The sequence below is a fragment of the Sphingomonas aerolata genome (assembly GCF_003046295.1).
Lineage (GTDB): Bacteria > Pseudomonadota > Alphaproteobacteria > Sphingomonadales > Sphingomonadaceae > Sphingomonas > Sphingomonas aerolata.
The window spans coordinates 56,930-283,388 of record NZ_PZZN01000001.1 but is presented as its reverse complement, the minus strand read 5'-3'; the positions used below and the strand labels follow the sequence as shown (position 1 = coordinate 283,388).

The following is a 226,459-nucleotide window of genomic DNA, read 5'->3' as shown; positions in this document are numbered from 1 at the left end:
CGCGGTGGCGCGGCGCAGGACGACCTTCACCCGCGTCGCGAGTTCGCGCGGCGAGAAAGGCTTCACGACATAGTCGTCGGCGCCCATTTCCAGCCCGACGATCCGGTCGGTTTCCTCGGCGCGCGCGGTCAGCAGGATGACCGGCACGTCGCTGGTCGCGGCGATGTGGCGGCACAGGCTCAGCCCGTCCTCGCCCGGCATCATGATGTCGAGGATGACGAGGTCGATCGCATAGGCGGTCAGCCGCGTCCGCGCGGCCTCCGCGTCGCCCGCCTGCGTGACGCGAAATCCCTGCTTGGTCAGATAGGCGGCCAGCGGCTCGCGGATCGAACGCTCGTCATCGACGAGCAACAGATGCGGCATGTCTCCCATGGGGGCGACGTCTAGCATGGTGCGTGTCCAAAGGAAGCGCCGGACGATCGCAGACCGTCCGGCGCGCAGGGGCAGGGGGGCGGATTACTGATCGGTGTCGCCGCCCGGCCGGTCCATCCGGTGCCCGCGACCATGGCGCATCGCACGGCGATCCGGCCGCTCGCCCGCGTCGAGCCGTCCGTCACGATTGGCGTCCATCCGGTCGAAACGCTGCCCGGCACGGTCGATGAATTCGGCCTGCGTGAGCACGCCGTCACCGCCGCCGCGCCTGCCGCGCATCATCTGGTCCTTCTTGCCGTCCGCCATGCCTGCGGGCTCGGGCGGGAGCGTCTTGCCGCGTGCCGCCATCCGGGCCTCGCGACGATCGCGCATCGCTTCGCGTGCCGCCTGGCGTTCGGCTGCGGTCACGATGCCGTCGCCGTCGGCGTCCAATCGGGCGAACTGGGCCTCGGCCTGCGCGACGACTTCGGCGCGGGTGAGGACACCGTCGCGATCGGTGTCAGCCTGCATCATCGGCCCGCCGCGCATCCGGCCTGCGTGCCGCGGACCGGGACCGCGGGGGGCCGGTGCGGGCGCCGCCTGCGCCTGGCCGGCGATGGTCGTCTGCAGCGCGGCGCGGTTGGCGGCGCTGGTGGCGGCGGCGTCGGCGCGGTCGGCGGGGGCGGACTGTGCGCCGCATGCCGTGGCGGCAAAGCTGCTGGCTGTCAGCGCCAGCGTGAGCAGGGTCTTGCGCATCGCGTATCTCCGGTCGGACGGGGCTGATCCCCATCGAATGTCCCGGTTATGACGATCGGCTGTCGCGACGCTTTGTCAGGTGACGGATAAACTGTCGCAATCTGTATCGTGCACGTCACATTCGCGCGCGGCCGACCTGACGTGGCGGTCAGGCAAAGATCGCGACGCTCTGCATCTGTTCGGCGATCGGCAGGCCTTGCGCGTTCCAGATCGCCATTGACTGGCTCGAACTGCCGTCGCGGACATAGTCGGTCGTCGCGCGCAGCAGCCACCAGCCATCCTGCGTCACCGGCTGCGGGCCGAGAATGTTGAGCAGCCAGGTCATCGAGCTGAGCGGTGCCGGCCCGCCGAGCAGCTTGAGCGCGGAGGGTGGCAGGCAGTCCGCGACCGCGATCAGCTCGACCATCGAATCGAGCCCCTCGCGATCCGCCAGCCGGACCCAGCGCAACCATTCGGCGGGGCCGACGCTGTCGTCGCGCCGGTCGAGCAGATCGAAATTGCGCGAGAAGGCGACCGCGCTGTGGCCGCGATAGGTCGCGGTGTCGGCGTCGGGTACCGCGAAGGCGGGCGCGGTGCCGGTGTGGTGGTCGACGCGCGAGGCGATCGGCCCCATGAAGACGAAGGTGGCGCGCAGCCCGAGCCCTGCCGCGCTTTCGACGTCCGCCTGGACGAACGCGGCATTGCGGCCGCGTCTTAGCCGCGTCGCGCGGATGACGATGTCGCCTGACAGCGGCCCGATGAACGAGACTTGCGCCGACCGGAGCGGTGGCAGGTCGGTGTCCGACATTTGCGCGGCATGCAGCGCGAGCGCGGCCGAGAACCCGCCATAGGCGGTGCGCCCCTGCAGCCAATTGTCCGGCACGGTCCCGCGCCAGCCGCCCTCGGTCGGTTGCAGCGCGTCGATCGCCTGTCGGAGACTGGTCATGCCGGCGTGCCCGTCAGCCGGTCGCGCAGTTCGCGTTTGAGCACCTTGCCGATCGCGCTGCGGGGAAGTTCGCTGGTCGGATGGATGCCCGACAGGCGCTGGGTCTTGCCGAGCTGCGCGTTGGTCCATGCCAGGATATCCGCCGGGTTAGCCTCGGGCGAGCGAGGGACGATGACCGCAACCGGCGTCTCGCCCCAGCTCTCCGACGGCATGCCGATGACCGCGCAATCGGCGACGTCGGGATGCTGCCCAAGCACCGCCTCGAGGTCGGAGGGGTAGATGTTGAACCCGCCCGAGATGATCAGGTCCTTCTTGCGATCCATCAGGATCAGGAAGCCGTCCTCGTCGAACCGACCGACATCGCCGTGGCGGATATAGCGGTTGCCCTCGGCATCATGCCATTCGGCGTCGCGCGTCGCAGCGCTGCGGCCGTGATAGCCGTTCATCATTGCGGGCGAGCGGCCGACAACCTCGCCCATTTCGCCCGGCGGCACCTCGACGCCGTCGTCGTCGATCAGGCGGATCTCGTGCCCCGGCATCGGCTGACCCACGCTATGCAGCTTGGTCGGATGCGCGGTCGCGTTGAGCGCGCAGCTCGCTCCGCCTTCGGTCATGCCGTAAAACTCGACGAGCAGCCCCGGCCAGCGCGCGACCACGTCGGCCTTCAGCGCGGCGGAGAAGGGCGCGCTGGTACTCGTCTTGAAACGGAAGGCCGACAGGTCGAACGCGTCGAAATCGGGGAGCGCCATGATCCGCTGATACTGGACGGGGACGAGCATCGTGTGCGTCGCGCGGTAGCGCTCGGCGAGCGTCAGATAGCCGCGCGCGTCGAACTTGCCCATCAGCACGACGCTGCCGCCCCAGCCGAGCGTGGGCAGGACGCTGACGAGCGTGGTGTTCGAATAGAGCGGCGTCGCGATCATCGTGACCGCGGTGTCGAACCCTGCGGCGCTGTTGCGCGCGATATGTGCCCAGCGCATCGCATGGCTCTGGACGATCCCCTTGGGGGTGCCGGTCGTGCCCGACGAGTAGATGATGTTGAACGCATCGCCAGGCGCGATCGCCACGGGCGTGGGGCGTGCGCCATCGGGCGCGAGCCAGTGCTCCAACAGCTCGGCGTCGCCGGACGGCCCCTCGGGCGGCAGGTCGGCGTCCGACAGGAGCAGGATCCGCGCGGTGACGCGTTCGTCCGCCAGAGCCTGCGCCATGGGCTCGTCGAGAACGACGATCGGCGCGCCGCTGTCCGCGATCATCGCCGCGATCGCCGAGGGAATCGCCGACGGCGCGATTGGCGTCGCGACACAGCCGGCCCGTACCGCGCCAAGGAAAACAGAAAGATAGCTGGTCGACGGCGCGGCGACGATCGCGATCGCCTGTCCCGCGGCGATGCCGTCGCGTTGCAGCGCCGCCGCAACGCGGTCCATCGTCCGGTCGAGCGTCGCATAGTCGATGCTGCCCTGCGGATCCGCGATGGCGGTCGATGATCCGCGTTCGCGGGCGTGTGCGCGGATCAGATCCGGCAGGGTCGCGAAGCCGGTAGCGAGCAAATCGGAGGCGATCGTCATATCCGCGTGGCTAGGCGAAGTGCGCATCGAATGCCATACGCGATATTCGAAAAGGCGACTCGCAAAAGGATCAGCCGATGTTGTTCTATGACAGTGCCTCGCCGGCGCCCAACCCGCGCCGCGTCCGGATCTTCCTCGCCGAAAAGCAGGTGCGCATCCCAATGGTGCAGGTGTCGATACCCAAGGCGGAGCACAAGGCGGCGCCGTTCCTCGCGGTGAACCCCTATGGCCAGACGCCTGCGCTGGCGTTCGACGATGGTCGTGTGCTGACCGAGAGCGTCGCGATCTGTCGATATTTCGAGGCGCTGCATCCGGAGCCGCCGCTGTTCGGGCACGGCGCGCACAATATCGCCGAGGTGGACATGTGGACGCGGCGGGTCGAACTGCGGCTGATGACACCGCTGTCGCTGGTGTGGCAGCATACGCATCCCTGGACGGCGCGGATCGTGAAGCCGCAATATACCGAATTCGGCGAAACCCAGCGGCCGCGTGTCCGGGCGGCCATGGCCGAGTTCGACGCTGCGCTGGCGGACACCGAATGGCTCGACGGGGTGCGCTATACCATCGCCGACATCGTCCTGCTGACGACGATCGATTTTGCCGCGTTCGTCGGCATTCCCATCCCGGACGAGCTGGAGCATCTCAGGGCCTGGCACGATCGTGCGTCGGGCCGCCCGAGCGCACAGGCCTAGCGCCGCTGGCGTCCCGGGTCCTGGCCCCGGCCTCGTGCTCCGGACCGGCCGGACGTGGTCGGAGGGCGCTCCGGCAGCGATCCCCGACTTTAGTCCGGCATCGGCGAGGGCACCCGAACTTCCCTTTGCATCCCCCGGCGAATCATGCCAATAGCTGCCCATACCTGATGTTCAGTTTCGGAAAGAGACGGACTTAGGGTGGTTGAGCCTCGCAGCACTCTCGCAGTGCTCGGCATCACCAGGCAGGCAGTCCAACAGGTCGCCGCCTTGACGAGTTTGGAGAGGGGATAAGGCGGAAGGACGGCAAGGCCGTACCTTCCGCCGTCCTTCCTGAAACCCCAGCATCAGCGAGCATTGTGCGGCCCGGCCTGACGCCGCGTGCGCTGCCCCGTTTTGCGTCATTAACTGGCGTGGCCTCATTGCGGCGCTTGAAGGCCGGCGGCGGCTGGTATCCTTAGGGTCGGACCGCTGCGGCAAAGCCCCTCTCCCCGGGACTACATTATCGCAAGATCGAAAATTGGTTCTGGCCGATCCGGAACTGGCGAAAGCCGTCTACATGACAGTATTGGCAGGGATTAGTAGCAATATGCTACGATTTTCCCGCTTGACGCGTAAGGCGTAGAAGAATCTATTCGATGATGCGGTACGGGCCAAAGTGCTTCGGCCGAACAGGGGAGAGTGATGTGGCCAAGCAGCGCTATTTCGTCGCGTCCGCGTTTTTCGTACTTGCATGGGCCCTTGCCGTTCCGGCGGCAGCGCAAATCGGGGGTGATCCACAACCATTGGGAACGACGGGAGCGGGGCAGGTCACAGCGAACCCCGCGCAGGCCGCCGCCGCCCAGTCAGAGAATGCCGACATCATCGTCACCGGCTCGCTGATCCGCGGGTCGTCCGAGGATGCCGCCGCACCCGTCGACGTGATTTCGGGCGATGAACTTGCGAAGCAGGGTGCGCCGACCGCGGTCGAGCTGCTCAAGAACCTGCCGACCTCGAACGGCGTGACCGGCGACGCGAACCAGTTCGACAGCCGCAGCCAGGGCAATGAAGGCGTCGCGTCGGTCAATCTGCGCGGGCTGGGGCCACAACGTACGCTGGTGCTGCTCAACGGCAAGCGGCTGGTGCCGGTCGGGGGCGGTATTCCGATCGTCGACATCAACCTGATTCCGTCGGCCGCGATCGGCCGTGTCGAGGTGCTCAAGGACGGCGCCGCCGCCACCTATGGCTCGGACGCGATCGCGGGCGTGGTCAATTTCATCACACGGACCGACCAGCAGGGTTTCCTGGTGTCGGGCGACTATCGCTATATCGACGGGTCGAAGGGCGATTACGGCACGGCCATGAGCTATGGCCACAGCGGCAACGGCGTGCGGATGCTGGCGTCGTTCGGCTATCAGCACCGGTCCGAGCTGCGTACCACCGATCGAGATTTTACGATCCAGCCCTACGCCAACAATCCCCAGGGCGGGTGGACCGGCGGCGGCAATCCCGGCAACCTCGATTTCAACGCGACCGTTCCGTTCCTCGACCCGGTCAGCGGGCGTCTGTTCACCGGCTATGGCGCGAACGGCGCGTCGAACGGGGTGAACTTCGTTCGCGATCTGGGGTGTGAATCGCTCGGCGGATTCCGCAGCGTCGCGGGCTCGACGACACCGACGCCGACCGCGGTCGGGACGATCGCGGTGCCGACAGATCGATGCTTCAACAATTACGGCCAGTTCGGCAATCTGGTCGAGCCGGAGGACCGGTATCAGGCCTATGCCGAGGTCGCAATCGACCTCACCAGTTCGCTGCAGTTCACCGCGACCGCGCTCTATGGAGCGACCTCGACGCGGATCACGACGTCGCCGACCTATCTGCCGACGCTGCCGCCATCGGCGAATGCGGCGGGCGGCGGTGCGGGCTTCTTCCAGGTGCCGACCTATGCGCCGGCACTACGCGATTATTGCCAGGTCTATGGTGCGGCGGCGGGCTGCCTGACCGCGAACGGCACGCCGCTCGCACCCGCGCTCGCCTTCCCCGTGCTCTTCCGTCCGGCACTGCTCGGTGGCAATCCGGTCATGCGGGGCGGGGACAATGACCGTGGATCGGCATTCTCCAAGCGCCAGTCCGAGGAAATGCGTTTTACCGCGGACCTGTCGTGGGAGGTCACCGATCGGATCAACCTGACCGCGAGCGGGACCTATTCGCAATATGTCCGCGAGAATGAGGGGACCGACACGTTCGGCGATCTTCTCCAGAACGCGATCGCGGGCTTTGGTGGCCCCAATTGCGCCTATGCGACCACCGCGTCGCGCGCCGGGCTGACCGCTGCGCAGATCGCTTCGCTTGCCGGAACGAACGGCTGCACCTTCTTCAACCCGTTCTCGACCGCAGTGGCGGCCAACCCGGTCACGGGCCAAGTGAACCCCAATTACGCCGGGTCGCGCGGCACCAACGGGCTCAGCACCGCGCCCGGTGCGGGGCTGGTCAACGACATTGCGACGGTCGACAATTTCTTCCGGACGACGCGCACCGTCTACAACACGCAATTGTTCGTCGGCGACCTCGTGCTCGGTGGGCGGACCGGGCTGCGACTGCCCGGTGGCGATGTCGGTTTCGCGATCGGCGGCCAGTATCGGCGCAATTATTATGCCGTGAACTATAATGCCGACAGCAATCTGGCGGTGAATCCCTGCCCGGGGACGCCGCTCAATCCGCGTGCGACCTGTACGCCGCAGACGGGTGCGCTGGGTTTTCTCGGCACCAATCGGAACGCGTCCTCGGTCGGTGACGTGAAGGCGCTGTTCGCCGAGCTGCAATTGCCGATCCTCGAGGCGATCAACGCCCAGCTGTCCGCGCGGTACGAGGATTATGGCGGCAATGTCGGGTCGACCTTCAATCCGCAGGGGCGGTTGCGCATCCAGGTGGCGCCGTGGCTCGCGCTGCGCGGCGGGGCCGGAACGACGTTCCGTGGACCGCCCGCGCAGCAGCTCGAAGGCAATCTGACCGCGCTGCAGATCATCGGCACCTCGTTCCGCGCGGTCGACATCAACGGCAATCCGGATCTCGAGCCTGAAAAGGCGACGACCTATAGCGGCGGCGTGATCCTCGACGCGGGCGGGTTCAATGCGAGCGTCGACTATTTCCGGTACGACCTGAAGGGGCCGATCGAGCAGGAGCCGACACAGGGCATCGTCAACGCATTGTTCGGTGCGAGCGGCGCGGCGAATTGCGGCAATGCCGCCTTTGCCGCTCTCCAGCAGCGCTTCACCTTCACCGGTGCGGGCTGCGGCGTCGGCAATGTCCAGCGGTTGCGCACCGTCTATGTCAACAGCGCCAATGTCACGACCTCCGGTCTCGACGTCCAGGCAAGCTTTCGCGGCGAACTCGGGCTGGCGACCGTCACCGTGGGCGCGACCGGCACCTATGTCATCGACTACAAGACCAAGGACGTGACGGTGGAAGGGATCGTCGTGCAGCCCGCATTCGACGGTGTCGGCCTGCTCAACTACCAGACGACGGCCTATCCGGTGCCCGAGATCAAGGGCAACTGGTATGTGCAGGGTGATTACGACGTCGCCAGCCTGCGGGTGCAGTTCAACTATATCGATGGCTATACCGATCAGCGCGGCGCGGCGATCTTCGGGCCGAACTTCGGTGCGCTGGCGGGTGGATCAGTGACGGGCGGCAAGGAGATCGGCGCGTTCAAGACGATGGATGCCACGCTGAGGATCGCGTTGCCGACCGGATCGACGGTGTCGCTGTCCGCGCTCAACATCTTCGACCGCGCACCGCCCTTCGCGCGGCTGGACCAGAATTACGATCCGTTCACCGCCTCGCCGCTCGGCTTCACCGCAAAACTCGGTTTGTCGCAAAAATTCTGATTGCTCTCGGCGCTGGCCTTGCTTTCCATGATTGGGTACGGTCCCAACAGGGTCGCAAGGCCAGCAACGATACGAGAGGATGACCATGGCGACAGCGTTGAAGACGCATTCCGACATCGCCGATTCCCTGGCCATGAAGCGCCGCGGCCTGACGCTCACCCTGCTCACGCTCACCTATTTCTTCAGCTATATGGATCGGCAGATCCTCGCGATCCTGCTCGAACGGATCAAGACGGACCTGGTGCTGACCGACACGCAGCTCGGGCTGCTCTCGGGACTGGTGTTCGCGATCTTCTACGCCACGCTCGGCATCCCGGTCGCGCGACTGGCCGACCGGACAAGCCGCCGCAACATCATCGCGGTGAGCCTGACGATCTGGAGCGCGATGACCGCGATGTGTGGTCTGGCGCAAAACTTCACCCAACTCATGCTGTTGCGCATCGGCGTCGGGATCGGCGAGGCCGGGTCCAGCCCGCCCAGCCATTCGATCATCGCCGATCTCTATCCCCCCGAAAAGCGCGCGGGTGCGATGGCGGTCTATTCGCTCGGCGTGGTGCTGGGGGCGGGGTTCGGGACGCTGATCGGTGGCGTCGTCGCACACAGCTATGGCTGGCGGGTGGCGATGATGACCGTCGGGCTGCCCGGTATCGCGCTGGCGGTGCTCGTCCGGCTGTTCATGGTCGAACCGCGTCGCGGCCTTTCGGACGCCGGTCCGGTCGCTGCGCCAGCGCCGATGCCGAGCGTCGCGCAGGGCTTTGCCTCGATGTGGGCGAGCGCGCCCGCGCGGCATCTCGTCGTCGGCGTGACCCTGACCTCGATGATCGGGTACGCGCTGACGGGGTGGGGGCCGAGCTTCATGCAGCGATCGCTGGGTATCTCGATGCTCGACGTATCGCGCTATATCGCGCTGCCGGGTGCCCTGTTCGGGGCAATCTCGGCGCTCGCCGGCGGCAAGATCGCCGATGTCCTCGCCAAGCGCCACGGCCTTCACGTGCAGAGCTGGGTCGTGCTCGTCATGAAGGGGCTTTCGCTGCCCTTCGCGCTGGCCTTCTACCTGATCGACGTGCCGGCAATCGCGATCGGCAGCTATTTCATCTACCTGATCTTCGCCAACTCCTATCTGGGGCCGAGCTTCGCGCTGATCCAGCATCTCGCACCGCTGAAGACCCGTGCGATGTGGGCGGCGATCACGCTGCTGGTCATCAACCTGGTCGGCCTTGGCCTCGGCCCGACGATGGTCGGGTGGCTGAGCGACCTGTTGAAGCCGACCTTTGGCGAGGAATCACTACGCTATGCGCTGGTCATCATCGTGATGATGACGCCCTGGGCGCTCTATCATTATTGGCGTGCGGGCGTGCTGCTCAAGCGCGCCGAGGATCAGGCCGCGCTCGCGGCGGCGTGAGGCGTGGGGGGGCGGGGACCGGCGCGGCAGTCAGCCTGTGCCGGTCCCCGCCGATCCTCTGCCGATCAATCGTCGAACAGGCCGTACATCAGCGTCGAGGCATACATCGCCACGGCGCGCTCGCGCGGCATGGTCGACGCCCATTTGCGCATGTCGAAGGCGGCATTCTGGACCGCCATCAGCGCCTGCGCGGCGATCAGCGCATCGACCGCGCGGATCGAGCCTTCGCCGATCCCGTCCATCATCATCCCCGCATAGCGCCGCGCGATCCCGTTCGAGCGCTCGACCATCGCGTCGCGGACGCTTGGCGGCAGGCCGCTGAGCGCGGTCGTGCGAAGCAGCGGACCGCGCTCGGCGAACTGGACGTCGAGCAGCGTCGCGACGGTGCTCGACAGCTTGTGCCAATAGCTACCGCCCTCGGCCTCACCGCGGCCCTGCGCATCGGCGATCGTATCGAAGCTGCGGCGATAGCAGGCGATGACCAGATCGTCCTTCGCATCGAGATGGTGGTAGAAGCTGCCCTTGGTCACGTTGAGTTCGGACGCGATCTTCTGCACCGATGCGCCGCGATAGCCGAGTTCGTTGATAAGCCGCGTCGCCGCCAGCAGGAACGCCTCGCGCCCCGGCTCGGCATCGTCATGGCTGAGATCGAGCAGCGTCGGCGCCCAGCGCGCGCCCGGCCCGGCGATGCCGTGCGCGAACACGTCCATCAACCGCGCCTCGACACGGGCATATTGGTCCGGCTCGTACCGCGTCAGCCAGATCGGCAACCAGAAGGTATTTTCGAGCAGGACGTGCGCGCGCGCGCTCTGAATGTCGGTCTGTGCGCGGCCGGTCGACGGGCCCCAGAGGAGGCGGGTGCGGCGGAAAACCTCGCGCCAGCCGTTCATCAGCCGGCTGCGGATCGGATCTTCGGTGGCGCGCAGATCGGACAGGACCGCGAACGCCTTTTCCTCGCCGCGGTGGATCCGGCCGAGCCGCGCCATGTTGAGCGCAAGATAGCGGGCGACGCGCGCCTGCGGGGTCGCCTCGACCATCGCCTCGTCGAGCATCCGCAGCAGATAATCGAGCGTGTTCTCGAACGCGGCGGCGGCAAGGTCTTCCTTGCGCTTGAAGTAATAGGTAACGCTCGTCGTGTTGAGCCCGACCCGCCGCGCAACGTCCGCGAAGGTCATGCCCTTGGCGCTTTGCTCGTTGATCGCCTCTGCGGCTGCGGCGAGGATGGCGTCACGCTTGGCACGGAAGCGCTTCGTGCCCTGTTCGCCGTCTTCGATCGCCTCTGCCGGAACCTTCATCAAAATACCCTAACAGCTTCGATTTGAAGTTACAGTGCTTTTTAGGCGCTTTCGTGGCCGAGCGGAAAACCGGCTTTCGGCGCGCTCCGGGATGCTTTACCGAATACGCGGTATGGTCTAATCGACCGCCAGACCGTGGACCGATGGAGAGCCCGCATGGATTTCAGCTTCAGCGACCGAGAGACCTATTTCCGAGATCGCGTGCGCGACTTCATCGATCAGAATATCCGCCCGCGTCAGGCCGATTACGACGCGCAGGCCCACCATGGCGAGCGCTGGAAGGTGATTCCGGTGATCGAGGAGATGAAGGAAAAGGCCAAGGCCGCGGGGCTGTGGAATTTCTTCATGCCCCCCCATTCCGGGCAAACTCACGTCGATGACAGCTTCGTGTTCGAGGGAACGCAGCTGACCAATCTTGAATATGCGTTATGCGCCGAGGAGATGGGCAAGGTCAGCTGGGCGAGCGAATGTTTCAACTGCTCGGCGCCCGATACAGGCAATATGGAGGTATTCCATCGCTATGGAACCCGCGAGCAGAAGGAGGCGTGGCTCGGCCCGCTGATGCGCGGCGAGGTCCGGTCCGCCTTTTTGATGACCGAGCCTGCGGTGGCGTCATCGGACGCGACCAATATCGAGACGTCGATGGTCCGCGACGGCGATCATTATGTGATCAACGGGACGAAATGGTGGTCGTCGGGGGTCGGCGATCCGCGCTGCAAGATCGCGATCGTCATGGGCAAGACGAGCTTCGAGGGATCGCGGCATCAGCAGCAGAGCCAGATCCTGGTGCCGATGGACACGCCCGGCGTGACGATCAAGCGGATGCTGTCCGTCTATGGCTATGACCACGCGCCGCACGGGCATGGCGAGGTCGTGCTCGAGAATGTCCGCGTGCCGGTCGAGAACGTGCTGCTGGGCGAAGGACGCGGGTTCGAGATCGCGCAGGGGCGGCTCGGGCCGGGCCGCATCCACCATTGCATGCGGACGATCGGCGTCGCGGAGACCGCGATCGAGGCGATGGCGAAGCGGCTGCTGAGTCGCGTCGCGTTCGGCAAGCGGATCGCCGACTTCTCGGTCTGGGAGGAGCGGATCGCGACCGCGCGGATCGATATCGAGATGACACGGCTGCTCTGCCTCAAGGCCGCGGACATGATGGACAAGGCCGGCAACAAATCCGCACAGATCGAGATCTCGATGATCAAGGTCGCTGCGCCGAACATGGCGCTGAGGATCCTCGACGATGCGATTCAGGCACATGGTGGTGGTGGCGTGTCGGACGACTTCCGGCTCGCGCACGACTGGGCGGCAATGCGGACGCTGCGCTTCGCCGATGGTCCCGACGAGGTCCACAACCGGTCGATCGCGCGCAACGAATTCGGCAAATACGGGGACTTTCGCAAAGGCGGCGTGTCGAGCGGGGATGTCGGGGTGAGCCGCTGACCCTGTCCCGTTCGTCCTGAGCGCAGTCGAAGGACATGCCCCGAACGAGTCAGTCCTTCGACTTCGCTCGGGACGAACGGCATTTTTGATTGCGCGCCCGCCAAATCTGGAGCCAGACCACCCATGAAAGCCGCAGTCCTTTTTGAAGCCAATACGCCGCTCAGCATCGAGGACGTCACCGTCTCGAAGCCGGGTCCGCGTGAGGTGTTGATCCGTACCGTCGCGGTCGGGGTGTGTCGCTCCGACCTGCACTTCGTCGACGGCGCCTATCCGCATGCGATGCCGACCATTCCGGGGCACGAGGCGTGCGGCGTGGTCGAGGCGGTCGGTGACGAGGTCGCCATGGTCAAGGTGGGCGACCATGTCGTCACCTGCCTCTCGGCGTTTTGCGGCCACTGTGAGTTCTGCGTGACCGGTCGCATGGCGCTCTGCGTCGACAGCTCGGTGCGGCGTCCGAAGGGCGCGCCGCCGCGGCTGATGCTGGGTGACCGGCCGATCGCGCAGATGCTCAACCTGAGCGCCTATGCCGAGATGATGCTGGTGCACGAACATGCCTGTGTCGCGATCGACCGCGACATGCCGATGGACCGTGCGGCGCTGCTCGGCTGCGCGATCACGACCGGGGCGGGCGCGGTGTTCAACACGACCGACGTGACGCCGGGCGAGACGGTGTGCGTGGTCGGGTGCGGCGGGATTGGGCTGGCGGCAGTGAACGCGGCGAAGATCGCGGGCGCGGGCAAGATCATCGCCCTCGATCCGGTGCCGGAGAAGCGCGCGATGGCGGAGAAGCTTGGCGCCACGCACAGCTTCGACGCGCTGTCCGAGACCGCCGCGGACGAGGTCGTCGCGCTGACGAAGGGCGGCGTCCACCATGCGATCGAGGCGGTCGGCCGGACGCAGTCGGCGGCGACCGCGGTCAAGGTGCTGCGGCGCGGCGGGACAGCGACGATCCTGGGGATGATGCCGCTGGGCGAGAAGGTCGGGCTGTCGGCGATGGACCTGTTGTCGGGCAAGCGGCTGCAGGGCGGGTTCATGGGGTCGAACCGGTTCCCGGTCGACATCCCGCGGCTCGTCGACTTCTACATGCGCGGGCTGCTCGATCTCGACACGATCATCGCGGACCGGATGCCGCTCGAACGGATCAACGATGCGTTCGACGAATTGCGCCGCGGCGACACGACGCGCAGCGTGATCACCTTCGCATGAGCAGCGACGCAGCCAGCACGATGGTCGGTACGATCCCGGTCGGCGAGCGGGACCGGCTCGATCTCGACCGTTTGACGGCATGGATGACGGAGTCGGTCGAAGGCTTTGCCGGGCCGCTGCGCTACGCCAAATTTGCCGGCGGCCAGTCGAATCCGACCTATCGGCTCGACACACCGGCGCGCGCCTATGTCCTGCGCCGCAAGCCGTTCGGGCCGATCCTGCCCTCGGCGCATGCGGTCGAGCGCGAATATGCGGTGATCGCCGGGCTTCATCCGACAGGCTTTCCGGTGCCCCGGCCGTACGGGCTATGCGAGGATCCCGACGTCATCGGCGCGCCATTCTATGTGATGGAAATGGTCGAGGGTCGGACGATCTGGGACGGCGCGATGCCGGGTGCGACGCCCGCCGAGCGCCGCGCGCATTATGACGCGATGATCGACGCGCTCGCCGCGCTTCACAACACCGATTATGCGGCGGCGGGGCTCGCATCCTATGGCAAGCCCGGCAATTATTTCGAGCGGCAGGTGGGGCGCTGGACCAAGCAATATCGCGCGGCGGAGACGGAGCGGATGGAGTCGGTCGAGCGGCTGATCGACTGGTTGCCACGGACCTTGCCCGACCAGACGCGGACGTCGATCGTCCACGGCGACTATCGTATCGACAACATGATCTTCGCCCATGCGACGGACGGCGCGGGCGCGAAGGTCATCGCGGTGCTCGACTGGGAGCTGTCGACGCTCGGCGATCCGCTTGCCGATTTTTCCTACATGCTGATGAGCTGGGTGACCGAGCCCGAAGGCCGGTCGGGGGTGCTCGGCCTGACCGGTCCGGAGACCGGGATTCCGACGATCGAGCAGGTCGTCGCGCGCTATTGCGCTGCGACCGGGCGGGACGGCGTCCCCGATCTGAACTGGTATTTCGCCTATAACCTCTTCCGGCTCACCGGGATCGTCCAGGGGATCAAGAAGCGGATCATCGACGGCACCGCGTCGAGCGCGCAGGCCGAGGCGACGGTCGCCAAGGTGCACGCGCTGGCGGATGCGGCATGGGGCTTTGCGGTGAAGGCGGGCGCATGACGCACGTCCCGAATGCGGAAGGGGAGAGGCAGGGCATGACGCAGTTCGACCTGAGCGGGAAGGTCGCGATCATCACCGGATCGTCGCGCGGGATCGGCAAGGCGAGCGCTTTCGAGCTGGCGGCACATGGCGCGAGGGTGGTGATCTCCAGCCGGAAACAGGAGGCGTGCGATGCCGTCGCGGCGGAGATCAACGCGCGCTACGGCGAGGGCCGCGCGATCGCGGTCGCGGCGAACATCGCCGACAAGGCGGCGCTCCAGCATCTCGTCGACACGACCCGCAGTGCGTTCGGCCGCATCGACGTGCTGGTCTGCAATGCCGCCTCCAATCCTTATTACGGACCCCAGGCGGGGATCGGCGACGACCAGTTCCGCAAGATCCTCGACAACAACATCGTCTCCAACCACTGGCTGATCCAGATGGTCGCCCCCGGCATGACGGAGCAGCGCGACGGCAGCATCATCATCATCTCCTCGATCGGCGGGCTTCGCGGATCGCCGGTCATCGGCGCCTATTGCATCAGCAAGGCCGCCGACATGCAGCTGGCACGCAATCTCGCGGTCGAGTTTGGCCCGTCGGGCGTCCGCGTGAACTGTATCGCGCCAGGACTAATCCGCACCGATTTCGCGCGCGTGCTGTGGGAGGATCCCGAGCGGATCGCCGCGGCGAACACCCGCGTGCCGCTGCGACGCATCGGCGAACCCGAGGAAATCGCGGGCGCGGTGGTGTTTCTCGCTGCATCCGCGAGCCGTTTCATGACCGGGCAGGCGCTGGTCATCGACGGCGGCGTCACGATCTAAAGGGGAGGGCATCATGCGGTTCGAGAACAGGTCGATCATCGTCACCGGCGCAGGATCGGGCATCGGCCGCGCGGCGGCATTGCTGTTCGCGGCGGAGGGCGGGCATGTCGTCGTCGCGGACCGTACCGAGGGTGCGGACGAGACCGCGCATCTGATCAGCCAGGCCGGCGGCATCGCCACCCCGATCCGCGTCGACGCGGGGGAGGAGGAGGATGTGATCCGCATGGTCGCGCTCGCCTGTGATACCTATGGCGGGCTCGACGTTTTGTTCGCCAATGCCGGGATCTCGGGCGGCATGGCCAATCTCTTCGACACCGACGTCGCGCTGATCACCGAAGTGCTGCGGGTCAATCTGATCGGTCCGTTCCTCGCCATCAAGCACGCGGCACCACGGATCGTCGCGCACGCGGCCGAGACGGGCAGGGGCGGCGCGATCGTTCTGACCGCGAGTGTCGCCGGGTTACGGTCGGGCGCAGGGTCGCCGGCCTATTCCGCGTCCAAGGCGGGGGTGATTAACCTCGCGGCCGTGTCGGCGCAGCAGCTGTCGGGTGCGAACGTCCGGGTCAATGCGATCTGCCCCGGGCTGACCGAGACGGGAATGACCAAGCCGGTGTTCGATTACGCGCGCGAGGCCAACAAGATGGACCGCGTCGGCCGCCTCAACCCGCTCCACCGCGGCGCGCAGCCCGAGGAGCTTGCCCGGGTCGCGGTGTTCCTCGCCTCCGATGACGCAAGCTACGTCAATGGTCAGGCGATCGTGGTCGATGGCGGATTGTCGTCGAGCCATCCCGTGACGCGGCAGGATTACGGCAAGACCGCAGCCTGACGCGGTCCGCTCAGGCGGCTGAGAGATGCAGGTCGGCGAAACCGGTGAAATAGCCGCGTAGCGTCGGATCCTCGATCGGCGCGATCAGGGCCGCGATCGTGGCGGCGGGCGACGTCGCGCCACCGCCAGGCGCGGCGCCGCTGGCAAATCCCATCGCCCAGCTGCCGAAGCTGCGCTCGGTGATCGTCTGTTTCGCGAGCTGCACCATCGCGAAATGCCGGTCGTCGCGCTGGATGCGATCGAAGGTGCGCGACACGGCGAGATCATCGCCTTCGAGCACCTGGAGAAACCTGTTGCCGCCAGCGATGAGCAGACCGGTCACGCCCGCGGCGGCGTTGTTGCGACGCGAGACCCGCAGGATCTCGTCGATGACCGGCTGTGTCACACGGCTACGCGACGTGCTGATATATAGAAGGCGCTGCATGCCGATGATCCCGGAGAATGATCCCGCGGGACTAATCGGAAGTTACGAAGACCGGGTTAACCCGCGTAAACCAAGGTTATTTTCGCATCCGGATCAGCCCCTCCTGCGCGACGCTCGCGACCAGCCGTCCGTCGCGGGAGAAGATCTTGCCGCGGTTGAAGCCGCGCGCATGGCCCGACCAGGGGGCATCGCAGGCATAGAGCAGCCAGTCGTCCGCGCGGAAATCCTCGTGCAGCCATAGCGAATGATCGAGGCTGGCGGTCTGCAGACCCGGCGTGATCCAGTTGATCCCGTGCGGCAGCAGCGCGGTTCCCAACAACGCCATGTCCGAGGCATAGGACAGGACCGCGCGGTGCATCGCCGGGTCATCGCCGATCGGCGCCACGATGCGAAACCAGTTGGCATGGTTCGGCGCCTGCGCGGGCGGATCGATCCAGCTGCGCGGGTTGACCGGGCGGACCTCGATCGGGCGCCAGCGCAGCATGTGTGCACGAAACTTTTCGGGAATGCCGTCGATATTCTCCAGCCGCAGGTCACGATCGGAGCGCAGCTCCTCGGGCGGCGCGACGTCGGGCATCGCGTCCTGATGGTGAAGACCATCCTCGGGGGTCTGAAACGACGCCGCCATGTTGAGGATCGGCTGGCCCTTCTGCATCGCGATGACGCGACGCGTCGCAAAGCTGCGGCCCTCGAAATCGCGGACGACGCGGTAGACGATCGGGTAATCCTCGTTGCCCGGCCGCATGAAATAGGCGTGAAGCGAATGCGCCGCCTTGGGCGCCTCGGTCGAGCGCTGCGCGGCCTGGAGCGCCTGCGCGATCACCTGGCCACCGAACACGCGACCGACGCCGCCGGGCTGGCGCTTGCCGACATAGAGGTCGGTGTCCACCTCGTCGATCTCAAGCAGGTCGACGAGGCCCTGGGCGAGGGCTTGGGGTGTTACTTCGGCAGTATCGTCAGGCATTTGACCTCCTTGGTCTCCCGCGACGGCGGGAGCCCAGTCTGGGCCCCCGCCTTCGCGGGGGTACAAGTTCGGGTCAATAGCCCGCGGCGATGGCCAGCCTGTCGGCGTGGAAGTTGGCGTCGCCGAACAGCTCGGCCAGCACGCGCGCGCGCTTCATGTAGAAGCCGATGTCATATTCGTCGGTCATGCCGATGCCACCGTGCATCTGCACGCTTTCCTGCACGCTGAGCGTCGTCGCGAGCGCGGTCATCGCCTTGGCGACCGAAACGGCCTCGTCGGCCTTGTCGTGGCCCAGATCGAGCAGCTGCTGCGCCTTGAGCACCGCGGCGCGCGCGACCTCCATCTCCGAATAGAGATGCGCGGCGCGGTGCTGGAGCGCCTGGAAGCTGCCGATCAGCGTGCCGAACTGTTTGCGCTGTTTCATATAGCCGATCGTCATGTCCATCGCGCCGCCGCCGACGCCGAGCAGCTCGGCGGACGCGCCGGTGCGACCCGCGCGGAGCAGGCGGTCGAGCGGGGCGCGGCCGGCATCGACCTCGCCGATCACCGCATCGGCATCGACCTCCACCCCGTCGAAGTCGAGGCGCGCGGCGAGGCTCGCATCGGCGAGGCGTTCGGCGTTCGCGCTGAGCCCGGCGGCGTCCTTCGGCACGGCGAACAGGGTGATGCCGTCGGCATCGTCCGCGCCGCCTGCGGTACGTGCGGCGACGATGATCAGGTCGGCGGTGTGGCCGTGCGCGACGAAGCGTTTGGCGCCGGTCAGGCTGAAGCCGTTGCCCGCGCGTTCGGCGGTCATCGCGATGCTGTCGCGATGCTTGGCGGCCTCGTCGATCGCCAGCGCGGCGACGGTCTCGCCGGCGATGATGCCGGGGAACCAGCGTTCGGCCTGACCGGTGCCCTTGAGCGCTTCGACCGCGGCGACGGCGGTGGTCAGGAAGGGGGAGGGCGACAGGTTGCGACCGATCTGTTCGAGCACGACGCCCGCCTCGACATGGCCGAGCCCGAGCCCGCCCTGATCCTCGCCGATCAGGATGCCGGTAAAGCCCATCTCGGCGAACTGCTTCCACAGGTCGCGCGAGAAACCGGTGGCGTCCTCGGCATCGCGAAGCGCGCGCATGTGGCTGACGGGGGCGTGTTCGGCGACGAAGTCGCGGATCGTGTCCTGAAGGACGGTCTGGTCGTCGTCGAGATAGAGTGGCATTTCTGTTCCCCCCGCGGAGGCGGGGGCCCAGGAGCCCCGCGCGCATCGTTCGTGATTCTGGGCTCCCGCTTCCGCGGGAGAACGGTAGAGCTCAGGCCGGCAGTTCGAGGATCCGCTTGGCGATGATGTTAAGCTGGATCTCGCTCGTCCCGCCCTCGATCGAGTTCGCCTTGGTGCGCAGCCACGAGCGCGGGATCGCACCGCCGCGCGAGCGGTCGCTCTCCCATTCGAGCGCGTCGGAGCCGCCCGCCGCCATCATCAGTTCGTAGCGCGACTTGTTCAGCTCGGTGCCGTAATATTTCATCATGCTCGGCTGCGCGGGGTGCGCCTTGCCCGCCTTGAGTTCGTCGATGAAACGTTCGGACATTGCCCCGAACGCCTTGGCGCGCACCTCGAACAGCGCGATCGACGCACGAAGCAGCGGGTCGGCAAGACGGCCGTCATGGCCGAGCCCGACGGTGGCGATCGCACCGTCGATCAGCGGGTTGCCGCCCGACGAGGCGAGCCCCATGCCCGAGATCATCTCGCGTTCGTGGCCGAGCAGATATTTGGCGACGTCCCAGCCCTTGTTCTCCTCGTACACGCGGTTGACCTTGGGGACCTCGACATTGTCGAAGAAGGTCTCGCAGAACGGCGAATTGCCGCTGATCAGCAGGATCGGCTTGGTCGAGACCCCGGGGGTAGCCATGTCGAACAGCACGAAGCTGATTCCGCCCTGCTTTGAGGTCTTGTCGGTGCGGACGAGACAGAAGATCCAGTCCGCCTTGTCGGCGTAGCTGGTCCAGACCTTCTGGCCGTTGACGAGATAATGGTCGCCCTTGTTCTCCGCCGAGGTGGCGAGGCCGGCGAGATCGGAGCCCGCATTGGGTTCGGAATAGCCCTGGCACCAGCGAATCTCGCCGCGGGCGATCTTGGTCAGGTAATCGAGCTTCTGCTCCTCGGTGCCATATTTGAGCAGCGCCGGCCCGAGCATCGAGATGCCGAAGCTGTTGAGCGGGTTGCGCGCCTTGATCGCCGCCATTTCCTCGCGGAGGATCTTGGTTTCGGCAGGCGACAGGCCACCGCCGCCGTACGCCTTGGGCCAGTCGGGGACGGTCCATCCCCTGGCGGCCATCCGGTCGAGCCAGTCCTTCTGCGCGGGGCTCGATGGCTTGAACTGGCGACCGCCCCAGCAGACATCGTCCTCCGAGCGGACGGGCTTGCGCATCTCGGGCGGGCAGTTTTCCGCGAGCCAGGCGCGGGTTTCGGTGCGGAAGGTGTCGAGGTCGGTCATCGGGTCTTCCTTTCTCCCTTTCCCCTGCGGGGAGAGGGTGGGGTGAGGGGCTGCCAGGGGCGGAGCACGGCTTGGCTGCCCCTTACCCCGGCCCTCTCCCCCGAGGGGAGAGGGCGTAGAATTTACTTGATCTTTCCACCGCTCGCGGCGGCATCCTTCAGCGACTTGGCAACCGGGAAGCCGTATTTCTCGAGCCCGGCTACGACCTTTGGCAAGCCTTCCGACTGCGCCCAGAACATCGGGCCGCCGCGATAGACCGGCCAGCCGTAACCGTAGATCCACACCACATCGACGTCAGACGCCCGCTGCGCCTTGCCCTCTTCGAGGATCAGCGCGCCTTCGTTGACCATCGTGTAGAGCGTGCGCGCGACGATCTCCTCGTCGCTGATCTCGCGCGGGGTGACGCCCGACTTGGCGCGGAAATCGTCGATGATCTCGGCGACGCGGGGGGAGTTGGACGGCGTGCGCTTCTCGTCATAGTCGTAGAAGCCCGCCTTGGTCTTCTGGCCCCAGCGGTTTTCTGCCGCCAGCGCGTCGCGGATATTTTCGATCCGGCTCGGGTCGCGGTGCCAGCCGATGTCGACGCCGGCGAGGTCGCTCATCTGGAACGGGCCCATCGGCATGCCGAACGCGACGTGGACGCGGTCGATCTGCTCGGGGCTCGCGCCTTCGAGCAGCAGCTTGGTCGCCTCGACCTGGCGCGGCATCAGCATGCGGTTGCCGATGAAGCCATAGGTGACGCCCGCGACCACCGCGACCTTCCTGATCTTCTTGGCAAGCGCCATGACGGTCGCGAGCACGTCGTCCGCGGTCTTGTCACCGCGAACCACCTCGAGCAGTTTCATGACGTTGGCAGGCGAGAAGAAGTGCATGCCCACGACGTCCTCGGGCCGCTTCGTGCACGCCGCGATCTCGTCGATGTTCAGATAGGAAGTGTTCGAGGCGAGGATCGCGCCGGGCTTGGCGATTGCGTCGAGCTTGGTGAAGATCTCCTTCTTCACCTCCATCGTCTCGTACACCGCCTCGATGATCAGGTCGCATTCGGCGAGATCGGCGAAGTCGAGCGTGGGCTTCAGCGCGGCCATCGCCTGTTCGACCTGTTCGGGCTTCATCCGGCCCTTGGCCGCGGTCGCCTCGTAATTCTTGCGGACGACGCCGGTGCCGCGGTCGAGCGCCTCCTGCTGCATCTCGACGATCGTGACGGGGATGCCGGCGGACAGGAAGTTCATCGCGATGCCGCCGCCCATCGTGCCCGCGCCGATCACGCCGACGCGTTTGATCTCGCGCAGTTTCGTGTCCGCGGGGACGTCGTCGATCTTGGCGGCCTGGCGCTCGGCGAAGAAGATGTGGCGCTGCGCGGCGGACTGGACGCCCATCATGAGCGCCATGAACTGCTCGCGTTCGAACGCGACACCCTCGGCGAAGCTCGACCCGTCGGCGGCCTTCTCGACGCAGGCGATGTTGGCGGCGGGGGCGTCGAAGTTGCGGAAGCGGCGGGCGTTATCCTTCTTGAATGCGGCGACCGCGTCGGGATCGGCCTGCGCGGTCTTCTCGGACGCGCGGGGCAGGGGGCGCTTCGCCGCGATCTCGCGCGCGAAGGCGATCGCGTCGGCTTCGAGGCTGTCCTCGCCGACGATCTTGTCGATCAGGCCGGCGTCGAGCGCCTTCTTCGCCGAGATCGGATCGCCCTTGGCGGTCATCTCGAGCGCGAGCTTGACGCCGGCGATGCGCGGGATGCGCTGCGTGCCACCCGCGCCGGGGAGGAGGCCGAGCTTGACCTCGGGCGTGCCGATCTTGGCCGAGGGAACGGCGACGCGGTAATGGCAGCCGAGCGTGATTTCGCAGCCGCCGCCGAGCGCGGTGCCGTGGATCGCGGCGACGACGGGCTTGGACGACGCCTCGATCATGTCGACGACGGTCGGCAGGCCGGGTTCGACCATCGGCTTGCCGAATTCGGTGATGTCGGCGCCCGCGAAGAAGGTGCGGCCGTCGCAGCGGATCACCATCGCGGTGATGCTCGCGTCGGCGACGCCGTCCTTGATCGCGGCTTCGAGCCCCTGGCGGACTGCCGCGCCGAGTGCGTTGACCGGCGGGTTGTTCGAGATGATGACGAGAACGTCGTCATGGCGTTCGGTGCGGATCGGGGTGGTCATTATTCTCTCCTGGTAACGGCCGCTGACGGATCAGGTCATGGCGGCGTAGATCATCGTCTTGAGTTCGCGGCGGATGGGGTAGAGGCTGCTGGGCGAGACCTGGGTCATGAAGACCATCGACAGGCGTTCGACCGGGTCGATGAAGAAGGCGGTCGAGAACATCCCGCCCCAGTAATATTCGCCCTTCGACCCCGGCATCATCGATCGGACGGGATCGATGGTCACCGCGAAGCCCAGTCCGAAACCGGTGCCGGCATTCGTCGCCTCGCTGAACATCGACCGGGACATCGTCGTCAGGTCGGCGCCGCCGGGCAGATGGTTCTGCGTCATGAGTTCGAGCGTCTTGCGGCCGAGGATCCGCGCACCGTCGAGTTCGCCGCCGTTGAGGCACATCTGGCAGAAGCGCTGATAGTCCAGCGCGGTCGAGACGAGCCCGCCGCCTCCCGACAACAGCGTCGGCGGACGGCTCCACGCGCTCTTCTCGCCGCGATCGAGCATCGTGCGCCCCTTGCCCGGCGCGACCGTGTAGCAATCGGTCAGGCGATCCGTCTTGTCGGCAGGAACCTGGAATCCCGTGTCGTCCATCTTCAGCGGCACGAAGATCCGCGTCGTGAAGAAGGTGTCGAGCGTGACGCCCGAGACGCGCTCGACCACCGCGCCGAGCACGTCGGTGGCCAATGAATAATTCCACGCGGTCCCCGGCGAGAATTCGAGCGGCAGCGCGCTCAGCGCGGCGACGAAGCCGTCGAGATCGAGATTGCCGTGCCAGTTCTCGATCTTGCCTTCGCGATAGGCGGCATCGACATTCGAGCGATTCTGGAAGCCGTAGGTCAGCCCCGAGGTATGGCGGAGCAGGTCGATCATCCGCATCGGCTCGGCGGTCGGTTTCACCGCAAAGGGGACCCCCGCACCGCCGCCATTATAGACGCCGATCCCCTTGAACGCGGGCAGGACGTGATGGACCGGCGTGTCGAGCGCGACGAGGCCCTGTTCGACCAGCATCATGAACGCGACCGAGGTGATCGGTTTGGTCATCGACGCGATCCGGAACAGCGACGTTTCGTCGATCGGCGCGCCGCCCTCGCGGGCGAGGCCCTGATGCGAGAAATGCACGGTTTCGCCGTCGCGCGCGATCAGCAGCTGCGCATTGGGGAGCTTGCCGGTGACGATATAGCGGTCTTTCAACAGCCTATCGATCGCGGCGAGCCGTGCCGGATCGAAGCCATGCCGTTCAGCCGCCCCAGCGAACGCGGCGGTCATCGCCAGCTTCCCCGCATGCACCATACCCCCGGTTCGAACATGGGCACTCCTATTGCCTTGAGTGGCGTGCAAATCAACTCTAAACGTGCATCTGGTTGGCGGATAAGCCAAACCCGAAATTCATATTTGGAGTAGGCTGGCCTTGGCTCATGAACCAATCATCGCCCTGGACCCCAACTGGCCGGTCATGTCGATGGCGGAAACCGAACGGCGTCTGACTGCGCCCGGCGGCAAGTTCGAGATGGAGACCGTGACGATCGGCGGAGTCGCGACGCGCGTGTGGAAGAATGCGCCGCCGTCGCTGCGTTACCTGATCGAGGCCGCGCGCGGACATGGCGAGCGCGTCTTCACCATCTATGAAGACGAGCGCGTGACCTATGAGGCGACGTGGCGCGCGGTGACGACGCTGGCGGCGCATCTGCGGGCGCTCGGCATCGGGCCGGGCGACCGCGTCGCGCTGGCGATGCGCAACCTGCCCGAATGGCCGGTCGCGTTCTTCGCAGCGACGGCGATCGGGGCGGTGATGGTGCCGTTGAACGCGTGGTGGACGGGGGCGGAGATGGCCTATGGTCTCGCCGACTCGGGTGCCCGGGTCCTGATCACCGACGATGAACGCCATCACCGGCTCGAGGATATCTACGCGACGATCCCGTCGCTGGAGCAGGTGCTGGTCAGCCGCGCGGTCGCGCCGCTGACGGGTATCGCAGCGCCGCTGGAGGGCGTGATCGGGACGTCCTCGCACTGGGCGGCGCTGCCCGATCAGCCGCTGCCCGACGCGGTGATCGCGCCCGACGACGATGCGACGATCTTCTATACCAGCGGCACGACCGGTGCCCCCAAGGGGGCGCTGGGGACGCATCGCAACATGATGTCGAACATCCTGACCGGGGGCTATTCGGGCGCGCGTTCGGCTCTGCGGCGCGGCGAGATGCCGCCCGAGCCGACCCCGCGCGTGACGCTGACGGTCATCCCGCTCTTCCACGTCACCGCCTGCTCGGCGGGCATGATGGGCGTGATCGCGACGGGCAGCACGATGATCTTCATGCGCAAGTGGGACACCGTCCGCGCGATGGAGATCATCGAACGCGAAAAGGTGAACGTGACCGGCGGCGTGCCGACGATTGCGTGGCAGCTGATCGAGCATCCCGACCGCGGCAACTATGATCTCTCGTCGCTCGAATCGATCGCCTATGGCGGCGCGCCGTCTGCCCCCGAGCTGGTCAGGCGCATCCATAGCGAGCTCGGTGCGCTGCCCGGCAATGGCTGGGGCATGACCGAGACGATGGCGACGGTCACGCATCACGGCGCGGAGGATTATCTGAACCGGCCGAGCAGCGCGGGCCCCCCCGCGCCGGTCGTCGACCTGAAGATCGTCGCGGAGGACGGCGTTACCGAGCTTCCGATCGGCGAGGTCGGCGAACTCTGGGCGCGCGGGCCGATGATCGTGAAGGGCTATTGGAACAAGCCGGAGGCGACCGCGACGACGTTCATCGACGGCTGGGTGCGGACGGGCGATCTCGCGCGGCTCGACGAGGAGGGGTTCTGCTACATCGTCGACCGAGCCAAGGACATGATCATCCGGGGTGGCGAGAACATCTATTCGTCGGAGGTCGAGAATGTCCTCTACGCGCATCCCGCGGTCACCGACTGCGCGCTGATCGGGCTGCCGCACCGCACGCTGGGCGAGGAGCCGGTCGCCGTCGTCCACCTCGCCCCCGGTGCGCGGGCAAGCGAGGCGGAACTGCAGGCCTGGGTGCGCGAACGGCTCGCGGCGTTCAAGACGCCCGTCGCCATCCGCTTCGTGCCCGAGACCTTGCCCCGCAACGCGAACGGCAAGATCCTGAAAAAGGACCTGCAATCGCTTTTTGCGGATCGGATTCCGGCCACGGCATCATAGTTTAGGGCGATTCGTTCGGCATCGCGCAGGCGGAGTGTCAACACCGCTTGAATGCCGCCCCGATTGTGACAAGGGGAAGGGCAAGCGAGGGGTAACGGCATGGCGAACGACGATTATACGGCCCAGGCGGGTACGGCGGACGTCCATGAGGGAGGGCCGCCGCCCGCCGAGGGTGGGGCGACCACAGCGAGCAGCGCGGAAGGGGTGTTCGAACCCCCGCTCGGCGTTGGTGTCGAGGATGCGATGCGGATCGCGCAGCGGCGCGATCGCCTGCTCGCCGCGCTGACGCTGACCGCCGGAATCGGGCTGGTCATCGCGTTGCCGTTCGCGTTGAAGGCAGGGGCTGAGTTCTTCCTGCCGCTGACGACCGCGCTGGTGATCGCCGTCGCGCTGATCCCGGTGCTCGAATGGCTCGAACGGCGGGGCGTGCCGTCGCCGATCGCGGCGCTCGCGTGCATCCTGGTGTTCCTGGTCGCCGCCAATGTCGCGATCGCCGCGATCCTCGTGCCGGCAACCGACTTTTTCCGGCTGCTGCCGACCCGGCTCGACCGGATCCAGAGCAATCTCGCGCCGCTGCTTGATCTCTATTCGAGCCTCGAGAAATATGTGAACCGGACGCTGCGGCAGGTCGCGTCGACGCCGATCAAGCAGCCCGCGACCGCGGGCGTCGCGGCGCCAAGTTCGATCCTGGAATTCGCCGCGACATCTGCGCCGGCGGTGATCGTCCAGCTGCTGTTCGGGATCCTGATCGTGTTCTTCTTCCTGTCCGGCTGGACGGGGATGCGACGGCAGACGATCACGGGCCGCACGAGCTTCGACGGTGCGATGGCGACCGCACGCGTGATCCAGGACGTGGTCGACGACGTCTCGGCCTATCTCGGCACGATCACGGTCATCAACGTCCTTCTCGGGATTGTGACCGGTACCGCCTTGTGGGCGATCGGCATGCCCTATCCGGCGATGTGGGGCGGGATCGTCGCTCTGCTGAACTACATCCCCTATTTCGGACCCGTGATCGGCGCGTTCCTGCTCGGGCTGGGCGGGTTGATGACGTTTTCGGATATCTGGATGGCGCTGCTCCCGCCCGCTTTGATGTACGGCCTGCACCTCGTCGAGGCGAATGCGATCACGCCGTTCATCGTCGGCCACCGGCTGACGATCAGCCCGCTGCTGATCCTGATCTCTCTGAGCTTCTGGGGCTGGGTCTGGGGCACGCTCGGCGCGTTGCTGGCGGTGCCACTGCTGATCATCATTCAGACCGTGCTGGGCGCAGCGGGGAAGCCCGATATCGCGGGGTTCCTGTTCGAGCATGGCACGCTGGTGCAGCAGAAAAGCGGGCGGAATCGGCGCCGGGGGGACGCGTCCGACGACCAACGTGAAACAGGCGGCTGAATGGGGGTTGACGCTATCCCAACCCTCGCCTAGTTGCCGCCTCCACGCTGTTTCAGCGGGTGTAGCTCAGTTGGTTAGAGCGCCGGCCTGTCACGCCGGAGGTCGCGGGTTCGAGTCCCGTCACTCGCGCCATCGTTCGTCGATGGTGTGAGATAGTGTCTATGACGGTGACGACTGCCAGACCCGTTTGCGGGTGCTGTGCAGAGTTCGTCATTGGGAATGCGGGTGTAGCTCAGTTGGTTAGAGCGCCGGCCTGTCACGCCGGAGGTCGCGGGTTCGAGTCCCGTCACTCGCGCCACCCCAAGGGGTGGCCGAGACTTCCATTAAATTATCAGCCGCCTCGAGATGACGTCCGCTTAGCGACCGGGATCAGCGCCCCGTCTCCATCCAGCGCAGCACGGGTTTCAGCGGCGCTATCCAGATCAACCCTGTGACGAGATAGAACGCCAGCTGGCCCAGCCAGTGCCAGCTGCCGACGATCGTCGACAGGCTGACGATCGCGACGCACCACAGGGTGATCAGCAACAGGATGCCGAGCATCCCGGCGGGTTTGCGCCAGCTAGGTGTCATGGGGTGATCCAATCCTTGTCTGTGGCGATGGCGTGAAGCGGCACGTCCCAGGCGTCGGGCGTCAGAGCGTCGACCTCCTGGATCGCCAGCGCGATGCCGATTCGCCATGCGTCGGGATGCGCGAGAAATGCGCGGTCGTAATAGCCTGCGCCTTGGCCGATGCGATTGCCGTGGCGATCGAACCCCACCAGCGGGGTCAGGATGATGTCGGGGGCGAGCGCGGCGGCATCGGCCGGGGGCTGGTGAAGCCCGAAGGGGCCGGCGATCAGCGCCGCCTCGGTCTCCCAGGCGAGAAACCGCATCGGTTGGTCGCGGCGCACGACGTGCGGCAGCGCGATGACGCACCCTGCTTCAATCGCGGCGCGTGCGAAGGGGGAGGGATCCGCCTCGCCAGCCATCGGAACATAGGAGGCGACAGTCAGGCCGGACGAAAGCCGGGCCCGGAACGCGTCCGGGACGCGGATCTCGACCGGCGCGGCGGCCGCACGGGCGGCCCGCAATGCGGTGCGGAGCGCGGCCTTGTCGCTCAAGGGTGCGGATCGATCATGCGGGTATCGTCCGATGACGGGAATGGTGATGTGGCGGGCCCACCATGGCCGTGTGCCGGGTTATCCACTGACGCACGGTACGTCAGGTGGGGACCATATGCTTCGGACCAGGGTCCTAACAGGGACAGCCCCCTATGGATGATGAATAGCCTCAGGGATAATAAAGGCTCGTACCGGGCAGAACCCGCCAAAGCCAATCTAGGCGCTCGGCGGGCTTTGCTCAAGGGCCTGTGCGAGTCCTTCGAGACGATCGGCGATGCGCGTCAGTGCTATTTCGCTGACCGCCGATCCTTCGGGCGGCCGATGCGCGGCTTCGTCCAGATCGTCGGCGAGCATGAGCGCTACGAACAGCATTGCGCGTTCGGCGCTGAGCCCCCCGGCGGCGCGGTCCGCGACCGGCCAGCGTTCGGCGAGCATCGCGCCGAGCAGGCGGACGCGCGATTCCTCGCCGTCGCGACACGCTACCGCATGCGGCCGGCCACCGATATCGAGCATGACCTGCGCCATCAGTTGGGGCTCCCGCGGGTGATGACGTCGTCGAGCGCGGCGACCGCCTCCGCCATGCGCGCCTTGAGTGCGGCATGGCGTCTGGCGAGTGCGTCGCCGCTTTCGGCGCGTGCGTGGATCGCGGCTTCGATCCGGCCGATAGCGGCGTCGATCCTGTCGACCGCGGTTGGACCGTCGGGAGGCCTGTCGACGGCCGTCGGCGCGTCGGGAAGAGTATCTGGCATAGATTGCGAGATAGCATGGCCGGGGGGCGCGGCAAGCGGCTTTCGCCCGTGCCGCACACCGTCCATGGTGTTGACAGGGCGCCCCACCGCCCCGCAAAGGCAGCGCGCCCGGAACGGACTCACGGGCGTAGCGGAGATACAGCAATGACGGTCAAGGTTGCGATCAACGGTTTCGGGCGGATCGGCCGGCTCGTTGCCCGCGCGGTTCTCGAGCAGTCGAACGGCGCACTCGAACTCGTCGCGATCAACGATCTCGGCGACGCCAAGTCGAACGCCTGGCTGTTCAAGCGCGACAGCGTTCACGGCAAATATCCGGGCGACGTGACGGCCGAGGGCAATGAACTTGTCGTCGACGGCAAGCGCATCCGCGTCACCGCCGAGCGCGACCCCGCCAACCTGCCGCATGCCGAACTGGGCGTCGACATCGTGCTCGAATGCACCGGCTTCTTCACCGACAAGGCAAGCTGCCAGAAGCATCTCGACGCCGGCGCCAGGAAGGTGCTGATCTCGGCACCGGGCAAGAATGTCGACCTGACGGTCGTCTACGGCGTCAACCACGACAAGCTGACGGCCGAGCACACGATCGTGTCGAACGCGTCGTGCACGACCAACTGCCTGGCCCCCGTCGCCAAGGTGCTGAACGACGCGATCGGAATCGAGCGCGGGCTGATGACGACGATCCATGCCTATACCAACGACCAGAAGATCCTCGACCAGATCCACCCGGACCTGCGTCGCGCACGCGCTGCGGCGATGTCGATGATCCCGACCACGACGGGCGCCGCGCGTGCCGTGTCCGAAGTGCTGCCCGAACTTAAGGGCAAGCTCGACGGCTCGGCGATCCGCGTGCCCGTGCCGGACGTCTCGCTGATCGACCTGACCTTCACGCCCTCGCGCGACACGACCCGCGAAGAAGTGAACGCGGTGCTGAAGGCGGCATCCGAGAGCGGTCCGCTGGTCGGCGTGCTCGACTGGTCGGACGAGCCGCTCGTCTCGATCGATCTCCAGCATACCCCGGCCTCGTCGACGATCGACAGCCTGGAGACCGCGGTGATCGACGGCAAGCTGGTCCGCGTCGTCAGCTGGTACGACAATGAATGGGGCTTCTCGAACCGCATGGTCGATACGGCCACCGCGATGGCGAAGTTCATCTGAACTTGCGATCTATGTACCCCCTCTTTCGTTCGCTTCGAGCGCAGTCGAGAAGCCGCCTCGCGTGACAGATGGTGTCTCGACTGCGCTCGACACGAACGGGCAGGGGGCGGTGGCCTCGACCTTGAACAGGGCAGGCACGATCGCCGGCATCGCGCGTCACGCTCGCGCGAAAGCTCCGATGGAGGTCATCGACCATGTCGAGATCACCATCGAGGCCGGCCTGCACGGTGACTTTCGCGGCTATGTAAAGCCCGGCGGCAGGGGGCGGCGTCAGGTCACGCTCCTCGAACGCGGCGACTGGGACGCCGCGATGGCCGAAGTCGGCGGTGATATTCCCTGGTACGAACGCCGCGCGAACCTTCTCGTCGACGGCTTCGACCTTCCCCAGATACCCGGCACCCAGCTCCGCATCGGCGCGGACGTGGTGCTGGAGGTGACGCGCCACACCGATCCGTGCGAACGCATGGAAGCCCTGGCGCCAGGATTGTTCGCCGCGCTCACGTCCGACTGGCGGGGCGGGGCGTGTACCCGCGTTTTGATGGGCGGCAGAATCGCCGTCGGTGACGAGATCAGGATCGAAGAACCATGAGCAAGCCATTCAAGACGCTCGACGACATGGGCGATGTGCGGGGCAAGCGCGTGCTCGTCCGCGAAGACCTCAACGTGCCGATGGCCGAAGGGTCCGTCACCGACGACACGCGCTTGCGGGCAACCGTCGCGACGGTCGGCGAACTGGCCGACAAGGGCGCGATCGTCCTGATCCTCGCCCATTTCGGCCGCCCCAAGGGCAATCCGAGCCCGGAATTCTCCCTCTCGCAGGTCGTCCGGCCGTATAGCGACGTGCTGGGCCGCGAGGTTCGCTATGTCGACTGGGAAGGCGCGGACGACGCGGTCGCGATGCTCGAACCCGGCAATATCGCGGTTCTGGAGAACACGCGCTTCTTCGGCGGCGAGGAGACGAATGATCCGTCGGTGGTCGCGCGTTTCGCCAGCCTGGGCGATCTCTACGTCAACGACGCCTTCTCCGCCGCGCACCGCGCGCACGCGTCGACCGAGGGGCTGGCGCATGTCCTGCCCGCCTTTGCCGGCCGCGCGATGGAGGCCGAGCTCGACGCGCTCCAGAAGGCGCTGGGTGCGCCGGAGCATCCCGTGGCAGCAGTCGTGGGCGGCGCGAAGGTCTCGTCGAAGCTCGACGTGCTGCGGCACCTGGTCACGCGCGTCGATCACCTGATCATCGGCGGCGGCATGGCCAACACCTTCCTCGCCGCGCGCGGCGTCGATGTCGGCAAGAGCCTGTGCGAGCATGAGCTCGCCGCGACCTGCGAACAGATCATGGAGGCTGCCGACAAGGCGAACTGCACCGTCCATCTGCCCTATGACGTCGTCGTCGCGAAGGAGTTCAAGCCGAACCCCGCAACGCGCACGATCAACGTGCACGAGGTCGCAGCGGACGAGATGATCCTCGACGTCGGCCCGGCTGCGGTCGAATCGCTTGGCGACGTCCTGAAGAATTGCCGGACCCTGGTCTGGAACGGTCCGCTCGGCGCGTTCGAGACGCCGCCGTTCGACACCGCCACGGTCGCGCTCGCCAGGACCGCGGCGGCACTTACCGAGGGTGGTTCGTTGGTCTCGGTCGCAGGGGGTGGCGATACGGTCGCGGCGCTCAACCATGCCGGGGTCGCGGATGCGTTCACCTTCGTGTCGACCGCGGGCGGTGCGTTCCTGGAATGGATGGAGGGCAAGGACCTGCCCGGCGTCGCCGCGCTGACGCGTTAAGGCGTCGGCGCCGGCTCGTTGAGCAGGGGCACGAGCAGCCTGTTCAGGTCGGCCAGGTCGAACGCGCCGGGTTTCGCATAGCGGACGACCCCGGCGCGATCGATGATGTAGTTGGTCGGCAGCGCGCCCATGACGCCGAACGCGCCCTTGATCCGCCGCGCCGATGGTATCGCCAGCGCCGCGAAGACCGGTTTCAGCTTGTACGCCGGGAGCGAGTCTTCGGTTGCAACCGCGAAGACGCGCAGGCCATTGCCCTTGCGCAGCCGGTAATAGGTATCGAGCAGCGGCAATTCAGCCTTGCACGGCCCGCACCATGTCGCCCAGAAATTGAGGATGACGACCTGTCCATGCAGGTCGGTGCTGCTGATCCTGCTGCCGTCGATCAGCGTCATTTCGAACTTTGGCGCCCGGTCGCCGACCTTGATCGTCGCTGACGCGTGGGACGGCGTCATCGCGATTGCCAACGCCAATGCGCTCGCGACTACGCCCTTTGTCGAAACCGTCATCGCCCGCTCTCCCCCCGGAGGTTTTCCCGACGCCATCCTCGGCGTCCGGGGATGGTGCGTCAATCCGTCCCTGGCGCGCGTTCGAGTACAGTCGAGCAGGGGTTGATCAAGCGCCGCCCCTTGCCTATGTTTAACATGTTAAACGGAGACTCGGATGCTCGGCGTCAGGCTCGATAGCGACCTCGAAGAACGACTCGCGGCGGTTGCCCGCACGCAAGGACGCAGCAAGAGCGATATCGCACGCGAAGCTGTGCGCCGCTACGTCGAACGCCACGATGAGGCGTTCCTTGCCGAAGCGCGGCGGCAATCGCTTGCGGCCGCAGCACTTGGCTGGACCGAAGACGACGAGGCATGGGAGCGGCTGGGCGTAGCCTGGGATGATCCGGAGCCTGCCACCAACAGTCTGTCTGCCGCCGAATGAAACGCGGCGATATCGTGACTATTGCTGATGCCGGCGCGGGGGATTTTGCGCGAAAGCCGCGCCCTGCGCTCGTGGTTCAGGCCGATGCGTTCCTGCAGGATCACGACAGCGTTGCTGTGTGCTTGATCACCAGCCAGCTTGCCGGCCTCGGACTGTTCCGCATACCGATCGCGGCCAATGCCGATACGGGGCTCCTCAAGTCGAGTGAGGTCAGTATCGACAAAGTGCAATCGGTCTGGCGGCATCGCATCGGTCGACGGGTCGGCGCGGCGTCCGACGAAACCATGTTTGCCGTGGATCAGGCACTGCGCCGGTGGCTCGCCCTTTAGATTTTAGAAAAGGACTTATCATGACCTCGACGATCACACCGCAAATCAAGACCATCCTCGACAAGTACGAGGCCACGAGTTCGGCCGTAAAGGCGAACCTGGCGCGCATCCTGATGCAGGGCAAGCTCGGCGGTACCGGCAAGCTGGTGATCCTGCCCGTGGACCAGGGCTTCGAGCACGGCCCGGCACGCAGCTTCTCGGTCAATCCGGCGGCCTATGACCCGCATTACCATTATCAGCTCGCGATCGACGCCGGGCTCAGCGCCTATGCAGCGCCGCTCGGCATGCTCGAGGCGGGCGCGGACACGTTCGCCGGGCAGATCCCGACGATCCTGAAGTGCAACAGCTCGAACAGCTGGGCGACGTCGATCGACCAGGCGGTGACCGCGACCGTGGCGGATGCGGTGCGGCTCGGCTCGGCGGCGATCGGCTTCACCATCTATCCGGGCGCGGACCAGTTCTTCGACCTGGTCGAGGAAATCCGCGAGCTGAGCGAAGAGGCCAAGTCGGTCGGCATCGCGACCGTGATCTGGTCCTATCCGCGTGGCGGCGAGCTGACCAAGGACGGCGAGCTCGCGCTCGACGTCGGCGCCTATGCCGCGCACATGGCGGCGCTGCTCGGAGCGCACATCATCAAGACCAAGCTGCCGACCGATCATATCGAGCAGAAGGAAGCTAAGCCGCTTTATGCCGGCACCGACTGGTCCAAGCAGGCCGATCGCGTCAAACACGTCGTCCAGTCGAGCTTTGCCGGGCGTCGCATCAACGTGTTCTCGGGCGGCGCGTCCAAGGGTGCGGATGCGGTCTTCCAGGATGCACGCGACATTCGTGACGGCGGTGGCAACGGCTCGATCATCGGCCGCAACACGTTCCAGCGTCCGCGCGACGAGGCACTGGCGATGCTCGACCGGATCATCCGGATCTACAAGAACGAGGAATAAGCGCGGCTTCGCACGTCCGTCATCCCGGCTCTGCGCCGGGGTGACGGGCGCGGCGCGACCCGCTAGGGGCGGGGAATGACCGAAGAAGATCCGCTGGGCCCGCTCGACCCGACATTCGCCGAGAATTTCCGCCGCGACATGCGGCGGCCGCCATGTCAGCTCTATCTCGTCTCGCCGCTCGACGTCGGCGGCGACTTTCCCGAGCGGCTGGCACGTGCGCTCGACGCCGGGCCGGTGGCGGCGTTCCAGTTCCGCGTGAAGGACATCGACCAGCACGCCGCTGCGGCGCTCGGCGCGCCGCTGCGCGCGATCTGCGCCGAGCGCGACGTCGCGTTCATCGTCAACGACGATATCGGGCTGGCGAAGCGGCTCGACGCGGACGGCGTGCATCTCGGGCAGAGCGATGGCGATCCGCGCGAGGCGCGCGCGCAGCTCGGCCCCAATGCGCAGATCGGCGTGACCTGTCACGGCAGCCGGCATCTGGCGATGGAAGCGGGCGAGGCCGGTGCGGACTATGTCGCATTCGGGGCCTTTCATCCGACCACGACCAAGACCGTCGAGCATCTGGCCGAGCCCGTGCTCTTGTCCTGGTGGTCGACGCTGTTCGAAATGCCGTGTGTCGCGATCGGCGGGATCACGCCCGACAATGCCGCGGCGCTGGCGGCGGCGGGGGCCGATTTCATCGCGGTGTCGGGCGCCGTCTGGAATGGCGACGAGGTCGCTGCGGTCAAGGCATTCGGCGAGGTGCTCGCCAAGCGCTGAGCCGGATGCGGGACTGGTGTTACACGGACTGCACTTCCAGCCTGTGACGGTGCTTGCGCCAAGCCGTTGGAAACAACAGACGTCCCGACCGTTTGATCCACAGGCGTAACGGTTTGGGATCACGGCATGACGACAGCATTTCTGACGAAGACCTCGGTTCTGGCCGCCGTTCTGCTCGGTGCGACCACGTCTGCATCCGCACAGTCGACCTCCGTTACCCCCGTGCCGATCGATCGCAACGTCTTGCATGTACAGGTGATTCTCGACCATCTGGGCTTTGGGCCCGGGGTGCTTGACGGTCGCGGCGGGCAATCGCTCGTGGCCGCGCTCAAGGGGTTCCAGGAGGCGAAGGGACTTCCGATTACGGGTAAGCCCGACACGAAGACGATGCGCGCGCTGTATCCCTATCGTGCGGCACGGCCGACAGTCACGGTCGCGCTGACGCCCGGGATGCTGGCGGGGCCATTCGTCAATCCGCTGCCCAAGGACCCGGCGAAGCAGGCCGAGCTTCAGACGATCGGCTACCGGACGGTCATGGAGAAGCTGGGTGAGATGTTCCACACTACGCCCGCGGTGATCATGGCCCTCAACTCGCCGTCGACCAAGCTGTCGGCGGGGACAAAGGTGGTGTTCCCCAACGCTCTGCCGACGTCGCGCGACTATGATCCGAAGTTCCGTCCCGACTGGCGCGCGACGCTCAACATGCTCAACGTCGATGCGAAGCAGCCTCAGGCGGATCACGTCGTCGTCGACAAGTCCGACGGCGTGCTGCGGGTGCTCGACGCGAACGACAAGCTGATCGCGCAGTTCTCCGCGACGATGGGGTCGAGCCACGACCCGCTGCCGCTGGGGACGTGGACGATCAAGGGCTCCGACTATAACCCCAAATTCCACTTCAACCCGGCGCTGTTCTGGGATGCGAAGAAGGGACAGAAAAAGGAGATGCTGCCGCCGGGGCCGAACGGTCCGGTCGGCGTCGTCTGGATGGACCTGTCCAAGGATCATTACGGCATTCACGGCACGCCCAACCCCGAGACGATCGGGCGCGCCGAAAGCCATGGCTGTATCCGCCTGACGAACTGGGATGCGGCGCGACTGTCGATGATGATCAAGCCGGGGACCAAGGCGGTCTTCCAGGCCTGATCGCATGACGCGGACGTTCTGGGTTATTCTCGCGCTGATCGTCCTGGTGGTCGGCGCGTTCGCTTTGATGCTGTCTTTTGGGGATGGCGGGCGGCGGTCGGTGGCGTGGCGCGCGTCGTCGCCGGCGGCGTCGAACGTCGCGGTCGCGGAGGACGGGGTTGCGGACGCGCCCCGTTCGTTGACGATGCCGGTGCTGGGTGTCCCACGCACCGCGGTCGGCAACAGCTGGAACGATCCGCGCGGCGGCGGGCTGCGCGGGCATCATGGCACCGACATCATGGCGGCGGGCGGCACGCCGGTCGTCGCCGCGGCGCCGGGACGAATCGAGAAGCTGTTCCAGAGCGCGCTTGGCGGGATCACCGTCTATGTCCGGTCACCCGACCGGCGCTGGACCTATTATTACGCGCACCTCGCGGGCTATGCGCCGGGCGTGCGCGAAGGGATGGCGGTCGCGGCGGGGGACCGGCTTGGCTATGTTGGCGACACCGGTGACGCGGGCGCAGGCAATTATCACCTGCATTTCGGGGTAAGCCGGATGCAGCCGGGCCAACGCTGGTGGCAGGGCGAGGAGGTCAATCCCTACCCGCTGCTTGCCCGCGCGCGGCCATCCCGCTAAAGCGCGCGGCTTCGGGTTTCCGCACGGCCTTGCCTGGCGGACGGCCCCTAGCTCTTTCCAGCAGGAATCGGTCATGAAGATCAACGCGGTCGAGATTCGTCCCGGCAACATCCTTGAATATGAAGGCGGCATCTGGCGCGCCGTGAAGATTCAGCACACCCAGCCCGGCAAGGGCGGCGCCTATATGCAGGTCGAGATGAAGAACCTCATCGACGGCCGCAAGAGCAACACGCGCTTCCGCTCCGCCGAGAGCGTCGAGAAGGTGCGGCTCGACACGGTCGATTTCCAGTATCTGTTCCGCGACGGCGACGCGCTGACGTTCATGGACAAGGTCAATTACGAGCAGATCACGCTCGATGCCGACATCCTGGGCGACGCCGCAGCGTTCCTGCAGGACGGCATGGATGTCGTGATGGAGCTCTGGGAAGAGCGGCCGATTTCGGTCCAGCTGCCCGACACGATCGAGGCGCTGATCGTCGAGGCCGATGCCGTCGTGAAGGGGCAGACCGCCTCGTCGTCGTACAAGCCCGCGGTGCTCGAGAACGGCGTGCGCGTGATGGTGCCGCCGCACATCGGTGCCGGCACGCGGATCGTGGTCGATGTCTATGAGCAGACCTACGTACGTCGCGCGGACTGAACTGCTCCCCTCCCGCATGCGGGAGGGGGCTGGGGGGTGGGCGCCCGCCCTCCACGGCACGCGCCGATAGTGGCGTGATCGACTGACGTTGCGCGACGACGATAGCGCGCGCCCACCCCCGGCCCCTCCCGCATGCGGGAGGGGGGAGATAGAAGACAATGCCCAGCCATTCCGGCATCATGACCGTCATCGAGCGCGCCGCCCGCAAGGCCGCGCCGCGCCTGCGCCGCGATTTCAACGAGGTCCAGCAGCTGCAGGTCAGCCGCAAGGGTCCCGCCGACTTTGTCAGCCAGGCCGACCAGCGCGCCGAGCAGACGATCTTCGAAGAGCTGAGCCACGCACGCCCCGACTGGGGCATGTTGATGGAGGAGCGCGGCGAGGTCGCAGGCGATCCCAACAAGCCGCGCTTCATCGTCGACCCGCTCGATGGCACGTCGAACTTCCTCCACGGCATCCCGCATTTCTGCATCTCGATCGCGGTCGAGGAGCCGATGCCGAACGGCAAGCGCGAGGTCACGACTGCGCTCGTGTATCAGCCGCTCACCGATGAGAGCTTCTGGGCTGAGCGAGGCCGCGGCGCGTGGCTGACCGACCAGCGCCTGCGCGTGTCGTCGCGGCGCGATCTAGCCGATTCGCTGATCGCGACGGGTATCCCGTTCCTCGGTCATGGCGATTTCGCGCAGTGGAGCCGCATCTTCGGTGCGGTCGCACCCGAGGTGGCGGGGATCCGCCGTCTCGGCGCGGCGGCGCTCGATCTTGCCTGGCTGGCAGCCGGGCGGTTCGACGGCTTCTGGGAATCGAACCTGAAGCCGTGGGACGTCGCGGCGGGGATGTTGCTGGTCAAGGAAGCGGGCGGCTACGTGACCGACTTCCGCGGTGGCGACCGCGCGATGGAGCGCAACGAGTTCCTCGCGGCGAATGATGCGCTGCATTCGCGCCTGCATAAGCTGGTGGCCGGCGCGCTGCGCTGATGCATTTGGGTCGGTAGGCCGGGCCGGCCTGCCAAATGTCCGTCACCCCAGTTTTTTGCTGGGGTGACGGTCTTCCTGGGGGCTACGACCGGCGCCCGGCGGCTGCCGTTGCTTGCAGAACCATGCAGGTAACGCAGGTTTCCCGCGACGCGCATACAGCTCTTGCGAGTGATTCTCACGGGCCGCCAGCCTTGCCCCACGGGGCCCATCGGCCTAAAGGCTCCCCATCTGTTCGCATCTGCGAGAAGCCATTTGGTCGACCTGTCGCACTATCTTCCGATCCTCCTGTTCCTCGGGGTCGCCATCGCATTGTCGAGCACGTTCGTGTTCCTGCCGATGGCTGTCTCCAGGCTCACCGGGTCGCACAAGCCTACGCCCGAGAAGCTGAGCGAATATGAGTGCGGCTTCCCCGCATTCGAGGATCCGCGCAGCCAGTTTGACGTGCGCTTCTACCTGATCGCCATCCTCTTCATCATCTTCGATCTCGAGGCGGCGTTTCTGTTTCCCTGGGCCGTCTCGGTCTTCACGCTCGGCTGGACCGCGTGGATCTCGATGATGATCTTTATCGGCGAACTGGCCCTCGGCCTCGCCTATGCATGGAAGAAGGGAGCACTCGATTGGGAGTAGAGCTCACATCGCAGCCCGGTTCCGGTCTGCTGGCACCCGCCGACGGTGGCGCGATCCTGCCGCCCGACCAGGGCTTTTTCGACGGCCTGAACGGTGAACTGACCGACAAGGGTTTCCTGGTCACCTCGACCGAGGAGCTGTTCCAGTGGGCTCGTACCGGGTCGCTGTGGTGGATGACGTTCGGGCTCGCCTGCTGCGCGGTCGAGATGATCCACGTGAACATGCCACGCTACGATCTGGAGCGCTTCGGTGCCGCACCGCGCGCGTCGCCGCGTCAGTCCGACGTGATGATCGTCGCCGGAACGCTGTGCAACAAGATGGCGCCCGCACTCCGCAAGGTCTACGACCAGATGTCGGAGCCGAAATACGTGATCTCGATGGGATCGTGCGCGAACGGCGGCGGCTATTATCATTATAGCTACAGCGTCGTGCGCGGTTGTGACCGGATCGTCCCCGTCGACATCTACGTCCCGGGTTGCCCGCCGACCGCGGAAGCGCTGCTGTACGGCATCATGCAGTTGCAGCGGAAGATCCGGCGGTCTGGGAGCATCGAACGGTGAGGGCGCCCGCACCAGCCTATGCCGCCAATGACGGCGTGATCGACGCGGCTCGCGCCGTGCTCGGCGGCATGCTGCTCGACGCGGTCGACAAGGTCGGCGAGGTCGCTCTGCACGTCCGTCGTGAAGATCTGTACGACGCGATGATCGCGCTACGTGATACGCCGGGGCTTGCCTATCAGCAGCTCATGGAAATCGCCGGCGTCGACTATCCCGATCGTGCCGAGCGGTTCGAGGTCGTCTATTGCATGCTGTCGCTGACGCGGAACCACCGCCTGCGCGTCCATGTCGCGACCGACGAGGACAAGCCGGTGCCGTCTGTGACCGACATCTGGCCGGTCGCCGGCTGGCTCGAGCGCGAAGTGTACGACATGTACGGCGTGCTGTTCAGCGGCAACCCGGACCTGCGCCGCATCCTGACCGATTACGGCTTTCGCGGCCATCCGCAGCGCAAGGACTTCCCGCTGACGGGCTATGTCGAGCTGCGCTATTCGGAAGAGGCCAAGCGCGTCGTGTACGAGCCGGTGCAGCTCGCGCAGGATTTCCGCACGTTCGACTTCATGAGTCCGTGGGAGGGTGCCGAATACGTCCTTCCGGGTGACGAGAAGGGCGCGCTGCCACAGGCCAAGGGTGCGCAGACGCCGCTGTCGGCCGATACGATCGTCAAGGCGGATGCGGCGCAGAGCGCGACAAAGGCGCCCGACGCGCCGAGCGAGCCCTATGCGAAGAAGGACGTCCAGAACACCACGCAGAGCGGTGCGGGCGAGCCCGATCCGGGCAACCAGAAGCAGGACAAGCCCGTGGAGTCGGACGTGATCCCGACTAAGGGCGGAGGACAGAACCAGTGAGTCTCTATGTAGAGGAGCTTCTGGGCGAGGGCGATGCGGCCGATCCCACGACCGGCGACGTCACGATCCAGAACTACACGATCAACTTCGGTCCGCAGCATCCGGCGGCGCACGGCGTGCTCCGCCTGGTCATGGAGCTCGACGGCGAGATCGTCGAGCGTGTCGATCCGCATGTCGGGCTGCTTCACCGCGGCACCGAGAAGCTGATCGAGTACAAGACCTACACGCAGGCGCTGCCCTATTTCGATCGTCTCGATTACTGCTCGCCGCTGTGCATGGAGCATAGCTGGGTGCTCGCGGTCGAGAAGCTGCTCGACCTCGAAGTGCCTGAGCGGGCGCAGTATCTGCGCGTGTTCTTCGCCGAGCTGACGCGCATCTCGAACCACATGCTCAACCTCGGCAGCCACGTCATGGACGTCGGCGCGATGACGCCGAACCTGTGGCTGTTCGAGATCCGCGAAGACTGCATGAACTTCTTCGAGCGCGTCAGCGGCGCGCGCATGCATTCCAACTATTTCCGTCCGGGTGGCGTGCATCAGGATGCACCGCTCAAGCTGCTCGCCGATATCGGCGACTGGCTCGACACGCGCCTGCCGCGGCTGTTCGAGGATGCGATTTCGCTCGTCGCCGACAACCGCATCTTCAAGCAGCGCAACGTCGACATCGCGATCGTCAGCCGTGACGATGCGATCAAATGGGGCTTTTCGGGCCCGATGATCCGCGGCTCGGGCATCGCCTGGGATCTGCGCAAGTCGCAGCCCTATGACGTCTATGCCAAGATGGACTTCGACGTGCCGGTCGGCACGCGTGGCGACTGCTATGACCGGTTCATGGTGCGCGTCGAGGAAGTGCGTCAGTCGGCACGGATCATGAAGCAGTGCCTGCGCGACATGCCCGAGGGGCCGATCGCGTCGCTCGACCGCAAGGTCGTGCCGCCCAAGCGCGCTGAGATGAAGCAGTCGATGGAAGCGCTGATCCATCACTTCAAGCTCTATACCGAGGGCTTCCATGTGCCTGCCGGCGACGTCTATGTCGCGACCGAGAGCCCCAAGGGCGAGTTCGGCGTGTATCTGGTCGCCGACGGCAGCAACAAGCCGTACCGCTGCAAGATCCGCCCGACCGCGTTTTCGCATCTCCAGGCCTTCGACTTCATGGCGAAGGGTCACATGCTGGCAGATACGACCGCGATCCTCGGCGCGATGGATATCGTTTTTGGTGAATGTGACCGCTGATGGCTGAAGCTCCGAAAATTCCCGACGAGGCAGAGACCCGCGCACGCTGGGGCTCGTTCGCCTGGACGGACGAAAACCAGGTGAAGGCGAACGAGATCCTCGGGCGCTACCCGAAGGGCCGCGAGCAGTCGGCGTCGATCCCGTTCCTCGATCTTGCCCAGCGCCAGGTCGGTGCGGAAACGCAGACCCAGGGCTGGTTGCCGGTGCCGGTGATCGAGTTCGTCGCGCGTCAGATCGGCGTGCCGTACATGCGCGTCTATGAGGTCGTGACCTTCTACACGATGTTCAACCTCGCGCCGGTCGGTCGCTATCACGTGCAGGTCTGCGGCACGACGCCGTGCATGCTGCGCGGGTCGGACGACGTGCTGGCCGCGTGCAAGAACCGGGGCCTCGTCAAGGGCGGTACGACGCCGGACGGCATGTTCACGCTGACCGAGGTCGAGTGCCTGGGCACCTGCGCGAACGCGCCGATGGTTCAGATCAACGACGATAACTTCGAAGATCTCGACTACGACAAGACGACCGAAATCCTCGAGGCGCTTGCCAGTGGCGGCACGCCGACGCCGGGGCCGCAATTCGGCCGCCGCGCGAGTTGCCCCGAAGGCGGCCCGACCTCGCTCAAGGCGATGGTCGACGCGAACCACGATTACCGGGGGGAGTGGGCCTGATGCTCGCCGACAAGGACCGCATCTTCACCAACGTCTACGGCTTCCAGCCGTGGAACATCGACGCGGCGATCATGCGCGGCGATTGGGACAATACCAAGGACCTGATGGCGCTCGGCCAGGACGCGATCATCGACGTGATGAAGGCGAGCGGCTTGCGTGGCCGCGGCGGGGCAGGGTTCCCGACCGGCACCAAATGGTCGTTCATGCCCAAGGAGCCGAAGCCCGACCGGCCGAACTTCCTCGTCATCAACGCCGATGAATCCGAGCCGGGCAGCTGCAAGGATCGCGAGATCATCCGTCACGATCCGCACAAGCTGATCGAGGGTGCGCTGATCGCCGGGTTCGCGATGCGTGCGCGTGCGGCGTACATCTACATCCGCGGCGAATATATCCGCGAGGCGGAGACGCTGTTCGCGGCGGTCGCCGAGGCCTATGATCGCGGCTTCATCGGCAAGAATGCGTGCGGGTCGGGCTACGACTTCGACGTGTTCGTCCACCGCGGTGCCGGCGCCTATATCTGCGGCGAAGAGACCGCGATGCTCGAAAGCCTCGAGGGCAAGAAGGGCCAGCCGCGCCTCAAGCCGCCATTCCCGGCGGGTGCGGGGCTCTATGGCTGCCCGACGACGGTCAACAACGTCGAATCGATCGCGGTCGCGCCGACGATCCTGCGGCGCGGCGCGGCCTGGTTCTCGAGCTTCGGCGCCGAAAATAACCGCGGCACCAAGCTGTTCCAGATCAGCGGCCATGTGAACAAGCCGTGCGTCGTCGAGGAAGAGATGAGCATCTCGTTCCGCGACCTGATCGAGACGCATTGCGGCGGTATTCGTGGCGGCTGGGACAATCTGCTCGCGGTGATCCCGGGCGGCTCCTCGGTGCCATTGGTGCCCGCCGCGCAGATCATGGACTGCGCGATGGACTTCGATGGCCTGAAGGCGGTCGGCTCGGGCCTCGGCACCGCGGCGATCATCGTCATGGACAAGTCGACCGACATCGTCCGTGCGATCAGCCGCATCTCCTACTTCTACAAGCATGAGAGCTGCGGCCAGTGCACGCCGTGCCGCGAAGGCACCGGCTGGATGTGGCGCGTGATGGAGCGGATGCGCACCGGCGACGCCGAGCTGTCCGAGATCGACATGCTCCAGCAGGTCACCAAGCAGGTCGAGGGTCACTCGATCTGCGCGCTCGGTGACGCCGCAGCCTGGCCGATCCAGGGCCTGATCAAGCATTTCCGCCCAGAGATGGAACGCCGTATCCGCGAACGTGGTGGTGACACCGCACCGATGATGGAAGCGGCGGAATGACCGACGAGCGGGCTGATATCATGCTGGAAATCCTGAAGACGATCCAAAGCGATGTCTCGGCTATCAAGCGCGAGCAGACATCGCAGGGTATCCGGCTGCTATCGCTCGAGGATCATGTGCGCGGCCTGGTCGGCACAATTTATGGCATTCAATCGGACGTTGCCGACTTGAAGATGCGGGTCGACCGCATCGAAAAGCGTCTCGGTCTGATGGACACGGAACACTGATATGCCCTTAGTCAAAGTCGATGGCGTAGAGATCGAGGTGCCGCAGGGTGCCACCGTGCTGCAGGCGTGCGAGCTTGCCGGCAAGGAGATCCCGCGTTTCTGTTACCATGAGCGTTTGAGCATCGCCGGCAATTGCCGGATGTGTCTGGTCGAGGTGAAGCCGGGTCCGCCCAAGCCGCAGGCGTCGTGCGCGCTGCCGGCCGCGGACAAGCAGGAGATCTTCACCAACTCGCCGATGGTTAAGAATGCCCGCGAGGGCATCATGGAATTCCTGCTGATCAACCATCCGCTCGATTGCCCGATCTGCGATCAGGGTGGCGAGTGCGATCTGCAGGACCAGTCGGTCGCCTATGGCCGCGGCCATTCGCGCTATGACGAGAACAAGCGCGCGGTCACCGAAAAGTATATGGGTCCGATCGTGAAGACGGTCATGACCCGCTGCATCCAGTGCACGCGCTGCATCCGCTTTGCCGAGGAAGTCTCCGGCGTTGAGGAGATCGGTGCGATCTTCCGCGGCGAGGACATGCAGATCACCTCGTATCTCGAAAACGCGGTGAAGAGCGAGCTGTCGGGCAACGTCGTCGATCTGTGCCCGGTAGGTGCGCTGACCTCGAAGCCCTACGCGTTCGAAGCGCGTCCTTGGGAACTGCGCAAGACGCTGACGATCGACGTCATGGATGCGGTCGGCACCAACATCCGGCTCGACAGCCGTGGTCGTCAGGTGCTGCGTTGCGTGCCGCGGATCAACGAGGACGTGAACGAGGAGTGGGCGACCGACAAGACGCGCCACGCGATCGACGGTCTCGTCCGTCGTCGTCTCGACAAGCCCTATGTCCGCGTGAACGGCAAGCTCCAGCCCGCGACCTGGGACGAGGCCTTCGCGGCGATCAAGGCGGTTGACGCCGGGTCGAGCGTGGCCGCGGTCGCAGGCGACCTGGTCGACTGCGAGACGATGTATGCCGCCAAGGCGCTGCTCGCGAAGATGGGCTCGACGATGCTCGAAGGCCGCCAGACCGGCATGGCCTATGACGCGTCGAACATCGCCGCGGTCAATTTCAACACGACGATCGCCGGTACCGAGCGTGCCGACGCGATCCTGCTGGTGGGCACCAACCTGCGCTGGGAAGCGCCGCTGGTGAACACGCGGGTCCGCAAGGCGATCAAGAAGGGCGCGAAGGTCTTCGCGATCGGGCCTGAGACCGAGCTGACCTACAAGGTCGAGTGGCTCGGCGACGATCTGGCGCTGCTCGGCAATCTGCCCGACGCAGTGACCGAGGCGTTCGGCAAGGCTGAGCGTCCGATGGTGATCGTCGGTGGCGCGGCGCTGAAGGGTGGCCACGGCGCCGCGCTGAAGCTCGTCGACACGCTGGGCCTCGTCAAGGACGGCTGGAACGGCTTTAACGTCGTCCATATGGCCGCGTCGCGGATGGGCGGGCTGATGCTCGGCTATGCGCAGACGGGCGGCATCGCCGATGTGATGGGGGCGAAGCTCGGCTTCTTCCTCGGCGCGGACGAGGTCGATTTCAGCCAGTTCGCGGGCTTCAAGGTGTTCGTTGGTCATCACGGCGACAAGGGTGCGGCGGCTGCCGACGTCATCCTGCCGGGCGTGACCTATGCCGAGAAGTCGGGAACCTGGGTCAACCTCGAGGGCCGCGTCCAGCGCGGCGAGCGTGCGGTGTTCGCCCCTGGCGATGCGCGCGACGACTGGTCGATCTTCCGCGCGCTGTCCGACACGCTTGGCCACACGCTGCCGTTCGACAGCTTCGAGGGGCTGCGCGAAGAAATGTTCGCTGCCGTTCCCGCGCTGCGTCACCAGGCGCTCGCGACGTTCGAGTGGAACCCGCCGTCGCTCGGCGGTGCGGGCGAGGGGGTTCTGGCCGGCTATCCGATCAAGGACTTCTACCTGACCAACGCGATCTGCCGCGCATCGCCGACGATGCAGCGTTGCTCGGCTGAACTTCTCCACGGGGAAGACTTTGCGGAGGCAGCCGAATGATCTCCTGGTTCGAATCCTCGCTCGGTTACGACTGGGCGTTCTTCCTCGCGACGATCATCGACATTCTCGCAATCGCGCTGCCGGTGATGCTGGCGGTCGCGATGATCATCTATGCCGATCGCAAGATCTGGGCGGCGATGGCGCTTCGGCGTGGTCCAAACGTGGTGGGTCCGTTCGGCCTGCTGCAGAGCTTTGCCGACGGCCTGAAGGTGTTCCTGCAGGAGACGATCGTCCCGGCAGCCGCCAATCGCGCGCTGTTCCTGCTGGCGCCGATCATCACCTTCACGGTCGCGCTGATCGTCTGGGCGGTGATCCCGTTCCAGCCCGGCGTCGTGCTCGCGGACATCAATGTCGGCTTGCTCTACGTGCTCGCGGCGTCGTCGCTCGGCGTGTACGGGATCATCCTCGCGGGCTGGGCGTCGAACTCGAAATATCCGTTCTACTCGGCGCTGCGTGCGGCAGCGCAGATGGTCAGCTACGAAGTCGCGATCGGGTTCATCCTGATCTCGGTCGTGTTGTGGTCGGGCACGTTCAACCTGTCGGGCATCGTGACCGCGCAGCAGAACATGTTCGGGCTGCACATCAACGGCTATATCGTCAATCCGCTGCTGTTCCCGATGGCGGTGATGTTCTTCATCTCGAGCCTCGCGGAAACGCAGCGTGCACCGTTCGATCTGACCGAGGCGGAGAGCGAGCTCGTCGCCGGTTACCAGACCGAATATTCGTCGATGGCGTTCGCGCTGTTCTGGCTGGGTGAGTACGCCAACGTCATCCTGATGTGCGCGCTCAATGCTACGCTCTTCTGGGGTGGGTGGCTGCCGCCGGTCGACTGGGCGCCGCTCTATTACGTGCCGGGGATCATCTGGCTGTTCGCCAAGATCCTGTTCTTCTTCTTCCTGTTCAGCTGGGTGAAGGCGACCGTGCCGCGCTATCGCTATGATCAGCTGATGCGGCTCGGCTGGAAGATTTTCCTGCCCGTCTCGCTGTTCTGGGTTTTCCTCGTGTCGGGCGTGTTGATGCTGACGCGCGTTGGAGTGGGTTCATGAGCGTTGCTCAGATCATCAAGTCGTTCACCCTGTGGGAATTCGTGAAGGCGCACGCGTTGACGCTTCGCTATTTCTTCAAGGAAAAGGCGACGATCAACTATCCGTACGAGCGCAACCCTGTGTCCCCGCGGTTCCGCGGTGAGCATGCGCTGCGTCGTTATCCCAATGGCGAAGAGCGGTGCATCGCGTGCAAGCTGTGCGAGGCCGTGTGCCCGGCCCAGGCGATCACGATCGAGGCCGAGCCGCGCGACGACGGCTCGCGCCGCACGACGCGCTACGACATCGACATGACCAAGTGCATCTATTGCGGCCTGTGCGCCGAGGCGTGCCCGGTCGATGCGATCGTCGAGGGTCCGAATTACGAATTCTCGACCGAGACGCGCGAAGAGCTGATCTACGACAAGTCGAAGCTGCTCGATAACGGCGATCGCTGGGAAAGCGCGATCGCGGCGAACCTTGCCGCCGATGCGCCGTACCGTTAAGCGAGCGCCGCGATGACACAGATTAACTCCGTCATCCCAGCGCAGGCTGGGATCTCCCCGTTTCCGAGCGCGCCCGCGCGGCGTGAGACCCCAGCGTTCGCTGGGGTGACGAGGACCTCATGATCCAGGCCTTAGCCTTTTATCTCTTCGCCTTCGTCGTCGTCCTGTCGGGCGCCATGACGATCGCGTCGCGCAATCCGGTCCATTCGGTGATGTGGCTGATCCTCGCCTTCTTCAACGCGGCGGGTCTGATGATCCTCGTCGGGGCCGAGTTCATCGCGATGCTGCTCGTCATCGTCTATGTCGGCGCGGTCGCGGTGCTGTTCCTGTTCGTCGTCATGATGCTCGACATCGACTTTGCCGAAATGCGCGCCGGCGTGGCACGGTATTTCGGTATCGGGCTGGCGCTCGCGGTCGCACTTGCAGCCGAGGTGATGATCGCGATCGGCGCATGGAGCACGGGGCCGATCCAACTCGCACGGCGCGCGGCGCCGATCGATGCGCGGGTGCCCAACATCCAGGCGATCGGCAACCTGCTCTACACGCGCTATCTGTTCGTGTTCGAGGCGGCCGGGCTCGTCCTGCTTGTCGCGATGATCGGCGCGATCGTGCTGACGCATCGCCAGCGTGGCGGCGTGAAGGCGCAGAACATCAGCCGCCAGAACGCACGCCGTCCGCAGGACGCAACGCGCAACACGCGCCCGGTCGTCGGGCAGGGAGTCGAACTGTGACGATCGGTCTCGTCCACTACCTCGTCGTCGCGGCGATCCTGTTCACCATGGGGGTGCTCGGCATCTTCCTGAACCGCAAGAACCTCATCGTCATCCTGATGGCGATCGAGCTGATCCTGCTCGCGGTGAACATCAATCTCGTCGCCTTCTCGGCCTTCCTCAACGATCTCGTCGGACAGGTGTTCGCGATGTTCGTGCTGACGGTCGCGGCGGGTGAGGCCGCGATCGGCCTGGCCATTCTGGTCATCTATTTCCGCGGTCGCGGCACCATTGCGGTCGACGACGTCAACCGGATGAAGGGGTAATACGGTTGATCCAGCTTATCGTCTTCCTGCCGTTACTGGCCGCGATCGTTGCCGGGTTCGGCAATCGCGCGATCGGCAACGTGCCGGCGAAAATCGTCACCACGGCGGCGTTGTTCGCGTCGTGCCTGTTGTCCTGGCCGATCTTCCTCGGTTTCATGGCGGGCACCAGCAGCGCGACCGTCGAGCCGTTGCTCAACTTCATCCAGTCGGGCGACATGAACGTCGCGTGGTCGCTGCGCGTCGATGCGCTGACCGCGGTGATGCTCGTCGTCGTCACGTCGGTGTCGGCGCTCGTCCATCTGTATAGCTGGGGCTATATGGATGAGGATCCCGACCAGCCGCGCTTCTTTGCGTATCTGTCGCTGTTCACCTTTGCGATGCTGATGCTCGTGACCGCGAACAATCTCGTCCAGATGTTCTTCGGCTGGGAAGGGGTGGGCCTCGCGTCCTACCTCCTGATCGGCTTCTGGTTCCGCAAGCCGTCGGCCAGCGCTGCCGCGATCAAGGCGTTCGTCGTCAACCGCGTCGGCGATCTTGGCTTCATGCTCGGCATCTTCGGCACGTTCCTGGTGTTCGGCACGGTCTCGATCCCCGAGATCCTGGCCGCCGCACCCGGCATGGCCGGATCGACGATCGGCTTCCTCGGCTACCGCTTCGATACGATGACGGTGCTCTGCCTGCTGCTGTTCGTCGGCGCGATGGGCAAGTCGGCACAGCTCGGCCTGCACACCTGGCTGCCGGACGCGATGGAAGGCCCGACCCCGGTGTCGGCGCTGATCCACGCGGCGACGATGGTCACCGCAGGCGTGTTCATGGTGTGCCGCCTGTCGCCGATGTTCGAGATGAGCCCGGTCGCGCTGACCGTGGTCACCTCGGTCGGAGCCGCGACCTGCCTGTTCGCCGCCACTTGCGGCCTCGTCCAGACCGACATCAAGCGCGTCATCGCCTATTCGACCTGTTCGCAGCTCGGCTACATGTTCTTCGCCGCGGGCGTCGGCGCCTATGGCGCGGCGATGTTCCACCTGTTCACGCATGCCTTCTTCAAGGCGCTGTTGTTCCTGGGTGCCGGCTCGGTGATCCATGCGATGCACCACGAGCAGGACATGCGCTATTATGGCGGCCTGCGTAAGAAGATCCCGGTGACGTTCTGGGGCATGATGGCGGGTACGCTCGCGATCACCGGCGTCGGCATTCCCGGCATCTTCGGCAACACCGCATTCGGGTTCGCAGGCTTCCATTCGAAGGATGCGATCATCGAGGCGAGCTGGGCGGCCGGTCAGCCGGGCGTGTGGTTCGTCGGTGTGCTCGTCGCATTGCTCACCAGCTTCTATTCGTGGCGCGTGATGTTCCTCACCTTCTGGGGCAAGCCGCGCTGGGCCGCTTCGGAGCATATCCAGCATGCGCTCCACGACGCCCATGGTCACGACGACCATGCGCATGACGCGCATCATGTCGACGATCACCACGCGAACCCGGCAAAGGCCGAGGACGCAGGCCACGCGCCGCATGATCATCACGATGCCGTGCATGCGCCGGCGGAAGGCGATGGCGGGTATCACCCGCATGAGAGCCCGCTGCCGATGCTGATCCCGCTGATCGTCCTGTCGATCGGTGCGGTGCTCGCAGGCTTCGTGTTCCACGGTTACTTCATCGAGCCGAGTGCAGGCGAAGAGTTCTGGAAGGGCGCACTCGCGTTCCGCGAACATCTGATGCACGAGATGCACGGCGTGCCGCTCATCATCAAGCTGTCGGCGACGATCGCGATGCTGCTCGGCCTGCTGACCGCCTGGTATGCCTATATCAAGAACCCGTCCTTCCCGGGCAAGGTGATCGAACAGTTCGGCGTGCTCTACGACTTCCTGCTGCATAAGTGGTATTTCGACGAGCTGTACGACCTGATCTTCGTCCGCCCCGCCTTCGCGATTGGCCGTTTCCTGTGGCACCGCGGTGACGAGAAAACGATCAACCGGTTCGGCCCCGACGGGTCGGCCTGGCTGGTCCAGGTCGGCGCGCGCGTCGCCGGCCGCTTCCAGACGGGATATCTCTACACCTATGCCTTCGTCATGCTGATCGGCCTGACAGCCGCCGTAACCTGGGCGATCGGACTCTATTGATGACCGGCTTTCCTATCCTTTCCGTCCTGATCGCGGTCCCGATGATCGCGGCCATCGCATGCCTGTTCGTCTCGGCGAACACGGCCCGGATGCTCGCGCTGGCGGCGACGCTGATCGACTTCGTGCTCGGCATCATGCTGTGGATGAACTTCGACATCGGCGGCGCGCAGTGGCAATTCGTCGAGCACGCCCCCGGCATCTTCGGGCCGTTTGGCTGGTCGCTCGGTATCGATGGCTTCGCGCTGATGCTGATCATGCTCAGCGTGTTCCTGATGCCGATCTGCATCGGCGCCAGCTGGCGCTCGATCACGACCCGCGTGCCGGAATATATGGCGGCGTTCCTGTTCACCGAAGTGCTGATGATCGGCACGTTCGCGGCACAGGACCTGTTCCTGTTCTACGTCTTCTTCGAAGCCGGCCTGATCCCGATGTACCTGATCATCGGCATCTGGGGCGGGGCGAACAGGATCTACGCGTCGTACAAGTTCTTCCTGTACACGCTGCTCGGCTCGGTCCTGATGTTCATCGCGATGCTGTACATGGCGAAGACCGCGGGTACGACGAGCATCCCGGCGCTGCTGAACTACGACTTCCCGGCGCATGTGCAGACGTGGCTGTGGCTGGCGTTCTTCGCGTCGTTTGCGGTCAAGATGCCGATGTGGCCGGTCCACACCTGGTTGCCCGACGCGCACGTGCAGGCGCCGACCGCAGGGTCGGTGATCCTGGCGGGCGTGCTGCTCAAGCTCGGCGGATATGGCTTCCTGCGCTTCCTGTTGCCGATGTTCCCTGAAGCGTCGGGTCAGCTGACTTGGCTGATCTTCGGCCTGTCGGCGGTCGCGGTGATCTACACGTCGCTCGTCGCGCTCGTGCAGTCGGACATGAAGAAGCTGATCGCCTATTCGTCGGTCGCGCATATGGCGATCGTCACGATCGGCCTGTTCGCGTTCAACCGCCAGGGCATCGAAGGCGCGATGATCATGATGCTGAGCCACGGGCTGGTATCGGGCGCATTGTTCCTCTGCGTCGGCGTGATCTACGACCAGCTCCATACCCGCGAGATCTCGCGCTATGGCGGCCTGGCGATCAACATGCCGCGCTATGCGATCTTCTTCTTGTTCTTCACCATGGCGTCGATCGGCCTGCCGGGCACCAGCGGCTTCGTCGCCGAGTTCCTGTCGCTGATGGGCACCTATCAGGTCTCGACCTGGACGGCGCTGCTCTGCACGACGAGCATCATCCTCGGCGCGGCGTACATGCTGTATCTGTACCGTCGCGTGGTCTTTGGCGAGATCAAGTCGGACGAGGTTCGCGGCATGGTCGACCTGTCGGCGCGCGAATTCTGGTTGCTCGCGCCGATCGCAGCCGTTGTGCTGTGGATGGGCGTCTATCCCGAGAGCTTCCTCGCGCCGATGCGCAAGGATGTCAGCGTCCTGCTCGCGCGCGTCGACCGCGCCAAGCCGGCCAGCGATTCGAACCCAACTGCGGGGAAGCCCGCCACCGTGCATGAAGCCGCGCACGGGGAGGCACACTGATGGAATACGCCGCTAACATCGCAATGACGCTGCCCGAGCTGGTGCTGGCGCTGGGGGCGATCGCGCTGATGCTCGTCTCGGCCTGGGGCGGGGACACGTCGACGCGCGCCGTGTCGATCGCCTCCGTGTTCGTCCTGGTCGGCGCCGGGATCGCGCTGGTCGGTCCGGCATCATCGGGCGGTTATGCGTTCGACGGTCTGTACCGTGCCGATGCATTCGGTGCCTTTGCCAAGGTGCTGATCTACATTGCGTCCGCAGTCGCGATCATGATGGCGCCGAGCTTCTTCGCACGGTCGCAGGGTGAGGATCTTCGCCCCGAATATCCGGTGCTGATCCTGTTGTCGGCTTGCGGCATGGGCATCATGGTTTCGGCCAGCGACATGCTGACGCTCTATGTCGGTCTCGAGCTGCAGAGCCTTGCGGCGTATGTCCTCGCCAGCTTCATGCGGCGCGACGGGCGTTCGGCCGAGGCGGGTCTGAAGTATTTCGTGCTCGGCGCGCTCGCCAGCGGCATCCTGTTGTACGGTATCTCGCTGGTCTACGGTTTCAGCGGCACGACATTGTTCTCGGGCATCGCCGACGCCTATGCCGGGACCAAGTCGCTTGGCTTGCTGTTCGGTCTGGTGTTCGTCTTCGCAGGGCTTGCATTCAAGATCAGCGCAGTGCCGTTCCACATGTGGACGCCCGACGTTTATGAGGGCGCACCGACCCCGGTTACCGCGTTCTTCGCCTCGGCTCCCAAGGTTGCGGCAATGGCGATGGCGGTGCGCGTCGCGATCGAGGCGATGGGGCCGGCGACGGACCAGTGGCGTCAGATCGTGATCTTCGCGGCGCTCGCCTCGATCATCCTCGGCGCGGTCGCCGCCATCGGCCAGACCAACGTCAAGCGCCTGCTGGCCTATTCGTCGATCAACAATGTCGGCTTCGCGCTGATCGGTCTCGCTGCAGGGACGCCGGAAGGTGTGTCGGGCGTGCTGATGTATCTGACCATCTACGTCGCGATGACCTTGGGGTCGTTCCTGGTCGTGCTGCAGATGCGCGGCGATGACGGGCAGCCGGTCGAGACGATCGCGAGCCTCGCGGGCATGTCGCGGACGCGACCGGGGCTTGCTGCAGCTCTCGCGATCTTCATGTTCAGCCTTGCCGGCATCCCGCCGCTGTTCGGCTTCTATGCGAAGTTCGCGGTGTTCAGTGCGGCCGTCGATGCTGGGCTCTTCCCGCTGGCCGTGGTCGGCATCGCGGCATCAGTGATCGGCGCCTATTATTACCTGCGCGTCGTGAAGACGATGTACTTCGACGATCCCGCACCCGCCTTTGCGCCGATGGAGAACAAGGTCGAGGGCGGGTTGATCGCGCTCGCGGCGGTGTTTGTCTCGCCGGCCGGCTATCTGCTCATCCCCGTGCTCGGCGCATGGACGATGGCGGCAGCGCGGGCGTTGTTCTGAGCATCATCCGTACCGTTGCGGAGACAGGATCGACCAATGCCGACCTGCTGGCGCTGGCCCGCACCGGCGCCGATGACGGCCTCTGGCTGAGGGCGGTTCGGCAGACTGCAGGACGCGGCCGACAGGGGCGGGAATGGTCATCGCCCGACGGTAATCTCTATGCGAGCACGCTGGTGCGGCTGCGTCCGAGCGATCCGCCCGCCGCCAGCGTCGCGCTGGTCGCGGCGGTCGCGTTGTATGAGGCCGTGTCGACCCTTCTCATCGACGGTATCCGGCAGGCGACGACGGACTCGAGCGCGACACTGCTACTCAAATGGCCGAACGACCTGCTGCTCGCCGATGCCAAGCTTTCCGGTATCCTGCTCGAGCGCGCGGACGACTCGGTCGTCGTTGGTTTTGGCGTCAACATTGCACACCATCCCGAGCTGGCCGATCGCAAGACGACCGATCTCGCGGTGCACGGCGTCGTCGTTGAGCCGTCGTCGTTCCTCGACATCCTTGCAGACGGCTTTGCGCGCTGGGTTGCGCGTTGGCGGACCGAGGGGCTGGCGCCGGTCCGCGCGCGCTGGGTCGATTGCGCGCATCCGGCGGGCACCGCGCTGACCGCGCGGCTCGCGGACGGGGAGGCGGTCGACGGGCTGTTCGAGGGGCTCGATCTCGATGGCGCGTTGATCCTGCGCACAGCGTCGGGCGAGCGTCGTGTCATCCACGCCGCCGACATATTCCTGCTGTGATGCGGCGCGTCATCGCCATCGCCGCGGGTCTCGACTATGCACTATCCGCACGGAAAGGTTGAAGGTCCCCGCATGCTGCTCGCCATCGATGCCGGCAATACCAATGTCGTGTTCGCGCTCGTCGAGAAGGGCGTCATCGTCGCGCGGTGGCGGATCGCGACCGATCCGCGTCGTACCGCGGACGAGTATGCGGTGTGGCTGAGCCAGCTGATGCAGCTCGGCGGGCATGACCGGGGCGCGGTCGAGGGCGTGATCATCGCGACGGTGGTGCCGCGCGCGCTGCACAATCTGCAGGTGCTCTCGTCGAAATACTTTGCGACCGAGGCGCTGATCGCCGGCCGCGCGCCGGTCGAATGGGGGATCGCGATCGATGTCGACGAGCCCGCTTCGCTTGGCGCTGACCGTGCGGTCAACACGATCGCCGCGCACGCGCTGCACGACGGCGACCTGATCGTCATCGATTTCGGCACGGCGACGACGTTCGACCTCGTCGACTATCGCGGCGCGTACAAGGGCGGCATCATCGCGCCGGGGATCAACCTGTCGCTCGACGCGCTGGTCACTGCCGCGGCCAAATTGCCGCGGATCGCGATCGAGGCACCCGGCGATACCAGCGTGATCGGGCTGAACACGGTCTCGCAGATGCACATCGGCATCTATTGGGGCTATGTCGCGATGATCGAGGGGCTGGTGGCGCGAATGAAGGCCGAGGTCGGACGCCCGGTCAAGGTCATCGCGACCGGCGGACTTGCTACCCTCTTCGAAAAACAGACCGACGTGTTCGACGTCATCGAGGCCGACCTGACGATCCAGGGGCTGGCGATGATGTGGGACCGTCACCATATCTAGGGCCATTGGGCTCGCGCCAACCGGCCTGCGGGCCACATTCCCCTGTAATCCTGAAAGTAATCAATGACTCCGAAGAACGAACTCCTTTTCTGTGGCCTTGGCGGCTCCGGCGAAATCGGCATGAACGTCAACCTGTATGGCTGCCAGGGCAAATGGGTGATGGTCGATCTCGGCATCACCTTTGCCGATCCGCAATATCCCGGCGTCGACGTCATCTTGCCCGATCTGTCGTTCATCGAGGAACGGATCGACGATCTGCTCGGCATCGTGATCACGCATGGCCATGAGGACCATATCGGATCGCTGCCCTATCTCGCTGAAGACCTTGGCGTGCCGATCTATGCGACGCCGTTCACGATGGGCCTGGTCCGCGGCAAGCTCGAGGAAGAGGGGATCGCCAACCGCGTGAAGCTCAAGATGATCCCGATGGGCGGCAACTTCCAGCTCGGGCCGTTCGGCTTCACCTTCGTCGAGATGTCGCATTCGATCCCCGAGGCGAACGCGCTGCTGATCGACACGCCCTATGGTCGCGTATTCCACACCGGCGACTGGAAGCTCGACAAGAACCCGGTGATCGGCAATCCGACCAAGCCCGAAGGCTTCATGGCGATCGGCGACAAGGGCGTCGACGTGCTGGTCTGCGACTCGACCAACATCTTCAACACCACCGCATCGGGCAGCGAGAGCACCGTTCGCAAGGGGCTGTTCGAGGAGGTCAGCAAGGCCAAGGGCCGGGTGATGATTACGAGCTTCGCGTCGAACGCCGCACGCCTCCACACGTTCGGCGAAGTGGCGAAGGAAACCGGGCGCAAGTTGTGCGTCACCGGACGGTCGCTCGACCGGATCATCAAGGTCGCGCGTGCGACGGGGTATCTGAAGGACTTCCCGGAGACGATCGATCCCGACACCGCGATGCGTCTGCCCAAGAACAAGGTTCTGATCGTCGCGACCGGCGGGCAGGGTGAGGAGCGCGCTGCGCTCGCGCGGGTTGCAAATGGCAGCCACACGATCACGCTCGAGGCCGATGACACCGTGATCTTCTCGTCGAAGCAGATCCCCGGCAACGAAGTCCAGATCGGCCGCATCCAGAACACGCTGGCCGCCAAGGGCATCCGGATGGTGACCGAGCGCCAGGCGCACGTCCACGTCTCGGGCCATCCCGGCCAGCCGGAACTGGCGCAGATGTACGAGTGGCTGCGTCCCGACACGCTGATCCCGACGCATGGCGAGATGCGCCACATGATGGAGCATGCGCGCTTCGGGCTGGAGCAGGGGATTCCCCGTGCGCTGGTGCAGAGCAACGGCGACATCGTCCGGCTGGCGCCCAAGGGGCCGGTCAAGATCGGCAATGCGACGGTCGGACGTCTGGTCCTCGATGGTGACGTGATCCTGCCGGCGGACGGCACCACGCTGAACGAGCGTCGCAAGCTGGCGATCAACGGCCAGATTTCGGTCGCGGTGGCGATCGGCAAGGACGGGCGGATGCTTGGCCAGCCGCAGGTCCGCGTTCAGGGCGTGCCTGTCGAGGAAGATCGTGCCGCGTTCGTCGCGGATGCGGTCCAGGCGGTTGCCGACACCGTGCGGGGCGGCAAGCGCGATATCGACAAGATGCGCGAGCAGGTCCGGCTTGCGGTCCGCAAGGTCTCGACGCGCTGGACCGGCAAGAAGCCGATCGTCGACGTTCTGCTGATCGAAGGCTGAGCCGATGCGCTGGACCTCGGCACTCGCGATCTACGTTCTGTTCTGGGCGTTCTCGGTGTTCCTGGTCCTGCCATTCGGTGTGCGGACGACGCGTGAGGTCGGGGGCGAAACCGTCCCCGGCCAGTCCGAAAGCGCGCCGCATGATTTCCACGCCGGCCGCGTGGCCTGGCGCGTGACGATCGTCGCGACGACGCTGTTCGTGCTGTTCCAGCTGAATTACGCTTACGGCTGGATCACGCCGCAGATGTTCGACCTGTTCGACACACGCGACATGGTCCGCCGCTAGCGCGACCGGGGCGGGCGCCCCTATTAGCGGAGGCGTTCGATCGCCTGTGCGAGCGCCACGTAGAGCTTGCCCATATCCGACGAGAGCAGGGTGACGCCGAGCGGTGAGCCGTCGCGCTGTGCCAGGATCGCGCGCAACATCGATTCGAAGTCGTGGATGTAGCGGTTCACCATCTCGCGGAAGCCCGCATCGTCGTCATACAGGTTCGCGATCGACCGGGCATCGTTCGCATCGAGGATCCGCACCGCACGGCGGGTGAAGACGCCGCGATCGCCCTTGAGATAGGCGGCCCAGGCGCTGTCGGCGACTTCGGGGGCGAACGCCTTGGCGATGTCGATCGAGGCCGAATTCAGCGATTCGATGAGCAGCGATACCCGCCGCGCGAACGTGTCGCGATCGGCGGTCTCGCGGTCGTTGCGCGCCTCTTCGAGCCGGGTTTCGACGACCGCGGTCTGTTGCGCAATCGCCTCGACCTGTGCCGCCAGCCGCTCGGTCGCGCGCGTCGTCGCGTCGACCGCGGCGTCGGTCGCGTCGCCGATCGCCTGGATTTGTCGATCGACGGTGTCGCCGGTCGCGCGGCGCAGCGCAGCACTGCTGGCGAGCTCAAGCGCCTGCGCGGCGTCGGGAATGACCTGAGCGAGCGTGTGGCGCGCGGTATCCGCCGCCGCGGTCGCGGTCTCGCGGACGCGCAGCAATGCCTCGACGAGACGGGGTGCGGCCTCTTCGGAGAAACTGTTGGTGCGGTCGATCGTCTCGTCGACCATCTGGCCGAGTGCGTCCGCCTTGGCGCGTCCCGAGGCCAGCGTGTCGAGCAGGGTGTTCGACAAGCGATCGAGCACGCTACGCTGTTCGGCGATCACCCCGGCAATCGCCTCGATCGCGTTGTGCGTGCTTTCAGCCGCAGTGACGAGCGCAAGCAGTTCGGGCTTTGCCGCCACCACGATCGCCTTGCTGTCGGCGACACGCCGGTCGAGCCGGGACAGTGCGTCGGGCAGCGTTTCGTCGATCTCGCGCGCCGCGGCGTCGAGAGCGATCAGCAGCGATTCGGTCGTGCCGATCGTCCGCCCCGCCATCGCCTCGCCCGAGCGCAGCGCCTCGGTCATCGCGTCCGCCGAGCCGCCCAGTGCGCTGATCGACGCAGCGAGCAACTGGGTTCGTTCGACACCATGATGGTGGAGCGTGTCGATCCGCGTCTCGACCTGGTCGAGGCCTGAACCGAGCGAGCCGAGGATATCCTCCCCGGCTGTACGCTGATCCTCTAGGCGGCGCGCCACCTGGGCGATCGCCGAATCGACGCCGGCGATCCGGTCGGCAATCGCCTCGGCGCTCGCGCGCGTCGCGCCGTCGAGCGCCACCTGATTGGCGCGGACCATCGCCAGCACCGCGTCACCCTGCGCGGCAATGCCCTTGCGTGCGTCGTCGACCGCATCCGCTGTACGCCCGAGCAGTGCGTCAACCTCCGCGGACATCGTCTCGGTAACCGCCTCGAGCCGGGCGCCGGCGGTTTCACTGGTCGCCTCCATCCGGATGATATGCGCGGCCAGACGCTGCGCCGCGCCGCTTGCCACCGCATCGGCCTCCCGCCCACGGGCCGCCAGCGCGCCGATCTGCGCATCGAGGGCACCGGCATGCTCGCTGGCGGAAAGACCGGCGCGCTCGAGCTGGTCTGCCATCGCTTCGGTCTCGGCATGCGCGCGCGGCAGCGAGGCGAGCAGGACACCGAGCGACGTCTGCGTCGCGTCGGCCGCGGCAACGAGGCTGCGCGTGTGCGCGTCGGCGCGTTCGATCTCGGTCGCGAAGCCTTCGCCGATCGCGCCGAGAAACTGGTGCGCGGTCTCGCCCATCGTCATCAGCGTGTCGACCTGGTCCGCCAGATGACGGCGATTGCGGTCGATCGTCTGGGCGGTCGCGGCGACCGCCTGCTCGAGCCGGGCGGATTCCGCCTGCATCGCGCGCGCCGTGACACCGAACCGCGCCGCCTCCGCCCGGCTCGTCCGCATCGCGAGCAACCAGATGATGCCGATCAGCGCCGGCACGACGCACAACGCTGCGAGGAGCTGGACCAGCGCGACCGGCCCGATCGCACCGATCTCGCCGCGGACGAGCCAGAGCATGACGGCGAGCCAGAGCAGGACCGCGGCGATCGCCGCACCCGCGAAGATCCGCCCGCGATCGGCGCCGTCGTCGTCCGCCGGCAGGATATAGTCGTCGATAAACACGGGTGCGCGTTCCTTCAAAGGCGGTGGTGGGACGTCGCCAAGGTCCGGATCCCGGGCAGGGTCCGCGCGCAGGCCGATGATGGAAGAACCCCCGTTCATGCCCGGGTTTTACCATGAAATCGGCTTTGACAAAGCGAATAGCGCAACCTCCCGTTAAGTCGGTCGCGTGTACGCCCCATCTCATGGCCTATGATCCCGGAGCAATCGACGCCGCCCTGGCAGCCGCGGTCGGGGACGATCCGCTGCTGATCGCCGACCTGCACCTCGCCTTCACCCACAGCGCGGCTGACGCGCTGGACGCTATGGTGGACGCATCCGACGCCGAGGCGTGGCGCGCCGCGGCATGGCGGCTGAAGGGGCTGGCGGCGAGCTTTGGCGCGATGCCGCTGATGACGCTGGCGCGCGCGGCGGCCGACACCTCGCCCGGCGACGACGACATGCTGCGCCGGCTGGGCGACGCGGTAAAGCAGCTTTGACCCGGATGCAGGGCGGTGATCTGCGCGCGCTTCTGACGCGCGGGCTTTGCATCCGTCGTTTCGACGCCTAACAGCCGCAGATGCTTGCCGGGCTTCTCTTTGCTATTCACGATGCCGACGATCGTCCCGATCGCCTGGCTGCCACTTTGCCGTTCAGCGGCGTCACGCTGATCGAGTATCAGGCGCGGTTGCTGATCGCAGCCGGCGTGCGTCAGGTCATCGTCGTCGTCGCGCGGCTGACGCCCGAGTTGCTGGGCGCGATCAACCGCATCAACCGCCGCGGTGTCGCGGTCGATACCGTCCGGACTGCGGCCGAGGCGATGGAGAAGCTCCATCCGCTGGCGCGCGTCTTGATGCTCGGCGACGGGCTGGTCACGACGGAGAGCATCGTCGCGGCGATGGCGAACGAGGGCGGCGATGCGCTGCTCGTCGTGCCTGAGGACGATGCGGGACCCGGGTTCGAACGCGTCGGCGGCCAGATGGCATGGGCCGGGGTCGCCCGGCTGGAGCCCGCACGGATCGCCGAAGTCGCGGGCCTGCCCAATGATTACGACCTGCAATCTACGCTGCTGCGGATCGCGGTGCAGGCGCGCGCGGTGCAGATCCTGTTGCCGACCGATGCAATTCGCAGCGGGCACGGCATCGAGCGCGAGGCGCGGACGCTGGAAGAACGCGGTCGTGCCGTGCTGGCGACGATCGTGTCGGGGCGCAGCGGCTGGTTCGACCGTTTCGTGCTCGCGCCGATCGCCAGGCTCGGCCTGCCGTTCCTGGTCGATAAGAGCGTTGCTGGCACGACCGTCGGCGCGACGTCGCTTGGTATTGCCGCCGCCGGGCTTGGCGCCATGCTGTTCGGCTGGCTGGCGACCGGACTGGTGCTTGCCAGCACGGCCTGTGTCGGTCTGGCGATCGGCTCGGTGCTGAGCGGGCTGCGCGACGATGAGTCGGTCGCGACGATGCAGACGCGCGGGATCGGCGTCGTCAGCGCGCTCGCTGTCCTGCTGTTTGCCTTCCTATGGGCGGGTTATTCGGCGGACAACAGCGCGCTGGTCATGGCGGCGGCGCTGCTCGCGATCGCAGCGCTTGGCGAACGCGCGATCGTCGAGCGCGCGCGTCGCATGTGGTGGGGCAGTGCGCCGGCCTATCTGCTGATCGTCACGATCGTCGCGATCCTCGGGTTTCCGCTGTTGGGCCTTGCGATCGCCGGGGTGTATGCGACGGTCACGCTGGCTGCGGCAATCGAGCATCTTCGTCTTCAGCCTTAGTACCGCCTTAATAATAAGGGGGTAGGCACGGCGCATGTCGGTTGGCTCTGAACCCTTGCCTGATCCCGCGCTGTCACGCGCGAGTGCGATCGCGCGCGCCGCGCGTGCGCGTCAGCGGGCCGACGACCGGCTGGAAACCACGATCACCGACTTTTTTCTGACCGCCGATGCCCGGCTGGAGGAACGTACGCGGTTGATGCTGGCACATGTCCTGCGCGGGATCATCGGGGCGATCGAGGCGGATATCCGCCGCCATGCCGCCCGCGTTCTCGCCGGGCTGGGGGAGACGACGCGGGCGGAGGCGATCCTGACGCAGGGCGGCGCCTTGCTGCGGCTGACGCGGTCGGGGGTGTTGCGCGATCGCGATCTCATGAAGGACCTGATCGCACGCGTCCGGCATGACCTGATCGCCGATGCCCTTCCCGCCGCGATCGCCGGTCCCGAGGAGCCGAGCCTGTTGATCCGCCTGACGGGTGTGTCGGATACGACCGTCGCCACCGCGGCCGGCGCGCTGCTCGCGGCGGAAAGCCGGCGTCGCGCGGCCAATGAATCGGGAGCGATCGCGGGAAGCGACGTGCCCGCCGACCTGCATCGCCGCCTCGTCTGGTGGGTTGCCGCGGCGGTGCGCGACGGCCTTGACGATGCCTTGAAGGACGCTGGCGAGATGGTCGCGATGCAGGGCCGCGGCCAGAGCGATCAGGCGATCACCGAAGCGGCGCTGCGCAGCCTTGCCGCGCATGATGACGCGGAGCGCCCCGAGGCGGTCGCGATCCGCCTCGCCGCGGCGATCGATGCCCGTCGCGACGAATTGCCGGCGCTGCTGGTGGAGGCGCTCGGCGACCGGCGTCTGACCCTGTTCGTCGCGGTGCTGGCGCATGCGATCGGGATCGATGCCGAACAGGTCCGGGTGATCGTACTCGATCCCGACGGAGAGCAACTGTGGCTGGCGCTGCGGGCGGCGGATCTCGACCGGGAGACGATCGCGCGGATCGGGCTGGCGCTGGCCGATGCCGATCCACGCCGTGATATCGAAAGTTTCGCCGACGCGCTCGACAGCATCGCGAGCGTCGGGGTCGACGATGCGCGCGCGGCGATCGCACCGCTGGCGATGCACCGCGAGTTTCGCGCTGCGTTGCGGGCGCTGGCCGGGGCAGACCGACGATGACGGGATATACGACAGGCGACACTGCGGTCGCAATGGCGGAAGTGGCAGGGGACGGCGTGTTGCTGTCGGCGGATCCGATCCTGCTTGCGCTCAACAGCCGCGCCGGGGGGGTGATCGGCGCGCCGATCGCGGTGCCGCAGCTCGCGATGATCGCCCGCCTGGCGCGCCGGCTGGGAATCGCGGTTTCGCGCAGCGTGGTGATCGCCGATGACGACGTCGATCTCGATCTGTGGGTCCGTGCGCAGCCCGAGGGCGATACGGTCGGCCTTGCGGTGAGCGGCTGGCGTGAACTCCAGCCATGGCGTCCAGCGGCACCGAACCCCGGTGCAGGCGTCGATTTCCTGTCGAGTGGTGCCGATTGGCGCTGGGAAACCGACGCAGCACTTCGCCTGACATTCGTATCGCCCGACGCAGGGCCCCGCATGGGCGTCGACCCGCTCGCGTTGCTCGGCAAGCCGCTGACGAGCCTCGTCATGCTCGACAGCGGCGATGACGGCGCGCTGCCGATCCTCGACGCGGTCGCGCGCCGCCAGCCGCTCGACGCACAGCCCGCGCGGCTGCGGGGGTCGGGCCGCGCGATCATGCTGAGCGCCGTGGTTCGCCGTGACGCGGAGCGGGCGTTTGCAGGGTTCATCGGCAGCGGGCAACTGATCGACGATCCCGCGGACGTACCATCGCCGCCCGCCAAGCCCCGGCCGGCGGGGGCGGACCAGCTGTCGCCGACCTTCACCGCGGGGCTAGACCGCGCGTTGCGGACACCGCTGGCGCGCATCGTCGCGAACGCCGACAGTATCCATGCGCAGACCGATGGCCTGGTGCAGCCCGATTATGCCGATTATGCCGCGGATATCGCCAATGCCGGCCGCCATCTGTTGGCGCTGGTCGACGATCTGGTCGATCTTCAGGCGGTCGAGCGGCCCGACTTCGCGCTGCTTCTCGAGACGATCGATATGGCCGATATTGCGCGGCGTGCGGCCGGGCTGCTGGCGGTGCGAGCGGGCAACGCGAATGTGACGATCACCCGGCCCGCCGCGGAAGCCCGCGTCGTCGGGCGCGGCGATTTCCGGCGCGTGTTGCAGATCCTGGTCAATCTGATCGGCAACGCGGTGCGCTATTCGCAGTCGGGTGGCGCGGTGCTGGTGACGGCGCATGCGGGTAGCGATCAGGTGACCGTCATCGTCGCGGATACCGGCAAGGGCGTGGCGCCTGCGGATCATGCGCGGATTTTCGAGAAGTTCGAGCGGGTCGACTCGTCCGAGCCGGGCGGCAACGGCCTTGGGCTCTATATCGCGCGGCGGCTGGCACGGGCGATGGGCGGCGACCTGACGATCGACAGCGCGATCGGCGAGGGGGCTCGGTTCGTGTTGTCGTTACCGACGCAGGCGACGCGCGGCCAGGATCAGTACCAGGCCTAATACCGCGAGCGCGGCGCCGCGGTCCGCCCAAGGCCGCTGATCGAGCATGAAGCTCGATCGCGGCCAATGGACATAGCCAAGCCCCTGGCCGATCCACAGGAACCCCATCAGCGCGCATAGCACGCCGATGACCATCAGGATCGGCCGGAGCTTCATCTCAGCGCGACGCCATCGGCGTATAGTCGCGCTGCGTCGGGCCGCTGTAGAGCTGGCGCGGACGGCCGATCTTCTGGTCGGGATCGGTGATCATCTCGTTCCACTGCGCGACCCAGCCGACGGTGCGGGCGAGCGCGAAGAGCACGGTGAACATCGAGGTCGGGAAGCCGATCGCCGAGAGGATGACGCCCGAATAGAAGTCGACGTTCGGGAACAGCTTCTTCTCGATGAAGTAGGGATCGCTCAGCGCCAGACGCTCGAGCTCGATCGCGACGTCGAACACGGGGTCGGTGACGCCCAGCTCGCCGAGCACTTCCTTGACGGTCGTCTGCATGACCGCCGCGCGCGGATCGTAGTTCTTGTAGACGCGGTGACCGAAGCCCATCAGGCGGAACGGATCGTTCTTGTCCTTCGCGCGGGCGATGAACTCGGGGATCCGGTCGACCGTGCCGATCTCGTGCAGCATGTTGAGCGCGGCTTCGTTCGCGCCGCCATGCGCGGGGCCCCAAAGGCAGGCGATGCCGGCTGCGATGCACGCGAACGGGTTGGCACCCGACGAGCCGGCGAGACGGACGGTCGAGGTCGACGCGTTCTGCTCGTGATCGGCGTGGAGGATGAAGATGCGGTCCATCGCCTTTTCGACGATCGGGTTCACGACGTACTTCTCGGCCGGCACGGCGAACGTCATTTTCAGGAAGTTGCCGGTGTAGCTCAGCGTGTTGTCCGGATAGACGAACGGCTGGCCGACGCTGTACTTGTACGCCATGGCGGCGATCGTCGGCATCTTGGCGATCAGGCGGTGCGACGCGATGACGCGCTGTGCCGGATCGTGGATGTCGGTCGAATCGTGATAGAAGGCCGACAGCGCGCCGACGACGCCGCACAGGATCGCCATAGGATGCGCGTCGCGACGGAACCCGCGGAAGAACTGCGCGAGCTGCTCATGCACCATCGTGTGGCGCGTGATCGTGTTCGAGAAGGTCGACAGCTCGTCTTCGCTCGGCAGTTCGCCATTCAGCAGCAGATAGGCGACTTCCATGAAGTTCGACTGTTCGGCGAGCTCGCCGATCGTGTAGCCGCGGTGGAGCAGCGTGCCCGCATCGCCGTCGATATAGGTCAGCTTCGACTGGCACGAGGCGGTCGAGGTGAAGCCCGGATCATAGGTGAAATTGTCGGTCTGCGCGTACAGCTTGCGGATGTCGATGACATCGGGGCCAACCGTACCGGACATGACCGGATAATCGAATTCCTTGCCGTCGACCTTGAGGTTTGCGGTCTCGCTCATGCTTGTATCCTTCCTCGAAATCTTATCAGTCTGCCATCCGGTCGGCGATCCGACCGAGGCTCTCGTCACGCCCGAGCAGGTCGAGCACATCGAATATTCCCGGCGATGTCTTGCGACCGGTCAGCGCGGCGCGAAGGGGTTGTGCAACCTGCCCGAGCTTTAGGCTTCGCGCTTCGGCCACGCGCCGTACCGCGCCTTCGAGCGCTTCCGTATCCCACTTGTCGAGCGCGTCAAGTTCAGCATGCGCGTTCGTCAGAATCGCACTCGCTTCACCCTGCAAAAGGCTCGCTGCGGCGTCATCCATCGCCAAAGGTCGCTGGCTGAACAGGAAATTCGAACCTTCGGCGAGTTCGTTCAGGTTCGCTGCACGTGGCTTCAGGACCGGCATGGCGCGAGTCAGAAGGTCGAGTCCGCCATCGGGCAGGGCATGGCCGAGCCGATCGGCGGCGAGCTGGGCCAGACGCGCATCATCGGCCTCGCGGATATAGTGGCCGTTCAGATTCTCGAGCTTCTTCAGGTCGAAGCGCGAGGGCGACTTGCCGACGCCCGACAGGTCGAACCATTCGACCGCCTGGTCGCGGCTGATGATCTCGTCGTCACCGTGCCCCCAGCCGAGCCGCAGCAGGTAATTGTCGAACGCCTCGGGCAGAATGCCCATCTCGTCGCGATATGCCTCGATGCCGACCGCGCCGTGACGCTTGGACAGCTTCGCACCATCGGGGCCGTGGATCAGCGGGATGTGCGCATAGATCGGATCGGGCCAGCCGCCCTCGATCGCGTCCATCGCACGGTAGATCGGCAACTGGCGGAACGCGTTGTTGAGGTGATCGTCACCGCGGATGACGTGGGTAACGCCCATGTCGTGATCGTCGACGACGACCGCGAGCATGTAGGTCGGCGTGCCGTCCGAACGGAGGAGGACAAGATCGTCGATTTCCTCGTTGCGGACCGTCACCGATCCCTGGACGCGATCCTCGATCGTGACCGCACCCTCCTGCGGCGCGCGCAGTCGGACGACATGGGGAAGATCGGGGGCCTCGCTCGCCGGACGGTCGCGCCACGGGCTGCGGATGCGAAGCGGCTTCTTGGCCGCCTGCGCCTCGGCGCGCATCGCCGCGATCTCGTCATTGGTCATGTAGCAGCGATAGGCGTGACCGGCCTCGACCATCTGGTGCGCGACGCGGGCGTGGCGATCGGCGCCGGCGAACTGCATGACGACGTCGCCGTCCCAGTCGATCCCCAGCCAGCGCATGCCGTCGATGATCGCGTCGATCGCCGGCTGGGTCGACCGCACGCGGTCGGTATCCTCGATACGCAGCAGGAATTTGCCGCCGTTCGCCTTGGCGAACAGCCAGTTGAACAACGCCGTGCGTGCGCCGCCAAGATGCAGGAACCCCGTCGGCGACGGAGCGAAACGAGTAACCACGGGTGCGGCCGAAACGACGGCATCCGTATCAGATATTGCGCCCAACCGCGGGTGCTCCCAGACTGTAGAAACGATGGCCGGATCAGCCGTCGCCGCCTCTAGCATGCGTCCCCGGCGGCGACAAATGGGCGTGCCGCCCTGGATGGCGGAGCCGGGCCGGGCGATCGAACGCTGGCTGGAGGCAGAGCGCGACCAGCTCATAACATGGCTGCCGGTCGGGCTAGGCGGCGGCATCGCGCTGTGGTTCGTGCTGCCCGATCCCGTGGCATGGGGCACCGCGATCCTGGTGCTGGTCGCTGGCGGGTTGGCCGGACTTGCGGCGGGGCGCGGCGGGCGCGCGGCGCGGATGCTCGCGATCGGCGCGATTGCGGCGGCGCTGGGCATCGGGCTGATCTGGGTACGATCGGACCGGGTGGCGGCACCGGTGCTCGCGGGGCCGACTTTCGTGCAGCTGTCGGCGCGGGTCGAGACGATCGAACCGCTCGTCGCGCGCCGGCTGGTGCGGTTGACGGTGCGGCCGGTCGGGCCGGGGCAGGACGCCGATGGCGCGCCGGTTGCGTTGCCCGGCCGCGTCCGCATCAACCTGGCAGAGGCGGATGCACCGGCGGCGCTCGCGATCGGCGCGACGATAAAGCTGCGCGCGCGACTCATGCCGCCGCCCTTGCCGGCGGTGCCCGGCGCCTATGACTTTGCGCGCGTCGCCTGGTTCGGCGCAATCGGCGCGACGGGGCGGGGTTTTTCCCCCGTCGTTGTAACAGTGCCGGGCCGCGGTGGCGCAGGGGTCCGGGTGGCGTTGTCGCGGCATATCGTCGCGCAACTCGACGGGAGCGCAGGCGGGATCGCAGCGGCGCTGGCGACCGGCGACGTCGGCGCGATCAGCGACGCGGATGCGGAGGCGATGCGCCGCGCCGGGCTGGCGCATCTCCTGTCGGTGAGCGGCCTCCACATCACCGCGGCGGTCGCCGCGACGATGCTGATCGTGGTGCGGCTGCTGGCGCTCAGCCCGTGGCTCGCGCTGCATACGCGACTGCCACTGATCGCCGCGCTTGCCGGTGCCGCAGCGGCGATCGGCTACACCGTGCTGACGGGCAGCCAGGTGCCGACGATCCGCTCCTGCGTCGCGGCGTTGCTGGTGCTGGTCGCGCTGGCGATGGGGCGCGAGGCGATGACGTTGCGGCTGGTCGCGACGGGGGCGATCGCGGTGATGCTCGCGCTGCCCGAATCGCTGGCCGGGCCGAGCTTTCAACTGTCGTTTGCCGCGATCACCGCGATCATCGCACTGCACGAGCATCCCGTCGTCCGTGCCACGTTCGCGCCGCATGACGAGGGCCGCGGCAGACGCCTGTTGCGCGGCGCCGCGTCGCTGCTGCTGACCGGGCTCGTCGTCGAGGCGGCGCTGATGCCGATCGCGGTCTATCATTTCCACAAGGCCGGGCTGTACGGCGCGGTCGCCAATATCGTCGCGATCCCGCTGACCACGTTCGTCGTGATGCCGTTCGAGGCGCTGGCGCTGCTGCTCGACACGATAGGGCTCGGCGCGCCAGCCTGGTGGCTGGTGCAGCATGCGCTCGACGCGCTGCTGTGGCTCGCGCGCGGCGTGGCGCATGCACCGGGCGCGGTCCGCGCGTTGCCTGCGGTTCCCGACGGGGCGTTTGCGCTGATGGTCGTTGGCGGGGTGTGGATCGCGCTGTGGCGGACGCGGTGGCGACGGATCGGGATCCTGCCCTTGGCGGTCGGCGCGATCTGGGCGCTGACGACGCCGTCACCCGATATCCTGGTGACGGGCGATGGCCGCCACGTCGCGGTCCGGACCGCCGCCGGGCTCGCGCTGCTTCGCGATCGGGCGGGGGATTATGTCCGCGATACGCTGGCGGAGAATGGCGGGGTCGATGGTGAGCCGCTGCTGCTCGCGGATCAGCCCGATGCGCGGTGCAGCCGCGACCTGTGCCTGACCGATGTCGTCGCCCACGGCCGGGCTTGGCGCGTGCTGGCGACGCGCAGCGTTTACCGGGTGCCGATCGCCGAGATGGTTGCCGCCTGCCGGCGCGCGGACATCGTCATCAGCGAGCGCGGGCTGCCGCGCGGTTGTACACCGCGATGGCTGAAGCTTGACCGGTCGGTACTCGCGCGGACCGGGGGGATCGCGCTGACGCTGACCACGGGGCAGATGGTGACGGTGCTCAATCCGGGGGACCGGCACCCGTGGCGCGATCCTCCGACGCTGGCGCGGTCAACGCGACGGTTCGGGGCGGCGGGCGATCAGCGCGGGGTGGCCGGGGGTGTGGCCGCGGTCCGGTTTCGGTTGCCGGGCCGGGGGTGTTCGGAGCGATAGGCCGCGACCGGAGTGTCGGGTCACGATTTCGCGAAGGCGTGGCCACCGGTTGGGGAAGCCGCGATTCCGGAGCGCGGACGATGGTGCTCGGCCGTTGGTCAGCGCGTCGGATCGACATCTCTGTCAGTCAGTAGTTTCGACGGGAGGTATTTCGCGCCAACCGTCATCCAGGCTGCGATTAGAGCCCAAAGTCATGAGGGGTGGCGTACCGGGCTCTGGATCCTGACTTTCGTCAGGATGACGGGGGAGGTGGGGCTGGCGCTCGCGCTAGCCGTAATATTGCGCATGTCTCTGCCCTTGGTTTCGGCTGGGGCTTCGGGACGGAGGCCAACGGTAGCATTGGATTGTACCGGGCTTATGCCGAGCGAGGGGCCGCCAGGCTCGCCAAAATCCGACGAATGCAGGCAAAGGGCAGTTTTAGAGGGATGTCGTTAATCGCGGCCCATTCAACACTACACCCGCCGGTTGCGCGGCGGTGATGACCGCCAGCGCTCCCCGGCATTCGTCAGTCGTAGCGGCGCAGGATACCCGACAGCTTGCCCTGAACCCGGACCTGTGCGGGCGCATAACGCTGGGGGTCATAGGCACGGTTGGCGGGGTCAAGCCGGACCATCGCGCCTTCGCGGCGAAAATATTTAAGCGTCGCTTCGCTGTCCTCGATCAGCGCGACTACGATTTCGCCGTCGCGTGCGATTTCCGTGCGGCGGATCAGCGCGTAATCGCCATCAAGGATGCCGGCTTCGACCATCGAGTCCCCCGAAACCTCCAGCGCATAATGCTCGCCCGTGCCGAGCAGTGCGGCCGGAACGGCCAGCATCGAGCTGCCCTCGAAGGCTTCGATCGGGACGCCGGCGGCGATCCGGCCATGCAGCGGGATCTCGACAACGTCGTTCGCGGCGATTCGGTCGGGCGATGCGGGCGCGGGGCTTGCCATGTCCGGCGCAGATACGGTGCCGGCCGATGCCGATGCCGCAGCCGCCTTCGGCCCCGACTTCGCCGCAGTCTGTGCGATTGCAGCCTCGGGACGCTCGGGCATCCGCAGCACTTCGAGCGCCCGCGCCCGGTTGGGCAGGCGTCGGATGAAGTTGCGCTCCTCAAGCGCGCTGATCAGACGGTGCACGCCCGATTTCGATTTCAGGTCGAGCGCGTCCTTCATCTCCTCGAACGAGGGCGACACGCCCGTCTCGGCGAGGCGGTCATTGATGAAGCAGACAAGCTCGTGCTGCTTGCGCGTGAGCATAACGGTTCTCCGTCCGGAACAGACGAGGAACTTCTATGGAACACTTGCAGCTTCGTCAAGCGGTGACGTCACGCGATGACGAGGATTTCCGCCGAGTCGCCCGCCCTTGCCGCCGGCGCGTCGCCGTCGCGGACGATCAGGCAGGACGAGCGGGCGAGCGTCAGCAGCATCGAGCTGTCCTGGATGGTCGAGGCATAGGCACGGCCGTCGCGCAGTTCGGCGCGCATATAGTCGGTCCGCGACTGGTTGGGCGGAAGATCCTCGCCGAGCAGCGCATGCGTCGTCTGCGGCAGGGGATCGCGCGCGCCGAGCATGTGCGCGACGACGGGGCGGACGAAGAGGATGGCGGTGACGAAGGCGGAGACGGGATTGCCCGGCAGGCCGAGCAGCATCGTCCGGCCAAGCGTGCCCGCCATCATCGGCTTGCCCGGGCGCAGCGCGATCCGCCAGAAGTCGATCGTCCCGCCAGCCGCCTCGATCGCGGGGCGGACGAGGTCGTGATCGCCGACCGACGCGCCCCCCGTGGTCACGAGCAGATCGGCATCGACCCCGGCAAAGGCGTCACGCAGCGTGTCGAGCCGGTCGGGGAGGATTCCGAGATCGATAATGTCGACGGGCAGGTCGGCGAGCATCGCGGCGAGCATGATGCCGTTTGATTCCGGTAGCGGGACGGGGTCGCTGGTCGAGCCGGGCGGAACGAGCTCGTCCCCCGTCGCGGCGACCGCGACACGCAGCCGGCGGCCGACCGACAGCGTGCCGTGTCCGCCGGTCGCAGCGACCGCGATGCGCGCGGGCGTCAGCCGGTCGCCGGCCGCGATCAGCCGCGTGCCGGTCGCGAAGTCGAGCCCCTTGCGGCGCGTGTTGCGGCCTTCAAAGGCGGGGCCTTCGCCGTCGAGCATCAGCCGGTCGCCGTCGCGTGCGGCCTCTTCCTGGACGAGCACGGTGTCGGCGCCCGCGGGCATCGCCGCGCCGGTGAAGATGCGCGTCGCCTGTCCCGCGCCGACCAAGCCGGTGAAGGGGCGGCCGGCCGCGCTCTCGCCGATGACCGTCCACGGCCCGGGCAGATCGGCGTAGCGGATCGCATAGCCGTCCATCGCCGAGAGGTCGGTCGCAGGCTGGGTGCGGCGGGCGAGAATATCCTCCGCCGTCCAGCGACCCATCGCCGAGCGCAGCGGCACGGTTTCGGCCGGCACGCGCGATGCCATGGCGAAGAGGCGGGACTGGGCTTCGGCGACGGGGACGAGAGGGCGCATGCGGGCTCCGTTCAGCGGGGCGATGAAGGTCTGCGCTGCTCGCACGAATGCCGCGGGGCGGAAAGCGGGCAACGCCGCGACCGGCAGGACACCGGTCGGTTACGCGGTCAACGTACGAGGTACGGCAGACGTTGCGGTGAGATGGGACGACATGCCCTGCGTTGCGTCGCACGCAAATCCTGTCGTCAGCGCGGGCAAAACGCGCTAGCCCTGTGGCGCAGGTCCGGTGCAAGCCGGATCCGCACAGATCGCGTCGGTGCCCCTCGGGGCTTGAATGGGAATGCGGTGCGGGGCTTGCCCCAAGACCGCAGCTGTCCCTGCAACTGTAAGCGGCGAGCGACACGCACGCGCCCCCTGCGACGGGGGCAGCCACTGGGCCGATGGCCTGGGAAGGTGTGCGTCGAGCCTTGACCCGCGAGCCAGGAGACCTGCCGGCGTCTGGTCGCTCTTGTCCCGGTCCAGGGGGTGGCCGAGGCACGGTGAACGCCGTCTGAGCGACGACAATGCGGCGGGGGCCGCATCGGCGACGCATGCCGGCCGCTCAGGGCGTCCGGTCGGCGCGCGTCCCGGTCGTTCGCGGCAGGCCCCCGTCCTCGTCGGACGCCGGGGATGTGCCAATGACCAAGATCATGACCGGGCGGACCGCCGGTCGTTCGACGCGACACCGGATCGGCTGGATGTTCGCGATGCTGGTTGCGGCCAACATCGCCGCCTGGGGATGGGCGTTCGCGCTGTTCCAGGCGCAACCGCTGATGCTGGGTACCGCGATGCTCGCCTGGGGGCTGGGGCTGCGCCACGCGGTCGATGCGGATCATATCGCGGCGATCGACAATGTGACGCGCAAGCTGATGCAGGACGGGCAGCGGCCGATCGGGGTCGGCTTCTGGTTCGCGGTCGGCCATTCGGGGATCGTCCTGATCGCCGCGGTCGCGATCGCGCTGACCGCGAGTGCGCTGGCGCAGTTCGAGGCGTTCAAGCAGGCGGGCGGGGTGATCGCGACACTGATCTCCGCGCTGTTCCTGTTCACGATCGCGGCGATGAACCTGATCATCCTGCGATCGGTGTGGCGGACCTTCGGCCATGTCCGCGGCGGGGGGCGCTATGTCGAGGAGGATCTCGACCTGCTTCTCGGCAATCGCGGGCTGCTCGCGCGGCTGTTCCGGCCGATGTTCCGGCTGGTCACGCGCAGCTGGCACATGGCGCCGCTCGGGTTCCTGTTCGGGCTGGGGTTCGACACCGCGACCGAAGTCGCGATCCTCGGCCTGTCTGCAAGCCAGGCGGCCGACGGGCTGTCGATCGGCACGGTGCTGGTGCTGCCGGTGCTGTTCGCGACGGGCATGGCACTGGTCGACAGTGCCGACGGGGTGGTGATGCTCGGCGCGTATGAATGGGCGTTCGTGAAGCCGATCCGCAAGCTCTATTACAACATCACGATCACGCTGATCTCGGCGATCGTCGCGATCGCGATCGGCGGGATCGAGACGCTCGCGCTGCTGGCGTCGAAGCTCGGCCTGAGCGGGGGCGTGTGGGACGTTGCTTCGGCGCTGGGCGAGAATTTCAACGGGCTGGGCTTTGCGATCATCGCGCTGTTCGTGGCGTGCTGGGTGCTGAGTTTCGCGATCTACCGGTGGAAGCGGTTCGACGAGATCGAGGTGGTGCGGGGCTAACAAACAGCGTCGTCATCCTGCGCTCGACCCGGCACCCAGAGCCAGGCACCGCATTTTGCTTGGCTCTGGGTCCTGACTTTCGTCGGGATGACGGAGGTCAGGTGCATTGGCACAGTCGCCAAACTCCTCTAAACCCAACCTCGAGGTTTGGTTCTACCGAACCTCGACAGATCGCGCCGGTGCCCTTCGGGGCTTGAATGGGAATGCGGTGCGGGAGCTTTGCTTCCCAATGCCGCGGCTGTCCCTGCAACTGTAAGCGGTGAGCGAGACGCACAGGCCCCCGATGCGGGGGCAGCCACTGGGTCACGGGACCTGGGAAGGCGTGCATCGAGCTTCGACCCGCGAGCCAGGAGACCTGCCAGCGTCATGGTCGCTCTTGCCTTGATCCAGGGGATGGTCGCGGCACGGTACTCCGTCTGAGCGACGAACGCGTGCGGCCGTCAGGTCGTGCGCGCGTGTGGCTGCGGGCGTGCGTCCGTCCGTGGCTGTCGTTCCGACGCCCGGAGAGTATCGCATGACCGACCCCCAGCCGACCCTGGCCAAGATTCCCGTCACCATCGTCACCGGATTCCTCGGCGCGGGCAAGACCACGCTGATCAGCCATCTGATCCGTAACGCCGGGGGCCGGCGGCTCGCGGTGATCGTCAACGAATTCGGCACGCTCGGTATCGACGGCGACATCTTGAAGGGGTGCGCGATCCCCGATTGCCCGGCCGAGAATGTCGTCGAGCTCGCCAATGGCTGCATCTGCTGCACCGTCGCGGACGATTTCATCCCGACCGTCGAGACGCTGCTCGCGCTCGACCCGCGGCCCGACCATATCCTGATCGAGACGTCGGGGCTCGCTTTGCCCAAGCCGTTGCTCAAGGCGTTCGACTGGCCCGCGATCCGGTCGCGGATCACGGTCGACGGGGTGATCGCGCTGGCCGATGCGGAAGCGGTCGCCGCGGGGCGGTTCGCGCCCGACCTCGCCGCGATCGAGGCGCAGCGTCGCGCCGATCCGAGCGTCGATCACGAGACGCCGCTCGCCGAGGTGTTCGAGGACCAGCTCGCCTGTGCGGATCTGGTGCTGCTGACCAAGGCGGATCTGGCGGGCGAGGCGGGGGTGGCTGCGGCGCGCGCGGTGATCGCGGCGGAGTCCGCGCGTGCGTTGCCGGTGATCGCGCTGACCGACGGGGTGATCGATCCGCGTGTCGTGCTGGGGCTGAACGCGGCGGCGGAGGACGACATCGCGGCGCGGCCGTCGCATCATGATGGCGCGGACGACCACGAGCATGACGATTTCGACAGCATGATCGTCGACCTCGGCGAGATCGCGGACCCGGCGGCGCTGGCGTCGCGGATCGAGACGCTGGCGCGCGACGCCGACATTCTGCGCGTGAAGGGCTATGCCGCGGTGACGGGCAAGCCGATGCGGCTGCTGGTGCAGGCGGTCGGGGCGCGGGTGCGGACGCAATATGACCGGCCGTGGCGCGCTGACGAAGTGCGGCAGACGCGGCTGGTGGTGATCGCTGAGCATGACCGGATCGACCCCGCAAGGATCCGGGCCGCGCTTCAGGGCTGACGACGATGCACGTCGTCTTTCGCGAAAGCCACGGGCTGGAGGAGAGCGCGGTCCCGCAGGATCTGGCGCAGAGCCCGGCGGATCTTGTCGTCCTGTCCTTTTCGGACGGGGATCTCGGCGCGTTCGCGGCCGGGTGGCGGCGTGCGGCGGCGAACGGGAGCCCGCTGCCGTCGCTGCGGCTCGCCAATCTGTCCGCGCTCGCGCATCCGCTGTCGGTCGATACCTATGTCGAGCGAACGCTGGCGGGGGGTGAAGGCGCGAAGGGGATCGTGATCCGGCTGATCGGCGGGCGGTCCTACTGGTCCTATGGGTTGCAGCAGGTCGAGGCACTGGCGCGGGCGCGGGGGATCGCGCTGGCGGTGCTGCCCGCGGACGGGCGCAGCGACGCTCGGCTCGACGCGGCGTCGACGGTGCCGGTGTCGACGCTGCGCCGGCTCGCCGCGCTGTGTGACGACGGCGGCGCGGTCGCGGCGCAGGCCGCGCTGGCGCAGATGGCGCTGGCGGCGGGGCTCTATGCCGGGCCGGTCGCGGGAGTGAAGACGGTTCCCGAGGTCGGCGGGTGGCAGCCGCGGGATGGTGTGACGTGCCCCGCGGCGTTCGCGATGACCGCGACGCGGCCGCGGATCCTGCTGATCTTCTATCGCTCCTACCTGACCGCTGCCGATCTCGACCCGATCGAGGCGTTGCACGCCGGGCTGAGTGGGGCGGGGTTCGACGTCGTCGGGCTGTTCGCGCCGTCGCTGAAGGCGCCGGGCGCGGCGGGGTGGCTGGCGCGCTGGGTCGTCGCGCTGTGTCCGGCGGCGATCGTCAACGCGACCGCATTTTCGGGCCGCGGCGCGGACGACACATCGCCGCTCGACGGGGCGGGGGTGCCGGTGTTCCAGGTCGCGCTGGCGACGTCGGATCGTGCTGCCTGGGGGGGGGCGACGCGCGGGTTGTCCCCCGCTGACCTGGCGATGCACGTCGTCCTGCCCGAGGTCGACGGACGGCTGTTCGCGGGCGTCGCGAGCTTCAAGGAGGACGGCGTCCGCGACGACGCTCTCGGCTATGCGCGGCGCGAGCACCGGGCCGAGCCCGAGCGGATCGCGGCGATCGTCGCGCGCGTCATCGCGTGGGTGCGTCTAGCGGCGCGGCCGGTCGCGGAGCAGCGGCCCGCGGTCGTGCTGTCGACCTATCCGGGCAAGGCCTATCAGATGGCGCATGCGGTCGGGCTCGACGCGCTGGCGTCTGCCGAGGCGATCGTCGAGGACTTGGCGGCCGCGGGCTATGTAACCGGGGAGACTGCATCCGGTGGGCTGGCCGAGGCGCTGGCGACGGGGCGGATCACATGGCCGGTCGCGGCGTATTGCGCGGCGCTTGGGGGCCTGCCAGCCGTGTTGCGCGATGCACTCGAGGAAAGCTGGGGCGCGCCCGAAGACGATCCGGCCTGTATCGACGGCGCATTCGGGTTCGCGGGCGTCGAGCGGGGGGGCGTGGTGATAGCGCTCCAGCCCGAACGCGGGCGCAGCGCGGCGCGGGTCGGCGAGTATCACGACCTGTCGCGCTGTCCCCGCCACGCCTATGTCGCCTTTTATCTGTGGCTTCGCGCGCGGAAAACCGATGCACTGATCCATGTCGGCGCGCACGGGACGCTCGAATGGCTGCCGGGCAAGGCGGTCGCGCTGTCGGGGGAATGCTGGCCCGAGGCGCTGACCGGGGCGATGCCGGTGCTCTATCCGTTCATCGTCAACGATCCGGGCGAGGCGGCGCAGGCGCGGCGAAGGATCGGCGCAGTGACGATCGGCCATGTCCCGCCGCCGGCGGCGACGACGCGCAGCGGTGCGGGGCTGGGGCGGCTCGAATCGCTGCTCGACGAGTTTTCGACCGCCGACGGGCTCGACCCTGCACGGCGCGACCGGCTGCAGCGCGACATTGCCGATGAGGCGCGCGCGACCGGGCTGGCGGCGACGCTGCGGCTCGACGAGGCGGCGAGCCAGGCGGAGGCGATCACGCGGATCGACACGTTCGTGTGCGACGTGAAGGAGAGCCAGTTCGGCGACGGGCTGCACGTCTATGGGCGTGGCGAACAGGGGGAGGCCGAGCGCGACGGGCTGCTGAGCGCGTTGCGGGGCAGGCGGATCGCGGCGGGGCCGTCGGGGTCGCCGTGGCGCGGACGCAGCGACGTCCTGCCGACCGGGCGTAACCTGTATGCGACCGACGCGCGCGCGGTGCCGTCGCGCGCGGCGCATGCGCAGGGCGTGCGGCTGGCCAACGAGCTGGTCCGCCGGCATCTGCAGGATGAGGGCGACTATCCGCGCGCGCTGGTCGTTGACCTGTGGGCGTCGGCGACGATGCGGACCGCGGGCGAGGAGTTTGCGATGGCGCTCCATTTGCTAGGCGCGGAACCGGTCTGGGATCACGCGTCGGACCGCGTCACGGGGGTCGAGATCCTGCCGTTGGCCAGGCTCGACCGGCCGCGGATCGACGTGACGCTGCGTGTGTCGGGGCTGTTCCGCGATGCGTTTCCCGCGCTCGGCCAGATGTTCGGGCAGGCGGTGCGCGCGCTGGCGCTGCGCGACGAGCCCAGCGACTGGAATCCGTTCGTCGGCGCTGCCGTCGGTGCGCGGGTCTATGGGCCCGAGCCGGGTCGCTACGGGCTGGGTCTTGGTGATGCGGGCGAGACGTACGGCGAGGCGGCGCGGGCGGCGGCGGGGGCGGCATGGCTGGCGGCGTCGTGCCACGCGCTCGACGGGGCGGGCGATGACGGTGCGACGCGGTCCGATCCGGCGGGTATCCGCGACCGGGTCGCCGCCGCCGACGCGTTCGTCCATGTCCAGGATTTGCCCGAGACCGACCTGTTGCTCGCCGCGGATTATGCTGCGCACGAGGCTGGGTTCGCGGCGGCGCAGGCGGTTGTCGGGGGTAAGGCGGCGGCGCTGTATCATCTGGATGCGCGCGACCCGGAACGGCCGCGCGCGCGGTCGCTGGACGAAGAGATTGCGCGGGTCGTTCATGCGCGGGCGGCGAACCCGGCCTGGGTCGAGGGGATGATGCGGCACGGGTTTCGCGGGGGCGCGGAGATCGCCGCGACGCTCGACCATATGGCGATGTTCGCGCAGCTGGCGCGGGTGGTGTCGCCCGCGCTGATCGACCTCTATTATGACGCGACATTGGGGCGCGACGCGGTGCGCGCGTTTCTGGAACGCGCCAACCCCGCGGCGCTGGCGGCGATGACCGCGCGGTTCGCGGCGCTGCACGCGGCCGGGCTGTGGCCGACGCGGCGCAATTCGATCCTCGCGCAGCTTGCGCTGCCGGCATGAGCGCGTTCGTCGTCAAGGGATGGTGCCCCGATGCGTGGCGGCCGATGGCGGCGGGCGACGGGCTGCTGGTGCGGATCCGCCCGCCGCTCGGCCGGCTGACGCGCGCGCAGACACTCGCGCTGTGTGATGCGGCAATGGCGTGGGGAAATGGCGAGATTGACGTGACCAGCCGCGCGAACCTGCAGATCCGCGGTGTGACCGAGGCGGGATGGCGGGGGCTGGTCGAGGCGTTGCTGGCGGTCGGGCTGATCGACCCCGATCCGGAGCGCGAGGCGCGCGGCGCGATGCTGGTCGCGCCCGACTGGCGGGACGGGGACGATACGCAGCATATCGCCACCGCGTTGCGCGAGCGGCTGTCCGACCTGCCGGTGCTGCCTGGCAAGGTTGGCTTTGCGATTGATGCGGGCGCTGCACCGCTGCTGACCCGCGCGCCCGCTGACTTTCGGGTCGAGCGCGCGGTGGACGGCAGGTTGCTGGTGCGCGGCGAGGGGCGTGCGGCGGGGGTGGACGTGACGCGCGACACCGCGGTCGACGCGCTGGTCGCGCTGGCGCGGTGGTTCGTGGACAGCGGCGGTGCGGCAGCGGGGCGGATGGCGCGCCACGCGGCGGCCGTGCCGGGGCCCGCGACCTTGGCTCCCGCGCCCACCGCGCCACCGCCCGAAGCCGGGGCGCATCCGCTGGGCGCGGCGATCGCGCTCGGCTTTGGGCGGATCGAGGGCGCGGTGCTGCGCGACCGGATCGCCGCGGACCCGTTGAGGGCGATCCGGGTGACGCCGTGGCGGATGCTGATCCTCGAAGGCGGTGTGCCGGATAGCGCGCGTGACCAGAGCAGCGTGCGCGCCGGGGTCGACGCCTGTGTCGGCGCGCCCGCCTGTCCGCAGGCGAGCGTCGAGACGCGCGACCTTGCGCGGCGGCTGGCACCGCTGGTCGTTGGCAGCCTGCACGTGTCGGGATGCGCCAAGGGCTGCGCGCGGGCGAGGCCTGCGGACGTGGTGCTGACCGGGCTCGACGGGCGGTTCGATCTTGCCCTGCACGCGCGCGCGGGCGCGCCGCCGCTGCTCGCCGCGCTCGAGCCTGCGCAGATTATCGCCCATTTCTCCCAGCCGTCCGGAGCCGCCTGATGCCCTATGCCTATGAGACTGACGGGGCCGCGATCTATCGCCAGTCGTTCGCGATGATCCGCGCCGAGGCGGATCTGGCGCGCTTCGATGCGGAGGAGGAGCCGGTCGCGGTGCGGATGATCCACGCTGCGGGGCTGGTCGCGCTGGCCAAGGATATCCGCTTTTCGCCGGGCTTCGCACGGACCGCGCGTGCGGCGTTGCGGGCGGGCGCGCCGATCCTGTGCGATGCGCGGATGGTGACCGAGGGGATCACGCGCGCGCGCCTGCCGGCGGACAATGCGGTGATCTGTACGCTGCACACGCCCGAGACGGTCGCGCTGGCGAGAGAAATGGCAACGACGCGTTCGGCCGCGGCGCTGGAGTTCTGGCGGCCGCATCTGGCGGGTGCGGTGGTGGCGATCGGCAATGCGCCGACCGCACTGTTCCACCTGCTCAATATGCTTGAGGATGCCGATTGTCCGCGGCCCGCGGCGATCATCGGCTGTCCGGTGGGTTTCGTCGGTGCGGTCGAATCGAAGGACGCGCTTTGGGCGGCGCAGCCGGTGCCGTGCGTGATCGTCGAGGGGCGGCTCGGCGGCAGCGCGATCACCGTCGCGGCGATCAACGCGCTGGCGAGCGCGGCGGAATGATCGGCGTGGTGGCGCCCGTGCCGACTATGGTGCCGCCGCCGGGGCAGGCGGTGGTGACGGGCACGATCCACGGCGTCGGGTTGGGGCCGGGCGCGTGCGACCTGATGAGCGTGCGCGCGGATCGGCTGGTGCGCGGCGCGCGGCACGTCGCCTATTTCCGCAAGGCGGGGCGGCCGGGGCAGGCGCGGCGGATCGTCGAGGGGATGCTGCGCGACGACGTGATCGAATACCCGATGGAATATCCCGTCACCACCGAGATCGCGCTGTCCGATCCGCGCTACAACGACCGGCTGTCGGGCTTTTACGCCACGTGCATCGATCACCTCGCGGCGCTGGCGCTGGGCGGCGAGGACGTGGTGGTGCTGTGCGAGGGCGACCCGTTCTTCTACGGATCGTTCATGCATCTCTACACGCGGTTGCAGGGGGTCGCGCCGGTCGCGGTCGTCCCCGGCATTACCGGCATGTCGGGCGCCTGGACCGCGAGCGGTGCGCCGATCACCTGGGGCGACGACGTGCTGACGGTGGTGATGGGGACGCTGCCCGAGGCGGACCTGGTGCGGCGGATCCGCGACACCGATGCGCTGGTAGTGATGAAGATCGGCCGGCACCTCGCCAAGCTGCGCCGCGCGGTCGCCGCGGCGGGGCGCGAGGAGGCGGCGTGGCTGGTCGAATATGCCGCGATGGCCGAGCAGCGCGTCACGCGGCTGTGCGAGGCGGATGCGGTCACGCCCTATTTTGCGATCCTGCTGATCCACGGGCAGGGGCGGCGGCCATGACCCCGGGTGCAGGGACTGGCTGGCTGGCGATTGCGGGGCTGGGGCCGGGGGATGCGGCGCTGGTGACGCCCGAGGTCAGCGCGGCGCTGACCGAGGCGACCGACGTGATCGGCTATATCCCCTATGTCGCGAGGGTTCCGGCACGCGACGGGCTGACGCTGCATGCGAGCGACAACCGGGTCGAAATCGACCGCGCGCGCCATGCGCTCGAACTGGCCGCGAAGGGCGCGCGCGTCGTCGTCGTGTCGTCGGGGGATCCCGGCGTGTTCGCGATGGCGGCGGCGGTGTTCGAGGCGCTGGAGGCGGAGCCGGCGGCGTGGGGCGGGATCGACATCCGCGTGCTGCCGGGGATCACCGCGATGCTGGCGGCGAGTGCGCGGGCAGGCGCGCCGCTCGGGCATGATTTCTGCGCGATCAACCTTTCGGACAATCTGAAGCCCCAGGCGCTGATCGAGCGGCGGGTGCGGCTGGCAGCGGAGGCCGATTTCGCGATCGCCTTCTACAATCCGCGGTCGAAGGCGCGACCCGACGGGCTGGTCCGCGCGTTCGAGATCCTTCGCACGACGTGCGGCGACGATCGCCCTGTGCTGTTCGCGCGGGCGGTGTCGACCCCGGAGGAATCGTTGTCGATCGTGCCGCTGACCGAGGCGCGGGCGGAGATGGCGGACATGCGGACGATGGTGATCGTCGGTTCGAGCCTGACGCGGATCATCGCGCGGGCGCAGGGGCCAATCCTCTATACGCCGCGGTCCGCGCCATGATCGAGCCAGTCGAGCACCGCGTCGACCGAATCGACCGCGTGTCGCGCGGGCAGCGGCGGGCGGTCGATCATGATCACCGGCAGGCCGAGCGTGCGCGCGGCGACGAGCTTGGCCGCCGCGCCGCTGCCGCCCGCGTTCTTGCAGACGACCAGGTCTGTCGCGTGATCGCGCATCAATTGGGTGTCGCCGGCGGCGTCGAACGGGCCGCGGTCGACGACCAGGCGGTGGCGGGGCAGCGGCGGCGGGCGGTCGGGCGTATTGACGAAGCGCAGCAGATAGTCGTGCTGCGGCTGCTGCGCGAAGGCATCGACATGCATCCGGCCCAGCGCGAGCATCACGCGCTGCGGCGGGCCGGCGAGCGCCGCGACGGCGGCCGAGATATCGGCGACGCGGTACCAGCGATCGCCCGCGACCGGGGTCCAGGCGGGGCGGGCGAGCGCGATATGCGCGACGCCCGCCTGTGCCGCGGCGTCGACCGCATGGCGGTGCATCTGCGCGGCGAAGGGATGCGTCGCGTCGATCAGGTGCGTGACACGGTGCTCTTTGAGATAGGTAATGAGGCCTCCGACGCCGCCAAAGCCGCCGATGCGGACGGGGACCGGCTGCGCGCGCGGGTTGGCGACGCGGCCGGCATAGCTCAGCACGGTCGGGTCGCCGCGCGCCGCGAGCCGTGCGGCGAGTGCGCTGGCTTCGGTGGTGCCGCCGAGAAGCAGGATGGTCGGAATGACTGAGGCTCCGTGGCTGACGATCGTCGGGATTGGCGAGGACGGCGTGGCCGGGCTGTCCGCCGCGGCGCGCACGGCGCTGGCCGAGGCCGAGATCGTGACGGGCGCGACCCGGCATCTGGCGCTTGCCGGCGAGCTTAGGGGGGCGGTCGAGGCTTGGCCAGTGCCGTTCGAGGACGGGATCGCGCGGCTGATCGCGCATCGCGGCCGGCGGGTGGTGATGCTGGCATCGGGGGATCCGTTCTGGTTCGGCGCGGGCACGTCCGTGACGCAGCACCTGAGCCCGGGTGAGTGGACCGCGCATCCCGCGCCGTCGACCTTCGCGCTGGCGGCCGCGCGGCTCGGCTGGGGACTCGAGGACTGCACATGCCTGGGGCTGCACGCCGCGCCGTTCGGCCGGTTGCGGCCGCATATCGCGCGGGGGCGGCGCGCGATCGTGCTGGTGCGCGACGGGGCGGCGGTCGGTGGGCTGGCGGCGTATCTGGAGGCGGCGGGGTTCGGCGCGTCGTCGCTGCACGTGCTCGAGGCGCTGGGCGGGCCGCGCGAGCGGATCCGCCACACGACCGCCGCGACGATGGCGTTCGACGACATCGCGCATCCGGTCGCGGTCGGCATCGTCTTCGAGGGCGCGGGGGCGGTAATGCCGCAGGCGGGGCTGTCCGACGACTGGTTCGCGCATGACGGGCAGATCACCAAGTCGCCGATCCGCGCGGTGACGCTGGCCGCACTCGCGCCGAAACCGGGCGAGAGCCTGTGGGATATCGGCGCTGGATCGGGATCGATCGGGATTTCTTGGCTCCTCGCGCACCCGTCAACGCGGGCAATTGCGTTCGAGGCGGATCCGGTGCGAGCGGGGCGGATCGTCGACAATGCGGCGACGCTGGGCGTCGACCGGCTGGTGGTGGTCGAGGGGCGGGCGCCCGAGTGTCTCGGCGAGCTGCCGTGTCCCGATGCGGTGTTCGTCGGCGGGGGGCTGTCCGAGGCGCTGTTGCGCGCGCTGTGGCCGCTGGTCGAGCAGGGCACACGGATCGTCGCCAATGCGGTGACGCTCGAATCGGAGGCACTGCTGACGCAGTGGCAGGCAGCCCAGGGGGGGAGCCTGATGCGGATCGAGGTGGCGCAGGCGGTGCCGATCGGGACGCGACGCGGTTGGCGCGCGCAGTTCCCGGTAGTGCAATGGGCGTATCCGGCATGATCGTCGCCGGTTTTGGCTTCAACACGGCCGCGGATGCCGCCGCGTTGCGCGCCGCGCTGGCCGCCGCGCAACAGGGCCTCCCGCCGGTCGAGGCGCTGGCGGCGCCCGATGACAAGCACGGGCTGCCCGGCGAGATCGCGGCGCTGCTGGGTCTGCCGCTGATCACGGTCGATCCCGCCGCGCTGATTGCGGCCAGTCCCATCACCCGGTCCCCTGCGAGCCTTGCCGTGCGGGGGACCGGCAGCGTCGCCGAGGCCGCCGCGCTCGCCGGTGCGGGGCCGGGCGCGCGGCTGCTGACTCTCCGCCATGTTTCGCCGTGCCGCCGCGCGACCTGCGCCATTGCCCAAGGATTTCGACCATGACCGTGCATTTCATCGGCGCGGGGCCGGGTGCGCCCGACCTGCTGACGTTGCGGGGGCGCGACCGGATCGCGATGTCACCGGTGTGCCTCTATGCCGGGTCGCTGATCCCGGAGGCGCTGCTCGAGCATTGTCCGCCGGGCGCGCGGATCGTCAACACCGCGCCGATGGACCTCGACCAGATCATCGCCGAGATCGTCACCGCGCATGCGGCCGGGCAGGACGTCGCGCGGCTGCATTCGGGGGATCTGTCGATCTGGTCGGCGATGGGCGAGCAGCTGCGGCGGCTGCGCGCGCTGGATATTCCGGTGACGATCACCCCCGGCGTCCCCGCCTTTGCCGCCGCCGCCGCCGCGCTCGAGGTCGAACTGACCTTGCCCGAGCTGGCGCAGTCGGTGGTGCTGACGCGGACGCCGGGGCGGGCAAGCTCGATGCCGGCGGCCGAGACGCTCGTCGCGTTCGCCGCGACGCAGGCGACGCTGGCGATCCACTTGTCGGTGCACAATCTGCCGCAGGTCGTCGCGGACCTGCTGCCCGCTTATGGTGGCGACTGCCCGGTCGCCGTGGTGTGGCGCGCGAGCTGGCCCGACGAGCAGATCGTCCGCGCGACCTTGTCGACGGTCGAGGCGGCGGTGACGGGGCGACCCGAGCGGACCGCGCTGATCCTGGTCGGGCGCGTGCTGGCGCCGGGCGACTTCGCGACGAGCAGCCTGTATGCGCAAGGCTATGACCGGCGGTTCCGGCCGCAGTCGGCGGAGTCCCGGTTCGCAGGAGACACGCCATGACGCGCGGCATGACCCCGGGCCTGCTGGTCGCTGCGCCTGCGTCGGGAACGGGGAAGACGACGGTGATGCTCGGGCTGTTGCGGGCGCTGCGCGACGACGGGATCGCGGTGCAGCCGTTCAAGTGCGGGCCCGACTATATCGACCCGGCGTTTCACCGCGCGGCGAGCGGGCGCGCGTCGTTCAACCTCGACAGCTGGGCCATGACGGGGCCGCGGCTCGACGGGATCGCGGCGCGCGGCGACGATGCGGACATGACGCTGGCCGAAGGGTCGATGGGGATGTTCGACGGCGTTGCGCACGCAGGCGCGACGGGCAATGGCGCGAGCGCGGACGTCGCGCGGCGGATGGGCTGGCCGGTCGTGCTGGTGATCGACGTGTCGGGCCAGGCGCAGTCCGCGGCGGCGACCGCTTTGGGGTTCGCGCGCTATGATCCAGGCGTAAGGGTCGCAGGCGTGATCCTCAACCGCGTGGCGAGCGAGCGGCACGAGCGGCTGGCGCGCAGCGGTATGGAGGCGGTCGGGATCCGCGTGTTCGGCGCGCTGCCGCGGCGGGGCGACCTGACGCTCCCCGAGCGACATCTGGGGCTGGTGCAGGCGATCGAGCACCCTGCGCTCGACGCGCAGATCGCGGCCTATGCGACGTTCCTGCGCGCGCATGTCGATATCGCCGCGCTGTGCGAGGCGGCGGCCGCGACGCCGCGGCCGGTCGCGCAGGGGACGGTCGTGCCGACCCCGCCGGCACAGCGGATCGCGCTGGCGCAGGATGCCGCCTTCTCGTTTACCTATGCGCATGTGCTGGACGGGTGGCGCAGCGCGGGGGTGGAGATCCTGCCCTTTTCGCCGCTGGCGGACGAAGGGCCGGCGAAGGATGCGGATCTGGTCTGGCTGCCGGGGGGCTATCCCGAGCTTCATGCGGGTGCGCTGGCGGCGGCGGACCGGTTCCGTGCGGCGCTGGCGCTGCATGCCGAGACGCGACCGGTGCACGGTGAGTGCGGCGGGTACATGGCACTGGGCGAAGGGCTGATCGATGCGGACGGGACACGGCACCGGATGGCCGGGTTGCTCGGGCTGGTGACGAGTTATGAGAAGCGGCGGATGCATCTGGGCTATCGGCGGGCGACGCTGCACGCGCCGATCGGCGGGATCGCGGCGGGGGCAATGCTGGCGGGGCATGAATTCCATTATTCGACGATCCTCGACCAGCCCGACGCGCCGCTGGCGCAGGTAGTCGACGCGAATGCGCAGGCCGTACCCGAAACCGGCTCGCATCGCGGCGGCGTGACGGGTAGTTTCTTCCACATGATCGCCCCCCTTGGCCCACCGGCTGCATGACCGGTTTCGTTTCGTTCGTCGGATCCGGCCCCGGCGACCCCGAATTGCTGACGCTGAAGGCGGTGACGCGGTTGCAGCGCGCCGACGTCGTGCTGTTCGACGATCTGTCGTCGGGCGCGGTGCTGGGCCATGCGCGCGTCGGTGCCGAACTGGTCGCGGTCGGCAAGCGCGCGGGGCGGCCGTCGCCGCGCCAGTCACATGTCTCGCAACTACTGGTCGATCATGCGCTGACCGGCGCGCGCGTCGTCCGGCTGAAGTCGGGCGATGCGGGGATGTTCGGGCGGCTCGAGGAGGAGATCGTCGCGCTGCGCGAGGCAAACGTGACGTTCGAGATCGTCCCCGGGATCAGTGCGGCGAGCGCCGCCGCCGCCGCCGCGGCGATACCGCTGACGCGCCGGCTGTCCGCGCGGCGGGTGCAATATGTCACCGGCCATGACGTGACCGGGAAACTACCCCAGCAGCGCAACATGGCCGCGCTCGCCGATCCGGAGGCGACGACGGTCGTGTTCATGCCGCAGCGGACGTTCCCGGCTCTGGTCGAGTCGCTCGTTGCACATGGTCTGTCGGGCGACACGACCGCGCTGCTCGCGGAAAATGTCGGGCATCCGGACCAGAGCCTGACCTGGTCGACGATCGCGGGGCTCGCGGCGCGGCTGGCGGGGGGCGTGTCCGACAAGCCCGCGCTGATCCTCTACGGCTCGCTGATGGCGCCGTGAGCGGGGTCGAGATCGCGATATCGCTGATCGGGATCGGCACGGGCAATCCCGATCACGTGACGCGCGCGGCGGTCACGGCGATGAACGCCGCCGACCTGATCCTGCTGCCGCGGAAAGGCGCGGGGAAGTCCGATCTGGTCGATTTGCGCCGGACGATCTGCACCGCGTTGCTGACCGGGCCTGCCAAGGTGGTGGAGTTCGACCTGCCCGAACGCGACGCGGACGCGCCGTACCGTGCCGCGGTGGATGCGTGGCACGATGATATCGCGGCGGTGTGGGCGGCGCAGATCGCCGAGCATCTGCCAGGCGGGGGGCGGGTCGCGTTCCTCGTCTGGGGGGATCCGTCGCTCTACGACAGCAGCCTCCGGATCGCTGACCGGCTGCGAGCGGGAGGGCGGTCGATCGGGGTCAGCGTGGTGCCGGGAATCACCAGCCTGCAGGCGCTGACCGCGGCGCATGCGATCCCGCTCAACACGCTCGCCGCGCCGGTGACGATCACCACCGGGCGCAGGCTGCGCGCGGAGGGGTGGCCGGCGGGGGTCGAAACGCTGGCGGTGATGCTCGACGGGGCGTGCGCGTTCGAGACGATCGCACCCGAGGGAATCACAATCTGGTGGGGGGCGTATTTGGGGATGGCGCAGGAGGCGCTGGTCGCCGGGCCGCTTGCTACGGTCGGGGCGGACATCGTCGCGCGCCGTGCCGGACTGCGCGCCCGGCACGGCTGGATCATGGACGTATATCTCCTGCGCCGCACGGGCGGCTGAGCGTCACTCCGACAGGTCGCTCAGCAGCTCGCGGACGCGGTCGAGGCGGGCGAGGGGATCCTCGATCCGTTCGCGGACCAGCCAGCGGCGCTTGGCCTGTTCGAACGGCGCGGGCAGGGCGGCGGTGGGGTCGCCCGGGGTGAAGGCGATGGCGCCCGGGCCGACATCGATCTGGCGAATGTCGGCGGCGGCGGCGAGTGCGCGGATCCGCGCGCATTCGAGCAGGCGGACGGCATTGTCGGGAAGTGCGCCGAACCGGTCCTCGAGCTCGGCCTGGAACGCATCGAGCGCGGCGATGTCGGTCAGATGCGCGAGCTGGCCGTAGAGCGTCAGCCGCAGGTCGGTCTCGGGGATCCACTCTTCGGGAAGCATGCCGCCGACGCCGAGATTGAGCACCGGCTGGCACTGATCAACGGGCTCGCCACGCGCGGCCTTCAGCGCGCGGCCGAGCAGATGCTGGTAGAGGTCGATGCCGATCAGCTTCATGTGGCCGGCCTGATCCTCGCCGACCAGATCTCCCGCGCCGCGCATGTCGAGATCACGCGCACTGATCGCGAAGCCCGCGCCGAGCTGGTCGAACGCCTGGAGCGTGCGCAGGCGCTTCATCGTGGCGTCGGCGATCGTGGCCTCGCCGTCGGTCGACAGCAGGATCTGGCCGCGCCGGCCGCCGCGTCCGACCCGGCCGCGCAGCTGGTGAAGCTGCGACAGGCCGAACCGGTCGGCGTGGTGGACGATCATCGTGTTGGCACACGGCACGTCGAGCCCCGCCTCGATGATGTTGGTCGCGAGCAGCACGTCGCCGTCGCCTGCGGCAAAGCCCGCCATTGCGTCGTCGAGCTCGGCCGCCTCCATCTTGCCGTGCGCGATGACGAGGCCGAGCTCGGGGACGAGCCGCGCGAGCGTTTTAGCGAGCGGGGCGATGTCCTCGATCCGCGGCACGACGACAAAGCTCTGGCCGCCACGCGCGCGTTCGCGGCGCAGCGCCTTGCGGACCGCGGCGTCGTCGAACGACGCGACGATGGTGCGAATCGGCTGGCGGCGCGCGGGTGGCGTCGCGATGACCGAGATCGCCTGGATGCCGACCATCGCCGACTGGAGCGTGCGCGGGATCGGCGTGGCGCTGAGCGTGAGGACGTGACCCGCGCCCATGTCGCGCAGCGCTGTCTTGGCCTTCGCGCCGAACCGCTGTTCCTCATCGATCACGACGAGCGCGAGATCGGCGAAGGTGACGCCCTTGCCGCCAACGGCGCTGGTGCCGACCACGACCGCGATCGACCCGTCGGCGAGGCCGGCGCAGACTCGCTTGCGCTCGGCAGGCGTTGACAGCCGAGACAGCGCGGCGACCTCCAGCCCGGTGCCGACAAAGCGCGCGCGGAACGTCTCGAGATGCTGGCGGATCAGCACCGTGGTGGGCGCGACGATCGCGACCTGGCGACCGGCTAGCGCGACGAGCGCGGCCGCGCGAAGTGCGACCTCGGTCTTGCCATAGCCGACATCGCCGACGATCAGCCGGTCCATCGGCTTGCCGCTGGCGAGGTCGCTGCGGACCGCCGCAATCGCGCGCGCCTGGTCGGGGGTCTCGGCGAAGGGGAAGCCCGCAGCGAACCGTTCGTAGAGCGCGACATCGGGGACGATCGGCGGCGTCGTCCGCGCATCACGTTCGGCGGCGACCGCCTGAAGCGCACGTGCGCTTTCCGCGATCGCCGTGTCGATCGCGGCGCGACGCTTGGTCCAGCTTCCGCCGTCAAGCGTGTCGAGCGTCACCGCGTCCGCATCTGCGCCATAACGCCAGATGCGATCGGCCTCATGCACGGGGACGAGGCGGCGCGCGCCCTTGGCATAGTCGAGCACGATCGCGTCGGCCGCGACGCCATCGAGGTCGGGCAGCGCCTCGACCCCAAGAACGCGACCGATGCCGTGATCCTCATGCACGACAATGTCACCGGTCTGCAGCGTCGCGCCTTCGGCAAAGGCCGCAACGCCGGCACCGGGACCGTCGTCCAGTCGTGCGCGGCTGCCGAGCAGGTCGGCGGCGGCGACGATGGTGAGATCGGCATGGACAAAGCCCTGGTCGAGCGGAGCGCAGAGCAGTGACACCGAACCGACGGGTGCGGCCGCCGCCTCGGCAAGGCTGTCGACGGGCTTTGCGTCGACACCGAGCCGCGATGCGAGGAAACGAAGGTCACGCGCGGACCCGGCGATCGCGAGCCGGCCATCGGCGATCACCGAACGCGCGAAGCGGCGGAACGCGCGGACCGGATCGCGCCGCTCGATGAAGCGCGGGGTGCGTTCGACCGGGGTGTCGGTGGCGAGGATTTGGCGGCCGGCCGTCGCCTTGTTCCAGGTGCGGGTGTCGACCAGCGCGGCATTGACCTGACGCGCCGCGGTGCCGTCGGCGGCAAGCGCGAGGAACCGGGTGCGGCGGTCGTCGACCAGAGGGTCGAAATGGAGCGCGGCATCGGGCAAATGCTCGATGATCGCGACCCCGTCACCCAGATCGGGTTCGCAGGCGCGACCGACGATTACCGCGTCGAGCGTTTCGAGGCTGCGCTGCGACACCGGGTCATAGCTGCGAATATCAGTGATGACCGAATTGTCGTCGAATTCGATCCGGGCGGGGTTCGCACGATCGGCTGGAAACAGGTCGACGACGCTGCCGCGGATCGCGATCTCGCCGGGTTCGTCGACGCGGTCGTCGATCGTGTAGCCGATCGTTTCGGCGAGCGCGGGCAGCGCGGCGATGTCGATCGTATCGCCGACGCGGAATACCGGTGGCGCCTCGTCGAACGCGGCGGGGGTGGGATAGCGGACTGCGCTGGCCTCGGCAGAGAGGACGAGGAGGATCGGGCCGGTCGAGGCTGTAGCGGTCGCGGCGCGCAGACGGCGCAGCGCCTCGACCCGGCGGCCGACATTGGCGGCGCTGGGCGGCGCGGAGTCGCCGGGGAGCGCATCGCTGGCGACGAGATGGACGACGGTCATCGCGGGCGCGAACCCCTCCGCGAGGCAGGCGATCGCATCGGCGCGCGCTTCGTCCTCGACCACTAGGATGGCACGGTCGATCCCGGCGGTCAGCAGCTCGGCAACGACGATCGCCGCGGGCAGGGTTGCCGGTGCGGCGCGCGTGTCACCCGGCAGGTCGATATGGTCGGTACGCTTCAGCATGGCCCCTCCGGTCGGGCCGTTGGCGCCCATTGAATGAACGGTATGCGGGCCGGCTCGTTCCGTGATCCGTGCACGAAATGTTCCGACCGGCTCAGCCGAGCAGGCGGCGATACTCGGATTCCGCATGGCCATAGGTGTCGCCCGCCATCCGCATCAGCACGTCGCGGTCGCGGACCAGCACGCGGCCTCGGACCGAGCGAATCGCATGCTCCTCCTCGAGCCGGTGCAGCGCTTCGGTCACGCTGCTGCGACGGACGCCGAGCATCAGGCGGAACTCCTCATGCGTCATGCAGATCGCGTCGTCGCGGATGCGATCGTGATAGAGCAGGATCCAGCGCGCCATGCGTCGCTCGATCGAATGCGCAAGCGACGATACGATCGTGCGGCCCATCTGGGTCATGAACACCTGCACGAAACGGAGCAGCGCGAGCTGCAGCGTGTCGCTCTGCGCGGCGGCGGCGTGGAAGCGATCGAGCGGGAGCTGCAGCGCGACGCCCTGTTCGGCGCGCATCACGACGTCATAGGGCGAGCGGTCGTCGCCGAGCAGCGCGGACCAGCCGACAAAGCCCTCCGCGCCGATCAGCCCGACCGCAAAGCGATGATCGCCCTCGAGCGCGTCAAGCACGCCGGCGATCCCCTCTTCGGGAAAGCAGAGCGTCTCGATCCTCTCGCCCGCACGCGTCAGCGACTCGCCGACCGCGAAGGAAACGCGGTCGAGATGCGGGGCGATCAACGCGAAGTCGTCGGGACTCAGACGCTGAAGCAGCCGGTTTCCTGTGCCTCGCGCCGACGACGCGTCGCCAGCCCCATCCCGGTCGATGGTCTCCAGTCGATTGTCGCCCGCCATCACGCCCCCTGAAACACTGCACGAATTCAATACGATCCGGTCTTCGTCCGGTTTCGTACAGCAACTCCCACGCCGCCGCCGGGGTTGCGCCTTTCAATGTTACAGGAGGCAATTTTGACACATTCCATTCGACGGACGCTGCTCGCCAGCGTGTTTGCATCGACGCTCGTAATCATCCCGGGCGCCGCGCTCGCCCAGTCGGCGCGCAGCGACACCGCGCCCCCGCCGCCGCCGCCGCCCGCCACCAAGATGGCGCCGGCCAAGGCTGCGCCCGACATGCAGGCCGTCCTCGACGCGTTGGCCGGCCTCGGCGGTAAGCCGATCGAGACGCTGACGCCCGCCGAAGCACGCCAACAGCCTTCGGCTGCGGATGGCGCCAAGGCGGTGATGGCACAGAAGGGGATGCCGACGACGCCCGACGCATCGGTGACGACGCAGGACATGCCCTATGGCAGCGACGCCAAGCAGTTTGCCCGCGTGTACAAGCCGGCGACCGCCGCCAATGCCAAGGGCCTGCCGGTCGTGGTCTATTATCACGGCGGCGGCTGGGTGATCGCGGACGTCGCGACCTATGACGCGGCACCGCGCGCGATGGCAAAGGCGCTGAACGCGATCGTCGTGTCGGTCGAATATCGTCATGCCCCCGAGTTCAAGTTCCCCGCACAGCATGACGACGCGGCGGCGGCCTATCGCTGGACGCTGGCCAATGCCGCGGCATGGGGTGGCAACCCGGCGAAGATCGCGGTTGCGGGCGAGAGCGCCGGCGGCAATCTGGCGGTCGCGACGGCAATCTATGCCCGCGACAATCGCCTGACCTCACCGCTGCACATCGTCTCGGTCTATCCGATCGCCAACAGCAGCAAGATGCTGCCGTCGCGCCGTGATTCGGCGAATGCGAAGCCGCTCAACGGCGCGATGCTGCCGTGGTTCGGCTATTACTACCAGACCAGCAAGGCGGATGCGCAGGATCCGCGGCTGAACCTGGTCGGGGCAAACCTGCGCGGGCTGCCGCCGACGACGATCATCAATGCGCAGATCGATCCGCTGCGGTCGGATGGCGAGACGCTGGCCGCGGCGATGCGTGCGGCGGGCGACAAGGTCGAACAGCGCACCTTCCCGGGCGTGACGCATGAATTCTTCGGCATGGGCGCGATCGTGCGCGGCGCCAAGGATGCGAACGATCTCGCGGTCGCACGGCTGAAGGCGGCGTTCGCCATGGCTCCTGCGAAGCGCTGATGCGTTGGGAGGGGGATAGTTTCTCCCTCCCATTTTTGCAGCGAGTAATGCCATGACGTCGACGACCCATGCCTCTTCGCCCCGCTATCGTGCCTTCGGGCGGGTTGTGGCCCTGCTGATGGCGGAGCGCTGAGATGCCCGTGATAACCACGCCAACGCTGGCGATCGCCTATACCGATACGGGCCCGCGCGAGGGCGATGCGGTGTTGTTGCTGCACGGCTGGCCCGATGACTCCTCGACCTGGGACGACGTCCTACCCGCGCTGCACGAAGCCGGGCTGCGGACGATCGTACCGAGCCTGCGCGGGTTCGGCGAAACGCGGTTCGTGGCGGCAGATACGCCGCGCACCGGCAACAGCGCGGTCCTGGCGATGGACGCGATCGCGCTGATGGACGGGCTGGGGATCGCGCGGTTCATGGTCGTCGGGCACGACTGGGGCTCGAACATCGCCGAGGCGCTGTCGGTTGGATGGCCTGACCGGGTTCAGCGGATCGCGATGCTCGCGACGCCGCCGCGACTGGGCGGCATGCCGACGCCGCCGTTCGAACAGACGCAGCGGCAATGGTATCACTGGTTCATGGCCACCGCGCGCGGCGCGCAGGCGGTGCGCGATGACCCCAGGGGGTTCGCGCATGTCCACTGGACCAACTGGTCGCCGCCGGGCTGGTTCGACGAGGCGACCTTTGCACGGGTGGCGCGCGCGTTCGGGAATCCGGACTGGGTCGACGTCACACTGCACAGCTATCGCGCGCGCTGGGACGAGGCGGCGCCCGATCCCGCGAGCGTCTGGCTTGAGGAAGCGGTAAAGGCGAGCGCGACGCTGTCGCTGCCCGCGCTGTACATTCAGGGTGCGGAGGACGGGGTGAACCCTCCGAGCGCGACCACCGCGGTACCGGAGAAATTCTCGGGACCCTTCGCCTTCGTCACCTTGCCCGGCGTCGGCCATTTTCCACAGCGTGAGCGACCCGAAGCGGTCGCCGACCTGCTCGTCACGCTGTTCACCGGCGATCCCGCCACCTTGTCCGACACGATTTACCGGAGCCAAGACATGTCCAAGTTCAAACCCCTTCTTGCGGGCGCTGCGCTGTTCGCGCTCGCCGCCGCGACCGCGACCGCGGCCGGCGTCGCACAGGCCAGGACCGCGGCGAGCCCGCTGACTCAGGTGGCGACGTTCGACCATCAGGTGACCGGCGTCGCGGTGACCGCGGACGGACGACGGTTCGTCAACTTCCCGCGCTGGACCGATGATGCGCCGATCTCGGTCGCCGAGGTGCTGCCGGACGGCAAGCTTAAGGCCTATCCCGACGATACGTGGAACAGCTGGCGCAACGCGCGCGCGAACGAATTGCCGGTCGGCGACTATTTCGTCTGCGTCCAGTCGATCGTACCCGACGGCCACGGCAATCTGTGGGTGCTCGATCCCGGCGCGCCCGGTAACGAAAAGCCACTCGAAGGCGCGCCGAAGCTGGTCAGGATCGACCTGGCGACGAACCGCGTGACCAAGGTGATCAAGGTCGCGGCCGATGTTGCGCTGCAGGGCACGTACCTCAACGACATCCGCTTCTCGCCCGACGGCAAGACCGGCTACATCACCGATTCGGGCACGCGCGGCGCGATCATCGTGATCGACCTGGAGAGCGGCAAGGGGATGCGCGCACTCGACGGGCATGGCTCGACGCAGATCGACAAGAGCGTGACGGTCATGACCGACGGCAAGCCGCTGGTCCGTCCCGATGGCCGCCAGCCGGCCTTCTCCGCGGACGGCATCGCGATCTCGAACGATGGCAAGACGCTGTATTACCAGGCGCTCACCGGCAAGACGCTCTACGCGATCGACACCGGGCTGCTCCGCGAGGGCGTGAGCGCAGCGCAGCAGGCGGCGGGGGTGAAGACCATTGCCGAGACGCACGTCGCGGACGGGCTGTGGATGAGCAAGGCGGGCGTGCTGTACATCACGTCGCCGACCAACGACAGCATCACGCGGCTGGTCGGCGATCATGTCGAGCCGGTGCTGACCGACAAGCGGCTGCGCTGGCCCGATACCTTCTCCGAAGGGCCCGACGGGCGGATCTATGTGACGGCGAGCCATATCCAGGACACCAGCTGGTTCAAGCCGGGCGCGCCGGCATCGCTGCCGACCGCATTGTTCGCATTCGATCCGGTACGGTGAGGTGAACGGGCGCCCCGGGCATGGAGACATGCCGGGGCGCCGCTGCCCGGCAGCGGCAGAAAACGTCGAATTGCAACAGGGTTAACATAGCGCAACGCGATAACCGCGCACCCCGGGATCGAATGTCGTGGCGTGTCGTTTCGCCATACTAACGATACGGGGTCGCCTTGTTCATTCTGCATTTGGCCCTCGGGGGCTGCCTGAAAACGCCGCCCATCGACTTCGGCATTACGGCCGACTCCGGGGGGCATCTCGCGTATGTGGTCGATGCAGCGCTGGTTCAGGCAGAGCTTCCCGGCTTGGATCGGGTCTCGATCGTTACCCGGTTGTTCCGGTCTGCGGATCTGCCATCCGTGCATGGCCAGCGATCGGAGCGCGTCACCGACAGGTTGACGATCGATCGGGTCGATAGTGGCGACGACCGCTATCTCGAGAAGGAGGCGCTCGCCGCCGACCTGCCCGCATTCACCGAGGCGTTTTGCCGTCACATTGCCGGACTGGCCGTCATGCCCAACGTCATCCATGCGCATTTCGCCGATGCCGCAGCCGTCGCGATCGAGGCACGCCGCCGGTTCGGCATTCCGTTCGTGTACACGCCGCATGCGCTGGCGATCGACAAGCGCCGTCAGGGCCTTGGCGGAGCCGAACTCGGCACGCGGATTGCGGCGGAAACCACCGCGATCGCTGCGGCAGACGCGCTGATCGTATCGACGCGGGACGAGGCCGAACGGCAGGTCCCGGCCTATGGCGTCGGGGTCGCGGGCCGGATCCACTGCGTGCCGCCCGGCGTACCCCGCCGTCCCTATGCAGGAGGCACGGCGACGTTGGTCGACCGTCTGGGAGACTGGCTCGATCGGCCGGATCTTCCGATCCTGCTGGCGATTGCGCGACCGGTGGCGAAGAAGAACCTCGCGGCCCTTGTCCGCGCGTTCGCGGCGGATCCGGTTCTGCACGAACGTGCGAATCTGGTGATCCTCGCCGGGCAACATGGGGGCCAGTCGTCGAGCGAGGAACGGGCGGTGCTGGGCGAGCTGCAGGCGCTTGCCGCTAGTCCTGCGCTGCGCGGGCGGTTTGCCTTGCCGCCGCGGCACGATGCTTCGGACGTCACTGCGCTGTACCGGCGAGCGGCGGCAGGCGGCGTGTTCGTCAACCCGGCGCTGCACGAGCCGTTCGGGCTGACCCTGATCGAAGCGGCAGCGGCCGGCGTTCCGGTCGTTGCGACCCGCAACGGAGGGCCAGCGGAGATCGTCGCGCAGATCGGTCACGGCTTGCTGGTCGATCCGCGCGACGAGCCGGGAATTGCGGCGGCGTGTCGTGCGGTGATCGGGGATGCGGGGCTTCACGCGCGGTTGAGCCGGGCGGCACGTGTCGGAAGTGCGGCATATGACTGGCGGCGCTATGCCGATGCAGCGATCGACATCTACGCGGCGTTGCGGCGCCAGCCTGCGCTGCTGGCCTGCGACATCGACAACACGCTGACCGGGTCGGTCGATGGCGCGGCGGCGTTCGCACGCTGGCGGCATGGCAGCAGCCTGCCGTTCGTGGTCGCGACGGGGCGCAGCTTCGCCGAGGCGCGCGCGGTGCTGGCGCAGTGGCATCTGCCCGAGCCGGACGCATTCATCGTCGACGTGGGGACGCGGATCCTCCGTCCGGCGGCACATGGCGGGTGGCAGTCCTGCGCCGCGTTCACTACCGCGCTTGATCAGGACTGGGACCGGGCGGCGGTACGTGCGGCGATCGCCCCGCTCGGCATCTGCGCCCAGCCGGTCGTTACCGAGGGCGCGCACAAGCTCAGCTTCTTTGGCGACGCCGCCGACGTCGCAGCGATCCGCGCGGCTCTGGCGCAGGCGGGGCTTGCAGCGCGGGTCGTGTTCTCGCACGGTCGGCTGATCGACGTGCTGTCCCCCGGTGGTGGCAAGGCGGCGGCGATCGCGGCCTATGCAGCGGGCTTGGGACTGACGCTCGACGACTGCATTGCAGCGGGCGACAGCGGTAACGACCTCGACATGCTCGACGCATGCGGGTTCGCGATCGTCGTTGCCAATGCGAGTGATGAACTGGCGACGCTTGCCGCGCGTCCCGGGCTGCACCGCACCACGCGCAACCATGCCGCCGGGGTGGTCGAGGGGCTGGCACGGCTCGGATTGACGACGCCGGCCGCGCAAGTCGCGGCATGACGCGTCCGTTCGGCTATTTCGTCCACCATCAGGGTCGCGGGCATGCGGAACGCTGTGCCGCGATCCTGCAGGCGCTGCCGCCATCGCGTCCCGTGACGATCTTATGCGCGCGCGACGACATCTTCCCCGCGCTGCCGGCGCAGGCGCGGATCGTGACGATCCCGTCGCTGTTCGAGCCGACCGGGCAGGAAGTGGCGATGGACTGGGTCGCGACGCCGGCGACGCTGCACTGCGCGCCGCTCGGCTGGCCGGGGATCCGAAGCGCGATGGCGACGATCGCCGACTGGTTCGCGCAAGCGGACCCCGCGCTGATGATCTGCGACGTGTCGGCGGAGATCGCACAGCTGGCCCGGATCTGCAGCGTTCCGCACGTCAAGGTGCTGCAGCATGGCGACCGCGGCGATGCCGGGCACCGCGCGGCCTATGACGGCGCCGCCGGGCTGCTCGCCGCGTTCCACCGCGATCTCGCCCAGCCCGACTGGGACGCGGCGATGATCGAAAAGACCTGTTTCGCGGGCGGGCTCGGCGTCGATACGCAGGGCCCCGACCGAAGCGCGGCGCGGGAGCGGCTGGGGATCGGCGAGCGCGAGGAGATGATCCTCGTCATGGCCGGCGGCGGCGGCAGCGGATTCGGGCAGGCGCCACTGGGCGTCGGCGCGCGCAGCCGGCCTGCCGCGCGCTGGATTACGATCGGGCCGGTCGTGCGCGATTGGCATGCGACCGAGCCCGCCAATATCGACCATCGCGGCTGGGTGGAGAATGCGGCGGACTATGTCGCGGCGGCGGATCTGGTGATCGCGTCGACGGGGAACACCACCTGCCAGCAGATCCTGGCGGCGGCGCGGCCGTGGATTGCCGTGCCCGAGTGGCGCTATTTCGACGAGCAGCACCGCAAGGCGGACGCGCTGGGCGCGGCGGGTGTGGCGTGCATCCGGCCGCATCTGCCGTCGTCGGCGGACGCGTGGACGCAGGCGATCGACGCCGCCTATGCGCAGCACCGCCCCGAGCGGCAGCGCGCGATGATCGCCGATGCCCCCGCCGACGATGCCGCGCGCTGGCTCGAAGCGCTGGCGGCAAGGCTCTGGGGCACGGCACCGCACCCGGCCTGATCCGTTCTGCCCCCGTCGTTACCCTGTTCCGTCCTGTTCCGTCCTGTTCCGTCCTGTTCCCAGATCCCATTGGAGCCCTGCCCATGTCCGCAATCTCGATCGTCACGCTGGCCAAGGGGCGGGCCGAGCATCTCTACAATCTGGTTTTGGGGCTCACGCGACAGACGACCCCGCCGCGCGAACTGATCGTCGCAGTGATGCAGGACGAGCCCTATGTCCTGCCCGAGACGGATTTTCCGGTCCGACAGTTGATGATCGCGGGCGAGGCGTTGCCGCTGGCCGCGGCGCGCAACCTGGCGGCGCGGACCGCGACGGGGGAGGGGCTGATCTTCCTCGACATGGACTGTATCCCCGCGCCGGACCTGGTCGCGGACTATGCCGGGCACCTTGCAACCTATGACGGGTTGCTGATGGGCGAGGTGATGTACCTGCCGGGCGGCGCGACGAAGGGGGACTGGCGCAGCGAGGATTTCGCGGACGTCGCGGTGCGGCATTCGGACCGGCGCGGACCGCCCGCCGAGGGGATCGAGGCATGCGGCGACTACCGCTGTTTCTGGTCGCTCAACTTCGCGATGCGGCGCGCGACCTTCCTCGCGGTCGGCGGGTTCCACGAGGGCTATAACGGCTATGGCGGCGAGGATACCGATTTCGGCAAGGTGCTCGACACCGCAGGCGTGCCGATCGCGTGGATCAAGGGCGGGCTGGCGCATCACCAATATCATCCGCATCACATGCCGCCGGTGCATCATCTCGACAGCGTGATCCGCAATGCCGAGCTGTTCGAGGCGCGCTGGGGCTATCGGACTATGGGGCACTGGCTGCACGCATTCCGGCTGATGGGGCTGATCGACGACCGGCCCGGCCAGCCGATCCGCGTGCTCCGCCGCCCCGATGACGCGGATCTCGCGCTGACCGGACAGCAGAGCCACCAGCCCTATGCCAATACCGCAAGCGTCATCCGGCTGCTGGAAGAGCGTGTCGCCGCGAGTGCCGCGGCGGCGTGAGGATCGCCTTGCTCTCGCACGTCCGCCAGCGGATCGCGCAGCCGTTCATGGGCGGGATGGAATCGCACAGCTGGTATCTGGCGGAAGGGCTGCAGGCACGCGGGCACGACGTCGTGCTGTTCGCGAGCGGCGACAGCGACCCGCGCTTCGCGATCGATCCGGTGCTGCCCCAGCATTATGAGCGGGTGTTTCCCTGGGCCGAGCATCGCGGGTCGGCGCCGCTGATCGCGCACGTCGACCAGGGCTATATCGCGGCGTGCGAGAGGATCGCGGCGGGTGGGTTCGACGTGGTGCACAACAACAGCCTGAGCCGCTTCCCGATCGAGCCGCAGCGGACCGCGATCGTGCCGACCGTCACCTCGCTCCACGTCCCGCCCTATGACGCGCTGCACTGGTTCGTGAAGGCGAGCCCGTCGCCGACCCACCGGCTGACGGTGACGTCGCAGTCGCAGCTGCGCGCCTGGTGGCCCGACGGTGCACCCGCCGAGGCATCGGTGCTGCACAACGGCATCGACCCCGCCGCGTGGCGGTTCTCGCCCGCAGGGGACGGCAGCGCGGTCTGGTCGGGACGGATGACGCCGAACAAGGGGCCGCATCTGGCGGTACAGGCGGCACGGCGCGCGGGTGTGGCGATCACGCTGTACGGGCAGATCGAGGATCCGGACTATTGGGCGGCCGAGGTCGCGCCGCATCTGGGACCCGACGTTCGGTATGGCGGACATCTGGACGGCACGGCGCTGGCGTCGGCGCTCGGGCAGGCGTCGGTGTTCCTGTTCACGCCGTGCTGGGACGAGCCGTTCGGGCTGGTTGCGGCGGAGGCGATGGCGTGCGGCCTGCCGGTCGCTGCATTCGACATGGGGGCTGCGCGTGAGGTCGTGGGCGAGGCGGGGTGCCTCGCCGCGCCGGGTGACGTCGCGGGGCTGGCTGCAGCAATCCCTGCGGCGATGGCGATTCCGCGCGATGTGCCGCGCGCTCGGGTCGAACGGCTGTTCACCCGCGACCGCTGGGTCGACCGGTGCGAGGCGCTGTATGCGGAGGTATGCGCGGCCAAGGCGGAGATGGTCGCGTGACGAGCGCGGCTGAGTCCGAGGGCGACAACGTGGTCGCGGTGCAGCAGGCAGCGCTGGCGGCGCTGTACCGGCGGCATGTCGGGGCTGGCGACCGTTATGCGCTGCTCGACTTTCCCGACCATGCCAATGTCGGCGACAGCGCGATCTGGCTGGGCGAGATCGCGATGCTCCGCGCGATCACCGGACGCGCTCCCGATCATGTCTGCACCTGGGACGCGTTCGACGCGGACGCGTTTCGCCGCGACAGCCCGGCGGGGGTCGTGTTCCTGCACGGCGGCGGCAATCTGGGGGATATCTGGCCGCATCATCAGCATTTTCGCGAGGCGATGCTGGCGGAGTTTCGCGACCGGACGATCGTCCAGCTGCCCCAGTCGATCCATTTCCGCGCCGGCGAGGGGCTCGACCGCTTCGCCGCCTGCGTCGCCGCGCACCCCGATTTCCACCTTTATGTCCGCGATGCGCAGAGCCTCGACCTCGCACAGCGGTTGTCCTGCCCGGTCACGCTCGCGCCCGATTCCGCGTTCGCGCTGGGGGCGCAGCCGCGTGGGCCGGCGGATTGCGACCTGCTGATGCTGATGCGGACCGATGACGAGCGCGTGGCGGGGGATCGCGGGCCGGTGCCGGAGGGGGCGGTGGTGCTCGACTGGCTGGAGGACGGCGTGCTGCCCGTATGGGAGGTGGGGGCGCCGCGTCCTGCGCACTATGAGCGACTGGCTTATGCGCGGGTCGCGCGCGGGCTGACGCTCCTGTCGCGCGGGCGGCAGATCGTCACTGACCGGCTGCACGCGCATATCCTCGCGCTGCTGCTGGGCATCCCACACCTCGCGCTCGACAATGATTATGGCAAGCTGTCCGCCTATATCGCCGCCTGGACCGCGCCGTCGCCGCTGCTGCTGCGCGAATGATCGACGTCAGTGTGCTGATCTGCACGCGCGACCGGGGGGCGTCGCTGTCGCGCACGCTCGACTCGGTGACGCGCGCGGTCGGCGTTGCGGGGGACGTGGCGGTCGAAATGGTGGTGGTCGACAACGGGTCCCGCGACGACACCGCGGCGCGGCTGGCGGCCTGGCAGGCGGAGCAGGCGTTTCCCGTGCTGCTGCTGGCCGAACCACTCGCGGGGCTGGCGCGGGCGCGCAATCTGGGGCTGGCGCATGTCCGCGGGCGGATCGTCGCGATGACCGACGACGATTGCGTGCTCAAGCCGGACTATCTGCTCGCGCTGGTCCGCCGGTTCGCGGGGGTCGCGACGCCGACGATCGTCGGCGGGCGGATCCTGCCGGGCGATGCCGCAGACCTGCCGGTGACGCTGAAGCTCGAGGATCATCCGATGGAGCCGGTGCCGGGCGCGTTTCCCGGCGGGTTCGTGATGGGCGCGAACCTTGCCTTCACGCGCGACGTCATCGCGCGGACGGGCCGGTTCGATACGCGGTTCGGCGCGGGCGCGCGGTTCGTGGCGGCGGAGGATACCGATTTCCTGTTCCGCGCGATCGCGGCCGGGGTGGTCGTGGCCTATGACCCGTATTTCGTCGTCGAGCATCATCATGGGCGCTGCCGGCCCGACCAGGTGATCGCGCTGCTCGCGGGCTATGGCTATGGCGACGGCGCGCTCTACGCCAAGCACATCCTGAGCGACCGGCGAATCCTGGGGGCGATCCGCCGCGACCTTGGCGATGCGCTCGGCGAAATCCGCGCGGGGACGCGGCCCTTTCCCTATATCCGGCGCTTCCACAGCTTCCGCCTGCGCCATATGCTGCGCGGCTTTCTCGCTTATGCGGGCGCCGAACTTACCGCGCGGGTACGGCTCTCAAACCCACACGAAAAGGCCTGATGCCGCGGCGTCGCAGCATCAGGCCCATGTTCGATTGTCCAGACCGAGCCCGCAGACTCAGGCGGTGATTACTTCGAGCGTTCGACCTGCTCGAACTCGAGCTCGACCGGGGTGGCGCGACCGAAGATCGACACCGACACCTTGACGCGGCTGCGGTCGAAATCGAGTTCCTCGACCAGGCCGTTGAAGCTCGCGAACGGACCGTCGAGCACCTTGACCTGATCGCCGATCTCGTAGTCGACCTTGACCTTCTGCTTGGGAGCGGCCGCGGCCTCTTCCTTGCTGTTCAGCATCCGCGTGGCTTCCGCCTCGCTGATCGCCTGCGGCTTGCCCATGCTGCCAAGGAAGCCGGTCACCTTGGGGGTGTTCTTGACGAGGTGATAGACGTCGTCGTTCATGTTCAGCTTGGCGAGCACGTAGCCCGGCATGAACTTGCGCTCGACCGCGATCTTCTTGCCGCGGCGGGCCTCGGTGATCGTCTCGGTGGGGACTTCGATCTGCTCGACGAGCTGCTCGAGACCCATGCGGGTCGCCTCTGCCATGATCGAGTCGCGGACCTTGCCCTCGAAGCCCGAATAGGCGTGAATGATGTACCAGCGCGCCATGTGCGGACCTTATTGAGCGAGTTTCAGAAGGGCGGTGACGATCGCCTGAAGGATCGAGTCGACGCCGAAGAAGAAGAGCGCGAGGATCGTCGTCATGATGACGACCATCACCCCGGTCATGATCGTCTCGCGACGCGTCGGCCACGTAACCTTGGAGGTTTCGGTGCGGACCTGCCGGATGAATTCGAGTGGGGACGTTTTAGCCACGGTGCTGTTCGAACCCGCCTGATGGAGACATGAAAAGAAGCGAGGCATAGACCCATAACCCGCTCCCTGTGAAGGGTCGCCCCGTCAATAGGGCCCCGTCAAAGGGGTCGGGCATGCGTCCGTCTCGCTGTCGGATGGCGGCGCAGATAGCTTCCGCGCCGACGGAACGCAAGGGGCGGGGCGGCAGCGTCCGCCGGGCGGCCCTGTGATGGCCCGACTCGGCAGCGCGTACGTCGCGATGCACCAGCCTTTCGCACACGGTTAAAAGCATAAGGGGATGCGTAGGAGGCGGGACCGGAAGGCGCGGGGGCGGGCGTTTGCGCCCTCTCCCCCGCCGGCCGTCAACCGGTGCCGGTCTTGCCGGCGGCGCCTCTCCTGCGTTTCTGTTATGTTTGCCGGCGTGACGGACCGTCATTCGGTATATCAGCGCGCAGACCAAAAAAAAGGCCGGTCAGAGACCGGCCGTAAAAGTTTTAGGAGAGGATGCCTGAAAGGCACAGTCTTTGTGCATCGCAGCAGCGAATTTCACAACTGCGCAAATTGCATTATGAAATGCGTTTTATGCAATCGTGACAGGCGCAGAACGTCGGCCGCTGACCAATGGGTCACGGCAGCTGTCGATCGGCGATGTGGGAAGACCTGGCAGGAGTGCTCGGATTCGAACCGAGGGCCTTCGGTTTTGGAGACCGACGCTCTAACCAACTGAGCTACACTCCTGTGCGGTGGCGGGCTCTAGCGCCATGTCCGCGGCAGGGCAAGCACCTGTTCATGCCCGACGCACGATTGTCGAACGTGCAACCAATCTGGCGTCGGGTTCAGGGCAGCGTGGGGTGATCCCCGTGTTGACCGCGGCTGACTCCTGACCTATAGGCGCGCCCTGTTCTTCGGGAGTCTTTCCCGCCGGGCATGCTTGAACATTGCTGGATGCATTCCAGGGCCTGAGGAGCGTTTTGCGCTTCCTAGGGTCCTTTTTGTATTCTCAGGCGCCTCAATGGCTCCAGCAAAGTAACCATTTGAAAGGTGAAGGCTTCAATGCCGACGATCAACCAGCTGGTCCGCAAGGGCCGCGATCCGCAGAAGGCCAAGTCGAAGGTCCCTGCGATGGAAGCCAACCCGCAGAAGCGCGGCGTTTGCACCCGCGTCTACACGACGACCCCGAAGAAGCCGAACTCGGCTCTGCGCAAGGTGGCCAAGGTTCGCCTGACCAACCAGCGCGAAGTCATCAGCTACATCCCGGGCGAGGGCCACAATCTTCAGGAGCATTCGGTTGTCCTGATCCGTGGCGGTCGTGTCCGCGATCTTCCCGGTGTTCGCTATCACGTCCTGCGCGGCGTGCTCGATACACAGGGTGTGAAGGACCGGCGTCAGTCGCGTTCCAAGTACGGCGCCAAGCGTCCGAAGTAAGCCGATCAATGCCAACCGACGCAAGTCGGCACTGGTATGTTTGATCACACAGGCTGAAGTTTAGAAGGAATATAAAATGGCACGTCGTCGTCGTCCCGAAAAGCGGGTCATCCTGCCTGATCCCAAGTTCGGGGATGAGGTTCTGTCGAAGTTCATGAACAGCGTCATGCTGGACGGCAAGAAGTCCGTCGCAGAGCTGATCGTGTACGGTGCATTCGAAACCGTCGAGAGCCGCGCCAAGCGCGACCCGATCGGCGTTTTTCATGATGCGCTGAACAACGTGAAGCCGGGCATCGAAGTCCGTTCGCGTCGCGTCGGTGGTGCAACCTACCAGGTTCCCGTCGAAGTGCGTCCCGAGCGTGCACAGGCGCTGGCGATCCGCTGGCTGATCGGTGCGGCACGTTCGCGCAGCGAGAACACGATGGCCGCACGGCTGTCGGGCGAGCTGATAGACGCGGCGAACAACCGCGGCAACGCGGTCAAGAAGCGCGAAGACACGCACCGGATGGCAGAAGCCAACCGTGCATTCTCGCACTACCGCTGGTAACAGCGGGCTTCGAAGCCTAGCATTGGTAACCGTGTCACGGGCGGTCTTTCGCCCGTAACGCAAACACCTATATATTGGGGAGCCGGCACGTTCGGCTCCCCATATCCTTAAGGAAGCACGATCATGGCCCGCAGCCATCCGCTCGACCGTTACCGCAACATCGGCATCATGGCGCACATCGACGCCGGCAAGACGACGACGACCGAGCGCATCCTCTATTACACCGGCAAGTCCTACAAGATCGGCGAAGTGCATGAAGGCACCGCGACGATGGACTGGATGGAGCAGGAGCAGGAGCGCGGGATCACGATCACGTCGGCTGCAACCACCTGCAAGTGGCGCGCCGAAGAAGGTAAGGGTGAAGAGCACCTTATCAACATCATCGACACCCCGGGCCACGTCGATTTCACGATCGAAGTCGAGCGTTCGCTGCGCGTCCTCGACGGCGCGGTCGCGTGCTTCGACGGCGTTGCCGGTGTCGAGCCGCAGTCCGAGACCGTGTGGCGTCAGGCCGACAAGTACGGCGTGCCGCGCATGTGCTTCGTCAACAAGCTCGACCGCACCGGTGCCGACTTCTACTTCTGCGTCGACTCGATCATCGAGCGTCTCGGTGCGCGCCCGGCGGTCCTGTACCTGCCGATCGGCATGGAAGGCGGCTTCAAGGGCCTGGTCGACCTCGTCGAGAACCGCGCGATCATCTGGCTCGAAGAGAGCCTGGGCGCGAAGTTCGAATATCAGGACATCCCGGCGGACATGGCCGACAAGGCCGCGAAGTATCGCAGCGACCTGATCGAGATGGCTGTCGAGCAGGACGATGCTCTGATGGAAGCCTATCTTGAGGGTAACGAGCCCAGCGTCGCCGACCTCAAGAAGCTGATCCGCAAGGGTACGCTCAGCATGGCGTTCGTCCCCGTGGTCTGCGGTTCGGCGTTCAAGAACAAGGGCGTCCAGCCCCTGCTCGACGCCGTGGTCGACTATCTGCCGTCGCCGCTCGACGTTCCCGCGATTCAGGGTCTGAAGCTCGACGGCGTGACGCCGGACGAGCGTCCTTCGTCGGACGAGGTTCCGTTCTCGGCACTGGCGTTCAAGATCATGAACGATCCGTTCGTCGGCACGCTGACCTTCGCCCGCATCTATTCGGGCAAGCTGGAGACCGCATCGCAGGTCACCAACTCGGTCAAGGACAAGAAGGAAAAGGTCGGCCGCATGCTGCTCATGCATGCGAACAGCCGTGAGGACATCCAGGAAGCGTTCGCGGGCGACATCGTCGCTCTCGCAGGCCTCAAGGACACGACCACGGGCGACACGCTCTGCGCGATGAACGCACCGATCATCCTCGAGCGGATGGAATTCCCCGAGCCCGTGATCGAGCTGTCGGTGGAGCCGAAGACCAAGGCCGATCAGGAGAAGATGGGCGTCGCGCTCAATCGTCTCGCACGCGAGGATCCGTCGTTCCGCGTGTCGTCGGACCCCGAGTCGGGCCAGACCATCATCAAGGGCATGGGCGAGCTCCATCTCGAGATCCTGGTCGACCGCATGAAGCGTGAGTTCAAGGTCGAGGCCAATGTCGGTGCTCCTCAGGTCGCGTATCGCGAATATCTGAAGAAGCCGGTCGACGTCGACTACACGCACAAGAAGCAGTCGGGCGGCACCGGCCAGTTCGGTCGCGTGAAGGTCAAGGTCACGCCGGGCGAGCGCGGTTCGGGCATCACGTTCAAGGACGAGATCAAGGGCGGCAACATTCCGAAGGAATATCTGCCCGCGATTGAGAAGGGCTTCCGCGAGACCGCCGCGTCGGGTTCGCTGGTCGGCTTCCCGATCATCGATTTCGAGATCGTGCTGTATGACGGCGCGTATCACGACGTCGACTCGTCGGCTCTGGCGTTCGAAATCTGTGCACGTGGCGCAATGCGCGAAGTCGCGCAGAAGTCGGGCATCACGCTGCTCGAGCCGGTCATGAAGGTTGAGGTCGTCACCCCGGAGGACTATCTGGGCGACGTCATCGGCGACATGAACAGCCGTCGTGGCCAGATCCAGGGCACCGACAGCCGCGGCAACGCGCAGACGGTCGAGGCGATGGTGCCACTGGCCAACATGTTCGGCTATGTGAACTCGCTCCGCTCGTTCACGCAGGGCCGCGCGCAATACTCGATGCAGTTCTCGCATTATGATGAAGTGCCGCAGAACGTCGCTGACGAGGTGAAGGCGAAACTGGCCTAATCCTTTAAGGGGGTAGGGCTAGCGTCAGGCTTTAACAGCCGCTATGGGGCCGCGTTCGCGCGGTTCCCGGTGTGGCACCGGAATACGAATCAGAAGGTAGGAAACAATGGCCAAGGCAAAATTTGAGCGGAACAAGCCGCATCTCAACATCGGCACCATCGGTCACGTCGATCATGGCAAGACGTCGCTCACCGCTGCGATCACGAAGGTTCTCGCCGAGACGACCGGCGGTACCGCTGTCGACTTCGCAAACATCGACAAGGCTCCCGAGGAGCGCGAGCGCGGCATCACGATCTCGACCGCACACGTCGAGTACGAGACGGCCAACCGTCACTACGCGCACGTCGATTGCCCGGGCCACGCCGATTATGTGAAGAACATGATCACCGGCGCAGCCCAGATGGACGGCGCGATCCTCGTCGTTTCGGCGACCGATGGCCCGATGCCGCAGACCCGTGAGCACATCCTGCTCGCACGCCAGGTCGGCGTGCCTGCCATGGTCGTGTTCATGAACAAGGTCGATCTGGTCGACGACGAGGAAATCCTCGAGCTGGTCGAGATGGAAATCCGCGAGCTGCTCAGCTCGTACGACTTCCCGGGCGACGACATCCCCGTCATCAAGGGTTCGGCAACCTGCGCGCTGTCGGGTTCGAACCAGAAGCTCGGCGCCGACGCCGTCACCGAGCTGATGCAGGCTGTCGACGACTACATTCCGCAGCCCGAGCGTCCGCTCGACAAGCCGTTCATGATGCCGATCGAGGACGTGTTCTCGATCTCGGGTCGTGGTACGGTTGTCACCGGCCGCGTCGAGACCGGCATCGTCAAGGTTGGCGAGGAAGTCGAGATCGTCGGTATCCACCCGACCGTTCGCAAGACGACCGTCACGGGCGTCGAGATGTTCCGCAAGCTGCTCGACCAGGGCCAGGCTGGCGATAACGTCGGCGCGCTGATCCGCGGCGTTGCACGCGACGAAGTCGAGCGTGGCCAGGTGCTCTGCAAGCCAGGCACGATCAAGCCGCACACCGACTTCAACTCGGAAGTCTACGTGCTGTCGAAGGAAGAGGGTGGCCGTCACACGCCGTTCTTCGCCAACTATCGCCCGCAGTTCTACTTCCGTACGACCGACGTGACCGGCACCGTCGAGCTGCCTGAGGGCACCGAGATGGTGATGCCAGGCGACAACGTGTCGCTCGGCATCAAGCTGATCGCACCGATCGCCATGGACGTGGGCCAGCGCTTCACGATCCGCGAAGGCGGCCGTACCGTCGGTGCAGGCGTCGTCAGCCAGATCGACAAGTAAGCATCTTCTCCCTCGGGAGATGATCGAAGAGCCCGGCTTCTCGCGAGAGAGGCCGGGCTTTTTGTGTTTGGGAAAGTGGCGTTCGGGAAGTGTGTCGATCAAATCGATCAGCGTCCTCGGCGGCCGCCCGCTAGCGGACATTCGTGATGCCGGGCAAAACAAGGGTATGGCATTTCAAAATCCTCTTCCGCTCATCGCTGCCTGCCTTGCTCTTAGCGGGTGCGGACAGGCTGTGGAGGAGCTGCCCGAGATCCTTATCGGCGCCACGACGACAGGAGGGAGCAACTCGCTATGCGAAGGCGGTAATGATCACGGCTCTCCGACTGAAACTGCATCCCACTCGCCTGAAATCGTCGAGCGGCTTCGGGCTGACTATCCAGCCGGATCGCCAGCTTCGAAACTTAGGACCACCCTCTTGCGGCAAGGGTTCATCATTCACGACGGTTGCTCATTCGACAAAACCGTAAGCTGGGCTGAGTTTCGGCAGCGGCGGTCGAACGGAGTTGCGACTTATCAAGCGGCGTTTGGGACCGTGTATTGGAAGCAGGATCCCGCTGGTCGTGTGATTTGGGCGACTGGCGATATTGCCTACACTGGCTTGTAGACCTGCCTTCCGTGCAAATCCTCCCCCGCTAGGGGGAGGTGGCGCCTGAGGCGTCGGAGGGGGAGGGGGCGATCAGCTCTCGATGGTGGTCCGGCGTTGCAGTGCGACGGACGTGATCTGGCGGACGACGTCGTCGAGATTGGCCAGCATTTCGCGGGCTGGGTAGCGGAGGACGCGGATGTCTTGGGCGATTAGCCAGGCGTCTCGCGTTGCATCTCGTTCGGGGCGGTTGCCGTGGTTGTGGGCTTCGCCGTCGACTTCGATCGCAAGTCGGGCTGGGGCGCAGGAAAAGTCCAACACATACTGCCCTGCAGCATGTTGTCGTCTGAAGCGGAGTCCTGCCTCGTTACCTCGTAACGCCAGCCACAATGCTATCTCGGGCGGGGTCATCTGTTTCCGTAGCCGCTTGCGTTGCTGCGGCCGGTCAGGGATCCTTCGAGCTGCATCACTTTCCTCCCCCTCCGTCACGCTTCGCGTGCCACCTCCTCTGGCGGGGGAGGATCGATGGGTAGCATGGCGTTCGACAGATCGATCCGGAAAACCCACAACCGCCGGTTGCATTTCAACCGACTCTCCCGTAATGGCCCGCCTTCGGTTTAAACATCAACCAGCAAGAGCCCGGAAACGGGCCCGCTCTTTCGCATCGGTAGGGACTATGGACAGCAATATCCGCATTCGTCTGAAGGCGTTCGATCACCGCGTGCTCGATCAGGCCACCGGCGACATCGCCGACACCGCACGCCGCACCGGCGCGCTCATCCGCGGTCCGATTCCCCTTCCGACGCGCATCGAAAAATTCACCGTGAACCGCGGCCCGCACATCGACAAGAAGTCGCGCGAGCAGTTCGAGGTGCGCACGTACAAGCGTATGCTGGATATCGTCCAGCCGACGCCGCAGACGGTCGATGCGCTGATGAAGCTGGACCTCGCCGCTGGCGTTGACGTCGAGATCAAGCTCGCCTAAGGGCGAGCGCGGCGCGGTCGACCGGTAACGGTCCCGCGCCGTTCGACATTGGGATACCGCCGTCGGTGCAAACCGACGGGGCAGCGTCCCCCGTCACGTTCCTGCGTTCGCAGGAACACCAGCCCGGGACGGGGCGCGTTTCGTATTTACCGGGTTGATCCGACTCCATTCAGGGCTTTTGCCGGGGATGGGGTCAGGTGGATGCATCATGGAGCTTGCTCCGGACATGGTCCGCAAGCCCCCGAGGAATAGTCCGACGGGGCCTCTGTCTAGGAAGGGACAAGATCATGCGTACTGGCGTGATCGCGAAGAAAATGGGGATGACCCGCCTGTTCCAGGAAGATGGTCGGCACGTGCCGGTCACCGTTCTGGCACTCGAAGGCAATCAGGTCATTTCCGTTCGCGAAATGGATCGTGACGGCTACACCGCCGTCCAGCTTGGTGCAGGCGTTGCCAAGTCGAAGAATGTTGCAAAGCCGCAGCGTGGCCATTTCGGCAAGGCCGAAGTGGAGCCCAAGGCTGTCGTCCATGAGTTCCGTGTGAACGCAGACGGCCTGCTCGATGTTGGCGCCGAGATCTCGGCTGACCATTATGTCGCAGGCCAGATCGTCGATATCCAGGGCAAGACCCAGGGTAAGGGCTTTCAGGGCGGCATGAAGCGTTGGGGCTTCGGCGGTCTGCGGGCAACCCACGGCGTCTCGGTCTCGCACCGTTCGCTCGGTTCGACCGGTCAGCGCCAGGATCCGGGCAAGGTCTTCAAGAACAAGAAGATGGCCGGCCACATGGGCGACAAGTATCGCACCCAGCAGAACCTCGAGATCGTATCGACGGACGTCGAGCGTGGTCTCCTGTTCGTCAAGGGTTCGGTTCCTGGTTCCAAGGGCGGCTGGCTCTTCGTCAAGGATTCGGTGAAGGTCGCGCGCCACGCCGACGCACCGTTCCCCGCCGGTCTCAAGACCGCCAACAGCAACACCGCAGCAGACACGCCGGCCGAAACGACCGACGCACCTGCAGCCGACGGCCAGGAGGGCTGAGCGTGAAGATCAAGCTTTCATCTTTCGCCGGCACCGAGGGCGCGGACATCGAGCTTAACGACGAGATCTTCGGTCTCGATCCGCGCGCCGACATCCTGCACCGTGTGGTCACCTGGCAGCTCGAGAAGCGTCGCGAGACGGCTCGTGGCACCCGTGAGCGCGCAGACGTCGCTCGCACCGGCAAGAAGTTCGGTCGCCAGAAGGGCGGCGGTACCGCACGTCACGGCGATCGTCGCGCGCCCGTGTTCATCGGTGGTGGTAAGGCTCACGGCGCCCGCGTCCGTGACTTCAACCCGTCGCTGAACAAGAAGGTTCGCGCGCTCGGCCTGCGCATGGCGCTCAGCAGCCACGCCAAGGCGGGTTCGCTGGTCATCATGGACAGCCTGGCCGTCGAGGGTGGCAAGACCAAGACGCTGCAGGGCGATCTCGCCAAGCTCGGCTTCGGCAAGCGTGCGCTCGTCATCGACGGCGACATGGTCGACACCAGCTTCGCATTCGCTGCGGGCAACCTGTACGAAGTGAACGTGATGCCGGCAGCCGGCGCCAACGTTTACGACATCCTGAAGCATGACACGCTGGTGCTGACGCGCGCCGCTGTCGAAAAGCTGGAGGCGCGCTTCCATGGCTAAGAAGCAGAAGGCGGGCATCGATAATCGTCATTACGACGTTATCCTGGCCCCGCACATCACCGAGAAGACGACGACCCTGTCGGAGCACAACGCGGTGGTGTTCAAGGTGTCCAACGACGCCACGAAGCCCGAGATCAAGGCGGCCGTAGAGGCGCTGTTCGACGTGAACGTCGTCGGCGTGAACACGCTCGTCCAGAAGGGCAAGACCAAGAAGTGGAAGGGCACGAACTACTCGCGCTCGGACATGAAAAAGGCAATCGTGACGTTGAAGGACGGTCAGTCCATCGACGTGACGACGGGGATCTGAGGCCATGGCACTCAAGCATTATAATCCGACATCGCCGGCACGCCGCGGTCTCATCCTGGTCGACAAGTCGTCGCTCTGGAAGGGCAAGCCCGTCAAGGCGCTGACCGAAGGCAAGCACAAGACCGGCGGTCGTAACAACAAGGGTCATGTGACCTCGCGCGGCATCGCCGGTGGTCACAAGCAGAAGTACCGCTACATCGACTTCAAGCGTCGCAAGTGGGACGTCGAAGGCACTGTCGAGCGGATCGAGTATGATCCCAACCGCACCGCGTTCATCGCCCTGGTCAAGTACCCGGACGAAGAGCTTGCCTATATCTTGGCGCCGCAGCGTCTGGCCGTTGGCGACAAGGTCCTCGCGGCCAAGAAGACCGATGTGAAGCCAGGCAATGCCATGGAACTCGGTCAGATGCCGGTCGGCACCATCGTCCACAACGTGGAGATGAAGCCGATGAAGGGTGGCCAGATCGCCCGTTCGGCCGGCACGTATGTGCAGGTCGTCGGTCGCGACAAGGGCATGGTGATGGTCCGCCTGAACTCGGGCGAGCAGCGCTACATCCGCAGCGATTGCATGGCGACGGTTGGCGCGGTTTCGAACCCCGACAACCAGAACCAGAACCTGGGCAAGGCAGGGCGTTCGCGCTGGCTTGGTATTCGTCCGCTGACGCGCGGCGTCGCCAAGAACCCGGTCGACCATCCGCACGGCGGTGGTGAAGGCCGCACCTCGGGTGGCCGTCATCCGGTCACGCCGTGGGGCAAGCCGACGAAGGGTGCGCGCACGCGTCACAACAAATCGACCGACAAGATGATCATCCGGTCGCGTCATTCGACGAAGAGGAAGGGCTAACATGGCTCGTTCAGTCTGGAAGGGTCCGTTCGTGGACCTTCATCTGCTCAAGAAGGCAGAAACCGCCCAGGACACCAACGCGCGTTCGCCGATCAAGACCTGGTCGCGTCGCTCGACGATCCTGCCGTCGTTCGTGGGCCTCACGTTCAACGTCTATAACGGCCGCAAGTTCGTGCCGGTCTCGGTCAACGAGGACATGGTGGGGATGAAGCTGGGCGAGTTCGCGCCCACGCGCTACTTCCCCGGCCACTCCGCCGACAAGAAGGGCAAGCGCTGATGTCTAAGCAAGTCAGCCCGCGCAAGGTCGCGGACAACGAGGCGCTTTCGGTCGGTACGCAGATCCGCGGTTCCGCACAGAAGCTCGGCCTCGTGGCTGCGCTCATCCGTGGCAAGAAGGTCGGCGATGCGATGAACATCCTCGCCTTCTCGACCAAGGGCATGGCGATCGAAGCCCGCAAGGTGCTGGCCTCGGCCATCGCCAATGCGGAGAACAACCACAACCTCGACGTCGACTCGCTGGTCGTCGCCGAGGCATCGGTTGGCAAGTCGATCACGATGAAGCGCTTCTCGACCCGCGGCCGCGGCAAGTCGACCCGCATCCTCAAGCCATTCAGCCGTCTGCGCATCGTCGTGCGCGAGCAGGAAGAAGCATAATGGGTCAGAAGAGCAACCCCATCGGTCTGCGTCTGCAGATCAACCGTACCTGGGATAGCCGCTGGTACGCCGAAGGCGCCGACTATGGTCGGCTCCTGCTCGAGGATCTCAAGATCCGCGCATATATCATGAAGACGCTGCCGCAGGCCGCGATCTCCAAGGTTGTGATCGAGCGTCCGGCCAAGCTGGCCCGTATCTCCATCTTCGCTGCACGCCCCGGCGTGATCATCGGCAAGAAGGGTGCGGACATCGAGAAGCTGCGTTCGACGATCGGTAAGATGACGTCGTCGACCGTGTCGCTGAACATCGTCGAGATCCGCAAGCCGGAAGTCGATGCGCGTCTCGTCGCGCAGGGCATCGCCGATCAGCTCGAGCGTCGTATCGCCTTCCGTCGCGCCATGAAGCGTGCGGTTCAGTCGGCGATGCGTCTCGGTGCCGAGGGCATCCGCGTGAACTGCGGCGGCCGTCTTGGCGGCGCCGAGATCGCACGGTCGGAGAGCTATCGTGAAGGTCGGGTTCCGTTGCACACGCTGCGCGCGAACATCGATTATGCCGAGGCTACGGCGCACACGTCTTATGGCGTTTGCGGCGTGAAGGTCTGGGTCTTCAAGGGCGAGATTCTCGGCAACGATCCGACGTCGTACGACCGCATCATGATGGAGGCTCAGACCTCCGGCGTGCGGCCGCAGCGCGACGATCGTCGCTAAGGGGCAGGAACAGACATGCTGCAACCAAAAAAGACCAAGTTCCGGAAGGCCTTTAAGGGCAAGATTTCGGGCGACGCCAAGAGTGGCTTTTCGCTCAATTTCGGCTCCTACGGCCTGAAGGCCATGGAGCCCGACCGGATCACCGCACGCCAGATCGAGGCGGCACGCCGCGCGATCACGCGTCACATGAAGCGCCAGGGGCGTTTGTGGATCCGCATTTTCCCAGACCTTCCGGTCTCGGGAAAGCCAGCCGAAGTCCGCATGGGTAAGGGCAAGGGCGCGCCGGAATACTGGGCCGCTCGAGTCAAGCCGGGTCGGATCCTGTTCGAGCTCGACGGCGTCGACGGCAAGATCGCCGCCGAGGCATTCGAGCGGGCGGCCATGAAGCTGCCGATCAAGGTAAAGGTCGTTGCCCGCCTGGGCGACACCTCGCATCTGGGAGGCGAGTAAGATCATGGCTCGTATCGACGACATGAAGGCCAAGAGCGACGACCAGCTGTCGGAGTCGCTTGGCGAACTGAAGCGCGAGCAGTTCAACCTGCGCTTCCAGGCCGCCACGAACCAGCTCGAAAAGCCGAGCCGCGTTCGTGAGGTCCGCCGCGACATCGCTCGCATCAAGACCCTGCAGGCTCAGCGCACCAGCGCTGACGCCGCGAAGTAAGGAACACATCATGCCGAAGCGCGTGCTGACCGGTCTGGTCGTGTCCGACAAGGGCGACAAGACGGTGGTCGTGAACGTCGAGCGTAAGGTGAAGCACCCGCTCTACGGGAAGATCATCCGTCGCTCGAAGAAGTATCATGCTCATGACGAGAGCAACGAGTTCAAGCAGGGCGAGACCGTGCGGATCGAAGAGACCGCACCGATCTCCAAGCTGAAGACCTGGAAGGTGATCGAGCGGGTCAACACCCACGCGACGCCGGAGCGGGCTTCGGCCGAGGGCTGAATCAAACATGAGGGCAGGGGGGCAACTCCCTGCGCTCTTGTTTTCGTAAACGGGAACGGCTAAGCGGCCGCTCCTCCCCGTTGCGGACTCGTCCGCGGCGGGGTGATTTTTTAGGCGGGGTTCGGTCGGTATCGACCCCAGAGACAGAGAAGGGATACGGATCCATGATCCAGATGCAGTCCAATCTCGACGTCGCTGACAACAGCGGCGCGAAGCGGGTGCAGTGCATCAAGGTGCTTGGGGGTTCCAAGCGTCGTGTTGCAGGCGTTGGCGACATCATCGTCGTCAGCATCAAGGAAGCGCAGCCACGGGGCCGCGTGAAGAAGGGCGACGTTCACCGCGCGGTGATCGTTCGTACCGCCAAGGATATCCGCCGTGCAGACGGTACGGTCATCCGCTTCGACGGCAACGCCGCGGTGCTGGTCAACAAGAACGAGGAGCCGATCGGCACCCGTATCTTCGGCCCAGTCGTTCGCGAGCTGCGTGGCAAGAAGCACATGAAGATCATCAGCCTTGCGCCGGAGGTGCTGTAATGGCGAGCCAGCGTATCAAGAAGGGTGACAAGGTCATCATCCTGTCCGGCAAGGACAAGGGCAAGACCGGCGAAGTCACGATGTCGATGCCGAAGACCGACAAGGTCGTCGTCTCGGGCGTGAACATTGCCGTGCGCCACACGAAGCCGACCCAGGGTGACCCGCAGGGTGGCCTGGTTCGCAAGGAAGCACCGATGCACGTCTCGAAGGTCGCTCACGTGACCGCAGACGGCAAGCCGACCCGCGTCCGCTTCGAGGAGCAGGATGGCAAGAAGGTCCGCGTGGCCGTCAAGACCGGGGAGAAGATCAATGGTTGATCAGAACACCGCCGCTGGCACCGAGGCCGCCTACACGCCGCGCATGCGGAAGATGTATGATGAGACGATCATTAAGGCGATGACCGAAAAGTTTGGCTACAAGAACGTCATGGAGATCCCCCGGATCGACAAGATCGTGCTGAACATGGGTGTCGGCGAAGCGACGCAGGACAAGAAGAAGGTCGACCAGGCAGCCCAGGAAATGGAGCTGATCGCCGGCCAGAAGCCCGTCGTGACGAAGGCCAAGAAGTCGATCGCGCAGTTCAAGCTGCGTGAGGGCATGCCGATCGGCGTGAAGGTTACCCTTCGCCGCGAGCGCATGTACGAGTTTCTCGACCGTTTCATCACGATCGCTCTTCCCCGCGTCCGCGATTTCCGCGGTCTCAACCCGAAGAGCTTCGATGGCCGTGGCAACTATGCCTGCGGTATCAAGGAGCAGATCGTGTTCCCAGAAATCAGCTATGACCGGGTCGACAAGGTCCGCGGCATGGATGTGATCGTGACGACGACCGCCAAGACCGACGACGAGGCTCGCGAGCTTCTCCGTCTGTTCGGTTTCCCGTTCCCGATCGAAGACGACGCTGCCGACGAGAAGAAGGCAGCTTAACTACCAACCGCCGCCCCTGACCTCGTGTCACGGGCGGCGCTTCAGGAAAGAAAGAACTTAAGTCGATGGCGAAACTGAGTTCAGTCAACAAGAACGAGCGCCGCAAGCGCATGGTCAAGCAGTATGCCCCGAAGTACGCGGCACTGAAGGCAATCGCAGCGGACAAGACGCTCGACGATGGTGAGCGTCTGATCGCTCGCCTCAAGATGGCGGCAATCCCGCGCAACGCGAACCCGACCCGCATCCGTAACCGGTGCGAGCTGACCGGTCGCCCGCGCGCCTATTACCGCAAGTTCCGGCTCTGCCGTATTCAGCTGCGCGATCTGGCCAACAAGGGCCTGATCCCCGGCGTCACGAAGTCGAGCTGGTAAGGACTACATCATGGCAGTGACCGATCCCCTGGGTGATTTGCTCACCCGTATCCGTAATGGCCAGCGCGCGAAGAAGGACTCCGTCCTGACTCCGGCGTCGAAGCTGCGCGTCCGCGTGCTCGACGTTCTGCAGCGTGAAGGCTATATCCGTGGCTATAGCGAAGAGCAGATGGGCCCCGCGGCCGGCCTTCGCATCGAGCTGAAGTATTTCGAGGGCCAGCCTGCGATCAAGCATGTCGCGCGCGTCTCGAAGCCCGGCCGTCGCGTCTATTCCGGCTCGCAGGAACTTCCCCGCGTCCGCAACGGCCTCGGCATCACCATCGTCTCGACGCCCCGCGGCGTGCTTTCGGATTCCGAAGCACGTGAGCAGAACGTCGGCGGCGAAGTCCTCGCGGAGGTGTTCTGATGAGCCGTATTGGTAAGAAGCCGGTCACCGTACCGGCGGGCATCACGCCGACGATCGAGGGCAAGCAGCTGACGATGAAGGGCCCCAAGGGGACCCTGAAGATGCCGCTGCGCGACGAGATCAGCTACACGATCGAAGACGGCGGCATTTCGGTGCAGCCGGCCAACGACACCAAGCGCGCCCGCGCGTTCTGGGGCATGCAGCGGACCATGGTGCAGAACCTGGTCACCGGCGTGTCGGAAGGCTTCACCAAGAAGCTGCTGATCAGCGGCGTCGGCTATCGTGCCGCAGCCCAGGGTCGCAACCTCAAGCTGCAGCTCGGCTACAGCCATGACGTCAACATCGACGTGCCCGAGGGCATCGAGGTTAAGACGCCGGACAACACGACGATCGAGATCTCGGGTTCGGACAAGCAGATGGTTGGCCAGCTGGCCGCGGAGATTCGTCAGTGGCGCAAGCCCGAGCCGTACAAGGGCAAGGGCATCAAGTACGACGGCGAGTTCATCTTCCGCAAGGAAGGGAAGAAGAAGTAATGACCAAGGGACTTTCTCTTTTCGCCAAGCGGCGTCGCCGCAACCGTACCGCGCTGCGCGCACGCGCCGGCACCCGTCCGCGCCTGTCCGTGCATCGCTCGGGCAAGCACATCTATGCCCAGGTGATCGACGATGCCGCCGGCACGACGGTCGCTTCGGCCTCGACGCTGGAGAAGGACGTGCGCGGCACGTCCGGCGCCAACATCGACGCGGCGACCTCTGTCGGCAAGCGCGTCGCCGAGGCTGCCAAGGCGGCGGGCGTGACCCAGGTCGTGTTCGATCGCGGCGGCTTCCTCTACCACGGTCGCGTGAAGGCTCTTGCCGATGCCGCGCGCGAAGCCGGATTGGAGTTCTAAGACATGGCTGACGAAAACAACACGCCAGCGGTAATCGCACCCGAGACGACCGCACAGGACGTCACGGCCCAGAACGTTACGGGGAACGTGCCCCAGAGCACCGGATACCAGGGCAACAGCGGCGGTGGCCGTGGTCGTCCCGGTGGCGGCGGCGGTGGCGGTCGTGGTGGCCCCGGCGGCAATCGCGGCGGTGGCCCCGGTGGCAACCGTGGTGGTCGCGATGGCGGTCGTGGCGGTCGTGACAATCGTGGCGGTCGTCCGGGTTCGGACGATGGCGGCGAAGAGCTGATCGAGAAGCTGGTGCACATCAACCGCGTCTCGAAGACGGTCAAGGGCGGTAAGCGCTTCGGCTTTGCAGCACTCGTCGTCGTCGGCGACGGCAAGGGCCGTGCAGGCTTCGGCCATGGCAAGGCACGCGAAGTGCCGGAAGCCATCTCGAAGGCGACGGCAGCTGCCAAGAAGAAGATGGTTCGCGTTCCGCTTAAGGACGGTCGCACGCTGCATCATGACGGCAACGGTCACTTCGGCGCCGGTAAGGTCACGCTGCGGTCGGCGCCTCAGGGTACGGGCATCATCGCCGGTGGCCCGATGCGCGCCGTCTTCGAGTCGCTGGGTGTCGCAGACGTCGTGACCAAGTCGGTCGGCACGTCGAACCCCTACAACATGATCCGCGCAACGTTCGAAGCCCTTGGCGAGCAGACCTCGCCCAAGGCCGTCGCACAGCGTCGCGGCAAGAAGATCGCCGACCTGCTCGGCCATGGTGGTTCGAAGACCGCCGAGGCCGATGCAGCTGCGATCACGGAGTAAGCGATCATGGCTACCATCAAGATCACGCAGACCGGTTCGCCGATCCGCCGCGAGAAGGACCAGCGCGCAACGCTGGTCGGTCTCGGCCTGAACAAGATGCACAAGACCCGCGAGCTGGAAGACAGCCCAGAGGTCCGCGGCATGATCCGCAAGGTGCAGCACATGGTGTCGGTCGAAGGCTGAGCCTTCACGACCCACGTGACAAATACGGGAAAGGGGGCTAACGGCCCCCTTTCTTATTCCAGAATCCAACCCCGGTTTTTCAACCAGCGCGTAACAAGCGAAAGCGAGTGCATTACCATGAAGCTCAACGAACTCCGCGATAACGAAGGTGCCCGTAAGTCCAAGATGCGCGTCGGACGCGGCATCGGCTCGGGCAAGGGCAAGACCGGCGGCCGCGGCCAGAAGGGCCAGAAGAGCCGCGAGGGCGTGTCCATCGCCGGCTTCGAAGGCGGCCAGATGCCGCTCCACATGCGTCTGCCTAAGCGCGGCTTCAACAACATCTTCCGCAAGGACTTCGCAGAGGTCAACCTCGGCGCGATCCAGCTCGCGGTCGATGCCGGCAAGATCGAGGCGAACGCCACGCTCGACCACAACGCGCTCAAGGCCGCTGGCCTGGCACGTGGCGGCAAGGACGGCGTCCGCCTCCTCGCCAAGGGCGAGCTGACCACGGTCCTTTCGTTCACCGTCGACGGCGCGTCGAAGGGTGCGATCGAGGCGGTCGAGAAGATCGGCGGCAAGGTCGAGGTGATCCACTTCGTCCCCGCAGCCGAGAAGGCTGCCGCCAAGAAGGGCGTGAAGTACAAGGAGCGTGCGGCGCACAAGGCGTCGTTCAAGGCCTGAGCCGAACGAGAAATGGGGCGGGTGCGAGAGCGCCGGCCCCTTTTTTTATTTGCCTGACCTGGCGGCTTCCTGTCGCCCGCTTCCGACCCGCCCGTTTTTCGGGACCACCCTTCCTCCGTTCGCCCTGAGCGTAGTCGAAGGGTACGTCACCTGGGGCAACGTCCTTCGACTTCGCGCAGGACGAACGGGGCAGGGGGCGACCGAGCGCCCCTCGGGCTCGCATAACGCACCTAGGCATTAGACAAGCGCGCTCCTGCGCCTATATGAGCGGCGGGGGCGGTCACAACGCTTCCCGCCTTCTTTGTTTCCAGGACGATCACACGTATGGCATCCGCAGCCGACCAGATGGCGCAAAGCGTCAGCCTGTCCAAATTCGCCAAGGCGACCGATCTCAAGAAGCGGTTGTGGTTCACGATCGGCGCCCTGATCGTCTTCCGCCTGCTCAGCTATGTCCCGTTGCCGGGTGTCGACCCGACCGCGCTGGGGCTGTTGTCGCAGCAGACGCAGGGCGGCGTGCTCGACTTCTTCAACACCTTCTCGGGTGGCTCGCTCAGCCGCATGTCGCTGATCGCGCTCGGCGTGATGCCCTACATCACCGCCTCGATCGTGGTGCAGCTCGCGACCTCGTTGAGCCCCACGCTCGCCGCGATCAAGAAGGACGGCGAATCGGGCCGCAAGCGCCTGAACCAGTACACCCGCTACGGCACCGTCGGCCTGACCGCGGTGCAGGGCTATTTCATCGCCGTCGGGCTCGAGACGCTGGGTGCGAACCAGGGAATCGCCGCGGTGATCGAGCCGGGCATGACCTTTCGCATCGCGGCGGTCATCTCGCTGATCGGCGGCACGATGTTCCTGATGTGGCTCGGTGAGCAGATCACCAGCCGCGGCATCGGCAACGGCGTCTCGCTGATCATCATGGCGGGCATCGTCGCGCATCTGCCGACGACCCTGGTGAACTTGCTCGAGGGCGGCCGTTCGGGCAGCCTCGACCCGATCAAGCTGATCGGCATCATCGTCGCGGTCGTCCTCCTCGTCCTGTTCATCTGCTTCATGGAGCGCGCGCAGCGTCGCATCCTGATCCAGTATCCCAAGCGCCAGACGCAGCGCGGGATGCAGGCCGATCGCAGCCATCTGCCGCTGAAGATCAACACCGCGGGCGTCATCCCGCCGATCTTCGCCTCGTCGCTGCTGCTGATGCCGCTGACGATCTCGCAGTTCGCCGGACAGCGCGTCGCGGGTGAGTCGCAGTGGGGCGATTTCATCATCACCCTCAACCAGTATCTGCAGCACGGCAGCCCCGTGTACATGCTGCTCTACGGTGCCGGCATCATCTTCTTCTCGTTCTTCTACACCGCGATCGTCTTCAATCCCGAAGAGACGGCGGACAATCTGAAGCGGCATGGCGGGTTCATCCCCGGCATCCGTCCGGGCAAGAACACCGAGAACTATTTCGATTACGTACTGACGCGCATCACCGTCATCGGTGCCGCCTATCTGACGATCATCTGCCTGCTGCCCGAATATCTGGTCACGGCGCTGTCGATCCCCTTCTATCTCGGCGGCACCAGCCTGCTGATCGTCGTCAACGTGACGATGGATACGGTGACACAGATCCAGAGCCATCTGCTCGCGCATCAATATGGCGATCTGATCAAGAAGGCGAAGCTGAAGGGCGGTCGACTTCGCTAAGTTGCGGGGTTACCGGTTTATAATCCTGCACGAACGAGGGGAGTGCGTTTCGTGAATATCATCCTTCTTGGCCCGCCAGGCGCGGGCAAGGGCACGCAGGCCGCGACGCTCGTGGCCGAACGCGGCATGGTCCAACTGTCCACCGGCGACATGCTGCGCGCTGCGGTCGCAGCGGAATCGCCCGTCGGCCTTCAGGCGAAAGCCGTGATGGCCGCCGGGGGCCTGGTCAGCGACGACATCGTGTCGGGCATCATCGGTGAGCGGCTCGACCAGCCCGATACCGCAAACGGCGTGATCTTCGACGGCTATCCGCGCACCGCGGCCCAGGCCGAGGCGCTCGACGGGCTGCTTGCAGCCCGGGGCCGTACGCTCGATTACGTGATCGAGCTCGGTGTCGACGAAGCCGCACTGATCGACCGCGTGGTCGGCCGGTATACCTGTGCGAACTGCGGCGCCGGCTATCACGATCGGTTCAAGCAGCCGGCGGTTGCCGGGGTCTGCGACGTGTGCGGCTCGACCGAGTTCAAGCGCCGTCCCGACGACAATGCCGAAACCGTCAAGACGCGGATGGCCGAATATCGCGCCAAGACCGCGCCGATCCTGCCAGTCTACGATGCGCGTGGTCTCGTGCGCCGCGTCGACGGGATGGCGGACATCGGCCATGTCGGTGTCGCGATCGCAGCGATCCTCGACGACCGCTGATTAAACGATCACCACCCCGAACATGACAGGTTTGTCATGTTCGGGTCATCCCCCTGTCGAGTGCCCGATCCTAAGAGACGCGTGTCGCCCGAAAGAGCGGCGCGAGTTTCCAGAGATCGGTGCCCGTCACTCCCGGGGGTACCGTGGGGGCCGGCGGGAAGTGATTTCCGCCGGCCTTTCCGTTATGGGACAGGGGAAAGCGATGACGCCGTGAACCGCAAGATCCTGATTGTCGAAGATGATGTTTCGACCGCAAGCTACCTCGCCAAGGGGCTGACCGAAGCGGGTTATGCCGTCGAGACCTGTGGCGATGGGCGTGACGGACTGTTCCTCGCGAGCGAGGGGATCTTCGACCTGATCATTGCCGACCGGATGCTGCCGGGGCTCGACGGCCTGGCGATGGTCAGCGCGGTCCGCGCGGCCGGCATCGTCACCCCGGTCCTCATCCTCTCCGCGCTCGCCGCGGTCGACCACCGCGTCGACGGGCTGAAGGCCGGGGCCGACGACTATCTGTGCAAACCCTTCTCGTTCGCGGAACTGTCGGCGCGCGTCGAGGCACTGGTGCGGCGGTCGGACCGGCTGGCGAGCGATCCGCAAAAAACCAAGCTGTCGGTCGGCGATCTCGAGATCGACCTGCTTTCACGCGTCGTATCGCGCGGTGGGCACACCATCCCGCTGGGTGCGCGTGAATTCAACCTGCTCGAATTCCTCGCCCGGCATGCGGGGCAGGTCGTGACGCGGACGATGATGCTCGAGAAGATCTGGAACTATCACTTCGATCCGGGATCGAACGTCGTCGACGTCCATATCGGGCGGTTGCGGCGCAAGCTCGAGGACGGGTTTCCGACGCCGATCCTCCATACGGTACGCGGGGCAGGATACCGGCTCGCCGTGGAGGGCTGAACCGCGATGCGGTTGTCGGTCACCGCGCGGATCGCGCTGCTCGCGATCATGCTGTCGCTCGTGTCCAACCTGGCGCTGATCGGGTTTGTCTGGAAACAGACCAGCGCCGATGCGATCGATGCGATCCGGCGCGAGACCACCGAACAGTCCGATGCGCTGCGCACCGTCTGGCAGGTCGGCGGTATTCCCGAACTGCGGCAGGCGATCGGCGAGGCGGTGAGCCCCGGCGACGTCTCGCTGGTACTCGCGCTCGTCGACGCGGACGGACGGACCGTCCAGGGAGTCGCGCCTGCGCGGCTGACCGTGCCGCTGCGGATGACCCGCTTCAGGATTGCCCGGCTTGGCGACGATGCGTTGTGGAACGCGCGCGAGACGGGGTACGCCCTGTATCCGATCGGCCGGCAATGGCTGCTGACGGGCCGCAACCTCGACCTGATCGCGGCGGAGGAACGTGCGATGGAGCGCGCGCTGGCCTTCGCCATCACCCTCTCGCTCGCGCTCGGCATCGTCGGGGGACTCGTTCTCGCGCGTTATGTCGGTCGGCGTCTCGACGGGATAGCGAGCGTCGTCGAGGCCGCGGGCGAGGGTGACCTGTCACGCCGTGTAGCTGTGGTTGCAGGCGGCGGGGATGCGTTCGACCGGCTGGCCGCGCGGCTGAACGTCATGCTCAGCAAGCTCGAGGGGGTGATGGCCGAGCTGCGCGTCGTGACCGACAGCCTGGCCCATGACCTGCGCTCGCCGCTGGCGCGTCTGCGGACCAAGACCGAGCAGGCGGTGCTGATCGCGGACCCCGACGCGCGTGAAGTGGCATTGGGCGGGCTGCTGACAGAGACCGACCTCGTCATGCGGATGCTGACGATGGTGATCGAGATCAGCCGGTCGGGCTCGGTATCGCGCGACCGGTTCATTCAGGTGTCGCCTGCGAACCTGCTCGAGGAGATCGGTGAGCTCTATGCCCCGGTCGCCGAGGATGCGGGCCTGAGCTTCGTCGTGGCGATCGACGATCGGCCACCGGCGATGGCGTTGCACCGCGAACTGCTGAGCCAGGCGATCACCAACATGATCGACAATGCGCTGCGGCATGGGGCCAGTGGTGGCACGGTAACGCTCCGCCTGATCGAGCGCGGTGACGGCGTCGCGATCCAGGTCGAGGATCGCGGGCCGGGGATCGCGGTGGCGGACCGCGCGCAGGCGCTCAAGCGATTCGGGCGGCTCGACAGCGCACGCACGACCCCGGGGGCGGGGCTGGGCATGGCGCTGGTCGAGGCGGTCGCGCGGCTGCATGACGGGCGGTTCGAACTGGGTGACAATGCGCCGGGCCTCGTCGCACGGATCGTCCTGCCGGTCTGACCGCGTGCGGGGATGGCTTTGTCCGGGCGGACGCGGCAAGAGGCTGCCGATGGACGCACTTTCGCTTTTCGGGCTTGCCGCGGTTTCCTTCACCCTGCTGTGCTACGCCAAGGAATCGGGATCGCACTGGTGGACGTTCGGCTTCGCGGTGGGGTGCCTGTTCGGATCGGCCTATGGCTTCCTGCAGGGGGCATGGCCGTTCGGTCTGGTCGAGCTGATCTGGTTCGTCGTCGCGCTGCGGCGCTGGATCGTGATGCGACGGGTGGCCGAGCCCCGGCCCTGACGCGGTCGCACTTTACGCATCGCAGGGGCGCATCACGCGGGCGGCGGAACCCGCGGCTTGACAGTTCGTTAGCGCGCGCCTAATTCGACCTCCCCGATACGACGGTTCCCGGCGGCGCTCTTTTGCGTTCGCCGTTATCGTGCGTTTCGGATCATCGCTAGGAGATGAGGGCCGTGCAGCCATGCCGGACCTCGTGGAGCAGGAGAACCAAGTTCATGGCACGTATCGCGGGTGTTAATATCCCGACCAACAAGCGCGTGGTAATCGCGCTGACCTATATTCACGGCATCGGTTCGACCAAGGCCAAGGAAATCGTCGCGAAGCTCGGCATTGCCGACACCGCACGAGTCCAGGACCTGACCGACCAGGAAGTGCTGCACATCCGTGAGGCGATCGACGCCGACTACACCGTCGAAGGCGATCTGCGTCGCCAGGTGTCGATGAACATCAAGCGCCTGATGGATCTCGCCTGCTATCGTGGTCTTCGTCACCGCAAGGGCCTGCCGGTCCGCGGCCAGCGCACGCACACCAATGCGCGCACCCGCAAGGGCAAGGCTAAGCCGATCGCCGGCAAGAAGAAGTAATCCGACTCAACACCGGATTACTCCGCCGGCGCTGGTCCCGAGGGACCGCCCGGCGTCACGCAGATACAGGTCAGGAAATACACCATGGCACGCGAACCTCAGCGCATTAAGCGGCGCGAGCGCAAGAACATCACCTCTGGCGTCGCACACGTGAATGCCAGCTTCAACAACACCATGATCACGATCACCGATGCCCAGGGCAACGCGATCTCGTGGTCGTCGGCCGGCGCAATGGGCTTCAAGGGCTCGCGCAAGTCGACTCCGTACGCGGCGCAGGTCGCAGCGGAAGACGCGGGCAAGAAGGCCGCCGAGCACGGCGTCCGGACGATCGAAGTCGAAGTGAAGGGCCCCGGTTCGGGCCGCGAGTCGGCACTGCGCGCGCTGCAGGCAGTCGGTTTCCAGATCACGTCGATCCGCGACGTGACCTCGATCCCGCACAACGGCGTTCGTCCTTCGAAGCGTCGTCGCGTCTGATTTCTCCGACGTTGCCCGTGCGCGGTTGATCGCGCGGCACGGGTGCATATTCATGGCCGGTGGACGTCCTGTCCGCCGGCCCCCAAATTAGGGGAAGCAAGTGTCTGTCAACGCAAAGAACTGGCAGGAACTCAAGAAGCCCAGCGGCCTGGAGAAAAAGGCCGGTGGCGACACCAAGCGCAAGGCGACCTTCATCGCCGAGCCGCTCGAGCGTGGCTTCGGCCTGACGCTCGGCAACGCGCTGCGGCGCGTGTTGCTTTCGTCGCTGCAGGGCGCGGCCGTGACCTCGATCAAGATCGAGAACGTGCTGCATGAGTTCTCGTCTCTGGCCGGCGTCCGCGAGGACGTGACCGACATCGTCCTCAACGTGAAGCAGATCGCGATCCGCATGCAGGGCGAGGGGCCCAAGCGCCTCCAGCTCTCCGCAACGGGTCCGGGTGAAGTCAAGGCCGGCGACATCGCCGTCTCGGGCGACATCGAGATCATGAACAAGGATCTCGTGATCTGCCACCTCGATGAGGGTGCGACGCTCAACATGGAGCTGACCGCCGACATCGGTAAGGGTTACGTGCCCGCGACCGCAAACCGCCCGGCCGACGCGCCGATCGGTCTGATCCCGGTCGATGCGCTCTACTCGCCGGTACGGCAGGTGTCGTACAAGGTCGACCCGACCCGCGTCGGTCAGGACCTGGATTACGACAAGCTGACGCTGACGATCGAAACCGACGGCACGATCACTCCGGAAGACGCAGTCGGCTATGCCGGTCGCATTCTCCAGGACCAGCTCGCGCTGTTCGTGCACTTCGACGATTCGTCGGTCACGCGTTCGTCGGCCCCGATCGGCCAGGCAGCACCCGCTGCCGGTGGTGCGGAGCCCGCAGGCGACACGCAGCAGATCAACCGTTACCTTCTCAAGAAGGTCGACGAGCTCGAGCTGTCGGTGCGTTCGGCGAACTGCCTCAAGAACGACAACATCATCTATATCGGCGATCTGGTCGGCAAGACCGAAGCCGAGATGCTGCGCACGCCTAACTTCGGCCGCAAGTCCTTGAACGAGATCAAGGAAGTGCTGTCGTCGATGGGTCTTCGCCTGGGCATGGAAATCCCGGGCTGGCCGCCTGAGAACATCGAAGAGATGGCCAAGAAGCTCGAGCAGGAAATCATGGGCTGATCTGGCACCGGGGCAGCCATGCTGCACCGGAGACCAGACAGCCCGGCCGGCGGGTCGGTTTCGACCGACCCGTTCGACGACACGGCTTTGCCGGGTCGCCACACGGCTGAAGACAAAGTGGGCCAGGTGCGGGTTTCGTGATTGACGAAACCTGTCCTTGCCGTCTTTACGAAGGCAACGGTCGCCGGCCTTAACGGCGACCAGCTCCCGGGTACCTCATACGGCCCCTGAACGAACGAAAAGGTATTAAACATGCGCCATCGCGTAGGCGGCCGTAAGCTTCAGCGGACCTCGGCCCACCGTCTTGCTCTGTTCCGCAACATGAGCGCCGCGCTCATCAAGCACGAGCAGATCACCACCACCGTCGCCAAGGCGAAGGAACTGCGTCCTTACATCGAGAAGCTGATCACGCTCGCGAAGAAGGGTGGCCTGTCCAACCGTCGCCTCGCGCACGGCAAGCTGCTCGACGACGCCCAGCTGGTGAAGCTGTTCGACGTTCTGGCGACCCGCTATGCGGATCGGAACGGCGGCTACACTCGCGTCATCAAGGCTGGCATCCGCATGTCGGACGCCTCGCCGATGGCCGTCATCGAGTTCGTCGACCGCGACGTCTCGGCGAAGGGCCAGGATTCGGGTCCGGTGATGTCGGACGAGGATTACAACGAAGCGGCATAATCCCCGCCTCTCGTTAGTCGAATTGCAGGCCGCGTTTCCCATCCGGGAGGCGCGGCCTCTTTCGTTACGGGTCCCATCCGGCTATGCGCCCGACATGGAGCACCCAGACAGCATTCTCATCGTCGATTTCGGCAGCCAGGTAACCCAGCTGATCGCCCGCCGCGTGCGCGAGGCGGGCGTCTATAGCGAGATCGCCCCCTTCCAGTCCGCCGCGGCCGCGTTCGAACGGATGCAGCCAAAGGGGATCATCCTGTCGGGTGGCCCCGCCTCGGTCACGACCGAGAACAGCCCCCGCGTGCCGCAGCATTTCTTCGAGGCGGGGATCCCGATCCTCGGCATCTGCTACGGCCAGCAGGTCATGTCCGCGCAGCTCGGCGGCAACGTGATCGTCTCGGGTGATGGCGGCGAGTTCGGCAGCGCATTCGTCGAGGTGAAGTCGCCCTGCGCGCTGTTCGACGGGCTGTGGGCCGAGGGCGAGCGGCACCAGGTCTGGATGAGTCACGGCGACAAGGTCGACGCGATCCCGCCGGGCTTCACCCCCGTCGCGGTGTCGACCGGTGCCCCTTATGCGATCGTCGCCGACGAGGCGCGGCGCTTCTACGGCGTGCAGTTCCACCCCGAGGTCGTCCACACGCCCGATGGCGGCAAGCTGATCGCGAACTTCGCGCGGCACGTCTGCGGTCTCAGCGGCGACTGGACGATGGCCGAGTTCCGCGAGACCAAGATCGCCGAGATCCGCGCGCAGGTCGGCAAGGGCAGGGTGATCTGCGGCCTGTCGGGCGGCGTCGACTCGGCGGTGGCGGCGGTGCTGATCCATGAGGCGATCGGCGAGCAGCTCACCTGCGTCTATGTCGATCACGGCCTGATGCGCGCGGGCGAGAGCGAGCAGGTCGTCAGCCTGTTCCGCGGGGCCTACAACATCCCACTGATCCATGTGAACGTCGAGGAGCTGTTCCTCAGCGGTCTCGCCGGGATCACCGACCCTGAGCTGAAGCGCAAGTTCATCGGCAAGACCTTCATCGACGTGTTCGATGCCGAGGCGAAGAAACTGGGCGGCGCGGAGTTCCTGGCTCAGGGTACGCTCTATCCCGACGTGATCGAGAGCGTCAGCTTCACCGGCGGTCCGTCGGTGACGATCAAGAGCCACCATAATGTCGGCGGTCTGCCCGAGCGGATGAACATGAAGCTCGTCGAGCCCTTGCGCGAACTGTTCAAGGACGAGGTCCGTGCGCTCGGTCGTGAGCTGGGGCTGCCGGAGATCTTCGTCGGCCGGCACCCGTTCCCCGGACCCGGCCTCGCGATCCGCATCCCCGGCGAAGTCACCAAGGAACGCTGCGACATCCTGCGCAAGGCGGATGCGATCTATCTTGAGGAGATCCGCAATGCGGGGCTCTACGACACGATCTGGCAGGCGTTCGCGGTGCTGCTGCCCGTGCGCAGCGTCGGCGTGATGGGCGACGGCCGCACCTACGACAACGTCCTCGCTCTCCGCGCCGTGACCTCGACCGACGGGATGACCGCGCAGGCGTTCCAGTTCCCCGGCGACTTCCTGCCGCGCGTGGCGACCCGGATCATCAACGAGGTCAAGGGCATCAACCGCGTGACCTACGACTATACGTCGAAGCCGCCCGGCACGATCGAGTGGGAGTGAGCCCCATGGGCGGCGTGCGCCTCTTCGCCTGAGCGGTTTCCCCGATTGCAGGAACGGCGCGGGTGTTCCATTCCCTCGTAGACAAGCAGGACCGGGGGAGAGCGGTGATGAGCATGCAGAGGGCGTCGACGGCGCTGGCGACCGTGATGACGTGTGTTGCCGCGATGGTCCCGGGCACAGGTGCGGCGCAGGGCGTGACGCCCCCGGTCAAGGTCGAGGGCGGGTCGGTGACCGGTACGACGGCCGCAGGCGTCGCGGTCTTCAAGGGCATACCCTTTGCAGCGCCGCCGGTCGGCCCCTTGCGGTGGCGGGCGCCGCAGCCGGTGCAGAAATGGTCGGGAATGCGCGCCGCGGACCGTTTCGGGCATGACTGTATGCAACTGCCCTTTCCGAGCGACGCCGCGCCGCTCGGCACGACGCCGGCGGAGGATTGTCTCGTGCTCAACGTCTGGCGTCCGGCGGCGTCAGGGGCGCCGAAACCCGTGCTGGTCTGGATTTATGGCGGCGGGTTCGTGAATGGCGGGTCGTCGCCTGCGGTCTATGACGGATCGGCGTTCGCACGGCAGGACGTCGTGTTCGTCAGCTTCAACTATCGGCTCGGACGGTTCGGCTTTTTCGCGCATCCCGCGCTGAGCGCGGCGAACGAGGGACCGCTCGGCAACTATGCGCTGCTCGACCAGATCGCGGCATTGCAATGGGTGCGGGCGAATATCGCGAAATTTGGGGGCGATCCGGCGCAGGTCACGCTGATGGGTGAATCGGCAGGGGGCGCTTCGGTGTTGAACCTGATGGCATCGCCGATGGCGAAGGGCCTGTTCGCGCGGGCGATCGTGATGTCGGGCGGCGGGCGGACATTGATCGGTGGCGTGCCGCTTCGCGGTGAGGCCGGCGGCAGGGCCTCGGCCGAGACGATCGGCGTCAACTTTGCGACGACCCAGGGCATTGCGGGACGGTCAGCGGCGGAGACGCTCGCGGCGCTTCGCGCCTTGCCCGCCGATGAGGTGCGCGGCGAGTTGAACCTTGCCTATCGGGGCCCGGTGGATGTGCCGACCTATGCCGGCGGACCGATCGTCGATGGCCGCGTCGTGGTCGGCACGACTGACGGGGCGATGCGGCGGGGGACCGCGATGGCGGTACCGATGATGGTCGGGACCACCGACGCGGATATCGCGGGCTTTGGCGAGACGTCCAAGGAGGGGCTGTTCGCCAGCTTCGGTGCGCAGGCCGACGCCGCCCGTGCCGCCTATGATCCAGTGGGCACGCAGGAGCTTGCCGCGGTCGGTCCCGAGGTAGGACGCGACCGCCTGATGCACGAACCCGCGCGGCTCGTCGCGCAGGAGACGCAGCGCACGGGGCAGCCCGCCTATCTCTATCGCTTCGGTTATGTCGCGCAATCGATGCGCAAGGACTGGTCGGGCGCGCCGCATGCCACGGACATCCCGTATTTCTTCGACACGGTTGCCGCGAAATACGGCGCGGCGCTGACCCCGCAGGATGCCCGCGCCGCACAGCTCGCCAACCGCTATGTCGTCAATTTCGTGCGGAAGGGCGATCCCAATGCGCCGGGACTACCGCGCTGGCCGGCCTTCGACGCACGCCGGGGCGCTGTGCAGCTGTTGCAGGCCGATGCGAGCGCGATCAACGGCGTGGATCCGCTCAAGGCCCGGCTGGATGCGGTACAGGGGGCCGCCGACGCTGTCTCAGGAGGCCCCGAACGGCGCTGAGGCACGCCGCGCAGCCGCTTGCGCACATAGTTCGAGCGTCTGGCGTCCGCGTCTTCTGTCGATTTCAGTAGGAATCGGCCCGCTCGAGAAAAGGGGATAACTCGTGCGGGCCGCAGTCCAGCGCCGACGCTGCTGTCTTGGGGAAGCGCGTCGGACGGATCGGATATGGGCGGAATGCCGCGATGTATCAAGACTTTTGAAAGGAAGTTGTGCTGACCGATTGCGGGGCCGACCTGGAGATCGAGATGCGAGTCGGCGATCCCGATTGCGCTGGGTGTGGTCTGCACCGGACAATGCCGCCAAAGCGGGGAGGGATGGTGCTGCGCGCCCCGCCGGCCCGTGTGACTGAAAACTGGCGGGGCGCTGAAGGTTACGCGATACTCGGCAACGCCTCTGCCCATGGCTTATGCCAAGCAGTCGTGAATTGAAAATGAACGGGGCGCCCCGCCCGTCCGTGCGACACTCTCGTATCCGGGCGGGGCGCCGAGGACGCGATGCCGTATCGGCACTGCGTCGCTGACGACAAGCTAGCATCGGCGGCGAAACTTGACAGCACCGCTCGTCACGCCGCTGCCTCGTTTCGCCCGAAATTTTGCGCTAGGCGGGGGACGCGGCCGTTCGGACGGGCCGGTGGTATCGGAGCGAAGGCATGCGGAGGATCGGGGTGACACTTGGGCTGATGCTCGTCGGCGCATGCCAGCAGACGGGCGATGGCCGGGATGCCGCCGCCGTGGAACGCCGCGTGGTGGTCGGGACGCTGACGGGCGATCCCGTCGCCGGTGCCCGCGTGTTCGTTCAGTGCAAGGCCTGCCACACGATCGGTGCGGACGCAGTCGATACCGATGGCCCCAATCTTTATGACGTGGTCGACGGCCCGGTCGCGCAACGCCGGCCGCGATTTGCCTATACCGCGGCGTTGCAGGCGATGGGCGGGCGCTGGGATGCAGCGCGGCTCGATGCGTGGCTTCGGGCACCGCAGGGCCTGGTGCCGGGGACGACGATGCGCTTTGCCGGTCTATCCGATGCGCAGCAGCGCGCCGACGTGATCGCCTATCTCGCGACCTATCGTCGAGACCGATAGGGATATTGGCGCGCCCGGAGGGAGTCGAACCCCCGACCGAGGAGGTAGAAGCTCCTTGCTCTATCCAACTGAGCTACGGGCGCGCACAGCTTCCGATTAGCGTGCATTGCACGAGCTTGGAACCGTCATCATAACGAGGCGATGAATATCGTGGATCACGACGCGCCCGAGCCCGTGGCGGCCACTGCCATGCGCAGCGAACAGTTCCGCTATTTCGATTTCGTGATGGCGGCATTCGTCACGATCCTGCTGCTGTCCAACGTCATCGGCGCGGGCAAGCGGGCGGTGATCGACCTGCCGTTCATCGGTGCCTGGCCGTTCGGCGCGGGGATCCTGTTCTTTCCGGTCAGCTATGTGATCGGCGACGTGCTGACCGAAGTCTACGGCTATGCGCGCGCGCGCCGCTGTATCTGGGCCGGGTTCGGCGCGATGCTCTTCATGGTGTTCATGTCGACGGTCGTCGTCGCGCTGCCGCCGGACGCGGGATGGACGGGGCAGGCGGCGTATGAGTCGGTGTTCGGACAGGTGCCGCGGATCGTGCTGGCCTCGATCTGTGCGTTCTGGGTGGGCGAGTTCGCCAACAGCTTCGTGCTCGCGCGGATGAAGATCTGGACCAAGGGCCGCATGCTGTGGACGCGGACGATCGGCAGCACGGTGGTGGGGCAGGCGTTCGACAGCCTGATCTTCTATCCACTGGCCTTTTACGGCGCGCCCGACTGGCCGGTCGAGGCGATGCTGATGGTGATGGTCAGCCAGTTCGCGCTGAAGGTGTCGTGGGAGGTACTGCTGACGCCGCTGACCTATGTCGCGGTGGGGTGGCTCAAGCGGCGCGAGGGGGTCGATGTGTATGACGAGGGGACGGACTTCTCGCCGTTCCGGACGCGGGTTTGAGCCTGTCGCATGAGATCCGCTTCCGCCCCCACCCGTTCGTGCTGAGCGAAGTCGAAGCATCTGGGTCTCAGGCCCTTCGACTTCGCTCAGGGCGAACGGATGGGGTGGGGTGGGGTGACGAACCCGATTAAGCGCTGACGGCTTCCATCAGGCCTTCGAACAGGCGTCGGCCATCCGTGCCGCCATGCGCTGCTTCGATCCGACGTTCCGGGTGCGGCATCATGCCGAGCACGTTGCCGTCCGCATTCAGAAGGCCAGCGATGTTGCGCGCCGATCCGTTGACGCTCTCGGCATAGCGGAAGGCGACGCGGCCTTCGCCCTCGAGGCGGTCGAGCGTCTCGGTATCGGCGAAGTAATTGCCGTCATGATGCGCGACCGGGAAGGAGACGCGTTCGCCAGCGCTATAGCCAGACGTGAAGCGGCTCGAGGACGTCTCGACAGTCAGCGCGACGTCACGGCAGACGAAGTTCAGCCCCTGGTTGCGCATCAGCGCGCCGGGCAGGAGCCCCGCCTCGGTCAGCACCTGGAAGCCGTTGCAGATGCCGAGCACGGGCAGGCCCTTGCCAGCCTGCTCGACAACCGCGCGCATGATCGGCGAGCGTGCGGCGATCGCGCCCGAGCGCAGGTAATCGCCGTAGGAGAAGCCGCCGGGCACCGCGACCAGCCCGACATCGCCCGGCAGCTCGGCGTCGCCGTGCCAGACCATGGTCGGCTTGACGCCGGTCACCGTTTCCAGCGCGACGGCGATGTCACGGTCGCAGTTGGAGCCGGGAAAGACGATGACCGCAGTCTTCATGATTTTACCACCTTCATGCCTTTTCGACCCGGTAATTCTCGATCACCGTGTTGGCGAGCAGCTTGCGGCACATGCCGTCGATCGTCGCGTCGTCGGTATCGTCGGCGACCTCCAGCTCGATCAGCTTGCCCTGGCGGACGTCCTGCACGCCCTCGAAGCCGAGGCTGCCGAGCGCGTGGTGGATGGCGCGGCCCTGCGGGTCGAGCACGCCGGGCTTGAGTGTCACGAAAACCTTGAGTTTCATTTACTTGCCCCGGTTCTTGCGATGCTTTTCGAGGTCGAGGACCGAATTGTCGCCACCTTCGGGCAACAGGCCAAGACGGCGTGCAACCTCCTGATAGGCCTCGACTTCGCCGCCGAGATCGCGGCGGAAGCGGTCCTTGTCCATCTTCTCGTTGGTTTCCATGTCCCACAGACGGCAGCCATCGGGGCTGATCTCGTCCGCGAGGATGATGCGGCCATAATCGTTGTCGAAGATGCGGCCGAATTCGAGCTTGAAGTCGACGAGGCGGATGCCGACGCCGGCGAACAGGCCACACAGGAAATCGTTCACGCGAATTGCGAGGTCGGCGATGTCGTGCATCTCCTCCTGGCTCGCCCAGCCGAACGCGGCGATATGCTCGTCGGAGATCATCGGATCGCCGAGCGCATCGTCCTTGTAGTAATATTCGATGATCGTGCGGGGCAGCTTGGTGCCCTCCTCGATCCCGAGACGCTTCGAGATCGAACCCGCGGCGACGTTGCGCACGACGACTTCGATTGGGACGATCTCGACCTGGCGGATCAGCTGCTCGCGCATGTTGAGCCGGCGGATGAAGTGCGTCGGCACGCCGATATGATCGAGCAGCGTGAAGATGTGCTCGGAAATCCGGTTGTTGAGCACGCCCTTGCCGTTGATCGTGCCCTTCTTCTGGGCATTGAACGCGGTCGCGTCGTCCTTGAAATACTGGATCAGCGTGCCGGGCTCGGGACCCTCGTAGAGGATCTTGGCCTTGCCTTCGTAGATCTGGCGGCGGCGAGCCATGCGCGGTCCCCTGAAAATTGAGCGGCCCCGACCCCCACGATAATCTTCGCGGAGCCGAGGCCGGAATAGGCCGCGCCTATAGGCGAAGGGCGCGGGCGGTGCAATCGGATCGGCGTGCCACTGTGCACGCAATAAAGGGGCCGTCGATGCTAACCGGCGACTTCGGGAAGCGGCTGATCTACCGGCGCCGCCCGGGCGGGGCGGGCCGGGGTCAGTCGGCGAACGAGACCGAGAAGCGGTTTCTCGACCAGCAGATGGGCGAGCAGGCCGATGATGATCGCGATGATGACGATCAGGATCACGACGGGTTGCTGCGGCAGTCGGCTGACCGCGGGGATCTTCACTAGCCATCCATAGCCCATCATCACGAAGGCATGGGTGAGATACAGCGCATAGGAGGCATCACCGAGCAGGACGAGGAACCGCGCAACCGCGGTGCGTGGTGCACCGATCGTCAAGACGCTGGCGACGACGACGACTGCGGGAAGGCCCCACGCCGCGATGCGCGGCAGTTCGGGCAGGCTGGTGGTGGCGTCGTGCGCGACGAACAGCGGCACGACGGCCATGACCGCCATCGCGACAAGTGCCATGACGGGCGGCACGGGCCAGGCCCGTTCGCGGCGTGTCCAGGCGGCATAGCCATATCCGAGGACGAGGCCGAAGCAGAATTCGAGCGATAGCGGGCTTGCGAGAAACTTGGCGGTGGCGGTCGCAGGCATCAGCGAGCCCGCGACCTGCAGGCACAGGATCGCCGCAATCGTTGCGATCACCGATAGCGTCGCCGAGCGCGCCCAGAGCGTGGCCGCGAACAGAAGGTAGAAATACATTTCAAAGACGAGCGTCCACGCGGTTCCGAGTAGCGCATTGCCCGGCAGCAGGATCAGCGCGCCGGCGATCGTCCGTGCGGGATAATGGTTGGAAGCAAGGAATCCCATCGCCGAGATCGTCAGGACGGCGAGGCAGCACAACCAGTAGAAGGGGTAGATGCGGGTTGCGCGGCGGAACAGGAAGGTCCCGGGTGTCGGCGGGCCGCGGCGATCCCTGAACGTGACGTGGAACATGATGAAGCCGCTGATGACGAAGAATATGTCGACGCCGGACGCGCCCGATGTCGTCAGCCAATCGGGACTGAACTTCCCGATCGCACCCCCCGATTCCTCCAGCGTGTGATGGACGACGACGGCCAGCGCCGCGATCGCACGCAGCATCTGTATGCCGTATAATTCGACATGATCCGACTGTTTGATTGTCACTGTTACGCCCCCGCGGCGCGACGCTCCCCATGCGTCGCGCCTATCGGCTAACAGATCGTACAGTGAAAGTCAGGGTTGGTTCGTCGGATGCAAAGCGGCGTTATTTTACAACTCTTGGCCGTCAGCGAAGGCTACTATTCTCAGGTAACGGCAAGTCGTTCCGAATACTGTGGATTCTGCCACTCTCCGGTTTCGACGATCTTTTTCAGCATCTCGCCCGCGCACCAGACGTCTTCATGACTGAGATAGAGCGGGGTCAGGCCGAGGCGGAGGATGTCGGGGTCGCGGAAGTCGCCGATGACGCCGTGCGCGATGAGCGCCTGCGTGATCGCATGCGCATGGGGGTGGCGGAAGCTGATATGGCTGCCGCGCTGGGCGGGATCGCGCGGACTGACGCAGTCGAGGCCGAGCGCGTCACCGGCGGCGGCGAGGATGTCGAACAGACGGGCGCTTTTGGCGGCGACGGCGTGCTGGTCGATGTCGGCCCAGAGATCGAGCGCGGTTTCGAGCGCGGCGGTCGACAGCATCGCGGGGGTGCCCGCGAGCCAGCGCTTCATCCCCGGCGCGGGGCGATAGGCGTCCTCGAACGCGAAGGGCGCGGCGTGGCCCATCCAGCCGGACAGCGGGCTGGCGAGCCTGTCCTGCCAGCGCGTCGCGACATAGATAAAGGCGGGCGCGCCGGGGCCGCCGTTGAGGTATTTGTACGTGCAGCCGACCGCCAGATCGGCGTCGGCGCCGTTCAGGTCGATCGGCACCGCGCCGACGCTGTGGCTGAGGTCCCAGAGCATCAGCGCGCCGGCATCGTGGGCGCGGGCGGTCCACGCGGTCATGTCGAAGCGCTCGCCGGTCTTGTAGTGGACATGGGTGAGCAGCAGCACCGCGGTGTCCTCGTCCAGCGCCTCTGCGAGATCCGCGCGCGCGACCACCTTCAGCCGGGCGCCGGGGACGCAGGCGACCGCGCCCTCGGCGATGTGGAGGTCGGTCGGGAAATTGCCGGCCTCGCTCAGCACCGTGTGGCGGTCGGGGTTGGCGCGCAACGCCGCGACGAGCGCCTTGAACAGATGCGTCGAGGTCGTGTCGCCGATGATCACCTCGTCGGCGGCGGCGCCGATTAGCGGGGCGATCTTCGCGCCGATCCGCTGCGGCGCGTCGATCCAGCCCTCGTTCCAGCTGCGGATCAGCCGGTCGCCCCATTGCCGGGTCGCGACGTCGGCGAGCGCGGCGGGCGTCGCCTTGGGGAGCGCGCCGAGTGAATTGCCGTCGAGATAGATGACGCCTTCCGGCAGCGCGAACTGCGCCCGGTACGCTGCCAGAGGATCGGCGGCGTCGAGTGCGCGGGCTTCGTCGAGGGTCATGGTCGGGCCTTTGTAGATACGGGCGGGTTCACGGTCATTTCAGGGCAGCCGCGATCAGCCGTTTCGCCTCCGCCCAGGCCGCTGTCTCGGGTGCGACGAGTTCGACATGGCCGGTTGCCGGGATGGTGTGGAGGAGGGCGGTGTCGCCTGCGGTTTTTGCCTTGGCGACATAGTCGGTGGCGAAGGGGAAGGGGATGATCCGGTCCTCGCGACCGTTGACGAGCTCCTGCGCTATGCCGAGCGGGAGAAGGCGCGGCACCGAGGTGTCGGCGTACACGTCCGCGCGGGCCGCGCTGGGCGTGCCGACGAGCTTGGCGACGACCTCCGTGCCGCAGCCATTGGCGGGGGTGGCCGCCGTCACCTCAAGATCGGGCAGGCCGCCGAGGCTGATGACATGGTCGATGCGGAGCGGCGCGCTGCTGTGAAGCGGGCTGGCAGCAGGAATCTTTGCGCGGGCGGCGAGCCAGAGCGCGAGATGGCCGCCGGCGGAATGGCCGATCGCGACGATGCGGCGCGTGTCGAGACTGAAGGTCGCCGCGTTCGCAGTGAGCGCGTCGGTCGCCTTCGCCGCGTCCTCGAAGCTCCCCGGATAACCTCCGCCGGCGCGGTCGACGCCGCGATAATCGATGTTCCAGACCGCGATGCCGTCCGTGCGAAGATCGTCTGCGACCCAGTTCATCAGGCTGCGATCGGCGATGCTCGTCGTCCAGCAGCCGCCATGGACCATCACCACGACCGGGAAGGGGCCTTTGCCCTTCGGGCGCCAGACATCGACCTTCTGCATCTGGTCGGGACCATAGGCGATGGTCGCGTCGGGGCTGGGCTTCGGCCGTTTGACGAGGTCGGGCCAGGTCAGGAGCTTGGGTGCGGGCGGTTCGGCGATCACCGGTGTGGAGATGGCGGCGAGTGCGAGAAAGGCAAGGCGGATCATGGGGTTGCGTAGCCTTTCGGGGAGTGGGTGAGGGACGCAGGAGCGGTCGTGGTCCGACGGTGGCGGACGTTGCGGGTTGGCGCAATATCGAGTGGGGGCTTTGGCTCTGGATCCTGACGTTCGTCAGGAGGACGGGGAGGCGGGTAAGGACAGGGAGGCGTGGTCGGGGTGTTGAGAACAACAGTGGAACCTTTGGGCCGCGCTTGCTATCCACAAGGCAACTATGGTCACAGATTTCAAAGATCCCTTCGATTCCATCGTCGACGCCCCCTTCGACAGCGCGCTGAGCGAGCGGTATCTCGTCTATGCGCTCTCGACGATCACCGCGCGGTCGTTGCCCGATGTGCGCGACGGGATGAAGCCGGTGCACCGGCGGCTGCTCTGGGCGATGCGACTGCTGAAGCTCGATCCGAGCCAGGGCTACAAGAAATGCGCACGCGTCGTCGGCGACGTGATCGGCAAATATCATCCGCATGGCGACCAGTCGGTCTATGACGCGATGGTCCGGCTCGCGCAGACCTTCTCGCTGCGCTATCCGCTGGTCGACGGGCAGGGCAATTTCGGCAATATCGACGGAGATAACGCCGCCGCGTACCGCTATACCGAGGCACGGCTGACGCAGGTTGCGGTCGACCTGATGGACGGGCTCGACGAGGATGCGGCCAATCTTCGCCCGACCTACAATGGCGAGGACGAGGAGCCCGAGCTGTTCCCCGGCATGTTCCCCAATCTGCTCGCGAATGGCGCGAGCGGGATCGCGGTCGGGATGGCGACGAGCATCCCGCCGCACAACGCCGCCGAGCTGATCGAGGCGGCGATCCTGCTGGTTGATCAGCCCGATGCCGACAATGACGCGATCCTGGCGCATGTGACGGGGCCGGACTTTCCGACCGGCGGGCTGGTCGTCGATCCGCCCGCGGTGATCCGCGAATCCTATGCCACCGGGCGCGGCGGGTTCCGGGTGCGCGCGCGCTGGGAGATCGAGCGCGAAAAGGGCGGGATGTGGACGCTGATCGTGTCAGAGATCCCGTATGGCGTCCAGAAGGGCAAGCTGATCGAACAGATCGCCGACCTGATCAACGCCAAGCGCCTGCCGATCCTGGCGGACGTGCGCGACGAATCGGATGCCGAGATCCGCATCGTGCTGGAACCGCGGAGCCGGACGGTCGATCCGCAGGTGCTGATGGACGGGCTGTTCCGGCTGACCGATCTCGAGACGCGGGTCAGCCTCAACCTTAACGTGCTCGACAAGGATCGCACGCCGCGCGTGATGTCGCTGCGCGAGGCGCTGGCGGCCTGGGTCGAACATCAGTTCGTCGTGCTGACGCGGCGCACGCAGCACCGGCTGGAAAAGATAGCGGACCGGATCGAACTGCTCGACGGCTATCTGATCGCCTATCTCAACCTCGACCGCGTGATCGAGATCATCCGTACCGAGGACGAGCCGAAAAAGGTGATGATCGCCGAGTTCAACCTGACCGATCGTCAGGCGGAGGCGATCCTGAACATGCGGCTGCGGTCGCTTCGCCGGCTCGAAGAGTTCGAGATCAAGACCGAGCGCGACAAGCTCGACAAGGAACAGGCGACGCTGACCGCGTTGCTCGCCGATCCCAAGCTGCAGAAGAAGCGGATGAAGGCGGACCTGCGCAAGATCCGCGACCGCTATGGCGCGGAGACGCTGCTCGGCAAGCGGCGCACGACGATCGAGGAGGCCGCACCAACGCGCGACATCCCGCTCGAGGCGATGATCGAGCGCGAGCCGATCACCGTGATCCTGTCGCAGCGCGGCTGGATCCGGGCGATGCGCGGGCACAATGATCTGGCCAGCCCCGAGGCGCTGAAGTTCAAGGAGGGCGACGGCCCCGCCTTCGCCTTCCATGCGCAGACGACCGACAAGCTGCTGCTCGCGGCGGAGAATGGGCGGTTCTTCACGCTGGCGGCGGACAAGCTGCCGGGTGGGCGCGGCTTTGGCGAGCCGGTGCGCGCGATGATCGATCTGGACGGCAGCGTCGGGATCGTCGCGCTCTTGCCCGCGGCGCGGCAGGCCAAGCTGATGGTCGCGGCGACCGATGGCCGCGCGTTCATCGCGACCGCGGCGGACGTGATCGCGGAGACGCGCAAGGGCAAGACGGTGATGACGCCGCGGATCGGCGAGAAGGTGAAGCTGGTCCGTCCGGTCGACCCCGCGGACGATTATGTCGCGGCGATCGGCGACAACCGCAAGCTGCTGGTGTTCCCGATCAACGAGCTGGTCGAGATGAATCGCGGGCAGGGGGTGCAGCTCCAGCGTTACCGGGACGGCGGGCTGGCCGATGCGATCACCTTCGTCTTCGCCAACGGCTTGAGCTGGGCGATGGGCGGCGAAACCAAACGCACGCGGACCGAGGCGGATCTGGGGCCGTGGCGTACGGCGCGCGGCGCGGCCGGGCGGATGCCCCCCACTGGTTTTCCCCGCGACAACCGATTCGGCTGAAATTCGTCTATGCTAAGGCGATGCGTGCTGACCATCGCGATCTGACTCCAGGGTAAATCGGGGGCCAGCGGCCGGGTCGTCGCGGACTGGTGCCGGGCTGTCTGAACCGGCGTTGAAATAATCGTACTCGTTTTGGGTCTTTTGTAAATTTCACGCGGCCTTAACGAAGCCGGGTTAGGCAGGACTATGGAATGGGTTCTTCACGAGGCCGAACAACCGGCAACCGTCTCGGCTGAACTCGTCGCGCGGGGCCTCGAGCTGAGCCCGATTCCGATGGTCCACCTGACGCTCGAGAACGGTGGGCTCGAGCTGTTCGCGATGAACCGGGCCTATCGCCTCGCCGGGCTGGGCGTCGTCGCGACGCGGTCGCCGATGATCGCTGATCTGGGCGATCGGATCATCGCCTTTCTGCTGACGTCGCAGACCCGACTCGACTTCGACTGGGCCTTTGGCGACACGATCGATTGCCGGCATTACCGCGTGACGATCGCGCGGAGCAGCGCAGCGATCCACGACCGCTGCACGCTGAGCTTCGTCGACCGGACCTCGCAGATCCATACCGAACGCAGCATGCGGCGCGAGATGACCACCGACAGCCTGACCGGGCTGCTCAACCGCGAAGGGTTCGAGGATCTGGTCGAGTCGGTCGAGGATCACGCCGCGCGCGCGGTCCTGGCGATCGATATCGACCGGTTCGGGCGGCTGAACGCGTGTCTGGGTTCGCTGGTCGGCGACGAGATGCTGATCACCGTCGCGCGGCGGATCAAGGGCGCGCTGCGGGTCCGCGATACGCTGGCGCGGGTCGGCGGCGGGCAGTTTGCGGTGCTGATGACGATCGACGAGGATCCCGCAGAGGCACTGCGTCTCGCCGACCGGATCCAGCGCGCGCTGATCGCACCGTTCCGCCTGACCGATTACGAGATCCGCGTCGAATGCTCGATCGGCATCGCCTATGGCCGGGACGAGACCGGCGACACCGCCGAGATGATCCGCCACGCGCAGTTCGCGGTGAAGCGCGGCAAGGCGACGGGGCGGACCGAATGCTATCAGCGCCAGGAATTCGTCATCGCCCGCGAACAGTTTGGCATGGAGACCGCGCTGCGTCGCGCGATCGAGAATGATCGGCTGCGGCTTGCCTATCAGCCGATCTGCGACCTTGCGACCGGGCGTATCGTCGCGTTCGAGGCGCTGGCGCGGTGGACCGACGAGGATGGTCGCGAGATCCCGCCGACACAGTTCATTCCGGTTGCCGAGGAATCGGGGCTGATCGTTCCACTGGGGCGCTGGGCGATCGATGCGGCGGCGCGGACGCTGGCGGCGTGGGACGTGCGTGCCGGCGGGCATTGCGGCGTTCGCGTCGCGGTGAACCTGTCAGCGATCCAGCTTCAGCGCGATGCGATCGCGCCGGTGGTCGAGTCGGCGCTGTCTCGCTCGCGGCTCGGCGGCGATCGGTTCACCCTCGAACTGACCGAAAGCGCGATCGTGTCCGACCCGGACCGGATCGCGCAGGCGATGCACGCGCTGAAGGATCTCGGCACGACGCTCGCCATGGACGATTTCGGCACCGGTTATTCCAATCTCGCCTATCTCCAGAAACTGCCGATCGACGTGCTGAAGATCGACCGGAGCTTTGTGACGGGGATGCTGGCGGACCGCGACAAGGTCTCGATCGTCCGCGCGATCCTCAGTCTCGCGCAGGCGCTCAACATGCAGACGACCGCGGAGGGGATCGAGACGGGCGACTTGGCCCAGACGCTCGCGGCGCTCGGATGCACCTATGGCCAGGGCTATGTCTTCGCGCGGCCGCTCGAGGCGGCTCAGGCGTTCGACTCGATCTTCAACCGGGTCCCGATCCTGGCCTGAAGGTTCAGGCGAGCGTTTCGGTGACCGCCTTGTCGGCGATCGCATCTACCCGGGCCTGATCGGGAAAGCCCTCCGCGATCCACTGAGTCTCGATCCGCCGGCGCATTGCGGCGACGTCGGGCCCCTTGCGCAGGCCGCGTTCGACCAGCGCGCCGCCGCTGATCGGAAATGCCGGCGGCGACCAGTCGGCAATCGGCGCGACGTCCGCGCCTGCGATCAGCAACCGGTCGATCGCGCCAGCCACGCCGTGGCGATAGGCGAGTGCGCGCGGGCCTTCGTCGCCAATCCCCTGCGTCGCCGCGACGACGCGTTTGCGATTGGTGTTCGACAGTTTCAGCCGTGCAGCGACCACATCGCCGTCGCGGGCGGGGATCAGTGCGGCCAGACGCCTGATCGGATCGGGCGCAATGCCGGCGGCATCTTCGTGATCGACCAGCGCGGCCAGCTGCGCGACCCCGTCGGCGTCGATCTCGGGCAGCACCGCGCGCCAGATGCCGCGCTCGACCATCAGCGCGATCACCGCGACGGCGCGCGCCGCGACGAGCAGCTTGAGCAGTTCGGCGGCGATCCGCTCGCGGGACAGCGCCATCAGGTCGTTGGCGCGGGTGGTGCACGCCTCCAGCCCGGCGACGTCGATCTCGCTGCCGAACCGGGCGTGAAAGCGGAAGAAGCGCAGAATCCGCAGATGATCCTCCGCAATTCGCTGCAACGGATCGCCGATGAAGCGCACGCGCCCTGCGGACAGATCGTCCAGGCCACCGAAATAGTCGAAGATCTCACCGCTGACGGGATCGGCGTAGAGCGCGTTGATCGTGAAATCGCGGCGCGCCGCATCCTCGCGCCAGTCATCGGTATAGGCGATCGTTGCATGCCGCCCATCGGTCGCGACATCGCGGCGCAGCGTCGTGATCTCGACCGTTCCCCCCTCGGTCACCGCGGTGATCGTGCCATGCGCGAGCCCGGTCGGTACCGCGCGGATCCGCGCATCCTCGAGCCGTTCGAGCACCTCCTGCGGGGGGAGGCTCGTCGCGATGTCGATGTCGATCGCGCCGGTATCGGCCGGGGCCAAGCCGAGCAGCGTGTCGCGCACCGCCCCGCCGACGAACCGCGACTGCGCCGACGCCCCGCCCAGCACGGCGGTCAGCGCGGCGAGGCCGGGGCGCGTCCGCCAGGCGGCATCGGGAAGGCTCATGCCCATTGCAGTCGTCGCCTCAGATTGACGATCATCGCCGCGGTCGCGCCCCAGATGCGGCGGTCGTTCCAGATGATCTCGTAATAATGCCGCTCATGGCCCTGCCACTCGACGCTGGCTTCGACATGATTGCCCGAATCGAGCAGGAATTCGAGCGGAACCTCGAACACGTTTGCGACCTCCGCCTCGCTCGGGTGGAGCACGAGGTCGGGGGGAATGACGCCGATCACCGGCGTCACCTGGAAGCCGGTGACGGTGCGATAGGTATCGGCCTGACCGATGACGGTCACGCGGTCGCGCGGCAACGCAATCTCTTCCTCGGCTTCGCGCAGCGCGGCGGTGACGATATCCTCGCCGGGATCGATCCGGCCGCCGGGAAAGGCGATCTGGCCCGCATGCTTGCGCATCGTCTCGGTACGCTGGGTCAGGATCACGCCGGGTTCGGCACGATCGGTCACCGCGATCAGCACTGCCGCGGGCAGCAGCGTATCGCCGGGCGGCAGATCGATATCGTCACGGTCGCCGGTCAGCAGGATCATGCCTGGTTCGACACCCCGCGACAGCGCGCTGCGCAGCCGATCGGCGAGCGTCACGCGGCGATGTCTTCGGGCGACGGCATCGCGGGTTCGAGCGGGAAAAACTGGCCGTCGCTCCACAGCCCGACCGGCGACTCGCCGCCCGCGATCGCGCGGTCGGCGAGCTCGTAATAGACCGGCCGGGCGACCACCGCCTCCATCCCGCCACGGACCATCAGATAGGGTCGCGGGCCGTCTTCATCCTCGACGAAGCGGATCGGGTGCGCGGCCCCCGCGGTGACGAGGTCGCCGGTGTTGAGCCGGAAGGTCAGCCTGGTCGCCGGACCCTCGCCATCGATCTTCACCTCGACCGCGACGAACGGCACGTCCTCGACGACGATGTCGAGCTTCTCGACCGGGGTAACCAGAACATAGCCGCCCGATGGCTCGCGCCTGAGGATCGTCGAGAAGAGTCGGACCATCGCCTCGCGGCCGATCGGCGTGCCCTGATGATACCAGGTCCCGTCGCGCGCGATCCGCATTTCGCTGTCGCCACAATGCGACGGATTCCATTTGTCGACCGGCGGCAGTTTCTGCTCGTCGGCGAGCCGGGCGATTTCGGCGAGGCTCAGCGAGGCAAGATCGGGGAGGGGGTCCATAGGCATGAGCGCGAGGTAGGGTGCGCATGGCCTCTCGTAAAGTCTCGCGGCAGGCGAAGCGCCAGGCCGCGCTGCGGCGTCGTCAGCCGGCTGTGCCTGGGCGCGGGCCAAGCATACCAGCGTCGTCGGGTACGGCCCCGCCCAGTGCAAGAAGCCGGTGACGTTCGACCGGACCCGGTGCCTGCCACGCGCCCGTGCGCTCGGCGGAAAAGCCGAAGAACCGGCCATAATAGTCCGGATCGCCGATCAGCATCAGCGCGTCGCCCAGATCGCTCGCCGCGGCGACCTCGAGCGCGCGCGCTACCAGCGCACGGCCGATGCCGTCGCCCTGATGCCCCGGCGCGACCGCGACCGGGCCGACCATCACCAGCGGCAGCGCCGCCTGCGCGGTCATGAGTGCGATCGGCCAGCACTGGATCGAGCCCAGCAGCACGTCGCCCGACACGGCGGCGAAGCTGAGCGTCGGGATCGCGATTCCATCGCCGCGGATCATATAGGCGGTCCGGCCATGACGATCCTGCCCGAACGCGCGGTCGAGCAGCGCCTCGACTTCGGCATCCGGGACGGCGTTCAAGGGGACGAGTTCGAACACCGGCTTCTCCAGCGCCGGCGCAGGAACGTCCGGGGCCGCGCGCTTTACGCAGCACGTCGCCGAACGCAAGCGGAACCGGCGCAGCGGCGCGTCCGCCCCGGGCCTTCCCTACGGTCGCGGCTCTGCTAGAGCGCGGCGATGCAAGACAGTCTTCAGCTCGAAGTGCACGACATGGAAGTGCAGGTGCTCACCGGAATCTATTCGGAGGAGACGCATCTGCCCCAGCCGCTGCGGATTTCGCTCACCGTCGATCTCACCTGCCCGAGCCGGTTCGATCCCGACACGCCCTTGTCGGCGTCGAAAAACTATCTCGATCTGAAACATGCCGCGACCACGGCCTTGCCGACGGGCGTGCATTTCACGCTGATCGAGGCCGTTGCCGACCATATCTGCGAAACGCTGTTCCTGCAGGACGCGCGTGTTCAGCGGGTCGCGGTGAAGATCGTCAAGCTGGCGATCGCCGAAGCGGGCGAGGCGATCGGCGTAACGCTCGTGCGACATCGTCGGTGAGATCGTGCGGCTGAACCTGAGCGAGCGTGACGATATCGCGGCGTGCGTGCGCGATGCGCGCCCGCGACTGGGCACCGACGACAGCCTGGTCGTCGTGATTCGCGAAAGCGGCGATTCGCTTTTTGCCGCCCAGGCCCGCGCCGCGATCGCGCCGCTCGCGATCGAGGCGGCGCCGGTGACACGAATCAACGCCGTCCTGTCCCATAATGGGGCGCGGGCTGCCGATGTCGAGGCGGCGATCAGCTACCTAGAGACCGCCCTGTCGACGACCGGGCAGATCCTTGAGATCCGCTGAGCGGACCCTTGATCGGCGGTCCGGTCAGCGCCGCGGGCTACGTCCGCAGGGGCCGAGCGCACGCAGAACGAATTGATAATCCTCACGCGCGATCACCGCGTCGGTGGCTGCCATCGACGCGACGCTGCGATCCGGCATGGCGGCCGGAAGCGCGCAGGCCAGCCGGTACCACAACAGCGAACCACGCGGCGGAGGGGCTGCGGCCTCGTCGACGATCTCGCTCAGCGCGACCGCCCAGCGGGGTTGCTCGCCGGGCCGCCGCAGGATCGACAGCGAGACGGGACGCTGATCCGAAGTGGTCAGGAAGATCTGCGTTTCGCCTTCGCCGGGCAGGGCGCCCGGCACGTGAAAGGCGTTGCCGATTCCGGTGATGACGGGCGGCGCGTCGGCGGCGAGCACCTCGCGGGCGATGCGGCGGACCTGCGCATCGAGGGCCGGCGTCCAGTCGCGTTGCGCGTCGCGCGCGACGAGCTGGATCTGGGCGGTCGATGTTCCGGCGGTACGTGCAAACAGCAGCACCCGCGCCTTTTTCAGCTTTGGCAGGCGACCGTTGGAATCCGGTGCAACATCAAGCAGATAGCCGAGTCTTCGGGCCACACCACCACTGCCGCGAATCAGCGCGGTTACGTCGGCCTCGACATAGAACCGGACGAGCCCGGGTGCGACATCCGCCGCCTCTGCGCCCTTGATGCGCGCGGTCGAGCGAATCGTCGCGTCGGCGATCACCGGCGCGGCGAGAACGAGATCCGCGAGGTCCGCATAGCCCGCGCCTTGGTCGGCCGCCGCGGGCTGCGCCGGACCCGCGCCAGCCGCTCCAGCGGGCGCTGCATCGCGCGCGCCTTCCCATTGCCGATCAAGCTGTTCGGGGGTCAGCGTCGTCGAGTCGCCGGCGCTGTTTTGCTGCGGCGCGGTCGGCACGGATTGCGGCGGGGGGGCCGTCTGCGCAACGATCGGGGCCGCGGCGATGACGGCGAACAGGGTCATGAGCGGTGGGATGGAACGTGGGGATATCATCGCCATGAGCTACGCGATGGCGCATGAACGTTACAGAAATAAAATTGCCATCATACGCTTGTACGTTTGTTGCGTCCGACAAAGCGTTTGCGTGTCGCATGGCGTGGCGATAGACATTGCGCACTGCCGCGTGGAATTTTTGCTTCACGGCACACGTTTGCGTTGCGCCTGCCCCCATGCGCGACTGCGTGAAGGCAGACAGAATAAGGGAGTGTCGTTGCTGAATGGCCTATGTTGACCAGAAGATGTCCTCAGGCAAAATCGTCGCGATCGTCATCGTCGCGCTGATTCATGCTGCCTTGGGCTATGCTTTCGTCACCGGCCTCGCGTTTCAATACGTGAAAAAGGCCACCGAAAAGTTAAACACGTTCGACGTGGAGCCGCCGCCACCGCCGCCTCCGCCCGACGAGCCCCCGCCGCCGCCGCCTGACCAGCCCAACCTGCCGCCGCCGCCGACCACGGTCGTCGTGCCGCCGCCGGTCGTTGTTACGCCGTCGCCCGCTCCGGCGATCACGACGTCGAACATCATCCCGCTGAGCCAGCCAACGGCACCGCCGGCGCCTCCCGCGCCGCCAGCGCCGCCGGCCCCGCCAGCAGCACCGACGGTCAGCAAGGCCGCGGGCGCCAAGGGTAATCCGGCTACGTGGGTGAGCCAGGACGACTATCCGCCGAGCGCGATCCGTGCCGGCGAACAGGGTGCGGTCGCGATGCGCTGGGACATTAATGCCCAGGGTCGTGTCGAGAACTGCACCGTGACGTCGTCGAGCGGTTCGCCTGCTCTCGATCGGGCAGCCTGTGCTGCGATGACGCGACGTGGTCGCTACTCGCCGGCGCTCGATCAGGCCGGGAACCCGATGCGTTCGAGTGCGACGCAGCGTATCCGGTGGACGTTGCCGGAAAATTAATCTGCGTCTCGGCGCACTTAGACCAACGAATCTTAAGAGGATCATCCGACCATGTTCACCACTATCCTTGCCGCGGCGGCGCCCGCAGCAGCCGAAGCCAACCCGTACGGCCTCGAAGCGGCACTTCGCGAAGGCGGTCTCATCTCCCAGACCGTGTTCGGCATTCTGGTGCTGATGTCGGTGGTTTCGTTCTACATCCTGTTCTCCAAGCTGTTCGAGCAGCAGAAGATCATCGGTCAGGGCAAGCGCGTCCGTCAGGCCTTCTGGTCGTCGAACAGCCTTCGCGAAGGTTCGGCCAAGCTCGAGAAGAACTCGGCCTACAAGCAGATCGTCGACGACGGCCTGGCCGCTCAGGAGCAGCATTCGAAGCTGACCGATCCGGTCGAGGCGCATGACTGGCTGCACGGTTCGCTCGCGCGTTCGGAAGCTGCGATCAACTCGAAGCTGGGTGGCGGTCTCGCCTTCCTCGCAACGGTCGGTTCGGTTTCGCCGTTCATCGGTCTGTTCGGTACGGTTATCGGCATCTACCGCGCACTCGTGAAGATCGGTGCATCGGGTCAGGCATCGATCGACAAGGTCGCAGGGCCGGTCGGTGAAGCACTGATCATGACCGCACTGGGTCTCGTCGTCGCGGTTCCTGCCGTGCTGTCGTACAACTGGCTGCAGCGTCGCAACAAGTCGATCGCAGAGGACCTGTCGGCCTTCTCGAACGACGTGCTCGGCTTCCTGGCATCGAACGGTGCCGTGCGTCCGATCACCGCTTCGGGCGTCAAGCCGGTTGTGGCCAAGCCTGCTACGGCGACCACGACTGCCGGTCAGACCGGTGGCGTGCCGCGCGCTAACTAAGACGCGAGAAAGGCGGGGCTGCCGTTCGCGGCAGCTCCGCTTCCTTCCCGCCGGCGGTGCCGGTGGCGATAAAAGAATAGGATAGTTCGCACATGGCGATGAGTGTTGGTGGCGATTCCACCGAGAAATCGATATCGGACATCAATACGACGCCGCTGGTCGACGTCATGCTCGTGCTCCTGATCATCTTTCTGGTGACGACGACCGTCGCGGTCCAGGCGGTGCAGCTGAAGCTCCCCGAGGTCAAATTTGATCCGACCACGACCAAGCCCGAAAATGTCTCGCTGTCGGTGACGACAAATGGCGATGGTAGCTGTGCAGTGTATTGGAACATGACCCCGGTCACCTCGACCGAGCTGCTCGATCGCGCGGTCGCCAAGCTGAAGACCGAGATCGACCGTCAGGGTGGCGTGAATGCCGCAGGTCTTGAGCTGCCCGAGGCGCATATTCGCGGCGACGTGAACACGCCCTACAAGTGCATCGGCGGCACGATCTACACGATGCAGCGCGCCGGCTTCGCCCGCGTCGGCTTCATCTCCGAGCCGCCTCCCGGCGGCACCACCGAACGCTGACGATCGCTCGGACGTATTTAGGAGTAGTATAGAATGGCAATGGGCGGCGGCAAAGAAGATGACGGGCCGATGATGGAAATGAACATGACGCCGTTGATCGACGTCCTGCTCGTTCTCCTCATCATGTTCATCATCACGATCCCGATCCAGACGCACGCGGTCAAGGTCGACCTTCCGGTCAACAGCAAGAACCCGCCGCAGAACCCGATCGACCCCGAGAAGAACAAGATCTCGATCGACGCATCGGGCACGGTGGCCTGGAACGGGTCGCCGGTCGACGAGGTGACGCTGCGCCAGTATCTGGACCAGACCGCGGGCATGAACCCCGAGCCGGAACTTCACTTCCAGCCGGACCCGCAGGCGCGGTACGAAGTCGTCGATCGCACGCTGGCCGTCGTGAAGCGGTCTTCGATCACGAAGCTCGGCTTCATCGGTAACGAGCAGTATCGCAACGACTTCTAAGTCACGCGACACGATCGATACGATGCCAGGGGCGGTCCGCAAGGGCCGCCCCTTTTGCATGTCCGACGTCCATGACACCGGGGGCGGAAAGAGCGCCGGCATGCCGCGCGCGCACCTCACGGCCTTACCAGGGCAATATCCGTAAAAATCCCATATTGCGCCACAGTCATCGAAGTGACACAACCGTGTCACAAAAGTGAAACCTTTCGACTCAGAAGGGCGATGGAGACGGGATGATGCGCAAATTCGGCTTTGTAGTTCTTGCCCTTGTCGGCGCGGCAGCACCGGCGCTCGCGGCGGATCAGAATGGCTATCAGGCGATCGTGTCGGGCGATCTGGCCGCGGCCGAACGCCATATCCTGGCAGAGCAGGCGGTCTATCCGGGTCGCCCCGAACTGATGCTCAACCTTGCCGCGGTTTACCGGCGGACGGGGCGCGAGGCGGACGCACGGGCGCTGTACAAGCGCGTGCTCGAACGCCGCGACATCGCGATGGACCTTCCCTCGGGTGCGGTGGCCTCGTCGCATGATCTGGCACGACGCGCGCTCGGCGTGGCCCCGGTACAGATCGCCACGCGCTAAACGAAGGCCGTTGCGCTCGTCCGACGCCGGTTCTGTGGTTCCGGTAGTGAGTCAGAGCCGGCGTCGACCTCGTGCGGTCGACGCCTGAGGCGGTCAGAGCCGGGGCAGGGTGACCCCGCGCTGGCCCATATATTTGCCCGCGCGGTCGGCATAGCTGATCTCGCACGGCTCATTGCCGCGCAGGAACAGGAACTGGCAGGCGCCCTCGTTCGCGTATATCTTCGCGGGCAGCGGCGTGGTGTTCGAGAATTCGAGCGTCACATGGCCCTCCCATTCGGGTTCGAGCGGGGTCACGTTGACGATGATCCCGCAGCGCGCATAGGTCGATTTGCCCAGACAGATCACCAGCGTGTCACGCGGAATGCGAAAATATTCGACCGTCCGCGCCAGCGCAAAGCTGTTCGGCGGGATGATGCAGACATCCGTCTTGCGGTCGACGAAGCTGTTCGCGTCGAAATTCTTCGGATCGACGATCGCACTGTCGACATTGGTGAAGATCTTGAACTCGTCGGCGACGCGCGCGTCATAGCCATAGGAGGACAGCCCGTAGCTGATACAGCCATCGCGGCGCTGCGCCTCGTGAAATGGCTCGATCATCGCATCGCCCAGCGCGCGTTCGCGAATCCAGCGGTCGGACATGACGGACATGAGACATTCCCCTTTTCGCCGCTGCTTTCGCGCGGATGGCCGATGGCGGCAAGAGCGCGCGCACGCGGAGAGCGATTTTGCCGTTGCAGCCGGCGTGTCGGGCGGTCATGGGGCGCGGCATGAACCAGATTCGGCAGCCTTTTCCGCGCGGTACGTCCGTCGAGCCACAGCTTCCGGACCATGATGGCGAGCGGGATCGCGCCGCGATCCGCGCGCGCCGCGCCAGCCGCTATGTGCGGATCGCGCTGGCCGGATCGATCGCGCTGTCGGGCGGCGGGGCGCAGGCGCAGTCGGTGCAGGACCTGCAACGCCAGATCGACGAACTGAAGGCGACGATCGCCGAGCTCAAGGCCGCGCAGAATGGGCCGATTGCCCAGGCGGCGCCGGTCACTGCGCCAGTCCCCGCGCCCGTTACCGCGCCGGTCGCGGTTGCGACAACGCCTGCGCCCGCCCCGGCGCCCAAGCCGGCAACCGCGGTCGCCCCCTCGACGCAATTGGCCGCGGCAACGCCCGAGCCGAAGCGCGCCTGGTATGATCGCATCGCGATCCGCGGCTATACGCAGATGCGGTTCAACGAGATCGTGTCGGGCGATCGCACCGCGCCGGAGGGCAAGTCGCGGTTGCGGTCGGTGCATGACGGCAGCATCGGCGACAATACCGGCTTTTCGCTCCGCCGCGTCCGGCTGGTCCTGCAGGGCGATCTGACCGACCGGGTGTCCTTCTATCTCCAGCCCGACTTCGCGGTGAACGTCAGCAACCAGTCGGGCGGCGAGCGACGCGAGGGCTTTGCCCAGCTGCGCGACGCCTATGTCGACACGTTCCTCGACGCGGATCGCCGCTTCCGGCTGCGGTTCGGGCAGTCGAAGGTGCCATTCGGCTGGGAGAATATGCAGTCCTCGTCGAATCGCATCACGATCGATCGCAGCGACGGGATCAACAGCGCGGTCCCCGGTGAGCGCGATCTGGGCATCGTCGCCTATTACACGCCCACCGGCGTGCAACGGATCTGGGATCGCCTCGAGGAGGACGGCCAGAAACTGTTCGGCAATTACGGTGCGTTCGCTCTTGGCGTCTATAACGGCCAGGGGATCAGCCGTGCCGAGACCAATGACGGCATGATGACCGTGGCGATGGCGACGTGGCCGTTCGCGCTCGACGGGCTTGGCGGGGCGTTCAGCGGACAGGTGTTGGAGGTCGGCGCGGCGGCCATCCGTAATCGCGTCCAGCCCGAACTGCGCAGCGGCGGGGTCAGCGACACGAGCTTTGCCGATGAGCGGTTCGGGGTCCACGCGATCCTCTATCCGCAGCCCTTCGGGTTTCAGGCGGAGTGGAACTGGGGGCGCGGCCCCGAATATGACGACGTGTCGCAGTCGATTACGACCAAGCGGCTTAACGGCGGCTATGTCCAGGCGATGGCTCGCGTGCGGTCGTCGCCGCTCGGCCCGTTCATGCCCTATGCGCGCCGGCAATATTATCGCGGCGGGTGGAAGGCGCTGCCCAACGCGCCGCGGCTCGAGACCGACGAGTTCGAGCTGGGGATCGAATTCCAGCCGACCCCGCCGATCGAGCTGACGGTCGCCTATGCGCGGATGACACGGCGCGAGGCCGACGAACGCCGCGAGGGCCGGGCGGAGGGCGATCTGATCCGCACGCAGTTGCAGTTCAACTACTGACCGGGGATCAGCTGATCCCGAGGTCCGCCGGGCCGAACGCGTCGGGGAGAAGCCCCGACAGGCGGTAGCTGCGGACAGCGTCGCCCTGCGCCGCGCCGCAATGCACGGGGAGATCGCGCCCGCCCATCTGCGCCGCCTCGTTGATCACCTGGCGACAGCGGCCGCACGGGCTCACGGGAGCGTTGCCGGTCGCGCGACCTTCTGCGTCCATAGCGCCGCCGATCACGCCGATCGCAACGACGTCACGCAGGCGGCCCTGCGCGCTGGCGGTCGCCAGTGCGACGGTTTCGGCACAGAGCGACAGGCCATAACTGGCATTCTCGAAATTGGCGCCGGTGATCACGCTGCCGTCGTCGAGCAGCACCGCGGCGCCGACCGCGAATCGTGAATAGGGCGCATGCGCGTGACGCGCGGCGTCGCGCGCGGCGGCGATCAGGCGAGTTGCCTGATCGGTATCGAAACCATCGTTCATCCTGCCACCACGTCCCAGTTCACCGGTCCCTCGATTCCCTCGACACGCCGAAAATTGCTCGCGCGCCACATGCGCCATGGCCGTGCCGCATAATCGGGCTTGAGCAGATTGGCCATCGCCCAGACCGGCCGCGGCAGTGCCGCCGACAACGCATAGCTGCCCTCGACCGACTTGCCGATCCGCAGCAGGACGGGCTTGCCGGTATGCGTCTCCACCATCGTCACGAAGCGCGTCAGATCGGCGACCAGCGCGGCCTTTTCAGGGCGGGCGACGCAATCATCACGGAACTGCACATCGACGGCGACGGGCAGCGCGTCGGCGGCGGCGGGTACGAAGGTATTGAACGCGTTCGCCTGTTCGACCGCAGGCTGGCACAGCGAATAGATATGCACCGCGCCGCGCCGCAGCCCGGCTTCGGGAAGCGCCGCCCAGTTCGCCTCGAACGCCGGATCGCGGCGATCCTTGCCCGAGGTCGCGACGATATAGGCGAAGTCGACCCCGCGCGCGCGCACCGTTCCCCATTCGACCGGCCCAGGATTTTCACCCAGGTCGACGCCTTGCAGCGGATAGGTCTCGGTCGCGGGATGCCACTGCGTCGCATAGGCCCAGCCGCCAATCGCGATGCCGCCCGTGCCGAACAGCACGGTCGCAAGCTTCAGCAATGTCGTGGCCATCAACGCTGCTCAGCCACGCAGATGAAGGACGCAGATGAGCGTGAACAACCGGCGGGCAGTGTCGAAATCGACCTCGATCTTGCCCGACAGCCGGTCCTTGAGCAGCTCGGCGGCCTCATTGTGGACGCCGCGCCGGGCCATGTCGACGGTTTCGATCTGCGCGGGCGAGGACTGGCGAATCGCCTGGTAATAGCTGTCGCAGATCGCGAAATAGTCCTTGATCGGTCGGCGGAAACGGCCGAGCGCGAGCACCAGTGTCTCAAGATGCGTGTCGTCCTCACGATGGATGTGAATACCGAGCCGGCCTTCCTCCGTCTCGAGCCTGATGCGGTACGGGCCGGCATAGCCATCGGCATGCTGGCGCTGCGGCGCGAAATAATTGCCCTCGATCAGGTCGAAGATCGCGATCCGGCGTTCCTGCTCGATATCCGCGGACCGCCACGCGATCGTGCGCTCGTCGAGCTGTATGTCGATGATCCGCGGGTCGGCCATGCCATGTGCGATAGCGATGGTCGTAACGCGTGTCACTTGTCGCCTGCACCGGCGGCCGCCGATCGCGGCTGGCTGGTCGACTTATCCCCATCATTCTGGCGCAGTTGGCTTGGAGCGATCGCGCGCAGTGCGTAGAACGCAGTATGGCAACCCTCGCATTCCCCGTCCCCGCCGTGGCCGAACCACAGCAGCTTCCCCGCAACGTCGAGGCCGAAGCCGCGATGCTCGGCGCGATGATGATCGACAACCGGCTCGCCGACGATCTGGTCGACAAGCTCGAACCGACGCATTTCTTCGAACCCGTGCACGGGCGCATCTTCGCCGCGATCAAGACGCTGCGCGGCAACGACATGCTTGTGACGCCGGTCACGCTGCGGCCGATGTTCGACGCGGACGAGGGCATGCGCGAGCTGGGCGGCCCCGCCTATCTGGCCGGCCTCACGGGCAGTGGCGCAGGGCTGATCGGTGCGCGCCAGTTCGCGCAGCAGATCTATGACCTGGCGATGCTGCGTGCGCTCGTCTCGGTCGGCCGCACGCTGGTCGACCGCGCGATGGACACCTCGGAGGAGGTCAATCCGCGCGCGCAGATCGAACTCGCCGAGGAGGAATTGTTCAAGGTCGCCGCCGATGGCGGGGCGGAGAACTCGGTGAAGACGTTCGCGCAGGCGACCACCGCGGCGGTCAAGATGGCCGAGCGGGCGCTCAACTCGGGCGGCAATCTGTCGGGCGTGACGACGGGTATCGACTCGATCAACGCCAAGATCGGCGGCATGCATCACAGCGATCTGATGATCCTGGCCGGGCGTCCGGGCATGGGCAAGACGTCGCTCGCCACCAACATCGCGTTCAACGCCGCGCGGCGCTGGATGCGCGACATGGCCGACGGGATCGCGCCGAAGGATTCGGTCGGCGCGAAGGTTGCGTTCTTCAGCCTCGAAATGTCCGCGGATCAGCTGGCGACGCGTATTCTTGCCGAGCAGTCGCAGATCAGTTCCGAATCGCTCCGCATGGGCAAGATCAGCCGCACCGAGTTCGCGCAGCTCGCGGCCGCGGCGGCCGAGCTCGAGAACCTGCCGCTGTTCATCGACGACACGGGCGGCCTGTCGATCGGCGCGCTGCACACGCGTGTCCGCCGGCTGCAGCGTCGCCACAATAACGAGATCGGGCTCGTGGTGGTCGACTATCTCCAGCTGCTGTCGGGGTCGGGCAAGAGCAAGGACGGCAACCGCGTTCAGGAAATCTCCGAGATTTCGCGCGGGCTGAAAACGCTGGCAAAGGATCTGAACGTGCCGGTGCTGGCACTGTCGCAGCTGAGCCGCGCGGTCGAAAGCCGCGAGGACAAGACGCCGATGCTGTCCGATCTTCGCGAATCGGGGTCGATCGAGCAGGACGCCGACATGGTCTGGTTCGTGTACCGCGAGGATTATTACGTCGCGTCGAAGGAGCCCAAGCGCCCGGCCGAAGGCGACAGCGCGAAGATCTTCGAGGATCACGCATCGTGGGCGGCCGAGATGGAGCGCGTCTATGGCCTGGCCGAGCTGATCATCGCCAAGCAGCGCCACGGCGCGACCGGCAAGGTGCGGATGAAGTTCGATCCGACGATCACGAAGTTCTCGGATCTGGCGGAGTATTGAAACTCTGGCGTTCCTCTCCCTCACGGGGAGAGGGACACGGATCAGATGATCGGGTCGTAACCCCCGGGGGCGTGGATCCCGCATTCGACCTTGTCGAAGCTGCGCCAACGCCCCGCGCGCGGATCCTCGCCGGGGGCGACCTTGGTCGTGCAGGGCGCGCAGCCGATCGAGAGATAGCCCTGCGCCTCGAGCGGATGCCGCGGCAGATCATGCTCGGCGAAATAGGCGTCGAGCCGCGCCTTGTCCCAGTCGGCGAGCGGGTTGATCTTCAACCGGCCCTCATCCTCCTCGAACCGCGGCAGCGCGGTGCGCGTGCCCGACTGGAAGCCCTTGCGCCCCGAGATCCACGCGTCGAACGGCGCGAGCGCGCGGCGCAGCGGCTCGACCTTGCGCAGGTCGCAGCAGCCATCGGGGTCATAAGACCAGCGCTCGCCCGCCCGATCCTTGATCGCCAGCAGCCGCGGATCGGGTCTGAACACGCGCAGGTCGGTGAGGCCCAGCCGTTCGGCCAGCGCATCACGATAGGCGAGCGTCTCGCCGAACATCTTCTGCGTGTTGGTGAAGATCACCGGCACATCGACATCGACCTGCGCGACCATGTGCAGCAGCACCGCCGATTCGGCACCGAAGGACGAAACCGACGCGATCCGCCCGGCGAGCTCGCCGGTCAGCAGCTCGCGCAGCATCTGCGCCGCCGGAACGCCGGCGAACCGGTCCTGCATCGCCTGTGCGTCCGCCCTGGTGAAAGCAGGGGTCACGTCGATCGTGTCGATCCGGCGAAGCGCTTCACCCATGGCGCAGCTTCCAGACCGGCACGGCGCCGTCGGCCGCCTTCTGATAGGGCGTGTCGTAGCGCGCGAGGCTGGCGCGCAGCACGTCGATATCGATCGGGGCCTCGGGCGCGAAGCTGTCGAAGCCGCAGCGGCGCATCAGCGGAATCTGGTCGACGAGCACGTCGCCCGCCGCACGCAGCTCGCCGGTATAGCCCGCCTCGCGCAGGATCCGGGCCGCGGAATAGCCGCGGCCGTCGCGATAGCCGGGAAAGCTCACCTCGATCAGCGCGAGCTGGTCGATCTGCGGCAGCAGCACGCGCGCATCGTCGCCCGCCTCGAGGCGGACGGCCGCTGCGTTGCTCTGGCCGATGAACGAATCGAGTGTCACCGCAGGCTCGTCATGTGGCTCGTCGTCGCGGAAGCGGAGCAGCGTCTGGTCCGGATACTCAACCATAGATCGCCTCCTTGAACGTCTCGAAGCCGACGCGGCGATAGGTGTCGAGGAAACGCTCGCCGGGGTCGCGGACCTGAAGATAGCGATCGGTGACGCGTTCGATCGCGTCGACCACGCCGTCTTCCGAGAAGCCCGGGCCGGTGATCTTGGCGAGGCTCACATCCTCAGCGCCCGATCCGCCGAGCGAGAGCTGGTAATTCTCGGTGCCCTTCTTGTCGACGCCGAGGATGCCGATGTGCCCGGCATGGTGATGCCCGCAGGCGTTGATGCAGCCGCTGATCTTGAGCTTGAGCTCACCCAGCTCGCGCTGCCGGCCAAGATCGCCGAAGCGCGTCGCGATCTTCTGTGCGAGCGGGATCGAGCGCGCATTGGCGAGGCTGCAATAATCGAGACCGGGACAGGCGATGATGTCGCTGATCAGGTCGAGATTGGCCTCGGCCAGCCCCGCCTCGCTGAGCGTCGACCACACCGCGTGCAGATCGGCCATGCGGACGTGCGGCAGGACGATGTTCTGCGCATGCGTGACGCGCAGCTCGTCGAAGCTGTAGCGCGTGCCGAGATCGGCCATCACGTCGATCTGGTCCGCCGACGCATCGCCGGGAATGCCGCCGACGGGCTTCAGGCTGATGTTGACGATCGCATAGCCGGGCTGCTTGTGCGCCTTCACGTTCTGGTCGAGCCAGACCGCGAAGTCGGGATCGCTGCGGTCGATCTCGGTGGACGCGTTTTCCTCGAATGCGGGCGCGCCGAAATGGCTCGTGATCCGCTCGAGTTCGGCGCGCGGCGGATCGAAGCCAAGGCCCTTCACCGCAGCGAATTCCTCCTCGACCTGGCGACGATATTCGTCGGGGCCGATCTCGTGCAGCAGGATCTTGATCCGCGCCTTGTAGATATTGTCGCGGCGGCCGTAGCGATTATAGACGCGCAGGCACGCCTCGAGATAGCTCATCAGGTCGTCGGCGGGGACGAAATCGCGGATCTCGTGGCTGATCATCGGCGTGCGGCCCATGCCGCCACCGACATAGATCTTCGCGCCGAGTTCACCGTCGCGGACGTGCAGACCGATGCCGATGTCGTGCAGCCGCATCGCCGCGCGATCCTCGTCCGCCGCGATCACGCAGATCTTGAACTTGCGCGGGAGGTAGGTGAATTCGGGGTGGAACGTCGACCACTGACGGATCAGCTCGGCCCAGGGGCGCGGATCAGCGACCTCGTCCGCGGCGGCGCCGGCGAACTGGTCGGAGCTGATGTTGCGGATGCAGTTGCCCGACGTCTGGATGGCATGCATCTCGACCGTCGACAGCTCCTGGAGGATGTCCGGGGTCTGGTCGAGCTGGATCCAGTTGAACTGGATGTTCTGCCGCGTCGTGAAATGGCCGTAGCCGCGATCATATTTGCGCGCGATGTGGCCGAGCATCCGCATCTGCCGGCCGTCGAGCGTGCCATAGGGCACAGCGACCCGCAGCATGTAGGCATGCAGCTGGAGATACAGGCCGTTCATCAGGCGCAGCGGCTTGAACTGGTCCTCAGTCAACTCGCCCGACAGGCGGCGGCGGACCTGATCGCGGAACTCGTCGACGCGCTGGTCGACGATGGCCTGGTCGTATTCGTCGTACTTATACATGGGGGGTTCCCGGTAGAATTTGGTTCACGCGGAGCCTGTCCTGAGCGAAGCCGAAGGGGCGCGATGGCGCGAAGAAGATTGGGTTCACGCGGAGGCGCGGAGGCGCGGAGGAGAAAGACGAGGAAGGAACTCCCGCGCCAGCGGGCAGCAAATCTGCCTCAGTCAGCGAGTGTGAGGGCCGCTGCGCGGCAGGGGAGACACCTCCGCGCCTCCGCGCCTCCGCGCGAACCATCTTCTCACTGCTCTCGTCGCGCCTTCGCGCCATCGCGTGAATCATATAACCCAACTCCCCGCAGCCGGATCGGCCGGCTTGAGCGTAAGGTCGGGCCGCATAGTCGGACCCAAGGCGCGAATGCGATCCTTGATGTGCGCAGGGCGGGGGCCGTCTGCGGTCGCGGTCGCCTCGATCAGATAAGGGACGTTGACGCGGCGTGCGCCTTCCTCTGCCCGGAGGATCGATTCACCCGCGACGCCGACATCGGCCGCATCCTCGATATGGCGCGACCAGCCGTCGCCGGTCCACCAGATCACGTCGCCGGTGGGAAGGTCGTTTCCAGTCAGGAGCTTCATGCGGCGGCCTCTGCAATTCGTGCCCAGCGGGCGAGCTTGTCCTGCGCGTCGGAGAGCTCGACGACCTCGCCGACGACGATTATCGCGGGGCTCTTGACCGCCTCGCGCTGCACCATCGGGCCGAGATCGGCGAGCAGGGTCCGCATCGCACGGCTGCCCGATAGCGTGCCGCGCTCGAGCACCGCAACCGGCATGTCGGGCGCCACGCCATCGGCCATCAGCTTGTCGGCGATATCGGTCGCGGTGGCGATCCCCATGTAGATGACGAGCGTACGGCCCTGGCCGGCGAGCCCCGACCAGTCCTGTTCGGTCAGACCCTTGCACTGGCCCGCGACGAAGCTGACCGCGCTCGAATGATCGCGGTGAGTGAGCGGGAGCATCGCCTCGGCCGCGCAACCCAGCGCGGCGGAGACCCCGGGGATCACCTCGACCGGCAGGCCCGCGGCATGCACGGCCTCGACCTCCTCGCCGCCGCGACCGAACACGAACGGATCGCCGCCCTTCAGCCGGACGACGATCGCGCCGGTCTTCACATGCGCGATGATCAGCGCGTTGATCGCCTCTTGCGGCAGCGTGTGGCGCGCGCGCTGCTTGGCGACCGAGATGCGCTGGGCGGCAGGCGGCGCGATGTCGAGCACGCGCGGATCGATCAGCCCGTCATGGACGACGACGTCGGCGATCTCGAGCGCGGCGACCGCACGCACGGTCAGCAGTCCGGGATCGCCGGGCCCCGCCCCGACGAGGATGACGCGCCCGCGGGCACCGGGGTCTAGCAAGCTTACCATGTCAGGAAGATGGGCTCTGGACGGGCGATTGGCGAGCCCAGCATTATTTGCCCCGGGGCTAGTCCTGCTTTCCCACGCGGCGCGGGTGCCATCGCCGAAACGTTCGCAGGCCCCGGTCACGGGCTGGTGGCGGCGGAATCCGCGCGATAGGAAGGCGCGACGAACCGGGTAACCCGGACGCGATGGGGAACTTCGATAATGCGCCTGACCTGCCTTGCCGCCATGTTGCTGGCGACCACCTTCATCGGCGCGGTGCCGGTGGCGAGCCAGGCGCTGCCGCCGCCCGCACCGATCGCCGGCGACGGCCCCGAGGATGCGAAGCTCAAGCAGCTTTTCTATGCCAGCGACGAGCGCGATCTGAAGAACGATCCGCTGCAGGCGATCTTCCGCGGCGACATGCGCTATGCCGATCGTTTCGGCGAATATCTGACCGATGCGCGCACCGCGCAGGACAAGCGCAATGTCGAGCAGGATCTGGCTGCGATCGCCGCGATCGACCGGGCGAAGCTGACGCGGGTCGACCAGATCGCCTATGACGTGTTCCGCAACGGCCGCGAGGTCGCACTGCGCGGGTTCGCGCCGAACCTGGTCGCGATCGACCGGTTGCTGCCGCTCAGCCATTTCGGCGGGTTCCAGACCTTTTATCCCGATTTTGCGTCGGGCAAGGGCGGCGCGCCGTTCAAGACGGTCGCGGATTACGAGAACAACCTGCGGCGCAATGCGGGCTATGCCGCCGTCTATGACCGGGCGATCGCACGGTTCCGCGAGGGGATAGCGAAGGGCGTGACCCAGCCCAAGCTGGTCGTGCGAAACATGATCGGCCAGTTCGACAATCTGATCGCCGAGGGTGTCGAGAAATCGACCTTCTACGCGCCGGTGACGATGTTCCCCGCGTCGATCCCGGCGGCCGACCGCACGCGCCTGACCGCGGCCTATGCCAGGCAGGTGCGTGAGGTGATCAATCCTGCGCACGTCCGGATGCGCGATTTCCTCGCCAACGAATATCTCGCCAAGGCGCGCGACACGGTCGGGCTGTCGGCGCTGCCGGGCGGCGCCGCGCTTTATGCCCAGCGGATCGAGGACAGCACGACGCTGCCGCTCGAGCCCGAGGCGGTGCATCAGCTCGGCCTGTCCGAGGTCGCGCGGATCACGCAGGCGATGGAGGCGCAGAAGGCTGCAGTCGGGTTCAAGGGCACGCTGGCCGCGTTCTTCGATTATCTGCGCACCGATCCCCGCTTCCAGCCCAAGTCGGCGGCGGCGGTGCGCGAGGGCTATGAGGCGATCGGCAAGCGGGTCAACGCCCGGATCGCGACGCAATTCTCGCTGGTGCCCAAAAGCCCGCTCGAGATCCGTGCAGTGCCCGATTTCCGCGCGAAGACCGATGCGGCGGGGTCGTATCAGCAGGGAACCCCCGACGGCACGCGGCCGGGGATCTTCTACTACAACACCTATGACCTGCCGACGCGGTATCTGTGGGGGATGGAGACGCTCTACCTGCACGAGGCGGTGCCGGGCCATCATTACCAGATCAGCCTGGCGCAGGAGAATGTCGCGCTGCCCGCCTTCATCCGGTTCGGCGGCAACACCGCCTATGTCGAGGGCTGGGCGCTCTATGCCGAGACCTTGTGGAAGGAACTGGGCGTCGAAAGCGATCCCTATCAGCGGATGGGTGGCCTGAACGACGAGATGCTGCGCGCGATGCGGCTGGTCGTCGATACCGGGATCCACGCCAAGGGGTGGAGCCGCGACCAGGCGATCGCCTATATGCTTGCCAATTCGCCGATGGGGCGGACCGACGCGACCGCCGAGGTCGAGCGCTACATCTCGATTCCCGGGCAGGCGCTGGCGTACAAGATCGGCCAGCTGACGATTCTCAGGATGAAGGCCAAGGCGCAGGCGGCGCAGGGTGCCGCGTTCGATCCGCGCGCCTTCCACGCCCAGGTGCTCGATACGGGCGCACTGCCGATGCCGGTGCTGGAGAAAAAGATCGACGACTGGTTGGGCGGGGTGAAGTAACGCCCATGATCCTCCCCCTGGCGGGGGAGGATTTCAGTGCGGCTTTAGGCCCGCTACCCGCCTCAGCCGTCGCGCAGGCCGATGCCGATGCTCGCCCGCGCGCTTTCGGATTCGCTGCTGACGACCGGATAGGCGCAGTAATCGGCGGCGTAATAGGCGCTGGGGCGGTGATTGCCCGACCAGCCGACGCCGCCGAACGGCGCGCCCGACGAGGCGCCGTTGGTGGGCTTGTTCCAGTTGACGATCCCGGCGCGGATATTGGCCCAGAACCGGTCGTAGAGCGCGGGCGTCTGGCTGATCAGCGCGGCGGACAGGCCGTAGCGGGTGTTGTTCGCCTCGGCGATCGCGGCGTCGAAATCATCGGTGCGGAAGACCTGCAGGATCGGGCCGAATAGTTCGAGATCGGGGCGCTCCGCCATGTCGGTGACGTCGATCATCGCCGGGCGCAGGAAGGGCAGCGTATCGACCGGGCGTTCGAGATGCCGGATCGGCCGGCCGCCGCGCATCAGCAGCTCGAGAAAGCTCTCGGTGAGCTGGTCCGCCGCCTGATTGTCGATCACCGGGCCCATGAACGGCGCCGGGTTCGCATGCGGCTCGTCGACGATGATCCGCGCGATCATCCGCTCGATCGTATCGAGAAGCGGCTGGGCGAGCCGTTCCTGGACGATCAGCCGGCGCGCAGCGGTACAGCGCTGGCCGGCGGTGGTGAAGGCGGACTGGACGACGAGCACCGCCGCGGTGTGCAGGTCCGGCGTGTCCCAGACCATGATCGGGTTGTTGCCGCCCATTTCGAGCGCCAGAATTTTCTCGGGCTTCTCGGCAAAGGCGCGGTTGAGCGCGAGGCCGGTCTGGGCCGAACCGGTGAAGAGCAGGCCGTCGATATCGGGATGCGCGGCCAGCGCCTTGCCCTCCGCGGGGCCGCCGACGAGCAGCCGGATGCAATCCTCGGGCACCCCGGCGGCGCGGTAGCACTCGACGAGGAACGCGCCCGATGCTGGGGTCTTTTCGGACGGCTTGAAGACGACCGCGTTGCCGGCGATCAGCGCGGGGACGATGTGGCCATTCGGCAGGTGCGCCGGGAAGTTGTAGGGGCCGAGCACCGCGAGCACGCCGTGCGGCTTGTGGCGCAGCGCGACGCGGCTGTTCATCGGCGCCTCCATCCGGCGCTGCGCAGTGCGTTCGGCATAGGCGCTGACCGAGATGTCGACCTTGGCGATCACCGTCTCGACCTCGCCGCGCGCTTCCCAGATCGGCTTGCCCGTCTCGCGCGCGATCAGGTCGGTGAACGCGTCGTTGCGCTGGCGGACGACATTGGCGAACCGGCGCATCGTCTCGATCCGGAACGCGAGCGGCTTGGAGGCCCAGCCGGCCCAGCCCGACCGCGCGGTCGCCACTTCGGTATCGACATCCCCGATCGGGTGACGCCACAACAGCGTACCGGTTGCGGGTTCGTAGGAGAGGATCTCATCGGCCATATCGGGCTCTTGCCCCAATTTTAGAAGAGTTTCCACCACCCGCCGCACCGTCGGCCGCGGCACCCGCGATCAGGCGAGCGCCTCGCCCATCGCCCGGATCGCGGCGACCTTCGCGGTAAGACGGCTCCAGTCGTCGGCGTCGGCGATCGGCGCCCAGATCGATTCCACCTCGTCGATCAGCAGGCTGCACGGCGTGCCCGACCAATAGGGATGGGTGCGATCCTTGCGCGCGGCATAGCCGCCGAGCGCGGCGCGGACCTCGTCCCATTCGGGACCGTAGCCCGCGGGAAGCTCGCCGCCGAACGCGTCGAAGAAGAACCGGTCGATACCCGCCCCGCTGGTCCGCAGCGCGCGCTCGGTTGCCTGGACGAGCGCACGGTCGCTGTTGGGATCGCGCGGGCGGACGCCCAGCCGCCACAGGATCGCCGCGCCCACTTCGGTCTGATAGGCGGGGCCGAAACCGTCGAGCGCGGCGATCAGTGGATCGCTCTCGGCGATCGTGCGCAGCGATACCGCGAGCTGCATCACGTCCCAGTGGATCGCCTCGGGCTGGCGACCAAAGGCGTACAGCCCCTGATGATCGAAATAGGCGGCGGTGAAGCCCGGGTCCCAGGTCGGCGCGAACCGCCACGGGCCATAGTCGAAGCTTTCGCCGGTGACGTTGATGTTGTCCGAATTGAGCACGCCGTGGACGAAGCCCGCCGCCATGTAGCGCGCCGCGAGTCGGGCGGTCCGCGCGACGACGAGCGCGAGGAGGCGGACCGGATCGTCGCCATGTTCCTCGAACAGGTTGCGCAGCGTATATGCGACAAGCCGGCGCAGGGCGTCGTCGTCGCGATGATAGGCGAAGCGCTGGAAGGTGCCGATCCGGACATGGCTGTGGCTGAGCCGGACCATGACCGCAGAGCGGGTCGGGCTCGGCTCGTCGCCGCGCTGCAGGTCTTCGCCCGTCTCGATGAGCGAGAGCGTGCGCGAGGTCGGGACGTTCAGCGCCTCGAGCATCTCGGTCGCGAGGATCTCGCGAACGCCACCTTTCAGCGTGAGCCGGCCATCGCCCGCGCGGCTCCACGGCGTCTGCCCCGACCCCTTGGTGCCGAGATCCATCAGGCGGCCGCGATGGTCGCGCATCTGGGCAAAGGTGAAACCGCGACCATCACCCAGATCGGGATTGTAGTTGCGGAACTGATGACCGTGATAGCGCAACGCGAGCGGGCCGGGCAGCGTGCCCGGCAACGGCGCGAACCGGCCGAAATGCCGGGTCCATTCGTCGTCGTCGAGCGTCGCCAGACCGACCTGTGCGGCGGCGCGATCGTTGCGGAAGCGGAGCTGGGTGTGGGGGAAATCGGCCGCCGCGACCGGATCGAAGAACGGGTCGCCCAGGTCGAGCAACGTGGTTTCGGGGCGATAGGCGGGGAAGGCTTGCGGGTCGATGGGCATGCGGCGATATGGTGGCCGCTACCCGAAGGACGCAACCATGGCCGCTTACGAAAACCTCTATTGGTGGTCCAGGGACGGGCTGCGGCTGCACGCACGCGACTATCCTGGCGGCGGCGATGGCCGTCCGCCGATCCTGTGCCTGCCCGGGCTGACGCGTAACGCGCGCGATTTCGATGCGCTCGCGGCGCGGCTCGCGGGGCGCTGGCGGCTGATCGGGATCGATTTCCGCGGGCGCGGCGAGAGCGCCTATGCCAAGGATCCGATGTCCTATGTCCCGCTGACCTATGTGCAGGATGTCGAGGCGTTGCTGGCCGAGCATGGCATCGACCGTTTCGTCGCGTTCGGGACGTCGCTCGGCGGGATCGTCACGATGCTGATGGCGGGGCCGGCGCGCGGGCGAATCGCAGCCGCTTTGCTCAACGATGTCGGCCCCGAGATCGACGCGCAGGGCCTGTCGCGGATCCGCGGCTATGTCGGCAAGGCGAGCGTCTTTCCGACCTGGATGCACGCCGCGCGCTGCGTGTCGGAGAGCAATGCCGACGTCTATCCGGACTGGACGATCGAGGATTGGCTGGCGATGGCCAAGCGCATCTACCGGCTGAATAGCTCAGGCCGGATCGTGCTCGATTACGACCTGAAGATCGCCGAACCGTTCCGCGTGCCGGGCAGCGAGGCCGGGCCGGACATGTGGCAGGCGCTGGCAGGCCTGCGCGAGATCCCGACGCTGATCGTACGGGGTGGTCGATCCGACCTGTTGTCGGCCGCGATCGCGGATCGGATGGTCGCCTCGCTCGACCGCGCGACGCTCGTCACCGTGCCCGGGGTCGGTCATGCCCCGACGCTGAGCGAGCCGATCGTCCAGGCGCCGATCGACGACCTGCTGGTGCAGGTGCTTGAGGGGGATGCTGTCCGCGCCTAGGGGACGGGGACGGGGCGTCGCAGCGACGCCTTGTCCCGCCTGCTCGATGACCGGAACAGCTTATGACCGCACCCGCCGACCTTCATGTGAATCATCGCTCCCTTGAGGGTCGCCGCGCGATCATCACGGGAGGGACGACAGGGATCGGGCGGGCGATCGCGGTGCTGCTCGCGGCGGGGGGCGCCAAAGTCTATATCTGCGGTCACGATGCGGGTCATCTCGAGGACGCGCTCGCCTGCATCCGCGCGGTCGGCGAAGGCGACGGGATGGTCACCGAGCTTGCCGATCCCGACAAGGTCCGCGCCTTTTTCGATGCCGGCGAGGCGTATCTGGGCGGGTTCGACATCACCGTCATCAACGCCTCGATCGCCGCGGGCGGGCTGACGCAGATGGACGAAGACGCGCTGCGCTACGCGATCGCGGTCAATTTCACCGCCTATCTGCTCAGCGCGCATCACGCCGCGCACCGGATGACGCCGATCGGCGACCTGATCCTCATCGGTTCGCTCAGCGCGCATATCCTCGGGCCGAGCTCGACCGTCTATGCGGGCATCAAGTCGGGTATCGCCGGTTTCGCCGAGGCGCTGCGTCGCGAGCTGGGGCCCAAGGGGATCCGGGTGTCGCTGATCGAGCCGGGCAAGGTCGGCTCGAACATGCAATATCCCGACGTGCCCGACGAGAAGCAGCGGCAGATGATCGCGGCGGAGCAAATGCTGCGCGGCGAGGACATCGCCGCGGGGGTCGAGTTCCTGCTCACGCAGCCGACGCGCAGTGTGATCCAGCAGCTCGTGATCGTGCCCCGCGCGCTGGAGGGGGAATAGCGCCTTTGTTTACCCCCTCCCGTTCATGCTGAGCGAAGTCGAAGCACCTGCGCTCGGGGCATGCCCTTCGACTTCGCTCAGGGCGAACGGGGGAGGGGGCGGGCGTGGGGGCGGGGCGGCCAGACAACCAGAATTTTAGGAGAATAGCATGTTCGATCAGCTCGTCTTCACTCCCGCCGACATCGACCTGTCGCGCTCGCCGCTGGCGGGCAAGGTCGGGGCCGAGACCTATGTGCTCGGCGCCTTCAATCCGGGGATGACGCGGCTGGCGAACGGCAATCTGCTGCTGATGGTGCGCGTGGCGGAGGCGTTGCGCGAGCCGGTCAAGGGCGGCAACGTCCATGCGATCCGCTGGCAGGACGGCGCCTATCTTCGCGATGCGTGGCCGTTGCAGATGGTCGACACCAAGGATCCGCGCAAATTCCTGATCCCCGGCGGCGGTTGGAAGGTGATGGCGCTCACCTCGCTGTCCTGGCTGCTGCCGGTCGAGCTCGACGCGGAGGGCCGTTCGGTCGTCGCGGTCCATTACGACAAGGCGATCGCGCCGCGCACACCCTACCAATGCTATGGCGTCGAGGATGCGCGCATCTCGAAGGTCGGCGACCGCTATCTGATGACGACCTGTTCGGTCAGCCCGGAACGGCATTCGACGACTCTCTATTCGTCAGCCGATGCGCTCGACTGGCAGCTTGAGGGGATCGTGCTCGATCACCAGAACAAGGACATGCTGATCTTCGAAGGGCTGATCGGCGGGCAATATTGGGCGCAGACCCGGCCGCTTGGCGACCTGTATTTCGCCTATCCGCCGGGCAGCGAATGGCGCGCCGGGCCGTCGATCAACCTGTCGCGCTCACCCGACGCGCTCCACTGGAAGCCGCATGACAAGCCCGGCATCCGCCCGCACGCCGCCACGGTCTCGACCGCGCGGATGGGCGGGGGGACGCCACCGATCCTGACCGACCGCGGCTGGCTGAGCCTGTGGCACGGCGTCGAGCCGTCGGGCGTGGTCGGCATCTACCGCACCTATTGGTCGATCCTCGACAAGGACGACCCGTCGATCACGATCGCAACCCAGCACGCGCCGCTGCTCGAGGCGAACCCCGCGCTGACCGAGCCGCTGAAGGACCAGATGTACGTCGACAATGTCGTCTTCACGACGGGCATCGCGGACGCGGGCGACTTCTACGTGGTCGCGAGCGGCGAGGCGGATCTGGCGTGCCGGATCACGCACATCGCGAAGACTGCGTTCGACCCGCCTGCCTGATGCGGTGCGTGGCGTATTTTGGTGGGGAGCGGACCTTACCTCTCCAAGGCTGACACGAGACTGGTGAAAGCATCTACGTTCGCTTTCTGATGCGAAAGCACCCCGGCAGTAATATCCTGCGTAGTGCCATCCGGCATGACAAGCTGTGCCTTCACCCCGCCGTTACTGAAGAGATCGACCTGTCGCAGAGATTCTTTGCGCTGCTCGTTCGCCCATTCGATCAAGTCATCCAGTGTTTTCACCGTCCGCCCCCCTCCGTTGCCGGCATCATAGCACGGCATGAAATTATGCTTCTAGTGTCCGCAAGTGGGCGGAAGCTGACAGCGATCCAGCGCGCCTGCTCCCTTGAAACCCCGGCGAGAAATCGGCATCGCGTCGGGCATGGCCGCACCCGTCAACATCCTGCATCTCCACTCCTCGTTCGACCTCGGCGGGAAGGAGGCTCGGGCGGTGCGGTTGATGAATGCGTTCGGCGATCGCGCCAAGCACACCATCGTGTCGGGCGTGGCCGATGCGCTGGGCGCGCAGGGGTCGATCGCCAAGGGGATCCGCTACGAGATCGCGCAGAACCCGCCGCCGCTGACGGGCAAGCCGTCGGTCGCGCGCTACGAGGCGATCGCGCAATATATGCGGCGGTTCGACCTGGTGCTGAGCTATAACTGGGGGGCGATCGACGGGGCGATGGCGCGCCGCGCGTTCGGCAAGGGCGCACCGCCGCTGGTCCACCACGAGGACGGGTTCAACGCCGACGAGGCGGGCGGGCTGAAGATCGAGCGCAACATCTATCGTCGGCTGGCGCTGGGCGCGGCGCATGCGCTGGCGGTACCGTCCGAGGTGCTCGAGGCGATCGCACTGAAGACCTGGAAACAGCCGCGCGAGCGGGTGCACCGGATCGTGAACGGCATCGGCACCGCCTATTACGCGCAAAAGCCCGAACCCAAGGCGATCCCGGGGTTCGTCCCGAAGGCGAAGGAGGTCGTCATCGGCGCGCTGGCGGGCCTGCGCGAGGTGAAGGACCTGACCGCACTGGTGCGTGCGGTCGGCGGCGTGTCGGGGCGGGTGCGGCTGGTGATCGTCGGCGAGGGACCCGAGCGCGCGCGGATCGCCCAGGCGGCGGCGGCGATGGGGATGGCCGACACGCTCGTCCTGCCGGGATTTCTCGATCGGCCCTATCGTTATATCGGGCATTTCGACATCCTCGCTCTGTCGTCGCGCAGCGAGCAGTTTCCGATTTCGGTGGTCGAGGCGATGGCCGCCGGCCTGCCGATCGCGAGCTATCCGGTCGGCGACGTCGCGCGGATGGTCGCGCCCGAAAACCTGCCGTTCATCACCGAAGCGCCGAGCGAGGTACGGCTGCGCGATGCGTTGCAGACGCTGGTCGCGGATCCCGCGCTGCGCGCGTCGATCGGGGCGGCGAATCAGCGGCGCGCGCGGGCCGAATTCGACGAATCGGTGATGATCGCGCGCTACCGTGCGCTGTACGAAGAGGCGCTCGGCAGGCCCGGCGCGCTAACCTAGGTCTTAATTTGCTCGCACGCTGCGTCCTTGCGATATAGGGGGCCGTATTTTCCGGGAGAGGTGACGTCGTGTTCAAGGGCCTGAAGCCTATCGTCTATAACGGTCGCGAAGTGTGGCCGCTGGTGGAAGGCGGCAAGGGAGTCGCGGCGACCAACCATGCGTCGGCCGGAGCCTGGGCCGCCGCGGGTGGCATCGGCACGGTTTCTGCCGTGAATGCCGATAGTTACGATCCAGAGGGCAAGATCATCCCGCAGGTCTATGCCGCGCTGACGCGGCGTGACCGGCATGAGGAGCTGGTCCAGTATGCGATCGACGGTGCGGTCCAGCAGGTCGAGCGCGCCTATGAGATCGCCGACGGCAAGGGCGCGATCAACATCAACGTGCTGTGGGAAATGGGCGGCGCGCAGCGGATCCTGCACGGCGTGCTCGAGCGGACGCGCGGCAAGGTGGCGGGCGTCACCTGTGGCGCGGGCATGCCCTACAAGCTCAGCGAGATCACCGCGTCCTACGGCGTCAGCTACCTGCCGATCGTCAGTTCGGGACGGGCGTTCCGCGCGCTGTGGAAGCGCGCCTATTCGAAGGCTGCACAGTGGCTGGCGGCAGTCGTGTACGAGGATCCGTGGCTCGCGGGCGGGCATAACGGCCTGTCGAATGCCGAGGATCCGCTGAAGCCGCAGGATCCCTATCCGCGCGTGAAGGAACTGCGCGACGTGATGCGCGAGGGCGGTATTTCGGACGACGTGCCGATCGTGATGGCGGGCGGCGTCTGGTACCTGCGCGACTGGAACGACTGGATCGACAATCCCGAGCTCGGCACGATCGCGTTCCAGTTCGGCACCCGCCCGCTGCTGACGCGCGAAAGCCCGATCCCGCAGGGGTGGAAGGACGCGCTGACGAAGATCGAGGAAGGCGACGTGCTGCTGCACAAATTCTCGCCGACCGGTTTCTATTCCTCGGCGGTGCGCAACCCGTTCCTGCGCAGCCTCGAGGCGCGGTCCGAGCGCCAGATCGCGTTTTCGACGCAGGAGGCGGGCGACCACATCTTCCAGCTCGACGTCGGCGTGAAGGGCAAGAATTTCTGGGTGACGCGCAACGACCTGTTGCGCGCACGCCAGTGGTTCGGCGAAGGCTTTACCGACGCGCTCAAGACCCCGGACAACACGCTGGTCTTCGTCGGTCCGGAAGAAAAGGGCATGATCCGCAAGGACCAGGCCGACTGCATGGGCTGCCTGTCGCAATGTTCGTTCTCGAGCTGGGCGGACACCGAGACCAACTCGACGGGCCGGCTCGCGGATCCGCGCAGCTTCTGCATCCAGAAGACGCTGCAGGATATCGCGCATGGCGGCGACATCGACCAGAACCTGATGTTCGCAGGTCATGCGGCGTATAACTTCAAGAAGGACCCGTTCTATTCCAACGGGTTCGTGCCGAGCGTCGGGCAGCTGGTCGATCGGATCCTGACCGGCGACTGAGTCGGTCAGGGTAGGGGGGGCAAAGGCATGACGCTGCATGCGTGGACGGTGTTCCTGGTCGCAGTGATCCTGTTGTGCGGCACGCCGGGGCCGAACATGCTGCACGTCATGACGCGCAGCATGACCTTCGGCGCGCGGCGCAGCCTGGCGGCTATGGCGGGGTGCCTGACCGCGCTGGTTCTCGTCCTCGCGGCATCGGCGGCGGGGGTCGCGGCTTTGCTGACCGCCTGGCCGCGCGTGTTTGATGCGCTGCGTTATGCCGGCGTCGCCTATCTGATCGTGCTGGGGATCAAGGCGTGGCGCGGTGCGGGCGGGCCGGTCGATCTCGGCGCCGACACGTTGCCGCTCACGATGTCGGCCGCACGGCTGTTCCGCGGCGGGTTCGTGATCGGCATCAGCAATCCCAAGCTGCTGCTGTTCGCCGCCGCCTTCCTGCCGCAGTTCGTCAACCGCGCCGCGCCGCAGGGGCCGCAGTTCGCGATCCTCGTCGTCACCTTCGCAGTGGTCGAAAGCCTCTGGTATGCGGTCTATGCGATGAGCGGGCGCAGGCTCGCGCGGCATCTGACGCGACCGGCATTGCGGCGTGCCTTCGACCGCGCGACGGGGGCGGTGTTCGTCGGCTTTGGTCTCGCACTGCTCGGAACGCGCGTCTGACACGGCGGCCGAGGTTGCCGATCGGCGGGATAGCGCGCATACCGGGCGCATTGCGGCGCTTCATTCGGGCAAGCCACGACTGAGAGACGTATCGCGCTCCCGCTCCCTGCCGGGATTATCAGATGACCACCACGCCCAGCGCCGATGTTGCGCCCATTTCGCGTGCGATGAACGTACGCGTCACCGAGGCTCAGGCCGTCGCGATGTGCGCCAAGCACAAGGCCGAAATCAGCGCGATCGAATCGCTGCCGTCGGGCGGAACACGGATCGTCCTGATGAACATTGCGGATGCCGCGACCGTCGCCAAGGCGTTCGGGTCGAAGGTCCTGACGGGCACCGTTCAGCGGACCGGCTGGATCCGCGCACGGTGACTTGAGGGGCGACGCGCGGACCTTCAGGCCCGCGCGCCAGACGTTTCAGTCGGCGACCGTGCCGACCACCGCGCCGCCGGCACCACCGACCGCTGCGCCCTTTTCGACGCTACCGCCCGTCGCCGCGGCGACACCCGCACCGCCGGCTGCACCAATGCCTGCGCCCTTGAGCGTCGAACACGCGCTCATCGACACGGCGGACGCGATCAGCAGCGCGGAAACAGCAATCTTCTTCATGGGATACTCCTCTTTCTCTCCGGGGGTATCCAACAAATGCCGCACTGCGGAATCGGTTCCGGGCACGGGTGCGGGCACTTGGGAGCGGCCGTCAGGCCCAGCCTTCGAGCACCTGATCGGGCGGACGGTGGCCATCGGCCCACATCCGGATGTTCTGGATCACCTTCTCACCTGTCGCGATCCGCCCCTCGAACGTCGCCGATCCCATGTGCGGGAGCATCACGACGTTATCGAGCGCGAGCAGTCGCGGATCGATCTGCGGCTCGTGGCGCCAGACGTCGAGCCCGGCGCCGGCGAGCCGCCCTGCCTCGAGCGCGTCGACCAGCGCGGTCTCGTCGACCACGCCGCCGCGCGAGGCGTTGATGAGGAAGACGTGCGGGCGCATCAGCGCGATCCGGCGCGCGTCGATCATGTCGCGGCTGTCGGCGTTGAGCGGGGTGTGGATCGTCACGATGTCGACCGCGCCGAGCAGCTCGTCGAGCGAGGCGTGCCACGTCGCCCCGAGCGCCTGTTCAAGCGCGACGGGGAGGCGGCGGCGATTGTGATAGTGGATCGAGAGGCCGAACGCGGCAGCGCGGCGCGCGACCGCCTGTCCGATCCGGCCCATCCCGACGATGCCGAGTGCCTTGCCACCGATCCGGTGGCCGAGCATCCCGCCGGGGCTCCAGCCGGTCCATGCGCCCGAACGGACGAGCTTCTCGCCCTCCGCCAGCCGCCGCGGCACCGACAGGATCAGCGCCATCGTCATGTCCGCAGTGTCTTCGGTCAGCACCCCCGGCGTGTTGGTGACGATGATCCCGCGCGCCCGCGCCGCCTTCAGGTCGATATGGTTCACGCCCGCGCCATAATTGGCGATCAGGCGAAGGCGATCACCCGCGCCGGCGATCAGCGCGGCGTCGATATCGTCGGTCACGGTCGGGACCAGCACATCGCAATCGGCCATCGCGGCGGCCAGCTGGTCGCGGCTGAGCTTGGCATCGCCGTGGTTGTTGGTCGTGTCGAACAGCGCCGCCATACGGTCCATGACCGCATCGGCGAGTTCACGCGTGACGACCACCTTGGGGTTGGGGCAGCGCCGGGTGTCGGGCCAGCTATCGGGGCGTGGATCGGGCATGACTCTGGCTTGGCGAACGTCATCCACGGCGTCAACGATGGAGCGGCAAAACCGCGCTGTCATCCGTGGAACGGCGGCGGGCACGCTTAGCAGTTGAAACCGCCGCCGCGGTGGCGATAGAGCTTGGCCGGACACGAACCGCGTCGGCAACAGGACATCAGCATGCGCATTCTCGCCTTCGGGCTCGCCGCCCTCGTCACGGCGGCGCTGGGCGCCGAGCCTGCCGCCGCCGCGGATCCGGTGCGCAAGCTTCCCTATTATGCCTCGATCTCGGCGGGGCGCGCGCGGTTGCGGACCGGGCCGGCCCGCGCCTATCCCGCCAGCTGGCTGTATCAACGTGCCGACCTGCCCGTGCGCGTGATCGCGATCCACAAGGAATGGCGCAAGATCGCCGATCCGGACGGTACCGAAGGCTGGATGCAGGCCAATCTGATGAGCAGCACGCGCACCGCGATCGTACGCGGCACGACCCCGATCGCGATCCTCGACCGCCCGAGCGAGAGCGGACGCCTGCAATGGCGCGCGGCCCCCGGCGTGGTCGGTCGGCTGAGCCAGTGCGGCAATGGCTGGTGCAAAATGGACATCAAGGGACAGGCCGGTTTCGTGCGCGTCGACGCGCTGTGGGGAATCGATGCGGACGAAGCGCTGCCCTGAGCGATGACGCGCCGTCGCACCCGGATCGCGTCATGCGGATAGAGCGCGACGATCTGACGCGCGACGCGGTCGTCGATCTGGTCGCGCTGCACCAGCGCGCCGCGCACGCCAACTCACCGCCGGCCTGTGTCTTTGCCCTCGACCTCGCCGGGCTGCGAGATCCGTCGGTGGTGGTGTGGTCTGCCTGGGACGGGGCGGGGGGCGAGTCGACGCTGCTCGGGATCGTCGCGGTGAAGCCGCTCGACGCGGGGCATTGCGAGCTGAAATCGATGCGGACGCATCCCGACCATGTACGCCGCGGCGTCGGCGCGGCGCTGCTCGATCATGCGACCCGCCATGCCAGAGACATGGGCGCGACCCGGATCAGCCTCGAGACCGGGAGCAACGCCGCCTATGCCGCGGCGCGCGCGCTGTACGAACGCGCAGGCTTTGTCCGCTGTAAGCGGTTCGGGTCCTATCCGCCCTCGCGGTTCAGCCGATATTACACGCTGGATCTCTGACGGCGGCAGCGCTCGCCGGGATCGGGGCGCGCGCATCGGCTTGACGGCGCGGGACGTGCCCGGCACGCGCGGCGGATGATCGACGCCATGCCCGTGCCGAGCCCGATGATCGCCGCGGCGGCGCTGGGCGTGCTCGGGGCGATCGTCGGCAGCTTCATCGCCGCGCTCGTGATTCGCTGGCCGCAGGACCGGTCGGTCGTTCGCGGGCGGTCGGCGTGCGATGCGTGCGGGCGGACGCTGACCGCGCTCGATCTCGTCCCGCTGGTCAGTGCACTGCTGCTGCGCGGCCGGTGTCGGTCTTGCGGTGCGCAGATCGATCCGTTGCACTGGCGGATCGAGGCGTGCGGGCTGGCGATCGGTATCGCCGCAGGGCTCGTCGCGCCGGGGCAGGCCGCCTTGTGGGGCGCCGCCTTCGGCTGGATGTTGCTGGCGCTTGCCGCGCTCGACCTCGTCGCCTTCTGGCTGCCCGACCGTCTGACCCTCTTGCTCGCGCTCGGCGGTGCGGCGGGCGGCTTCGCCGGACTGGCGCCCGGGGGACTCGACCGGATGATCGGCGGGGTCGCGGGGTTCGCCCTGCTCTGGGCGATCGCGGCAGGCTATCGCCGGATCCGCGGACATGACGGGATGGGCGGCGGCGATCCCAAGCTGTTCGGCGCGATCGGCCTGTGGCTCGGGTGGCAGATGCTGCCCGCCGTGTTACTGATCGCCAGCATGGTCGGGCTCGGCGCGGTGCTGACGATGCGCGTCGGCGGCAAACCCGTCACCGGGCAGACCGCGATGCCGTTCGGCGCATTGCTGGCGATCGCGGCTTATCCGGCCTGGCTCTTCATGATAGCGTCGGGCGGATGATGCTATTGCTTATCGCCGCGGCCGTGCAGGCCGCCACGCCCGCCAAGACGGTGCCCGGCGACACCACCAAGGCTCCCGCGACGCTCGGTCCGATCGGCAAGCAGGCGATGCCCGCACGGGGATGCGCGGCGTATCTCTGGTCGACGGGCGACCGCGCGCTGGTGGCGATGGCGACCGCCGACTCGGCTCGGCTGCGTCTCGCAGTTGACGGCAAGCCGGTCGATTATGCGCGAGTCGACGAGGCCGGGCCGGGTGGCTACGGCTTTGCCGGGGTGACGACCTATCGCGGTGGCGACCTGACCGTCGCGCTCGACATGACGATCGTCACGCGCGAGGATCTGGCGTCAGGCGCGATGGTACCCAATGCGACGCTACGGCTTGAGCGGCCGGGCCGCGACACCATCGTCCTTCCGGTGGCCGGCATGATCGGCTGCGTGTGAATCGCCGGATGACGGAAACCAACCCAAGTTTCGTGCGTTGCGAGGGATTAACGGGGATGAATCGAACGCGGTCGCCCTTCGAAAGGGGATCGTGTTTCCTGTGACGAGTTCGACAAGACGGCACTATTGGCTCGCGATCGCTCTGGCGGCGAGTGTGGCTGCTCCCGGCGAAGCCCAGCTGGCAAAGCCCGGTACCGCGCCCGCAAAGGGACCCGACGCACCCACCGCCGAGCAGCGAGCCGACACCGGCGTCGCCGATCCCAAGGGCAACGCCCCGATCGTTCCCGACGCGGAATTCAACCAGGCGCTGCCGCCGCTTTCGAACGACATCAACGCACCGCTCGAACCGATGGCGAGCGAAACCGCGCCCGTGACACCCGCGACGGATGTGACCTCCGCGACAACCGCGACGGGCGCCGTATTGCCCCCCATCGGTCCCGAAGATCCGCAGCTGGTCGTGCCGCTTCCCGCGCTCGCGAGCTACGACACGGCACCGCTGGCGACCGCTGCGGACATCAAGGACAAGGATGCGCCCGAGATCCGCTATGATGCGGAAATCAAGGGTCTGGCCGATGCGGGCGACGGGCTCGAGGCGCGCTACAAGGCCCTGTCGGCGCTGAAGGGTGGCGGCAAGGCGGCCAACACGACGCAGGTTTCGGCGCGCGCGAAGGAAGACGAGGCGCTGGTCGTCCGGCTGCTGAAGTCGCTCGGCTATTATGATGCGACCGCGATTTCCACGATCGAGGCAGTTCCCGAAAAGCCCGGCCGGCTGAAGGCGATCGTCAGCGCACAGCCGGGGCGGCTCTACACGCTCGGCTCGATCGACGTGAAGACCGCGCAGACCATTCCGCCGGATCTGGTGCGCAGCCAGTTGCCGCTGAAGGTCGGCGATTCGATCCAGGCGGACCGGATCCAGGGGGCGGAGGCCAATGTCTCGCTGATGCTGCCGCAGATGGGCTATCCCTTCGTCAAGGTGGGCGAGCGCGACATCCTGCTCGACGACGAGGCGCAGGCCCCGACCGGTGCCTATACGCTGCCCGTCGATACGGGGCCACGCGCCTCGTTCGGGCAGTTGCGCACCGAAGGAGACGCGGTGTTCGACATCGAGCATCTGAACGTCTTTCCGCGGTTCGAGGCGGGGCAGCTATACGACAACCGGATGACAGACGACCTGCGCGACGCGCTGGTCGCGACGAGCCTGTTCCAGAGCGTCTCGGTGGTGCCGCAGCGGACCGGTCGGACCAACCCCGACGGCACCGAGCAGGTCGACCTGCTGGTGCGGCAGGAAAAGGGCCCCGCGCGTACGCTGGGCGGCAATGTCGGCTTCTCGACCGGGCAGGGCTTCCGCGCCGAGGGGACCTGGCAGCATCGCAACCTGTTCCCCTATGAGGGTGGTCTGCTCGCGTCGGTGATTGCAGGGACGCAGGAACAGGGGCTTGCGGGCACGTTCCGCCGCGCCAATGCCGGGCGTCGCGACCGCACCTTCAGCCTGACGGCGGGAGCGAATCATTCGAACTACGACGCCTATGAGGCGTTCACGACGAGCGTCGGCATCCGCTGGAGCTATGATTCGACGCCGATCTGGCAGAAGCCGATCACCTATTATTATGGCGGCGAGCTCGTCGGCACGAATGAGAGCGTGTATGATTTTGCCCGCGGCGAGAACGTCCGGCGGACCTACGGCATCGTCGCGCTGCCCGGGCAGTTGCTGTTCGATCGCTCCGACAGCCTGCTCAACCCGACCAAGGGGTTCCGCCTGAGGCTCAACGCCAGCCCCGAAACATCGGTGCAGGGCTCGGTCAAACCCTATGTCCGTGCGATGGTCGAGGGGACCTTCTACTATCCCGTGTCGAGCAGCATCGTGATCGCCGGCCGTGCCAAGGCGGGGACGATCCAGGGCGTCGCGCGCGACGATCTGGCGCCCTCGCGGCGCTATTATGGCGGCGGCGGCGGATCGGTCCGCGGTTATGGCTATCAGCGGCTCGGGCCATTCGATCCCAATGGCGATCCGGTCGGCGGGCGCTCGCTCAACGAATTCGCGCTCGAGGCGCGCTACCGGTTCGGCGATTTCGGCATCGTGCCGTTCATCGACGCGGGCAACAGCTATGAGAGCAGCACGCCGAACCTGTCGAGCCTGCGCTACGGCGCGGGTATCGGCGGTCGCTTCTACACCAGCTTCGGTCCGATGCGCATCGACGTCGCGACGCCGCTGAACCCACGCGAGGGCGACGGCAAGGTCGCGCTCTACATCTCGATCGGGCAGGCATTCTGATGGCCGAAAACGGCGCACCCCCTGCCGACCAGGGACCTATCGATCAGGCTGACGACAGCGTCGTAGCCCGGCGGCCGCTCTGGCAGCGAATCCTCAAGGGGATCGTGATGCTGATCGTGGCGCTGATCGTCCTCGTGCTGATCGTGCTGTTCGGGATCAACACCGATCCCGGTCGCCGCCTCGTCGCGGATCAGATCGGTGGCTATACGACCGCGTCCGGCCTCAACATCAAGGTCGGCCGGATCGACGGATCGATCTACGGCGCGATGACGCTCAGCGACGTCCGCGTGTCGGACCCGACCGGCGTGTTCCTCACCAGCCCGAAGCTGCGCGTCGACTGGCGCCCGTTCGCCTTTGCCAGCAACCATGTCGATGTCCGGTCGCTGACCACGCCGCTCGTCACGCTGCAACGGCGTCCGGTGCTCAAGGCAACCCCAACCGATCCCAACGCGCCGCTGCTGCCCGATCTCGATATCGACGTGAACCGGCTGGTGATCGACCGGTTCGTGATCGGTAAGCCGGTGACGGGCCAGACGCATATCCTCAAGATCGACGGCGCGGTCCATATCGCCGACAAGCGTGCACAGCTGACGACCAACGCCGCCGCGCTGACGGGCCCAGGCATTGCCGGCGGCGACCGACTGATCCTCAAGCTCGACGCGGTGCCCGAACAGAACAAGCTCGACGTCAACGTCAAGCTGACCGCACCCGTCGGCGGTGTGGTCGCGACGATGGGGTCGCTCAAGGCGCCGCTGACCGCGACGGTCGACGGCCGTGGAAGCTGGGCCGCCTGGCGCGGCCGTGCGGTCGCGACGCTGGGCGGCGGCGAGCTCGCCAATCTCGGCCTGACCGCGAAGAACGGCCATATCGAGGTGCGCGGCGCGACCCGCCCCGGCCTCTATCTCGAAGGCCCGGTCGAGCGCCTGACCGCGCCGCAGCTCGACGTGGCGATCGACACGACGCTGAACGACCGCAAGGCCGACACGCGCATGACGCTGAAGTCGGATGCGCTTGCGGTCGATGCCGGTGGCCTGATCGATCTCGCCAACAGCCGGTTCGCCAATTTCGCGGTGGATGCCAAGCTTCTGACCCCGGGAGCGATCCTGCCCAATCTGCGCGGTCGCGATGTCACCGCGCGCGTCGTCCTCGACGGGGCGTTCGCGACCCCGACCGTCGACTACAAGGTGCGGGCCGCGACGATCGCCTTTGGCGACATGGGCGTCGAGAACCTCTATGCCGAGGGTCTCGCGCGCGTGAATGCCGACCGCATTCTCCTGCCGATCAAGGCGCGCGCACGTCGCGTGACCGGGCTCAATGCGGCGGTTGGCGGCCTCGCGACCAACGTCGCGATCGACGGGGACTTCGCAATCTCCGGCGTCAACGTCCTGTCGGACAACCTCAAGATTCGTTCGGACAAGATTGATGCGACCGCGGTCGTCGTCGCCAACATGGCGACCGGACGCTATACCGGCGCGCTCAAGGGGCGGGTCAACAATTACCGCGTCGACGGCATCGGCATCGTCAACCTAACGACTGATGCAAAGCTGGTGCCGGGCCCCAATGGCGGGTTCGGCATCACCGGCCGCGTCGTCGCGAAGACCGCACAGATCTTCAACGAAGGCGCGCGCAGCTTCCTCGGCGGCAACGCGATCGTCCGGTCGGACATCGGGTACAGCCCCGAGGGGATCGTGACCTTCCGCAACCTCCGCATGAACGCGCCGCAGTTCCGCGTGACGCGCGGCGAGGGGCGGTTTGATCCGGCGACCGGTGCGGTGCTCGTCAACGCGGATGCCTATTCGACCGTTTACGGGCCGCTCTCGGCGCGGGTCACGGGCAGTGCGACCGCGCCGGTAGTCGTCCTGCGCGCACCGCGGCCGGGCGTCGGCGTCGGGCTGGTCAATCTCCAGGCGCGGGTGGTCGGGCGTAACGGCGCCTATGCCGTCGTCGCGAGCGGCGGCACCGATTACGGCCCCTTCACCGCCGATGTGCTGGTCACGCCGGGCACCCAGCTTGCGGTCGACGTGCGCCGTGCGGTCTTCGCGGGCATCGTTGCACGCGGCCGGATCGTGCAGAGTGCGGCGGGGCCGTTCGCCGGTGCGCTGCAGTTCGCGGGGCAGGGGCTGACGGGCAATGTCCGTCTCGCCAACCAGGGCGGGTATCAGCGCGCCGATGTCGCTGCGCGGGCCTATGGCGCGAAGATTCCGGGCATGGTCGATTTCACGATCGGCCGCGCGATCGTCGATGCCAGCGCGGTGCTGTACCCCAAGGCGCCCGAAGTGATCGCCGACGTCCAGATCGCCGACATGCGCTACGGCGAGGTCGTGTTGTCCGCCGCGCGCGCAAAGGTGAATTACGTCGGTGGCAAGGGCACCGCCCAGGCACTGGCGACGGGGTCGAGCGGCGTACCATTCCGCCTCGCGATGAATGCGAAGCTGAGCCCCGAGAACTATCTCGTTGCGCTGAAGGGGCAGGCGAACGGGATCGACTTCCGCACCGCCAATCCCGCGCGGATCCAGGCGACGCAGGGCGTCTATCGTCTTTCGCCGACCCGGATCGACTTCGGTCAGGGGACCGCGGCCGGCGCAGCGCGTCTTGCCGGCAGCTATGGCCGCGGGTTGAACGCACAGGCGCGGCTCGACAAGCTCGACCTGTCGGTGCTGAGCGCGCTGATGCCGAACCTCGGGATCGGCGGCACCGCAACGGGCAGCCTCGACTTCGCCCAGGCCAACAGCACCGCGGTGCCGACGGCGAACGTCCGTGCGACGGTGAGCAACTTCACCCGCACGGGAATCGCGGCGGTGTCCGATGCGGTCGACATCGTCTTCGCCGGCACGCTCAATGCCGATGGCGGGACCGGCCGCGCGCTGGTCCGGCGCGGGCCGACGGTGGTGGGGCGCATGGTCGCCAATCTCCGGCCGCTGGGCGCTGGCGCGTCCTGGTCGGAACGACTGATGGCGGCACCGCTGTCGGGTGGCATCCGGTATAACGGGCCATCGGCAGTGCTGTTCAGCCTGGCCGCGCTGCCCAACCAGCAGCTGTCCGGGCCGATCGCGATCGCGGCGGACTTCTCCGGGCGTGTCCAGGCCCCGCGTCTGAACGGCATCGTACGGGCCGATTCGCTGACCTATGACAATGAGGTCTACGGCACGCGGCTGTCGCAGATGGCGATCAACGCGCGGTTCAACAACGACCGGCTTGAACTGACGCAGCTGCGGGCCCGTGCCGGCAATGGCAGCGTCCAGGCCCAGGGCAGTGTCGGGCTTGCCGCGGACAGCGGCTTCCCGATCGATCTGCGCGCGACGCTCGACAATGCACAGCTCGCCAAGAGCGACGCGCTCAGTGCGACGACGACCGGGTCGGTGCGGTTCACCTATGGCCGCGATGGCGGACTGCTCAAGGGTGACCTGCAGATCCCGGAGGCGCGTTACGAGATCATCCGCCAGGGTCAGGCGGAGGTTGCCGAGCTGACCGGTATCCGCCGCAAGAGCGAGATACGGCCGGCGCTGCCGACCGATCGTCCCGCGCGGCCCGCGCCGCCGAGCCTGATCAAGCTCGACCTCCGGGTGCGGGCGCCAAACCAGCTGTTCGTGTCCGGCATGGGTCTCGAATCGGAATGGGAGATGGACATGCGGATCACCGGCACGTCGACCGCGCCGGTCGTCACCGGTGGGCTCGACATCGTCCGCGGGACCTATTCGTTCGCGGGCAAGCGGTTCGAGGTCAATCGCGGCACGATCCGCTTCCGTGGTGGGGCGCTGACCGATCCGGACATCAACATCCAGGCGACGACGACCACGAACAACATCACCGTCGTGATCAACGTCACGGGCACTGGCCAGCGGCCGCAGATCGCCTTCACCTCGACCCCGGCGCTGCCGCAGGACGAGGTGCTGAGCCGGCTGTTGTTCGGGACCAACCCCGAGAATCTCTCGGCGACCGAGGCGATCCAGCTGGCGTCTGCGCTCAATTCGCTGCGCGGGTCGGGTGGCGGTCTGAATCCGCTCGGCAAGCTGCGTTCGGCGACCGGCTTCGATCGTCTGCGCGTCCTTGGCGCGGACGAGGCCAGCGGGCGTGGCACCAGCCTTGCGGCAGGCAAGTACCTGACCGACAACATCTATGTGGAGATCGTCACCGACGCGAAGGGCTTCACCTCGACCCAGCTCGAGATTGCCCTGACCAAGGCGCTCAGCCTGCTCTCGTCGGCCGGCGCGCAGGGCGGGACCAACGCCAGCGTGAAATACTCCAAGGACTATTGATCGCCTCATCCCGTGGCGGCGCGGATCGCGCCCGCCACGGGATCTTCCCAGACGCGAGACGCGGCGCGTAAAGCTCGCCGCGCGATCCTCGCAGCCAGACACAGGTCTGCCCGATTGCGGACGCGGGCGCGCTACGCCGATCCCTATACTGTGTTGCTGGTTTTGAAGGCAGGCTGCTTCGGCCTGCGCCCTGGCGCTGATGCGCTGCCCATCTTGTCTGTATGGTGAAGCCGGGCGGCGTCATGCGCGCGCTGCAGCGGTAGCGACCGGTCACATATCCAGACGGCCATGGGGTTGGCCCGTCGGCGTCTACCCGTCGGCTTCAGGCCATAACGGGTCTTAAAACACTATAGTTGAATGGCATTCAAAGTGGCCCGGCGCCAATGGAAGCTTGCCCGCGATACGCGGGTTTTTCCAAAAACGCCGGGCCGGCACCTGTTTACCAGGGGCGCATGTGGTCGCCGTAGATGAGCGAAAGAATGAGCTTCAGCACTTTTTTCTCCCTTGTTCACGCCCGTTAGGACGCAAGGGGAAGTTAACCGGGCGTTAACTTGAATTCAACATGGTTTATTAATCGTTAACCACGTTTACGTGCCAGCATGGGAGGCTTAACGCTATCTTCAGTATCGGCAGCTAGCGTTTAGGGATGATCGACCTCTCGCATATTCCTTTCGGCTGCACGTGCGACTCGCATCGCGGCGGTTATGCGTCTGCGAGGCTATCGCATGACTGACGTGTCGGATCCCGCGACTATGTCGTGCCTGCCCGTGGCCTTTCATGGCTGGCAGTTCGTCATCCTCGCCGAGGTCGCGAATTTCGCAATGCTTCGCCGCCATGTCGGACGCGCGCGCGCGGACACGCTGGTCGGTGATATCGCGCTGAGGATCGCGGCGGTTCTGCCGCAATCGCGTACCGAGATCGCCGCGCGTGATCTGATCGACATCGCGCTTCTGGCGGATCAGCAGGACGAGCTCGACCTCGCGCTCGAGCTGATCGCACATGCCTTCACCACGCCGTTCGACATCGACGGCGAACTTTATCACGTCGACCTGACGCTGGGCGGCGCATCGGTCCGCGCACCGCAGCACGACGAGGTCCGCCTGATCGAGGAAGCCGAGCTCGCGCTTGCCGATGCCCGGGTCGAGCGCGGACCGATCGCGCGCGACGTATCGGCGGCCAGCGCGTCGCTCGACCGGCTGATGCTGGCGCGCGAGCTGCACAAGGCGATCGGCGGCGACCAGCTTTTCCTCCAATATCAACCCAAGGTCCATCTGCGTCGGCAGGAGATCGTCAGTGTCGAGGCGCTGGTCCGCTGGCGCCATCCGCAGCGCGGCCTCGTGTTGCCGAGCGACTTCATCCCGATCGCGGAGGAGAGCCGCGACATCGTTGCGCTCACGCTGTGGACGATCGAGCAGGTGATCGGCGACCAGCGGATCCTGGCGGCGCATGGTCATGAACTGCCGATCTTCATCAATATCGCCGGCGTCCTGCTCGCCGATGCGCGATTCGTGCGGCAGGCGTGCGAGATGATCACGTCGAGCGGCGCGCGTCTGGGCTTCGAGATCACCGAGACGTCGGTGATTCGCGATCCGGAAAGCGCGATCCGGAATTTGCAGATCTTCGCGGATATCGGCATCGTGATCGCGATCGACGATTATGGTGCCGGCCTGTCGTCGCTCGCCTATCTCAAGCAGCTTCCCGCCAGCGAGCTCAAGATCGACAAGCTCTTCGTCACGCAACTCACCAGTTCGAACCGCGATCCGCTGATCGTCCGGTCGACGATCGACCTCGCGCACGCGCTCGAAATGGAAGTCGTCGCAGAAGGGGTCGAAACGCCCTCGGCGATGGCGCTATTGTCGGTCATGGGGTGCGACATGATTCAGGGATTTCTGGTGAGTCGCCCGATCGGTATCGACGCTCTGCTGCCGTTCCTCGCGGAAGAGCGTCATCTGGCAATCGCCCGCGACGTGCGGTCACCGCTCACGCGGATCGCGGCTGTCCGGAAGACTGGCTGAGTGAATCAGCTGGGTCGGCGGCGGCTAAGCCTTTGGCATGGGCTGCCGGCGATCCTTCTCGCCGTCAGCGCAGTGCCCGCGGCAGCCGGGGCAGAGCCGCTGCCGCAGGTCCGGTTCGATATCGCCATCGGGAATGCCAAGTCGCTGGTGCAGACCGATCCAGGCGAGGCCATCCGCAGGGCATCGACCGCCGAACAGGCCGCCGCCGCGATAGCGGATCCCGAAAGGCGGCAGCTGGCCGTCGCGACCGCGCGCTGGCTGCAGGGGGAAGCGGCGCTGCGGATCGATCGCGACGATCGCGCCGCCGTGCTGATCCACAACGCTCTGGCAACGGTGGTTAGGCTGGATCCTGGTTCGGCGCTGAATGCCGAGATCCTTCTATCCCGCGGGGGCGTTCATGCGACTCGCGCGGAGTTGGCGTCGGCGCTGGCGGACTATCAGGCCGCGCACAATATCTTCCGCACGCTTGGGGACATGCGCAACCGTGCCAAGGCGCTCATGCTGATCGCCACGCTGTACGGCGATGGCAATGACAGCGAGTCCGCCCTCAAATATCTCAGCCAGGCGCTCGACGTCTACCATGGCGACCCGGGCCTGCTCGTGGCGATCTACAATAACCGGGGCTCCTGCTATCAGGATCTTGGCCGTTACGACCAGTCTGTCGCACAGTATCGCAAGGCACTGGCGCTCGCCGAGCAGATGAAGAGCCCGCTGCTGCAGTCCCGCATCCAGGGGAATATCGCGCATGTATTGCTAAAGGCGGGCAAGACCGCAGCCGCGGCAAAGGCGATCGCTGCCAGCCAGCGCCTTGCCATGCAGTCGGAGGCCGCAGTCTGGCGGGTTCAGCTGCTGCCGATCGCCGCCGAAGTCGCCCTCCAACAGGGGAATTTGCCGCGCGCGCTCGCGCTCATCACGCAGCGTTTTGCGGGCGTCGATCTGACGAAGACCAACCTGTCGTATCGGGAGGGGCATCAGGTTGCCTATGCGATCTATAAGGCCCTCGACCGGCCCCTCGACGCGCTCGTCCATCTCGAGGCGCAGAAGCGTCTGGATGATCAGGCGACCACACTCGCCACGAATATGAGCACGGCCTTGCTGGCGGCGCGATTCGACTTTGCGAACCAGGAACTCAAAATTTCCAAACTGCGCGCCGATGAGCTCGAGCGCAGCGTGCGGTACGAGAAGGACCGGGCAAAGACGCAGCGGCTGATGTTCATCGGCGCGATCGCGGCGGTTTCAATCATCATCGGCCTGCTCGCGCTGGGGCTGGTGACGATTCGCCGCAGTCGCGACAAGGTGCGCGCCGCGAATGACGACCTCGCGATCACCAACGCGGCGCTCGGCAAGGCGCTTGCGGCGAAGACCGAGTTCCTGGCCACGACCAGTCACGAGATCCGCACGCCGCTGAACGGGATCTTGGGCATGACCGAGGTCATGCTCGCCGACTCGCGCCTCACGCCCGACCTGCGCGATCGCCTCGGCATCGTGCGCGGCGCGGGGGCGACGATGCGCGCGCTGGTCGACGACATTCTCGACATCGCCAAGATGGAAACCGGCAACCTGACGATCGAGTTCGCGCCGTTCGATCTGTGCGCCACGGTGACCGATGCTGCGCAAATGTGGGAGGAGCAGGCCCGGTCGAAGGGGCTGTCGTTCACGCTCGACATGGCCGACTGCCCCGCCCGGATCATGGGCGACGCCGCGCGGGTGCGGCAGATCGTGTTCAACCTGTTGTCGAACGCGCTGAAATTCACTCGCGTGGGCGCGGTGACGGTAGCGTTGCGGACCGGCGAAGACCGGCTGTGGCTCGACGTATCCGATTCGGGCATCGGCATTCCGGCGAACAAGCTCGACGAGATCTTCGAATCCTTCCGGCAGGCAGATGCCGGAACGACGCGGCAGTTCGGCGGCACCGGGCTCGGCCTGTCGATCTGTCGCAACCTCGCGCGCGCGATGAACGGCGACGTCACGGTCACCAGCCGCGAAGGGCAGGGCGCCACGTTCACGCTCAGCCTGCCGCTGGTCCATGCGGAGGCGATCGCACTCGGCGACCTGGGGGCCGATCAGGGAACCGGCGCGGCGACGCTGATCATCGACCGCAATCCGATCATGCGCAGCATGTTCCGGACGCTGGTGACGCCGCATTGCGACATCGTCCTGACCGCCGCCTCGATCGACGACGCTGTCACGCTGCTGGCGCAGACGGTCGTCGCGAACATCGTGATCGACGATGCGACGTTGCGCGCCGGTGGCGATCCGGGGCGGGCGCTGGAGCAGCTGACACAAGCGGCAGGTGATGCCGCGACGACGCTGTTGTGGCCCGCCGATCGGCTCGACGATCCGACACTGCTCACGCCTGCCATTACACGCATCGTTGCGAAGCCGGTATCGGGTGCGGATCTGGTCGAAGCGATCTTCGCGTCGCCGGTAGTTAAAAACAACGCAATTCCCGATCTTGTCTCGCGGGCGGCTTGATGCGTAAACGCCTAGCAATGACGGACAGCGCGCCTCTCCCGGTCGAACCGTCACGGAGGATATGTTGAACATCTTGTTCATCGAGGACGATCGGATGAACCGCCGCGTGGTGGGCGACATGCTCGACGTGGCCGGCGCGACGATGGTCGAGGCGGAAAGCGCCGAGCGTGGCCTCGAAATCCTCGACGAGCAGGATTTCGAGATGGTGCTGGTCGACCTGCGCATGCCTGGCATGGACGGGATCACCGCGATCCGTCACATTCGCGCGCGGTCCGACGCCAAGGGCATGGTCCCGATCATCGTCGTGACCGCGGACGTCGCCCCCGACCTCCGCCAGCGCTGTCTTTCCGCGGGCGCCGACGATGTGATCTTCAAGCCGGTCGCGATGGATTCGCTGTTCGACGCGATCGGCCGGATCCTCGCGCGTGAGGCACAGGGCGACGGGCTGATCGGCTGATCACAGGCCGGTCATACGCCCGCTAGAGCGTCTTTTCGTAGACCTGATAGACTTTGTTCATGCGGCTCTCGATCGTCTCGGCGATCGAGCGCATCCCCTGATTGTCGTCGAGGATCCAGCCGATCTCGGCGCGGGTGGCGCCGTAATCCTGCGAGGCGGAACGCCGGATATATTCGATCATCATGAAGGCGAGCTGGCTTGCCATGCGCGACGACTGCAGTTCCCGGACGACGCCCATCAGCGGGACGCGGACCGTCTTCACCTTTGGCTTGCGCAGCCATAGCAACAGCTTGGCCCAGCCGAACGGCAGGAGCGACCCGCGCAGCGGCTTGATCGCCTCGTTCAGGTCGGGCAGCGTGATCATGAACGCAACGGGCTTGCCGTCGACTTCGGCGATCCGGATCAGGTCGTTGAAGACGATCGGCTTGAGCTTCACCCCGACATCCTTGATCTCGGGGGGCGTCAGGGGCACGAACCCCCAGTTGCTCGACCAGGCATCGTTGAGGATGGCGAGGATGATCGCGGCCTCGTCCTCGAACCGCGACTTGTCGACCTCGCGGATGACGATCCGCGGATTCTTCTCGCCCGACTTGATGATCCGCTGGACGATCGGCGGGAATTGCCGCGTGACGTCGACCTCATAGGTCATCAGCCGCTTGACCGGGACCTGGCCCGACCGCTCGACCCAGTCACGATATTCGGGGCGTGCATGCCCCATCATGATCGTCGGCGCGTGATCATAGCCCTCGACGAGGAGACCGGGCTCCTCCCAGATCGACATGCTGATCGGGCCGAGCATCCGCGCCATGCCCTGTGCGCGCAGCCAATCCTCGGCGGCGGCGAGCAAAGCCTGGAACACCGGCTCGCTCTCCGCCTCCATCAGCCCCCATTGGCCGACGCCGGGGCCAAAGCCCTGTTCGGCGGGCATGGTGAGCGCGAGCGTGTCGATATGCGCCGAGATGCGACCGACGACCCGGCCATTCTCCTCGGCGAGGAACAGTTGCGCCTTGGCATGGCTGAACCAGCCATTCTTTTCGGGCGTGATCAGCCCCAGAGCCTCGGTCTTGAGCGGCGGGACCCAGTGCGGATCGTCGCGATAGAGGCCGAAGGGCACGTCGACAAAGACCTTGCGATCACGCTTCGTCTCGACCTTGCGGATCGTTATCGTACCGGCCATTGGCTCGCCCCTCAGCGCTGCGTCGTCAGCCGCTGCGGATATCGACGATCACGCAGTTCGTACAGCGGCTATTCCTCGGTCCGGAACAGGACAGCCTCGCCGATCAGGAAGAACAGGAGGAAGGGCGCCCAGGCGGCGAGGAACGGCGGATAGGCGCCAAGATTGCCCATCGCGAGCGCGAAATTGTCCGCGACGAAATAGGCGAAGCCCAGCCCCATGCCGATCACCGCGCGGATGAACAGCTTGCCCGAGCGAGCGATGCCGAACGCCGCGACCGCGCCCAGCAGCGGCATCAGCACCGACGACAGCGGTCCCGACAGCTTGTGCCAGAGCGATCCCTCGAGTGCCTTGGTCGGGCGCCCCGCGTCGGCCAGATCGCCGATCGCCGCCTTCAGCGCGCCGAAGGACAGGCTGTCGGCGTCGACGCTCGCGAGCGTGAACTGGTCGGGCCGGACATCGCGCCCGACGACCACCGAGCCGAGCGTGGTCAGCGTGCCGCTGGCGACGTCGAACCGCGTCGCGGGGCCGATCTCCCAGCCCCCGGCGACGCGCTTGCCATTGGGGGCGCGAATGATCGAGACGAGGCTTCCGCCAGCGCGATCATAGAGCGTCACCCCGCCGAGCCGCGTTCCGGCGCCCTTGCCGCGCGTCTGGTTCACCTGGATCAGGTCGTCGCCGTCGCGCACCCAGACATTGGCACGGTCGCCACGGTCGATCGGCATCGCGCCGTAATTGACCTTCTGCCACTGCGACAGGGTGGCGGTGGCGCGCGATACGACGCGGTCGTTGAAGCTGAAGCTGACGATCGCGACGACCAGGCTGGCAATCAGCAGCGGGGCGAGCACCTGATGCGCGGAGAGGCCCGACGCCTTGAGCGCGATGATCTCGCTGTTCTGGTTCATCGTGATCAGCGTCAGGATGGTGCCGAGCAGGACCGAGAAGGGCAGCGCGAAGGCGATGATCTGCGGTGCGCGCAGGCTGACATATTGCCAGACCTGGGCGTCGCCATTGCCCGCCTGCGCCAGGATGTTGCCCGATTCGCTCAGCAGATCGAGCGCCTGGAGCACGAGCACCAGTGCCGCGAGGATGCTGAACGTCCGCGTCATGAACAGCCGGCCCATATAGACCGCGACCGTGCGCGACGGAAAGATCGTGATCCTGCTCATGCCGTCTTCTCTTTGCGGCGCCCGGGCAGCCGGCTGGTGATCGCCTTGCCGATCCGGCCGACGCCGCGCTCGAGCGCACCGATCGGTTCGCCGCCGGGCACATAGGCGATGGTATAGTACATCCACAGGATCAGCCCTGCGAACACCGTGAACGGCACCCAGAGCGCGATCAGCGGGTCGATCCGGCCAAGCTCGCCGACGTCCGCCGCATATTGGTTCACCTTGTGATAGGTGACGATCATCACGATCGACAGGAAGACGCCGAGACCGGACGTCGATCGTTTCGCCGGCACGCCGAGCGCCACCGCCAGCATCGGCAGCAGGAACATCATCGCGACCTCCGCCAGACGGAAGTGGAATTCGGACCGGCTTGCATCGCGCAGCTCGGGCGTCGCCGCCTCATGCCCCGCACGCGCGAGTTCGGGCAGCGTGAATTCGAGGTTGCGCCCGCCGCGGACGCGGAAGCTCTCGAACTTGGGCAGGTTGATCGGCAGGTCATGGCTGCTGAAGGTCAGCACGCGCGGCGTCTTGAATTCGGGCCGTTCGTGGATCAGCGTCCCGTTGGCGAGACGGAAGATGATGACGTTGGGATCGTCGGTCGCGAGGAAGCGTCCCTTCTCCGCGGTGACGCCGATCCAGTCGTTCTTGGGCGTCTGCGCATGAACGAAGATGCCCGACAGCTCGCGCCCCTTGTCGCGGCTCTGCTCGATCCGCAGCGTCATCCGGTCGCCCAGATGCGTGAACTCACCGACCTTGATCGACGCGCCGAGAGCGCCCGTGCGCAGCTCGAACCGCAGCCCCTCGTAATAATAGCGGGCGATCGGCTGGAGATAGCCGACGATCAGCAGGTTCGCGATCGCCAGCACGATGGCGAACATATAGGGCACCCGCAGCAGCCGAGTATAGCTCATCCCGACGCTGCGCAGGACGTCGAGTTCCGACGTCGTCGCGAGCTTGCGGAACGCGAGCAAGATGCCGAGCAGCAACCCGATCGGAATCCCGAGCCCGAGATATTCGGGCAGCAGATTGGCGAGCATCCGCCAGACGACGCTGATCGGTCCGCCCTCGGTCGCGACGAAATCGAACAGCCGGCGCATCCGGTCGAGCACGAGCAGCATCGCCGCGATGATCAGCGTCGAAAAGAGCGGGACCGCGATCAGCCGGGCCATGTAGCGATCGATGGATTTCATGAAGCGGGGGCTCTGCGAGCGCCTCGAACGCGAGGCGTGGGGCGGGTCTATATCAGCTTTTCGCGCGGGATATAGGACGGCGGCTATAGTTCGGACGGGGCGGGCCTGTCACGGTCTATTCGGCCGCCATCTGGCGGGGCGGGGTGGGGCGATCGGTGCCCATCGCCGCCGCGACCGCGCGTTCCAGGCCGCTCAGCGTGAAGGGCTTGCGCAACACCTCATGCTCACCGAATTCGCTCGTCGCGGCTTCACCCGCAAAGCCCGTGACGAACAGGATCGCGATGTCGGGGAACAGCGGCCGCAATGCCGCGATCATCTCGGGCCCCGTCTGCCGCGGCATCAGCACGTCGGAAATGATCAGGTCGATCGCGCCGTGACGCGCGAGCATCGTCGCCGCATGGGTCGGGTCGTCACAGGCGACCGGATGATGGCCAAGCTCCTCGAGCGCACCGATCGTCGCGGCGAGCACGCGCGGATCATCCTCGACCACCAGCACGTTCAGCCCCGTCGGCGCGACGGGCTGTACCGGCTCTGGCAGGTCCGCAAACGGCAGGACGGGTTGCGGCTCGATCGCGGGATCGCTGGTGTCGCGCGGCAGATAGAGCGTCACCGTCGTTCCCTCGCCGACCACGCTGGCGATCGCGATCTCGCCGCCCAGCTGCCGGACGAGGCCGAAGATCTGGCTGAGGCCAAGGCCCGTGCCCTTGCCGGTTTCCTTGGTGGTGAAGAACGGCTCGAACACGCGCTCGGCGACGTCCGGCGACATGCCGCTGCCGTCGTCTGCGACCGTGATGGTGGCAAAGTCGCCGGCCGGGCAGTCGCCGATCGCGCCCGCGGTCAGCACCGCGGCGCCGGTGGTCACGATCATCGTGCCGCGGCCGTTCATCGCGTCGCGCGCGTTGACCGCCAGGTTGAGCACCGCATTTTCAAGCTGGACGCGATCCGCGCGGACGCGCCAGCCCTCGGAGGCGTCGACCACGTGCAGCGTGATCGCATCGCCGAGCGTCCGGTCGAGCAGGTCGGACATGCCCTCGACCAGCCCTGCAACCCCCATCGTCTCGGGCTTCAGCGAATCCTCGCGGCTGAAGGCGAGCAGCCGGCGGGTCAGCGCGGCGGCGCGGGTAGCGCCGTCGGTCGCGCTCTCGATGTGTCGCCGGGCGGTCGCCGGATCGCGCGCGATGTTGCGCAGCGCCAGTTCCAGCCCGCCCAGAATGACGGCCAGCATATTGTTGAAATCATGCGCAATGCCGCCGGTCAGCCTGCCGACCGCGTCCATCTTCTGGACCTGGCGCAGCTTGGCGTCCTGCACGCGCAGCTCGGCGGTGGCCTGTTCGACCGCGGCGGACAGTTCCTCGGCGCGGCTGCGTTCCATGTCCGCGTCAGCCTGCGCGACTGCCCGGTCGCTGACCGCGCGGATCGTGAACCAGCCCAGCCCGATCGCGCCCAGAACGATCAGCATCCCGAACACCGCGAGCACGCCCGCGATCGAGCTCGAGCGTTCGACCGATGCCATCGCCCGCGACGTCCGGTTGTCGAGCAGCGCCCGCTCGCGCGCGATGAGCCGGTCGAGCGTCCGGTTGATCGCGATGAGCGTCGGGGCGTTGCGTCCCTGGTAATAGCGCGCGAACGCCTGCGAATTCTTGCCGTAATTGGTGCTGAGCGCGGTCATCGACAGCTCGCGGCCGCGGTCTTCATAGGCCTGGCGCAGTTCGGCGATGTGCCCGCGCTGTTCGCCATTGTCGTAGGTCAGCCGCTCGAGCCGGTTGAGCTGCGTCCCGGCCAGGACCCATTCCTCGAAATAGAGCCGGCCCAGTTGCCGGTCGCCGCTGATCACATAGCGGCCGAGCGACGCTTCGGACCGGGCGATCGTGCTCGACAGCGTGCGCGCGAGGATCATCACGTCATAGCTGTGCGCCTGCAGCCGCAACGCGCTGTCGCGCTGACGGTTCGCGCTGCTCAGCGTGGCGATGAGCCCGACCAGAACGGCGGCGCCCAGCAGCGCCATCACGATGAGCGTGATGGTCCGCCAGGTCGCACCGCCCCCAAGGGCTGCCGCGTCGGCCTCGTCCTGCGTCACCCCGCGACGATAGCGTGCGTATTGCTCCCGACGCAATGACAGCGGCCGGCTGCTAGCCGATCACGCCGACGGCGCGACCCGCGTCGCGGAACATGGAGAGGATCGTCTCGACCTGCGCGTCGGTATGTTCGGCGCACAGCGAACAGCGCAGCAGGAACGTGCCCGCAGGCGTCGCCGGCGGGCGCGCCATGTTCACGTACAGCCCGCCCTCGAGCAGCGACTGCCAGATCGCGATCGCCTGTTCCTGGTCGGTCAGGATGATCGCGATGATCGCCGAATCCGACGTCTCGGTGCCGAGCTTGAAGCCCATCGCCTTGAGGCCCGCATGCATCGCGCGTGCATTCTTCCAGAGCTGCGCGCGCTTGTCATGCGCGGTCATGAGCTTGCGGATCGACGTCGCGGCGGTGGCGACGACCGAGGGGGGAAGCGAGGCGGTGAAGATGTATGGGCGGCAGGCGAAGCGGACCATCTCGAACTTCGGGTGGTTCGACACGACGAACCCGCCGACGGTGCCCACCGATTTCGAGAAGGTGCCGACGACGAAATCGACCTGGTCGGTCAGCCCCATCTCCTCGTACACGCCGCGGCCATTGGGGCCGAAAAAGCCCATCGAATGCGCCTCGTCGACCAGCACCATGCAGTCATGCTTCTTGGCGACCGCGACCATTTCCTTCAGCGGCGCGATGTCGCCGAGCATCGAATAGACGCCTTCGAGCACCACCAGCTTGCCGGCCTCCTTCGGCAGGCGGCCGAGCCGCTTGTCCAGATCGGCGACGTCGTTGTGGCGGAAGCGGACGATCTCGGCATTGCCCTGCTTGCAGCCGTCATAGATCGAGGCATGGCTGTCCGCGTCGAGAATGACGTACTCGCCCTTGCCCGCAAGCGTCGAGATGATCCCGAGATTGGCCATATAGCCGGTCGAGAACACGATCGCACCGCTCATGTCGTAAAAGTCGCGCAGTGCCTGCTCGACATCGATATGATCGTGGAACGTGCCGTTGAGCATCCGGCTGCCATTGGTGCCCGACCCGAATTTCTCGAGCGCGTCCTTGCCCGCCTGGATGACGTCGGGGTCGAACGTCATCCCCATATAGTTGTAGGTACCGAGCAGGATCGTGTCCTTGCCGCGGATCACCGCCTGGGTCGGCGACTTGACCTCGTCCATCACGATCGTGAACGGATTGCGCACGCCGGACTTCACCAGCGCCTCGCGTTCGGCGATCAGCCCGTCGAACTTGCTCATCAGGTCGCGTTCGGGCGCGACCTGGGGGGGATCAACGGGGAGGGCGTGGGCGGTGGTGGCGGCTTCGGTCATCGTCATTCGGCCTTAAAAACTTCCGTTCGTCCTGAGTAGCGGCTGAGCGAAGCCGAAGACGCGTATCGAAGGGCAGGTGGTTCGATACGGGCCTTCGCCGCGCTCAGTCCCTACTCACCACGAACGGGATATTTTTGGTTAGTCCTGCTTCAACTTCGCGACGGCATCGACCAGCTGGCCGACGGTCTCGATCTCGGCCTGCATGTTCATCGTGATGATGATGTCGAATTCATCCTCGATCGCGGCGACGAAATCCATGACGGTCAGGCTGTCCCATTCGAGATCGCCCTGGAAGGTGGTCGCATCGCTCAGCGCGACGCCCTTCTTGTTGAACGGCTCGATCTGCGCGGTGACGGTGTCGTAGATCTGCTGACGGTCGCTCATGCTCTTCCTTCCGGGTGTCGACGCAATCCTGACAGCGAATTGCGGCGGCTTTTCGGCGCTATAGCAGCCCCGCCGCGCGATACCACGCCGCGGTTTGCGCCAGCGCCTGCGGCGTCGGGACCGAGGGCGTCCAGAGCGTGGCCGGCGGCGGCGTGTGCGAGACCCAGTCGGGATGGCAGAAATAGCGGACCCGGTCGCGCGTCAGCTTGGCCTTGCCGCGCCGGACGAGACGGTCGGCGGCGGACGCCAGCGACAGGATCACGCGCGGCATCGACAACGGCCTCACCGATTTGCCGACCGCGACGCCGATCGCGCGCGCGAAGTCGCGATTGTCCCAGCCCTTGGGCGTACCGTCGTCGGGTTCCATGATCGCGGGCGCGACCGGGATCTCGGCCAGCGCGAGCAGCAGCGCGGTCAGATCCTCGACATAGAGCAGCGAGACGCGCGTGCCGGCAGGGGGCATCGGCACATAGCCCGACCGCGCCGCCTTGAACACGTCGAGCAGGTCGTGATCGCGCGGACCGAAGATCGCGGGCGGGCGGACGATCGTCCAGTCGAGCCCCGACGCGGCAACGCACGTCTCCGCCTCGGCCTTCGACCAGCCATAGTTGGACAGTGCCGGCGCGCGCGCCGCCAGCGATGAGACCTGGACGAAGCGGCGGATCCCCGCCGACCGCGTCGCGTCGACGATCGCCTGGGTGCCCGCGATATTGCCCTCGGCAAAGCCCGCGCGATCGGCGGCATTGACCACGCCGGCGACGTGGATGACCACGTCCGCGCCCTCGACCAGCGTCGCCAGGCTCTTCGGCCGATCGAGCGCGCCTTCGATCCAGGTCACGCCGATGCGCTTGGCCTGCGGCTTGCGGGCGAGCGCGCGGATCGTGTGCCCCGTCTCCAGCGCATGGTCGATCAAGTGGCTGCCGACGAACCCGGTGCCGCCGGTGATGGCCAGGATCATGACGGCTCGCTCCAGATCGACGTTTGCGCGGCAGTCATACGAGCGCCAGATGATTGCGATGGACGAGCGCCGAGCGCGGCGCATAGCCGAGGATCGCGGCGTGATCGTCGCTGTGACGGCCGAGCAGACGCGCGGTGTCCGCCGCGTCATATTCGGCGAGACCGCGCGCGACCGTGCCGGCCGGCCCCTCGATCGTCACCAGATCGCCGCGCACGAAGCCCCCGTCGAGCCCCGTCGCGCCCGCGGCCAGCAGGCTGCGTCCCTGGCCGAGCGCGGCAGCGGCGCCGGCGTCGACATGGATCGTGCCCTTCGCGGTCAGCCCCCCCGCCAGCCAGGCTTTCCGCGCAGACGCGGTGCGCTCTGCGCTGAAGATCGTGTGGCGGGCAGGGGTGGAGAGCGGATGGTCGATCCGGCCCGAGGCGATCACGAGCGGAATGCCCGCCGCCGTGGCGATTCGCGCGGCGGCGATCTTCGATGCCATGCCGCCCGATCCCATTCCGGACCCCGACCCGTCGTCTGCCATCGCGGCGACCGTGTCGATTCGCGGGACGTCGGCGATGTGGGTGGCGGCGGGGTCGACATGCGGATTGGCGGTATAGAGCCCGTCGACGTCGGACAGCAGGACCACACCCTGCGCGCCCGCGGCCTGCGCGACCCGCGCGGCGAGCCGGTCATTGTCACCGAAGCGGATTTCGGCGGTCGCGACGCTGTCATTCTCGTTGATCACCGGCACGACCCCGAGCGACAGGAGCCGATTGAGCGTCGCGGCGGCGTTGAGATAACGGCGGCGGTCCTCGAGATCGTCGAGCGTGACGAGCATCTGCGCCGCGTTCAGCCCCTGCGCGGCGAGCAATTCGGCCCAGACCTGGCTTAGCGCGATCTGGCCGGTGGCGGCGGCGGCCTGCGCGTCCTCGAGACTCGCGCGGCCGCCCTTGGCCAGGCCAAGTCGCCGAGCGCCGAGCGCGATCGCCCCGGACGACACGATCGCGACCTGCTGCCCGGCACGCGTCCGCGTTGCGATGTCGGCGACGAGCCCGGCGAGCCAGTCGCGCCGGACGCTGCCGTCGGGATCGACGAGCAGTGCCGAACCGATCTTTACGATCAGGCGGGGACAGGAGGACGGCGGAAACATCATTGGTCGACCCCGTAGGTCCTCCCCGTAGGTCGTCATAGCCTGCAACACCCTATCGTCATTCCCGCGGAGGCGGGAACCCATATTGGCTGGCCTCACCACCGAATCGCATACCCCTGAGGCTATGGATCCCCGCCTGCGCGGGGATGACGATGGCGTACATGATCGGGCTACGGAGCGGTTTTGAACACTACAGCGGCGACCATGCAACCGGCTCTTCGCCCTCCGCCAGCTCCTTCGGCGCGCCAGGTGCCGGCCCGATCTCGCCGATCAGCTTGTCGAGCACTGCCTCTACGCCGGCACCACTCGCGCCGGACATCGCCATCACCTCGGCACCGCTGGCCTCGGCCAGTTCGGCCGACAGCGCCGCGATCAGCTCGGCATCAAGCATGTCGGTCTTGTTCAGCGCGACGATCACCTTCTTGTCTGTCAGGCCCTCGCCGTAATTGGCCAGCTCGTCGCGGACGATCCGGTAGGACTCGCCGACATCCGCATCGTTCGCATCGACCAGATGCAGCAACACGCGGCACCGTTCGATATGCCCGAGGAAGCGGTCGCCGATGCCTGCGCCCTCGGCCGCACCCTGGATCAGCCCGGGAATGTCCGCGACGACGAATTCGCGCTGCTTGTGGCGGACCACGCCCAGCTGCGGCCGGGTGGTGGTGAAGGCATATTCGCCGACCTTGGCCTGCGCGTTCGTGACCTGGTTGATGAAGGTCGACTTGCCCGCATTCGGCAGACCGACGAGACCCGCATCGGCGAGCAGCTTCAGTCGCAGCCAGACCCAGGCCTCGCCGAACGGCCAGCCGGTGCCGTGCTGGCGCGGGGCGCGGTTGGTCGATGTCTTGTAGCTGGCGTTGCCACGGCCGCCATCGCCGCCGCGGAACAGCACTTCGCGCTGGCCGACTTGCGTGAAGTCGATCAGCACCTCTTCCTTGTCCTCCGACAGCACCTGCGTGCCGAGCGGGACGCGGATCACGAGGTCCTCGCCGCCCGCGCCGGTGCGGTTCGAGCCCGAGCCGCCCGAGCCGCGCGGGGCACGGAAATGCTGTGTGTAGCGAAAGTCGATCAGCGTGTTCAGGCCGGCGATGCATTCGAACACGATGTCGCCGCCCTTGCCGCCATTGCCGCCATCGGGGCCGCCATATTCGATGAATTTCTCGCGGCGGAAGCTGACGGCACCGGGGCCGCCCTCACCCGAACGTACGTAGATCTTGGCTTGGTCTAGAAAATGCATCGCCGCCCCATAGCGAAATTGGCGAAAATCGCCAGCCTCTGCGACTCGGGCCCTGGTCGGCGTTGCTCAGGCCGACGGGCAGGCGGCGGCGTCCTTGCTCGCGAGCAGCGCGTCGAGCGCGAGTTCGCGCGCCCTGGTCGCGGGCAGGCCGAGCGCGCGGGCCATCGGCGCGCCCATCAACGCGTCGCCCAGCGCCATCAGGACCAGCGTCAGCGTCTGGTCCTGGATCGGCTGGTCGCCGGGCATGTCGCCCTCGGCAAGTTCGTCGACCAGATCGTGGATCGCGGTGAGAATCGGGTCGAGCGCGTCGGTGTTGCCCGACAGGATCATCCAGCTCGCCAGCGCGCCCGCGCCGCCCTTGCCGAATGCGTCGAACGTCATCTCGACCACTTCGCGCGGATCCAGCTCGCCCGCGCGGACACGCAGCACCGCGGCGCCGATCGTGCCGACGATGTCCGCCGCCATCCGCGTGATCAGTGCGGTCTGCAGCGCCTCGGCCGAGCCAAAATGGTGGAGCAGATTGGCGTGCGTCCGCCCGATCCGGCCCGCAACCGCCTTCAACGTGACCGCGCCGGGACCGCTTTCGACCAGGAGCGCGCGCGCGGCCTCGACGGCGGCATCACGCGATTCGGTCGGGGAGAGGCGCTTGCGGGGTGTTGACGTCACGGAATGAAAAACCTACTTACAACTGTGTCAGTAATGACGATCTGTCTCTGTTTGGAGGTTTCCGTGGCGAAAGCAACCACACCCGTCGATCTGACGATCACGCCGCGCGATCGTCGTTTTGGCCGGGGCGCGCCGATTCGCCGGTGGTGGCTGAACGACGATCCGATCGCGACGGCCTTTTACAACGCCTTGTCGGTCACCTTCCCCAAGGGCGAGGGCTATTTCGTCGACAGCGTTCGCCGGTTTCGCGACGGTACGCCGCCCAAGCTGACCGCCGAGATCAACGCGTTCATCAAGCAGGAGGTAATCCACACCCGCGAGCATGTCGCGTTCAACCGGCACGTCACCGACCAGGGGTATGACGTCGCGCCGCTGATCGCTGATGTCGACGCCGCGCTCGCGCTGACCAAGGGGCGCCCGCCGATCGCGAGCCTCGCCGCGACGACCGCGCTCGAGCATTTCACCGCGATGCTCGCGCATGAACTGATCGCGAACCCCCGGCACCTCGCCGGCGGCGACCAGCAGGCGGCGGCGCTGTGGCAATGGCACGCCGCCGAGGAGATCGAGCACAAGGGCGTCGCCTATGACACCTGGCTGCACGCGACGCGCGACTGGCCGCGGTTCACGCGCTGGCGGGTCAAGTCGCTGGTGATGCTGATCACCACCTGGCGCTTCTTCACGGGGCGGGCGCGCGGCATGACCGAATTGCTGCGGCAGGACGGGCTCACGGGCCCGCGGATCTGGGCGCGGATGGCATGGTATGCGTTCGGCAATCCGGGGATGGCGCGCAAGATCGCGGGTGTCTGGGCGGCCTATTTCCTGCCCGGTTTCCATCCCTGGAAACACGACGACCGCGCGCTGATCGCGCTGGCCGAGAGTGATTATGAGGCGGCGGTGCTGCCGGTCGAGAAGCGGGCGGTGGCCACAGCCTGAGTTACGGTTGCGGCCTTTCCTATCCCTGGTCCTCCCGCGAAGTATGTGCGGCGAATACGTCGCCCAGCATTCCACCCCGGCGGAGGCCGGGGCCCAGTTGGAAAGGTCGTAGTAGCGACACGATGACCGTAGTCAGCGACGTTCCCCAACTGGGCCCCGGCCTTCGCCGGGGTGGTGCAATTTCAAGGCCGGGATGCGCGAATCACGCCGCCATCGGCATCGGCGCACATCGGTCCTCATCGAGCACCAGCTCGAACAGCACGGCCTGAGCCTCGCCGCCACGCCCGCGCGACGCCCGAGGCTCGACCCGCCCGGTCGGCCGGAAGCCGAGCTTGGCCAGGACGCGGCCGGATGCGGGATTGTCGACGAAATGGAATGCCTCGAGCCGCCGGAGCCCGAGCGCATGGCGCGCGATCGCGATCACCGCCTCGCCTGCCTCGGTCGCATAGCCGCGTCCCCATGCATCGGGCGTCACCCAATAGCCGAGCTCATGGCCATACCCGTCCGGCGATGTATGGATATCGATGCCGCCAACCAGTCGCGGCGCGCCGGGGTCGAGCGCATCGATCAGGAAGCGCGGCTGATGCTCGCCGCGCGGCTGCGCCAGAAAGGCCGCCGCGTCACCGAGTGAATAGGGCCAGGGTGCCCGCGTCAGCTTGGCGATCACGGCCTCATGCCCGATCGCCTGCGTCAGCGCGGGCGCATCCTCGGGCCAGCCGGGCCGCAAGGTCAGTCTCTTCGTGCGCGCGAACATTGCTCTCTTCCTCTCGCGTCGTCGGCTGCGCGCATGCCACGTCAGGATGACGGGACGGCGACAGCCAAGGGGAGGGAGCAATAAAAAAGGGAGCCGGGGTGACCCGTCTCCCTTGTTCAGGTTCGCTTTCGCGACCCGGGTCACCCTGGTGGGCAACCCGGATGGTTACCCGATGTTATTCGGCTGCAACTGCCATGTCGGCGGCATCATTTGCTGCCAGCTCGACCGAGCAGAACTTGCGACCAAGTTTGCCCTGGCTGAACACGACGCGGCCATCGACCAGCGCGAACAGCGTGTGGTCCGTGCCGATGCCGACATTGGTGCCCGGATAGAACTTCGTCCCGCGCTGGCGCACGAGGATGTTGCCGGCAACGCATGCCTGGCCACCGAACTTCTTCACGCCGAGACGACGACCGGCTGAATCGCGACCGTTGCGCGAAGAGCCGCCTGCTTTCTTATGTGCCATCTGAAGCTACTCCTTATGCCTGAGCGGCCGGGGCGTCAGCCTCGGTCTGCTTGGCGGTCTGGCCGCCGACGGACACGATCTTCAGGATCGTGTGCTGCTGGCGATGGCCGTTCTTGCGACGATAGTTGTGACGACGACGCTTCTTGAAGACGATGACCTTGTCCGCCTTCGCCTGAGCGATGATCTCTGCAGCGACGGTGAAACCCTCGACCGAGCGCAGTTCCGAGCCTTCGCCCGCCAACAGCACATCACCCAGCGTCACCGACGCACCTGCATCGCCCTCGATCTTTTCGACGACGATCTTATCTCCGGCGGCGACGCGATACTGCTTGCCGCCCGTGCGCACGACTGCGAACATGGCCCTTGTCACTTTCCAAATACATGTGCCCCACGAACGCAGGGTCCGCCGGGAGAAGCCGGGGAGCTAAGCGAGGGGCGTGACGATGTCAACCAAGAAGGGCTATTGCGGGGGGCTAAAACATCGCGGGCCCTGGCAGGAACCGCGTCAGGACGCTGTGCCCGACCCGGCGATCAGTGCCGGTGGACGGCGCGCAGCGTGTAGCGACCATCGGCAAAGTCTGTGAACAATCCGGCAATCCCCGGATGATCGACCGGCTCGTCGCCCGCGTCGGACACGAGATTCTGCTGACTGACATAGGCGACGTAGCTCGACTCGCGATTCTCGGCGAGCAGATGGTAGAAGGGCTGGTCCTTCTTCGGCCGCATCTGTTCGGGAATCGCCTCATACCATTCATCAGTATTGGCAAAGACCGGATCCACGTCGAACACGACCCCGCGGAAATCGAACAGGCGGTGCCGGACGATGTCGCCGATCGAGAAATTGGCGTGGACGATCGGCGGGGCAACGACCTCGACCGACGACGCCGGTCCCGGCTCGGACGAGAGGGCATCGGACGCGGCGATGTCGGGGGTGGCGGGGTCGATGGGGATGTCGTGGCGGGGCATGGCGACAATTTAAGCGCTGTTTCGCGACGCACAAGCCGGACCGCTCGTGATTGCAAAAACCCTCTTGCACTGCGGCGAGGTCTGATTTAGAGGCCCGCCCTCGACCGATCGGAGGCGCTGCTCGCAGCACTTCGGATGACCTTGCGGAGAGGTGGCAGAGTGGTCGAACGTACCGCACTCGAAATGCGGCGTACCCGCGAGGGTACCGTGGGTTCGAATCCCACCCTCTCCGCCATTTACCTTGCGCCATGTGGGTCACAGAGACCCCTGGCCCCCGCGTCGGGGCCGCGCACTTCTCTATAGCTATCGTCCGATGATCCGCTGCTGTGGGCAGCGCATTCATGTGCTCAGAGCAGTAGTCACGGGCGACGGTCAGGGAGGCGGTGCGGTGTCTTCCATGCCCGTCCCGGCCAAGGCCCCCTCCAGATCGAGACCGCGATGCGTACGTTCCTTCTGAATATCCTGCTGGCGGCCGGGCTGGTGGCCCTGGCCGTCCTTTCGCGGTTCATGCTGCTCGATACCTATTCCCGCTGGCAGATCGCGGCATTCTGGCTGCTGGCGGCGTTGCTCGAATGGGGCGTCAAACCGCGGATCGGTCTGAAGGCACGCTGGCTGACCGCGCTCGCCACCGCGATCGCGACGACGCTGGCGATCCTCGCCGTGCGCTGGCACGTCGAAGGGCTGTGCCCGCACACCTGGCCGCAATGCGCGTCCTATCCGTTCTGGCGTGTCGTCCTGCACCTGATCCAGCGCGCGTAGACCGGACGTGCGCCCCGGTATCGCCAAAGCAACGCCGGAAGCGTGGCCCGACGGCAACAAGTCCCGATAAAGTACAGGGATCGCGGATAGACCCGCAATTTTTCGTGGAGAAATTCTTCTGTATCCGCCTAGGCGTTGAATTGCTTGAACTCGCCTGTGTGCTGGCTCGGCGTGAACCGCATCGACGGCGCTCGTAAGCAATGCTGCATTGCCCAGTGGCGTCGCCAGTCCGGTTTCATCATTCGTTCAATATACCGGGCGGCACGTCATGAAGATTGCTTTCTTTCTTTCGAACTATCCCGTTCTTTCGGAAACGTTCGTCGTTCGTCAGATCAGGGGTATGATCGACCTCGGGCATCAGGTTACGATCATTACCGGCCAGCATGATCTTTCTGTCGATGATCCACTATCCGGTGCCGCGCGCATCGTCTCCGTTCGCGCGAATACAGGAGGCTCATCGCCGATCGCGCAATTGCTGAAAAAGTCGGTTCGACTTCTGCTTGGCGCGCAATCCGGCAAGAGCCGACGGCGAATTCGCGCAGGACTTACTGGCTTGCGCGATGGAATCGTCGCGCCGATCGTCGATATTCTCAGTGTCGGTGAACAGGGACTTGGTCATTTTGATGCCATCATCGCGCATTTCGGCCCCGCGGGCGTGCGGGCCATGTATCTGCGCGACGCCGGTCTGATCTCGGGCCCGATCGCCACAGTCTTTCATGGTCTTGACGTGACTGAGCATGGTCTCGTCAAAAAATTCCTGCCGCATTACCGCCGCCTCTTCACTCAGACCGAGGCGCTGCTTCCGATCAGTGAATTGTGGAAGAAGAAGCTGATCAGCTGGGGTGCTGACCCGGCGATGATCACGGTTCACCGGATGGGGGTCGACGTCAGCGACTTTCCGATGCCGCAGCCACGTCGCGGCGCTGCCGGGCCATTGCGGCTGCTGACGACGGCGCGCTTCGTCCAGAAAAAGGGGCTGATCTACGCGATCAACGCCATGTGCGCCGCGCCGGGCGATTCGCATCTGTCGATCATCGGCTACGGGCCGCTGGAGAAGGAACTGCGCGAGGCCGCTGCGGCCTGCCCTGCGCGCGTAACGTTCCTCGGCAAGATCCCGCACCGCGAGGTGCTTGCGGAACTCAAGCGGTCCGACGTGTTCCTGCTGCCGTCCGTCGTCGCCGACAATGGCGACATGGAAGGGATTCCCGTGTCGCTGATGGAGGCCATGGCGCTCGGCGTCATCACCGTCTCCACCTGGCATAGCGGCATCCCGGAACTCATCGACGACGGCGTCGAGGGCTTTCTGGTCGAGGAGCGCAATGCCGGACAGATCGCCGACATCATAACGACAATCGAATCGGGGGAGGTGGATCTGGCGAGCATGCGGGTGGCGGCACGCGCGAAGATCGAGCGCGAATTCGACAATAGGGAGCTCGATACCAGACTCGAGCAGATTGCGTTCACGCTGGCCGGCATCGTTCCGGCGGCGGAGCCGGCGCGCGTGGCGGAAGCGGTGTCCTGATGCTCATCTGCTGGCATCGCCTCGGCGAATGGCGCGTTGTTTCAGTGGATGAGGCCGGTGGCGAGACTTGGGTGCGGCAATGCAAGAAGTGCGCATACTCCCAGTCGCGCTTTTCCTTCGGGAGACGGCCGCACCAGCGGTGATGCTGCCGTCCCGACGTCTGGTGTCGTGCATCCGCCTCTGTCCCGCCCGGCCACAATCGCGCGCGGTCAGCGGCCGAGCAGGCGGTCGAGATAGGCGTCCTTGTGCCTGGGGCCGAAACTGCCCTTTTTCGGCTCGATCTTGAACAGATACCGCTCGTTCCAGGCCGCGCCGCCGCCCCACCAGGTCACGCCGACCACCGTATCGGCATTGGTCTTGAGATAGGCGATCGCTGCTGCGCCCGCCGCCTCGCAGCTCGGCGGTATCGCCCCGGCGCGTCCGAACGCCGATTCGGTGATGATCCCCTTCAACCCGCGCGCCCGCAGCTCGGACGCGAAATTGTCATAGCCCGGCGTCCCCGTGCAGCTCGGCTGGGTCCCGCTCGACCCCTTGTCGAAATAGCGGTGCCCGTTGATGATGGTCAGGCCTAGCGGATCCTTCAGCCCGCCCGCGCGGTCGAGCGCGACCAGCGCGCTTTCGGACGGCTTGGCGGCGTCCTCGCGCTTGCGCAGCCGGAAGGTGGCGGAGGACCCGGGATATTCCGGCGCGATGACATTGCGGATCCCCGCGGCGCGCAGGCCCGCGATGATCTGGTTGGTATCGCGCGCCCATTGATCCCAGTCGTTGGTCAGCACCGGATCGTCGAAATGCCTCGGCTCGTTCATCGGGTCGATGATGATCCGGTCGGATCGCGGCATGCTCGCCATCAGCGACGTCCAGAACGCGACCTGTTCGGATACCGATGGCCAGCTATAGTCGTGACGATCGAGCACGACATAGGCACCGCGGTCGAGCGCGGCGCGCGTCGCTGCCACCAATTTCCTGCGGATCGCGGGGTCCGCCAACTGCGGTCCCTTGAACGGCAGGCGGACCATCGTGAATCCCTTGTCGAGATAGGCGCGGACCGACGCCGGCGTCGGGCAGAGCGTACCGTCGGCGACGAAGCTGCACCCGGCAATGTTCACGCCGAAGACGGGGCCCCTGATACGCACGTTGGCGCTCGCGCTGGACCTGACGGGCGCGTTTGCCTTTTGAGGTGCGGGGGGCGGCGGCATGCGCTGCGGGGAGGGCGCGGCCGAGGCCGGACAGTCCAGCCCGGTGGCGGCGATGGCAAGGCCGACAAGGCCGGCGGCGATCGATGGTCGGGTCATGACATGTACCTGGCGAATAAGGGTGAAAGCGAATCGGTCGCGCTTGGGATCCGCCTCCCTATCATCGAATGTCGGGATGCCTGGCTTCGATCAGGGACCGGGTCTAGGGCCCCGTCATCGCGGGGACCTGTCCCTAGACTGCTCTCATGTCTGGCAAAGCGCCGTCGAGATCCGCGCGCATCATGCAACCAAGCGCGATCGCCGCAGTGCTTCGCGTCATGTGGCAACGACAGGATATGAGATTGGAGGCCCGACCGGGAATCGAACCCGGGTGCGAGGATTTGCAGTCCTCTACGTCACCACTCCGCCATCGGGCCTCGATGCGGAGCGCGCAAATGCGGGCTTTTGTGCGGCGGGTCAACCGGGCGATCGCGTTTGTGGGCTAAAATAGTCGTGGGGTGTGCCACGGCGGTGCGGTGCCGGGTTGGGGGACGGCTTGCACGCCGGCGATGGATTGGGCACGATACGGTCCAATCCTGGCTTCATATGGAGTTTCTTTTGGACGTGATGCAGGTGTCCGGGGGAACGAACCGCGCAGGGCTGGCGCCCGATGTCTTCGCGATGCCCGCGGGGATGGCGATCCGGTATGACCAGCCCTGCGACGCGCTCACCGACCTCATCACCGGCTACCATGTCTATCGCGCGACCGGTCCGGCCAGCATCGGCCAGGTCAACCGCTTCCTGCCGGGGACGGCCAATGTCCGGTTCGCGTTCGAGGCGGGACCGATCAGCGTGGCGATCGGCCGGCGGACGTTCGGGCCCCTGCCGGCGGCGACGCTGTACGGCCCGACGGGGACCGCGCTGAAGGCGACGACCAATGGCGGCATCATGATCGGGTTCGGGGTCAGCGCGCTGGCCTGGAGCCGGCTGTTCAACCGGTCGGCGGCGGAGTATCGTGACCGGATCGTGCCGCTTGCCGACGCGCTCGGGCCGGTCGCGACCCAGCGTCTGACGAGCGCGCTGCGGGCGGCCGAGCGCGACGATCAGGTCGCGCCGATCCTCGATGCTATCCTGTACGACCTGCTTGGGTCGCCGCACCGCGAATCCGCGACGATCCGTCAGCTCACCCGGCTGATCGGGCAGGACGGCGGCGATGACGTCGCCGCGGTCGCGGCCAAGCTGGCGATCAGCCCCGACACGCTGCGGCGACTGGCGGTGCGGCATTTCGGCTTCACCCCCAAGATGCTGCTGCGGCGCGCACGGTTCCTGCGCTCGTTCCTGCGCGTGTTCCGGACGCCCGGCGGCACCGACTATTCGGCGATCGACCCGAGCTATTTCGACGTGTCGCATTTCCTGCGCGACGCCGGCACGTTTCTCGGGATGACGCCGCGGCGGTTCATGGCGATGAGCACGCCGTTTCTCGACGCGAGCGTCCGCGCGCGCGCCGCGGTGCTCGGCGCGCCGACCCAGGCGCTGCAGGTTCCCGCCGAAACGAGCGAGCGGATCATCAACGCGGTGCCCGCCCGCCGGGCACCTAGGATCGATCCCGCCCGTGATTCCACGCCCACCCCCGTCATCGACCCGGCGGAAATTCCGATGCCCGATCAGGGCGCGCCCGTGCTAGGCGCCTGAGCGAGGTGTTGCCGCATTCTGCGTGCGCCCTCGGCGTCCCGCCCGCGGCATTTCGGTGTCACACGGGCGGGCGGGGCGCCCTAGTCCCGGCATCCGGCCCCTGTGCCATTCCGACCTCTGTGCCGTTCCGAGCCGGGCCGTCTCGCGCGATTCGCCACAGGTCGCTTGGCGCGACGCTGGCGGCACGGTAGAGATTGACGCAAGCGAACAAGTGTATTGCGCAACTAAAACAGCTGTGCGACAGGATGGACCATGACGACGATCAGCCTCGATACGAATTCCACTACCCGCACGCGTGCGGCTGTCGGCACGTCCGACGGCGGTCCCGATTTCGCGGTCATGCGTCACGCCATGGTGGCCAGCCAGCTGCGCACCAACGCGGTCAGCGACCAGCGCGTCGTCGCGGCGATGGCGCGGGTGCCGCGCGAGGCGTTCGTGCCCGACGATGTCCGGTCGATCGCCTATCGCGACGCACCGATCCCGCTCGGCGGTGGCCGTTACGCCAATCTGCCGATGGCGACCGGCCGGTTGCTCACCGAGGCCTATCTGACCGCCACCGACCGGGTCCTGCTGATCGGCGCTGCGACGGGCTACACTGCCGCGGTTCTCGCCGAGATCGTCGGTACGGTGGTCGCGGTCGACAGTGACGCGTCCTTGCTCGGCACCGCGCGCGATGCGCTGGGCGCCACGCTGTCGGTCGAACTGGTCGAGGGGCCGATGGCACAGGGCCATGCCGCGGGCGCGCCCTATGACGTGCTCGTCATCGACGGCGCGGTCGAGGCAATCCCCGACACGCTGGTGGCGCAGATCCGGTCGGGCGGCCGCATCGTCGCCGGGATCGCGGATCGCGGCGTGACCCGGCTCGCATCGGGACGAAAGACCGATGGCGGCTTTGCACTGGCGGCGTTCGTTGACGTCGAGTGCGTGACGCTGCCGGGTTTCGAAACACCCAAACCCTTCAAGTTCTGAGGCACATCATGCCGCGCGCCGCTCAAGTTCGCCGTCTGCTCTCAGGTGTTGCGCTGCTATACAGCGCTGCACCGGTCCATGCGGAGACGCTCCGCGAGGCGCTGGTCAAGGCCTATACGACCAACCCGACGATCACCGCGCAGCGCGCGACGCTGCGTGCGACCGACGAGAATGTCCCGATCGCGCGCGCCTCCGGGTTGCCCTCGGCGAATGCGACCGGCGATTACACCGAGTTCGTCGTGACCGCCGCGAACAGCTTCATCGCCTTGCCGCGTCAGGTCGTGGCACGCGCGAACGTCTCCGTGCCGCTCTACCAGGGCGGGCAGGTGCGCAACTCGGTCGCCGCGGCCAAGACGCGGGTCGAGGCGGGCCGCGCGACGCTGCGCGGTACCGAGGCCGATCTGTTCACCAACGTCGTCGGCGCCTATATGGACGTGATCCGCGACGAGGCGATCGTCGGCCTGAACACGCAGAATGTTCGCGTGCTCGACATCAATCTCCAGGCCAGCCGCGACCGGTTCCAGGTCGGCGACCTGACCCGCACCGACGTCGCCCAGTCCGAGGCGCGGCTCGCGCTCGCGCGGGCGCAGCTCCAGTCGGCCGAGGCACAGCTGATCACCAGCCGGGAAAACTATATCCGCTTTGTCGGCACGCCCGCCGGCACGCTCGATACGCCGCCGACCCTGCCGCATCTGCCCGACAGCCCCGCCCTGGCGGTGACGGTGGCGATCGACAATAATCCCGTGCTGATCGCGGCGGCGAAGGAACGCGACGCGACACGGTACGATGTCGGTGTCGCGCGGGCGAGCCGCCTGCCGCAGATCAGTGCGACCGGCGGCGCCAGCTACACCAACTATCTCGGATCGGCATCGACGACCGACGGCAGCATCAACACCTTTCCCAATGCGAACAAGGCGGTGCAGGCGGGCCTGTCGCTGACGATGCCGCTGTTCCAGGGCGGTCGTCCCGCCGCGCAGGTCCGCCAGGCCGAAGCGTTTCAAAGCCGCGCGATCGAGAATGTGACCGCAGCCGAGCGCAATGTGATCGCGCAGGCGCGCTCGGCCTATGCCGTCTGGCGTTCGTCGGAACAGGTGATCCAGTCGTCCGAGACCGCGGTCAACGCGAACAAGCTGAGCCTCGAGGGTGTCCGGGCGGAGAACAGCGTCGGGACACGCACGATCCTCGACATCCTCAACGCCGAGCAGGAGCTGCTCAACAGCCAGGTCACGCTCGTGACGGCGCGTCGCGACGCCTATGTCGCGGGCTTCGCGCTGCTGGCGGCAATGGGGCAGGCGGAAGCGCGCGACCTCGGGCTCGACGGCGGCGTGCTGTACGATCCGGTCGCCAATTACGACCGCGTCCACAAGAAGATCTGGGACTGGGGCGGTGATGGCGAGCCGGTGCCGGTCGCGACGCGTACCGTCCAGTCGCCCACGCAGGACGCCGCCGTGCGCCGCGAACTTGACCCGTTGCTCGACAGCCCGGTTGACAGGAACCCGGCATTGACGACAGGTAAGGATGCGCCGAGCCGCCAATAGGGGCGCGTGGGGCGACGGGGTTTGGAATGGTCCGTATGGGGGATATCAGCGCGGAGCCGTCGATGGAGGAAATCCTCTCGTCGATCAAACGCATCATTGCCGAAGAAGGCGACGGCATGCCCAGTCGCCAGCGGCGTCACCAGCGGGCGATGCCCGCATCGGCGGCCACCGATTACGCGGCCGATTACGACGACGACGCGATCGACGACGATGAAATCCTCGAACTGAGCGACCCGATGCCGATGGTTGACCGCACCCCCCGCCCGCCGAAATCGCCGGTGCTGACCTCGGTCGACGCCGCGCCGGAACCACGCCAGGCGCCGCCGCGGAGCCAGCCCCAGCCTCATGTCGCACCGCATGTCGCGCCCACAGCCTCTCATGCGCCCCAGCAGCATGCTCCGCAGCCTGCAGAAGAGCCGGCCCAGCCGATCATGTCGCGCGAAACCGCGGCGGCGACGCGTGCACCGCTCGAGGCGCTGACGCGGATGATGGTCAAGCCTGAGGGAAGCAGCGACGGCACGCTCGAGGGTCTGGTCCGCGAGATGCTGCGCCCGATGCTGCGCGAATGGATCGACGCGAACCTTCCCGACATGGTCGAGGACATGGTCGCGCGCGAGATCGCCAAGATCATGAACCAGCAGCCCTGACCGGGCCGGCCGCAGCGTTTCGCGCTGCGGCCTGTATCGGGACCTGGCCGGCCGGCCACGATCGGACGATGCTCACCGGGTCCCGGTTCAAACTACTGTAATGTCACGACGAGCGGAACCGTGACGGTTCCGCTATGGTTGTTGGCGGATGTCCGATCACAGTGTGTCCGCGCCTGAAATCCCCGCCCGTCTCGCCGCTCAGGGCGTCCGGGGCGATATCGCGCCGGCCGATGCCAGCAGCGACATCTTCTTCGCGGCGGTAAGGACCACGCGGATGCCGATGGTGGTGACCGATCCGCATCGGCCCGATAACCCGATCATCTTCTGCAACGACGCCTTCTCGTTCATGACCGGCTATTCGCAGGACGAGATCCTGGGCTACAACTGCCGCTTCCTGCAGGGCCCCGAGACCGACCGCACGGTCGTCGGCGAATTACGCGCCGCGATTGCCAAGCGTGAGGAAGTCTCGGTCGAGATGCTCAACTATCGCAAGAACGGCTCGACCTTCTGGAACGCGCTCTACGTCTCGCCTGTGTTCGGCGACGACGGCGAGCTCCGCTATTTCTTCGCGAGCCAGCTGGACATCTCGCGCCGCCGCGAGGCGGAGGAGGCGCTGCACGAGGCGCAGCGGATGGAGGCGGTCGGCAAGCTGACCGGGGGCATCGCGCACGACTTCAACAATCTGCTGCAGGTCATCCAGGGCTATGCCGACATCCTCGACGCGCGGATCGATGCGAGCGATCGATCGGCGCGGCGGGCGGTCGATGCGATCTCGACCTCGGCCTCGCGCGCGGCGACGCTCACGCAACAGCTGCTCGCCTTTGCGCGCAAGCAGGAATTGCGAGACCGGTTGATGAACCTCAACCAGCTGCTGGGCGATTTCCGGCCGATTCTTGACCGCAGCATCGGCAGCGGAATCACGCTGAAGCGCGACCTGGCGACCGATCTGTGGAATTGTCGCGTCGATCCGGTGCAGGCCGAAATGGCGCTGCTCAACATCATCGCCAATGCCCGCGACGCGCTCGACGGCACGGGGGAGATCACGATCACGACGCGCAACGCCGTCCTTCCCGAGGATGGCGGTGTCGCGAGGCTCGAGCCCGGCGAATATGTCGTGCTGAGCATTCGCGACAACGGGCCGGGGATCGATCCCGGGACGGTCGACAAGATCTTCGAACCCTTCTTCACGACGAAGGAGATGGGCAAGGGCGCCGGGCTGGGGCTCGCGATGGTCTACGGCTTCGTGCGTCAGTCGGGGGGCCTTGCGACGGTGCGCAACCTCAGCGGGGGCGGTGCCGAATTCTCGCTCTATTTCCCGCGCGCGAGCGGTGCCGTCGAGCGCAAGACCGCGGGGCCGATCGCACCGCATGCGGGCGGTGCCGAGCGCGTGCTGATGGTCGAGGATCAGCGCGAGGTGGGCGAGCTGGGCCGGACGATCCTCGAGGATCTCGGCTATGACGTCGTCCTGGTCAACAGCGCGCGCGCCGCGCTCGACACGCTCCGTCAGGACGCCGAATTCCGGTTGCTGTTCACCGATATCCTGATGCCCGGCGGCATGAACGGCGTCACGCTGGCCCAGTCGGTGCGGCGCGACTATCCGCACACCGCGGTGCTGCTGACGACGGGCTTTGCCGACGAGGCGATCGACGAGGGCAGCCGGTCGTTCGAACTGATCCGCAAACCCTATCGGCGGAATGAGTTGAACGACCGCATCCGGGCGGTGCTCGACAAGCCGGGGGCGCGGACGTGAGGCTGGTCTAGCCCGGACACGCTCGCTAAGGCACGGGGTATGAGCGAGCTTCCCAAAACCTTCGACCCCGCCTCCATCGAATCGCGCTGGTATGCGCATTGGGAGGCCAGCGGCCAGTTCCGCCCCGACCGCCCGAACGCGGAACCCTGGACGATCGTCAACCCGCCGCCCAACGTCACGGGCAGCCTGCATATCGGCCATGCGCTCGACAACACGCTGCAGGATATCCTGACGCGCCATGCACGCCTCAAGGGCAAGGACGCGCTCTGGGTCGTCGGCACCGATCACGCGGGTATCGCGACGCAGATGGTGGTCGAGCGCCAGATGGGCGCGATGTCCCCGCCGCAGAAGCGCACCGACCTCTCGCGCGAGGACTTCATCGCCAAGGTCTGGGCGTGGAAGGAAGAGAGCGGCGGCGAGATCACGCAGCAGCTCCGCCGCTTGGGCTGTTCGATGGACTGGGCGAACGAGCGCTTCACGATGGACGAGGGCTTTTCGAAGGCCGTCCTCAAGGTGTTCGTTGACCTGCACAAGCAGGGGCTGCTCTACCGCGACAAGCGCCTGGTGAACTGGGATCCGGGCCTCGGCACCGCGATCAGCGACCTCGAGGTAGAGACGCGCGAGATCAAGGGCCGCTTCTGGCACCTGCGCTATCCGCTCGCCGACGGATCGGGGTTCATCGAGGTCGCGACGACGCGGCCCGAGACCATGCTCGCCGACATGGCGGTCGCGGTGAACGGCGCGGACGAACGCTACACCGCGCTGATCGGCAAGCAGGTGAAGCTGCCGATCACCGGGCGGCTGATCCCGATCATCGCCGACGATCATGCCGATCCCGAGCTCGGATCGGGCGCGGTGAAGATCACGCCCGGCCACGACTTCAACGATTTCGAGGTCGGCAAGCGGGCCGGGATGGCCGCGGGATCGATGCTCAACATGCTCGATGCCAAGGCGCGCGTCGTGCAGGTGTCCGACGGGCTGATCCCCGCCGAGCTGCTCGGGCTGACGACCGCGGAGGCGCGCAAGGCCATCGTCGCGCAGCTGAAGGCCGAGGGCTTCCTGATCGCGCATGTCGACAAGGACGGCGTCGAGCATGACGCCGAGCCGCGCACGATCCAGACGCCGTACGGCGATCGCTCGGGCGTGGTGATCGAGCCGTGGCTGACCGACCAATGGTATGTCGACGCCAAGACGCTTGCGCAGCCCGCGATCGAGGCGGTGCGCGTCGGCGCGATCGATATCGTGCCCAAGACCTGGGAGAAAACGTTCTTCAACTGGATGGAGAACATCCAGCCCTGGTGCGTGTCGCGCCAGCTGTGGTGGGGGCATCAGATCCCGGCATGGTTCGGGCCCGACGGTACGCCGTACGTGGCTGAAACCGAGGCCGAAGCGCAGGCGCTCGCCGGCGCGGGCGTCGCGTTGACGCGTGATCCCGACGTCCTCGACACATGGTTCTCCTCCGCGCTCTGGCCTTTCGCAACGCTAGGCTGGGACGGCTCTTCTTACCCCTCCCCTTCAGGGGAGGGGCAAGGGGTGGGGCCGTCCCATCTCATCGAGACCGACACGCGCGGGGCGGCTCCCCACCCCAACCCCTCCCCTGAAGGGGAGGGGCTTGCCTCTGGATCGCAACTCGGCGGCCGCTATCCCAACGACGTGCTCATCTCCGGCTTCGACATCCTGTTCTTCTGGAACGCGCGGATGATGATGCAGGGGCTGCACTTCATGAAGGACGTGCCGTTCCGCACGCTCTACCTCCACGGCCTCGTCCGCGCGGCGGACGGCGCGAAGATGTCCAAGTCGAAGGGCAATGTCGTCAACCCGCTCGGGCTGATCGACCAATATGGCGCCGACGCGCTGCGCTTCTTCATGGCGGCGATGGAGAGCCAAGGCCGCGACATCAAGATGGATGAGAAGCGCGTCGAGGGCTATCGCAACTTCGCGACCAAGCTGTGGAACGCGGCGCGGTTCGCACAGGCCAACGGCATCGTCGCGAGCACGACGCTCGAGGCGCCGCGCGCGGAGCTCGCGGTCAACAAGTGGATCATCGCCGAGACGATCGCGACCGTGCAGCAGGTCGACCTCGCGCTCGCCGACTACCGCTTCGACGGCGCCGCCAACGCGATCTACCAGTTCGCGTGGAGCCGCTTCTGCGACTGGTATCTCGAACTCATCAAGCCGCAGATGGTCGATGACGTCCGCGGCCAGATCGACGACGAATCCAAGGCGGTCGCGGGCTGGGTGCTCGACCAGATCCTGGTCCTGCTCCACCCGTTCATGCCGTTCATCACCGAGGAACTGTGGCACGCGATGGGCCCGCGCGATCACGACCTGATCGTCGCGCAGTGGCCGATGGCCGATGCGCGCTCGCTCGATCCCGAGGCGAGCAGGGAGGTCGACTGGCTGATCCGGCTCGTCGGCGAGATCCGTACCGCGCGCAACGAGCTGAACGTACCGCCGGGTGCGCGTCTGCCGCTGCACGTCCGTGACGCGAACGCTGCGACTCTGGCGCGGCTCGAACGCCAGGCGCCCGCGCTCGCACGCCTCGCGCGCGTCACGCATGCCGAGGGCGAAGCCACCGGCGGCGCGGCGCAGGTCGTGGTCGACGAGGCGACCTTCGTCCTGCCGCTCGAAGGCGTGATCGATCTCGACGCCGAGCGCACCCGCCTGACCAAGGCGATCGCGGCGGCGGAGAAGGAGCGCGACGCGCTCGCAGGGAGGCTCGGCAATGCGAGCTTCGTCGAGCGCGCCAAGCCCGAAGCGGTCGAGAAGGCCAAGGCGGACCATGCCGACAAGGCTGCCGAAGCCGCGCGGCTGCAGGCGGCGCTGGGACGGCTGGGCTGACCTGACCCCGTCCGATGTGCGGGACGGGGCCGGGGTGTGCGTACGCGTGCTGCGAGCATGCGGGGTCGGGGATGGTCCTGACCCCGCCTGCAAAGGGGAGGGAACCCGACTTCGATGCCTGATGCGACGGACACGCCTGCACCAAGGACCGGCCAGCGCGACCTGACCACGGGGCCGATCGGCAAGACGCTGCTGGCGTTCGCGCTGCCGACGCTCGGATCGTCGGTCCTGCAATCGCTCAACGGCTCGATCAACGCAGTGTGGATCGGCCAGTTTCTCGGCGAGCGCGCGCTGGCGGCGACGACCAACGCGAACATCATCATGTTCCTGCTGGTCGCCGCGGTGTTCGGCTTCGGCATGGCGTCGACGATCCTGATCGGCCAGAATATGGGGCGGCGCGACATCGATGCGGTGCGCCGCGTGCTCGGCACGTCGTTCGGGCTGTTCACGATCATCTCGGTGCTGACGGTGGCAATCGGCTGGCTGGTCGCACCGGCGATCCTGCGCGTGCTGGCGACGCCCGCCGAAGTCTATCCGCTCGCGCTCGCCTATCTGCGCGTGATCTTCGTCGCGATGCCCGCGGGGTTCCTGACGGTGCTGCTGACGATGGCGCTGCGGGGGACGGGTGATTCGCTGACCCCGCTGAAGTTCATGGCGCTCGGATCGGTCGTCGACGTCGCGCTCAACCCGCTGCTGATCCGCGGCTGGGGGCCGATCCCCGCGCTGGGGATCGAGGGATCCGCGCTCGCTACGCTGATCGCCAACACGGTCTCGTTCGTCGCATTGCTCGCCAATATCTATGCGAAGGACCTGCCGATCCGGCTGCGCGGCGCGGAACTGCGCTACATCCTGCCCGATCGTGCGCTGCTGAAGACGATCGTCGTGAAGGGCGTCCCGATGGGATTGCAGATGCTAGTCGTCTCGACATCGGCACTGGCGATGATCGGGCTGGTCAACCGGCACGGCACCACCACGACCGCCGCCTATGGCGCCGCCAACCAGCTATGGACCTATGTGCAGATGCCCGCGATGGCGGTCGGTGCGGCGGTCAGCGCAATGGCGGCGCAGAATATCGGTGCGGGGCGCTGGGACCGGGTCGACCGGATCACGCGCGCGGGGCTGATGATGAACCTGGCGCTGACCGGCGGGCTCGTGGCGCTGCTGACGCTGCTCGACCGGCACGTTTTGTGGCTGTTCCTCGGGCAGGATACCGGCGCGATCGGCATCGCCACGCGGATCAACCTGATCGCGGGGTGGAGCTTCATCCTGTTCGGCGTGTCGATGGTGCTGTCGGCGACGGTACGCGCGAACGGCGCGGTGGTCGGCCCGTTGCTGATCCTCGCGGTCGCGATGGGCCCGGTACGGTTCGGGCTCGCCTATGCACTCGAGCCGATGATCGGCGCGGATGCGATCTGGTGGAGCTTTCCCGCGGGCTCGCTCGCCTCAATGCTGCTGACGATCGGCTATTACCTGCATGGCGGCTGGCGCAAGGGCCGGATCGTTACCGAGCCCGCCGCACACGACGCAGGCGAGGCAGCCAAGGCGGATTGCGAGCCCGCCAGCCGGTCCATGCCGGTCGGCTGAGTGTCGCCCTAGGTTTGGGGCGGCGTCACCGGGGCCATGACCTGAATGATCCCGGCGGCGATCCTGGCCGTCACCGGGGTCTTGGCGAGCACCTCGCCATCGATCGAGATCGGCAGCTTGGGGATCGTGTCGACGCGCATGCTCTTGCCGCGGAAGTCGCGGACCTCCTCGTGGCGCGATTCGTGACGGAAGACGCTGGCGACCCAGTTCTGCACCAGCCGCCGCTTCATCTTGCCCATCACCGCCTGCACGACGATCTCGCCCGAATCGACCGCCGCCGCGTCGACCAGCTCGGTCCCGCCATGATAGGGGCCGTTCGAGATACGCACCTCGACGACGCGCATCCGCGCCGCGTCCGGGCCCTCGCCGACGATCAGCGTGAACGGGCGGAAGCGCATGAACTGATACGCTGCCCAGCCGAGATAGCCGACCCGGCCGAGTACCTTCTTGAGGCCATGCGGGACCGTCTCGGCGATCTTCGGGCTGATCCCCATCGCCGCGCAATTGGCGAAATAATCGCCGTCGATCATGCCGAGGTCGATCCGTCGCGGCGCACCCGTCCGGATGACCTCGACCGCGCCTTCGATCGTCAGCGGAATGCCGAGCGTCCGCGCAAAGCTGTTCGCGGTGCCCAGCGGGAGCACGCCGAGGATGACGTCGTGCCCGACCATCAGGTCGACGAGCCCGCTGATCGTGCCGTCGCCACCGCCCAGGATCAGCAGATCGGGCTTGGCGGCGAGCGCCCGGCGGACGGTGGGTTCCAGATCCTCGGGGTTCTCGACCGCATGCGCGTCGACCTCATAGGGAAGCCCGGACATCGCCGCGCAGGCGCGCTTGAACAGCGCCTGTCCTTTGCGCGATTTCGCGTTCACCACGAGCGCGGCGGAGCGGATCGGCCGGTCGCGCGCCGGCCCGGTATCGGGCGCCTGGGTCGTGTCTGTGGTGATGGCGGTCATGCGAGGCCCAACGCGCGAAAGGGAAATGCGTCCCCGAGGCCGAATCGGCAGCGATCGGTTTCGTTCGCGCCGACCGTAACGCTTGCCTGCGCGGCGTCCATCCCGCAAAAGCCGCGCCATGTCCGCAAGCTATCCCGCGCTGCGCCTGCGCCGCACCCGCTCGTCCGACTGGAGCCGCCGGCTCCATGCCGAGACCGTCCTCACGCCGGCCGATCTGATCTGGCCGCTGTTCGTCGTCGAGGGGGAGGGCGTCGAGCAACCGATCGCCAGCCTGCCCGGCGTCTCGCGCTGGTCGGTCGACCAGATCGTCGCGCGTGGTCGCGAGGCGCGTGACCTCGGCATTCCGTGCATCGCGCTGTTCCCCTACACCCAGCCCGAGCGTCGCACCGAGGATGGTCGCGAGGCGCTCAACCCCGACAATCTGATGTGCCAGGCCATCCGTGCGCTCAAGGATGCGGTGCCCGAGGTCGGCGTGCTGACCGACGTCGCGCTCGACCCCTATACCAGCCACGGCCATGACGGGCTGGTCGACGCCGCGGGCTATGTCGTCAACGACACCACCGCTGAGATGCTCGTCGCGCAGGCGCTGAACCAGGCGGCGGCGGGCGCGGACATCATCGCACCCAGCGACATGATGGACGGCCGGATCGGCATGATCCGCACCGCGCTCGAGGCGGAGTCGCATCACAACGTCCAGATCATGTCCTATGCCGCCAAATATGCGAGCGCCTTTTACGGCCCGTTCCGCGATGCGGTCGGCAGCCGCGGGCTGCTGAAGGGCGACAAGAAGACGTACCAGATGGACAACGCCAATGCCGAGGAGGCGCTGCGCGAGGTCGCGATGGATCTCGCCGAAGGCGCGGACACGGTGATGGTCAAGCCGGGCCTGCCCTATCTCGACATCATCGTCCGCGTCCGTCAGGCGTTCGAGGTGCCGGTCTTCGCCTATCAGGTGTCGGGCGAGTATGCGATGATCGAGGCGTCGGCCGCAGCGGGCGCGGGCGACCGCGACGCGCTGGTGCTCGAGACGCTGATGGCGTTCAAGCGCGCCGGCTGTTCGGGCGTGCTGACCTATCATGCGGCGCACGCGGCCCGGCTCCTGAATGGATGAGTTCAGGCTCGAGACCGAGCGTCTCATCCTGCGCGCGTGGCGGGACGCCGACGTCGAGCCCTTTGCGGCGATGGGGCGTGACCCCGATGTGATGCGCTTTCTCAGGCCGCCGGCGACGCTCGCCGAGACGCAGGCGGCGGTCGGCCGGATGGTCGAGCGGCAGCGCACGTCGGGGCATTGCTTCTGGGCGATCGAACGCAGGGCGGATGCCGCATTTCTCGGCTTTTGCGGTCTGGTACCGGGCAAGCCGCCGATCGACGGCGCGATCGAGATCGGCTGGCGTCTCGCGCGTCATGCCTGGGGGCAGGGCTATGCGTCCGAAGCCGCGGCGGCGAGCCTCGCCTGGGGCTGGGCCCATCTGCCCGTCGCGCATATCGTCGCCATCACGGTCCCCGCCAACATGCGGAGCCGCGCGCTGATGGAGCGGCTGGGCATGACCCATGTCGAGAACGGCGATTTCGACCATCCCGATCTCGCCGCCACCGACCCGCTGCGCCGGCACGTCCTCTATCGGATCCATCGCCCCACCAATGTCTGATCCTTCCCCGATGGCACGGTGGTGCCGCGTCCTGTTCGTCGCGACGATCCTGGCAGGGTCGTTCCTCCTGTTCCTCGTCCAGCCGATGGTCGCGCGCATGGCGCTGCCGCGGCTCGGCGGCGCGCCTGCCGTGTGGAACTCGGCGATGCTCGTCTATCAGGCGCTGCTGCTCGGCGGCTATGCCTATGCGCACTGGCTCGGACGGGTGAAGCCGCGCGCGCAGGCGGTCATCCATCTCGGCGTACTCGCGGTCGCGGCTTTGTGGCTGCCGATCGGGCTGTTCGCGCTCGATCTGCCCGCCGATGCGCAGCCTGCGGTGTGGGTGCCCTGGCTGCTCGGCCTGTCGATCGGGCCGCTGTTCTTCGCGGTCTCGGCACAGGCGCCGCTGATCCAGCGCTGGTTCAGCGCGTCGAGCGGCGGCGCGGATCCCTATGCGCTCTATGCTGCGTCCAATCTCGGCAGCTTCGCCGGGCTGATCGCCTATCCGCTGGTGGTCGAGCCGCTGCTGGCGATCCACGGGCAGAGCCTGTTGTGGACCGCAGGGTACGCGGTGCTCGTCCTGCTGGTGGCGCTCTGCGCGACGCGGCTGCCGCGCACCGCGTCGGCCGAGCATGTCGCCGTGACCAGCCCGGCGCCGGGCGCGGCGCGGATCCTCCACTGGATCGCGCTCGCGCTGGTGCCGTCGGGGCTGATGCTCGCCACCTCGACCTATATCACCACCGATATCGTCGCGATGCCGCTGCTCTGGGTGCTGCCGCTCGGGCTCTATCTGCTCAGCTTCACCATCGCCTTCGCGCAGGACCGCACGCTCGCCGACCTGCTGACCCGGATCGCGCCGGTGACGATCCTGCTGTTCGGCGGGGTGATCATGGGCGGGTTCAACGACAAGCCGGTGTTCAGCGCGACGATCGCGCTGACCTTGCTGTTCATGGTCTCGGTCGCGCTCCACACCGCCATGTATCGCCGGCGTCCGGCCCCCGACCGGCTGACGGGCTTCTATCTCGCAATGTCGGTCGGCGGCGTGCTGGGCGGGGTGTTCGCGGCGTTGCTGGCACCCGTGATCTTCGACTGGACCTATGAATATCCGCTGCTGATCCTGGCAGCGGGCGTGCTGGTGCCGCAGATGTACCTGATGGCGACGTTTCGCGCGGTCTGGTCGGGGCCGGCGGTACGACGCCATCTCGGGCTCGCGGTCATCATCCTCGTCATGGCGGTGGCGGCCGGGATGCGGATCAGCAACCCCGACGGCATATTGGGCGACCAGCATCAGGGCGCGGCCTTCCTGATCGTCGCCGCGATCGGCCTCGCCACGCTTGGCGCACGGCTGCCCTATGTCGTCGTGCTCGCCAGCACGCTGGTGATGTTCGGGGGCTATCGTGCGCTGGAACTCAGCGCCGAACGGGGTGCGCGCGAACGCAGCTATTTCGGCGTCTACACGGTGCGTGACGGCGAGGGGGTCCGCGAGCTCGATCACGGCACCACCGTCCACGGCATCCAGCTGCGCGGTTCGCCCGCGCGCGAGCGAACGCCGACCACCTATTATGTCGCCGGATCGGGCGTAGGCCAGGCGATGCAGGCGCTCGGCCCGCTCTATGGTCCGGCAGCGCGGGTCGGTGTCGTCGGGCTGGGGACGGGCACCCTGTCCTGCTACGCGCGTCCGGGCGAGCAGTGGCGTTTCTACGAGATCGACCCAGCGGTCGTGCGGATCGCGCGCGATACCGGCCAGTTCAGCTACCTGTCGCGCTGCCTGCCCGATCCGGTCATCCGGATCGGCGACGCGCGGATCGCGCTGGCGGCGGAGCGGACCGCGAGCCTCGACCTGCTCGCGCTCGATGCCTTCTCGTCGGATACGGTGCCGATGCACCTGATGACGCGTGAGGCGTTTGCGACCTATGGCCGCGTGGTGTCACGCAACGGGCTGCTGCTCGTCCATATCTCGAACCGCTATATCGACCTCGAACCCGTGGTCGCGGCCGCCGCGCGCGAGGCAGGGTGGCACGCCGTCCACCTGCTCTACCGTCCTTCGCCGCTCGACGCCGATCATCCCTCGCCATCGGACTGGATCGCGCTGTCGCGGGACCCGCGGGCGATCGCGCTGCTCCGGCAACGCAATTCGGGCTGGGAGCCGATCGTCGCACGCGACGGCATGGCCGCATGGACGGACGATTATTCGACGATCCTGCCGCTGCTCAAGGGGCTCTGGTAGGCTGCGGGGGGCGGCGTCAGGCGGCCGGGAGGCTCGCCTGGATCTGCGCGATCGTCGCACCCTGCTTCTCGGCTTCGGCCTGCGCCGCGTCGCGCGCCGCGTCGAGCGCGGGATAGGCCGGCGCGAGCGTCGCCGCGCGATCGGTCGCGCGACGCTCGATATCGGTGACCAGCAGCGACGTCTGCGCCCGCCAGTCGTCGAGACCCGCCAGCGCGGTCTGGGCCGTCAGCCACGGCTCGCTGCCGACCGCACCGCCGCGTGCGGCGCGAGCCGCGGCCTGGGTGCTCGCCGCATCCTTCGCAAAGCCCGCCTTGATCCGGTCGAGCTGCGTCCGGAACGCCGCGATGTCGGTGTCGAGCGTCGGATCGGGCTGGACCACCACCGGCTTGCCCGCGGGTTCGCCGAAGCCGATCGATTCGGTAGGGCGGATCCCGAGCGAGGGATAGCTGGCGGCATCCTTGCTGCAGGCGCCGACCGCCAGGGCGGGTGCGAGAAGAAGGGCGATCAGCGCGGGGCGGGAAGGCTGTTTCATGCCCGTCGCTCTATGCCGCCGACGCGGCGTACACAACTTTATCGCGCAACACCCTTGCGCCGCGAAAAATGCCTGCTATCAGCGCCCCTCCAGTGCACCCATAGCTCAGCTGGATAGAGCATCAGACTACGAATCTGAGGGTCGGGCGTTCGAATCGCTCTGGGTGCACCAGGATTTCCTGCCTCGCGGCGGGGCCAGACGGCCAGACACGGGCCGGCCGTAAACGGCATGGCGATGCACCCATAGCTCAGCTGGATAGAGCATCAGACTACGAATCTGAGGGTCGGGCGTTCGAATCGCTCTGGGTGCACCATCGTCCACAACCTGCCGCGGCACGACGCCGTCCGCGATTACTTCTTATCATATCCGCACCGCATCGACGTCGCGACGCAACTGTCCCGTCGCATCACGCAATGCCCTCGTGCTTTTCGACATCCCCCGAAAACTTCTTGCCGCGGCCGCTTGCACAGCTGCGAAGTGCTGGGTATAGGCGCCCCTCCAGTCACCGGTCGGTCCCCCAAGGGCGTAACGATCGGACTCCGTCGGGGAGTAGCTCAGCCTGGTAGAGCACTGTCTTCGGGAGGCAGGGGCCGGAGGTTCGAATCCTCTCTTCCCGACCATCATGCACCGCATGATCATGGCACGCCCAGGCGGTAGGCCGCTATTCACTACCATCAAAGCCGTTGAGGCCAGCAAGGTCTTGATTGCGTCGTGTCCGTGCTCGGGCGGCATTTCGACTTGGCCGCCTCCGGGACAACGGGGACGCGCAGGCATACAGCGCGCTGCCTAGTGCGTAGTTTCCGAGGCTGAGAACCCGCGGCTCTATGCCGTACTCCTCCACTCCCTGACCGTCTCCGGCGCGGCGCGCGATCGGATGAGGGTCGGCAGGATGGAGTCGGCGCGATGATGGATGACGAGCCCGTTGCGGCCCAGCCTCGGCATGCCGTGATCCTGTGCCATCCGGACCCTGTGAGCTTCAACCACGCGATAGCGCACCGCTATTGCGATGCGGTGCGCGCGAACGGCCAGCACGTCGTGCTGCGCGACCTCTATGCGCTGGGCTTCGATCCGGTGCTCAAACCGGCGGAATTGCCGACGCGGGATGCGGCGGTCCTCGCGCAGGACGTGCAGGACGAACGCGCGGCGATCGCCGGCTGCGACGTGTTCGTCCTCGTGTATCCGCTCTGGTTCGGATCCCCGCCGGCGATGATGAAGGGCTATATCGAACGCGTGTTCGGCGCCGGGATCGAGCCTGTCGCGGTCCAGCAGCGTGCGCGCAGCCTGCTACTCGGCGGCAAGCGGCTGCTGACCTTCACGACCGCGGCGGGCAGCCGGGTCTGGCTCGACGATCAGGGGCTTGGAACGGGGCTGACGACCATGGTCGACCAGTATCTGGTCCACGCCTTCGGCATGCGCTCGCAGGAACAGCGCCGCTTCGCCAACATCACCAGCCATCTCGATCCGCAGATCGCAGGCCAGCATCTGAACGCCGTCACCGCGCAGGCAAACCGCACCTGCGCGCAACTGGCATTCGGCGACGAAGCGCTGCTGCGCGACCCTTCGCTGACCAGCCGGCTCGCCGGCTGATGCGCCTCCATCAAAGGATTATCGACATGCGTCCCACCCCGCACGCAATCCCCGCCGCTCGTCCATGGGCTCCGCACTCTTGACCGGCCTCGCCCACAAGGCACCGCCGCATGTCGTGACGCGCGCCGATCCGTTGTCGCCCGATGAACTGCACCGGATGGACGCCTATTGGCGTGCCGCCAACTACCTGTCGGTCGGCCAGATCTATCTGCGCGACAACGCGCTGCTCGAACGTCCGCTGACGATCGCCGACGTCAAGCCGCGGCTGCTCGGGCATTGGGGCACGACGCCGGGCCTCAACCTCCTCTACGTCCATCTCAACCGGCTGATCGTCGCGCACGATCTCGACATGATCAACATCATCGGGCCGGGGCATGGCGGGCCGGGTCTGGTCGCCCACACCTATCTCGAGGGCTCCTATACCGAGCGCTATCCCGCGATCGAGCGCAGCCGGTCGGGCATGCATCGGCTGTTCCGGCAATTCTCCTGGCCGGGCGGCATCCCGAGCCATGTCGCGCCCGAGACGCCGGGATCGATCCACGAGGGGGGCGAGCTCGGCTATTCGCTGGCGCATGCTTACGGCGCGGCGTTCGACAATCCGGACCTGCTGGTCGCCTGCGTGATCGGCGACGGCGAGGCGGAGACGGGGGCGCTGGCGGCGAGCTGGCATTCGAACAAGTTCCTCAACCCCGCGCGCGACGGCGCGGTCCTCCCGATCCTGCACCTCAACGGGTTCAAGATCGCCAACCCCACGATCCTCGCGCGGATCGACGAGGACGAGCTCGACGCACTGCTGCGCGGCTATGGGCATGAGGCGCTCTATGTCGGCGGCAGCGACCCCGCGCTCGTCCACCAGCAGCTCGCCGCCGCGCTCGACACCGCGCTGGCGAGGATCCAGGCGATCCAGGCCGAGGCACGCATCCCCGGCGCGACGCCCGAACGCCCGCGCTGGCCGATGATCGTGTTCCGCACGCCCAAGGGGTGGACCGGCCCGAAGACCGTCGACGGCAAGCCGGTCGAAGGCACGTGGCGCGCGCATCAGGTCCCGATCGCGGACTTCAAGGACCCCGAGCATCTGCGGTTGCTCGAGGCGTGGATGCGCAGCTACCGCCCCGAGGAGCTGTTCGACGCGACGGGCAAGTTCCTCGACATCTACGCCTCGCTCGCCCCGACCGGTCACCGGCGGATGGGGTCGAACCCGCATGCCAATGGCGGCGAGACGATGGTGCCGCTGTCGCTGCCCGACTTCCGCGCGCATGCCGTGCCGGTCGATGCGCCGGGCGCGGTCATGGCCGAGGCAACGCGGGTGTTCGGTCGCTATCTGCGCGACGTGATGAAGCTCAACATGACGAGCGTGAACTTCCGCCTGTTCGGCCCCGACGAGACCGCGTCGAACCGTCTCGCCGATGTCTATGACGTGTCGGGCAAGGTCTGGATGGCCGAGGTCGAGGCGGTCGACGAGCACCTGACCGCCGACGGCCGCGTGATGGAGGTGCTGAGCGAGCATCTATGCCAGGGTTGGCTCGAGGGCTATCGGCTCACCGGGCGCCACGGACTGTTTTCCTGTTACGAGGCGTTCGTCCACATCGTCGATTCGATGGTCAACCAGCATGCCAAATGGCTGAAGGTGACGCGCGGCATTCCGTGGCGGCGGCCGATCGCGTCGCTCAACTATCTGCTGACGTCGCATGTCTGGCGACAGGATCACAATGGCCTGTCGCATCAGGATCCGGGGTTCATCGATCACGTCGCCAACAAGACCGCGGAGGTCACGCGGATCTATCTGCCCGCCGATGCCAATTGCCTGTTGTCGGTCGGCGACCATTGCCTGCGCAGCCGCGGCTATGTGAACGTGATCGTCGCGGGCAAGCAGCCCGAATGGCAATGGCTGGGGATCGACGCGGCGGTGCGACACTGCACCGCGGGCGCCGGCATCTGGGACTGGGCCGGCGACGATGCGGAGCCCGATGTGGTGATGGCGTGTGCGGGCGACGTCCCGACGCTCGAGACGCTGGCCGCGGTGACGCTGCTGCGTGCCTATGTCCCCGACATCCGGATCCGGGTGGTCAATGTCGTCGACCTGATGGTGCTGCAGCCGCGATCCGAACATACGCACGGCCTCGACGAGCGCGAGTTCGATGCGCTGTTCACGCGCGACACACCGGTGATCTTCGCGTTCCACGGCTATCCCGCGATGATCCACAAGCTGACCTACCGCCGCGCCAACCACGCCAACATCCATGTCCGCGGCTACAAGGAAATGGGCACGACGACGACGCCGTTCGACATGGTCGTGCTGAACGATCTCGACCGGTACCGGCTCGCGCTCGACGCGATCGAGCGGATCCCGCGGTTCCGCGACCGCGTCCCGCGCGAGACCGCGCGCTACTGGACGACGATGGAACGGCACAAGCTGTACATCGCCGAACAGGGCGACGATCTGCCGGAGGTGCGCGACTGGCAATGGGCGCGCTGATCCTCGCGCTGAACAGCGGGTCGTCGACGGTCAAATACGGGCTCTACGCCGTCGACCCGGAGCCTGCGCTGCTGATCGGCGGGACGATCGAGACCGCCGACGGTCACGTTTCGGTCCTCGACGCGCTCGACGCCGCGTTGCGGGACAGCCCGGCGCCGACCGCGATCGGCCACCGGATCGTCCATGGCGGCCCGCATCGTACCGCGCATTGCCTGATCGACGATGCGGTGACGGCGGATCTGGTCGCGGCCTGTGCGTTCGCGCCGCTCCATGGTCCCGCGGCGCTCGCGCTGATCGAGGCCGCACGCGCGCGCTATCCCGGGCTGCCGCAAGTCGCCTGTTTCGACACCGCGTTCCATGCCGATCTGCCCGATGTCGCGCAGGTCCTCCCGATCCCGCGCCGATACCGCGCGAGCGGGGTGCGGCGGTACGGCTTTCACGGCCTGTCGTGCGAATCGATCCTGGCGCAGCTCGGCGACGGTGTCCCGTCGCGGCTCGTCATCGCGCATCTCGGCAACGGGGCGAGCGTCACCGCGGTGCGCGACGGGCGATCGGTCGATACCAGCATGGGGCTGACGCCATCAGGCGGGGTGACGATGGCCACGCGGACGGGGGATATCGACCCCGGCATCCTGCTGTACCTGCTGCGCGAGACCGGGCTCGAGGCTGATGAACTGGCGACGATGATCGATCACGATTCGGGAATGGCGGGGATCTCGGGACTGTCGGGGGACATGCGCGTGTTGCGCGCCGCGGCCGGGAGCAATCCCGACGCCGACCTTGCGATCCGGATGTTCGAGCGATCGGTCTGCAAGCAGATCGCGGCGATGGCCGCGACGCTCGGGGGGCTCGACCTGCTCGTGCTGACCGGCGGGATCGGCGAACATGACCGCGCGACCCAGCAGGCGATCGGTACCGGCCTGGCATGGCTGCCGGGCTTGGCGATCCGGATCGTCGCCTCGCGCGAGGACGACGAGATCGCCCGTCATGCCGCCCGGCTGAGCCAGGCGGGGGGCGTCCGACCCTCGCGCTGACCGCTTCGGTCCGCGCGGCGTCCTTACCCGGCGAGCGTCAGCATGGCGGCCGCGATCGCCGCGAGCAGCGCACCGTCGGTGGTCGCGCAGTCGAGGATCCGGTCACCCTGACGGGCCGCCGCGGCAATCAGGTCCGGCGACGGCACCCGCCCGTCGAGCAGGATCGCCCGGCCAGCCCAGCCCAGGCCCCGCATCGCGGCGAGCGCCGCGATGCCGTCGTCATCCTGCCCCGCCAGCCGGGGATCGGAGAGGTCCAGGATGATGCACGCATGGTCGC

219 protein-coding genes, 9 tRNA genes and 2 riboswitches (2 of these 230 cut by a window edge) are annotated in these 226,459 nt (G+C 66.8%); of the genes, 154 read left to right on the top strand and 74 right to left on the bottom strand.

The genetic code is table 11. From position 1 onward, the window contains the following. From C8J24_RS01420 to C8J24_RS01405, 4 genes are all read right to left on the bottom strand, one after another. Positions 1-372, bottom strand: the 5' portion of a protein-coding gene (locus C8J24_RS01420) for a response regulator (protein ID WP_031395033.1). It extends 348 nt beyond the left edge of the window; the window shows 372 of its 720 coding nt (coding positions 1-372); it begins with the start codon at positions 370-372; the stop codon falls past the left edge of the window. A gap of 84 nt (positions 373-456) precedes the next feature. Further along, positions 457-1,107 carry an EF-hand domain-containing protein gene (locus tag C8J24_RS01415; RefSeq protein ID WP_146163610.1) on the bottom strand — a complete coding sequence of 217 codons (651 nt, stop codon included), beginning with the start codon at positions 1,105-1,107 and terminating at the stop codon, positions 457-459. 148 nt (positions 1,108-1,255) lie between these two features. After that, positions 1,256-2,032, bottom strand: a complete 777-nt coding sequence (locus tag C8J24_RS01410) for a thioesterase family protein (RefSeq protein WP_107929774.1) — start codon at positions 2,030-2,032, stop codon at positions 1,256-1,258. Beyond that, on the bottom strand, positions 2,029-3,597 hold the full coding sequence (locus C8J24_RS01405) for a class I adenylate-forming enzyme family protein (RefSeq protein WP_107929772.1): 1,569 nt from the start codon (positions 3,595-3,597) through the stop codon (positions 2,029-2,031). The genes C8J24_RS01410 and C8J24_RS01405 overlap by 4 nt, the downstream gene beginning before the upstream one ends. Positions 3,598-3,674: 77 nt before the next feature. Between C8J24_RS01405 and C8J24_RS01400 the strand changes: the two genes are divergently transcribed. The 3 genes from C8J24_RS01400 (at position 3,675) to C8J24_RS01390 (ending at position 9,554) form a co-directional block, all read left to right on the top strand. After that, on the top strand, positions 3,675-4,289 hold the full coding sequence (locus C8J24_RS01400) for a glutathione S-transferase family protein (protein WP_107929769.1): 615 nt from the start codon (positions 3,675-3,677) through the stop codon (positions 4,287-4,289). Between the two features lie 683 nt (positions 4,290-4,972). Next, complete coding sequence (locus tag C8J24_RS01395) at positions 4,973-8,152, top strand: TonB-dependent receptor domain-containing protein (protein WP_167396667.1); 3,180 nt, start codon at positions 4,973-4,975, stop codon at positions 8,150-8,152. A gap of 79 nt (positions 8,153-8,231) precedes the next feature. Next, positions 8,232-9,554 (top strand): spinster family MFS transporter, encoded by a 1,323-nt coding sequence (locus C8J24_RS01390; protein ID WP_244180328.1) that lies wholly within the window; start codon positions 8,232-8,234, stop codon positions 9,552-9,554. Positions 9,555-9,619: 65 nt separating this feature from the next. On the opposite strand, the gene C8J24_RS01385 is transcribed toward C8J24_RS01390, so the two are convergent. Continuing rightward, positions 9,620-10,849 (bottom strand): TetR/AcrR family transcriptional regulator, encoded by a 1,230-nt coding sequence (locus C8J24_RS01385; protein ID WP_056674755.1) that lies wholly within the window; start codon positions 10,847-10,849, stop codon positions 9,620-9,622. A 156-nt stretch (positions 10,850-11,005) separates the two neighbouring features. Here C8J24_RS01385 and C8J24_RS01380 point away from each other — a divergent pair, with 156 nt between their 5' ends. The 5 genes from C8J24_RS01380 to C8J24_RS01360 all read left to right on the top strand — a co-directional run bounded on the left by C8J24_RS01380 (position 11,006) and on the right by C8J24_RS01360 (position 16,197). Further along, positions 11,006-12,289, top strand: coding sequence for an acyl-CoA dehydrogenase family protein (locus tag C8J24_RS01380; protein WP_031394444.1), 1,284 nt, complete (start codon positions 11,006-11,008; stop codon positions 12,287-12,289). 123 nt (positions 12,290-12,412) lie between these two features. Further along, positions 12,413-13,495 carry a Zn-dependent alcohol dehydrogenase gene (locus tag C8J24_RS01375; protein ID WP_107929763.1) on the top strand — a complete coding sequence of 361 codons (1,083 nt, stop codon included), beginning with the start codon at positions 12,413-12,415 and terminating at the stop codon, positions 13,493-13,495. Further along, positions 13,492-14,571 (top strand): phosphotransferase family protein, encoded by a 1,080-nt coding sequence (locus tag C8J24_RS01370; protein ID WP_052148887.1) that lies wholly within the window; start codon positions 13,492-13,494, stop codon positions 14,569-14,571. The genes C8J24_RS01375 and C8J24_RS01370 overlap by 4 nt, the downstream gene beginning before the upstream one ends. A gap of 35 nt (positions 14,572-14,606) precedes the next feature. Then, entirely contained in the window at positions 14,607-15,371 is a 765-nt protein-coding gene (locus tag C8J24_RS01365; protein WP_107931388.1) for an SDR family NAD(P)-dependent oxidoreductase, read from the top strand. 13 nt (positions 15,372-15,384) lie between these two features. Then, positions 15,385-16,197, top strand: a complete 813-nt coding sequence (locus C8J24_RS01360) for an SDR family NAD(P)-dependent oxidoreductase (protein ID WP_167396666.1) — start codon at positions 15,385-15,387, stop codon at positions 16,195-16,197. Between the two features lie 10 nt (positions 16,198-16,207). On the opposite strand, the gene C8J24_RS01355 is transcribed toward C8J24_RS01360, so the two are convergent. From C8J24_RS01355 to C8J24_RS01330, 6 genes are all read right to left on the bottom strand, one after another. Further along, positions 16,208-16,621 (bottom strand): BLUF domain-containing protein, encoded by a 414-nt coding sequence (locus tag C8J24_RS01355; RefSeq protein WP_107929759.1) that lies wholly within the window; start codon positions 16,619-16,621, stop codon positions 16,208-16,210. 76 nt (positions 16,622-16,697) lie between these two features. Next, the gene (locus C8J24_RS01350) at positions 16,698-17,585 is read right to left on the bottom strand and encodes an acyl-CoA thioesterase (protein WP_107929757.1); all 888 of its coding nucleotides are present in this window, start codon (positions 17,583-17,585) and stop codon (positions 16,698-16,700) included. Positions 17,586-17,658: 73 nt separating this feature from the next. Beyond that, the gene (locus tag C8J24_RS01345; RefSeq protein WP_107929754.1) at positions 17,659-18,786 is read right to left on the bottom strand and encodes an acyl-CoA dehydrogenase family protein; all 1,128 of its coding nucleotides are present in this window, start codon (positions 18,784-18,786) and stop codon (positions 17,659-17,661) included. Between the two features lie 91 nt (positions 18,787-18,877). After that, on the bottom strand, positions 18,878-20,059 hold the full coding sequence (locus tag C8J24_RS01340; protein WP_107929751.1) for an acyl-CoA dehydrogenase family protein: 1,182 nt from the start codon (positions 20,057-20,059) through the stop codon (positions 18,878-18,880). A gap of 122 nt (positions 20,060-20,181) precedes the next feature. After that, complete coding sequence (locus C8J24_RS01335; protein WP_107929749.1) at positions 20,182-22,212, bottom strand: 3-hydroxyacyl-CoA dehydrogenase NAD-binding domain-containing protein; 2,031 nt, start codon at positions 22,210-22,212, stop codon at positions 20,182-20,184. Positions 22,213-22,242: 30 nt separating this feature from the next. Continuing rightward, positions 22,243-23,472 carry a serine hydrolase domain-containing protein gene (locus C8J24_RS01330; RefSeq protein ID WP_107931386.1) on the bottom strand — a complete coding sequence of 410 codons (1,230 nt, stop codon included), beginning with the start codon at positions 23,470-23,472 and terminating at the stop codon, positions 22,243-22,245. Between the two features lie 187 nt (positions 23,473-23,659). Between C8J24_RS01330 and C8J24_RS01325 the strand changes: the two genes are divergently transcribed. From C8J24_RS01325 to C8J24_RS01310, 4 genes are all read left to right on the top strand, one after another. Further along, the gene (locus tag C8J24_RS01325) at positions 23,660-25,369 is read left to right on the top strand and encodes a class I adenylate-forming enzyme family protein (RefSeq protein WP_107929747.1); all 1,710 of its coding nucleotides are present in this window, start codon (positions 23,660-23,662) and stop codon (positions 25,367-25,369) included. 243 nt (positions 25,370-25,612) lie between these two features. After that, the gene (locus C8J24_RS01320; protein ID WP_107931384.1) at positions 25,613-26,761 is read left to right on the top strand and encodes an AI-2E family transporter; all 1,149 of its coding nucleotides are present in this window, start codon (positions 25,613-25,615) and stop codon (positions 26,759-26,761) included. Between the two features lie 55 nt (positions 26,762-26,816). Further along, positions 26,817-26,893, top strand: a tRNA-Asp gene (locus tag C8J24_RS01315). Between the two features lie 89 nt (positions 26,894-26,982). Next, positions 26,983-27,059, top strand: a tRNA-Asp gene (locus C8J24_RS01310). Between the two features lie 71 nt (positions 27,060-27,130). Here the strand turns inward: C8J24_RS01310 and C8J24_RS01305 are convergent. From C8J24_RS01305 to C8J24_RS01290, 4 genes are all read right to left on the bottom strand, one after another. Continuing rightward, the gene (locus tag C8J24_RS01305; RefSeq protein WP_031396564.1) at positions 27,131-27,331 is read right to left on the bottom strand and encodes a DUF2842 domain-containing protein; all 201 of its coding nucleotides are present in this window, start codon (positions 27,329-27,331) and stop codon (positions 27,131-27,133) included. Then, positions 27,328-27,861 carry a 5-formyltetrahydrofolate cyclo-ligase gene (locus tag C8J24_RS01300; protein WP_107929745.1) on the bottom strand — a complete coding sequence of 178 codons (534 nt, stop codon included), beginning with the start codon at positions 27,859-27,861 and terminating at the stop codon, positions 27,328-27,330. Before C8J24_RS01300 ends, C8J24_RS01305 begins: the two co-directional genes overlap by 4 nt. 216 nt (positions 27,862-28,077) lie before the next feature. After that, positions 28,078-28,386, bottom strand: a complete 309-nt coding sequence (locus C8J24_RS01295; RefSeq protein WP_031440961.1) for a cell division protein ZapA — start codon at positions 28,384-28,386, stop codon at positions 28,078-28,080. Further along, complete coding sequence (locus C8J24_RS01290) at positions 28,386-28,610, bottom strand: hypothetical protein (protein WP_031396567.1); 225 nt, start codon at positions 28,608-28,610, stop codon at positions 28,386-28,388. The genes C8J24_RS01295 and C8J24_RS01290 overlap by 1 nt, the downstream gene beginning before the upstream one ends. A 144-nt stretch (positions 28,611-28,754) precedes the next feature. Here C8J24_RS01290 and gap point away from each other — a divergent pair, with 144 nt between their 5' ends. From gap to C8J24_RS01275, 3 genes are all read left to right on the top strand, one after another. Further along, complete coding sequence (gene gap, locus C8J24_RS01285; protein WP_107929743.1) at positions 28,755-29,765, top strand: type I glyceraldehyde-3-phosphate dehydrogenase; 1,011 nt, start codon at positions 28,755-28,757, stop codon at positions 29,763-29,765. Between the two features lie 61 nt (positions 29,766-29,826). Then, positions 29,827-30,354, top strand: coding sequence for an MOSC domain-containing protein (locus C8J24_RS01280; protein ID WP_420894082.1), 528 nt, complete (start codon positions 29,827-29,829; stop codon positions 30,352-30,354). Beyond that, positions 30,351-31,541, top strand: coding sequence for a phosphoglycerate kinase (locus tag C8J24_RS01275; RefSeq protein WP_107929741.1), 1,191 nt, complete (start codon positions 30,351-30,353; stop codon positions 31,539-31,541). The genes C8J24_RS01280 and C8J24_RS01275 overlap by 4 nt, the downstream gene beginning before the upstream one ends. Here C8J24_RS01275 and C8J24_RS01270 read toward each other — a convergent pair. Then, positions 31,538-32,047, bottom strand: a complete 510-nt coding sequence (locus C8J24_RS01270; protein WP_056674783.1) for a TlpA family protein disulfide reductase — start codon at positions 32,045-32,047, stop codon at positions 31,538-31,540. The genes C8J24_RS01275 and C8J24_RS01270 overlap by 4 nt on opposite strands. Before the next feature lie 154 nt (positions 32,048-32,201). On the opposite strand from C8J24_RS01270, the gene relB reads away from it, so the two are divergent. The 27 genes from relB to C8J24_RS01135 all read left to right on the top strand — a co-directional run bounded on the left by relB (position 32,202) and on the right by C8J24_RS01135 (position 56,548). Continuing rightward, positions 32,202-32,468 (top strand): type II toxin-antitoxin system RelB family antitoxin, encoded by a 267-nt coding sequence (gene relB, locus C8J24_RS01265; protein ID WP_056674785.1) that lies wholly within the window; start codon positions 32,202-32,204, stop codon positions 32,466-32,468. Next, positions 32,465-32,797 (top strand): type II toxin-antitoxin system PemK/MazF family toxin, encoded by a 333-nt coding sequence (locus C8J24_RS01260; RefSeq protein ID WP_056674787.1) that lies wholly within the window; start codon positions 32,465-32,467, stop codon positions 32,795-32,797. The genes relB and C8J24_RS01260 overlap by 4 nt, the downstream gene beginning before the upstream one ends. A 20-nt stretch (positions 32,798-32,817) precedes the next feature. Beyond that, positions 32,818-33,738 (top strand): class I fructose-bisphosphate aldolase, encoded by a 921-nt coding sequence (locus tag C8J24_RS01255; RefSeq protein ID WP_107929739.1) that lies wholly within the window; start codon positions 32,818-32,820, stop codon positions 33,736-33,738. 75 nt (positions 33,739-33,813) lie between these two features. Further along, positions 33,814-34,500 carry a thiamine phosphate synthase gene (gene thiE / locus C8J24_RS01250; RefSeq protein WP_031440955.1) on the top strand — a complete coding sequence of 229 codons (687 nt, stop codon included), beginning with the start codon at positions 33,814-33,816 and terminating at the stop codon, positions 34,498-34,500. A 126-nt stretch (positions 34,501-34,626) separates the two neighbouring features. Continuing rightward, a complete protein-coding gene (locus tag C8J24_RS01245; protein WP_107929737.1) occupies positions 34,627-35,643 on the top strand; it encodes a L,D-transpeptidase family protein in 1,017 nt (338 codons plus the stop codon). A 4-nt stretch (positions 35,644-35,647) separates the two neighbouring features. Beyond that, complete coding sequence (locus C8J24_RS01240) at positions 35,648-36,259, top strand: M23 family metallopeptidase (RefSeq protein WP_107929735.1); 612 nt, start codon at positions 35,648-35,650, stop codon at positions 36,257-36,259. Between the two features lie 73 nt (positions 36,260-36,332). Further along, on the top strand, positions 36,333-36,896 hold the full coding sequence (efp, locus tag C8J24_RS01235) for an elongation factor P (RefSeq protein ID WP_037527514.1): 564 nt from the start codon (positions 36,333-36,335) through the stop codon (positions 36,894-36,896). Between the two features lie 158 nt (positions 36,897-37,054). Further along, the gene (locus C8J24_RS01230) at positions 37,055-37,867 is read left to right on the top strand and encodes an inositol monophosphatase family protein (RefSeq protein WP_031393846.1); all 813 of its coding nucleotides are present in this window, start codon (positions 37,055-37,057) and stop codon (positions 37,865-37,867) included. 252 nt (positions 37,868-38,119) lie between these two features. Further along, positions 38,120-38,494 (top strand): NADH-quinone oxidoreductase subunit A, encoded by a 375-nt coding sequence (locus C8J24_RS01225; RefSeq protein ID WP_031393845.1) that lies wholly within the window; start codon positions 38,120-38,122, stop codon positions 38,492-38,494. Beyond that, on the top strand, positions 38,485-39,054 hold the full coding sequence (locus C8J24_RS01220) for a NuoB/complex I 20 kDa subunit family protein (RefSeq protein ID WP_107929733.1): 570 nt from the start codon (positions 38,485-38,487) through the stop codon (positions 39,052-39,054). Before C8J24_RS01225 ends, C8J24_RS01220 begins: the two co-directional genes overlap by 10 nt. Beyond that, positions 39,051-39,899 (top strand): NADH-quinone oxidoreductase subunit C, encoded by an 849-nt coding sequence (locus C8J24_RS01215; protein WP_107929730.1) that lies wholly within the window; start codon positions 39,051-39,053, stop codon positions 39,897-39,899. The genes C8J24_RS01220 and C8J24_RS01215 overlap by 4 nt, the downstream gene beginning before the upstream one ends. A 20-nt stretch (positions 39,900-39,919) precedes the next feature. Further along, the gene (locus C8J24_RS01210) at positions 39,920-41,131 is read left to right on the top strand and encodes an NADH-quinone oxidoreductase subunit D (RefSeq protein WP_197975229.1); all 1,212 of its coding nucleotides are present in this window, start codon (positions 39,920-39,922) and stop codon (positions 41,129-41,131) included. Continuing rightward, positions 41,131-41,799 (top strand): complex I 24 kDa subunit family protein, encoded by a 669-nt coding sequence (locus tag C8J24_RS01205; protein ID WP_031393841.1) that lies wholly within the window; start codon positions 41,131-41,133, stop codon positions 41,797-41,799. Before C8J24_RS01210 ends, C8J24_RS01205 begins: the two co-directional genes overlap by 1 nt. Further along, positions 41,799-43,100, top strand: coding sequence for an NADH-quinone oxidoreductase subunit NuoF (gene nuoF, locus C8J24_RS01200; RefSeq protein WP_056050371.1), 1,302 nt, complete (start codon positions 41,799-41,801; stop codon positions 43,098-43,100). The genes C8J24_RS01205 and nuoF overlap by 1 nt, the downstream gene beginning before the upstream one ends. Next, positions 43,097-43,327, top strand: a complete 231-nt coding sequence (locus C8J24_RS01195) for a hypothetical protein (RefSeq protein WP_107929728.1) — start codon at positions 43,097-43,099, stop codon at positions 43,325-43,327. The genes nuoF and C8J24_RS01195 overlap by 4 nt, the downstream gene beginning before the upstream one ends. A 1-nt stretch (position 43,328) precedes the next feature. Next, on the top strand, positions 43,329-45,323 hold the full coding sequence (nuoG, locus tag C8J24_RS01190; protein ID WP_031393839.1) for an NADH-quinone oxidoreductase subunit NuoG: 1,995 nt from the start codon (positions 43,329-43,331) through the stop codon (positions 45,321-45,323). After that, positions 45,320-46,369, top strand: a complete 1,050-nt coding sequence (nuoH, locus tag C8J24_RS01185; protein ID WP_031393838.1) for an NADH-quinone oxidoreductase subunit NuoH — start codon at positions 45,320-45,322, stop codon at positions 46,367-46,369. Before nuoG ends, nuoH begins: the two co-directional genes overlap by 4 nt. After that, positions 46,366-46,851, top strand: coding sequence for an NADH-quinone oxidoreductase subunit NuoI (gene nuoI, locus C8J24_RS01180; protein WP_031393837.1), 486 nt, complete (start codon positions 46,366-46,368; stop codon positions 46,849-46,851). The genes nuoH and nuoI overlap by 4 nt, the downstream gene beginning before the upstream one ends. Before the next feature lie 119 nt (positions 46,852-46,970). Next, on the top strand, positions 46,971-47,582 hold the full coding sequence (locus tag C8J24_RS01175; protein WP_031440949.1) for an NADH-quinone oxidoreductase subunit J: 612 nt from the start codon (positions 46,971-46,973) through the stop codon (positions 47,580-47,582). Next, the gene (gene nuoK, locus C8J24_RS01170; RefSeq protein ID WP_031393835.1) at positions 47,579-47,887 is read left to right on the top strand and encodes an NADH-quinone oxidoreductase subunit NuoK; all 309 of its coding nucleotides are present in this window, start codon (positions 47,579-47,581) and stop codon (positions 47,885-47,887) included. The genes C8J24_RS01175 and nuoK overlap by 4 nt, the downstream gene beginning before the upstream one ends. Positions 47,888-47,892: 5 nt before the next feature. Beyond that, positions 47,893-50,001, top strand: coding sequence for an NADH-quinone oxidoreductase subunit L (gene nuoL / locus C8J24_RS01165; protein WP_037527526.1), 2,109 nt, complete (start codon positions 47,893-47,895; stop codon positions 49,999-50,001). Further along, on the top strand, positions 50,001-51,533 hold the full coding sequence (locus C8J24_RS01160) for an NADH-quinone oxidoreductase subunit M (RefSeq protein WP_031440947.1): 1,533 nt from the start codon (positions 50,001-50,003) through the stop codon (positions 51,531-51,533). The genes nuoL and C8J24_RS01160 overlap by 1 nt, the downstream gene beginning before the upstream one ends. After that, positions 51,533-52,978: an NADH-quinone oxidoreductase subunit NuoN gene (gene nuoN, locus C8J24_RS01155; RefSeq protein WP_031440946.1), complete on the top strand. Its 1,446-nt coding sequence runs from the start codon at positions 51,533-51,535 to the stop codon at positions 52,976-52,978. The genes C8J24_RS01160 and nuoN overlap by 1 nt, the downstream gene beginning before the upstream one ends. Beyond that, on the top strand, positions 52,945-53,712 hold the full coding sequence (locus C8J24_RS01150; protein ID WP_208620891.1) for a biotin--[acetyl-CoA-carboxylase] ligase: 768 nt from the start codon (positions 52,945-52,947) through the stop codon (positions 53,710-53,712). Before nuoN ends, C8J24_RS01150 begins: the two co-directional genes overlap by 34 nt. Positions 53,713-53,784: 72 nt before the next feature. Further along, positions 53,785-54,561, top strand: coding sequence for a type III pantothenate kinase (locus C8J24_RS01145; RefSeq protein WP_107929725.1), 777 nt, complete (start codon positions 53,785-53,787; stop codon positions 54,559-54,561). A 63-nt stretch (positions 54,562-54,624) separates the two neighbouring features. Continuing rightward, positions 54,625-56,262 carry a ribonuclease J gene (locus C8J24_RS01140; protein WP_056674805.1) on the top strand — a complete coding sequence of 546 codons (1,638 nt, stop codon included), beginning with the start codon at positions 54,625-54,627 and terminating at the stop codon, positions 56,260-56,262. Between the two features lie 4 nt (positions 56,263-56,266). Beyond that, positions 56,267-56,548 carry a DUF1467 family protein gene (locus C8J24_RS01135; protein WP_031393778.1) on the top strand — a complete coding sequence of 94 codons (282 nt, stop codon included), beginning with the start codon at positions 56,267-56,269 and terminating at the stop codon, positions 56,546-56,548. 23 nt (positions 56,549-56,571) lie between these two features. Here the strand turns inward: C8J24_RS01135 and C8J24_RS01130 are convergent, their stop codons facing one another. Continuing rightward, on the bottom strand, positions 56,572-58,767 hold the full coding sequence (locus tag C8J24_RS01130) for a coiled-coil domain-containing protein (protein ID WP_338110758.1): 2,196 nt from the start codon (positions 58,765-58,767) through the stop codon (positions 56,572-56,574). 182 nt (positions 58,768-58,949) lie between these two features. Here C8J24_RS01130 and C8J24_RS01125 point away from each other — a divergent pair, with 182 nt between their 5' ends. The 4 genes from C8J24_RS01125 to C8J24_RS01110 all read left to right on the top strand — a co-directional run bounded on the left by C8J24_RS01125 (position 58,950) and on the right by C8J24_RS01110 (position 63,085). Then, positions 58,950-59,243 carry an Hpt domain-containing protein gene (locus tag C8J24_RS01125; RefSeq protein ID WP_107929720.1) on the top strand — a complete coding sequence of 98 codons (294 nt, stop codon included), beginning with the start codon at positions 58,950-58,952 and terminating at the stop codon, positions 59,241-59,243. A gap of 80 nt (positions 59,244-59,323) precedes the next feature. Further along, positions 59,324-60,505 carry a glycosyltransferase family protein gene (locus tag C8J24_RS01120; RefSeq protein WP_107929718.1) on the top strand — a complete coding sequence of 394 codons (1,182 nt, stop codon included), beginning with the start codon at positions 59,324-59,326 and terminating at the stop codon, positions 60,503-60,505. Between the two features lie 34 nt (positions 60,506-60,539). Continuing rightward, positions 60,540-61,670 (top strand): DUF2336 domain-containing protein, encoded by a 1,131-nt coding sequence (locus C8J24_RS01115; RefSeq protein WP_107929716.1) that lies wholly within the window; start codon positions 60,540-60,542, stop codon positions 61,668-61,670. Continuing rightward, on the top strand, positions 61,667-63,085 hold the full coding sequence (locus tag C8J24_RS01110; RefSeq protein ID WP_107929714.1) for a sensor histidine kinase: 1,419 nt from the start codon (positions 61,667-61,669) through the stop codon (positions 63,083-63,085). The genes C8J24_RS01115 and C8J24_RS01110 overlap by 4 nt, the downstream gene beginning before the upstream one ends. Here C8J24_RS01110 and C8J24_RS01105 read toward each other — a convergent pair. Genes C8J24_RS01105 through gltX form a run of 3 tightly spaced genes read right to left on the bottom strand, consistent with a single transcriptional unit; the run spans position 63,041 to position 66,057 of the window. Then, positions 63,041-63,241 carry a hypothetical protein gene (locus C8J24_RS01105; RefSeq protein WP_031395754.1) on the bottom strand — a complete coding sequence of 67 codons (201 nt, stop codon included), beginning with the start codon at positions 63,239-63,241 and terminating at the stop codon, positions 63,041-63,043. The two genes, C8J24_RS01110 and C8J24_RS01105, sit on opposite strands and share 45 nt — an antisense overlap. Before the next feature lies 1 nt (position 63,242). Further along, the gene (locus C8J24_RS01100; RefSeq protein ID WP_107929711.1) at positions 63,243-64,526 is read right to left on the bottom strand and encodes a citrate synthase; all 1,284 of its coding nucleotides are present in this window, start codon (positions 64,524-64,526) and stop codon (positions 63,243-63,245) included. Positions 64,527-64,551: 25 nt separating this feature from the next. Beyond that, complete coding sequence (gltX, locus tag C8J24_RS01095) at positions 64,552-66,057, bottom strand: glutamate--tRNA ligase (protein WP_107929709.1); 1,506 nt, start codon at positions 66,055-66,057, stop codon at positions 64,552-64,554. Between the two features lie 19 nt (positions 66,058-66,076). On the opposite strand from gltX, the gene C8J24_RS01090 reads away from it, so the two are divergent. Next, positions 66,077-68,284 (top strand): ComEC/Rec2 family competence protein, encoded by a 2,208-nt coding sequence (locus C8J24_RS01090; protein ID WP_244180326.1) that lies wholly within the window; start codon positions 66,077-66,079, stop codon positions 68,282-68,284. Between the two features lie 505 nt (positions 68,285-68,789). Here the strand turns inward: C8J24_RS01090 and lexA are convergent. Further along, entirely contained in the window at positions 68,790-69,524 is a 735-nt protein-coding gene (gene lexA / locus C8J24_RS01085) for a transcriptional repressor LexA (RefSeq protein WP_107929707.1), read from the bottom strand. A gap of 68 nt (positions 69,525-69,592) precedes the next feature. After that, complete coding sequence (locus C8J24_RS01080; protein ID WP_107929705.1) at positions 69,593-70,777, bottom strand: molybdopterin molybdotransferase MoeA; 1,185 nt, start codon at positions 70,775-70,777, stop codon at positions 69,593-69,595. 237 nt (positions 70,778-71,014) lie between these two features. After that, positions 71,015-71,227, top strand: a riboswitch (cobalamin riboswitch). Between the two features lie 179 nt (positions 71,228-71,406). On the opposite strand from C8J24_RS01080, the gene C8J24_RS01075 reads away from it, so the two are divergent. The 7 genes from C8J24_RS01075 (at position 71,407) to cobJ (ending at position 80,594) form a co-directional block, all read left to right on the top strand. Further along, positions 71,407-72,444 carry a HoxN/HupN/NixA family nickel/cobalt transporter gene (locus C8J24_RS01075; protein ID WP_443024340.1) on the top strand — a complete coding sequence of 346 codons (1,038 nt, stop codon included), beginning with the start codon at positions 71,407-71,409 and terminating at the stop codon, positions 72,442-72,444. Positions 72,445-72,604: 160 nt separating this feature from the next. Beyond that, a riboswitch (cobalamin riboswitch) is annotated at positions 72,605-72,821 on the top strand. Positions 72,822-72,958: 137 nt separating this feature from the next. Next, positions 72,959-74,008: a cobalamin biosynthesis protein CobW gene (cobW, locus tag C8J24_RS01070; protein WP_107929702.1), complete on the top strand. Its 1,050-nt coding sequence runs from the start codon at positions 72,959-72,961 to the stop codon at positions 74,006-74,008. A 5-nt stretch (positions 74,009-74,013) separates the two neighbouring features. Further along, on the top strand, positions 74,014-77,307 hold the full coding sequence (gene cobN, locus C8J24_RS01065; RefSeq protein ID WP_107929699.1) for a cobaltochelatase subunit CobN: 3,294 nt from the start codon (positions 74,014-74,016) through the stop codon (positions 77,305-77,307). Then, complete coding sequence (locus C8J24_RS01060; protein WP_107929697.1) at positions 77,304-78,428, top strand: cobalamin biosynthesis protein CobG; 1,125 nt, start codon at positions 77,304-77,306, stop codon at positions 78,426-78,428. Before cobN ends, C8J24_RS01060 begins: the two co-directional genes overlap by 4 nt. Next, positions 78,428-79,057 (top strand): precorrin-8X methylmutase, encoded by a 630-nt coding sequence (locus C8J24_RS01055; protein WP_107929695.1) that lies wholly within the window; start codon positions 78,428-78,430, stop codon positions 79,055-79,057. The genes C8J24_RS01060 and C8J24_RS01055 overlap by 1 nt, the downstream gene beginning before the upstream one ends. Positions 79,058-79,083: 26 nt before the next feature. Continuing rightward, the gene (gene cobI, locus C8J24_RS01050) at positions 79,084-79,833 is read left to right on the top strand and encodes a precorrin-2 C(20)-methyltransferase (protein ID WP_107931375.1); all 750 of its coding nucleotides are present in this window, start codon (positions 79,084-79,086) and stop codon (positions 79,831-79,833) included. Further along, complete coding sequence (gene cobJ, locus C8J24_RS01045; RefSeq protein ID WP_107929693.1) at positions 79,830-80,594, top strand: precorrin-3B C(17)-methyltransferase; 765 nt, start codon at positions 79,830-79,832, stop codon at positions 80,592-80,594. The genes cobI and cobJ overlap by 4 nt, the downstream gene beginning before the upstream one ends. On the opposite strand, the gene C8J24_RS01040 is transcribed toward cobJ, so the two are convergent. Further along, a complete protein-coding gene (locus C8J24_RS01040; protein ID WP_107931373.1) occupies positions 80,570-81,319 on the bottom strand; it encodes a cobalt-precorrin-6A reductase in 750 nt (249 codons plus the stop codon). The two genes, cobJ and C8J24_RS01040, sit on opposite strands and share 25 nt — an antisense overlap. Between C8J24_RS01040 and cbiE the strand changes: the two genes are divergently transcribed. From cbiE to cobF, 6 genes are read left to right on the top strand one after another with little or no spacing between them, the layout of a single operon-like run. Then, complete coding sequence (gene cbiE / locus C8J24_RS01035; protein WP_420894081.1) at positions 81,309-82,514, top strand: precorrin-6y C5,15-methyltransferase (decarboxylating) subunit CbiE; 1,206 nt, start codon at positions 81,309-81,311, stop codon at positions 82,512-82,514. The genes C8J24_RS01040 and cbiE overlap by 11 nt on opposite strands. Then, a complete protein-coding gene (locus C8J24_RS01030; RefSeq protein ID WP_107929689.1) occupies positions 82,511-82,876 on the top strand; it encodes a cobalamin biosynthesis protein in 366 nt (121 codons plus the stop codon). The genes cbiE and C8J24_RS01030 overlap by 4 nt, the downstream gene beginning before the upstream one ends. Next, the gene (gene cobM / locus C8J24_RS01025; protein WP_107929687.1) at positions 82,873-83,658 is read left to right on the top strand and encodes a precorrin-4 C(11)-methyltransferase; all 786 of its coding nucleotides are present in this window, start codon (positions 82,873-82,875) and stop codon (positions 83,656-83,658) included. The genes C8J24_RS01030 and cobM overlap by 4 nt, the downstream gene beginning before the upstream one ends. Before the next feature lie 8 nt (positions 83,659-83,666). Next, positions 83,667-84,989 (top strand): cobyrinic acid a,c-diamide synthase CobB, encoded by a 1,323-nt coding sequence (locus tag C8J24_RS01020; protein ID WP_107931371.1) that lies wholly within the window; start codon positions 83,667-83,669, stop codon positions 84,987-84,989. Further along, positions 84,986-85,705 (top strand): uroporphyrinogen-III C-methyltransferase, encoded by a 720-nt coding sequence (cobA, locus tag C8J24_RS01015; RefSeq protein ID WP_107929685.1) that lies wholly within the window; start codon positions 84,986-84,988, stop codon positions 85,703-85,705. The genes C8J24_RS01020 and cobA (C8J24_RS01015) overlap by 4 nt, the downstream gene beginning before the upstream one ends. Then, positions 85,702-86,469 carry a precorrin-6A synthase (deacetylating) gene (cobF, locus tag C8J24_RS01010; protein ID WP_244180324.1) on the top strand — a complete coding sequence of 256 codons (768 nt, stop codon included), beginning with the start codon at positions 85,702-85,704 and terminating at the stop codon, positions 86,467-86,469. Before cobA (C8J24_RS01015) ends, cobF begins: the two co-directional genes overlap by 4 nt. A 3-nt stretch (positions 86,470-86,472) precedes the next feature. On the opposite strand, the gene C8J24_RS01005 is transcribed toward cobF, so the two are convergent. Together C8J24_RS01005 and C8J24_RS01000 are read right to left on the bottom strand one after the other, a co-directional pair. Continuing rightward, the gene (locus C8J24_RS01005) at positions 86,473-89,631 is read right to left on the bottom strand and encodes a helicase-related protein (protein ID WP_107931367.1); all 3,159 of its coding nucleotides are present in this window, start codon (positions 89,629-89,631) and stop codon (positions 86,473-86,475) included. A 91-nt stretch (positions 89,632-89,722) separates the two neighbouring features. Then, positions 89,723-90,478, bottom strand: coding sequence for a Crp/Fnr family transcriptional regulator (locus C8J24_RS01000; protein WP_107929683.1), 756 nt, complete (start codon positions 90,476-90,478; stop codon positions 89,723-89,725). Positions 90,479-90,592: 114 nt separating this feature from the next. Here C8J24_RS01000 and C8J24_RS00995 point away from each other — a divergent pair, with 114 nt between their 5' ends. The 8 genes from C8J24_RS00995 (at position 90,593) to C8J24_RS00960 (ending at position 101,073) form a co-directional block, all read left to right on the top strand. Then, on the top strand, positions 90,593-91,714 hold the full coding sequence (locus tag C8J24_RS00995) for an alpha/beta hydrolase (RefSeq protein WP_244180322.1): 1,122 nt from the start codon (positions 90,593-90,595) through the stop codon (positions 91,712-91,714). Positions 91,715-91,848: 134 nt separating this feature from the next. After that, complete coding sequence (locus C8J24_RS00990) at positions 91,849-93,885, top strand: alpha/beta fold hydrolase (protein WP_107929679.1); 2,037 nt, start codon at positions 91,849-91,851, stop codon at positions 93,883-93,885. Positions 93,886-94,184: 299 nt separating this feature from the next. Further along, a complete protein-coding gene (locus tag C8J24_RS00985) occupies positions 94,185-96,062 on the top strand; it encodes an HAD family hydrolase (RefSeq protein ID WP_244180320.1) in 1,878 nt (625 codons plus the stop codon). After that, the gene (locus C8J24_RS00980; protein WP_107929675.1) at positions 96,059-97,171 is read left to right on the top strand and encodes a glycosyltransferase; all 1,113 of its coding nucleotides are present in this window, start codon (positions 96,059-96,061) and stop codon (positions 97,169-97,171) included. Before C8J24_RS00985 ends, C8J24_RS00980 begins: the two co-directional genes overlap by 4 nt. 83 nt (positions 97,172-97,254) lie before the next feature. Beyond that, positions 97,255-98,175: a glycosyltransferase family 2 protein gene (locus C8J24_RS00975; protein ID WP_107929674.1), complete on the top strand. Its 921-nt coding sequence runs from the start codon at positions 97,255-97,257 to the stop codon at positions 98,173-98,175. Further along, on the top strand, positions 98,172-99,245 hold the full coding sequence (locus C8J24_RS00970) for a glycosyltransferase (RefSeq protein ID WP_107929672.1): 1,074 nt from the start codon (positions 98,172-98,174) through the stop codon (positions 99,243-99,245). The genes C8J24_RS00975 and C8J24_RS00970 overlap by 4 nt, the downstream gene beginning before the upstream one ends. Then, positions 99,242-100,150 carry a polysaccharide pyruvyl transferase family protein gene (locus tag C8J24_RS00965; RefSeq protein WP_244180318.1) on the top strand — a complete coding sequence of 303 codons (909 nt, stop codon included), beginning with the start codon at positions 99,242-99,244 and terminating at the stop codon, positions 100,148-100,150. Before C8J24_RS00970 ends, C8J24_RS00965 begins: the two co-directional genes overlap by 4 nt. Continuing rightward, on the top strand, positions 100,147-101,073 hold the full coding sequence (locus tag C8J24_RS00960) for a glycosyltransferase family 2 protein (RefSeq protein WP_107929668.1): 927 nt from the start codon (positions 100,147-100,149) through the stop codon (positions 101,071-101,073). The genes C8J24_RS00965 and C8J24_RS00960 overlap by 4 nt, the downstream gene beginning before the upstream one ends. Positions 101,074-101,141: 68 nt before the next feature. Here the strand turns inward: C8J24_RS00960 and nusG are convergent, their stop codons facing one another. The 3 genes from nusG to C8J24_RS00945 form a co-directional block, all read right to left on the bottom strand. Then, on the bottom strand, positions 101,142-101,678 hold the full coding sequence (nusG, locus tag C8J24_RS00955) for a transcription termination/antitermination protein NusG (RefSeq protein WP_031393771.1): 537 nt from the start codon (positions 101,676-101,678) through the stop codon (positions 101,142-101,144). 9 nt (positions 101,679-101,687) lie between these two features. Then, the gene (gene secE, locus C8J24_RS00950; RefSeq protein ID WP_031393770.1) at positions 101,688-101,885 is read right to left on the bottom strand and encodes a preprotein translocase subunit SecE; all 198 of its coding nucleotides are present in this window, start codon (positions 101,883-101,885) and stop codon (positions 101,688-101,690) included. A gap of 640 nt (positions 101,886-102,525) precedes the next feature. Beyond that, positions 102,526-102,602: transfer RNA gene (locus C8J24_RS00945), tRNA-Trp, on the bottom strand. A gap of 315 nt (positions 102,603-102,917) precedes the next feature. Here C8J24_RS00945 and rpsL point away from each other — a divergent pair. The 4 genes from rpsL to tuf all read left to right on the top strand — a co-directional run bounded on the left by rpsL (position 102,918) and on the right by tuf (position 107,356). Then, on the top strand, positions 102,918-103,289 hold the full coding sequence (gene rpsL / locus C8J24_RS00940) for a 30S ribosomal protein S12 (protein ID WP_010164594.1): 372 nt from the start codon (positions 102,918-102,920) through the stop codon (positions 103,287-103,289). A gap of 76 nt (positions 103,290-103,365) precedes the next feature. After that, positions 103,366-103,836 (top strand): 30S ribosomal protein S7, encoded by a 471-nt coding sequence (rpsG, locus tag C8J24_RS00935; protein ID WP_107929666.1) that lies wholly within the window; start codon positions 103,366-103,368, stop codon positions 103,834-103,836. Positions 103,837-103,959: 123 nt separating this feature from the next. Continuing rightward, positions 103,960-106,056, top strand: coding sequence for an elongation factor G (gene fusA / locus C8J24_RS00930; RefSeq protein WP_031393768.1), 2,097 nt, complete (start codon positions 103,960-103,962; stop codon positions 106,054-106,056). A gap of 106 nt (positions 106,057-106,162) precedes the next feature. After that, complete coding sequence (gene tuf / locus C8J24_RS00925; protein ID WP_031393767.1) at positions 106,163-107,356, top strand: elongation factor Tu; 1,194 nt, start codon at positions 106,163-106,165, stop codon at positions 107,354-107,356. Between the two features lie 676 nt (positions 107,357-108,032). On the opposite strand, the gene C8J24_RS00920 is transcribed toward tuf, so the two are convergent. After that, a complete protein-coding gene (locus C8J24_RS00920) occupies positions 108,033-108,350 on the bottom strand; it encodes an endonuclease domain-containing protein (protein WP_244180316.1) in 318 nt (105 codons plus the stop codon). Positions 108,351-108,615: 265 nt separating this feature from the next. Here C8J24_RS00920 and rpsJ point away from each other — a divergent pair, with 265 nt between their 5' ends. From rpsJ to C8J24_RS00755, 33 genes are all read left to right on the top strand, one after another. Further along, positions 108,616-108,924: a 30S ribosomal protein S10 gene (gene rpsJ, locus C8J24_RS00915; RefSeq protein WP_007406109.1), complete on the top strand. Its 309-nt coding sequence runs from the start codon at positions 108,616-108,618 to the stop codon at positions 108,922-108,924. 287 nt (positions 108,925-109,211) lie between these two features. After that, complete coding sequence (gene rplC / locus C8J24_RS00910) at positions 109,212-109,958, top strand: 50S ribosomal protein L3 (RefSeq protein ID WP_056406239.1); 747 nt, start codon at positions 109,212-109,214, stop codon at positions 109,956-109,958. Between the two features lie 2 nt (positions 109,959-109,960). Beyond that, entirely contained in the window at positions 109,961-110,587 is a 627-nt protein-coding gene (rplD, locus tag C8J24_RS00905) for a 50S ribosomal protein L4 (protein ID WP_031393764.1), read from the top strand. Next, positions 110,580-110,894: a 50S ribosomal protein L23 gene (locus C8J24_RS00900; RefSeq protein WP_031393763.1), complete on the top strand. Its 315-nt coding sequence runs from the start codon at positions 110,580-110,582 to the stop codon at positions 110,892-110,894. The genes rplD and C8J24_RS00900 overlap by 8 nt, the downstream gene beginning before the upstream one ends. Before the next feature lie 4 nt (positions 110,895-110,898). Further along, positions 110,899-111,738 carry a 50S ribosomal protein L2 gene (gene rplB / locus C8J24_RS00895; protein ID WP_031393762.1) on the top strand — a complete coding sequence of 280 codons (840 nt, stop codon included), beginning with the start codon at positions 110,899-110,901 and terminating at the stop codon, positions 111,736-111,738. Position 111,739: 1 nt separating this feature from the next. Then, on the top strand, positions 111,740-112,015 hold the full coding sequence (gene rpsS, locus C8J24_RS00890; protein WP_031393761.1) for a 30S ribosomal protein S19: 276 nt from the start codon (positions 111,740-111,742) through the stop codon (positions 112,013-112,015). Continuing rightward, positions 112,015-112,392 carry a 50S ribosomal protein L22 gene (gene rplV, locus C8J24_RS00885; RefSeq protein WP_107929661.1) on the top strand — a complete coding sequence of 126 codons (378 nt, stop codon included), beginning with the start codon at positions 112,015-112,017 and terminating at the stop codon, positions 112,390-112,392. Before rpsS ends, rplV begins: the two co-directional genes overlap by 1 nt. Further along, the gene (gene rpsC, locus C8J24_RS00880) at positions 112,392-113,099 is read left to right on the top strand and encodes a 30S ribosomal protein S3 (RefSeq protein WP_031393759.1); all 708 of its coding nucleotides are present in this window, start codon (positions 112,392-112,394) and stop codon (positions 113,097-113,099) included. The genes rplV and rpsC overlap by 1 nt, the downstream gene beginning before the upstream one ends. 15 nt (positions 113,100-113,114) lie before the next feature. After that, positions 113,115-113,549 (top strand): 50S ribosomal protein L16, encoded by a 435-nt coding sequence (gene rplP, locus C8J24_RS00875; RefSeq protein ID WP_031393758.1) that lies wholly within the window; start codon positions 113,115-113,117, stop codon positions 113,547-113,549. A gap of 4 nt (positions 113,550-113,553) precedes the next feature. Next, entirely contained in the window at positions 113,554-113,760 is a 207-nt protein-coding gene (rpmC, locus tag C8J24_RS00870; protein WP_031393757.1) for a 50S ribosomal protein L29, read from the top strand. Positions 113,761-113,770: 10 nt separating this feature from the next. Continuing rightward, positions 113,771-114,043: a 30S ribosomal protein S17 gene (rpsQ, locus tag C8J24_RS00865; protein WP_031393756.1), complete on the top strand. Its 273-nt coding sequence runs from the start codon at positions 113,771-113,773 to the stop codon at positions 114,041-114,043. A gap of 164 nt (positions 114,044-114,207) precedes the next feature. Beyond that, positions 114,208-114,576: a 50S ribosomal protein L14 gene (rplN, locus tag C8J24_RS00860; protein WP_031393755.1), complete on the top strand. Its 369-nt coding sequence runs from the start codon at positions 114,208-114,210 to the stop codon at positions 114,574-114,576. After that, a complete protein-coding gene (gene rplX / locus C8J24_RS00855) occupies positions 114,576-114,893 on the top strand; it encodes a 50S ribosomal protein L24 (protein ID WP_031393754.1) in 318 nt (105 codons plus the stop codon). The genes rplN and rplX overlap by 1 nt, the downstream gene beginning before the upstream one ends. Beyond that, positions 114,886-115,500: a 50S ribosomal protein L5 gene (gene rplE / locus C8J24_RS00850; RefSeq protein WP_042466294.1), complete on the top strand. Its 615-nt coding sequence runs from the start codon at positions 114,886-114,888 to the stop codon at positions 115,498-115,500. Before rplX ends, rplE begins: the two co-directional genes overlap by 8 nt. A gap of 65 nt (positions 115,501-115,565) precedes the next feature. Continuing rightward, positions 115,566-115,871 carry a 30S ribosomal protein S14 gene (gene rpsN, locus C8J24_RS00845; RefSeq protein ID WP_031393752.1) on the top strand — a complete coding sequence of 102 codons (306 nt, stop codon included), beginning with the start codon at positions 115,566-115,568 and terminating at the stop codon, positions 115,869-115,871. Positions 115,872-115,881: 10 nt separating this feature from the next. Continuing rightward, a complete protein-coding gene (rpsH, locus tag C8J24_RS00840; RefSeq protein WP_031393751.1) occupies positions 115,882-116,277 on the top strand; it encodes a 30S ribosomal protein S8 in 396 nt (131 codons plus the stop codon). After that, the gene (gene rplF / locus C8J24_RS00835) at positions 116,277-116,810 is read left to right on the top strand and encodes a 50S ribosomal protein L6 (RefSeq protein ID WP_031393750.1); all 534 of its coding nucleotides are present in this window, start codon (positions 116,277-116,279) and stop codon (positions 116,808-116,810) included. Before rpsH ends, rplF begins: the two co-directional genes overlap by 1 nt. Further along, positions 116,810-117,166, top strand: a complete 357-nt coding sequence (rplR, locus tag C8J24_RS00830) for a 50S ribosomal protein L18 (protein ID WP_031393749.1) — start codon at positions 116,810-116,812, stop codon at positions 117,164-117,166. Before rplF ends, rplR begins: the two co-directional genes overlap by 1 nt. 3 nt (positions 117,167-117,169) lie before the next feature. Next, entirely contained in the window at positions 117,170-117,973 is an 804-nt protein-coding gene (gene rpsE, locus C8J24_RS17760; protein WP_107929659.1) for a 30S ribosomal protein S5, read from the top strand. A gap of 6 nt (positions 117,974-117,979) precedes the next feature. Beyond that, the gene (gene rpmD, locus C8J24_RS00820; protein ID WP_031393747.1) at positions 117,980-118,156 is read left to right on the top strand and encodes a 50S ribosomal protein L30; all 177 of its coding nucleotides are present in this window, start codon (positions 117,980-117,982) and stop codon (positions 118,154-118,156) included. Between the two features lie 117 nt (positions 118,157-118,273). Beyond that, entirely contained in the window at positions 118,274-118,816 is a 543-nt protein-coding gene (gene rplO / locus C8J24_RS00815) for a 50S ribosomal protein L15 (protein ID WP_031393746.1), read from the top strand. Between the two features lie 324 nt (positions 118,817-119,140). Further along, positions 119,141-120,505 carry a preprotein translocase subunit SecY gene (secY, locus tag C8J24_RS00810; RefSeq protein WP_031393745.1) on the top strand — a complete coding sequence of 455 codons (1,365 nt, stop codon included), beginning with the start codon at positions 119,141-119,143 and terminating at the stop codon, positions 120,503-120,505. 51 nt (positions 120,506-120,556) lie between these two features. After that, complete coding sequence (locus C8J24_RS00805; RefSeq protein ID WP_107931364.1) at positions 120,557-121,207, top strand: adenylate kinase; 651 nt, start codon at positions 120,557-120,559, stop codon at positions 121,205-121,207. Between the two features lie 210 nt (positions 121,208-121,417). After that, positions 121,418-122,110 (top strand): winged helix-turn-helix domain-containing protein, encoded by a 693-nt coding sequence (locus tag C8J24_RS00800; protein ID WP_031395241.1) that lies wholly within the window; start codon positions 121,418-121,420, stop codon positions 122,108-122,110. A 6-nt stretch (positions 122,111-122,116) separates the two neighbouring features. Beyond that, on the top strand, positions 122,117-123,460 hold the full coding sequence (locus C8J24_RS00795; RefSeq protein ID WP_056406241.1) for a sensor histidine kinase: 1,344 nt from the start codon (positions 122,117-122,119) through the stop codon (positions 123,458-123,460). Between the two features lie 49 nt (positions 123,461-123,509). Beyond that, complete coding sequence (locus C8J24_RS00790) at positions 123,510-123,743, top strand: hypothetical protein (RefSeq protein WP_031395239.1); 234 nt, start codon at positions 123,510-123,512, stop codon at positions 123,741-123,743. A 215-nt stretch (positions 123,744-123,958) separates the two neighbouring features. Beyond that, positions 123,959-124,327, top strand: coding sequence for a 30S ribosomal protein S13 (rpsM, locus tag C8J24_RS00785; RefSeq protein ID WP_031395238.1), 369 nt, complete (start codon positions 123,959-123,961; stop codon positions 124,325-124,327). An 84-nt stretch (positions 124,328-124,411) separates the two neighbouring features. After that, positions 124,412-124,801, top strand: coding sequence for a 30S ribosomal protein S11 (rpsK, locus tag C8J24_RS00780; RefSeq protein WP_031395237.1), 390 nt, complete (start codon positions 124,412-124,414; stop codon positions 124,799-124,801). A 100-nt stretch (positions 124,802-124,901) separates the two neighbouring features. Continuing rightward, entirely contained in the window at positions 124,902-125,972 is a 1,071-nt protein-coding gene (locus C8J24_RS00775; protein WP_031395236.1) for a DNA-directed RNA polymerase subunit alpha, read from the top strand. 252 nt (positions 125,973-126,224) lie between these two features. After that, positions 126,225-126,647, top strand: a complete 423-nt coding sequence (gene rplQ, locus C8J24_RS00770; RefSeq protein ID WP_031395235.1) for a 50S ribosomal protein L17 — start codon at positions 126,225-126,227, stop codon at positions 126,645-126,647. Between the two features lie 94 nt (positions 126,648-126,741). Then, complete coding sequence (guaA, locus tag C8J24_RS00765; RefSeq protein ID WP_107929657.1) at positions 126,742-128,298, top strand: glutamine-hydrolyzing GMP synthase; 1,557 nt, start codon at positions 126,742-126,744, stop codon at positions 128,296-128,298. Positions 128,299-128,405: 107 nt separating this feature from the next. Beyond that, the gene (locus C8J24_RS00760) at positions 128,406-130,022 is read left to right on the top strand and encodes a carboxylesterase/lipase family protein (RefSeq protein ID WP_107929655.1); all 1,617 of its coding nucleotides are present in this window, start codon (positions 128,406-128,408) and stop codon (positions 130,020-130,022) included. A 649-nt stretch (positions 130,023-130,671) separates the two neighbouring features. Further along, positions 130,672-131,103, top strand: a complete 432-nt coding sequence (locus tag C8J24_RS00755; protein WP_107929653.1) for a c-type cytochrome — start codon at positions 130,672-130,674, stop codon at positions 131,101-131,103. Positions 131,104-131,109: 6 nt separating this feature from the next. Here C8J24_RS00755 and C8J24_RS00750 read toward each other — a convergent pair. Further along, positions 131,110-131,186 (bottom strand) — tRNA-Arg (locus C8J24_RS00750). A 106-nt stretch (positions 131,187-131,292) separates the two neighbouring features. On the opposite strand from C8J24_RS00750, the gene C8J24_RS00745 reads away from it, so the two are divergent. Then, the gene (locus C8J24_RS00745; protein WP_051916672.1) at positions 131,293-131,994 is read left to right on the top strand and encodes a queuosine precursor transporter; all 702 of its coding nucleotides are present in this window, start codon (positions 131,293-131,295) and stop codon (positions 131,992-131,994) included. Positions 131,995-132,121: 127 nt separating this feature from the next. Here the strand turns inward: C8J24_RS00745 and purQ are convergent, their stop codons facing one another. The 6 genes from purQ to C8J24_RS00715 form a co-directional block, all read right to left on the bottom strand. Continuing rightward, entirely contained in the window at positions 132,122-132,790 is a 669-nt protein-coding gene (purQ, locus tag C8J24_RS00740) for a phosphoribosylformylglycinamidine synthase subunit PurQ (RefSeq protein ID WP_107929651.1), read from the bottom strand. 13 nt (positions 132,791-132,803) lie between these two features. Then, positions 132,804-133,034 carry a phosphoribosylformylglycinamidine synthase subunit PurS gene (gene purS, locus C8J24_RS00735; protein WP_107929648.1) on the bottom strand — a complete coding sequence of 77 codons (231 nt, stop codon included), beginning with the start codon at positions 133,032-133,034 and terminating at the stop codon, positions 132,804-132,806. Next, positions 133,035-133,814, bottom strand: coding sequence for a phosphoribosylaminoimidazolesuccinocarboxamide synthase (purC, locus tag C8J24_RS00730; RefSeq protein ID WP_031396310.1), 780 nt, complete (start codon positions 133,812-133,814; stop codon positions 133,035-133,037). It abuts the gene before it with no gap. Positions 133,815-133,963: 149 nt separating this feature from the next. Continuing rightward, the gene (locus C8J24_RS00725) at positions 133,964-135,067 is read right to left on the bottom strand and encodes an acyltransferase family protein (protein WP_146163609.1); all 1,104 of its coding nucleotides are present in this window, start codon (positions 135,065-135,067) and stop codon (positions 133,964-133,966) included. Between the two features lie 140 nt (positions 135,068-135,207). Further along, the gene (kynU, locus tag C8J24_RS00720; protein ID WP_107929644.1) at positions 135,208-136,422 is read right to left on the bottom strand and encodes a kynureninase; all 1,215 of its coding nucleotides are present in this window, start codon (positions 136,420-136,422) and stop codon (positions 135,208-135,210) included. A gap of 34 nt (positions 136,423-136,456) precedes the next feature. Next, entirely contained in the window at positions 136,457-137,353 is an 897-nt protein-coding gene (locus C8J24_RS00715) for an alpha/beta hydrolase (protein WP_107929642.1), read from the bottom strand. A gap of 223 nt (positions 137,354-137,576) precedes the next feature. Between C8J24_RS00715 and parC the strand changes: the two genes are divergently transcribed. Both parC and C8J24_RS00705 read left to right on the top strand, forming a co-directional pair. Beyond that, positions 137,577-139,826 (top strand): DNA topoisomerase IV subunit A, encoded by a 2,250-nt coding sequence (gene parC / locus C8J24_RS00710; RefSeq protein WP_037530076.1) that lies wholly within the window; start codon positions 137,577-137,579, stop codon positions 139,824-139,826. Positions 139,827-140,012: 186 nt separating this feature from the next. Next, positions 140,013-141,689 (top strand): putative bifunctional diguanylate cyclase/phosphodiesterase, encoded by a 1,677-nt coding sequence (locus tag C8J24_RS00705; RefSeq protein WP_107929640.1) that lies wholly within the window; start codon positions 140,013-140,015, stop codon positions 141,687-141,689. 4 nt (positions 141,690-141,693) lie between these two features. Here C8J24_RS00705 and C8J24_RS00700 read toward each other — a convergent pair whose 3' ends face one another. The 4 genes from C8J24_RS00700 to C8J24_RS00685 form a co-directional block, all read right to left on the bottom strand. Beyond that, positions 141,694-142,887, bottom strand: coding sequence for a CCA tRNA nucleotidyltransferase (locus C8J24_RS00700; protein ID WP_107929638.1), 1,194 nt, complete (start codon positions 142,885-142,887; stop codon positions 141,694-141,696). Then, positions 142,878-143,474, bottom strand: a complete 597-nt coding sequence (locus C8J24_RS00695; RefSeq protein ID WP_031395196.1) for a CoA pyrophosphatase — start codon at positions 143,472-143,474, stop codon at positions 142,878-142,880. Before C8J24_RS00695 ends, C8J24_RS00700 begins: the two co-directional genes overlap by 10 nt. After that, positions 143,471-144,061, bottom strand: a complete 591-nt coding sequence (locus C8J24_RS00690; RefSeq protein ID WP_081877670.1) for a DUF1285 domain-containing protein — start codon at positions 144,059-144,061, stop codon at positions 143,471-143,473. Before C8J24_RS00690 ends, C8J24_RS00695 begins: the two co-directional genes overlap by 4 nt. A 76-nt stretch (positions 144,062-144,137) precedes the next feature. Continuing rightward, a complete protein-coding gene (locus C8J24_RS00685; RefSeq protein ID WP_107929636.1) occupies positions 144,138-144,647 on the bottom strand; it encodes a GNAT family N-acetyltransferase in 510 nt (169 codons plus the stop codon). A gap of 138 nt (positions 144,648-144,785) precedes the next feature. On the opposite strand from C8J24_RS00685, the gene C8J24_RS00680 reads away from it, so the two are divergent. Then, on the top strand, positions 144,786-145,157 hold the full coding sequence (locus C8J24_RS00680) for a dihydroneopterin aldolase (RefSeq protein ID WP_031395199.1): 372 nt from the start codon (positions 144,786-144,788) through the stop codon (positions 145,155-145,157). A 4-nt stretch (positions 145,158-145,161) separates the two neighbouring features. After that, positions 145,162-145,452, top strand: a complete 291-nt coding sequence (locus tag C8J24_RS00675) for a Rossmann fold domain-containing protein (protein WP_107929634.1) — start codon at positions 145,162-145,164, stop codon at positions 145,450-145,452. A 24-nt stretch (positions 145,453-145,476) separates the two neighbouring features. Here C8J24_RS00675 and C8J24_RS00670 read toward each other — a convergent pair whose 3' ends face one another. Further along, positions 145,477-146,436 (bottom strand): hypothetical protein, encoded by a 960-nt coding sequence (locus tag C8J24_RS00670; RefSeq protein WP_244180314.1) that lies wholly within the window; start codon positions 146,434-146,436, stop codon positions 145,477-145,479. 254 nt (positions 146,437-146,690) lie between these two features. Here C8J24_RS00670 and C8J24_RS00665 point away from each other — a divergent pair, with 254 nt between their 5' ends. The 5 genes from C8J24_RS00665 to C8J24_RS00645 all read left to right on the top strand — a co-directional run bounded on the left by C8J24_RS00665 (position 146,691) and on the right by C8J24_RS00645 (position 149,832). Next, positions 146,691-147,371, top strand: coding sequence for an energy transducer TonB (locus C8J24_RS00665; RefSeq protein WP_056406249.1), 681 nt, complete (start codon positions 146,691-146,693; stop codon positions 147,369-147,371). Positions 147,372-147,422: 51 nt separating this feature from the next. After that, complete coding sequence (locus C8J24_RS00660; RefSeq protein WP_031395815.1) at positions 147,423-148,217, top strand: MotA/TolQ/ExbB proton channel family protein; 795 nt, start codon at positions 147,423-147,425, stop codon at positions 148,215-148,217. Between the two features lie 92 nt (positions 148,218-148,309). Next, positions 148,310-148,789 (top strand): ExbD/TolR family protein, encoded by a 480-nt coding sequence (locus tag C8J24_RS00655; protein ID WP_031395816.1) that lies wholly within the window; start codon positions 148,310-148,312, stop codon positions 148,787-148,789. Between the two features lie 33 nt (positions 148,790-148,822). Continuing rightward, the gene (locus C8J24_RS00650) at positions 148,823-149,251 is read left to right on the top strand and encodes an ExbD/TolR family protein (protein WP_031395817.1); all 429 of its coding nucleotides are present in this window, start codon (positions 148,823-148,825) and stop codon (positions 149,249-149,251) included. A 233-nt stretch (positions 149,252-149,484) separates the two neighbouring features. Then, complete coding sequence (locus C8J24_RS00645; protein WP_235516361.1) at positions 149,485-149,832, top strand: tetratricopeptide repeat protein; 348 nt, start codon at positions 149,485-149,487, stop codon at positions 149,830-149,832. Between the two features lie 93 nt (positions 149,833-149,925). On the opposite strand, the gene dcd is transcribed toward C8J24_RS00645, so the two are convergent. Next, on the bottom strand, positions 149,926-150,480 hold the full coding sequence (gene dcd / locus C8J24_RS00640) for a dCTP deaminase (protein ID WP_031395819.1): 555 nt from the start codon (positions 150,478-150,480) through the stop codon (positions 149,926-149,928). A gap of 119 nt (positions 150,481-150,599) precedes the next feature. Between dcd and C8J24_RS00635 the strand changes: the two genes are divergently transcribed. Next, positions 150,600-152,153, top strand: a complete 1,554-nt coding sequence (locus tag C8J24_RS00635) for a porin (RefSeq protein WP_107931360.1) — start codon at positions 150,600-150,602, stop codon at positions 152,151-152,153. Between the two features lie 7 nt (positions 152,154-152,160). On the opposite strand, the gene C8J24_RS00630 is transcribed toward C8J24_RS00635, so the two are convergent. Genes C8J24_RS00630 through C8J24_RS00620 form a run of 3 tightly spaced genes read right to left on the bottom strand, consistent with a single transcriptional unit; the run spans position 152,161 to position 153,791 of the window. Further along, positions 152,161-152,625: a cytidine deaminase gene (locus C8J24_RS00630; protein WP_107929632.1), complete on the bottom strand. Its 465-nt coding sequence runs from the start codon at positions 152,623-152,625 to the stop codon at positions 152,161-152,163. Continuing rightward, positions 152,622-153,299, bottom strand: a complete 678-nt coding sequence (locus tag C8J24_RS00625; protein ID WP_107929630.1) for a GH25 family lysozyme — start codon at positions 153,297-153,299, stop codon at positions 152,622-152,624. The genes C8J24_RS00630 and C8J24_RS00625 overlap by 4 nt, the downstream gene beginning before the upstream one ends. Positions 153,300-153,308: 9 nt before the next feature. Next, entirely contained in the window at positions 153,309-153,791 is a 483-nt protein-coding gene (locus C8J24_RS00620) for a UPF0262 family protein (RefSeq protein WP_031395823.1), read from the bottom strand. A gap of 143 nt (positions 153,792-153,934) precedes the next feature. Here C8J24_RS00620 and C8J24_RS00615 point away from each other — a divergent pair, with 143 nt between their 5' ends. Next, positions 153,935-155,425, top strand: a complete 1,491-nt coding sequence (locus tag C8J24_RS00615; RefSeq protein ID WP_031395824.1) for a replicative DNA helicase — start codon at positions 153,935-153,937, stop codon at positions 155,423-155,425. Positions 155,426-155,466: 41 nt separating this feature from the next. Here the strand turns inward: C8J24_RS00615 and C8J24_RS00610 are convergent, their stop codons facing one another. From C8J24_RS00610 to cobA (C8J24_RS00590), 5 genes are all read right to left on the bottom strand, one after another. Further along, positions 155,467-156,219, bottom strand: a complete 753-nt coding sequence (locus tag C8J24_RS00610) for a phosphoadenylyl-sulfate reductase (protein ID WP_107929628.1) — start codon at positions 156,217-156,219, stop codon at positions 155,467-155,469. Then, positions 156,212-156,652, bottom strand: a complete 441-nt coding sequence (locus tag C8J24_RS00605; protein WP_107929626.1) for a DUF934 domain-containing protein — start codon at positions 156,650-156,652, stop codon at positions 156,212-156,214. Before C8J24_RS00605 ends, C8J24_RS00610 begins: the two co-directional genes overlap by 8 nt. Then, positions 156,645-158,276, bottom strand: a complete 1,632-nt coding sequence (locus C8J24_RS00600) for a nitrite/sulfite reductase (RefSeq protein ID WP_107929624.1) — start codon at positions 158,274-158,276, stop codon at positions 156,645-156,647. The genes C8J24_RS00605 and C8J24_RS00600 overlap by 8 nt, the downstream gene beginning before the upstream one ends. Positions 158,277-158,549: 273 nt before the next feature. After that, positions 158,550-158,846: a DUF2849 domain-containing protein gene (locus C8J24_RS00595; RefSeq protein ID WP_107929622.1), complete on the bottom strand. Its 297-nt coding sequence runs from the start codon at positions 158,844-158,846 to the stop codon at positions 158,550-158,552. Then, positions 158,843-159,631, bottom strand: coding sequence for a uroporphyrinogen-III C-methyltransferase (gene cobA, locus C8J24_RS00590; protein WP_107929619.1), 789 nt, complete (start codon positions 159,629-159,631; stop codon positions 158,843-158,845). Before cobA (C8J24_RS00590) ends, C8J24_RS00595 begins: the two co-directional genes overlap by 4 nt. 198 nt (positions 159,632-159,829) lie before the next feature. On the opposite strand from cobA (C8J24_RS00590), the gene C8J24_RS00585 reads away from it, so the two are divergent. Then, positions 159,830-161,647, top strand: coding sequence for a DUF885 domain-containing protein (locus tag C8J24_RS00585; RefSeq protein ID WP_107929617.1), 1,818 nt, complete (start codon positions 159,830-159,832; stop codon positions 161,645-161,647). Between the two features lie 62 nt (positions 161,648-161,709). Here C8J24_RS00585 and astD read toward each other — a convergent pair whose 3' ends face one another. Then, the gene (astD, locus tag C8J24_RS00580; protein WP_031441361.1) at positions 161,710-163,122 is read right to left on the bottom strand and encodes a succinylglutamate-semialdehyde dehydrogenase; all 1,413 of its coding nucleotides are present in this window, start codon (positions 163,120-163,122) and stop codon (positions 161,710-161,712) included. 69 nt (positions 163,123-163,191) lie between these two features. Continuing rightward, positions 163,192-164,559 carry a protein adenylyltransferase SelO gene (locus tag C8J24_RS00575; protein WP_107929615.1) on the bottom strand — a complete coding sequence of 456 codons (1,368 nt, stop codon included), beginning with the start codon at positions 164,557-164,559 and terminating at the stop codon, positions 163,192-163,194. A 37-nt stretch (positions 164,560-164,596) separates the two neighbouring features. Here C8J24_RS00575 and C8J24_RS00570 point away from each other — a divergent pair, with 37 nt between their 5' ends. From C8J24_RS00570 to C8J24_RS00560, 3 genes are all read left to right on the top strand, one after another. Beyond that, positions 164,597-165,478, top strand: coding sequence for an alpha/beta fold hydrolase (locus C8J24_RS00570; RefSeq protein WP_107931358.1), 882 nt, complete (start codon positions 164,597-164,599; stop codon positions 165,476-165,478). A 62-nt stretch (positions 165,479-165,540) separates the two neighbouring features. Then, positions 165,541-166,299, top strand: a complete 759-nt coding sequence (locus C8J24_RS00565) for an SDR family oxidoreductase (protein ID WP_107929613.1) — start codon at positions 165,541-165,543, stop codon at positions 166,297-166,299. Between the two features lie 148 nt (positions 166,300-166,447). Next, entirely contained in the window at positions 166,448-167,563 is a 1,116-nt protein-coding gene (locus tag C8J24_RS00560) for a glycoside hydrolase family 130 protein (RefSeq protein WP_107929610.1), read from the top strand. 35 nt (positions 167,564-167,598) lie between these two features. On the opposite strand, the gene C8J24_RS00555 is transcribed toward C8J24_RS00560, so the two are convergent. After that, positions 167,599-167,805, bottom strand: coding sequence for a hypothetical protein (locus C8J24_RS00555; protein ID WP_146163607.1), 207 nt, complete (start codon positions 167,803-167,805; stop codon positions 167,599-167,601). Positions 167,806-167,944: 139 nt separating this feature from the next. Between C8J24_RS00555 and C8J24_RS00550 the strand changes: the two genes are divergently transcribed. From C8J24_RS00550 to C8J24_RS00535, 4 genes are all read left to right on the top strand, one after another. After that, positions 167,945-169,081, top strand: coding sequence for a glycosyltransferase family 4 protein (locus tag C8J24_RS00550; RefSeq protein WP_107929605.1), 1,137 nt, complete (start codon positions 167,945-167,947; stop codon positions 169,079-169,081). 68 nt (positions 169,082-169,149) lie between these two features. After that, positions 169,150-170,553, top strand: coding sequence for an NAD(P)H-dependent flavin oxidoreductase (locus C8J24_RS00545; RefSeq protein ID WP_031441354.1), 1,404 nt, complete (start codon positions 169,150-169,152; stop codon positions 170,551-170,553). 27 nt (positions 170,554-170,580) lie between these two features. Then, complete coding sequence (locus tag C8J24_RS00540; protein ID WP_107929603.1) at positions 170,581-171,207, top strand: LysE family translocator; 627 nt, start codon at positions 170,581-170,583, stop codon at positions 171,205-171,207. Positions 171,208-171,329: 122 nt separating this feature from the next. Then, the gene (locus C8J24_RS00535; protein ID WP_197975206.1) at positions 171,330-171,578 is read left to right on the top strand and encodes a hypothetical protein; all 249 of its coding nucleotides are present in this window, start codon (positions 171,330-171,332) and stop codon (positions 171,576-171,578) included. Positions 171,579-171,623: 45 nt separating this feature from the next. Here the strand turns inward: C8J24_RS00535 and C8J24_RS00530 are convergent, their stop codons facing one another. Continuing rightward, positions 171,624-171,815, bottom strand: a complete 192-nt coding sequence (locus C8J24_RS00530; protein WP_031395371.1) for a hypothetical protein — start codon at positions 171,813-171,815, stop codon at positions 171,624-171,626. 91 nt (positions 171,816-171,906) lie between these two features. Beyond that, positions 171,907-172,929, bottom strand: coding sequence for a 2-hydroxyacid dehydrogenase (locus C8J24_RS00525; RefSeq protein WP_107929601.1), 1,023 nt, complete (start codon positions 172,927-172,929; stop codon positions 171,907-171,909). Positions 172,930-173,091: 162 nt separating this feature from the next. Between C8J24_RS00525 and C8J24_RS00520 the strand changes: the two genes are divergently transcribed. From C8J24_RS00520 to C8J24_RS00480, 9 genes are all read left to right on the top strand, one after another. Continuing rightward, a complete protein-coding gene (locus C8J24_RS00520) occupies positions 173,092-173,583 on the top strand; it encodes an SH3 domain-containing protein (RefSeq protein WP_056674924.1) in 492 nt (163 codons plus the stop codon). Between the two features lie 32 nt (positions 173,584-173,615). Then, positions 173,616-174,083 (top strand): GNAT family N-acetyltransferase, encoded by a 468-nt coding sequence (locus tag C8J24_RS00515; RefSeq protein ID WP_107929599.1) that lies wholly within the window; start codon positions 173,616-173,618, stop codon positions 174,081-174,083. A 75-nt stretch (positions 174,084-174,158) separates the two neighbouring features. Continuing rightward, positions 174,159-174,932, top strand: a complete 774-nt coding sequence (locus tag C8J24_RS00510) for a prepilin peptidase (protein ID WP_244180312.1) — start codon at positions 174,159-174,161, stop codon at positions 174,930-174,932. Beyond that, on the top strand, positions 174,929-175,372 hold the full coding sequence (locus tag C8J24_RS00505; protein ID WP_052380969.1) for a hypothetical protein: 444 nt from the start codon (positions 174,929-174,931) through the stop codon (positions 175,370-175,372). Before C8J24_RS00510 ends, C8J24_RS00505 begins: the two co-directional genes overlap by 4 nt. Positions 175,373-175,526: 154 nt before the next feature. Further along, a complete protein-coding gene (locus tag C8J24_RS00500) occupies positions 175,527-177,644 on the top strand; it encodes a BamA/TamA family outer membrane protein (protein WP_244180310.1) in 2,118 nt (705 codons plus the stop codon). Then, positions 177,644-181,900 (top strand): translocation/assembly module TamB domain-containing protein, encoded by a 4,257-nt coding sequence (locus C8J24_RS00495; protein ID WP_107929597.1) that lies wholly within the window; start codon positions 177,644-177,646, stop codon positions 181,898-181,900. The genes C8J24_RS00500 and C8J24_RS00495 overlap by 1 nt, the downstream gene beginning before the upstream one ends. Positions 181,901-182,625: 725 nt before the next feature. Beyond that, a complete protein-coding gene (locus tag C8J24_RS00490; RefSeq protein ID WP_244180301.1) occupies positions 182,626-183,915 on the top strand; it encodes an EAL domain-containing protein in 1,290 nt (429 codons plus the stop codon). Then, positions 183,916-186,390, top strand: a complete 2,475-nt coding sequence (locus C8J24_RS00485) for an ATP-binding protein (RefSeq protein ID WP_107929592.1) — start codon at positions 183,916-183,918, stop codon at positions 186,388-186,390. 64 nt (positions 186,391-186,454) lie between these two features. Then, entirely contained in the window at positions 186,455-186,847 is a 393-nt protein-coding gene (locus C8J24_RS00480) for a response regulator (RefSeq protein ID WP_031394137.1), read from the top strand. Between the two features lie 22 nt (positions 186,848-186,869). Here C8J24_RS00480 and C8J24_RS00475 read toward each other — a convergent pair whose 3' ends face one another. The 10 genes from C8J24_RS00475 to C8J24_RS00430 form a co-directional block, all read right to left on the bottom strand. After that, the gene (locus tag C8J24_RS00475) at positions 186,870-188,024 is read right to left on the bottom strand and encodes a hypothetical protein (protein WP_031441344.1); all 1,155 of its coding nucleotides are present in this window, start codon (positions 188,022-188,024) and stop codon (positions 186,870-186,872) included. Between the two features lie 68 nt (positions 188,025-188,092). Further along, positions 188,093-189,190: an LPS export ABC transporter permease LptG gene (lptG, locus tag C8J24_RS00470; protein ID WP_056674932.1), complete on the bottom strand. Its 1,098-nt coding sequence runs from the start codon at positions 189,188-189,190 to the stop codon at positions 188,093-188,095. Next, on the bottom strand, positions 189,187-190,380 hold the full coding sequence (gene lptF / locus C8J24_RS00465; protein ID WP_031394134.1) for an LPS export ABC transporter permease LptF: 1,194 nt from the start codon (positions 190,378-190,380) through the stop codon (positions 189,187-189,189). Before lptF ends, lptG begins: the two co-directional genes overlap by 4 nt. Positions 190,381-190,495: 115 nt before the next feature. Next, positions 190,496-192,385: an ATP-binding protein gene (locus C8J24_RS00460; protein WP_107931351.1), complete on the bottom strand. Its 1,890-nt coding sequence runs from the start codon at positions 192,383-192,385 to the stop codon at positions 190,496-190,498. A gap of 124 nt (positions 192,386-192,509) precedes the next feature. After that, entirely contained in the window at positions 192,510-193,772 is a 1,263-nt protein-coding gene (gene spt, locus C8J24_RS00455) for a serine palmitoyltransferase (protein ID WP_107931349.1), read from the bottom strand. Between the two features lie 138 nt (positions 193,773-193,910). Further along, positions 193,911-194,156 (bottom strand): acyl carrier protein, encoded by a 246-nt coding sequence (locus C8J24_RS00450; RefSeq protein WP_037527622.1) that lies wholly within the window; start codon positions 194,154-194,156, stop codon positions 193,911-193,913. Between the two features lie 58 nt (positions 194,157-194,214). After that, positions 194,215-195,114, bottom strand: a complete 900-nt coding sequence (locus C8J24_RS00445; protein WP_107931347.1) for an NAD-dependent epimerase/dehydratase family protein — start codon at positions 195,112-195,114, stop codon at positions 194,215-194,217. 34 nt (positions 195,115-195,148) lie between these two features. Beyond that, on the bottom strand, positions 195,149-196,249 hold the full coding sequence (proB, locus tag C8J24_RS00440; protein ID WP_107929589.1) for a glutamate 5-kinase: 1,101 nt from the start codon (positions 196,247-196,249) through the stop codon (positions 195,149-195,151). Between the two features lie 187 nt (positions 196,250-196,436). Beyond that, complete coding sequence (gene obgE / locus C8J24_RS00435; protein ID WP_107929587.1) at positions 196,437-197,483, bottom strand: GTPase ObgE; 1,047 nt, start codon at positions 197,481-197,483, stop codon at positions 196,437-196,439. A gap of 66 nt (positions 197,484-197,549) precedes the next feature. After that, on the bottom strand, positions 197,550-198,149 hold the full coding sequence (locus C8J24_RS00430; protein WP_031441339.1) for a TetR/AcrR family transcriptional regulator: 600 nt from the start codon (positions 198,147-198,149) through the stop codon (positions 197,550-197,552). 33 nt (positions 198,150-198,182) lie between these two features. On the opposite strand from C8J24_RS00430, the gene C8J24_RS00425 reads away from it, so the two are divergent. Beyond that, positions 198,183-199,082 carry a metal-dependent hydrolase gene (locus C8J24_RS00425; protein WP_042467462.1) on the top strand — a complete coding sequence of 300 codons (900 nt, stop codon included), beginning with the start codon at positions 198,183-198,185 and terminating at the stop codon, positions 199,080-199,082. A gap of 202 nt (positions 199,083-199,284) precedes the next feature. Here the strand turns inward: C8J24_RS00425 and C8J24_RS00420 are convergent, their stop codons facing one another. From C8J24_RS00420 to hspQ, 4 genes are all read right to left on the bottom strand, one after another. Continuing rightward, positions 199,285-199,836 carry a GNAT family N-acetyltransferase gene (locus C8J24_RS00420; protein WP_167396665.1) on the bottom strand — a complete coding sequence of 184 codons (552 nt, stop codon included), beginning with the start codon at positions 199,834-199,836 and terminating at the stop codon, positions 199,285-199,287. Positions 199,837-200,011: 175 nt separating this feature from the next. Continuing rightward, positions 200,012-200,302 (bottom strand): 50S ribosomal protein L27, encoded by a 291-nt coding sequence (rpmA, locus tag C8J24_RS00415; RefSeq protein ID WP_031393730.1) that lies wholly within the window; start codon positions 200,300-200,302, stop codon positions 200,012-200,014. A gap of 13 nt (positions 200,303-200,315) precedes the next feature. Then, entirely contained in the window at positions 200,316-200,660 is a 345-nt protein-coding gene (rplU, locus tag C8J24_RS00410) for a 50S ribosomal protein L21 (protein ID WP_031393729.1), read from the bottom strand. A gap of 173 nt (positions 200,661-200,833) precedes the next feature. Further along, the gene (gene hspQ, locus C8J24_RS00405) at positions 200,834-201,268 is read right to left on the bottom strand and encodes a heat shock protein HspQ (protein ID WP_107929585.1); all 435 of its coding nucleotides are present in this window, start codon (positions 201,266-201,268) and stop codon (positions 200,834-200,836) included. Positions 201,269-201,413: 145 nt separating this feature from the next. Here hspQ and C8J24_RS00400 point away from each other — a divergent pair. From C8J24_RS00400 to C8J24_RS00390, 3 genes are all read left to right on the top strand, one after another. Further along, positions 201,414-201,503 (top strand) — tRNA-Ser (locus C8J24_RS00400). A 203-nt stretch (positions 201,504-201,706) separates the two neighbouring features. After that, positions 201,707-202,027 (top strand): hypothetical protein, encoded by a 321-nt coding sequence (locus tag C8J24_RS00395; RefSeq protein WP_037529079.1) that lies wholly within the window; start codon positions 201,707-201,709, stop codon positions 202,025-202,027. 268 nt (positions 202,028-202,295) lie between these two features. Continuing rightward, positions 202,296-203,549, top strand: a complete 1,254-nt coding sequence (locus C8J24_RS00390; protein WP_107929582.1) for a glycosyltransferase — start codon at positions 202,296-202,298, stop codon at positions 203,547-203,549. Between the two features lie 209 nt (positions 203,550-203,758). Here C8J24_RS00390 and C8J24_RS00385 read toward each other — a convergent pair whose 3' ends face one another. Then, complete coding sequence (locus tag C8J24_RS00385; protein WP_167396664.1) at positions 203,759-204,682, bottom strand: cellulase family glycosylhydrolase; 924 nt, start codon at positions 204,680-204,682, stop codon at positions 203,759-203,761. A gap of 402 nt (positions 204,683-205,084) precedes the next feature. After that, positions 205,085-205,158, bottom strand: a tRNA-Cys gene (locus C8J24_RS00380). A gap of 181 nt (positions 205,159-205,339) precedes the next feature. On the opposite strand from C8J24_RS00380, the gene C8J24_RS00375 reads away from it, so the two are divergent. The 7 genes from C8J24_RS00375 (at position 205,340) to C8J24_RS00345 (ending at position 215,742) form a co-directional block, all read left to right on the top strand. Next, on the top strand, positions 205,340-206,413 hold the full coding sequence (locus tag C8J24_RS00375; protein WP_167396663.1) for a helix-turn-helix domain-containing protein: 1,074 nt from the start codon (positions 205,340-205,342) through the stop codon (positions 206,411-206,413). 339 nt (positions 206,414-206,752) lie between these two features. Next, positions 206,753-207,382 (top strand): protein-L-isoaspartate O-methyltransferase family protein, encoded by a 630-nt coding sequence (locus C8J24_RS00370; protein ID WP_107931343.1) that lies wholly within the window; start codon positions 206,753-206,755, stop codon positions 207,380-207,382. 8 nt (positions 207,383-207,390) lie between these two features. After that, complete coding sequence (locus C8J24_RS00365; RefSeq protein ID WP_031441331.1) at positions 207,391-208,920, top strand: TolC family outer membrane protein; 1,530 nt, start codon at positions 207,391-207,393, stop codon at positions 208,918-208,920. Positions 208,921-208,946: 26 nt separating this feature from the next. Beyond that, a complete protein-coding gene (locus tag C8J24_RS00360; protein ID WP_244180299.1) occupies positions 208,947-209,567 on the top strand; it encodes a DUF2497 domain-containing protein in 621 nt (206 codons plus the stop codon). A gap of 148 nt (positions 209,568-209,715) precedes the next feature. Beyond that, a complete protein-coding gene (locus C8J24_RS00355) occupies positions 209,716-211,317 on the top strand; it encodes a histidine kinase famiy protein (RefSeq protein WP_107929575.1) in 1,602 nt (533 codons plus the stop codon). 39 nt (positions 211,318-211,356) lie between these two features. Further along, positions 211,357-214,158, top strand: a complete 2,802-nt coding sequence (locus C8J24_RS00350; RefSeq protein ID WP_107929573.1) for a valine--tRNA ligase — start codon at positions 211,357-211,359, stop codon at positions 214,156-214,158. Positions 214,159-214,272: 114 nt separating this feature from the next. Then, positions 214,273-215,742, top strand: coding sequence for an MATE family efflux transporter (locus C8J24_RS00345; RefSeq protein ID WP_107929571.1), 1,470 nt, complete (start codon positions 214,273-214,275; stop codon positions 215,740-215,742). A gap of 8 nt (positions 215,743-215,750) precedes the next feature. On the opposite strand, the gene C8J24_RS00340 is transcribed toward C8J24_RS00345, so the two are convergent. Continuing rightward, entirely contained in the window at positions 215,751-216,698 is a 948-nt protein-coding gene (locus tag C8J24_RS00340) for a diacylglycerol/lipid kinase family protein (protein ID WP_107929569.1), read from the bottom strand. Positions 216,699-216,816: 118 nt separating this feature from the next. Here C8J24_RS00340 and hemB point away from each other — a divergent pair, with 118 nt between their 5' ends. The 3 genes from hemB to C8J24_RS00325 are packed head-to-tail and all read left to right on the top strand — an operon-like array spanning position 216,817 to position 220,553. Then, positions 216,817-217,809, top strand: a complete 993-nt coding sequence (hemB, locus tag C8J24_RS00335; RefSeq protein ID WP_031396015.1) for a porphobilinogen synthase — start codon at positions 216,817-216,819, stop codon at positions 217,807-217,809. Beyond that, the gene (locus C8J24_RS00330; RefSeq protein ID WP_107929566.1) at positions 217,802-218,347 is read left to right on the top strand and encodes a GNAT family N-acetyltransferase; all 546 of its coding nucleotides are present in this window, start codon (positions 217,802-217,804) and stop codon (positions 218,345-218,347) included. Before hemB ends, C8J24_RS00330 begins: the two co-directional genes overlap by 8 nt. Continuing rightward, positions 218,340-220,553, top strand: a complete 2,214-nt coding sequence (locus C8J24_RS00325; RefSeq protein WP_244180297.1) for a spermidine synthase — start codon at positions 218,340-218,342, stop codon at positions 220,551-220,553. Before C8J24_RS00330 ends, C8J24_RS00325 begins: the two co-directional genes overlap by 8 nt. A gap of 16 nt (positions 220,554-220,569) precedes the next feature. Here C8J24_RS00325 and C8J24_RS00320 read toward each other — a convergent pair whose 3' ends face one another. After that, positions 220,570-221,085: a hypothetical protein gene (locus C8J24_RS00320; protein WP_107929562.1), complete on the bottom strand. Its 516-nt coding sequence runs from the start codon at positions 221,083-221,085 to the stop codon at positions 220,570-220,572. A 94-nt stretch (positions 221,086-221,179) separates the two neighbouring features. Between C8J24_RS00320 and C8J24_RS00315 the strand changes: the two genes are divergently transcribed. The 6 genes from C8J24_RS00315 to C8J24_RS00290 all read left to right on the top strand — a co-directional run bounded on the left by C8J24_RS00315 (position 221,180) and on the right by C8J24_RS00290 (position 226,182). Beyond that, positions 221,180-221,256, top strand: a tRNA-Arg gene (locus C8J24_RS00315). A gap of 65 nt (positions 221,257-221,321) precedes the next feature. Further along, positions 221,322-221,398: transfer RNA gene (locus C8J24_RS00310), tRNA-Arg, on the top strand. A 230-nt stretch (positions 221,399-221,628) separates the two neighbouring features. Further along, positions 221,629-221,705 (top strand) — tRNA-Pro (locus C8J24_RS00305). Positions 221,706-221,988: 283 nt separating this feature from the next. Further along, on the top strand, positions 221,989-222,672 hold the full coding sequence (locus tag C8J24_RS00300; protein ID WP_107929559.1) for an NAD(P)H-dependent oxidoreductase: 684 nt from the start codon (positions 221,989-221,991) through the stop codon (positions 222,670-222,672). A 79-nt stretch (positions 222,673-222,751) separates the two neighbouring features. Continuing rightward, the gene (locus tag C8J24_RS00295; protein ID WP_277352389.1) at positions 222,752-225,148 is read left to right on the top strand and encodes a phosphoketolase family protein; all 2,397 of its coding nucleotides are present in this window, start codon (positions 222,752-222,754) and stop codon (positions 225,146-225,148) included. Then, positions 225,136-226,182, top strand: a complete 1,047-nt coding sequence (locus C8J24_RS00290) for an acetate/propionate family kinase (RefSeq protein WP_107929555.1) — start codon at positions 225,136-225,138, stop codon at positions 226,180-226,182. The genes C8J24_RS00295 and C8J24_RS00290 overlap by 13 nt, the downstream gene beginning before the upstream one ends. A gap of 23 nt (positions 226,183-226,205) precedes the next feature. Here the strand turns inward: C8J24_RS00290 and C8J24_RS00285 are convergent, their stop codons facing one another. Next, positions 226,206-226,459, bottom strand: the 3' portion of a protein-coding gene (locus C8J24_RS00285; RefSeq protein WP_107929552.1) for a response regulator transcription factor. 160 nt of this gene lie beyond the right edge of the window; only the last 254 of its 414 coding nucleotides appear in the window; the start codon falls outside the window, past its right edge; its stop codon occupies positions 226,206-226,208.

Excerpts from the sequence above, each read along its gene's own strand:
- C8J24_RS01415 (WP_146163610.1), bottom strand. The coding sequence starts at position 1,107 with ATGCGCAAGACCCTGCTCACGCTGGCGCTGACAGCCAGCAGCTTTGCC.
- C8J24_RS01410 (WP_107929774.1), bottom strand. The coding sequence starts at position 2,032 with ATGACCAGTCTCCGACAGGCGATCGACGCGCTGCAACCGACCGAGGGC.
- C8J24_RS01405 (WP_107929772.1), bottom strand. The coding sequence starts at position 3,597 with ATGACGATCGCCTCCGATTTGCTCGCTACCGGCTTCGCGACCCTGCCG.
- C8J24_RS01400 (WP_107929769.1), top strand. The coding sequence starts at position 3,675 with ATGTTGTTCTATGACAGTGCCTCGCCGGCGCCCAACCCGCGCCGCGTC.
- C8J24_RS01390 (WP_244180328.1), top strand. The coding sequence starts at position 8,232 with ATGACCATGGCGACAGCGTTGAAGACGCATTCCGACATCGCCGATTCC.
- C8J24_RS01385 (WP_056674755.1), bottom strand. The coding sequence starts at position 10,849 with ATGAAGGTTCCGGCAGAGGCGATCGAAGACGGCGAACAGGGCACGAAG.
- C8J24_RS01380 (WP_031394444.1), top strand. The coding sequence starts at position 11,006 with ATGGATTTCAGCTTCAGCGACCGAGAGACCTATTTCCGAGATCGCGTG.
- C8J24_RS01375 (WP_107929763.1), top strand. The coding sequence starts at position 12,413 with ATGAAAGCCGCAGTCCTTTTTGAAGCCAATACGCCGCTCAGCATCGAG.
- C8J24_RS01370 (WP_052148887.1), top strand. The coding sequence starts at position 13,492 with ATGAGCAGCGACGCAGCCAGCACGATGGTCGGTACGATCCCGGTCGGC.
- C8J24_RS01365 (WP_107931388.1), top strand. The coding sequence starts at position 14,607 with ATGACGCAGTTCGACCTGAGCGGGAAGGTCGCGATCATCACCGGATCG.
- C8J24_RS01360 (WP_167396666.1), top strand. The coding sequence starts at position 15,385 with ATGCGGTTCGAGAACAGGTCGATCATCGTCACCGGCGCAGGATCGGGC.
- C8J24_RS01355 (WP_107929759.1), bottom strand. The coding sequence starts at position 16,621 with ATGCAGCGCCTTCTATATATCAGCACGTCGCGTAGCCGTGTGACACAG.
- C8J24_RS01350 (WP_107929757.1), bottom strand. The coding sequence starts at position 17,585 with ATGCCTGACGATACTGCCGAAGTAACACCCCAAGCCCTCGCCCAGGGC.
- C8J24_RS01345 (WP_107929754.1), bottom strand. The coding sequence starts at position 18,786 with ATGCCACTCTATCTCGACGACGACCAGACCGTCCTTCAGGACACGATC.
- C8J24_RS01340 (WP_107929751.1), bottom strand. The coding sequence starts at position 20,059 with ATGACCGACCTCGACACCTTCCGCACCGAAACCCGCGCCTGGCTCGCG.
- C8J24_RS01335 (WP_107929749.1), bottom strand. The coding sequence starts at position 22,212 with ATGACCACCCCGATCCGCACCGAACGCCATGACGACGTTCTCGTCATC.
- C8J24_RS01330 (WP_107931386.1), bottom strand. The coding sequence starts at position 23,472 with ATGACCGCCGCGTTCGCTGGGGCGGCTGAACGGCATGGCTTCGATCCG.
- C8J24_RS01325 (WP_107929747.1), top strand. The coding sequence starts at position 23,660 with ATGTCGATGGCGGAAACCGAACGGCGTCTGACTGCGCCCGGCGGCAAG.
- C8J24_RS01320 (WP_107931384.1), top strand. The coding sequence starts at position 25,613 with ATGCGGATCGCGCAGCGGCGCGATCGCCTGCTCGCCGCGCTGACGCTG.
- C8J24_RS01305 (WP_031396564.1), bottom strand. The coding sequence starts at position 27,331 with ATGACACCTAGCTGGCGCAAACCCGCCGGGATGCTCGGCATCCTGTTG.
- C8J24_RS01295 (WP_031440961.1), bottom strand. The coding sequence starts at position 28,386 with ATGGCGCAGGTCATGCTCGATATCGGTGGCCGGCCGCATGCGGTAGCG.
- C8J24_RS01290 (WP_031396567.1), bottom strand. The coding sequence starts at position 28,610 with ATGCCAGATACTCTTCCCGACGCGCCGACGGCCGTCGACAGGCCTCCC.
- gap (WP_107929743.1), top strand. The coding sequence starts at position 28,755 with ATGACGGTCAAGGTTGCGATCAACGGTTTCGGGCGGATCGGCCGGCTC.
- C8J24_RS01275 (WP_107929741.1), top strand. The coding sequence starts at position 30,351 with ATGAGCAAGCCATTCAAGACGCTCGACGACATGGGCGATGTGCGGGGC.
- C8J24_RS01270 (WP_056674783.1), bottom strand. The coding sequence starts at position 32,047 with ATGACGGTTTCGACAAAGGGCGTAGTCGCGAGCGCATTGGCGTTGGCA.
- relB (WP_056674785.1), top strand. The coding sequence starts at position 32,202 with ATGCTCGGCGTCAGGCTCGATAGCGACCTCGAAGAACGACTCGCGGCG.
- C8J24_RS01260 (WP_056674787.1), top strand. The coding sequence starts at position 32,465 with ATGAAACGCGGCGATATCGTGACTATTGCTGATGCCGGCGCGGGGGAT.
- C8J24_RS01255 (WP_107929739.1), top strand. The coding sequence starts at position 32,818 with ATGACCTCGACGATCACACCGCAAATCAAGACCATCCTCGACAAGTAC.
- thiE (WP_031440955.1), top strand. The coding sequence starts at position 33,814 with ATGACCGAAGAAGATCCGCTGGGCCCGCTCGACCCGACATTCGCCGAG.
- C8J24_RS01245 (WP_107929737.1), top strand. The coding sequence starts at position 34,627 with ATGACGACAGCATTTCTGACGAAGACCTCGGTTCTGGCCGCCGTTCTG.
- C8J24_RS01240 (WP_107929735.1), top strand. The coding sequence starts at position 35,648 with ATGACGCGGACGTTCTGGGTTATTCTCGCGCTGATCGTCCTGGTGGTC.
- efp (WP_037527514.1), top strand. The coding sequence starts at position 36,333 with ATGAAGATCAACGCGGTCGAGATTCGTCCCGGCAACATCCTTGAATAT.
- C8J24_RS01230 (WP_031393846.1), top strand. The coding sequence starts at position 37,055 with ATGCCCAGCCATTCCGGCATCATGACCGTCATCGAGCGCGCCGCCCGC.
- C8J24_RS01205 (WP_031393841.1), top strand. The coding sequence starts at position 41,131 with ATGGCTGAAGCTCCGAAAATTCCCGACGAGGCAGAGACCCGCGCACGC.
- nuoF (WP_056050371.1), top strand. The coding sequence starts at position 41,799 with ATGCTCGCCGACAAGGACCGCATCTTCACCAACGTCTACGGCTTCCAG.
- C8J24_RS01195 (WP_107929728.1), top strand. The coding sequence starts at position 43,097 with ATGACCGACGAGCGGGCTGATATCATGCTGGAAATCCTGAAGACGATC.
- nuoG (WP_031393839.1), top strand. The coding sequence starts at position 43,329 with ATGCCCTTAGTCAAAGTCGATGGCGTAGAGATCGAGGTGCCGCAGGGT.
- nuoH (WP_031393838.1), top strand. The coding sequence starts at position 45,320 with ATGATCTCCTGGTTCGAATCCTCGCTCGGTTACGACTGGGCGTTCTTC.
- nuoI (WP_031393837.1), top strand. The coding sequence starts at position 46,366 with ATGAGCGTTGCTCAGATCATCAAGTCGTTCACCCTGTGGGAATTCGTG.
- C8J24_RS01175 (WP_031440949.1), top strand. The coding sequence starts at position 46,971 with ATGATCCAGGCCTTAGCCTTTTATCTCTTCGCCTTCGTCGTCGTCCTG.
- C8J24_RS01160 (WP_031440947.1), top strand. The coding sequence starts at position 50,001 with ATGACCGGCTTTCCTATCCTTTCCGTCCTGATCGCGGTCCCGATGATC.
- nuoN (WP_031440946.1), top strand. The coding sequence starts at position 51,533 with ATGGAATACGCCGCTAACATCGCAATGACGCTGCCCGAGCTGGTGCTG.
- C8J24_RS01150 (WP_208620891.1), top strand. The coding sequence starts at position 52,945 with ATGGACGATGGCGGCAGCGCGGGCGTTGTTCTGAGCATCATCCGTACC.
- C8J24_RS01145 (WP_107929725.1), top strand. The coding sequence starts at position 53,785 with ATGCTGCTCGCCATCGATGCCGGCAATACCAATGTCGTGTTCGCGCTC.
- C8J24_RS01140 (WP_056674805.1), top strand. The coding sequence starts at position 54,625 with ATGACTCCGAAGAACGAACTCCTTTTCTGTGGCCTTGGCGGCTCCGGC.
- C8J24_RS01135 (WP_031393778.1), top strand. The coding sequence starts at position 56,267 with ATGCGCTGGACCTCGGCACTCGCGATCTACGTTCTGTTCTGGGCGTTC.
- C8J24_RS01125 (WP_107929720.1), top strand. The coding sequence starts at position 58,950 with ATGGCCTATGATCCCGGAGCAATCGACGCCGCCCTGGCAGCCGCGGTC.
- C8J24_RS01120 (WP_107929718.1), top strand. The coding sequence starts at position 59,324 with ATGCTTGCCGGGCTTCTCTTTGCTATTCACGATGCCGACGATCGTCCC.
- C8J24_RS01115 (WP_107929716.1), top strand. The coding sequence starts at position 60,540 with ATGTCGGTTGGCTCTGAACCCTTGCCTGATCCCGCGCTGTCACGCGCG.
- C8J24_RS01110 (WP_107929714.1), top strand. The coding sequence starts at position 61,667 with ATGACGGGATATACGACAGGCGACACTGCGGTCGCAATGGCGGAAGTG.
- C8J24_RS01105 (WP_031395754.1), bottom strand. The coding sequence starts at position 63,241 with ATGAAGCTCCGGCCGATCCTGATGGTCATCGGCGTGCTATGCGCGCTG.
- C8J24_RS01100 (WP_107929711.1), bottom strand. The coding sequence starts at position 64,526 with ATGAGCGAGACCGCAAACCTCAAGGTCGACGGCAAGGAATTCGATTAT.
- gltX (WP_107929709.1), bottom strand. The coding sequence starts at position 66,057 with ATGCTAGAGGCGGCGACGGCTGATCCGGCCATCGTTTCTACAGTCTGG.
- C8J24_RS01090 (WP_244180326.1), top strand. The coding sequence starts at position 66,077 with ATGGGCGTGCCGCCCTGGATGGCGGAGCCGGGCCGGGCGATCGAACGC.
- lexA (WP_107929707.1), bottom strand. The coding sequence starts at position 69,524 with ATGCTCACGCGCAAGCAGCACGAGCTTGTCTGCTTCATCAATGACCGC.
- C8J24_RS01080 (WP_107929705.1), bottom strand. The coding sequence starts at position 70,777 with ATGCGCCCTCTCGTCCCCGTCGCCGAAGCCCAGTCCCGCCTCTTCGCC.
- C8J24_RS01075 (WP_443024340.1), top strand. The coding sequence starts at position 71,407 with ATGACCGGGCGGACCGCCGGTCGTTCGACGCGACACCGGATCGGCTGG.
- cobW (WP_107929702.1), top strand. The coding sequence starts at position 72,959 with ATGACCGACCCCCAGCCGACCCTGGCCAAGATTCCCGTCACCATCGTC.
- cobN (WP_107929699.1), top strand. The coding sequence starts at position 74,014 with ATGCACGTCGTCTTTCGCGAAAGCCACGGGCTGGAGGAGAGCGCGGTC.
- C8J24_RS01060 (WP_107929697.1), top strand. The coding sequence starts at position 77,304 with ATGAGCGCGTTCGTCGTCAAGGGATGGTGCCCCGATGCGTGGCGGCCG.
- C8J24_RS01055 (WP_107929695.1), top strand. The coding sequence starts at position 78,428 with ATGCCCTATGCCTATGAGACTGACGGGGCCGCGATCTATCGCCAGTCG.
- cobI (WP_107931375.1), top strand. The coding sequence starts at position 79,084 with ATGGTGCCGCCGCCGGGGCAGGCGGTGGTGACGGGCACGATCCACGGC.
- cobJ (WP_107929693.1), top strand. The coding sequence starts at position 79,830 with ATGACCCCGGGTGCAGGGACTGGCTGGCTGGCGATTGCGGGGCTGGGG.
- cbiE (WP_420894081.1), top strand. The coding sequence starts at position 81,309 with ATGGTCGGAATGACTGAGGCTCCGTGGCTGACGATCGTCGGGATTGGC.
- C8J24_RS01030 (WP_107929689.1), top strand. The coding sequence starts at position 82,511 with ATGATCGTCGCCGGTTTTGGCTTCAACACGGCCGCGGATGCCGCCGCG.
- cobM (WP_107929687.1), top strand. The coding sequence starts at position 82,873 with ATGACCGTGCATTTCATCGGCGCGGGGCCGGGTGCGCCCGACCTGCTG.
- C8J24_RS01020 (WP_107931371.1), top strand. The coding sequence starts at position 83,667 with ATGACCCCGGGCCTGCTGGTCGCTGCGCCTGCGTCGGGAACGGGGAAG.
- cobA (WP_107929685.1), top strand. The coding sequence starts at position 84,986 with ATGACCGGTTTCGTTTCGTTCGTCGGATCCGGCCCCGGCGACCCCGAA.
- C8J24_RS01005 (WP_107931367.1), bottom strand. The coding sequence starts at position 89,631 with ATGCTGAAGCGTACCGACCATATCGACCTGCCGGGTGACACGCGCGCC.
- C8J24_RS01000 (WP_107929683.1), bottom strand. The coding sequence starts at position 90,478 with ATGGCGGGCGACAATCGACTGGAGACCATCGACCGGGATGGGGCTGGC.
- C8J24_RS00990 (WP_107929679.1), top strand. The coding sequence starts at position 91,849 with ATGCCCGTGATAACCACGCCAACGCTGGCGATCGCCTATACCGATACG.
- C8J24_RS00980 (WP_107929675.1), top strand. The coding sequence starts at position 96,059 with ATGACGCGTCCGTTCGGCTATTTCGTCCACCATCAGGGTCGCGGGCAT.
- C8J24_RS00975 (WP_107929674.1), top strand. The coding sequence starts at position 97,255 with ATGTCCGCAATCTCGATCGTCACGCTGGCCAAGGGGCGGGCCGAGCAT.
- C8J24_RS00960 (WP_107929668.1), top strand. The coding sequence starts at position 100,147 with ATGATCGACGTCAGTGTGCTGATCTGCACGCGCGACCGGGGGGCGTCG.
- nusG (WP_031393771.1), bottom strand. The coding sequence starts at position 101,678 with ATGGCGCGCTGGTACATCATTCACGCCTATTCGGGCTTCGAGGGCAAG.
- rpsL (WP_010164594.1), top strand. The coding sequence starts at position 102,918 with ATGCCGACGATCAACCAGCTGGTCCGCAAGGGCCGCGATCCGCAGAAG.
- rpsG (WP_107929666.1), top strand. The coding sequence starts at position 103,366 with ATGGCACGTCGTCGTCGTCCCGAAAAGCGGGTCATCCTGCCTGATCCC.
- fusA (WP_031393768.1), top strand. The coding sequence starts at position 103,960 with ATGGCCCGCAGCCATCCGCTCGACCGTTACCGCAACATCGGCATCATG.
- tuf (WP_031393767.1), top strand. The coding sequence starts at position 106,163 with ATGGCCAAGGCAAAATTTGAGCGGAACAAGCCGCATCTCAACATCGGC.
- C8J24_RS00920 (WP_244180316.1), bottom strand. The coding sequence starts at position 108,350 with ATGACCCCGCCCGAGATAGCATTGTGGCTGGCGTTACGAGGTAACGAG.
- rpsJ (WP_007406109.1), top strand. The coding sequence starts at position 108,616 with ATGGACAGCAATATCCGCATTCGTCTGAAGGCGTTCGATCACCGCGTG.
- rplC (WP_056406239.1), top strand. The coding sequence starts at position 109,212 with ATGCGTACTGGCGTGATCGCGAAGAAAATGGGGATGACCCGCCTGTTC.
- C8J24_RS00900 (WP_031393763.1), top strand. The coding sequence starts at position 110,580 with ATGGCTAAGAAGCAGAAGGCGGGCATCGATAATCGTCATTACGACGTT.
- rplB (WP_031393762.1), top strand. The coding sequence starts at position 110,899 with ATGGCACTCAAGCATTATAATCCGACATCGCCGGCACGCCGCGGTCTC.
- rpsS (WP_031393761.1), top strand. The coding sequence starts at position 111,740 with ATGGCTCGTTCAGTCTGGAAGGGTCCGTTCGTGGACCTTCATCTGCTC.
- rplV (WP_107929661.1), top strand. The coding sequence starts at position 112,015 with ATGTCTAAGCAAGTCAGCCCGCGCAAGGTCGCGGACAACGAGGCGCTT.
- rpsC (WP_031393759.1), top strand. The coding sequence starts at position 112,392 with ATGGGTCAGAAGAGCAACCCCATCGGTCTGCGTCTGCAGATCAACCGT.
- rplP (WP_031393758.1), top strand. The coding sequence starts at position 113,115 with ATGCTGCAACCAAAAAAGACCAAGTTCCGGAAGGCCTTTAAGGGCAAG.
- rpmC (WP_031393757.1), top strand. The coding sequence starts at position 113,554 with ATGGCTCGTATCGACGACATGAAGGCCAAGAGCGACGACCAGCTGTCG.
- rpsQ (WP_031393756.1), top strand. The coding sequence starts at position 113,771 with ATGCCGAAGCGCGTGCTGACCGGTCTGGTCGTGTCCGACAAGGGCGAC.
- rplN (WP_031393755.1), top strand. The coding sequence starts at position 114,208 with ATGATCCAGATGCAGTCCAATCTCGACGTCGCTGACAACAGCGGCGCG.
- rplX (WP_031393754.1), top strand. The coding sequence starts at position 114,576 with ATGGCGAGCCAGCGTATCAAGAAGGGTGACAAGGTCATCATCCTGTCC.
- rplE (WP_042466294.1), top strand. The coding sequence starts at position 114,886 with ATGGTTGATCAGAACACCGCCGCTGGCACCGAGGCCGCCTACACGCCG.
- rpsN (WP_031393752.1), top strand. The coding sequence starts at position 115,566 with ATGGCGAAACTGAGTTCAGTCAACAAGAACGAGCGCCGCAAGCGCATG.
- rpsH (WP_031393751.1), top strand. The coding sequence starts at position 115,882 with ATGGCAGTGACCGATCCCCTGGGTGATTTGCTCACCCGTATCCGTAAT.
- rplF (WP_031393750.1), top strand. The coding sequence starts at position 116,277 with ATGAGCCGTATTGGTAAGAAGCCGGTCACCGTACCGGCGGGCATCACG.
- rplR (WP_031393749.1), top strand. The coding sequence starts at position 116,810 with ATGACCAAGGGACTTTCTCTTTTCGCCAAGCGGCGTCGCCGCAACCGT.
- rpsE (WP_107929659.1), top strand. The coding sequence starts at position 117,170 with ATGGCTGACGAAAACAACACGCCAGCGGTAATCGCACCCGAGACGACC.
- rpmD (WP_031393747.1), top strand. The coding sequence starts at position 117,980 with ATGGCTACCATCAAGATCACGCAGACCGGTTCGCCGATCCGCCGCGAG.
- rplO (WP_031393746.1), top strand. The coding sequence starts at position 118,274 with ATGAAGCTCAACGAACTCCGCGATAACGAAGGTGCCCGTAAGTCCAAG.
- secY (WP_031393745.1), top strand. The coding sequence starts at position 119,141 with ATGGCATCCGCAGCCGACCAGATGGCGCAAAGCGTCAGCCTGTCCAAA.
- C8J24_RS00795 (WP_056406241.1), top strand. The coding sequence starts at position 122,117 with ATGCGGTTGTCGGTCACCGCGCGGATCGCGCTGCTCGCGATCATGCTG.
- C8J24_RS00790 (WP_031395239.1), top strand. The coding sequence starts at position 123,510 with ATGGACGCACTTTCGCTTTTCGGGCTTGCCGCGGTTTCCTTCACCCTG.
- rpsM (WP_031395238.1), top strand. The coding sequence starts at position 123,959 with ATGGCACGTATCGCGGGTGTTAATATCCCGACCAACAAGCGCGTGGTA.
- rpsK (WP_031395237.1), top strand. The coding sequence starts at position 124,412 with ATGGCACGCGAACCTCAGCGCATTAAGCGGCGCGAGCGCAAGAACATC.
- rplQ (WP_031395235.1), top strand. The coding sequence starts at position 126,225 with ATGCGCCATCGCGTAGGCGGCCGTAAGCTTCAGCGGACCTCGGCCCAC.
- guaA (WP_107929657.1), top strand. The coding sequence starts at position 126,742 with ATGGAGCACCCAGACAGCATTCTCATCGTCGATTTCGGCAGCCAGGTA.
- C8J24_RS00760 (WP_107929655.1), top strand. The coding sequence starts at position 128,406 with ATGAGCATGCAGAGGGCGTCGACGGCGCTGGCGACCGTGATGACGTGT.
- C8J24_RS00755 (WP_107929653.1), top strand. The coding sequence starts at position 130,672 with ATGCGGAGGATCGGGGTGACACTTGGGCTGATGCTCGTCGGCGCATGC.
- C8J24_RS00745 (WP_051916672.1), top strand. The coding sequence starts at position 131,293 with ATGCGCAGCGAACAGTTCCGCTATTTCGATTTCGTGATGGCGGCATTC.
- purQ (WP_107929651.1), bottom strand. The coding sequence starts at position 132,790 with ATGAAGACTGCGGTCATCGTCTTTCCCGGCTCCAACTGCGACCGTGAC.
- purS (WP_107929648.1), bottom strand. The coding sequence starts at position 133,034 with ATGAAACTCAAGGTTTTCGTGACACTCAAGCCCGGCGTGCTCGACCCG.
- purC (WP_031396310.1), bottom strand. The coding sequence starts at position 133,814 with ATGGCTCGCCGCCGCCAGATCTACGAAGGCAAGGCCAAGATCCTCTAC.
- kynU (WP_107929644.1), bottom strand. The coding sequence starts at position 136,422 with ATGACCCTCGACGAAGCCCGCGCACTCGACGCCGCCGATCCTCTGGCA.
- C8J24_RS00715 (WP_107929642.1), bottom strand. The coding sequence starts at position 137,353 with ATGATCCGCCTTGCCTTTCTCGCACTCGCCGCCATCTCCACACCGGTG.
- parC (WP_037530076.1), top strand. The coding sequence starts at position 137,577 with ATGGTCACAGATTTCAAAGATCCCTTCGATTCCATCGTCGACGCCCCC.
- C8J24_RS00705 (WP_107929640.1), top strand. The coding sequence starts at position 140,013 with ATGGAATGGGTTCTTCACGAGGCCGAACAACCGGCAACCGTCTCGGCT.
- C8J24_RS00700 (WP_107929638.1), bottom strand. The coding sequence starts at position 142,887 with ATGGGCATGAGCCTTCCCGATGCCGCCTGGCGGACGCGCCCCGGCCTC.
- C8J24_RS00690 (WP_081877670.1), bottom strand. The coding sequence starts at position 144,061 with ATGCCTATGGACCCCCTCCCCGATCTTGCCTCGCTGAGCCTCGCCGAA.
- C8J24_RS00680 (WP_031395199.1), top strand. The coding sequence starts at position 144,786 with ATGCAAGACAGTCTTCAGCTCGAAGTGCACGACATGGAAGTGCAGGTG.
- C8J24_RS00670 (WP_244180314.1), bottom strand. The coding sequence starts at position 146,436 with ATGACCCTGTTCGCCGTCATCGCCGCGGCCCCGATCGTTGCGCAGACG.
- C8J24_RS00665 (WP_056406249.1), top strand. The coding sequence starts at position 146,691 with ATGGCCTATGTTGACCAGAAGATGTCCTCAGGCAAAATCGTCGCGATC.
- C8J24_RS00660 (WP_031395815.1), top strand. The coding sequence starts at position 147,423 with ATGTTCACCACTATCCTTGCCGCGGCGGCGCCCGCAGCAGCCGAAGCC.
- C8J24_RS00655 (WP_031395816.1), top strand. The coding sequence starts at position 148,310 with ATGGCGATGAGTGTTGGTGGCGATTCCACCGAGAAATCGATATCGGAC.
- C8J24_RS00650 (WP_031395817.1), top strand. The coding sequence starts at position 148,823 with ATGGCAATGGGCGGCGGCAAAGAAGATGACGGGCCGATGATGGAAATG.
- C8J24_RS00645 (WP_235516361.1), top strand. The coding sequence starts at position 149,485 with ATGATGCGCAAATTCGGCTTTGTAGTTCTTGCCCTTGTCGGCGCGGCA.
- dcd (WP_031395819.1), bottom strand. The coding sequence starts at position 150,480 with ATGTCCGTCATGTCCGACCGCTGGATTCGCGAACGCGCGCTGGGCGAT.
- C8J24_RS00635 (WP_107931360.1), top strand. The coding sequence starts at position 150,600 with ATGAACCAGATTCGGCAGCCTTTTCCGCGCGGTACGTCCGTCGAGCCA.
- C8J24_RS00630 (WP_107929632.1), bottom strand. The coding sequence starts at position 152,625 with ATGAACGATGGTTTCGATACCGATCAGGCAACTCGCCTGATCGCCGCC.
- C8J24_RS00625 (WP_107929630.1), bottom strand. The coding sequence starts at position 153,299 with ATGGCCACGACATTGCTGAAGCTTGCGACCGTGCTGTTCGGCACGGGC.
- C8J24_RS00620 (WP_031395823.1), bottom strand. The coding sequence starts at position 153,791 with ATGGCCGACCCGCGGATCATCGACATACAGCTCGACGAGCGCACGATC.
- C8J24_RS00615 (WP_031395824.1), top strand. The coding sequence starts at position 153,935 with ATGGCAACCCTCGCATTCCCCGTCCCCGCCGTGGCCGAACCACAGCAG.
- C8J24_RS00610 (WP_107929628.1), bottom strand. The coding sequence starts at position 156,219 with ATGGGTGAAGCGCTTCGCCGGATCGACACGATCGACGTGACCCCTGCT.
- C8J24_RS00605 (WP_107929626.1), bottom strand. The coding sequence starts at position 156,652 with ATGGTTGAGTATCCGGACCAGACGCTGCTCCGCTTCCGCGACGACGAG.
- C8J24_RS00600 (WP_107929624.1), bottom strand. The coding sequence starts at position 158,276 with ATGTATAAGTACGACGAATACGACCAGGCCATCGTCGACCAGCGCGTC.
- C8J24_RS00595 (WP_107929622.1), bottom strand. The coding sequence starts at position 158,846 with ATGAAGCTCCTGACTGGAAACGACCTTCCCACCGGCGACGTGATCTGG.
- cobA (WP_107929619.1), bottom strand. The coding sequence starts at position 159,631 with ATGGTAAGCTTGCTAGACCCCGGTGCCCGCGGGCGCGTCATCCTCGTC.
- C8J24_RS00585 (WP_107929617.1), top strand. The coding sequence starts at position 159,830 with ATGCGCCTGACCTGCCTTGCCGCCATGTTGCTGGCGACCACCTTCATC.
- astD (WP_031441361.1), bottom strand. The coding sequence starts at position 163,122 with ATGGCCGATGAGATCCTCTCCTACGAACCCGCAACCGGTACGCTGTTG.
- C8J24_RS00575 (WP_107929615.1), bottom strand. The coding sequence starts at position 164,559 with ATGCCCATCGACCCGCAAGCCTTCCCCGCCTATCGCCCCGAAACCACG.
- C8J24_RS00570 (WP_107931358.1), top strand. The coding sequence starts at position 164,597 with ATGGCCGCTTACGAAAACCTCTATTGGTGGTCCAGGGACGGGCTGCGG.
- C8J24_RS00565 (WP_107929613.1), top strand. The coding sequence starts at position 165,541 with ATGACCGCACCCGCCGACCTTCATGTGAATCATCGCTCCCTTGAGGGT.
- C8J24_RS00560 (WP_107929610.1), top strand. The coding sequence starts at position 166,448 with ATGTTCGATCAGCTCGTCTTCACTCCCGCCGACATCGACCTGTCGCGC.
- C8J24_RS00550 (WP_107929605.1), top strand. The coding sequence starts at position 167,945 with ATGGCCGCACCCGTCAACATCCTGCATCTCCACTCCTCGTTCGACCTC.
- C8J24_RS00540 (WP_107929603.1), top strand. The coding sequence starts at position 170,581 with ATGACGCTGCATGCGTGGACGGTGTTCCTGGTCGCAGTGATCCTGTTG.
- C8J24_RS00535 (WP_197975206.1), top strand. The coding sequence starts at position 171,330 with ATGACCACCACGCCCAGCGCCGATGTTGCGCCCATTTCGCGTGCGATG.
- C8J24_RS00530 (WP_031395371.1), bottom strand. The coding sequence starts at position 171,815 with ATGAAGAAGATTGCTGTTTCCGCGCTGCTGATCGCGTCCGCCGTGTCG.
- C8J24_RS00525 (WP_107929601.1), bottom strand. The coding sequence starts at position 172,929 with ATGCCCGATCCACGCCCCGATAGCTGGCCCGACACCCGGCGCTGCCCC.
- C8J24_RS00520 (WP_056674924.1), top strand. The coding sequence starts at position 173,092 with ATGCGCATTCTCGCCTTCGGGCTCGCCGCCCTCGTCACGGCGGCGCTG.
- C8J24_RS00515 (WP_107929599.1), top strand. The coding sequence starts at position 173,616 with ATGCGGATAGAGCGCGACGATCTGACGCGCGACGCGGTCGTCGATCTG.
- C8J24_RS00510 (WP_244180312.1), top strand. The coding sequence starts at position 174,159 with ATGATCGACGCCATGCCCGTGCCGAGCCCGATGATCGCCGCGGCGGCG.
- C8J24_RS00505 (WP_052380969.1), top strand. The coding sequence starts at position 174,929 with ATGATGCTATTGCTTATCGCCGCGGCCGTGCAGGCCGCCACGCCCGCC.
- C8J24_RS00495 (WP_107929597.1), top strand. The coding sequence starts at position 177,644 with ATGGCCGAAAACGGCGCACCCCCTGCCGACCAGGGACCTATCGATCAG.
- C8J24_RS00490 (WP_244180301.1), top strand. The coding sequence starts at position 182,626 with ATGACTGACGTGTCGGATCCCGCGACTATGTCGTGCCTGCCCGTGGCC.
- C8J24_RS00475 (WP_031441344.1), bottom strand. The coding sequence starts at position 188,024 with ATGGCCGGTACGATAACGATCCGCAAGGTCGAGACGAAGCGTGATCGC.
- lptG (WP_056674932.1), bottom strand. The coding sequence starts at position 189,190 with ATGAGCAGGATCACGATCTTTCCGTCGCGCACGGTCGCGGTCTATATG.
- lptF (WP_031394134.1), bottom strand. The coding sequence starts at position 190,380 with ATGAAATCCATCGATCGCTACATGGCCCGGCTGATCGCGGTCCCGCTC.
- C8J24_RS00460 (WP_107931351.1), bottom strand. The coding sequence starts at position 192,385 with ATGGCGCTGCTGGGCGCCGCCGTTCTGGTCGGGCTCATCGCCACGCTG.
- spt (WP_107931349.1), bottom strand. The coding sequence starts at position 193,772 with ATGACCGAAGCCGCCACCACCGCCCACGCCCTCCCCGTTGATCCCCCC.
- C8J24_RS00450 (WP_037527622.1), bottom strand. The coding sequence starts at position 194,156 with ATGAGCGACCGTCAGCAGATCTACGACACCGTCACCGCGCAGATCGAG.
- C8J24_RS00445 (WP_107931347.1), bottom strand. The coding sequence starts at position 195,114 with ATGATCCTGGCCATCACCGGCGGCACCGGGTTCGTCGGCAGCCACTTG.
- proB (WP_107929589.1), bottom strand. The coding sequence starts at position 196,249 with ATGATGTTTCCGCCGTCCTCCTGTCCCCGCCTGATCGTAAAGATCGGT.
- obgE (WP_107929587.1), bottom strand. The coding sequence starts at position 197,483 with ATGCATTTTCTAGACCAAGCCAAGATCTACGTACGTTCGGGTGAGGGC.
- C8J24_RS00425 (WP_042467462.1), top strand. The coding sequence starts at position 198,183 with ATGACGATCTGTCTCTGTTTGGAGGTTTCCGTGGCGAAAGCAACCACA.
- C8J24_RS00420 (WP_167396665.1), bottom strand. The coding sequence starts at position 199,836 with ATGTTCGCGCGCACGAAGAGACTGACCTTGCGGCCCGGCTGGCCCGAG.
- rpmA (WP_031393730.1), bottom strand. The coding sequence starts at position 200,302 with ATGGCACATAAGAAAGCAGGCGGCTCTTCGCGCAACGGTCGCGATTCA.
- rplU (WP_031393729.1), bottom strand. The coding sequence starts at position 200,660 with ATGTTCGCAGTCGTGCGCACGGGCGGCAAGCAGTATCGCGTCGCCGCC.
- hspQ (WP_107929585.1), bottom strand. The coding sequence starts at position 201,268 with ATGCCCCGCCACGACATCCCCATCGACCCCGCCACCCCCGACATCGCC.
- C8J24_RS00395 (WP_037529079.1), top strand. The coding sequence starts at position 201,707 with ATGCGTACGTTCCTTCTGAATATCCTGCTGGCGGCCGGGCTGGTGGCC.
- C8J24_RS00390 (WP_107929582.1), top strand. The coding sequence starts at position 202,296 with ATGAAGATTGCTTTCTTTCTTTCGAACTATCCCGTTCTTTCGGAAACG.
- C8J24_RS00370 (WP_107931343.1), top strand. The coding sequence starts at position 206,753 with ATGCGTCACGCCATGGTGGCCAGCCAGCTGCGCACCAACGCGGTCAGC.
- C8J24_RS00365 (WP_031441331.1), top strand. The coding sequence starts at position 207,391 with ATGCCGCGCGCCGCTCAAGTTCGCCGTCTGCTCTCAGGTGTTGCGCTG.
- C8J24_RS00360 (WP_244180299.1), top strand. The coding sequence starts at position 208,947 with ATGGTCCGTATGGGGGATATCAGCGCGGAGCCGTCGATGGAGGAAATC.
- C8J24_RS00355 (WP_107929575.1), top strand. The coding sequence starts at position 209,716 with ATGTCCGATCACAGTGTGTCCGCGCCTGAAATCCCCGCCCGTCTCGCC.
- C8J24_RS00350 (WP_107929573.1), top strand. The coding sequence starts at position 211,357 with ATGAGCGAGCTTCCCAAAACCTTCGACCCCGCCTCCATCGAATCGCGC.
- C8J24_RS00345 (WP_107929571.1), top strand. The coding sequence starts at position 214,273 with ATGCCTGATGCGACGGACACGCCTGCACCAAGGACCGGCCAGCGCGAC.
- C8J24_RS00340 (WP_107929569.1), bottom strand. The coding sequence starts at position 216,698 with ATGACCGCCATCACCACAGACACGACCCAGGCGCCCGATACCGGGCCG.
- hemB (WP_031396015.1), top strand. The coding sequence starts at position 216,817 with ATGTCCGCAAGCTATCCCGCGCTGCGCCTGCGCCGCACCCGCTCGTCC.
- C8J24_RS00330 (WP_107929566.1), top strand. The coding sequence starts at position 217,802 with ATGGATGAGTTCAGGCTCGAGACCGAGCGTCTCATCCTGCGCGCGTGG.
- C8J24_RS00325 (WP_244180297.1), top strand. The coding sequence starts at position 218,340 with ATGTCTGATCCTTCCCCGATGGCACGGTGGTGCCGCGTCCTGTTCGTC.
- C8J24_RS00320 (WP_107929562.1), bottom strand. The coding sequence starts at position 221,085 with ATGAAACAGCCTTCCCGCCCCGCGCTGATCGCCCTTCTTCTCGCACCC.
- C8J24_RS00300 (WP_107929559.1), top strand. The coding sequence starts at position 221,989 with ATGATGGATGACGAGCCCGTTGCGGCCCAGCCTCGGCATGCCGTGATC.
- C8J24_RS00290 (WP_107929555.1), top strand. The coding sequence starts at position 225,136 with ATGGGCGCGCTGATCCTCGCGCTGAACAGCGGGTCGTCGACGGTCAAA.